This window comes from Mycobacterium pinniadriaticum, from assembly GCF_026242045.1.
GTDB classification, from domain to species: domain Bacteria; phylum Actinomycetota; class Actinomycetes; order Mycobacteriales; family Mycobacteriaceae; genus Mycobacterium; species Mycobacterium pinniadriaticum.
This window is the reverse complement of record NZ_JAPJDO010000003.1, coordinates 1-224516: the sequence shown is the minus strand read 5'-3', so window position 1 is coordinate 224516 and position 224516 is coordinate 1. Positions and strand designations below refer to the sequence as shown.

Here is a 224516-nt window from a genome sequence, read left to right as displayed (position 1 = left end):
AACACCACCCAGAACAGCGCGTGGCCCAGGGTGAACCCGAGGATCGTCAGCGGACCCGACAGGTTCCACAGGATCACCGTGAACGAAACGACCGTCACCAGCGAATTGATGGCCCCGAAGATCAGCGTGCTGGAGCTGCCGATCATCGGCTGGTTCGGCGAGGAACCCACCCCGGCGGTGAAGATGTCGATGTCCTGCTGGATGCGCTGATCGGGGTTGTCGATGTCACTGTCGGTGAACCGGGTCCGGTAGTAGGCGTGGTCGTCGAGCCAGTCGCAGGTGAGCCGGTCGGTGAGCCACACCCGCCACCGGATGATGAACCGCTGCATCAGGTAGATGTCCAGCATCACCCGGCTGATGTAGATCGTCGCCAGGATGGCGAACAGGATCAGTGCTCCCCAGAAGCCGCGAATGCCGGACTCGCGGATCTCTTCGTTGCCGCCGCCGGCGCCCTGGAAGGCCACCTGCAGGGCGGTGAACAGGTCATTGCTGTAGTAGCTGAGAAGCACGTCCAGGCGCACCGAGATGATCGTCGACAGCAACAGCACGCCGACCCAGATCCAGACTCCGATGCTCTGCCGGCCCTTGAAGTAGTCGCCGGTGATCCGCCAGTACTGCCGACCCCAGACGGTGTAGCGGGCCAGCAGAATCAGCACAACGAGGCTCAGGGCGGCACTGATGGCCCACGCTTTGGAAATCCAGATCAAGGACGGGACGAGCTCGTGTCCCCAGTCCATCGATGGGGTGAACTTCTCCAACGCGCTTCTCCTCCTGCGGCGGCGTCGCGAACGACGACCGGACCGGTGGCTTTCCCGGCGAACCTACCCTTGCATCCCGGCCTGGGCGCGCGACCGTGTCGGATGCCTAGCGAAATGTGAACTTCAGTGCCGCCGTCAGGTCCCCCCACGGGGCGAATCGCGGGCCGCGAAGCAAAGATAACCGTCGGGCCTGATGACGAACACCGCACTCGGCCCCGGCCGGTATCTGGTGGCGAACTCGCCGGCGATGAACACGTCGACATCGGTCATGGCGCCGACGGTACCGTTGACCCGTGGCGAAAGATCGCAAGAACAGCGCTGCTGGACCAGGCCGCTTCAGCCGGGGTTTCTGGCGCCTGCTGGGTGCCAGCACCGAGAAGACCAAAGCCGAATCGATGGCCGAGGTGGCGGCCTCGGCCGAGTTCGACGACAAGGCCGGCGGCCTCGACGATGAACAGCTGGTCAAGGCCGCCCAGCTGCTGGAGCTCGACGACCTCGCCGCCGCCGCGGACATCCCCCAGTTCCTGGCCATCGCCCGGGAGGCCGCCGAGCGGAAGACAGGCCTGCGTCCGTTCGACGTGCAGTTGCTGGGTGCGTTGCGCATGCTCGCCGGGGACGTCGTCGAGATGGCCACCGGTGAGGGCAAGACCCTCTCGGGTGCGATCGCCGCCGCCGGCTACGCCCTGGGCGGGCGCAACGTCCACGTCGTCACGATCAACGACTACCTGGCCCGCCGCGATGCGGAGTGGATGGGTCCGCTGATCGAGGCGATGGGCCTCACAGTCGGCTGGATCACCGCCGAGTCGAGCGCCGAGGAACGCCGTGCCGCCTACGAGTGCGACGTCACCTACGCGTCGGTCAACGAGATCGGCTTCGACGTGCTGCGCGACCAGCTGGTCACCGATGTCGCCGACCTGGTGTCGCCCAACCCCGACGTCGCACTGATCGACGAGGCCGACTCGGTGCTCGTCGACGAGGCGCTGGTGCCGCTGGTGCTGGCCGGCACCACCCACCGCGAGACTCCGAAGGTCGAAATCGTCCGTCTGGTAGGAGATCTGACCGCAGGGACGGATTACGACACCGACGCCGACAGCCGCAACGTCCACCTCACCGAGGACGGGGCCAAGAAGCTCGAGGCGGCCCTGGGCGGTATCGACCTGTACTCCGAGGAGCACGTCACCACCACGCTGACCGAGGTCAACGTCGCCCTGCACGCGCATGTGCTGCTGCAGCGCGACGTGCACTACATCGTCCGCGACGGTGCGGTGCAGCTCATCAACTCCTCTCGCGGCCGGATCGCCTCGCTGCAACGCTGGCCCGACGGCCTGCAGGCGGCGGTGGAGGCCAAGGAAGGTATCGAAACCACCGAGACCGGTGAGGTGCTCGACACCATCACGGTGCAGGCCCTGATCAACCGCTACCCGACGGTGTGCGGGATGACCGGGACCGCACTGGCCGCCGGCGAGCAGCTACGCCAGTTCTACAAGCTGGGCGTCTCACCGATCCCGTCGAACGCTCCCAACATCCGCGAGGACGCCGCCGACCGGGTCTACATCACCGCGGCGGCCAAGACCGAGGCCATCATGGAGCACATCATCGAGGTCCACGCCACCGGCCAGCCGATCCTGGTCGGCACCCACGACGTCGCCGAATCCGAAGAACTGCACGAACGGCTGATCCGCCGCGGCGTTCCCGCCGTCGTGCTCAACGCCAAGAACGATGAGGAAGAGGCCGTCGTCATCGCCGAGGCCGGCAAGCTCGGCACGGTCACCGTCTCCACCCAGATGGCCGGCCGCGGGACCGACATCCGCCTCGGCGGCTCCGACGAAGCCGATCATGACAAAGTCGCCGAACTCGGCGGGCTGCACGTCATCGGCACCGGGCGCCACCGCACCGAACGCCTGGACAACCAGTTGCGCGGGCGCGCCGGGCGCCAGGGTGACCCAGGTTCATCGGTGTTCTTCGCCAGCTGGGAGGACGACGTCATCGTCGCCCACCTCGACGAGGGCAAGCTACCGATGGACGCCGACGACACCGGCAAGATCACCAGCCCCAAGGCTGGCGCCCTGCTCGACCATGCCCAGCGGGTGGCCGAAGGCCGGCTGCTCGACGTGCACGCCAACACCTGGCGGTACAACCAGCTCATCGCCCAACAGCGCGCGATCATCGTCGAGCGCCGCAACACCCTGCTGAGCACACCGGCGGCCCGCACCGAGCTCAAGGACCTGTCGCCGGACCGCTACGAGGAGCTGGCCGAGCGCTCCAGCGAGGAGCAGCTGGAGACGATCTGCCGCCAGATCATGCTCTTCCACCTCGACCGTGGCTGGGCCGATCACCTGGCCTATCTCGCCGACATCCGCGAGAGCATCCACCTGCGGGCGCTGGGCCGGCAGAACCCGCTCGACGAGTTCCACCGGATGGCCGTCGACGCGTTCGCGAATCTGGCCGCCGACGCGATCGAGGCCGCCCAGCAGACGTTCGAGACCGCCAACATCCTCGACGAGGAGCAGGGGCTGGACCTGTCGAAACTGGCCCGCCCGACCTCCACCTGGACCTATATGGTCCACGACAACCCGCTCAACGACGACACCTTGTCTGCGCTGAGCCTGCCCGGGGTTTTCCGTTAGGTTTTGTCCATGACGGAAGCAGCCCGGGACCGGGTGCTGACGATCCCGAACGTCCTGTCGGTGATCCGGCTCGTCCTGGTGCCGGTATTCCTGTACCTGCTGCTGGTCACTCATGCCTACGGTTGGGCGGTCGCGATCCTGATGTTCAGCGGCTTCTCCGACTGGGCCGACGGCAAGATCGCGCGGCTGGTGGCCAATCAGTCGTCGAGGCTGGGCGAACTGCTCGACCCGCTGGTGGACCGCATCTACATGTTGGCGGTTCCGCTCGGACTGGGCTTCGCCGGTGTTGTGCCGTGGTGGCTGGTGGTCGCGTTGATCGGCCGCGACCTCGTGCTGGCGGCAACCCTGCCGGTGGTGCGCAGCCGTGGGTTGACCGCGCTGCCGGTCACCTACATCGGCAAGGCGGCGACGTTTGCGCTGATGTCCGGTTTCCCGCTGGTGCTGCTGGGGCAGTGGGATGCGACGTGGAGCCGGGTGATCGGGGCCTGCGGCTGGGGATTCCTGATCTGGGGCGTCGGGATGTACCTCTGGTCGGCGGTGCTCTACCTGCTGCAGGTGCGGCTGGTGGTGACGACTCTGCCCAAGGTGGGCGTCAACAATGCCCGGACAACCTGATCCCGCGCTCGGCGGCTACGACCCTCGGGCCGGGCTCCGCGGCGACCAGCAGTGGGCATCACGGATCCCGCTGCCGTCACTGCTGCGATCCCTGCTGACCGAGCACCTCGATCCCGGCTACGCAGCCGCCGCGGCGGAGCGGGAACGCACCGGACAGTCCCGCCGTCCGGTCGCCGACCGGGCCTGGCAGGCGCTGGCCGCCCTGCTGATCGCGGTGGTTTTCGCCGCCGCGGTGGCCCAGGCGCGATCCACCGCACCCGGGGTGAATGCCGCCCAGCAGGTGCTTGCCGCCAGCGTCCGATCGGCCGAGGGAACCACCGACCGGCTCACCCGCCGCCGTGATGATCTGGCCACTGAGTACGACGACGTGCAGCGTCGGCAGCTGCGTGACGACGCCACCGGACGTGATCTCCTCAGCCGGCTGGACGCGCTGAGCCTGGCCGCGGCCACCACCGCCGTCATCGGACCCGGCTTGACGATCACGGTGACCGACCCCGGGATGACCCGCGATCTCACCGACGTCTCCAAGCAACGCGTCCCCGGCAGCCGTCAGGTCATCCTCGACCGCGATCTGCAGTTGGTGGTGAACTCACTGTGGGCCAGTGGGGCTGAGGCGATCTCGGTCGGTGGGGTGCGGATGGGGCCGAACGTGACGATCCGCCAGGCCGGTGGCGCGATCCTGGTCGACAATCACCCGATCAGCAGCCCATACACGATTCTCGCGGTGGGGCCACCGAGCGGCATGCGGGATACGTTCGATCACAGCAGCGGCCTGCAGCGGCTGCGGCTTCTGGAAGCGTCTTACGGCGTAGGTGTGAGTGTGGCCACCGGTGACGGCCTGTCGGTGCCCGCGGGCGCAGTTCGAGAGATTAAATTTGCCAAGCAGATCGGGCCGTAGGGGTCCGGTGGGCAGGAGCGGAACGACCCGGGGAGAGGGAGAGGCATGATCGGAATCGCCGCACTCATCGTCGGCATCGTGCTGGGCCTGGTCTTCCACCCGAGCGTTCCCGAGGTCATCCAGCCATACCTGCCGATCGCCGTCGTGGCCGCGCTCGACGCGGTGTTCGGCGGGCTGCGCGCGTACCTGGAGCAGATCTTCGATCCCAAGGTCTTCGTCGTGTCGTTCGTGTTCAACGTGCTCGTCGCAGCTTTGATCGTCTACGTGGGGGATCAGCTGGGCGTGGGCACCCAGCTCTCGACGGCGATCATCGTGGTGCTGGGCATCCGCATCTTCGGTAATGCCGCTGCCCTGCGGCGCAGGTTGTTCGGGGCGTGAGGTGACCGAGGGGGAGCGCCACGACGCCGAGACCGAGCACGGCCGCCACGAGCTGCCGAGCGACGCCGCCGCGCCGGTGCGGCCGCCGCGATCCCGCTCTCAACTCGTGTTCGGCGCCCTGGGGGTGTTGCTGTGCCTGGTGCTGGGTGTCGGCATCGCTACGCAGGTCCGGCAGACCGAGTCCGGCGACGCGCTGGATACCGCCCGTCCGGCCGATCTGCTGGTGCTGCTGGATTCACTGCAGCAGCGTGAGGCCGCCCTGAACACCGAGGTGGCCGAGTTACAGCGCAATCTCGCTGCCATGCAGAGCGCGGGCACTAGCGATCAGGCCGCGATCCAGAACGCCCAGGCCAGGCTGGCCGCCCTGTCGATACTGATCGGCACGGTCGGTGCGACCGGGCCGGGGGTGAGCATCACCATCAGTGATCCAGGACCGGGTGTCGCGCCCGAAACCATGCTCGACGTCATCAACGAGCTGCGGGCCGCCGGCGCCGAGGCGATGGAGATCCGATCCGGCCGACGGGCAGTCCGGATCGGAGTCGACAGCTGGGTGGTCGGCAGCCCCGGCGCGCTGGAGATCGACGCGCAAACTTTGAGCCCACCGTATTCTGTTCTGGCCATTGGTGATCCGCCCACCCTGGCCGCGGCGATGAATATCCCGGGCGGTGCCGTCGACAGCGTCGAACGGGTGGGCGGGCAAATGACCGTCGCGCAGTCCGACCGGGTGGACATCACCACCTTGCGGCAACCGAAAGCACGCCAATACGCTCAGCCCGTCAAATGAGCGTCCGACACCGAGGAGCACTGTGAGCGAAATCCCAGCCGACCTGCGCTACACCACCGAGCACGAGTGGGTGCGGCGCACCGGTGACGACACCGTGCGCGTCGGGATCACCGACTTCGCCCAGTCCTCGCTGGGCGACGTGGTGTACGTGCAGCTGCCCGACGTCGGCAGTGATGTGACGGGCGGCGAGTCCTTCGGCGAGGTCGAGTCGACCAAATCGGTCTCGGACCTCTATGCGCCGGTCTCGGCCAAAGTGATTGCGGTCAACGGCGATCTGGAGGCGAATCCGGGGCTGGTGAACTCCGATCCCTACGGTCAGGGGTGGTTGTTGGACTTGCAGGTCGACGGCGATACCCTCGAACAGGGGTTGGCGGCGTTGCTGGACGCGGACGCCTATCGGGGCACAGTGACCGAATGACCTTGTTAAGGTGCCTGCCAACCACCGATCCGGCGGTGGTGGGCACAACGGCGACCTCAGCGCGGTACGGTCGACGTAATTGATGGTTGAGGCGGACGGGCGCCTTGTGCGGGCACCCCGCCAAGTATCGCCACGGCAGTCAGTGAGGAGCAGCGGGTGACGGACAAGGACCAGAACTCTGGGGCGGACCAGACGTCTGATGAAGTCACCGTGGAGACGACATCCGTCTTCCGCGCCGACTTCCTCAACGAACTGGACGCCCCGGCGACCGCCAGCGGTGAGAGCGCCGTGTCCGGGGTGGAGGGTCTCCCCGTCGGCTCGGCGCTGCTGGTCGTCAAGCGCGGGCCGAATGCCGGCTCGCGGTTCCTCCTCGACCAGCCGACGACGTCGGCCGGCCGCCATCCGGATTCCGACATTTTTCTCGACGACGTCACGGTCAGCCGCCGGCATGCCGAGTTCCGGTTGGACGGCAGCGAATTCCAGGTCGTCGATGTCGGCAGCCTCAACGGCACCTACGTCAACCGCGAACCCGTCGACTCGGCCACCCTGGCCAACGGCGACGAAGTCCAGATCGGCAAGTTCCGCCTGGTGTTCCTGACCGGGCCGAAGCCGGCCGACGACGAAGGCGGTCCAGGAAGCTAGTGACCGCACCCGATACTCCCGCGCTTGCCGGGATGTCGATCGGAGCGGTCCTGGACCTGCTACGACCGGACTTCCCGGACGTGACGATCTCCAAGATCCGGTTCTTGGAAGCCGAGGGTCTCGTCACGCCGGAGCGCAGCGCATCGGGGTATCGGCGGTTCACCGCCTACGACTGTGCGAGGTTGCGGTTCATCCTGACCGCCCAGCGCGATCACTACCTGCCGCTGAAGGTGATCAAAGCGCAGCTCGACGCCCTGCCGGATGGCGAGTTACCACGCGTCGGATCGCCTTACGCCGTACCGCGTTTGGTCACGGTGTCTGCTGACGCTCAATCGGACGGCGACGACGGGGCACGCGCCCAGGTCCGCCTGAGCCGCGAGGATCTGCTGGCGCGGTCCGGGGTCGGCGAAGAATTGGTGGTCGCGCTGTGCAAGGCGGGCGTGATCACCACCGGTCCGGGCGGGTTGTTCGACGAGCATTCGGTGGTCATCGCGCAATGCGCGCGGGCGCTGGGAGAGTACGGCGTGGAACCGCGGCATCTGCGGGCCTTCCGGTCGGCGGCCGACCGGCAGTCCGACCTGATCGCACAGATCGCCGGCCCGGTGGGCAAGGCGTCAAAGACCGGCGCGCGCGACCGCGCCGACGACCTGGCGCGCGAGGTCGCGGCCCTGGCGATCACCTTGCACACGTCGCTGATCAAATCCGCTGTGCGAGACGTTCTCGACCGCTGAGGACTAGACTCGCCACTGATGGCACAACCGGCGCGGAGGTCAGACACAGATGGGTGAGGTGCGTGTGGTTGGCATTCGTGTCGAGCAGCCCCAGAACCAGCCGGTTTTGCTGCTGCGGGAGTCCAACGGTGACCGTTACCTGCCCATCTGGATCGGCCAGCCCGAGGCCACCGCGATCGCCCTCGAACAGCAGGGGGTCGAGCCGACCCGGCCGCTCACCCATGACCTGATCCGAGATCTCATTGGCGCACTTGGACATTCGCTCAAAGAGGTGCGCATCGTGGATCTGCGGGAAGGCACCTTCTACGCCGACCTGATCTTCGACCGCGACATCAAGGTGTCGGCGCGGCCCTCGGACTCGGTGGCCATCGCGCTGCGGATGGGTGTGCCGATCTACGTGGAGGAAGCGGTGCTGGCCGAGGCCGGGCTGCTGATCCCCGACGAGAACGACGAGGAATCCAGCGGTGCCGTCCGCGAGGACGAGGTCGAGAAATTCAAGGAATTTCTCGACAGTGTCTCGCCGGACGATTTCAAAGCCACCTGACCGGGTATCCGCCCGTGGCCGGTGAACGCCAAGATCACGGATGCGTCTCACGGTTCGACACGCGCGGCGGATGACGGGACGCACGCGCGCCGGCAGCCATACTTTGATTGCGACGACGAGCACGGCTGCCCGTCGACAAGCGTATGCTCGGTGGACTCGGACTGGGGACTTACGCGGTTGGTGGGGCAGTCTCAGCGGGCCATAGGTTCGAACGGCGAGAGGAAGCATCGTGGGCGAGCAGCCACGTCAGGGACAACTGGACCTTGCTGGCACGACGTCTGGTTCCGAGGGCCGCTTCGAAGCGGATTCGACCGCGGGCGCCCTGCCGGCGGGTGAGCCGGTGCAGCCTGGCCTGTTCCCCGACGACTCGGTTCCCGACGAACTCGTCGGCTACCGCGGCCCGAGTGCCTGCCAGATCGCCGGAATCACCTACCGTCAGTTGGACTACTGGGCCCGGACTTCGCTGGTGGTGCCGTCCATCCGCGGCGCGGCCGGTTCCGGCAGCCAGCGGCTGTACTCGTTCAAGGACATCTTGGTCCTCAAGATCGTCAAGCGCCTCCTCGACACCGGCATCTCATTGCACAACATCCGGGTGGCCGTCGACCACCTGCGCCAGCGCGGGGTGCAGGATCTGGCCAATATCACGCTGTTCTCCGACGGCACAACGGTCTATGAGTGCACGTCGGCCGAAGAGGTCGTCGACCTGTTGCAGGGCGGTCAGGGTGTGTTCGGCATCGCGGTCAGCGGTGCGATGCGGGAGCTCTCCGGCGCCATCGCGGACTTCCCCGGCGAGCGGGCCGACGGGGGCGAGTCGATCGCTTCGCCCGAAGACGAGCTGGCCTCGCGGCGCAAGAGCCGCGACCGCAAGATCGGCTAGATTTCCCGCTGCTCGCCGGTGACAGTGCCCGGCGGCTAGAATCTTTTCTGTATCGCCCTCGCGCGGGAGAGCTTCGTGGCAGCCAGTCACGAACGCCGAAGGAGCAACACCTCTCCGTCAACCTCTCAGGCCCCAGGACCGCGCGTGGCCACGATGCCTCTGGAAAGCGGTGACCTCACGGTCGCCCGCCCATGGGGAAAGGCTCGCGAAGCCGAATCTCTCAGGCGCCCGGTCCGGGTCGACGACAGAGGGAGGGGACGCCGCTGACGGCTGCGTCCGCCCGAGCCAGGAGACCACTCGTGTCCGATCCCACCCAGCCCGCGTTCGCCGATCGCCATATCGGACCGGATTCCGAGGCGACGGCAACCATGCTCGACGTCATCGGCGTCGCCTCGCTCGATGACCTGGCGGCCAAGGCGTTGCCCAGCGGCATCCTCGACGCACTGGCCGCCGACGGCCTGGCCCCCGGCCTTGATCAGCTGCCCACCGCGGTCGGCGAACACGAGGCGCTGGCCGAGTTGCGGGCGCTGGCCGACACCAACACCATCGCGGTCTCGATGATCGGGCAGGGCTACTACGACACCCTGACCCCACCGGTGCTGCTCCGCAACATCTTGGAGAACCCCGCCTGGTACACCGCCTACACGCCGTATCAGCCGGAGATCAGTCAGGGCCGGCTCGAAGCGCTGCTGAACTTCCAGACCATGATCAGCGACCTCACCGGACTCGAGGTCGCCAACGCCTCGATGCTCGACGAGGCCACCGCGGCCGCCGAGGCAATGACGCTGATGCATCGCGCGGTTCGTGGGCCGGCCAACCGGCTGGCCGTCGATGAAGACCTGTTCGCGCAGACGGCGGCCATCCTGGCGACCCGCGCCGAGCCGCTGGGCATCGAGATCGTCACCGCCGACCTGCGCAACGGGCTGCCCGAGGGCGAGCTCTTCGGCGTCATCGCGCAGCTGCCCGGGGCCAGCGGCCGGGTGGTCGACTGGTCGAAGCTGGTCGAGCAGGCCCACGAGCGCGGTGCGCTGGTGGCGTTGGGCGCCGACCTGCTGGCGATGACGCTGATCGCCCCGCCGGGAGAGTTGGGTGCCGACGTGGCGTTCGGCAGTGCACAACGATTCGGTGTGCCAATGGGATTCGGCGGACCGCACGCCGGCTACCTGGCGGTGCACTCCAAGCACGCCCGCCAGCTTCCCGGCCGGTTGGTCGGGGTGTCGGTGGACTCTGATGGGTCTGTGGCGTTCCGCTTGTCGCTGCAGACCCGCGAACAACACATCCGCCGGGACAAGGCGACCTCCAACATCTGCACCGCCCAGGTGCTGCTGGCGGTGATGGCTGCGATGTATGCCAGCTACCACGGCCCGGACGGCCTGACCGGGATCGCCCGCCGGGTACACGGGCACGCGCGCGCCCTGGCGGCCGGGCTGAGCGCGGCGGGCGTCGAGGTGGTGCACGACAGCTTCTTCGACACCGTGCTGGCGCACGTCCCGAACCGGGCCGCCGCGGTGCAGGCCGAGGCCAAGGGCCGCGGCATCAACGTCTGGCGGGTCGACGCCGACCACGTGTCGATCGCCTGTGACGAGGCCACCACCGGCGCACACGTCGCCCTGGTGTTGGAGGCCTTCGGCGCATCGACCGCCGGTGCTGCGGCGCCGGCTGGCAACTACGCGGGGCCCGAGATCGACTCGCGAACAAGTGAATTCCTCACCCACCCGGCATTCCACCGGTACCGCACCGAGACCGAGATGATGCGCTACCTCCGGATGCTGGCCGATAAGGACATCGCGCTGGACCGCAGCATGATCCCGCTGGGCTCGTGCACGATGAAGCTCAACGCCGTCGCCGAGATGGAGTCGATCACCTGGCCCGAGTTCGGCCGTCAGCATCCGTTCGCCCCGGCCGGTGACACCCCGGGGTTGCGCAAGCTGATCGCCGACCTGGAGAACTGGCTGACCGGCATCACCGGGTACGACGCGATCTCGTTGCAGCCCAACGCCGGATCACAGGGCGAGTACGCCGGCCTGCTGGCCATCCGGGACTACCATCTGAGCCGCGGCGACGGTGGTCGCGACGTCTGTCTGATCCCATCGAGTGCGCACGGGACAAATGCCGCGTCGGCGGCCATGGTCGGCATGCGGGTGGTCGTGGTGGCCTGCCGGGACAACGGTGACGTCGACCTGGACGACCTGCGGGCCAAGGTCGCCGAGCACGCCGAGCGGCTGGCCGCGCTGATGATCACCTACCCGTCCACGCACGGGGTGTACGAACACGACATCGCCGACGTCTGCGCGGCGGTGCACGACGCCGGCGGGCAGGTCTACATCGACGGCGCCAACCTCAACGCCTTGGTGGGGCTGGCCCGGCCGGGCAAGTTCGGCGGCGACGTCAGCCATCTGAACCTGCACAAGACGTTCTGCATCCCGCACGGCGGAGGTGGACCCGGCGTCGGACCGGTGGCGGTGCGTTCGCACCTGGCGGCGTTCCTGCCCGGCCATCCGCTGGCCGAGGAACTGCCGACGGGACACCCGGTGTCGGCGGCACCGTACGGATCCGCGTCGATCCTGCCGATCACCTGGGCCTATATCCGGATGATGGGCGGCGACGGCCTGCGCAACGCGACGCTGACGGCGATCGCGTCGGCCAACTACATCGCCCGGCGCCTCGACGAGTACTACCCGGTGCTCTACACCGGTGAGAACGGCATGGTGGCCCACGAGTGCATCCTCGACCTGCGCGGCATCACCAAGACCACCGGAGTCACCGTCGACGATGTGGCCAAGCGGTTGGCGGACTTCGGTTTTCACGCACCGACGATGAGCTTTCCGGTGGCGGGCACACTGATGGTGGAGCCGACGGAGAGTGAGAGCCTGGCCGAAGTGGACGCGTTCTGCGAGGCGATGATCGCGATCCGGGCCGAGATCGACAAGGTCGGCTCGGGGGAGTGGTCAGTTGATGACAATCCGCTGCACAACGCGCCGCATACCGCCGAGTGCCTACTGGTCGAGCAGTGGTCTCACCCGTACACCCGTGAGCAGGCGGCCTATCCGCTGGGCAAGCATTTCCGCCCGAAGGTCTGGCCGCCGGTGCGCCGGATCGACGGCGCGTACGGCGACCGGAACCTGGTGTGCTCCTGCCCGCCGGTGGAGGCGTTCGCCTGATTCGCTCGTCGAGTCAGACCTCAGAGCGAGGATTCCGCCGCCGCCGAAATTTCGCCCTCAGTTCTGAATCAACGGCTGAACTACGGGGCGTAGCAGGGCTCGGCGCCGGGGGTGTAATACTGCAGCCCGGTCGGCGAAATGCACGGGGCCTCACCGGGGAATGAGGGAACCAGCGAGTACGCGTAGTTCTCCGGAAAGCCGTACCGCGCCCAGTCTCCGGCCACCGCCGCACCGATGGCATCACCGGCGATGCCCGGGGTGCACCCGCCCACGTTCACGTGCCGGCCACCGATATCGCCGCATATGTCGGCTTGCGCCACCGGGGCGAACGCCGTGGGGATTGCCGCCAGCGCGGCGACGCTCAGCAGAATCGCTGCAGATTTCTTCGACATGTCGTCATTGTCGCAGGCGAGCAGGCCTGCGTTACACGAATGCTTCCCCTCGCGGAAAAGTAGACTCGGCCGTGCGTTCGGCCTTAGTGGAAGGAGCCCGGTGACCCTCACACTGCGCGTCATCGTGACAGCGTTGATGGCCCTGACGTTCGGGTTGTGGGCTGGCCCGGTGGTCGGTGCCCATACTTCGCTCATCGCGTCAGCCGCGGCCGCACCGAGCGTGACGGCTGCACCGCCAGCGGCCGCGGAGCCCACAGGATCGGACACCGCGAGGTCGATGCTCTACGCGGGCATCGCTGGTTTGGCCGTCGGTGGCGTGATCGCCTTCTGGCAGTCCCGGAAACGCCGGCGGGACAACGTCGGAAAGTCTGACGAGGAACGGGATTCGCCCTGACCGAGGGTCGGCGCCTCCAACAACCATCCAGTGCTGATAGCGTCGCCCTGTGCTGCCCGCCAGCGTTCGCCAATGGCAAGAAGGTGGACGGCTGCTGTCCACCAGTGCGGGAAACGTCTTCGTCCGCTCACGATCCGGCTCCGCCGAACGTCCCGCCGTCCTTATGCTGCACGGCTTTCCGTCGAGCTCGTATGACTTCCGCGGCGTCGTCGACCGGTTGGGTGACCGGGCCTGGCTGGCCCTTGATTTTCTCGGGTTCGGGCTGTCCGACAAGCCTCGGCCGCACCGCTACAGCCTGCTGGAGCAGGCCGACATCGTGTCGGAGGTTGTCGCCGACGTCGCCCCCGGGCCGGTGGTGCTGCTCGCCCACGACATGGGGACTTCGGTGGCCACCGAACTACTGGCACGGGACGTCTCCGGCGCACTGCCCTTCGAGCTACAGCGCGCCGTGCTCACCAACGGCAGTGTGATCATCGAACGGGCCAGCCTGCGTCCCAGCCAGAAGATCCTGCGCGGCCGGTTCGGGCCGCTCTTCGCGCGGCTCACCAATGAACGCGGCTTCCTACGTGGCTTCGCCAAGCTGTTCAGCGCCGCGCACCCGCTGTCCGCCGACGAGGCCGAGGCTCAGTGGGCGCTGCTGGCCCGCGACGACGGCCACCGCATCCTGGACCTGCTGTGCGCCTACCTCAACGAGCGGGTGCGCTTCGCCCCGCGCTGGCACGGGGCCGTGCGGGACTGGGACAAGCCACTGGGATTCCTGTGGGCCACCGGTGATCCCGTCGCCACCACCGAGGTGCTGGCCGGCCTGCGGGAGCTGCGGCCCGCGGCTGAGGTGATCGAACTGCCCGGGATCGGCCACTACCCGCAGATCGAGGTGCCCGACGAATTCACGGCGGGCGTAGTCGAACTCCTGGCCCTGGACTGAGTTCGGTCAGGACAACAGCGTCGTCACCGCGGTCGCCAGGTCCGGTGAATCCGAGGTGGCGACGTTCTGGTAGGTCCCACCCGAGGCCTGTGTCACCGCCTCCCACGTCTCACGGTCCGAGTCGTCACCGATGTCGATGACGTTGATCGCCACCGGTCTGGCCGGATCGACGGCGGACTTGACATACTGCACGAGTCCCGGCCCGTCCAGGGTCTGGTCGGTGTGCGGGCCCTCGGTGATCACCAGCACCGAATTGGCTTGTCCCTGGCGGAAGTTGGCCAGGGCATCGCCATACACCAGTCGCAGCGTGGTGAACGACACCGCGCCGCTGCCGGACGGCGTGAGGCCGGTCAAGGTGCCGGTCAACGCGGCTGAGCGCGGCTGGCCGTCGACCTGATCGCTCACCGGACCCATCGGCACCGCCGAGCGGCCCTCGACCCCGTTGAACGTCCACAGTCCCACGGCGGCATTCGGCGGTAGCGCACCGATGCGGTTGGCCAGTGCGGTCACCACATTGGCCAGCCGGGACCTACCGCCCTCGTCGGCGCCCATCCCCTGGTCGAGCATGATCGTGGTAGCCGAGCCGGTGGCCGGGGAGGACACCGCGGCGGCCAGGGTGGCGCGCACCGAGTCGTCGCCGACGGACAGCGGCGGACCCAGCGCGGGGAAGGTGACGACGTCGTTGCCCGGTGCGGTGGTGCCCTCGGCCCGGAATCCGGCTTTCGCCAGAGCGGTCAACTGCTCGGGTTTGCGCATGAACCGGGCGAACTCGCTGGCGGCGCTCACCTGCTCCCCGGACAGCCAGGTCCCGGACAACAGCACCGTGGGATAGTCGGCAACCGCGACCGGACCCGGGGGCAGCCATTCGGCGACGCTGTCCTTGGCGTCCGGTGTCGATGCCCGGCTGAACAGTTGCTGCTCGGTGGTCGCCACCGCGTGCACCGGTGCACCGGCCGGGTCATCGGGGCTGAGCAGCGTTGTGAACGCCGTGTCGGCGCTGTTGTCGGCCAGTTTGGGCTGTCCGGCCACCAGGGCGTTGACGGCGCCGAGGCCGGCGGTGGCCGGCGCCCCCGCCGGAGCCGACGCCGCCGCGACGGCCTCAGCGGTCAGGTAGGTGGCCCCGGCATTGCCCACCGTCGGCAGCGCGAGCCGCAGCGAACCCCAGCCGGGCAGGTTCAGCGCGTCCAGCGCCCCGGGGTCATTCTGCAGACCCGGCAATGCCGCCCAACCCTGTTGTGCCAATGCGTCTTTGAGCTGCGGGCGAACCGCCAGCACGACGGGCGAGCTGACCAGCGAGCGCGCGTCGCTGACGGCCTCCTTGCCGGCGGCGGCCTGAAGCCGCGCGGTCGCGATGGAACTGGCCGGTATCCACAGGGCTGGGCGTTCACCGAGATCTCCGGGCCAGTCGGCGACGAACCCGTCGACCACCTGATCCGAATCAGCCGCCGTCACGACCATCTTCACGCAGCGATCGCCGACCGGGGTGACGACGGCGTTGAAACTGTCGGCGAACTTGGTGACGTCGGCGGCGATCGACGGGTCGGCGACCACCCCGACGTTGACGGTGCCGTCCAGGCACTGCTGGGCGGCATCGGCCGACCGATGCGACAGTGCGTCGCCGAAGAACCGCCAGAGAATCACCGCTCCGACCACCACCACCACGGTGATCAGGGCGACGATCACCCCGATGCTCACACCGCGGCGGCCGCCCTCGCTGCGGTGACCGCCCTCGAACGCGGCGATCCTCCGTCGAGCGGTGTCGGTCAGCGGTGACGGCTGGTAATCGTCGTTGTCGGCACCGTCACCGGTGTCACCGTGATCGAAACCGTCACCGGGCCGGGCGAACCGGCCGGTGGGGCTTTCCGGTTGATCGGCAGGCTCGTCCCGATCTCCGAAGGACTCCCCGGGACCGGGTTTGCTGTGCCTGCCCATGGCGGTGCCTAATCCTCTTTCGTGTCAACGGTCGTGCGGTGCGGGCTTGCGATCAGGCGCCGATGCTGGCCTTGTACTCCCGGCGACGCCGATGCAGGATCGGCTCGGTGTAGCCGTTCGGCTGTGCCGCACCGGCCAGGATCAACTCCTGGGCCGCCTGGAAGGCGATGCTGCCCTCGGGATCCGGCGCCATCGGGCGGAATTCGGGATCTCCGGCGTTCTGGTCGTCGACCACGGCGGCCATCCGCCGCAGGCTCTCGCGCACGGTGTCCTCGGTGATGACGCCGTGCCGCAGCCAGTTGGCCAGCAGCTGGCTGGAGATACGCAGCGTGGCGCGATCCTCCATCAGCGCGATGTCGTGGATGTCGGGCACCTTCGAGCAACCCACACCGGCGTCGATCCAGCGCACCACGTAACCCAGGATCGACTGGCAGTTGTTGTCCACCTCTTCATGGATCTCCTCCGGCGACCAGGCCAGCTCGGCAGCCAGCGGGATCGTCAACAATTCGTCGAGGGTGGTGCGGGTCTTGCCGGCCAACTCCTTGTGTACCTCGTAGACGTCGACGTAGTGGTAGTGCATGGCGTGCAGGGTCGCCGCCGTCGGCGACGGCACCCACGCGGTGGTGGCACCGGCCTTCGGCTGCCCGATCTTCTGCTCGACCATGTCGGCCATCAAATCGGTCATGGCCCACATGCCCTTGCCGATCTGGGCCCGACCGGAGAACCCGGTCGCCAGGCCGACGTCGACGTTCTGGTCCTCGTAGGCCAGGATCCACGGCTGGGTCTTCATGGCGCCCTTGCGGATCATCGGGCCGGCTTCCATCGAGGTGTGGATCTCGTCGCCGGTGCGGTCCAGGAAGCCGGTGTTGATGAACGCCACCCGGTCGGCGGCGGCCTTGACGCATGCCTTGAGGTTGGCCGAGGTACGCCGTTCCTCGTCCATGATGCCGACCTTGATCGTGTTCTGCGGCAGGCCCAGCACATCCTCGACCCGACTGAACAGCTCACAGGTGAATGCCACCTCGTCGGGGCCGTGCATCTTCGGCTTCACGATGTAGATCGAGCCGGTGCGGCTGTTCTGCCTCGGGCTGCCGTCCTCGGCCCGCAAGCCGTGCAGCGCGATCAAACTGGTGAACAGGGCGTCCTGGATACCTTCGAAGATCTCGGTGCCTTCGTCGCCGTCGCCGGCCATGATGATCGCGTCATTGGTCATCAGATGCCCGACATTGCGCACGAACAGCAGGCTGCGGCCGGGCAGGCTGAACTCCGAGGAGTCGGGCGCCTTGTAGGTGCGGTCCTCGTTGAGCACCCGGGTGAACGTCTTGCCGCCCTTGCTGACCTCTTCGGCCAGGTCACCCTTGTTCAGGCCCAGCCAGTTGCGGTAGCCGAGAACCTTGTCGTCGGCGTCGACGGCCGCCACTGAGTCCTCGAAATCCATGATTGTGGTGATCGCGGACTCCAGCACCACGTCCTTGATGCCCGCCCGGTCGGTGGCACCGACGGGTGACTCGGGGTCGATCAGGACCTCGATGTGCAGGCCGTGGTTGACCAACAGCACCGACCACGCCGGTGAACCGAGCTCGCCGGTGTAGCCGACGAACTTCTCCGGGCTGGCCAGTTGGGTGGATTGCCCATCGCCCAGGGTGATCTCCAGCGCCCCGTCGGCGAGGCTGATTCCCGTCGCGTCGGCCCACGAGCCGGTCGCCAACGGAACCGCCTGGTCGAGGAAGTTGCGTGCGTAGGCGATGACCTTGTCACCGCGAACCTTGTTGTAGCTGCTGCCCGGTTCGGCGCCGTCCTCGGTGCCGATCACGTCGGTGCCGTAGAGCGCGTCGTACAACGAGCCCCACCGGGCATTGGCGGCGTTGAGCGCGAAACGGGCGTTGAGGATCGGAACGACCAGCTGCGGTCCCGCGGTGGTGGTGATCTCGTCGTCCACCCCGGAGGTGGTGATGGTGAAGTCGGCGGGCTCGGGCAGCAGGTAGCCGATGTCGGCGAGGAACTGCTGGTATTCGCCGGCGTCGATGCCGCCGATGATTCGCTGCCGGTGCCACTTGTCGATCTGCGCCTGCAGTTCGTCACGGCGGGCGAGCAGATCCTGATTCTGCGGGGTGAGGTCGGTCACGACCTTGTCCACACCGGACCAGAAGCTGTCGGGGTCGATCCCGGTGCCCGGCAGTGCCTCGTTGGTGATGAAGTCGTACAACACCTGCGCCACGCGCAGGTTGCCCACGGGCACACGATCGGTCATCTGTCCTCCCTCACGACAATCAATTCATCTTACCCGCAGGTAGGGACCCCTCCGACAGGCTGTCGTAGGCGGTGCAGGCCACACTCCGGCGCAAAAGCCGGTCACACCACGTCAGCAGTGCCCGGCGCAACGGTGCGGCGCGCTCACTGATACCTGTCTGGCGCCGCACGTATTCCGCTCGTCCGGCGGGTTCCTCGACGGTGATCGGCTCGAATCCCAGTCCGCTCAGATCGTAGGGGCTGGCCCGCATGTCGAGCTCGCGGGCCTCGGCGGCCAGCTGCAGACAGTCGACCAGCAGGTCCGATCCGACCAGCGGGCTGAGCTTGTAGCACCACTTGTAGAGGTCCATGTTGGCGTGCAGGCAGCCGGGCTGCTCCCAGTCCCGCTGGTCGGCTCGGCTGGGTGTCCCGCAGTTGCGGGGAGCTGCGTCGTCGGTGAAGAAGCGGTAGGCGTCGAAGTGGGTGCAGCGCAGCGACATCGATTCGACCACCGCGTCGGTGCCCGCGGAGCCCAGTCGCAGTGGCACCCGGCCGTGTCGGACGGCATCGGTGCGGTAGACCATGGCCCACTCGTGCATGCCGAAGCAGCCGAACTGGGGGGCGCGCCCCTGGGTGGATCGCAGCAAGTCGGCCACGAAGCGCACGGTCTCGAGCCGGGCCTTCAGATACGGCAGCCCGACTGTCACTCCGTGACCCGCGCGGACATAGCCGGCGCGATCCAGATACTCGTGCGCACCCGTCCCGGCCAGCACCGCGCCGAAGCCGGGGTGCCACACCCGCAGCTGACGGGGCCGCAGGCTGTAATAGCTGAACAGGAAGTCCCACACCGGGTGCGCCTCACCACGGCCGGACCGACGCTGGTGCGGCCCGGTGAAGGTTTCGACCCGGGAACGGTGTGTGGCCGCCAGCGCGGTCCATTCCGCCTCGCCGAGCACGTGTGGCATCGGGTGTCCTCCTCGGCCATCGACTTGCCGTGCCGGGACCCCACGCATTTTATCCGGGGCGCGACCAGCACACATGATCGAGGAGCAGAACGGGAACGCATAACGGGGAACCGGACCCGAATTACAGAGGATGAATCGATGGCGTTGCCCCAACCGCAGTCCCGACTGAACCGGTGGGAACAACGCTGCGAATGGCCGCTGGCCGCGGTTGCGGTGGTTTTCCTGGTGACGTACTCGCTGCAGGTGCTGGCCGAGCCTCGTGGTGCTGCCGGCGTTTGGCTGGACACTGCCATGTCGGTGCTGTGGGTGTTGTTCGTCGGCGACTACGTGATCCGGTTGGTGCTGGCCGAGGCCCGGCTGCGGTGGTTCTTCGGGCATCTGTTCGACCTGGCCACCGTCGCGCTTCCGTTCCTGCGGCCGCTGCGGGTATTGCGGCTGGTGTTGCTGGTGTTCACCCTGCAGCGGGCGTTCGGCAACGCGCTGCGCGGGCGAGTGGTGATCTATGCCACCAGTGTGGCGATCCTGCTGGTCTACGCCTCGTCGCTGGCGGTTCTCGACGTCGAGCGCGCGGTGGCCGGCGCGAACATCGTCACCTTCGGCGACGCCGTGTGGTGGGCGCTGGCCACCATCACCACGGTCGGATACGGGGACCTCTACCCGGTGACGGTTGTCGGCCGGCTCATCGCGGCCCTGCTGATGGTGGGCGGGATAAGCCTGATCGGTGTCATCACCGCCACGGTCGCGTCCTGGATCGTCGAGCGGGTGTCCGAGGACAACACCGCCACCAATGCCGCTACGGCAGACCAGATCGAGGCTCTGCGCGACGAGGTCCGCCGACTCAACGAGGCGCTGGCGGGCGCCCGGCGAACGGCGCGCATCCGTTTACGGGGCCCGGGCCCACCGGGCCGATGCCGCGGCGCGCCGCGGCTAGGCGCGATGCATCCCGTCGCGCACCGTGCCGACCAGATCCTCGACCAGGTCCTCGAGGGCGACCATCGCACAGAGGCTGCCATCGGCCGCGGTGACCACGGCCAGGTGGCTGTTGTCGCGGCGCAGCAACGACAGGGCGTCGGGCAGCGGCATGTCGGCGGCCACCCGGGGCAGTGGGCGCACCAACGCGACATCGACCACCGCATCGGGGTCGTCGATCTGGCTGAGCACATCTTTGATGTGCAGGTACCCGATCATGGTCCCGTCGCCGCCGACGACCGGAAAGCGGGAGTAGCCGGTTTCGGTGAGCGCCTGCTCGACCGCGCTGACGGTGGGACCGGCGCCGGGCCCGGCCACCGGTACCGCCCGGATTTCACTCATCGGAACCGCGACATCGTTGACGACGCGGTTGCGGATCTGCAGCGCGCGGGTCAGCCGCATGTGTTCTTCGGGATCCAGCAAACCCTCGGAGCGGGACTCGGCGATCATCTCCGCGAGCTCCACGGTGGACACCGTGACGTCGAGCTCGTCCTTGGCCTCGATACCGAAGATCTTCAGCGTGGTGTTGGCTGCCCAGTTGTAGAAGGCGATGAACGGCCGGGCGATCCGCACGTACACCAGATAGACCGGTATCACGAGCATCGCGGTCGTCTCCGGCCCGGCAATGGCGATGTTCTTGGGCACCATCTCGCCGAGCAGGACATGCAGCGTCACGACGATGCCCAACGCCACCACGAACGACACCGTGTGCAGAACGGCGTCGGGCACCCCGACCAGGTCGAAGGGCTTCTCCAGGAAGTGGGCCACGGCGGGTTCGCCGACCCGACCGAGCAGGATCGAGCAGACCGTGATGCCCAGCTGGGCACCGGCCAGCATCAGCGACAGTTGCTCGCCGGCCCGCAACACCGTAACCGCGCTGCGCTTGCCTTGTTCGGCAAGGGTTTCCAGCCGGTCGCGGCGCGCCGAGATCAGCGCGAACTCCGATCCGACGAAGAACGCGTTGGCGCCCAGCAGCGCGATCGTCAGCAGCACGCCCAAGATGTCGCCGCCCATCAGCGCTCCCCGTCGCCGTCACCGGAGCGGCCCACCTCGGTGAGCACGAGCTGATCGATGCGCCGGCCGTCCATCTCGATGACGGTGGCGCGCCAGCGGACCGGGTCGTCGAAGGGGCCGTCGGGATCGAAAGCCGACAGTTCCACCGATTCACCTGGCTCGGGGATGTGGCCCAGGGTCTCCAGCACCAGCCCGCCGATGGTTTCGTACTCACCTTCGGAGGCGCGGAAACCGGTCGCCTCGGCGACCTCGTCGATGCGCAGCAGGCCGGAGACCCGCCAGCCCTGGCCGGACTTCTGGAAGTCGGGTGTGGAGTCGTCGTGCTCGTCGCGCACGTCGCCGACGATCTCCTCGATCAAATCCTCCACGGTGACCATGCCCGCGGTGCCGCCGTACTCGTCGACCACCATGGCGGTCTGCAGGCCGTGCGCGCGCAGTTGAGCCATCAGGGCGTCACCGTCGAGGGTGGACGGCACGGTCGGCACCGGGATCGCCAACGACACCAGCTTGGTCGTCGACCGCTGGGCGGAGGGCAGGCTGAACACCTGTTTGACGTGCACGATGCCGATCGTTTCGTCGAGGTCGCCGTTGACGATGGGAAAGCGGGAAAAGCCGGTGTCGGCCGAGGCCGTCACCAGATCGGTGACGGTGTCGTCGGCGTCCAGCGCCTCGATCTCGGTGCGTGGCGTCATGAACTCCTCGGCGATCCGCGAGCCGAACTGCAGTGATCGGTTCACCAGTGCCGCCGTGGTCTCGTCGAGCGAGCCGTGCTCGGCCGAGTTGCGAACCAGGGCGCCGAGTTCTTCGGGGGAGCGCGCCGAGCGCAACTCCTCGGCGGGTTCGATACCCAGCCGGCGCAGGATCCAGTTCGCGGTGCCATTGGTGAGTTTGATCGCCGGGGTCATCACGGTGGCGAACGCCAGCTGGAATCCGGCCGTGGCCCGCGCGGTCGGCACCGGGCGCGCGACGGCCAGATTCTTGGGCACCAACTCGCCGAACACCATCGACAGCGAGGTGGCGATCAGGATGGCCAGCGCCAGTGCGATTCCCGGTACCGCGTTATCGGGCACGCGCAGCAGATCCAGAACCGGGTCGAACAACCGGGCGAGCACGGGTTCGGCGAGGTAACCGGTGGCCAGGGTGGTGATGGAGATGCCCAGCTGCGCGCCGGAGAGCTGGAACGACAGTGTGCGGTGGGCCCGCTGGACAAAATGGTCCCTGCGGTCGCCATCCCGGGCGTTGGCGTCGACGGTGCTGCGTTCGAGGGCGGTCAGCGAGAACTCGGCGGCCACGAACAATGCCGTCCCTAACGTCAGAATGACGATCGCCAGCAGGCTCAACGAGGTATAGAGGACGTTCACCGGGTTCGTGCCTTCAGGTCGCCGGGCCGTGTGCCCGGCCGACTAGTGGAAGGTTCGGCGTCGGAATCCTCCGCGTGCCGCTCACCGGAGGCAACCTCCTGGGCGGGGGCCTCGACGGGTGCCTGCGGCACGGGATCCCTTTCCTCGGTGGGGCCTGAACAGACCCTATGGTAGCGGTTTGGCGGACGCGGCTCCGTTCACCAGCCGGTGGGCAGCGGATGCCCTTCGGCGAAGCCGGCCGCCGACTGCACGCCCAGAACCACCCGCTCGTGCAGCTCGGAGATCGTGTTCGCACCAACGTAGGTGCAGGTGCTGCGGACCCCGGAGGTGATGTGGTCGAGCAGATCCTCCACCCCGCCGCGGTCGGGATCCAGCGCCATCCGCGAGGTCGAGATGCCTTCCTCGAACAGCGCCTTGCGCGCCCGGTCGAACGCGCTGTCGGCGGTGGTGCGGGCGGCCACCGCCCGTTTGGAGGCCATGCCGTAGCTCTCCTTGTAGGGGTGGCCGTCGCGGTCGCGCATCAGATCACCGGGGGATTCGTACGTACCGGCGAACCAGGATCCGATCATCACGTTGGAGGCGCCCGCGGCCAACGCCAGCGCCACGTCGCGCGGATGCCGCACTCCGCCGTCGGCCCAGACATGAGCGCCGAGTTCCCGTGCCGCTGAAGAGCATTCGAGAACGGCAGAGAATTGCGGACGGCCGACTCCGGTCATCATCCTGGTGGTGCACATCGCGCCGGGGCCGACACCGACCTTCACGATCGAGGCCCCGGCTCCGATCAGGTCGCGGGTCCCTTCAGCCGACACGACATTGCCCGCCGCCAGCGGGATGCCGAGATCCAGCGATGACACCGCCTTGATCGCGTCGAGCATCTTGAACTGGTGGCCGTGCGCGGTGTCGACCACCAGGGTGTCCACCCCGGACTCGGCCAGCGCCTGCGCCTTGGCGGCCACGTCGCCGTTGATACCCACCGCGGCCGCGATGCGTAGCCGCCCCGCCGCGTCGACGGCGGGGGTGTAGATGCCCGCGCGCACCGCACCGATGCGGGTCAGCACCCCGGCCAGGGCGCCGTCGGCGCTGGTGAGCACGGCCACGTCCACGGGAGCGTGCTCGAGCAGTTCGAACACCTCACGGGGTTCGGTGTGCGCCGGCGCGGTGACGAAATCGGTGATCGCGATGTCGCGTACCCGGGCGAACCGGTCGACACCGACGGTGGCGGCCTCGGTGACCAGCCCGACCGGCCGCCCCTCGAATACCACCACCGCCACGCCGTGGGCCCGTTTGTGGATCAGGGCAACCGCATCGGAGACCGAGTCGTCGGGTGCGAGGACCACCGGGGTGTCGGCCACCAGGTCGCGGCTCTTGATGAAGCCGACGGTCTGTTTCACCGCATCGATCGGCAGGTCCTGGGGCAGCACCACGAGGCCACCACGGCGGGCCACGGTCTCGGCCATCCGCCGTCCGGCCACCGCCGTCATGTTGGCCACGACCACCGGGATCGTCGTGCCGGTGCCGTCGGCGGTCGACAGGTCCACGTCGAATCGGGAGGCGACGTCCGACCGGCTCGGGACGATGAAGACGTCGTCGTAGGTCAGGTCGTACGGGGGCCGCTGGCCGTCGAGAAACTGCACGTACCTCAGGGTACTGCCCGCGCTCAGGCCTCGACTTCGGTGCGGTCTGCGCTCCACAGGGTGTGGAAGCGGGCGGCGGGATCGGCGTCGATGCGGCCGTAGGTGTGCGCGCCGAAGAAGTCGCGCAGCCCCTGGGTCAGCGCCGCCGGCAACCGTTCGGTGCGCAGCGCGTCGTAGTAGGACAGTGCCGAGGCGAAGCCGGGGACCGGGATGCCCAGCTTGGTGGCGGTCACCACGACGCGACGCCAGCTGTCGATGCCGGCTTCGACCGCCTCGCGGAAGTACGGTGCGGCGATCAGCGTGGCGAGCTGGGCGTCAGCGTCGTACGCCTCCTTGATCCGGTTGAGGAACTTGGCGCGGATGATGCAGCCGCCACGCCAGATGGTGGCCATGTCGCCGAGGGTGATCTCCCAGTCGTACTCGGTGCTGCCGGCCTGGATCTGGTTGAAGCCCTGCGCGTAGGCGATGATCTTCGACGCGTACAGCGCCTTGCTGACGTCGTCGATGAACTGCTTTGCGTCCGTGGGTCGTTCACCCAGGTCGCCCGATGCCAAGCCCCGCCCTTTCCCGTCGCTTCGCTCGCCCTGGAAGGCGGCCTTGCGCTGGGGGACCGAGCCCGAGAGCGCGCGGGCGAACACCGCCTCGGCGATACCGGTGACCGGCACCCCGAGATCCAGCGCGGACTTCACCGTCCAGCGGCCGGTGCCCTTCTGTTCGGCCTCGTCGATGATGACGTCGACCAGCGGCTTGCCGGTCTTGGCGTCGGTCTGGCGCAGCACCTCGGCGGTGATCTCGATCAGGTAGCTGTCCAGGTCGCCGGAGTTCCACTCGGCGAAGATCTCGGCGATCTCGGGTGCGGTGAGGCCCAGCCCGTCGCGCAGCAGCTGATAGGCCTCCCCGATGAGCTGCATGTCGGAGTATTCGATGCCGTTGTGCACCATCTTGACGAAGTGGCCCGCCCCGTCCGCGCCGATGTGGGTGCAGCACGGAACGCCGTCGACGTGCGCGGAGATCTCCTCGAGCAGCGGGCCCAGCGACTTGTAGGACTCGGCGGGACCGCCGGGCATGATCGACGGCCCGTTGAGGGCGCCCTCCTCACCGCCGGAGATACCGGCACCGACGAAGTGCAGGCCGCGCTCGCGCACCGCCTTCTCCCGGCGGATGGTGTCGGTGTACAGCGCGTTGCCGCCGTCGATGATGATGTCGCCCGGTTCGAAGACCTCGCAGAGTTCGTTGATCACCGCGTCGGTGGGGTCGCCGGCCTTGACCATGATCAGGGCGCGCCGGGGTCGCTCCAGGGCGGCGGCGAATTCGGCCATCGTCTCGGTGCGGACGAAGTTGCCCTCGGTGCCGTGCTCGGCCAGCAGCGCATCAGTCTTGGCGACCGAGCGGTTGTGCAGCGCGACGGTGTAGCCGTGGTGGGCGAAGTTCCGCGCGATGTTGGAGCCCATCACCGCCAATCCGGTGACGCCGATCTGCGCCGTGCCGGTGGTGCCGTCAGTCTGCGGTGAGCTCATCTCACGCCTTTCAGTTGTGTGAATTTATTTGTGGCACAGCTAATTTCAGGAGAGGAACAGCCGATGCAGCTCGGTCAGCCAGGGCATCGCGACCGCGACGGTGGGAACCACCAACACGACGGCGGCGGCGGTGTAGGCGGCCAGCGACAGCAACAGGCTGTTTCCCCGGCCGCACAGTCGCCGCACCCGGATCACCGTGCCGAGGCCACCGGCGGCCAGCGCGCCGGACGGCGTACGTCCCCACGCGCAGGCCACCAGGGCGCGAGCCAGGGGAGTGGGTCCCGCGGTGCGCACGGCGGCGTCGTCGGCGAGCATCTCGACGAGCAACCGCACGGCGGCCAGCGCGCTGCCGCTGCGGACGAAGCGGGGGAAGGCGGTATGCACGGCGATGAACGCCTCGAGCACCAGGTCGTGACGGGCGCGCAGGTGGGCGCGTTCGTGGCTGAGGATCGCCACGAGTTCGCTATCGCTCAGCGCCGACAGGGTGCCCTGGCTGAGCACCACCCGGCTGCGCACCCCGGGTAGGCAATAGGCCAGCGGTTCGGCAACGTCCAGAACCCGCACCCCGCTCATACCGTGCCGGCAGTCGCCGAGCAGGTCCACCACCATCCGGTGATGCGCCCGGCGGCGCCGGGTGGCCACCGCAACCTGGATCACCGCGACCAGCAAGCGGGCGCCGATGAACAGCGTGATGGCGAAGACAAGGACATAAGCCAGCCACAGCGGCCAGCCCAGGACCCCGATCTCGCTGGTGATGGTCGCGGTCGGGCGGCCGTCGATACCGGGATCGAACAGCCGGCTCGCGATCGCCAGACCCGCGCTGAATGCCGACAGCACGGCGGCCACCGCGATCGACTGCCACAACACGATCGCCGCTCGCGGCGCCCGCATCGGCCAGGACGCCCGGGCCAGCAGCGCGGGCACAGGACCGACCAGCATCAAGGCGAGGAAGGTGAAGGCCAGCGCGGACACGCTGACAGTGTCTCTCAGACGCCGGGCGCGCCGCCAGCCGGCCAGGTTGAACGGTTCCTGGATTCTAATTCGGCCAGGGCGCGGCGCAAGGCGTCGGCTTCGTCGACTCCGACCCGCTCGACGAAGTGCACCAGCGCGGCCTGCCGGCTACCGGAGTCGGCCGCCTGATCCAGTGCGTCGACCATCAGGCCGGCGACCAGCTCGTCGCGGGCCTGGACCGGCGCGTACTGGTGGGCGCGGTCGTCGCGGATTTGCGACACCAGGTTCTTGCGGGCGAGGCGCTGCAGGACGGTCATCACCGTGGTGTAGGCCAGATCGCGCTCGGTACAGAGGGCCTCGTGCACCTGGCGAACCGTCAACGGCTCACCAGCGGCCCACAGGTGGTCCATCACCGCGCGTTCGAGTTCGCCGAGACGAGTCAACTTGGCCATATCCGTTCATTCCGTAGCAGTGAAACAAGAGTACGCCCGTTTACTACCGGGCGTCGTATGCAACTTTCTCGATCAACTCGCCGGACACCGCTGGCGTTCCCAGAACGCCGCCGGGTGTCCGGTAACCGCAGGACAGCCTGCTCAGCCTGGGAAAAACTGTGACGGCATTCACATTAGGCAATGCTAACCTTTTCAGCTCTCTTATGGTTAGGCTTGCCTAACTCTAGCGAAGGAGGTGTCGTGACCACAGCCGTGGTTGACCCGCTGATCGACGGAATGACCATTCGCCGCATGCTGCCCCTGCACGAATCCAGCGGCCGGTTGCGCCGGCTGACCCCGGATTCCCCGCGGGTGCACGGGGTGGCGGTTATGGCCGATGTGTCGCGGCGCCGGTGGTGGCCGCTGGACTCGGTGACGACGACGGACCGGCTGGCCGACATGTTCGAGGCCTCGGTTGACGAGCTCGGCGACCGCCGCGCCGTCGGCCAGCAACTGGCGGCCACGTTCACCCACGCCGTACTGGGCCGGGTGGTCACGCTGTTCGTGCTCGAGGGCCGGGCCTGGGACGCGGGCCCGGGGAACCTGTGGATGCATGTGGACTCCGAAGGGACGATCGACTGGGCCGCCGTGGTGGATCCGATGCTGCGGGTGCTGCCCGACGATCCGGCGATGGCCGACGTGGTCCGGCTGCCCAACGAAGTCGCGCTGGCGACCTGGACCGCGCACCGCTGCCACCGATCGCTGGAACCGATCTTCGAATGCCTGAATCAACTGAGCCGGGGTGCGCTCACACCGGCGGCGATGTGGCAGATGGTCGGCTCGGCGGTGGTGATCACCGCCACTCAGGTGCCCCAACTCGCCGGCACCGGCGAGCTCACCTGTATGAGGCGCGGCCAGTTGGTGCTCGACGCGCTGATCGGCTTCGGGCTGCCGGTCAGGGCGCTGCGGCGCACCGGGTAGGGCTTTTCGATTAGGCAAGCCTTGCCTAGGCTGACACCATCAGACGAACGGACCGTGCCGGAGTCCTGAGGGCTGCAGAGACCCCCGGTCCATTCCGAGGACGGGCCCCGCGTCTCATCGCGCGGGGTCCGTCCCTCATCTCGCCAACGTGTTCGTGTAGACACAAATGCGTGCAATCAGAGCAGTCGCCGATCGAGCAGATCGCCTTCTCCGCCCCATTCGACAACGAACTCGGGCTGGTGTTCACCGAACTGACTCCCGACGGCGCCAAGGCGCAGCTGGAGGTCCAGCCCAAGCTGTTGCAGCCGATGGGCATCGTCCACGGTGGGGTGTACTGCTCGATGATCGAGTCGATGGCCAGCACATCGGCCTTCGTCTGGCTCGCCGCCAACGGTGGCGGCAACGTCGTCGGCGTCAACAACAACACCGACTTCTTGAGGGCGATCTCGGCAGGCACCGTGTACGGGGTCACCGAGCCTGTACACCGCGGCCGGCGTCAACAGCTGTGGTTGGTGACCATCCGTGACGACGAGGACCGGATCGTCGCCCGTGGTCAGGTACGGCTGCAGAACCTCGAGCCCGAGCCCACGCAGGAATAGCGCCACCGGCCGACCTGCTGATCGCGTCGTGTCGTGGCAGGATCGCCCTCTATGCGCCTGACACCGCATGAAACCGACCGGCTGCTGATCTCGTATGCCGCCGACCTCGCCCGCCGCAGGCAGGCGCGTGGACTGCTGCTCAACCACCCCGAGAGTGTCGCGCTCATCACCGACCACGTCCTGGAGGGTGCGCGCGACGGCCGCACCGTCGCCGAGCTGATGGTCAGCGGACGTGAAGTGCTCACCCGCGCCGAGGTGATGGAGGGCGTTCCGGAGATGCTGCACGACGTCCAGGTCGAAGCCACCTTCTGCGACGGAACCAAACTGGTCACCGTCCACCATCCGATCCCGTGAGCCGAGAGAGGACAGCGTGATACCCGGAGAGGTCTTCCTCGGCGACGGCGACATCGAGCTCAATGCGGGGGCCCCGCGCATCGAACTGGAGATCGTCAATACCGGCGACCGGCCGGTGCAGGTCGGCAGCCACGTGCACCTGCCGCAGGCCAATGCCGCGCTGTCCTTCGACCGCGCTGCCGCCCACGGGCGTCGGTTCGATATTCCCGCGGGCACTGCGGTGCGCTTCGAACCCGGTGTGGCACAGCGGGTTCGGCTGGTGCCCCTGGGCGGGTACCGCGAAGTGCATGGGCTGACCCTCAATCCTCCCGGCAAACTGGATCCACGATGACCGAAATGTCAAGGGCGCGATACGCTCAACTCTACGGCCCGACAACGGGTGACCGGATCCGACTGGCGGATACCGACCTGCTGATCGAGATCACCGAAGACCGCAGCGGCGGACCGGGTCTCGCCGGTGATGAGGCCGTGTTCGGCGGCGGCAAGGTGCTTCGCGAGTCGATGGGGCAGGGCAAGACCGTTCGCGCCGAAGGTTCGCCGGACACCGTCATCACCGGGGTGACCATTCTCGATCACTGGGGAATCATCAAGGCCGACCTCGGCATTCGCGGCGGGCGCATCACCGCCATCGGCAAGGCCGGCAACCCCGACATCATGCCCGGTGTGAACGGCGACCTCGTCGTCGGTCCGGCGACCGAGGTGATCGCCGGAAACGGGTTGATCGCGACAGCCGGCGCGATCGATTGCCACGTCCACCTGATCTGCCCGCAGATTCTCGAAGAAGCCCTCTGCGCGGGCATCACGACGATCATTGCCGGCGGCACCGGCCCCGCGGAGGGCAGCAAGGCCACCACCGTCACCCCGGGAACCTGGCATCTGGCCCGGATGCTTGAGGCGCTCGACCACTGGCCGATGAACATCGCCCTGCTCGCCAAAGGCAACTCGATCAGGCTCGACTCGATGCGTGAGCAGTTGCGATCCGGCGCTTCGGGATTCAAGCTGCATGAGGACTGGGGCTCGACGCCGGCGGCGATCGACGCGTGCCTGCGGGTCGCCGACGAATACGGTGTTCAGGTCGCACTGCACACCGACACCCTCAATGAGCTCGGATTCGTCGAGGACACCCTGGCCGCGATCGCCGGTCGGTCGATCCACGCCTATCACACCGAAGGCGCCGGCGGCGGCCACGCGCCCGATATCATCACCATCGTCGCCCACCCGAACGTCCTGCCGAGTTCGACCAATCCGACCCGGCCGCATACCGTCAACACCCTCGACGAGCACCTCGACATGCTGATGGTCTGCCACCATCTCAACTCGAGCATCCCCGAGGACCTGGCCTTTGCCGAGAGTCGCATCAGACCGTCGACCATCGCCGCCGAGGATCTGCTGCACGACATCGGCGCGATCTCCATGATCGGCAGCGATTCTCAGGCGATGGGCCGCGTCGGTGAGGTGGTCATGCGGACGTGGCAGACCGCTCACATGATGAAGAAGCGCCGCGGCGCACTGAGCGGAGACCCCACCGGCGCGAAGGGCAACGACAACAACCGAGCGCGACGGTACGTGGCCAAATACACCATCTGCCCGGCGATCGCGCACGGTCTCGACGCCGAAGTCGGTTCGATCGAGCCCGGCAAGCTCGCCGACCTGGTGTTGTGGGAGCCGAAATTCTTCGGGGTACGCCCGCATCTGGTGATCAAGGGCGGCATGATCGCCTGGGCGGCGATGGGCGACGCCAACGCCTCGATCCCCACCCCCCAGCCGGTACTGCCGCGCCCCATGTTCGGGGCCGCACCCGCCGCCGCGGCGGCCACCTCGGTGCACTTCGTCGCGCCGCAGGCCCTGGAGGACCGGCTGGGCGATCGGATCGCGGTGAATCGCCGCCTGGTCGGGGTGAAGGATGTTCGGCACGTCGGTAAGGCCCAGATGCCGCTCAATGATGCGATGCCGCATGTCGAGGTCGATCCCGACACCTTCACGGTGCGCATCGACGGCGAGGTGTGGGCCGAGCAGCCCGCCACCGAGCTGCCGATGGCGCAGCGCTACTTTCTGTTCTGATGGCGACACATTCCCCGTCGCTTCGCTCGCCCTCGTCGCTGGCCACTCTGCTGACTCTCGCCGACTCCCGGCTACCGACCGGGGGCCACGTGCACTCCGGTGGGGTGGAGGAGGCGGTGACCAGCCGGCTGGTCACCGATCTCGGCACACTTGAGGCGTACCTGCGTCGGCGGATCCGCACCAGTGGCCTGGTGGCGGCGTCGGTCGCCGCCGCCGTGCACCGCGGCGACTTGACCATCGCCGACGCCGACGCCGAAACCGATGCCCGCACACCGGCACCGGCGGCTCGGCAGGCCTCCCGCGCGCAAGGCCGTGGGCTGTTGCGACTGGCCAGGCGTGTCTGGCCGGACCCGGGGCCTGGACGGGCCTGGGATGCTCTCGGCCCGCGCCCGCACCTGCCGGTGACCGCGGGCCGGGTCGGCGCGGTCAGCGGGCTGCAACCCGAGCAGACCGCGCTGTCGATCGTGTACACCACGATGACCGGCAGCGCCACGGCCGCGCAGCGGCTGCTGGCCCTGGATCCCGCCGATGTCGCGGCGTTGACCTTCGGCCTGGCGGAGTTGTGCGAGCACACCGCCGAGCGTGCGAGCAGCGGCCTCGCCGACCTGTCCGACCCGCTGCTCGATGAGTTGGCCGAGCGTCATACGCAACGAGATCGTCCACTGTTCGTCTCCTGAAAGATTCTGTATGCCTCCACATTTCATTGACGGCCAGCCTCATACTCATGCCGATCGGCCGAAGCGCACCCGAGTGCCGGGGGAGCCGCTGCGGATCGGGATCGGTGGCCCGGTCGGTTCGGGCAAGACGGCACTGGTGGCCGCGCTGTGTCGCCAGCTGCGCGACGAACTCTCGCTGGCCGTGCTGACCAACGACATCTACACCACCGAGGATGCCGACTTCCTGCGCCGGCACGCCGTGCTGCCCGACGACCGGATCGCCGCGGTACAGACCGGCGGCTGCCCACACACCGCCATCCGCGATGACATCACCGCCAACCTGGACGCGATCGACGACCTGATCGCCGGTCACGACGACCTGGACCTGATCCTGGTCGAATCCGGCGGCGACAACCTGACCGCGACGTTCTCGTCCGGGCTGATCGACGTGCAGATCTTCGTCGTCGACGTGGCCGGCGGCGACAAGGTCCCGCGTAAGGGCGGTCCGGGGGTGACGTTCTCGGATCTGTTGGTGGTCAACAAGACCGACCTGGCCCCGCTGGTCGGTGCCGACCTCGAGGTGATGCGCCGCGACGCCGCCAAGGTGCGCGAGGGCCGGCCGACGGTGCTGATCTCGCTGACCGAGGATCCGGCCGCCTCGCCAGTCCTGTCCTGGGTGCGCGAGCAGCTGCGCGTCGACCAGCCGGCCTGAGTGGCGATGCGTTCCGACGTCGTGGTCGTGGCGCAGCCGGGGCGGCTGCCGCGCATCGAGTGTCGCGGCGCCCTGGCCGCCCGGCACACCGAACCCGACACCGTGCACCTGGTGTCGGCGGCGGCGACTCCGCTGGGTGGGGACACGATCGCGATCCGGCTGATCGTGGAGGCGGGGGCGCGGCTGCGGCTGCGCACCGCGGCAGCCAGCGTGGTGTTGCCCGGTGCCGCCACCGCGCAGTCGCAGGCGTGCTGGCACATCGAGGCCGCCGGTGAGCTCGACCTCGACCCTGAGCCGACCATCGTCGCCGCCGACGCCCGGCACTGCAGCGAGCTGCGCGTCTGCTTGGAGGAGACCAGCCGGGTACGAATCCGGGAACGGGTACAGATCGGCAGAACCGATGAGCGCGAAGGCTTTTGGAGCGGTGCGCTGTATGCGGACGTGGCCGCGACGCCGCTGCTGCGGCACCGGGTGGAGTTGGGCCAGGGGTCGGTAGCCGACGATGTCCTCGGCGCCCCACTGGCCTGTGTCAGCGAACTGCGCTACCCCGACCCGGCCGTCGATGCCGCCGGGATCACCCTCAACCTGGCCGCCGGCGGCAGCCTGTCGACCTGGCAGGGTGCACGGCTCTACTCGTGACGACCGGCCAGGTTGAGCACCAGGCGGGCACCGCCGAGCGGACTGGTGGTCAACGATGCGGTGCCCCCGTGTAGCTCCGCCTGCTGGGCGACCAGAGCCAGCCCCAGCCCTGAGCCGGACCGCGATGCGGTCGAGCCGCGGGAGAACCGCTCGAACACGGCGGCCCGTTCCGCTTCGGGCACCCCGCTGCCATTGTCGTCGACGGTGATCTGGACGCCGTCGGCCGAACTGGCCACCGACAGCTGGACCTCGGTGGCCGCGCCGTGCTTGACGGCGTTGGCGATCGCGTTGTCGATGACCAACCGCAGTCCGACCGGCAGCCCCACCATGAGCACGGCGGGCGAGGGCACCAGCCAGACGCGGAGGTCGCGGTAGATGCGTTCGGCGTCGTGCGCGGCCCGGTCGAGCAGTTCGGTGACGTCGAACGGGACGAAGTCGTCGGCGGTGGTCAGTTCGCCCTGAGCCAGCCGCTCGAGGGCGGTCAGGGTGGCCTCGATCCGGCTCTGGGTGCGGATGACGTCGCCGATCACCTCGGTGCGCTGTTCGGGCCCGAGATCCAGGGTGGACAGCACCTCGAGGTTGGTGCGCATGGCGGTGAGCGGGGTGCGCAGCTCGTGTGATGCGACGGCGGCGAAGTCGCGGGCCGACTCCAGCGCTGCCTTGGTGCGAGCCTGTTCGTCGCCGATCCGCGCCAGCATGCCTTCGACTGCCTCGGCTATTTCCACCGCCTCCTTCACGCCGCGGACCTGAACCTCGTCGGGGTTCGATTGGGCGTTGATGGCGCGGGCCTGCTGAGCCAGCACCCGGAACGGGTTGATCATGATCAGCGAGATCAGCCAGCCGATCACGACCGTGCCGGCGATCACCCCGGCGCAGATCAGCAGCACCCGCAGGTGCAGTTCGGCGATCCGGCGCTGGGTTTCGGCCACCGGTGCGCCGAGCGCGATCGTGGCCCCGCCCACCGAGAAGGTGCGCACCCGGTACTCGACGCCGTCCATGGTGGTGTTGGCATAGCCGTTGCCCAGCTCGGGCAGCACCACGTCGGGGGGAACTGACATCGTCATGGTCCCGACCCGGATCGTTCGCACCAGATTCCCGTCGGGGGTGGGTGTGCCGATACCGCCGGGGCCCGCAGTGGTCAGCAGTGAACTGAAATCGCCCAGGCTGCTGACCGAGTCCAGCCGCCGGTCCAACTGGCTGTACTGGTCATGAGTGACACCGACCCACACCCAGGTGCCCAGGGTGAGTACCAGGATCACCACGGACAGCGCCGCGACGATGACGATCGTGCGCAGCGAGAGCATGCGGGTCGGCAGCCGTTGCAGTACGCGATAGACGATCTCGTCGGGCTTCACGACCACGCCGACAACCTTAGGGTGCGCCGCCGCAGCGGCGCCGGGCCGGGCCGAGGGGCCGTCAGACGACGCCGGGGGCCAGCGGGCGCTGAGGAAGACCGCAGCGGGCGCGGAAATCGGTCGACGGCTGGCGGATGCCGTCGAGGTCGGCGCGGATCTGCGGGTTGGCGTCCAGATACTGCTGCGTCTGGGTGCCCATCTGCGCCTTGGGCAGGCCCTGTAGGCCGGTGAAGAACGCATTGACGTCCGGGTGGGTGAACAAGTAGCTCGACATCGCCGCCGAGACGCCCGCCATGATCCCGGTCATGTCCGCCGTGGTGCAGTTCGGCGGCGGATCGGCAGCGGCCGGGCCGGCCACGGCGAACAACACCGCCCCGGCGCCGAACGCTGCCGCGGCTGCACGTCGCACGGAACGACTGGATGTCATCAGGCCCCCTTGGTATGAGTCTGTCATCGCTGATCATGCTAGGGCAGCGGGCGGACGGGCAGGCCGATTTCGGGTGCGCTCACCGGCAATTCCCAGCGTGTGCCGATTGATCAGCTGGCGGCTTTCTCGTCCTCGACGGTGGCCGCGATCTCCTCCAGCTGCTCGATTCTGGTGCGGGCGTAGGCCTGTTGCTCCGTGATCGTCAGCTGACCGCGCCCGCGGCCCAGGAACGTCGTGGTCCACGACAGCATGGTCGCGATCTTGGTCCTGAACCCGACCAGGTAGACCAGGTGCAAGAACAGCCACGCCAGCCACGCGATGAACCCGGCGAACTCGATCTTGCCGATCTTGGCCACCGCGCTGAACCGAGACACGGTCGCCATCGATCCCTTGTCGAAATAGCTGAACGGCTCCCGGGCGGCGGGGTCGGCACCCTTGAGTTCGGCCTTCACGATGTTGGCGACGTACTTGGCACCCTGGATGGCCCCCTGCGCCATGCCGGGGACGCCTTCGACGAACGCCATGTCGCCGACCACGAACACATTCGGGTGTCCGGGCACCGACAGATCGGGCAGCACCTTGACCCGACCCGCCCGGTCGATCTCGGCGTCCGACTGGTCGGCGATGATCTTGCCCAGCGGGCTGGCCGACACCCCGGCCGACCACACCTTGGTGGCGCACTCGATGCGGTTGATCGTGCCGTCGGTGTGCTTGACGGTGATCCCGTTGCGGTCGACATCGGTGACCATCGCATTGAGTTGGATCTCCACACCCAGCTTCTCGAGCCGCTCCTGTGCCTTCCTGCCGAGTTTCTCGCCCATCGGCGGCAGCACCGCAGGCGCGGCGTCCAGCAGGATCACCCGCGCCCGGGTGGAGTCGATGTGGCGGAACGCTCCGCGGAGGGTGTGATCAGCGAGTTCGGCGATCTGCCCGGCCATCTCGACCCCGGTCGGGCCGGCACCGACCACGACGAAGGTCAGCAGCTTCGCACGCCGCACCGGGTCGCTGGACCGCTCGGCTTGTTCGAAAGCGCCGAGAATGCGGCCACGTAGCTCCAATGCGTCGTCGATGGTCTTCATACCCGGCGCCCACTCGGCGAATTGGTCGTTGCCGAAGTACGACTGACCCGCGCCCGCGGCGACGATCAGGGTGTCGTACGGGGTTCGGTAGGTGTGGCCGAGCAGGATCGAGTCGACGGTCTTGTTCGCCATGTCGATATTGGTGACCTCGCCGAGCAGAACCTGGCAGTTCTCCTGGTTGCGCAGGATGACCCGGGTGGGCGGGGCGATCTCGCCCTCGGAGATGATGCCCGTCGCCACCTGATACAGCAGCGGCTGGAAGAGGTGGTGGGTGGTCTTGGCGATGAGCTTGATGTCGACGTCGGCGTTCTTCAGCTTCTGCGCGGCATTCAGTCCGCCGAAGCCGGATCCGATGATGACGACCTTGTGCTTATCCGATGGAGTGGCACCGGGGTGGGTCATTTCTGCTCCTCAACGACATGCACAGGACAACGTCTACGGTAGTCGCCCGGCTCGCAGACTTCGCGCCGGCCTTCGGGTGGATCAGGTGATATCTGCCACGAGGGGTGGCTACCCGCTCAGGATGGGCCCCAACACCTCGGCGACGGCGGCCAGTCGGCCGGGATGGTAGCCGTCGAGGTGGGTGACGGGACTGAGGATGATGCCGTCGATGCCGGCGTCGAGCACCTTGGTCTTGAGCTGTTCGGCGACCTGTTCCGGGCCGCCGAACACCGTCCGGGATCTGACGTCCTCCGGGATGAAATCGGCGGTGACGTTCTCGTCGAGAATGCCGAAGACCAGCATGCTGGTCTCGAGTGTGCTCGGGTCGCGGCCGATTTCCTCGCAGCGGTCCTTGACCACCTGCACCTTGCGGGGCAGCTCGTCGAACCCGGCGATGATGTTGAGGTGGTCGAAGTAGCGGGCGGCCAGCGGGATGGTCTTCTTCTCCCCGCTGCCGCCGATCATCAGCGGGATGTGCTCGCGGAAGCGGGGATTGGCGAACGCCTCGGTGGTCTTGTAGTACTTGCCGTCGATGCTGACCCGGTCCCCGCTCAGCATCGGCAGGATGATCTCCAAGGCCTCGTGGAGCTTGTCGAATCGATCGGTGAAGGTGCCGAATTCGTAACCCAGTGAGTCGTGTTCGAGCTCGAACCAGCCGGTGCCGATGCCCAGGATGGCCCGGCCCAAACTGACCACATCCAGCGTCGTGATGGCCTTGGCCAGCAGCGTCGGGTTGCGGTAGGTGTTGCCGGTGACCAGGGTGCCCAGCTGCACCCGCTGGGTCGCGGTGGCCAGCGCACCCAGCGCGGTGTAGGCCTCCAGCATCGGCTCCTCGGGGGCACCGAGGATGGGCAGTTGGTAGAAGTGATCCATCACGAACACGGAGTCGAATCCGGCCGCCTCGGCCTCCTGGGCCTGCGCGATGACCGTCGGGAACAACTCGGCCACATCGGTGCCGTAGGAGAAGTTCGGGATCTGCAGACCAAGTCGAATCGTCACCCGACCGACGCTAGTACGTGCCGGCGAACGACAGGTGAACCAGAGTCGGTTGCCGAGCTTTCGGCTCCGTCGAGTCCGTCGGCGGCCTTTCGGCCCCGTCCCGGTCAGCCGAAATTGGCCAGCGCGCCCCGGCCGACGTGCACGGTCTGCCCGGTGATGTGCCGCGCGGCCGGTGTGGTGAGGAACAACGCCAGCCGGGACATCTCCGCGGCCACCGACGGCGGGGTGGTGGACAGCCCGTCGTAGGACGGAGCCGCACCGCGGCCGCAGGCCACGGTATTGACCGTGATGCCGCGTGTACCGAAGTAATCCGCTTGGCCCGCAGTCCAATTCGAGACCGCAGCTTTGACGGCCGCGTCGGCGCCGCCGTCACGCGGGTTGTCGGGCACCATGGTCACGATAGAACCACCGGAGCGCAGGTGATCGCCGATGTTCTGGACCAGGAGCACGGCCGAGAGAACCGTGGCGTCCAGCGCGGTGCGCCAGGCCCGTGCGGTGTCCGACAGCGTGTAGGCGCGCGGATCGCCGCCGACCCAGGCGGGGGCGGGGACGTGGACGATGGTGTCCAGGTGGTGGGGAAACTGACTGCGCGCCGCCGCCAGGGCCGCCGGATCGGTCGTGTCGCACACGATCGCGTCGACATCGAGTTCCTTGGCGGCCACCTCGAGATCGTCGCGGCGCGCGCCGCTGATGACGACCTTGTGACCGGCATCGCGGAAACCTTCCGCGATCGTGCGACCCAGTTCAGTGTCAGCACCAGTGACCAGCACGTCCATCGCCTTTGACCTCCTCGTGCCACGCCATGGGCCGGATCCCATCTGCGTTTGGTGTCGATCGGAGAGAAATGTTACTGGACGGTAGCTAATTCGGCCAATGTGGTAGCGACACGATCCGGACACGGCGTGTCGCTTCGACCTAGGGTGTGACGGGTGAGGCGCAGCGGGGCACACCGAACGCAGCCACCGCTGCCACGCTGGGTGTACCTCCCGGCCGTGCTCGGAGCGGCGTTCGTGGTGCTGCCACTGGTGGCGATGGCGATCAGGGTCGACTGGACGCATTTCTGGTCGCTGATCACCAGCACGCCGTCGCAGGCTGCGCTGCTGCTGAGCCTGCGCACGGCCACCGCGAGCACGGCGTTATGCCTGGTCCTGGGCGTGCCGATGGCCTTGGTGCTGGCCCGCAACGACGGGCGGATCGTCCGGGGGCTACGTCCGTTGATCTTGTTGCCGCTGGTTTTGCCGCCGGTCGTTGGCGGGATCGCCCTGCTGTACGCCTTCGGTCGCCTGGGGCTGCTCGGGCACTACCTGGAAGCGGCCGGCATCAGGATCGCGTTCACCACGACCGCAGTGGTGCTGGCGCAGACGTTCGTCTCGCTACCGTTCCTGGTGATCGCCCTGGAGGGCGCCGCCCGCACCGCCGGGGCCGATTACGACGTCGTGGCCGCGACACTGGGCGCCCGCCCGGCAACCGTGTGGTGGCGGGTGACCCTGCCGCTGCTGACCCCGGGTCTGGTGTCGGGAGCTGTGCTGGCCTTCGCCAGATCGCTGGGGGAGTTCGGTGCCACGCTGACCTTCGCCGGGTCACGCCAGGGCGTCACCCGGACCCTGCCGCTGGAGATCTACCTGCAACGCGAGAGCGACGCGGACGCGGCGGTGGCGCTGTCGATCCTGCTGGTCGTCGTCGCCGCGATCGTCGTGCTCGGGCTCGGGGCGCGCCGCCTGTCCGGGTGGGCCGGCGATGGCTGACCTGCAGTTCCGCGCCGCGATGGCCGAACGCGACTTCGAGGTGGCCTTCGAGGTCGCCGCCGGGGAAGTGCTGGCGATCCTCGGCCCCAACGGAGCGGGAAAGTCCACCACGCTGCATGTGATCGCCGGTCTGCTGCAACCCGATTCGGGCCTGGTCCGGCTCGGCGGTCGAACCCTGACCGACACCTCGGCGGGCGTTGCGGTCGCCACCCATGACCGGCGTGTCGGCCTGCTGCTGCAGGATCCGCTGTTGTTCCCGCATCTGAGTGTGCGGGCAAATGTCGCATTCGCTCCGCGCAGTCGCGGAGCCGGGCGCGCCGCGGCGCACCGCAGCGCGACCACATGGCTGGACGAGGTCGGCGTGGCCGACCTCGCCGAGCGCCGGCCCGCCCAGCTGTCCGGCGGGCAGGCCCAGCGGGTGGCGATCGCCCGGGCGCTGGCCGCCGAACCGGAGGTGTTGCTCCTCGACGAGCCACTGACCGGGCTGGACGTCGCGGTGGCGGCCTCGGTGCGGGCGCTGCTGCGCCGAGTGTCCTCGGCGTCGGGCCGGTCGACCGTACTGATCACCCACGACTTGCTCGACGTGCTGACGCTGGCGGATCGGGTGATGGTGCTCGAGGTCGGCGGGGTCGCTGAGATCGGTGCCGTCAATGACGTGCTGGCCGCGCCGCGCAGCATGTTCGGCGCCCGCATCGCGGGTGTGAACGTGGTGCGTGGTGCCCCGGTCGGCCGGGAGGCCCTGCGTGCCGCCGACGGCACCCTGTGGCACGGGCGGCAGGTCGCCGATCCGCTCGACGGCGATCTGGTCGCGGTGTTCTCCCCGGCCGCGGTTGCGGTGTACCGGGAGCCGCCGCACGGCAGCCCGCGCAACAGCGTCCTGGTCCGCGTGGCGGAGCTGGACGCCGACGGCGCGCGGGTCCGGGTGCGGGCCGAGGAGCAATCGGACGGTGCGCCCGGGCTGGCCGCCGACATCACCGCCGAGTCGGCCGCCGGCCTGCGGCTGGCGGCCGGGGACGAGGTGTGGTTCACGGTCAAGGCGCTGGAGGTCGCGTTACACGCGGCCGCCCGCCCGGCTGTGGACTCCCTGGGAACCTGAGCGACCGTCCCGGCGCCGCGTACCGTCGGTACCGGTCTTCCACCTGGGATTTCGTCGAATGTTGTGAGCTGGCCACAGCACAGTTGGGCGCCACATCGTGAGCAGGCCACACTTGCGTCACGGCTGTAACACGGTAGGTTCATCGCCATGACGCAGTCGGACCCGATTCAGCGACGTCCGGGCCTGTGGACGGCGTTTGCGGTCACCGCGGTGACCGCGGCGAGCGCCGTCACGATCGCCCTGCCGTCGACGACGGCCCTCGCCGATCCCGCGACGCCGACACCCGCGACGGAGGCGCCCGCCGCCCCGCCGGCGACCGACGTTCCCCCTCCTCCAGTGGATCCGAACGCCCCGCCGCCACCTCCGGTTGATCCCAACGCACCGCCGCCACCTCCGGTGGATCCCAACGCACCGCCGCCGCCGGCTGATCCCAACGCGCCACCAGTGGATCCCAACGCGCCGCCGGTGGACCCGAACGCGCCACCTCCGCTGGAGCCCGGCCGCATCCCGAACACAGCGGGCGGGTTCAGCTACCTGCTTCCCGCGGGTTGGATCGTCTCCGACGCGTCCCGGCTGAACTACGGCCAGGCATTGCTGAGCAAGGAAACCGGACCGTCCGAGAACGGCCAGCCCGCACCGACGGCCAACGACACCAGCGTCATCCTGGGCCGACTGGACCTGAAACTGTTCGCCGGCGCCGAGCAGGACAACAACAAGGCCGCGGTCCGGCTGGCCTCGGACATGGGCGAGTTCTTCATGCCGTTCCCGGGTGTCCGGATCAACCAGCAGAGCGGCCCCCTGCAGGCCGGTGACATGCCGGGATACTTCTCCTCCTATGACGTGAAGTTCACCGACACCAGCAAGCCCAACGGCCAGATCTGGGCCGGTGTGGTCGGCACGGCCGTGCCGAACGCCCCCAAGGAGCTGCGCAACCAGCGCTGGTTCGTGGTCTGGCTGGGCACCGGCAAGGACCCGATCGACCCGGCAGCGGCCAAGGCGTTGGCCGAGTCGATCCAGCCGTACGCCCCGCCGCCGCCGCCGCCTCCGCCACCACCGGATCCCAACGCTCCGCCGCCTGACGCCGAGGCGCCGGTTGCGGGTGGGCGGGTACCCGTCGGGGTTCCCGTCCCGGTGGAGACCCCGGTTCCGGGGATGACACCGGGACAATAGGTGATCGTGGCCGTTTCGACCGGCCAATCGTTACCTGCCGGCGGTATACCAAAGGGATAGCGGCTCAGCATGCCCGCTGGCCGGCGACCTCGAGGAGACCGTCATGGACATGGTGGCAGCGACTGAATTCCTCGCCCGTTCGACGACGCTGACCAGCGTCGGGTGGATCGGCTACATCATCATCGGTGCGCTTGCGGGCTGGATTGCCGGCAAGATCGTCCAGGGCCGCGGCTCCGGCATTCTGATGAACATCGTCATCGGGATCGTCGGGGCACTGGTCGGTGGGTTCCTGTTGAGCTTCTTCCTGGACACCGCGGCGGGCGGGTGGTGGTTCACCCTGTTCACCGCGATCCTGGGCTCGGTGATCCTGCTGTGGGTGGTCGACAAGGTCCGCAAGACCTAGGTGCTTCCGGCCCGGCGATCACACCTGGCCGGCAACTCCCAGCGGTGACCCGTCGAGGCGCGCCGCGATATCCGACAGCATCCGGCGCGGCGTGGCCGGCAGCGGGTCGGCGTTGAGCGCCGCCCAGCCCACCCGCAGCAACATCTGTGGAAAGCCATCGCCGCCAAGCAGTTTCGCGCGCACCTCGGCTCGGGTGGCGGCGATCTCCAGGGGTTCGGTGAGCGGGCAACTGGCCAGCCCCAGCGCGGTTGCGGTCAGCAGCACGACGCTGGTGGCCTCGCCGGCGCGCAAGAGCGACTCCGGGTTGTCGGTTGCGGTTGCCAGGACCAACACCACGCCGGCGTCGTCGCGTGCCTCGATTCCACTGGGCTGTTGGAGCACCGGGTTGGCGAACACCCGCGGTGCGAACTTGCCGTGCGGCTCGGCGGGGGGTGTGTTGCGGGCGGGCACACCGGCCTGTGTGCCGTAGCGGCCACTCCACATCGACAACTCGGCCAGGTATGCCGGATCGCTGATGTGCTCGCGCACCGCGTGCGCCACCACCTGTGCCAGTTCGCCTTCGTCTTCGACCCGCCGCAGCGTGACACCCGACTGGGTGGCGCGGGCGGCCATCAAGGCGATATCGCCGGTGGGCACCGGCCAGCTGGAGAACCAGCGCCGATCGGTCCGTCGCCGCGGGATGGCGGCGGCCAGCGCGATGTCCTGCTCGCTGAGGACGGGACCCAGGATCGAGACGCTGGCCAGATGATCCGGATCGGCGGGGTTGGGGAAGCGCTGCACCTCCGCGGCCCAGCCCAGTGCCGACAGGGCGACGGTGAAATGATGAAGTGCCACACCACAACTGAGCATCAGGTCGCGTCGTTCCGGGTCGATCCGGGGCAGGTGGCGTGTCGGATCGGCGTAGATGTGCACGCTCTCGTCGCCAACCCGCCAGCGCCAGGGCTGGGAATTGTGTACCGACGGGGCACGGACCGCCAGCGCCAGTGCCGCCTCGACGGTCTCCCTATCCGGCAGTTCCTTGTCCATGCTCGCTCCTTAGACCTGCCTGCGTTCCTCCTTCACCGTCACACCGAAAGCCGTGTTGGCACAGGCTCCGAAAGGCCTTGATCGAGGGCCATTGGTCCTTCCCGGGGGCCGGCGGTGTCGCCACGTCTGAGCCCACGTTGCACGATGGGGAGATGGCAACAGAACCGACCACGATGCGCGCCTGGCGGGTGCGCCGGCCCGGGCCGATGCGCACCCGGCCGTTGGAGTTGGAGACCGCGGCGAGCATCCCGCGGCCGGCCGCCGACGAACTACTCGTGGCGGTACGGGCCTGCGGGGTGTGCCGCACCGATCTTCACGTGACCGAAGGCGATCTGGCCGTGCACCGTGCGCACGTGACCCCGGGGCACGAGGTGGTTGGCGAGGTCGTCGCGATCGGCCCGGATGCCGGCGACGGGTTCGCCGTGGGGGACCGGGTCGGAGTGGCCTGGCTACGGCACACGTGTGGGGTGTGTGACTACTGCCGCCGTGATGCGGAGAACCTGTGCCCGAATTCGCTCTATACCGGTTGGGATGCCGACGGCGGTTACGCCGACTTCACGACTGTTCCCGCCGCTTTCGCACACCGGCTACCCGACGGCTACACCGACAGCGAATTGGCGCCGCTGCTGTGCGCGGGGATCATCGGCTATCGGTCACTGCTGCGCGCCGAACTTCCGGCCGGAGGGCGGCTGGGGCTGTACGGCTTCGGCGGCAGCGCGCACATCACCGCGCAGGTGGCCCTGGCGCAGGGGGCCGAGGTCCACGTGATGACCCGGGGCGCCGACGCCCGCGACCTCGCGCTGGGATTGGGCGTGGCCTCGGCCCAGGGGGCCGCCGACCCGCCACCGGTCAAGCTCGACGCGGCGATCCTGTTCGCTCCGGTCGGCGACCTGGTGTTGCCGGCGCTGGAGGCCCTGGATCGCGGCGGCACCCTGGCGATCGCGGGTATCCACCTCAGCGACATCCCCACGCTGAACTATCAACGACACCTGTTCCAGGAACGCCAAGTTCGGTCGGTGACCTCGAACACCCGCGCCGACGCCCGCGAGTTCCTGGCGTTTGCCGGCCGTCATCACATCGACGTGACCACCCCGGAATATCCGCTTGGACAGGCCGATCGGGCCTTGACCGATCTGGCCGAGGGGCGGATCGCCGGAGCCGCGGTGCTGTTGCCCTAATGGGAATCGATCAGCGTGCCGTTGACGGGTGTTTGACTCTCGTCGGGGGAGGCTGGTCAACCGAGCCGCCGGCCGGTGAGCACTTCGTTCGCCCGGGTGTGGGTTTCGACTCCTAGAGCTAGATCGTGCCCCGGCCGGTTGGTGAGGTCATTTATAGCGCTCATGGGGTGTCGTGCTTCGAGCACTGATCCATTAGGTCGCCGCCGGATGCCTCTTGGCTCGACAGGTTTGACCCCAACATCAAGCAGGGAGGCGAGTTGACGATATTCGTTGGAGACGACTGGGCCGAGGACCATCACGACATTCATCTGATGGACGCCGACGGGACGAAGATGGCGTCGCGGCGGCTGCCCGAAGGACTCGCCGGGATCGGCAAGTTCCACGAGCTGATGGCCGCCCACGCCGAAGGGCCAGAGCAGGTGGTGATCGGCATCGAAACCGACCGCGGCCTGTGGGTCGAGGCGCTGGCCGGGGCCGGCTACGAGGTGTATGCGGTCAACCCCCTTGCAGTGGCCCGCTACCGCGACCGCCATCAGGTTTCGGGCGCGAAGTCCGATGCAGGTGACGCCAAACTGCTTGCTGACCTGGTGCGCACCGACCGGGACAATCACCGCCCGATCGCCGGGGACACCCCCGACGTGGAGGCAATCAAGGTGTTGGCGCGCGGTCACCAGAGCCTGATCTGGGCCCGCAACAGGAACACCAACATGCTGCGCTCGGCGCTGCGTGAGTACTACCCCGCGGCGTTGGAGGCCTTCGACGACCTGGCCGACCGCGACGCCCTGGCCATCCTGGGCCGCGCTCCCACCCCTGCCGACGCCGCACGGCTGAGTCTGTCCAAGATCAGATCAGCGCTCAAAGCCGCTGGGCGACAACGCAATCTGGACACCCGTGCGCTGCAGATTCAGGAGATGCTGCGTGGCGACCAGCTCGCCGCCCCAGCCGCGGTCACCGCCGCGTTCGGGGCAACCACCCGTGCCGCGGTGGGCATCATCGCTGAGCTCAACCATCAGATCGCCGACCTCGAAGCCGAGCTGGCGACGCCAAGTGTCGCAAGAACTACGCCGGAACATCACCCTTGACCGTCGCGTCGGGCAAGAAACGTGCAGTGCTGGCCCGCCACGTCCGCAACCGGCGCCGCTATGACGCCATCGACCAATGGGCCTTCTGCGCCCTAACCAACAATCCAGGCGCCCGCGCGTTCTACGACCAACACCGCGCCGCCGGCGATCTGCACCACCAAGCATTACGCGCACTGGGCAACCGCCTCGTCGGCATCCTGCACGGCTGCCTACGCCACCACACCAGCTACGACGAACACAAGGCCTGGACACACCGTCAACCAGGACCAAACATTCAAGCGGCTTGACAACCTACGGTCCTGGGATGTCTAGCTGCGCACCTAGCCCGGTGCCGATCGGGCTCTACAGTGCGGCCAGTACGCCGCGCAGCTGCGCGGCCAGACTGCCCCGGCCGCGCAGGTACAGCGGCCCGGTGCCGTCGGAGAGCAGCAGCCGTAGCCGCGCCATGCCCCGCGCGTGCACCGGGCGCGGCGAGTGCAGCAGCAACGTGATCTCGTCGATCACGCCGCGGCAGGTAGCCAGCCGCTCCGGATGCACGGGGATGCGGGGCGGGTAGCTCCGACGTTCGTGCGATTCGGTGAGCGCTTGGCGCAGCGAACGGGCGAGGGCTTCGCGCTCCTCGACCGAGGTCAGACGCGCCACATGGACGGCCAGCGGGCTGCCAGGAAGCGGTAGGAGACCCGCGTCGACATCCCGATCGAGGCGGCCGGCGAACAACCGGGCCCGGATCCGGGCCGAAACTGACGCGCCCCGGAGGGGGTCGGCCGACACGGGGGCGTCGAATCCGCCCGGTAGTCGGGTGTTAGTGTCGCGGAAGTTATCCTGAAAATGACTGTGCCCCATGGGCTTTTCCTGTTCCGAGGCGACGTCGTTGCCGTCTCTTATGACCAGTCAGGACGCTACACCGGTCTCGCATGACCAGTCAAGTTGATTTACTGGTCACTTGCTTCTAGGCTCGTGGCATGACGCAGGCCCCTGCGCAGTGGCTCGGCGATAGCGAGGGCAAGCCGGCACCGCAGCCGCTGGCCCGGATCCAGGCGCTGGTCAACACCGTGGACCTGGAATCCGGTGCCGACCGGTTGGCGCACGCCGTGGACGCCGAGCCCTGGCTACGCGCCCAGGGTCTGCTGCCACCCGGCACCGCCGCGAGCACCGATGACCTGGTCTTCATCCGCGATGTGCGGGAAGCCCTGCGTGCGATGCTCGTGCACAATGCCGGCGGTCCGGCGCCCACCGGTGTGCAGTTGGGTTCGCTGAACCGGATCGCCGATGCCGCCGCCGCCCGTGTGCGCCTGGGGCCGGGCGGCACGCTGCGGGTGGCCGCCGACACCGATTCGCTCGAGGGCCGGCTGCTTTCTTTGTTGCTGGTCGTGGCCGACGCCCAGCGCGACGGCACCTGGACCCACCTGAAGGCCTGCGGCAACGAGGACTGCCGGTGGGCGTTCTATGACCGGTCCCGCAATCACGGCGGGACGTGGTGCGACATGGCCACGTGCGGCAACAAGCTGAAGAACAGGGAGTTCCGGGCCAGACGCCGGGGTTAGGTCGACAGGTGCCACACCAGCGCGGCGGCCAGCGCCCCGAGACCGTTGAGTGACCAGTGCAGCGCGATCGGTGCGATCAGGCTGCCGCTGCGCCGCCGCAGCCAGGTGAAGACGAACCCGGCCGCCGCGGTGGCCAGCACGGCCATGACCACCCCGGCCAGCACACCGAGCAGCCCCCCGCCGAAAAGCCGGGTGAACCCGACATTGCTGCTGGTCAACCCCAGCGAAGTGGCGACATGCCACAGGCCGAACAGCAAGGACCCGGCGGCCGCCACGCCGCGAAAGCCCCACGCGCGGTCGAGCGCCCCGTGCAGCACCCCGCGGAACGCGAGTTCCTCGGGGATGACGGTCTGCAACGGGATGATGATCATCGAGGCGATCAGCGCACCCGACAGCGTGGCGTACCGGTCGTTCAGGAACATCGGCCGAGTCCAGGGCAGCAGGGCTCCCACCACGATGACGGTCACCACCAGCAGGACCGCCCCCAGCGCGTAGAGCGCGCCGGAGCGCCAGTGCTCGCGGCCCAGCCCGAGTTCAGCCCAGCCCAGTCCCCGTGACCGCACCAGGAGCAGCAGCCCGACCGCGGCGGCCGGCACCACGGCGATATTGGCCCACGGCGTGGTGAAGTGAGCGAGCAGATTGGTCATCGCGAGCACCACGACCACGACGCCGATATCGACGTAGATCCGGAAATGATGCAGCGCGGCCAGCTGCGAGAGCGCGGGATGGGAATGCGCGGCCACCGCGCTGTGCTCGGACATAACCTGGCCAAGTGTACCTGCGAGCGCCGAGGACCCCGATCTGTCGCTACTCGTTGTCACCGCCGGTGGCCGTCGTCGCGTCGACCGCCGAACCGACCTGCATGCCACGCGCGCCCGGCCACACCCAGTCGCGCACCTCGGGGATGTCGTCGCCGTGGGCCCGGGTGTACTCGCGGGCGGCGAGCCGCTTGTCGGCCATCTGCTGGCGCAGGGTCGCGCACCGCGACCCCAGCTCAGGCACCCGGTCGATCACGTCGATGACGAGGTGGTAGCGGTCCAAGTCGTTGAGCATCACCATGTCGAAGGGTGTCGTGGTGGTGCCTTCCTCCTTGTACCCACGGACGTGGATACGGCTGTCGTTGCTGCGCCGGTAGGTCAGGCGGTGAATCAGCCAGGGATAGCCGTGGTAGGCGAAGATGACCGGCTTGTCCGAGGTGAAGATCATGTCGAACTCACGGCTGGACAGCCCGTGCGGATGCTCGGTGTCGTCCTGCAGCCGCATCAGGTCCACCACGTTGACGAACCGGACCCGCAGATCCGGCAGGTGCCGGCGTAGGAGGTCGACCGCCGCCAGCGCCTCCAGGGTCGGTACGTCGCCGGCGGCGGCGATCACCACATCCGGATCGTCCCCGACCGTTTCGTTGCCGGCCCACTCCCAGATGCCCAGCCCGCGCGTGCAGTGCGCGATCGCCTGCTCCATCGTGAGGAAGTTGGGATGCGGCTGCTTGCCGGCGACCACGACGTTGACGTACTGGCGTGAGCGCAGGCAGTGGTCGTAGGTCGAGAGCAAGGTGTTGGCGTCCGGGGGTAGGTAGACCCGCACGACCTCGGCGCGTTTGTTGACGACGTGGTCGATGAAGCCGGGGTCCTGATGGCTGAAGCCGTTGTGGTCTTGGCGCCAAACATGGCTGGACAGAAGGTAATTGAGGCTCGCCGTGGGACGGCGCCACGGGATGTGATTGGTGACCTTGAGCCACTTGGCGTGCTGGTTGAACATCGAATCGATGATGTGGATGAAGGCCTCGTAGCAGTTGAACAGCCCGTGCCGGCCGGTCAGCAGGTAACCCTCGAGCCAGCCCTGGCACTGATGTTCGGACAGCATCTCCATCACCCGGCCCGCGCGGGCCAGATGCTCGTCGACCTCAGGGCCGAAGAACTCCGCGTCCCACTGTTTGTCGGTCACGTCAAAGACCGCCTGCAGGCGGTTGGAGGCGGTTTCGTCGGGCCCGAAGATCCGGAAGTTGTCCGGGTTGAGCCGGATCACCTCGGTCAACCATTGCCCGAGCACCCGGGTGGCTTCGGCGGTGCTCGCTCCGGGTGCGGGCACGTCCACGGCGAAGCTCCGGAAATCTGGCAGCCGCAGATCCTTGAGCAGCAATCCGCCGTTGGCGTGTGGGTTGTCGCTCATCCGCAACTCACCACGCGGCGCCAGCGCCGCGATGCGCGGGTCGAGCCTGCCCTCGGCGTCGAACAGTTCGTCGGCGCGGTAGGAGGCCAACCAGTCGGCGAGCACCCGAAGGTGCTCGGGGGTATCGCGGGCGTTGGCCAGCGGGACCTGATGTGCGCGCCACGATCCGGTGGTCTTCTTGCCGTCGATGTAGGCCGGACCGGTCCACCCCTTGGGGGTGCGGAACACGATCATCGGCCAGGCCGGCCGGTCTTCTGTCGAGTGGGCCTTGATCTCGGCGATCCGGTCCAGCACCTCATCGAGTAGAGCGGCGAACCGCCGGTGCGCGTCGGTGTGGTCGGTAGCGCCATCGTCGGGCACCTCGAAGAAATACGGTTCGTGGCCGTATCCGACCATCAGAGCCCGCAATTCCTCTTCGGGGATACGCGCCAGCACGGTGGGGTTGGCGATCTTGTAGCCGTTCAGGTGCAGGATCGGCAGCACCACGCCGTCGTTGGCGGTGTTGAGGAACTTGTTGGAATGCCAGCTGGTCGCCAGCGCACCCGTCTCGGCTTCGCCGTCACCGACCACCGCCACCACCAACAGATCAGGGTTGTCGAACGCGGCGCCGTAGGCGTGCGACAGCGCGTAGCCGAGCTCCCCGCCCTCGTGAATCGAACCGGGGGTTTCCGGGGCGACGTGTGACGGGATGCCGCCGGGGAAGGAGAACTGCCGGAACAGCCGGCGCAGCCCCTCGGTGTCCTGTGTGATGTCGGAGTAGGTCTCGCTGTAGGTGCCGTCCAGGTACGCGTTGGCCACCAGGCCGGGTCCGCCGTGCCCTGGGCCGGTGACGTAGATCGTCGACTGCTCGCGCTGGGTGATGGCGCGGTTGAGATGGGCGTAGAGGAAATTCAGCCCGGGGGTGGTGCCCCAATGGCCGAGCAAGCGAGGTTTGACGTCTTCGGGGGCCAGCGGAGTTCGCAACAGCGGATTGTCCAGCAGGTAGATCTGGCCGACGGAAAGATAATTGGCCGCGCGCCACCAGCCGTCGAGTTGGGCGATGGTCTGTTCGCTTATCGACTCCATGTTTCCCATCAAACCCCGATCGGCGCGACCGTGCCGCCAGGGCACCGTTTGTTCACACGGGGCTCCATTACGCTGACCGACGTGCTCGCGTCGCAACCGCTTCTCGCCTCGGTGCGGGTGCTCGACCTGTGTGACCAGACGGCAGATGCGGTCAGTCGGCTGCTGGCCGACCTGGGCGCCGACGTTATCAAGATCGAGCCGCCCGGAGGCAGCCCCGCGCGGCACACCCGCCCCGCGCTGGACGGGCTCAGCGTTCCGTTCGCCCTGCACAATGCCAACAAGCGCGGCGTGGTCCTCGACCCCGCCGATGACGCCGACCGGCGGGCGTTTCTCGAGCTGGTCGCCGGTGCGGACATCGTCGTCGACAGCGGAAACCCCGGCCTGGCGGCGGCGTTCGGGACGTCGTGTGCCGTGCTGGCCGACGAGTTTCCGCAGCTGGTCACCATGTCGGTCACCGACTTCGGCGCCTGCGGCCCGAGGGCGTCCTGGCGGGCCACCGACGCCGTGCTGTATGCCATGTGCAGCGCGCTGTCCCGCTCCGGCCCGACCACCGGTATCCCGGTGCTCCCTCCGGACGGTATCGCCTCGGCGACCGCCGCGGTGCAGGCGGCCTGGGCGGTCCTGGTCGCCTATTTCCACCGATTGCGCTGCGGAACGGGCGATTACGTCGACTTTTCCCGATTCGACGCGGTGGTCCTGACCCTGGATCCACCGTTCGGCACCCAGGGGCAGGCCGCCACCGCGCGCAATGCCGCCGAGCGGTGGCGCGGCCGACCCCGAAATCAGGACTCCTATCCGATTTTCGCCTGCCGTGACGGCTACGTCCGCCTGTGCGTCCTGGCGCCGCGCCAGTGGCACGGGATGTGGGCATGGTTGGGGGAGCCGGAGCAGTTCGCAGATCCCCGCTTCGATTCGATCGCAGCGCGTACCAGGGCCTTTGGCGAGTTGAGCCAATTGATGGCCGCGTTGTTCGCCGACAAGACGATGAAGCAGCTGGTCGCCGAGGGCCAGGCACACGGGGTGCCGATCGCCGCCGTGCTGACTCCAGCGCAGGCATTGACCTCCGAGCACCTCGCGGCGGTCGGCGCCCTGGCCGATGCCGAGTTGGCCCCCGGTGTTACCGCCCGGGTACCCGTGGGCTACTGGGTGGTCGACGGTGCCCACGCCGGCTACCGCACTCCGGCGCCCGGGCTCAGCGCCGACGACAGCGCTTGGGAATCACCACGATTCACCCCCGCGGCGACGAGGCGGGTCGCGGACCGGCCGCTGGCGGGTATTCGGGTCCTGGATTTGGGCGTCATCGTCGCCGGCGGGGAATTCAGCCGGCTGTTCGCCGACATGGGCGCTGAGGTCATCAAGATCGAGAGCTCGAGCTATCCCGACGGGCTGCGCCAGAAGGGGCCGGATCAACAGATCAGCGAATCCTTCGCCCGGGCACATCGCAACAATCTCGGCGTGGGGCTGGAGTTGCGCACGGCGGCCGGAGCGGAAGTGTTCAGCCGGCTGGTGTCCGCATCGGACGCCGTGTTCGCGAACTTCAAGCCGGGAACCCTACCGGCACTGGGTTTCTCCTATGAGCGTCTGCGAGAACTCAACCCCGCGGTGGTACTCGCCGAGAGCAGTGCGTTCGGTGACACCGGCCCGTGGAGTACGCGAATGGGTTACGGGCCGCTGGTGCGCGCCACCATCGGGCTCACCCAGCTCTGGACGTCACAGGAGTCCACCGACCCGGCAGCCCGGCACGCCTTCTACGACGCCACGACGATCTTTCCCGACCATGTCGTGGGACGGATCAGCGCAATCGGCGCCCTGGCCGCGCTCATCCGGCGCGAGCGCGATGGTGTCGGCGCCCGTATCCATGTGTCGCAGGCCGAAGCGGTCATCAACCAGCTCGACACCCTCTATGTCACCCTGGCCGCGGTGGCCGGCGGTGCCCAACTCCTCGATCCGGATCCGGCGACCCACCTGGTGTTGCCGTGTGCCGGTGACGACGAATGGTGTGTGGTGTCGATCCGCTCGGATGCCGATCGCCACGCGATCGCGACTGTCACCGGACAGCAGGAGCTGGCCGCCTGGATACGGGACCGGCCACCGATTCGGGCCGCCGAGGCGCTGCAGGCCGCCGGGGTGCCCGCCGGTCCGATGAATCGTGCCGCCGACCTGCACGACGATCCGCAGCTTCGGTCCCGGAAAGTGTTCAGCGACATGGCCCACCCGCTGTTCGCCGTCCCGCTGTCGACCGAGGCGGGGCCGGCACCGTATCGCCATATCCCATCCGCACCGCAGCGCCCGGCGCCGCTTCCCGGTGCCGACACGCGCCAGGTGTGCCGGGACGTTCTGGGCATGGCCAACGGTGACATCGACCAATTGATCGCCGACGGGGTGCTGTTCACCACCGCCGGCGACACCCAGACGACGGGAGCGAGCAGATGAGCACGGCGGCGCAGATCTTCATCGGCGGCCGGTTCCGGATCGCCGAACAGGTGCAGCCGGTGATCGAAGCCGCCACCGGTGAGCCACTGGGCGATGGCGCCAGCGCGACCCACGCCGATATCGATGCGGCGGTGGCGGCGGCCGCGGCCGCGCTGCCCGGCTGGCAGTCCGCCTCGCCGGATCACCGTGCGGAGGTGCTCAGCGCTTTCGCCGCCGCGCTGGACCGGCGCGCCCGCACCACGGACGAATTGGTGACCCGGGAGAACGGCATGCCGATGTCGTTGTCCCGCGGGGCCAATGGCCGGTTCCCGGCCGCGCTGGTGCGCTACTACGCCCAGCTGATCACCGACACGCCGATCGAGGAGATCCGGCCGAGCATGATCGGGCACACCGTAGTGCGCCGGGAGGCGATCGGGGTGGTAGCCGCGATCGTGCCGTGGAACTATCCACAGGCGCTGGCCGCATTCAAGCTGGCGCCGGCACTGGCTGCCGGCTGCACTGTGGTGCTGAAGGCTGCTCCCGAAACAGCTTTGGATGCCCTGGTATTCGCCGAAGCCGCCGCGGAGGCCGGATTGCCGCCCGGCGTGCTGAACATCGTGCCCGGTGGCGCCTCCGCCGGTGCCTACCTGGTGGCCCATCCCGGCGTGGACAAGGTCACCTTCACCGGATCGACCGCTGCCGGGCGCACCATCGGCGAAGTGTGTGGCCGACTGCTCCGCCCGGTCACCCTCGAGCTGGGTGGAAAGTCCGCGGCGATCATCCTCGACGACGCCGACCTCGATGCCACCATCAAGGGACTGCGCACCGCCTCGTTCGTCAACAACGGCCAGACCTGCCACCTCAGTTCGCGGATCCTGGCGCCGCGGTCACGTTACGGCGAGGTAGTGGAGAAGCTCGTCGACATGGTGTCCGCCTTGAAAGTCGGTGACCCACTGGACACCTCGACCGAGATCGGCCCGCTGGTCAGTTCCCGCCAGCGCGATCGGGTGCTCGGCTATATCGAATCGGGCAAGAACAGTTCGGCCAAACTCGTTGCGGGCGGGTCGATCCCAGCCGATCAAGAGCGCGGGTGGTTCGTCTCGCCCACGGTGTTCGCCGACGTCGACAATGCCGATCGCATCGCGCAGGAGGAGATCTTCGGCCCGGTGCTCGCGGTGATCCCGTATGACGGTGACGACGAGGCGATCGCCCTGGCCAACGACAGCGAGTTCGGCCTGGCGGGGACGGTATGGTCCACCGACGACGAGCGGGCCACCGAGGTGGCCAGGGCGGTGCGCACCGGTACCGTCGGCATCAACGACTATCAGCTGGACTTCCGCGCCCCGTTCGGGGGAGTGAAGGCCAGCGGTATCGGCCGGGAGCTGGGGCCGGAAGGGCTCGAGGCGTTCTTCGCCCTCAAGTCGATCTACCGGGTCGGCCCGGCCGACGCGTGAGTGTCCGGCGGATTTATCCGCCGGTTCCGATGCAGCCGACACCGTCGATGCAGCCACCGCCGCCATTGGGTCCACCACCGCCGCTACCGACGCCGGGGATCGACCCGCTGCCGCCACCGGGTCCGCCGCTACCGGTCGGGCCGCCCGGGATGGCGCCACCTCCGCCGTTGGCATCCCCGCCACCGCTGATGCCGCCGGGTGCGGTCGTCGTCGCTGTGCTGGCCGGGGCCGTCGAGGTCACCTCGACGCTGACCGACGGGGTGGTCGTCGTCGAACTCGACGTCTCGCCGGAACCGCCGTTGCCACCGCATCCGACGGCCAAACTCAGCACTGCAGCTCCGCCGACGAATGTCATCGTGGCTCGGGAAATCCGTTTCGGTCCGAAAGGCATGCGGCCCTCACTTCCTTGTTTGGGGACGAGTTCGCTTACCCAGCTGGGGGAGAAGCAAATCCTTTGGGGTGCGATCGACCGGTTTGAGCCCGTGTACCGAGATGACCTAGTCGAGCGAATCCCAGAATGTGGTCAGGGCCTGCGCCGCCCGCGCCGGATCCTGCAGCATCCACCAGTGCCCGAGCCCGTCGAGCACCTCGGTGCGGGCCCCGGCTTCCCCGGCCGCCGCGCGCCGCTGCTCGACGCTGCCGACGAAATGGTCCTCGGTGGCCAGCAGGGACAACCCCGGACGCGCAGTGGCGTTGGCCAGCATCCGGCCCGCCTCGGCGACCGCCGGCTGAGCGGCCGAGCGGTATAGCGCCAGGATCGCCCGGCCCATCTCCGGGCCCTGTGCCAGCGCCAGTTCGGTGGCGACGGCGTCGGAGATGCCCAACGTCGTCATCTGGGCGACCCGGTCCTCGAAGGGGCCGCCGACCATCGCCTCGACCAGTTCTTCTCCGGCGCCCGGGGTTTGCCACACCTGGGCCATGTCGTGCCACACGTAGTCGGGATGCATCACGCCCAGAATGTCACTGGCCCAGCTACGCACCAGTTCCGGGCGGTGCATCACGACGTTGAGCACGTGCCCGCCGCCCCAGTCGTGGCCGACCACGTCGACTGGGGTGTCGAAGCGTTCCAGCTCGGCCTCCAGCCAGTCCCGGTAAGCCACCATCGTCGCCGGGAAGTCCTCGGGTAGCGGGGCACCGAATCCGGGTGGGGACAACCGCACAACGTCGTCGCGCCCGAGTGTCTCGACCAGCGAGCCCCAGATCACCTCGGTCTCCGGATTGCCGTGTACCAGAACGACCGTCATGGCGACATCCTGGCATGCTCGACGGCGACGGCGGGAGGCACCCGTCGGGCTGCCGGCATCGCGATGCTACGTTTTGACGGGCGTCAAACCGGACAACGCCGCCGCGACTATGGAAGGGACCGTCGATGGATGCTCGGACGCCGGTCCTGGTCGGCGCGGGTCAGGTCAATCAACGCGACGACGAACTGCAGGTCGAGCCGGTCGACCTGATGGTCGCCGCCGCGCGGGAGGCCGCCGACCCGCGGGTGCTGCAGGCCGTCGACGCGATCCGGGTGGTCAACCTGCTCTCATGGCGCTACCGCGATCCCGGAGCGCTGTTGGGGCAGCGGATCGGCGCCGCCGACGCCGCGACCCGCTACACCGGGGTCGGCGGCAACACCCCGCAGTCGCTGGTGAACCAGGCGTGCCTGGATATCCAGGACGGTCGCGCCGACGTCGTCCTGCTGGCCGGGGGTGAATCCTGGCGCACTCGAATGCGTTTGCGCGCCAAGGGAATCAAACCGGACTGGACCCGCCAGGACGACACGGTGCCGGTGCCGCCGGGCGGCGAGGACGTCCCGATGTCGGGCCCGGCCGAGGATCGCATCGGGCTCGATCGCCCTGCGTTCGTCTATCCGCTGTTCGAGCAGGCATTGCGGATCGCCAACGGCGAGACCGTCGACGAGCATCAGCACCGGATCGCCGCGCTGTGGGCGCGGTTCAGCGAGGTGGCCGCGGCCAACCCGCACGCGTGGAGCCGCCAGCCCCGCAGCGCCGAGCAGATCGGGCAGCCCAGCTCGGACAACCGGATGATCAGCTGGCCCTATCCGAAGCTGATGAACTCCAACAACATGGTCAACCAGGCCGCCGTCGTCGTCCTGTGCTCCGTTGAGAAGGCGACCTACCTCCAGATCCCGCGTGATCAGTGGGTCTTTCCGTACTCCGGCACCGATTCTCACGACACCTACGCCGTCGCCGAACGCCACGAACTGCACCGGTCCCCGGCGATCCGGATCGCCGGCCGCCGCGCGCTCGAACTGGCCGGCATCGGTGTCGACGATCTCGACCACATCGACGTGTATTCGTGTTTCCCGTCGGCGGTTCAGGTGGCCGCCCATGAGCTCGGGTTGCCCACCGACGACCCTGGGCGGCCGTTGACGGTCACCGGCGGGCTGACCTTCGCCGGTGGCCCGTGGAACAACTACGTCATGCACTCCATCGCCACGATGGCCGGGCTGTTGCGCGCCAACCCGGCCGCCCACGGCCTGATCACCGCCAACGGCGGCTACCTCACCAAGCACAGCTTCGGGGTCTACAGCGCCACCCCGCCGCCGGCCGCGTTCCGCTGGGAGGACGTCCAGCCGGCGGTGGACCGCGAGCCCACCCGAACGGCCCTGGTCGAGTGGGAGGGGGACGGGACCGTGGAGTCCTGGACCACACCGTTCGACCGCGACGGCCGCCCGCAAAAAACGTTCCTCGCGGTGCGGACCGGCGATGATGCCCGCGCGCTCGCCCTCATCGACGATCCCGAAGCGGCCGCGGTGACCGTGGCCGACGACATCGCCGGAGCCAAGGTGCGGGTGCACGTCGACGGTCGGGCCACCCTCGCCTGACCTTGTCGGGCAGCGGCCAAAGGTCGATAATTTCCCGGGGACCTGCCTATTCTCGTCGGAGCGGGACGGGGGAAATGGGGCCTGGCATGCGGATCTTGCTCACCGAGGTCACCGGAGAGCTGGGTCGCGCCCTCGCCGAAAGTTTGCTGGCGGCCGGCCATCAGGTCCACGGCATCGCCGAACGACCCCACCGTGACCTCGATCCCGGCGTCGATTTCTTCTGCGCCGCCCTGACCCACCCGGTCCTGTACCCGTTGGCCCAGAAGGCCGACGTGGTCGTTCTTCTGCCCCCCGCGGGCCGGGATGCGATTCGCTCCGCCGAAGTCGCCCGCGTCTGCGACGCGGCCGCGCGGGGCGGTTCGCGGATCGTATTCCCGTCACTGGCGCTGCTCGCACCGCGCTCGTGGCAGCAAGCCGAAGACCTGGTCAGCACGGGATGGGCGCCGAACCTCGTCGTGCGGATCGCGGCGCCGGTGGGCCGGCAGGCCGACGCGCTGGTCTGCCGGTCGGTGGCCGCGCTGCTCGAGGTCGGCGCCGGCGCGGTGCCGCATGTGCTGCACGTCGATGACCTGATCCGATTCCTGGTCGCCGCCGTCGGCACCGACCGCACCGGCGTGGTCGACCTCGCGACCGCCGACTCGATCACGGCCGTCGCGGCGCAGCAGGTCCTCGGCGGTGCCGACCCGCGGCCGAAAGTACGCGGTGTGCCCGGTTGGCCTCAGCTGTGCCCGCCGATGGACCTGGCCGCCCTGCCCACTGTGTGGGGATTCGAATGCGGTTGGGGTGCAACCGATGCCGTAGCCGACACGGTACGTGGGTTGGAAGGCCGCAAAGTCGGCCCCGACGGGGCGGTCGCCGCGCCCGGACGAATCCCGATGCCGGTCGCGAATGTGCCCAGAGCGGGCGGCCCGAACCTGGTCGGCGCGGCATTCGACGGTGCCGACGGAGAATTCGACGACCGCATCGACCCGCGGTTCGCAGAGTTCGTCGTGACTCCACTGCAGGACGCCACCGCCGAACCGCTCAGCCCGATGTCGCTGGATGTGCACCTGACCGGACTGCGCGCCGCCGGACGGACGCTGTCGCAGCTGCTGGATTTGCGCGACCCGGTGGCCGGCGAATGGGAGAGCAGGCTGTTCGCCGTGTTCGGTCACCGGGTCTATCTCGGCTCGTCGGCCCTGGCCGCCGCCGAACCTCGACTCCCGGTCCGGGCGGCCGGCCTGTCCCGCCGACTTCGTGCCCCGGCGGGCCGGCCTGGTGTCGCTCCCGGACGGCTGGTGTCGATCACCGGCGCCATGTCGACGACCCGCTTGATCTCTTCGGCGCGGATGTACGGCAGGCACCTGCGGGCCTACCGTGCGGACTCCGATGCCGAGCGGCGCGGCCCCGCCAGGTTCGGTGTGCTGCACGACGCCCAGCTTGCGGCGCGAATCCGGTTGTTGCGCAGTCGAGTCCACGAAGGGTGGGTCCTGACCGCGCTCGCCGTGCTGCTCGCCGAGGTGGCCCCGGCGCAGCTGGACGGCGCGGGTGAGACGGTGAGCATTCGATCCGAGATCGATTCTCTGGCGCGTGTGCTGCGTGCGCACCCCTATGCGCGGACCGCGCTGGAGTCCGGCGATGTGGCAGCCGCGCGCGCCGCGGCGCCGATGTTGGCCACCGCGTTCGACACCGTGCTGGCTCATATCGGCCACCGCGGGCCGGGGGCCGCCGAGCTGGCGGCGCCGGTGTTGGCCGACAATCCGGACGCCCTCCTCGCCGCAGCCGAACGGGTTCCGGGTTCGCATGTGCACGACGAGGAGCCGAAAATGCCAGGCGCGCAGGCATGTCGGGTGTCGGCGTATGACACCACCCTGCGCTTCACCCATCAATTGCGATTGGCGGTGCGGGAATTGGGCGCTCGCCTGGTGGCCGAGGACATGCTGGCGGGACGTGATGACATCTACTACCTGACCCTCGAAGAGGCCTTGGCCTCGCCCGCCGACAGCCGGTTGCGCGTGAAACGTCGCGTCGCCGAGCGGGAACGGTTGCAGGCCGTCCGGCCGCCCGCCGTGATCGATACCCGATGGCGGGCGGTCGTCGCCCCTGATCCCGCCCGGGTCGCCGAGGAACTGCGCGGCACGAGCGTGGTTCCCGGCATAGTCGAGGGCGCCATCCGGGTGGTTGACTCGGCCGCCGAGGTGGGACTGCAGGCCGGCGAGATCGCGGTCATCTGCTCCGCCGACGTCGAACCCGTCGCGCTGCTGGGCGCACCCGCAGCCGTGCTGACCGACGGTGGATCGGTACTGGCCGACGCGTCGATGATCGGTGTGCCGTGGGTCGCCGGTATCGGCGACTGCGCGCTGAGGCTGCGCACCGGTATGCGGGTCCGCGTCGACGGGTCGGCCGGCCTGGTCACCGTGCTCGCCCCGGACGGCGAGCCCACGGCGCGGCTGGTCGCCGCCGAGGCGCGGTCCTGAGCTCGTCGTGACCCGGTATACCGTGGCCCGGTGATGTCGCGGACGATCGCGGGCCTCTCGGCGTTGTGGTGGGTGCTGATCGTGGTGCCGGCCCTGGTCGGCGCCCGAATGCTCGACCAGGCGGGCAGTGGGCCGGCCACCGGCTGGGTGCTCGGGGTGTGGCTCGCCGGTTATGTCGCGCAGTTCGTGGTGTTCCTGATGATGTCGCGTCGGGCGCCGCTGCCGGTGCTGCCGGGATGGATCATCTCGTCGGTGGTGCCGTGGGCCGCGGACTGGACAGCTCCGCTGTCGCCGTGGTGGCTCGGGGTCTGGACGGCCGTCGTCCTCGGTTATGCGAGCTGGCTGGTGGTCGCGGTGTCGCGGGTGGATCGGCTGCGCCGCGACGGCGTACGGGGCGCCGGCATCGTGCTCGCGGTGATCCGGCCCATGTTCAACGTCGTGGTCAACAAGGACGCCGGCCGGCGCGTCCTGCGGCTGAGAATTGAACGATCCGACGGTGCGCCACCTTACGAGGCGCAGCTGACCGGCACGTTCACCCTCGGCGAGGTTCCCGAGCCGGACGATCGGGTGGCGGTCCGCGTCGATCCGGGCCGGCCAAACCATGTCGAGCTGATCGACGACGAGCCCGTCCTGCGGGCCGCTCCACAACCCACCGATCTCGAGCCCGATGTCGCCGAACGGCTGCAGATGTTGAAGACCATGCGGGATCGCGGCGACCTCACCGAAGCCGAATTCGCAACGGCCCGAGAGCGACTGCTCGCTCCGTGACGGACAGGGCTACGCGCGCACCGAGCAGACCTGATCGCGCACGCCGTCGTCGAGGGTGATCCGCACCAGGGCCGCGGCCAGCGGCGCGATCGTGCGACCGGTGAGTGCGGCCAGCTTGGCCGCGTCGCGGGGCAGTCCGAGAGCGTCCGCGCCGGCCAGCGCCCGCTTGTCGAAATATGGCCGCACCCAGGGCCACAGATCCTGCACCTCGCGCAGGAAGATGTCGGCGCCGGTGTCGCCGATGCCGTTGAACTGTTTGAGCAACAGCTTCGCGGCCCGCACGTCGGGTTTGGCGAGCCGGGCCAGCATTCGAAGGTCACCGCGGTAGTCCTTGTCGACCCGGGTGGCGAGGTCAATCAGCCGAGACGCCGAACTCTCGTCATAGCGGACATAGTGCGCCCGGCCGAACGCCGCGATCATCGTGGGCCGGTCAGCGGCGAGCACCGCACGCGGCGTGCGCAGGCCGGCCCGGAACAGCTCCCGTGCGGCCCGGGTGGCGATCGCGGCGTCGATGGGTTTGCTGGCCAGCATGCACAGCACCAACAGCTGGAACAGCGGCATCGGGGCGTCCCGCAGGGTGATCCCCGCTTCAGCGGCGTACGTGGTGCCAGCGTGCCGGCGAAGCCGCTGTACGAGGTTCCGAGCCTCTGGATCATCCATCTGGCACCCGATACCCGCGAGACGCGCCCGACTAAACGGGCCGCTACTTCGGCGGCAGGGATTTTGCGTGGTCGGCGCCGCGGACGACCCAGCTTCGCAGTTGGCGCGTCGTTCGCAGGCCACCGTCATCGACCCGAACCCAGCCGCGGGTTTCGCGCCCGGCCATCACCATGGGCTCGACGTGGTCGCGGGCCAGCAGACCGGCGGTGTCCTCGGGCGGTACCCGCACCATCAGGCCGCCGTGCCCGCTGGCCACCACCGCCATGTTCCCGTTGATCAGGAACGCCAACCCGCCGAACATCCGCTTCTCGACGACACCCCGTTCGGCGGCCAACGCTTCCCGCAGGCGATTCGCCAGGTCTTCGTCGTAGGCCATGCGATGTTTCCTACCACGCCCAGCAGACGCAGAATCGCACAAATCCATGCGGATCCGCGCGATTCTGCGTCTGGTCGCGGGAATCTACGCCGCGGCGGCTTGCGCCTGGGGCTCCAGCGCCTGGGCCACGATGTCGGCGACATCGATCATCGGCTTGACCGTCAGCGCCTCGAGCACCTCGGCCGGAACGTCGTCCAGATCGGCCTCGTTGCGTTGCGGGATGAAAACCGTCGACAGTCCGGCGCGTCCCGCGGCCAGCAGCTTCTGCTTGACACCGCCGATGGGCAGCACCCGGCCGTTCAGGGTGACCTCGCCGGTCATCCCGACATCCGAGCGGACCTGCCGCCCGGTGGCCATGGACACCAGCGCGGTCACCATGGTCACCCCGGCGGACGGACCGTCCTTCGGCACCGCCCCGGCCGGCACGTGCACGTGGATCTTGCGGTCCAGCGCCGCGGGCTCCACACCCAGTTGCCGGGCATGCGAACGGACGTAGGACAGCGCGATCTGCGCCGACTCCTTCATCACATCGCCCAGCTGGCCGGTCAGCTGCAAGCTCGGCTCACCGTCGACCGCGCCGGCCTCGATGTAGAGCACATCGCCACCCAGACCTGTGACGGCCAAGCCGGTGGCGACGCCCGGCACCGCGGTGCGTTCGGCGGACTCCGGGGTGAACCGGGGCCGGCCGAGGTACTCGACCAGGTCGGGTTCGTCGATCACGATCGGTTCGGGTTGTTCGGCCAGCTTGGTGGTCACTTTCCGCATCGCCTTGGCCAGCAGCCGCTCGAACTGACGCACACCGGGTTCACGGGTGTAGTCCGCGGCGATCTTGCGCAGCGCAGCATCGGTGACGGTGACCTCCTCAGGGGTCAGCGCGGCGCGATCGCGCTGACGAGGCAACAGGTAGTCACGGGCGATGGCGACCTTGTCGTCCTCGGTGTAACCGTCGATGGTCACCAACTCCATGCGGTCCAGCAGCGCGGAGGGAATGTTCTCGATCACGTTGGCCGTGGCCAGGAACACCACGTCGGACAGGTCCAGATCCAGATCCAGATAGTGGTCCCGGAAGGTGTGGTTCTGGGCCGGATCCAAGACCTCGAGCAGCGCGGCACCGGGGTCGCCGCGGTAGTCCGAGCCGACCTTGTCGATCTCGTCGAGCAGGACGACCGGGTTCATCGAGCCGGCCTCGCCGATCGCCCGGACGATGCGACCGGGCAGCGCGCCGACGTATGTCCTTCGGTGGCCGCGGATCTCGGCCTCGTCGCGCACACCGCCCAGCGCCACGCGGACGAACTTGCGGCCCAGCGCGCGGGCGACGCTCTCACCCAGCGACGTCTTTCCGACGCCGGGCGGACCGGCCAGCACCATCACCGCACCCGAGCCGCGGCCGCCGACGACCTGCAGACCTCGTTGGGCACGACGGGCGCGCACAGCCAGGTATTCCACGATCCGGTCCTTGACGTCGTCCAACCCGTGGTGGTCGGCGTCGAGCACCTCCCGGGCCGCGTTCAGGTCCGTCGAGTCCTCGGTGCGGGAGTTCCACGGCAGGTCCAGCACGGTGTCCAGCCAGGTCCGAATCCAGCCGCCCTCGGGGCTCTGCTCGCTGGAGCGTTCCAGCTTGCCGACCTCGCGCAGCGCGGCCTCACGAACCTTGTCTGGCAGGTCGGCGGCCTCGATGCGGGAACGGTAGTCATCTGTGTTTTCCCCGCCCTCGGGACTCAGTTCCCCGAGCTCCTTGCGGATGGCATTGAGCTGTTGGCGCAGCAGAAACTCCTTCTGCGTCTTCTCCATGCCTTCGCGGACGTCCTCGGCGATCTTGTCGCTGACCTCCACCTCGGCGAGGTGTTCGGCGGTCCAGTCGATCAGCAGTCGGAGCCGGTGGTCGACATCTTCGGTTTCGAGCAGCTGCCGCTTGTGGATGTCGGACAGATAGGACGCGTAGCCGGCCGTGTCGGCCAGTGCCGAAGGGTCGGTGATCTTGTTGACCACGTCGACGATCTGCCACGCCTCGCGGCGCTGCAGCATCGCCAGCAGCAGTTTCTTGTACTCCGCGGCCAGTGTCTTGGTCTCGTCGGTGACCTCGGGCTCGGTCACTTCCTCCACCAAGACCCACGGCGCCGGGCCGGGGCCGGTGGTTCCCGACCCGATATGGGCCCGGCCCTCACCCCGCACGACGGCAGCGGCACCGCCGCCCGGAATACGGCCCACCTGCACTATCGACGCCAGCACGCCATAGGTGGGGTAGCGATCGTCCAGGCGCGGCGCGATCAGCAGCTGGCCGGAGTCCGTCGCTTGGGCCGCGTCGACCGCAGCCCGGGCGGCCTCGTCGAGCGTGATCGGCACCACCATTCCGGGCAGCACGATCGGGTCGCTAAGGAAAAGCACGGGCACGGGACGCCGCGCTGTGTTGGCTTCAGCCATCAATCCTCCAAAGTTAAGTCTGATCGACTCAACCTAGGGGACCCTTGCTTTGTTCCCCAGCGCCGTCGCGCAACGCAGTGCGCCTGCCGCCGGAGGGCGACAGGCGCACTGGTGTGCTGCGAGGATCAGCCGGCGGTCGGGGTGGCCCCCAGGGTCCGCTGCATATCCGGGATCATCTGCTGAAGCTGCTGTCCCCAGTAGCCCCAGCTGTGGGTTCCGTTCGCCGGGAAGTTGAACACGCCGTTGCGTCCACCGGCCGCCAGGTAGTTGTCCATGAAGGTCTTGTTGGTGCGCAATGTGAAGCCTTCGAGGAACTGGGCTGCCATCAGGTTGCCGCCGCCACCGGAGGTGTCCAGATCCGACGGCGTACCGGTGCCGCAGTAGATCCAGATCCGGGTGTTGTTGGCGACCAGCTGGTTGATGTTGACCATCGGGTCGTTGCGCCGCCAGGCCGGATCGGATGACGGGCCCCACATGCTCTGCGCGTTGTAGCCGCCCGCATCGTTCATCGCCAGCCCGATCAGCATCGGCCACCAGCCCTCGGACGGGTTCAGGAAGCCCGACAGCGATGCGGCGTAGACGTACTGCTGCGGGTGATAGATCGAGTAGGTCAGCGACGCGCTACCGGCCATCGACAGACCGACGACGGCATTGCCGTTGGGGTCGACGCCGTAGTTGGCCTGCAGGTAGGCCGGCAACTCCTGGGTCATGAACGTTTCCCACTTGTAGGTGTAGTTCTGACCATTGCCCTGCGACGGCTGATACCAGTCGGTGTAGAAGCTCGACTGGCCACCGACCGGCATGACGGTGGACAGGCCCGAGCCGTACAGCCACTCGAACGCCGGGGTGTTGATGTCCCAGCCGTTGTAGTCGTCCTGGGCCCGCAGACCGTCGAGCAGGTACACCGCGTGCGGCCCACCGCCCTGGAACTGGATACGGATGTTGCGCCCCATCGACGCCGACGGGACATCAAGGTAGAGAACCGGCAACCCCGGCTTGGAGAAGGCGGCCGCGGTCGCCGACCCGCCGACAACGCCGATAAGGCCGGGCAGAAAGAGTGCGGCCACGAAGGCTGCGGCCAGGCGGCGCAACCAAGTGCCTCGCATCATCTCGACGATCTTCATGACGGAAACCATCACCTTTCGTACGCGTTTCACAGCGGAGAAGTGCTGTGCGCCGGTAGCTAATCACGCGCACCACCCTGGGCCCGGTACGCGCGTCGGTGCGCCAAGTCGCGGTTCGCTAACGATCGGGAGTCGCGCCGGACTCGGGATCATCGTTCCGCCAACGACTTTGAATCAGTCGTCAATAACGGGACGATCACGCCGGGGCAACGATACGGTTGAAGTATGGACGACCCTTTCGATCTGCAGCGCTTCGTCGATGCCCAGGATGGGGTCTACGAGCGGGTGATCACCGAGTTGCGTGCCGGCGCCAAACGCGGCCACTGGATCTGGTTCATCTTTCCTCAGCTTTCTGCGCTTGGAAAAAGCTCTACGGCAAAGCGTTTCGGTATCAGGTCGCTGGCAGAGGCGCAGGCTTACCTGGCACATCCGGTGCTCGGAGCGCGGCTGCGTGACTGTGCCCGCTTGGTGGTGGCCATCGAAGACTTCTCGATCGAAGAGATCTTCGGCTGGCCGGACAACCTCAAGGTGTGCTCATCGATGACCTTGTTCGCCCGGGCCACCACGGACAATGCTGATTTCCTGGCGGTTCTGGATGCCTTCTACGGCGGGCAGCAGGACCCGCGGACCCTGGAGCTGCTCTAACCGGGACGCAGCACCAGCCAGCCCTGCGGCGGGACCACCACCTCGCTGACGATCTCCGCCGGTGGTGCCGCCGTGCCGCCCACCAGCTGCGCCTGGTTGCCGGTGAGCTCCGCCACCGGTAGGCGCATCGGCGCGTCGTCGATGTTTAGCGCGACGATCAGTGCGTCGTCGCCGTCCCGACTCTCGTACGCATAGAATCGGTTGTCCAGTTGCAGCGCAGTGGTTTTCGCCCGGTGCAGCCATGGGTTCCGCCTGCGCAATCCGATCAGGTACCGGTGCAGGTTCAGAGTCTCGCGACCGGTGGCGTCGGGCTGGGGTGCCGCGGTGCCGAACTCGGGCCGGACCGCGTCGTCACCGCCGGCCCGCTCTTCCTTGACGCCGTGGTATCCGAATTCGTCACCGGCATAGATGGTGGGCACGCCGCCGGTGGTGAACAGCAGCACCAGGGCGTGTGCCACATGCTCGGGTCGTCGCAACTGGCTCGCGATACGTGTGACGTCATGATTCCCGACGAATGTCATCGGGGCGAAGTGCGACAGAAAGTCGTTGTGCCGCTGCAGCGCCCAGTCCAGCTCGTGGAAGTTTCCGTCATTGAGGCCGCTCCAGATCGCCTTCCACAGCTCATACTGCGTCACCGAGTCGACACCGGAACCGGCGACGAACGCGGTGTAGTCGCCGTGGATCACCTCGGCCACGAACCAGGCGTCGGGATGGGGGTCGCGGACCCGGGGGAGCACGTCCGCCCAGAACGCCTCCGGTACCGCGTAGGCGGCGTCGAGCCGCCAGCCGTCGGCACCGCGGCCGAGCCAATGGTTCATCACGTCGGCGGTGTAGTCGATGACCGCCGGGTTGCGATGGTTGAGGGTGACCAGCTCGCTGTGCCCTTCGAAGGTGTGGAATCGGCCCGGGCGGCCGCGGAACCACCCGACCGAATCGGCGTCACCGTCGTCGATGGCGCGGCGATACCGGCCGAAATCCGTTCCGACATGATTGAACACGCCGTCCAGCAACACACGCAGCCCGCGCCGGTGGGCCTCGGCGACCAAGTGGTCGAAGTCGGCCTCGTCGCCCAGGCGCGGATCGATGCGGTAGTGGTCGGTGGTGTCGTAGCCGTGGGTGCGAGAGGCGAAGATCGGGCCCAGCGCGATGCCCGAGGTGCCGAGCTCGACCGCGTGGTCGAGCCAGTCGACAATGCGCGTCAGCCGATGCTCGCCGGGCGCCGGTGGCTTGGCGGCGGGGAAGGCGCCGACGAAACCCAGTGGATAGAGGTGCCACCAGATCGCGTGGCGTATCCAGGCCGGCTCGCTCATGGCCGGAACTTCGCGGCGTAGAGGGCCATCACCTCGTCACGGTACTGCGCGGCCGGTCCGTCGACCGTCAGCTGCGGGGCGATGGCGCTGATCGGCAGTGTCGCCACCGGCGGCAACGGGGCCCGCCAGTCGGCGAGCCACCTGCTCAGCTGCGCACTGGCCACGGCAAACACGATGCGGCCCAGGCCAACCCACGCGTGTGCGGCGGAACACATCGGGCAGTGCTCACCGGAGGTGTAGACCGTGGCGCGGGCGCGCTGGTCGGGGGACAGGTGGGCCGCCGCCCACTGTGCGATCGCCAGCTCGGGATGTGCGGTCGCATCGCCGCCGGCCACGTGATTGTGGTCCTCGAACAGGATGCGACCGTCGGCGTCGACGAGGAGGGAACCGAACGGCTCGTCACCGGCCGCCACGGCGGCCCGGGCGAGCTCGACGCAGCGCCCGAGTCGGCGGATGTCCTGGTCGTCGAGCGCCATGTTGTCCCACTTTACGCACGGCGCCTCTTGCGCAGCAGCCGCGACGGATCCACTGCCGGGCCCGGCCGTCCGCGGGCCAGCGGATAGCAGGCCAGTCCGACCAACAGGGCGGTCAGGTGGCCGACCTGGGTGAACGTGGGGTGCAGAACGATCACCGCGAGAACGGCCCCGCCCGCCACGACAACCAGATAGAGCCAGCGACACGGTCGTGCGATGTGGTAGGTCAACAGCCCGATGATGCCGACGACGACGTAGCTGACCCCGATGTCACGGGCATTGAGATACCTCGGCGACACCGCTGCCTCCTGGATCTGCCAGTAGAGGAAGCCCTCACTGCAGTAGGTCGACACGACATGGGCGGTCAGTCCGGCGATCACGAAGCGCGCCGAACCCAACCAGCGTTCGGCCGGCGCCAGGAAGGCACCGAACACCAGGACGTAGGGCCACCAGACAAAACCGTCGATCCACAGCAGGCTGGTGATCAGCACCCGGATCGGATCGGAGGCCAGGTGGTGCAGGTTGGTGGAGTCTTTGTGCAGCAACGACAACAGGTGCCAGCGGGGCAGCAGGTGCGCCACGGCGGTGGTCAAGAACAGCACCGTCAGCCACCCGAACGTCACCGGTGCGGAACGGACGAACTGCGCGATCCGCTGCGGCCAGCCGCCGCCCCGTGCGGTGACCGTCGCGGCTTGTTCTGAGCCGTCGTGCACGTGTTGAGGTTACGTCGGGCCGGACCGGCTCAGCGGCAGCAATCCTCGTCGAAGACCTCCAACCGGCAAGCGCACGACGCCAAGATCGGCACGTCGGCGCGAGCCTTGGCCAGTTCGAGCTGGCGCCCGATGATCACCGCCTCGTCGCTGCGTCCGAGCCGTTGCAGGCATTCGTGGTAGCCGTGCAGGCTCCACACGTTGCCGGGATGCTGGCAAGGCCGGCTCAGGGTCGGATCCAGCCCGAGGTCGGCGGCATACACCGCAGCGGCCTCCTCGAGCTTCCCCTGCTCCATCAGCAGCGCACCGTAGGCGTGCCGGGTGGGCTGCATCCAGCCCCAGGGCTCGTCGTAGGGCAGGTTGTCGTCCAGTGTGATCGCGCGGCGCAGGTGCTCGAATGCATCCTCGAAATCGCCTTTGCGGTAGGCGATCTCACCATCGAGCATGGCCGCGGCGACGGCGAGGATGTCGCGGCTGGTGTTGTTGAACAGGTACCGCGATTCCGGAACCCGGGCGTAGGCCCGCGTGAACGCCTCACGTTCGGCGGTGGCCTGCGTCAGCTGTCCCTTGGCGGCGTGTGCGACACCACGCCCGTAATGGATGGTCGCCGTTGTGCTGCAGTACAAATCGGGATCGTCGGGGATCGGCTCGGCGATCAGTTCGTCCCATCGGCCGAACCGGATCAGCACGTGCATCCGCAGCGGGACGAACGCCTCCAGCCAGTCGGCCATCGGCGGGGATTCGATGGACAGTAGCTCGGCGGTCAGCTGTCCGGACAACTCGTCGGCGGCCTGCAGCGCGATCTGTGACTGACCGGCGAACATCGCCGAGTAGACGATGAAGTGCAGATCATGCGCCCGGTAGAGCGAGTAGAAGTTCAGCGGCCCCGCATGTTCGACGAAGCGCCGGTCGGCGGCCACCGCGGACTGGTTGGCCAGAACCGAGTCCCGGTAGTGCCCGCACAGCACGTCGATGTGCGATGGCATGTGCTGCAGATGGCCTGCGTCGGGGACCAATCCGCGCAGCAGGTCGGCGGCGGGCAGCGCGTCCTCGGGGTGCGCCGACATCTCCATCGCATGGATGTAGAGGTGCAGCACACCGGGATGGGCACGACCGGCATCGGTGCTCAACGCCCGGTCCATCAGCCGTTTGGCCTCCACGATCCGCGAACCCGGGGCGGGTTCACCGGTTGTGGTGTCCCACAACGCCCATGCGGTGAGGTTGACCAGCGCGTCGGCGGCCAGAGCCTGCACGTCGACGTCGTCGGGATAGGCCTGCGCCAGTTCGGTCATGGTGTCCGCGTAGGCGACGTGCCCGGCCGCCAACGCCTCGGCGTCCTCGGGATCGTCGGTGGGGAATCGGGTGGCCAGCGCCGTGATGAGCGCCCGCTCGACGGCGCTGGCGCGGCCGTTGGCGGCCAGGTCCAGTTCCATCCGGGCTCGGGCCAGGGAAGCCGCGAGATCAACCGGGTCGAAGGCGTCCCATGCCTTGTTGTAGTTGGGGCCCCACGGCATAGGCGATGCCCCAGCGGGCGATCGCGAGGTCGGCGTCGGCGGCCAGGGCACGCTCGAAGCATCCGATCGCCTCCTCGTGATTGAAGGCGTAGGCCCACACCAGTCCGCGGTCGAACCAGACCTGTGCCCGCGGCGAGGGGGTGTCGACGGGCCGGTGGTAATCCCCGAGGTCGTAGTACGGCTCGATGTCGTCGAGCGGAACCGCCATGCCGTTCAGCCTAGGTTAGTGCGGCAGGTCCGGATACCGTTGCTACCGAGCCGAACGAAAGGGTGCCCACCGTGATTCGCTGCGTGCGTTTGTTCACCGGAGCCGACGAGCAGTCCCACGTCCAGATCGGCCGTCTCGATCTCGCGCCCGGGCGCAACGACGACCAGGTGTCGGTTGCGATGTCCTCGACCCGGGTCACGGCGGAGGAGACCGCCGCCGGCGGAACGCTGGCCTGGCACACCGCGCCGGCGCGCCAGCTCGTCGTGACGCTCGCCGGAACCCTGCTGTTCACCACCCGCGACGGGGAGGAATTCACCTTGGCGCCCGGCGATGTGCTGCTGGCCGAGGACACCGTCGGGTCCGGTCACCAGTGGCGTCTGGTGGACACCGATCCGTGGCGGCGGATCTACATCGTGCTCGCCGACGGCGCCGAGGTCCCCTTCGTCGCGGATTAGTTGTCCCCACGACCAGACGCAAACGCCCCGAAAAACCCGGCGCGTCGGGAACGTTTACGTCTGCTGGCGCAAGAAAGGTCAGTGGCCGGCGACGATGTCCGCCTCGTCGACAGTGACGGGCTCATTGGCGGCGGGCAGCATCGAATACCCCAAGCACGCCACCGCGAAGAACAGATAGCCCAGTGCCACTTGAGGATTCGCTGCCCAGGCGATCTCGGGCGCATGGATCAGTCCGATGAACGACAGCACCGCGGCCACCACCGAGGCCAGCGCGGCGTAGCGGAACTTCTTCTCCAGGATGAAGGTGACCATGGTGCCCAGCAGCAGGCCGACCAGGATGGCGCCCTCGCCGAGGGTTTGCAGCCCGTCGTAGACCACGCCGGCGCCGCCCAGTGCGTCCATGCCGACCTCGGTGGCCGACGTCCCGGCGGCGTTCAAAGCGCTGTCGATGAGGCCGCTGGCCCACTGGGCGAGGTTGGGCAGCAGCGCGGCGACGACCGCCACCGCATGCAGCCGGGGCACGGCCTGAAACGCCTGCGCCCCGATCAGCAGACCGATGTAGAGCAGGATCGGCACAATCGCCGGCACTGGCAGCAGGGTGGCCAGCACCCCGAACAGGCCCAGGAAGCACAGCAGCCCGATGACCACGCCGCTGGCCAGTGAGTAGCCGGCCCGGCCGCCGGCCTCCTTCCAGCCGGGGTGGCCGATGTAGACCGCGGGCGGGAAGGGTGAGCCGAATGCCGACCCGACCACCGCACCGGCACCGTCGGCGATCAGCACGCTGCGCAGGTTGTAGTTGTCCCCGGCGGCCGCTGCACTTTCCACGTTGCTCATCGCCTCGGTGAAGTTGTAGACGCCCAGCGGGATCGCGGTGCCCAGCAGTGGGGCCAGGTGCGCCAGGCCAGACCACAGCAGGTCGACCCGCAGGTCGGGGATGCCGATCGCGATGTCGGAGACGGCCTGGCCGACATCGGGTGCCGACATGAAACCGCCGATCCAGCCGATCGCGGTGCCGACCAGCAGCGCCACCAGCCCGACCGGGATGTTGCCCGGCAGTTTCACGTCAGTGAAGAAGCCGATCAGGATGATCGCCAGCACTGGCAGACCGATCCACGCCGCCTCCCACATCTGGGCGGCCGGGCGCATGGAGATGAACGTGATCGAGATGCCGGCCAGGGTGCCTAGCATCGCCGCGCGAGGAGTGAGCTTACGGATATAGGGGCCGACGAACCCGCCGATGATGACGATGACGCCGATCATGAACGCCCAGGCCAGACCGGACTGCCAGGCCTGGACCGCATCCTTGGTGGCCAGATACACCGGCAGCATGACCACGAAGACCACGATGAACATGTGCGGCACGCTCGGGCCGTACGGCAGCGCGGTCACGTCGGTGCGGTTCTCTTTCCGTGCGAGCCGCCGCGCCAGGAACGTGTAGTAGAGGTTGCCCAGCACCAGGGCCACACCGAGGGCTGGCAGCACAGTGCCCAGCACATCGCCGGCGGGCATCTTGATCACGCCGATCATCAGCGTGGTCAGGGTCAGGACGTTGACCAGAATGTTGAAGCCGAGCCCGAAGAACGCGTTGAGATCACCTCGGGTCCACCACGGAATCTTCAACTCACTCGGGACCGGCGGTGCGGGTTCGGTGACGTCGGTGCTCATCGACAGACCTCCTGGAGCGTCGGGACGGCGGGGCGCGACCCGAGCCGACTACGCCGTCGCTGTCCGTCGCTATCTGGAGATTCTCGACGCCCGCATTCCATCCAGGGAACGGCCGTGTGTCAATCGTGTTAGCCGCCATCCGGGACCACGGTTCGACAGCGTCTCAGCACCGTGCTCTAGTGCTGGAGTGCTGGAATTCACCGTCGCGGATCTGTCCGCCGAGGACATCGAGCGGCTGCGGGCGACCTACGAGCCGCTGGCCATCTCGGTGCGGGAGCTGGTCGACGCGACGATCCGCACCGAGGTGGACGCCGAGACCGTCGCAGCAGTGAGGGCCGACATCGACGCGGCGACCGCCCGGTTGCGCGACAAGCAGATCGACGGTGCCTTCGGTGTCCGGCGGACCACCACCGGGCAGAGCATGAGTTGGGGCAATGCCGTCATCGGGTTGCGCAACGCGAGTGCTCCGCCGCTGGTGATCCACCGCGACGACGATGGCCGGCGGTGGACCGACTTCCATCTCGGTGCGGCCTTCGAGGGCCCGCCAGGACACGTCCACGGCGGGGTGTCGGCGCTTGTCCTCGACCATGTGCTGGGCGAGGCCGCCAGCCCGGACGGCAAGCCGCGCTTCACCGGCAGCATCACCGTGCGATATCTGCGGGCCACGCCGTTAGGGCCGCTGCATTCGGAAGCGGCGATCACCCGCGTTGACGGTGTGAAAACCTATGTTTCGGGCCATATTTCCGACGCCGAGGGCATCACTGTGGAGGCCGAGGGGGTGTTCATCACCCCGCGCTGGCTCCGCGACTGACGCTACTGCTTGCCCATCGCCAGCTTCAGCCGGTCCGCCGGTGTGATCAGGTGATCGTGGTCGTCATCGCCGATGTCGATCTGCACCCAGTCGATGCGCCCGGTGAAGGTGTTGCCGGTCGGCCCGTAGTCCGGCGAGGCCGGTGAGCCGGTGTCGCGCCCGACGTCGCAGGCCTCGTCGGCGGAGAAGCCCATCGGAATGGTGGCCTCGACTCGCCCGGATCCGACCGGCTTTCCGTCGTGGTACAGGGTCACCGTACCGCCCTTGGCCAAACCGCCGCCGTCGTAGGCGAATTCCATCCGAACCTGATGTTCACCGGCCGGCAGCGGTGAGTCGGCGCAGACGAAGAAGTAGTGGATGCCGAAGAAGTTGTAGCAGTACTTCAGGTACCCGTCGTGAGCGTAGAGCGCCCAGCCGCCGACTTGTCCGCCCTGGGTGACGATCACCCCGGCGGCCCCTGACTCGGGGACGACGACATCGGCGGTCACCGAGTGTGACTTGTTCTTGATGTTGAGCACGCAGCCCTCGGCGACGCGCATGCCGTCGAAGAGCAGCTGCCTGGTGCCGCGGATGAGTTGGGGGCGGCCGGCGATGTCGGGGTTGATCCGCTCGAAGGACCGGTCGTCGAGCGGTACGACGTTGTACTTGGTCGCTTCGATCAGCCAAAGCCGTTGCAGCTCAGCGAGTTTCTCCGGCTGCTCGGCAGCCAGGTTGTGCGCCTGGCTCCAGTCCTCGGGACCATAGAGCTCCCAGAGGTCGGCGTCAAAGGCCGGCGGCGTGTCGGCCTTCCACGGGGTGCGGTGCTTGGTGCACGCTGTCCAGCCGTTGTGATAGATGCCCCGGTTGCCCATGATCTCGAAGTACTGCACGAGGTGCGATTCGGCCGAGCCCGCATCGCGCAGCGTCGGCAGCATACTGACGCCCTCCAGCGGAGCCTGCTGGATTCCGTTGACACTCAACGGTGCCGGAAGTCCGGCCGCCTCGAGGATGGTGGGGACGACGTCGATGACATGGTGGAACTGATCTCGTGTGGCGTCGGAATCGGACAGGCCGCCGGGCCAGTGCACGATGGTCCCGTTGCGGGTGCCACCCCAGTGCGAGGCCACCTGCTTGGTCCATTGGTACGGAGTGCACAGCGCGTGCGCCCAGCCCACCGCGTAGTGGTTGTAGGCGTCGGGGGTGCCGAAGTCGTCGATCTTCGACAGCAGGAACTCGGTGGTCTCGATGCCTGCCATGCCGTTGAGGACGGCCATCTCGTTGAAGCAGCCGACCGGGGTGCCTTCCGCCGACGCGCCGTTGTCGCCGATGATGTAGTAGATCAGGGTGTCGTCCAGCACGCCGAGGTCCTCGAGCGCGTCGACCACCCGCCCCACTTCGTGGTCGGTCTGTTCCAGGAAGCCGGCGTAGATTTCCATCTGTCTGGCCAACACCGGCTTGAGTTCGTCGGACATCGCGTCCCACGCCGGGATTTCGTCGTGGCGCACTGTCAGCTCGGCGTCCTCGGGGATCACGTCCAGCTGTTTCTGCCGAGTGAAGATGTTCTCCCGCAGGATATCCCAGCCCTGATCGAACTGGCCTCGATACTTGTCCGACCACGCCGCGGGTACGTGGTGCGGGGCGTGGGTGGCACCGGGGGCGAAGTACATGAAGAACGGCTTGTCGGGCATCAATGCCTTCTGCTGGCGCACCCAGGTGATCGCGTGGTCAGCGAGGTCCTCGGTGAGCGTGTAGCCCTCCTCCGGGGTGCGGGGCGGCTCAACCGGTGTCGTTCCCTCGTAGAGCCCCGGGTAGTACTGGTTGGCCTCGCCGCCGATGAATCCGTAGAAGTACTCGAAACCCGACCCGGTCGGCCACTGGTGGAACGGTCCTACCGGCGACACTTCCCAGACCGGCACTTCGTGGCACTTGCCGAACTGTGCGGTCGAGTATCCGTTGAGCCGTAGCGTCTCGGCGACCGGCGCTTTGTCCTTGGGCCGGATGCTGCTGTTGCCGGGCGCGGAGGTGGCCATCTCGGTGATGGCACCCATGCCGACCGAGTGGTGGTTGCGTCCGGTCAGCAGCGCCTGGCGGGTGGGGGAGCACAGTGCCGTTGTGTGGAAGCGGTTGAGCTTCAAACCGTTTCCGGCGAGCCGCTCGGCGATCGGCGTGTTGCACGGTCCGCCGAAGGCGGAGGAGGCGGCGAACCCGACGTCGTCGATGAGCACGATCAGTACGTTCGGAGCGCCCTTCGGTGGCCGCAGCGTGGTGATCGGCGGGTAGCTGGTGTTGGGATCCTTGGCGTCGTAGGTGGTCAACCCGACGTACTTGGTGTCGGGGATGGGGAGATACTCGCGCGCCAGGTGTGGTTCGGGAGGGATCACCGGGGCAGCGGAGACCGCCTTGGCGGGCTTGGTCTTGCTGGTGTGCGACGAGGATTTCGCCATCTCGGTCCTCCCTGACGATGCGGCGGGCCCAGCCTACGCCGCATACCTTGCTGACAAGTGGGATCGACGTGCTGCCGAACACGGCCCGCCGGGTAGGTTCGGCGCCATGGAGAAGGTCATAGTCACACTGCGCAGTGATACCGCCGATGACGAGTGGGCCGAACAGCTGTGCGGCCCGGTGGCACACGAACTGCTTGCGCTGGGCCTGCCCGGGTTGACGGTCAACGTCCGCGACGCCGACGTGCGCGACTCTCTGATGACATTGACGACGCTGGACCCGCCGGTGCAGGCGTTGGTCAGCATGTGGACCCAGCAGTACTACGGCGATCAGCTCCTGATGGCTCTGGAGCTGCTCGGCCACCTGGGCGACTACATCGCCGCCTACCTGGTGACGGAGTCGGCTCCGTTGCCGCCACCGCCGGCACCGCCCGGTGCGCGCTCGCCCGGATTGGCGAATATGGCGCTGCTGCGGCGGCCCGCCGAGATGGACGAGCGCACCTGGTTGTCGCGCTGGCACGGCAACCACACACCGGTGGCGATCGCCACCCAGTCGACCTTCGGCTACGTACAGAACTACGTGGTGCGCGCGCTCACCGAGGATGCGCCCGTGATCAACGCGATCGTCGAGGAGTTGTTTCCCATCGAGGCGGTCGGCAGCCTGCATGCGTTCTTCGGCGCCGCCGATGACGCCGACCTGCAGAATCGGATGGAGCAGATGGTCGCCAGCACAGCGGCATTCGGGGCCAACGTCAATATCGATGCAGTGCCCACCAGCCGCTACCTCTATCGCAGCCCCTTCCAGGACGGGCCGACATGACCACACTGGACGAGGCCGTCGCGCTGGCGCACGCCGACCGCGGCCTGGCGGTGGTCGCGACGCTGCGCGCCGACAACACCATCCAGGCCTCCCTGATCAACGCCGGGATCCTGCCGCACCCGGCCACCGGTGAGCCGGTGCTGGCATTCGTCACCTATGGGCGGGTCAAGCTGGCGAATCTGCGAGCGCGCCCCACGGTCACCCTGACGTTCCGCGACGGCTGGCGATGGGCGACGGTGGAGGGCCACGCCGAGATCGCGGGTCCCGACGACCGACCCGCGTGGCTGGGCGGGCCGGAGCGGCTCCGGCAGTTGCTGCGCGATGTGTTCACCGCGTGCGGTGGCACCCACGACAACTGGGCCGAATATGACCAGACGATGACCGAGGAGGCCCGGGTCGCCGTCCTGGTTGCGCCGACCCGGGTCTACGGCAACGGTTAGCTGCACCGGCTGTCTACCTGCAACGAATCGGCAGGGCGGTGCAAGTGCCGCTCAATTGTCGATTGGGCTCGCAGCGCCGAATCACTCCCAGGGCCATCGCCCGTGAAGCACGTTATCGACGCCATGCGAGACACCTTGCACGGCCGTCTGGGCGGTGTTGACCGCCGTCTGCACGGCCCACTGGGCGGTGCTGATCGCCATCTGCCCGGCCAAAAGGGCTGTGTTGACCGCCGTCTGCACACCCCACTGGACTGCCGCCCACACGACATTAACCACCCGCTGTGTCACAGCGGTCGAGACTGGTGGCAGGGCTCCGACAACGGATCCGTTGAAGTCCTGGATGCGTTCGTAGATTGCCTTGTCGGCTTCTGAAGCCTCCGGCGTCGCCACATAGAAGAGGTCGAAGTCGACCGCGTCCGTTTTGTAGGTTCCTAGGTGGTGTGAGTTGTAGAACGGGTAGAACTTTCCCGCGTAGTACACAGACCAGAGGTCGGAACTAGATGCTTGATAGGCGGCAAGCCCAAGTGGCTGGAATCCGGTCTCGAGGGCCCACAGCTGGTCAGAACGATCGACGATGGCCAATGAGGCAATGCCGAAAGGGATCGTCTGGAGCGGCGCTCCAAAAAGCACAAGAACCTTCACCTTGTCCTTGTTCGCGCCGAACGCGGCATAGTTTTGCATCTGTATGCCACCGCCGCTCAAGCCTACGAGCATGATCTCGTCAGGATCCCAGTCGGCTACGGCGGTGTCGATGAAACCGCTCACGATAGGGTTTGACGCACCCGCATAGCCGCTGCCGCCATCTGCCCACGAAGTTATCGAATCACCCTGGACGCCCGACATATAGACGATCATCCGTCTTGTGCCGTCGGGGCCTTCACGGACTTCAGCCCTGATCGTGTCGAATTGATCCTCCACAAGATTGTCGTACAACTCCGCCACCGTCAGCTGATCACCTGAACCGATGCCGCCGCCGTCACCGATGCCGCCGCCGTCACCGATGCCGCCGTTGCCCGACCCGCACTCCGTGCACCGGGCATCCTCGAACGGACTAGCGAGGAACACCACCCCGCTGGCCAGTTGGTCGGCCACCGCACTGCTATCACCCCCGTCGTCCGGGTTTCCCCAGGTGATTACCGAGCCATCACTCTTCAGCGCCGCGAACGCGTCATAGGTGGAGTAGATGTCGGTGACCCCGCTAGCCAGCTGGTCGGCCACCGCACTGCTATCGCCCCCGAAGGTCGTATAGTCCGGGTCTCCCCAGGTGATTACCGAGCCATCACTCTTCAGCGCCGCGAACGCGCCATAGGTGGAGTAGATGGCGGTGACCCCGCTGGCCAGCTGGTCGGCCACCGCACTGCTATCACCCCCGAAGCCCCAATAACCCCAGGTGATTACCGAGCCGTCACTCTTCAGCGCCGCGAACGCGCTATAGGTGGAGTAGATGGCGGTGACCCCGCTGGCCAGCTGGTCGGCCACCGCGCTGCTATCACCACTCCCGCCGCCCGACCATCCCCAGGCGATGACCGAGCCGTCACTCTTCACCGCCGCGAACGCGCCGTCATTGGAATAGATCGCGGTGACCCCGCTGGCCAGCTGGTCGGCCACCGCGCTGCTATCACCCCCATAGTCCGGGTCTCCCCAGGTGATGACCGAGCCGTCACTCTTCACCGCAGCGAACGCGAACCTGGTGGAGTAGATGTCGGTGCCCCCGCTGGCCAGTTGGTCGGTCACCGCACTGCTATCACCCCCATAGTCCGGGGAACCCCAGGTGATGACCGAGCCGTCGTTCTTCAGCGCCGCGAACGCGCCATAGGTGGAGTAGATGTCGGTGACCCCGCTGGCCAGTTGGTCGGTCACCGCACGGCTGTCACCCCCGCCGCCCGGGCTTCCCCAGGTGATGACCGAGCCGTCGTTTTTCAGCGCTGCGAACGCGGTTTGGGCGGAGTAGATGTCGGTGACCCCGCTGGCCAGTTGGTCGGTCACCGCACGGCTGTCACCCCCGCCGCCCGGGCTTCCCCAGGTGATGACCGAGCCGTCGTTCTTCAGCGCCGCGAACGCGCTATGGGTGGAGTAGATGGCGGTGACCCCGCTGGCCAGCTGGTCGGCCACCGCACTGCTATCACCCCCGTCGTTGTTGTACTCGTTCGAGAATCCCCAGGTGATGACCGAACCGTCGTTCTTCAGCGCCGCGAACGCGCCATCGGTGGAGTAGATGGCGGTCACCCCACTGGCCAGCTGGTCGGCCACCGCACTGCTATCACCCCCGCTGCCCAAGGTTCCCCAGGTGATGACCGAGCCATCGTTCTTCAGCGCCGCGAAGGCCAACCAATTCCGCCACTCAAACCGAGTGCGTCCTGGGCTGGCCGGGGGGATGGTAGTGCTGGTAACCGCGGCCGCAACCAGGGAGACTGTCGACGTGCTGGGTGCGGGTTCGGTGGTGCTCGATAGCCTGACCGCCCTCGGTCGCGGCTTGAGCGACCCCGTGGCTCGGACCGTCGCAGCGGTTATGGTCACCGGTTGCTGCGTCGTGGCAGCCGACGATTCCGCGACGCTGGAAACCCCGACGGCGGCAGCCGCCGACCCCGGCAGCGGCGGCGTGTGGGTCAGCGTGTGGACCTTCGCCGACCCGAGAATCTTGATAGTCGAGGCTCGACCACTGCGCGGACCTGCTGATGCTGTGGCTTTCGCCGAGTTGGTGGTGTGGCGTGCCGAGGCTGTATGTGTCTGGCCTGATCCGGTGTCGGCGTGGGCCACCGCGGAGCCGCTGGCCAGTGCTGCACCGACACCGATTGTGATTACGCCCGCACCCAGCCAGACGTAGGTTTCGGTGCGGCGCTGCCGGGCACGGCGATGACGCCCCTTGGTACGGTGAGCCGTCGCTACGATTTTCGACCTGCGCCCATTTGCCATGCGAGGCTCCCCACCACGTGTCGAGCTATCTTAGTTGTCGGCAGTCAACAGTCGTAGCAAAGGCGGGTAGGGTACCGCACGCTTTTCGGAAGCATTGCCCAAAAAATTAACCTTCAGGTAAATCCCATCTGCCGTCCAGGTCCTTGCAATAATCAGCGCGCCGGGTTGCGGGCCTGCTCCCGCGGTAACCAATTCCTTCAGAGGCTGTCGCCGCCACTTGACACCGATCATTGAGATAAACCCGAAGGACTACTCCTCAAAAGCGGAATTTTCGCCGGTAACGCGCCGCCGCGGGTATCGTCGCGGCCGGGTCTCATCTGTCGGGCTCCTCCGCCCTGTCGGACATCGTCGCGCTTTAGGCTCCACGGCATGACAGTGCTCATCGAAGACGAGAACCGGGTCCGCACCATCACCCTGAACCGTCCTGAGGCTCTCAACGCCTTCAACGAGGCGCTCTACGACGCGTCCGCCGATGCGCTGCTGGCCGCCGCCGACGATCCCGAGGTCGCCGTCGTGTTGATCACCGGGGCCGGGCGCGCGTTCAGCGCCGGCCAGGACCTCGGCGATATGCAGGCCCGCATCACCGATCCCCACTTCGTGCAGGGCAGACATGGCTTCTCCGGGCTGATCGATGCGCTGAGCCGGTTTCCCAAGCCACTGATCTGCGCCGTCAACGGTGTCGGCCTCGGTATCGGCACCACCATCCTGGGTTACGCAGACCTGGCGTTCATGTCGACGACCGCACGGCTGAAGTGTCCCTTCACCAGCCTCGGGGTCGCGCCCGAGGCAGCCTCGTCATATCTGTTGCCACAGTTGATCGGTCGCCAGAACGCCGCGTGGTTGTTGATGTCCTCGGAGTGGGTGGACGCCGCCGAGGCGCTGCGGATGGGCCTGGTGTGGCGGGTCAGCGAACCCGACGCACTGATCGCCGATGCACGCAAACACGCGGAAGTCCTTGCCTCCCGTCCGATTTCAAGCCTCGTTGCGGTCAAGCAGACGATGGTCGAACCGCTGCGCCCCGGGATCGCCGAGGCTACCGCACGGGAGAACGCGTTCTTCGAGAAGCTGATGGGAGCCGCTGCCAACGCCGAGGCGCTGGCGGACTTCCACCGCGGTCGGTCGTAGCTCAGCCGACCCGGGCCGGGCCACGGCGGGGGCCGGCGTGCAGCTGACAGAACAAGCTGGCAGTGCACTGCCGACATGACGACTCGCCGGCGGCGGCGAAGTGCTGCTCGATGATGGCTCGTACGGTGCGACGGCACCGACCGCAATCGCCTCCCGCCCCGCAGGCCGCTGCGACCTGCTTGGACGTGCACGCCCCGCCGGCAACTGCCTCTTTGACGGTCGCGCTGGTCGCCCCCGCGCAGAGGCAGACGTACATCGCTTCCCTCTCGTCGTAGGCGGCGTCGCATCGGACTTATTAGTGGAGACTAACCTTAGTTAGGTGAACCTACAAGGTATTGTTCGGCTTCGCTGACCGACCTCCCGGTGGCGCTGCACTAGGGTGATCTGCACAGCCACCCAGGGGAGACGTCATGCAAGGTGATCCGGAAGTCCTTCGCTTGCTCAATGAGCAGCTGACCAGCGAACTGACCGCCATCAATCAGTACTTCCTGCACTCAAAGATGCAGGACAACTGGGGGTTAACCGAGCTGGCCAAGCACACCAGGGAGGAATCCTTCGACGAGATGCGGCACGCCGAGGCGATCACCGACCGCATCCTGATCCTCGACGGTCTGCCCAACTATCAGCGGCTGGGCTCGCTGCGGGTGGGGCAGACGCTGCGCGAGCAGTTCGAGAGCGATCTGGCGATCGAGTACGAGGTGGTCGGCCGGCTCAAGCCGGCCATCATCCTGTGCCGCGAGAAGCAGGACTCCACCACGGCCAACCTCTTCGAAGGCATCGTGGCCGACGAAGAGCTGCACATCGACTACCTGGAGACACAGCTCGAGCTGATGGACAAACTGGGCGTCGAGCTCTACTCCACGCAGTGCGTGTCCCGCCCGCCGAGCTGACCCCGAGCCTCGGCTGTAAAAACTAGAACGTGTTCCAGGTTCGTCTCGTGCGGCGTACCATCGCGCCATGAGCCGAATCGGAAACTTCGCCGAGGACGACGTCGCCGGCTGGATCGTCAAGTCCCCGGACCTGGGAACCGCGATGGCGGGCTTCAGCACTGCGGTCTACAGCGACAAGAACCGCCTGCCGATGCGGGTGCGCGAGCTCGCCCGCGCGGTGATCGCCCACGACAACGAATGTGTCTTGTGCCAGAACACCCGCGACGCCGACGGCCCCGCCGTCGGAGTCGACGAGGAGCTCTACAACCACGCGCTGGAGTGGCGGACCTGGGAGGGCTACAGCGAGCAGGAGCGCATCGCCGCCGAGTTCGCTCACCGGTTCGGCACCGACTGGGCCAAACTCAAGTACGACGAGGACTTCTGGGACCGCGCCAGCGAGCACTTCAGCGACGAATTGTTGGCTGACCTGACCCTGTCGTGCGCGATGTGGGTCGGCATGGGGCGCATGCTCAGCACGCTGGACATCGGTCAGAGCTGCAAGCTCACGCTGCCCAGTCGCGCCTGAGATTGCCCGCTGGCACCGCTGCCGAGGGGGCTCAGAGGTTGATGACGTCTTCGGTCTTCACGGCGGTGAAGAAAGGGCTGGTGTAAGAATTCTGCGGATCATTCAAATCGACGAAGCCGATGATCCACGTCAGTGTCAGTTCGTCGTCGGAGAGGCTAGCCGTGAATGTCACGGTTGACGAGGAGCCGTTCACGTACGAACCGGAGTAGGTTCCCGGCTCGGTCTGGAACAAGATCACTGGTTCAGGAGCGCCGAGCCAGGTGGTGAGTTCGGCCGTTGTTCCGCTGAAGGTCATCTCCGAGGCGTAGCCGTTACCCGTATCGCTGAAGTTGAGCGTGGCGAAGTCCGCGGGCGCGGAGGTGAGCTCGCCGTCAACATAGGTACCGGTGACCTCCCAGGTGCCGGCGAGGGCGTCTTGGGTTGCGCTGTTGATGGGCACCGCGATGGTTTGGGTCGCGCTGGCGATGCCGTTGGTGGCGGTGACGGTGAAGGTGTCGCGGATACCGGTGGCATCGTCGTTGGGCGTGTAGACGAATTCGCCTGTGCTGGAATCGAAGTCGGTGATGATGCCTTTGGTGGGGTCAGTCGACACGCTGTAGGTGAGTGCGACGCCTTCGGGGTCGGTGAAGACCGCCATGCCGGTGACGACCCCGGTGTCGGGATCGGCCGCGCTCACGACCGGAGTGCCCGCGACGGGGGTATCAACGGCCTTGACGGCGCTGAGCGTCACCAACTGGGAGTATTCGACTGCGTAGACACTGGTTGAGTCGTCGCTCGAGAGCAACGTTGCGCTGTCGTCTGCGTAGGTGATGTTCGAGGGCAGGGTGATGGTGTAACTATCGTGCTCTTCAAGGGTATACGTCATCATCGTGCCGTCACCTGCGATGACAACCGTAGATTTCGTCGCCGACTCGTAGTCGCTTACTTCTACCGATATACCCTGCCCGGACCAAGAATCGATCACGGCCTGTGGATCTTCGCTTGTCGCTGATCCGGTATAGGTGCCCGCAACGGTTTCGGTGAGTGTGCCGAGGGGCACGGTGACTGACGCGTCGTTTCCGTCGGCGAACTCGATCGCCGCGGTGTACCCGTTGTCGGCCACGGTGAAGGTGAACGCGTACTCGTATCCTTCGGGAATCTCAACAGCCTCAGGATCGGACCCGTCGCTGTTGGCGACGGTGATGCTTGTGACGTTCCAGACCCCGACGATCGCATCCTGGGTGGCGCTGGTGATGGGCACCGAGATGGTTTCCGTCGCTCGGTAGATGCCGTTGCTGGCGGTCACCGCGAAGCTATCGGTGGTGCCGGACGCGTCGCCGTCGGGGGTGTAGATGAATGCACCTGTTCCGCTGTCGAATTCGGTGATTACACCCTTGGTCGGGCCGGTCGACACAGAGTAGGTGAGTGTGGCGCCTTCGGGGTCGGTGAAGACCGCCATGCCGGTGACGACCCCGGTGTCGGGATCTGCGGCGCTCACGATCGGGGTGCCCGGCTCGGGAACGTCCACCACGGTGCTGTCGGACACCAAGGTGGCGGTGAGCGTCTCGGACCAGGAATCGTCGAACGTGTAAACGTTGACCAGGCCGTCCGTCGTGAAGGAGGTTTCGCCGAATCCGTCGAGAGTGTGGTCTGCAGGAAGTGTGACCGTGTAGGTCTCGGTGACGTTGTGGGTTTCGGTGAACGTGTTGCCTTCATCGGAGATGTTCAGCGTCCAGAGGGTGTACGGGTCGTAGACCAGGTCGCTGATGACGGCGTCGTCGCCGTAGGAATCCTGCAGCCAGTGAAGTTCGTCGGCGGCGGTCCACTCGTCAATGTGTTCGCCCTCAGGCGTATCACCACCCTCACCGCTAGTCGCGGTGTAGTTTCCGGCGTCGGTTCGGGTGAACGTCCCGTAATGCCAAGTGTCCGTTTCACCCCCGCTGTACGTCCAGACGATCGTCTGCGTGTATTCATCGCCGGTTCGAGTGATTGTCGCGATCCAGTTGTCGGGTGCGGGCGACGTGTCCGGCTCGGAGGTGATTTCCCAGGTCCCGACGATGGCGTCTTGCGTGTTGATGGGCACCGAGATGGTCTCGGCGGCACTGTGCACGCCGTTGGTGACGGTGACGGCGAAGGAGTCGACGGTCTCAGTGGTGTCGCCGTTGGGGGTGTAGGTGTAGAAGCCCTCGTTGTCGACGGTGACTGTCCCGTTGGCAGGGTTGGTGCTCACGCTGTACATCAACTCTCCACCGGCGGGGTCGGTGAATGCTGCTGTGCCGGTGACGACTCCGGTCCGGGTGTCGGTGGTGTCGATGGTCGGGTTGTCAGCCTGGGGGGTGCCGGGGTCGACGACAACATGGATGGTGACCGTGGCCGAGGCTGCGCCGTTGCTGGCGGAGACGGTGAAGGTGTCGGCGCCGACCGCACCGGCGATCTCGGCGGCCAACTGGGAGCTGGTTGTGGGGGTGTAGGTGAACGCGCCGGTGCTGCTGTCGAAGTCGGTGATGGTGCCCTTGGCAGGGCCGGTGGTGATGCTGTAGGTCAGGGGTTGGCTGGCCGGGTCGGTGGCGGTCACGGCGCCGGTGATGGCACCGGTGATCGGGTCCGGTGCCCCCACCGTGGGGGTGCCGGCGACCGGGATGTCCGGGCTGATGGGCACGGTGACGGTTTCGTGCGCTGACGCGATGCCGTTGAAAGCAGTCACGGTGAATGTATCGGTGGCGGGTCCGGTGCCACCGGCCGCAGCGAGGCGGGCGTCCACGGTGGGTAGGTAGCTGTAGGTTCCATCGGCGGCAACCGCCACGGTGCCGTTGGCGGGGTCGGTGTAGGTATAGGTGAGGGCTTGACCGCTGTTATCGATGAATCCCAGTGTCCCGGTGACCAATCCGGTGGTGGCGAGGGGTGCGCTGACAGCGGGAGTGCCTGCTTTGGGCGCGACTCCGACCGCGGAGGCTACTTGCTGCATGAGGCCCCACAGGAGTGCGCCGATCGGATTGGAGGGCGCCGTCGGCCTGTTGACACCGAGCAGAGAGGCGATGCTGTGCAGGAATCCGGCGAGTGGGTTCGCCGAGGCTGAAGCTATCGGTGTAGCTGCAGCTGTGTCCGGTTTGCCCGGTGGGTTGATTTTGATTCGCTTACCGACAGCAAATGATTCCTGTTCACCCTGCGCCGCAGGGGTTGTCACTGATGTCGCTGATGGCGGCTCAGTTGTCTGACTGTTGGCCCTGGTGTGTGCTACGCGAATGTCGGCAACGTCGCTGCCGGCGCCGGAGCGCCCGTGTGCAGTCAGCACGGTTGTCGGGATCGATGTGCGGTGTGCGCTCGTTGTGGATGTCCGGTGCCCGGCATCCTTTCGGGGAGCGGCATGCGCCGTTCCGGAATGCCCTTTAGCTGGACGAGATCCGCCGTCATCGGCGTGGGCGACCCCCGAACCGCTGAGTACGGCGGCACCCAATCCCATGGTGACCGCGCCGGCCCCTAGCCAGCTGAACGGAACGCGCTTCGCAGCGCGGTGACGACGATTCTTCGCCATTAAAATCCCCCAATTTTCGCTTCCGTCAAATCTCAGACGATTCGCATTGAATCCGCAAGAAGTTGCCCGGAATCTCTTAGGAAAGTCACAGATTGCTGATTGTGGCAACGAACAGTTCTCCGCGGGGGGCATCGGTGCATTCGATTCCGCCCGGCCGCGTTCACCCACAGGACGAAATCGCTCCGGTCCCACCGGCCGAGACGTCCCGGACATCCGAAATGGCGAGCCGTGCGTGGGGAAGCCCAATACGGTGCGAGCTAATTGTGGGTGAAGTCGGCAGAATGGCTGCCATGACCACACCGCTCGCAGGCGCAGTGATCGCCCAACTGGAAGCCGACGGTGTGGGGACTGTCGTCGGAACGGTCGTCAACCCCGCCGGCCTGACTCACGCGAAGACCGTGCCGATTCGCCGGACCGCCGCGTTCGCCGACCCGGGGCTCGGCGCCAGCCCGGTGTGGCATGGATTCGGCATCGACCGTGCCGGGATCGCGTTCACCGAGGGCATCAGCGTCGTCGGTGACGAACGGGTGCGCATCGATCTGGATGCGTTGCGAACCCTCGACGACGGCCTGGCGTGGGCGCCGGGGTCCTTTTTCGACCAGGACGGCAACCCGATCCCGTCCTGCGCGCGCGGCACCTTGGCGCGCATCGAATCCCGTTTGTCGCAGGCGGGTCTGCGGGCCCTGGTCGGGCATGAGATCGAATTCCTGCTCGTGGACCCCGAGGGCAATCGCCTGCCGGGTAACCTGTGGGCCCAGTACGGCCTCGCCGGTGTGCTGGAGCACGAGGGCTTCGTCCGGGACGTGACCGAGGCGGCGACCGCCGCCGGGGTGGGCATCGAACAGTTCCACCCCGAGTACGGCATCAACCAGTTCGAGATCTCGCTGACGCCCAGGTCGCCGATCGTCGCGGCCGACCAGTTGATCCTGGCCCGGATCATCATCAGCAGGGTGGCCCGCAAGTACGGCGTTCGGGTGAGCCTGTCCCCGGTGCCCTTCGCCGGCAGTGTCGGCTCGGGTGCCCACCAACACTTTTCACTGCAGCGCGGGGACTCGCCGGTGTTCGCCGGCGGCACCGGCGCCCAGGGCATGACCCCCGAAGGGGAGCGCGCGATCGGGGGGATCGTCAGCGGGCTACCCGAGGCGCAGCTGATCTTCTGCGGCTCGATCGTGTCCGGGCTGCGAATGAAGCCAGGCAACTGGGCCGGTGCATACGCCTGCTGGGGCACCGAAAACCGGGAAGCGGCCGTGCGTTTCCTGCACGGCAGGCCCGGCAATCCATACGGGGCCAACGTCGAGGTCAAGATCGTGGACCCGTCGGCCAACCCGTACTTCGCCACCGCCGCGATCCTCGGGCTGGCCCTCGACGGCATCGAGAACGGCGCGCCGTTGCCGCCGGAGACCCCGGTCGATCCGGCCACCCTGTCCGGTGCCGACCGCGAGGCTGCCGGCACCGTTCTGCTGAGCACCGACCAGGCCGAGGAAATCGCGGCACTGGACACTTCGGCCCGACTGCGCGCGATCCTCGGTGATCCTGCGGTCGACGTGCTCGTCGCGGTTCGCCGGTACGAGCATGAGACCTATTCGCATCTGGACCCCGAGCAGCTGACCGAGAAGTTCCGGATGGCCTGGAGTCTGTGAGTGGTCATGGCCGCCGACGTATCCGCGCTTGCCGACCGCATTGCCGACGTGCGCCTGGTGGACAATCACGTGCACGGCTACTGGCTGACGGCCGGTGATCGCCGGCGATTCGAGAACGGGCTCAACGAGGCCAACATCGAGCCACTGGCAGACTTCGATTCCGGCTTCGACACCCAGCTCGGCTTCGCCGTGCGAGCGCATTGCGCACCCCTGATCGGGCTGCCCGAACATGTTGATCCGCATAGCTATTGGGAACGCCGCGGGGCAATGACCGAAGACCAGCTGGCCCAGGTGTTCCTGCCCGCCGCAGGGGTCAGCGACTGGCTGATCGACACCGGATTGCCCGGCGCCGTCGCCGGCCTGCCCGAGATGGCCCGCAGCTCCGGCGGGGCCGTCGGTGAAATCGTGCGGCTCGAACAGGTCGCCGAACAGGCCGCGGCGGCCCCGGGTGACTACGCCGCCGAGTTTCGGCGAATCCTGTACGAGCGCAGCGCGAATGCGGTTGCCACCAAGACGGTCCTGGCGTACCGCGGCGGATTCGACGGGGACCTGTCCGAACCCGACCCGGGTGCCGTCACCGACGCGGCGGTCCGCTGGCGCGATGCCGGGGGAGTGCGGCTGACCGACCGGGTGCTGCTGCGATTCGGGGTGCACGAGGCGTTGCGGCTCGGGAAACCCCTTCAGTTCCATGTCGGCCTGGGCGATCGCGACTGCGATCTGCACCGCACCAATCCGCTTCTGCTGCTGGACTTCCTGCGCCAGTCGGGCTCGACGCCGATCGTGCTGCTGCACTGCTATCCGTACGAACGCGAGGCCGGATATCTGGCGCAGGCGTTCAACAACGTCTATCTCGATGTCGGGCTGAGCGTCAATCATCTGGGTGCCCGTGCAGAGGCATTCATCGCCCGCACACTGGAACTGGCCCCGTTCCGCAAGATCCTCTACTCGTCGGACGCTTTCGGCCCCGCCGAACTGCACTATCTGGGTTCCTTGCTGTGGCGGGCGGGGATGGCCGCGGTGCTGACCGGCTTCGTAGAGCGGGGGCAGTGGAGCCAAGCCGATGCGATCCGGGTCGTAGACCTGATCGGGCGTGACAATGCCAGACGCGTCTACGCGCTGTGACGACGGGTAACCGAGGAGAGTCCGATGTCCGAACGTCAGCTGGACACCACGACACGACTGGCGGTCGAGCGCATGCGACTGGCCGCCGAGCGCACGCTGATGGCGTGGATCCGCACGAGCACGTCTCTGATCGCTTTCGGATTCACGATTTTCAAGTTCTTCCAGTATCTGGCCGAGCAGGAGAACCGGCGCAGTCCGATCGTCAGTCCCTGGGTGGTGGGATTGTTGCTGATCCTGTTGGGCCTGATCGCGCTGACGCTGGCCTGGATTCAGCACCACCAGGAGATGAAGGTGCTCAGGTCGCAACTCGGACCCATGCCGTACTCGATCTCGGGGGTGATGGCCGGCCTGATCGCGGTGCTGGGGCTGATCGCCCTGGTGGTCGTGCTGTGGCGGCTGTAGTGACGGTGCGTGATCAAGCGGGGGCGAAGTGCGTCCACTTCGAGATGCCGGCCGGGCCGGTGCACTGCAGCGGCACGCCGGGGACCTTGATCTCCCACTCGTTGCCGGCCATCCGCTCCTGAGCGGTGGTGCCCGGTGTGGCGCAGGGCAGTGCGACCTGAGCCTCACCGACCAGCGGACCCGTTGACATCCAGACGCCGCTGGCCGCGCAGATGAGAGTGCCGTTCTGGGCGTCGAACCCGAACACGTACGACGGGCTCGGCGTGCAGGGCGCGCCGCCGACAACGTTGCGGGCCACATTCGGTACGCAGCTTGCCTCGTGGCATGAGGTGGCCGAGGACGGCGCGGCCAGCGGGACTGCCGCGCCGAGCAGCCCGCTCGCGACTACCGAAGCGATGACGATCCTGCGCATCCCTGCCTCCTGACGATCGGTGCCCGTCCAGCCTGCTCAGCCTAGCGGCGCGCCGGGACCGTCGAGTCGGGTTTGGGCAGGGCCCTCGCTACTCACATCAGCCCGGGCGAAAACTGGTCAGCCTCTGACGATCCCCAGAAATCCGCCCAGGGAACCGAGGACGGTCGCTCCCACGTGGGCCCCGACTTGCACAGTGGCCTTGGCGAACTCAGTGATCGTCTCGGCAGGATGTGTCACTGCGTAATTAACCGTCCCCCCGGGGTCTGACCAGTCGGTCTCGTGAGCGAGTTCGGCGACGTATCCGATCGTCGCGACTGCGGCCCCGGCCGCGTAAACGAAGCCGATCTTGCTCTTGGCGCCGGCCGCCATCAATCCCTCTCCGGCGGCCTGGACACCGTCCATCCCGAACGCGAACCAGTCACCCTCGTAGACGTGGACGGCGGAGTTGACCAAGTTGACTGCCGTTCCCAGAGCCTTCAGCCCGACCAAGGATGAGATGCCGCCGGCCAGTGTCATCCAGTTCTTGTACTCGTCCGACTGGAGGAACGAGTTGAATTTTGTGATGAATGGGTTGGTGGAGGCGACGGTCTTGATGGGTCGGGCACCGGTGTCGTCCTCGATCACGCGAGGGTTGTCGTCGATTGTTGCACCGGTGTAGTAACTGACGGTCACCGGTGCATTCGGCTTGAGATCGCCGACCTTGAAGATGATGCCAATGGCATCATCTTCTGTCGTCGTGTAGTTGGTGGCCTGGTTTGCGTCGTCAAATTCGTACGGATCTGGGTTGGTGAAACCGCCGGTGTAGACGATTGCGCTGGCATCGGTGGAGTAGAAGTACCCCACCGCCCGATGACCGGTCTGCACCTGGTAGGCGTCGCCTTCCAGGCTCGCCGAGGCCACCGACGCGAACGTGTCGGTGGCGATCTGTCCGAGGATCGTGTTCACGGTGGTGTTGTCGCCACCCACCGAACGCGTTCCGTCCGGATCGAAGGAGCGCATGAATTCGACGTTCTGAAGCGTCTCGCCGGAGACGTTCGTCAGTGTCACCGTGGTCTTGTAGTAGTTGTCGTCCACTTTGAACGTGTGGACTTGAACGACCCTGAGAACTCCGCCCACCGTTGCGGAGAATGTCCCCGAGAGGGTATTGCCGCTGGATCCGTCGGCTATGGCGACATCGGTTAGTCCAGATGTGTTGGACGAGTCTCCGGCCAGAGCGCTGAAACTGGCGTAACTGCTGTTGTTGAATCCCACCGACCACCGCTCTTCGGGTGCGTCCGGCACGTAGAAGTCCAGGGCTTTGTCAGCTCCGGAATTGAATCCGTCGGCGTCGAAGACGAAGCCGATGCTGTCTGGGTGGTCACCCGGCGGTGTGCCGCTGATGAAGCCGGCCGGCCTGCCGGTCGACGAGCCGAACGAGCCGACCGAACTCAAGCCGAGCTCAATGTAATTGCCGCCGAGGAACAGCTCCCCGCCGCTCAGAACATGTTGCGGACCAACGTCGGCGGCCGGGACTGCAGCGGCAGCCGTCGAGTGTGCGGCCCTCGACGTCGTCCTGGCCGAGAAAGCGATGTGACGTGGTGATCCGGCTGTTGTGGTCTTTCGGGTCGTTCCGGTGGCAGACACCCGATGGACGGTGTGCTTCTTGATGGTCCCGGCACTCGATGGCCTGGAGCTTCCGGCGCTCGATGGCCTGGAGTTGCTGGAATGCGCACTTGCCGAGCCTGATCCGTTGGCGTCGGCGTGCGCGGCCCCGGCACCACCAAGTACGGCAGCACCGAGCCCCACTGTGAACATGCCTGCGCCCAGCCAACCGAACGGCACACGGCGCCCAACCGTCGCCTGCGTGCGCCTTGCTGCGACCCGACGACGACCACCAGCCATGGGACCTCCGAGTGTGAAATTTGCGTTGTTGTCAAATTTCAGATACCCACAGCAACCCTACGTGGAGGTTCCGGTAAGTTCTCAGCCAATTCATAGAGAAGCCGGCCCTGCTAGGTACCCCAGCCCGCTGGCTCCAAGGCGGGTTACTCAGATCAGCCCGGTGGCATCGAACATCCAGCTCATGTCGGCTTGAGCCAGTTGCTCCATCCAGTCCGATGGCGCGAAGCTGGTCAGCCCGTTCATGTCCCAGTAGTCCTTCCACAGCGTGATCTTGCCGTCCTCGACCTTGTGGACCGTGACGAAACGCAGCACTCCCTGCTCGCCGGTGGCGAACGTCCACGTTTCGGAATGCTCGTACATGGTGTCCACGCCGTTGCTCACCAGGACGCCGTCGTGGTTCTCGTAGCCGGCCAGCGGTTCCAGGCCGACCTTGAGCCGTTTGACGATGTCCTCGGGCCCGCGGGCGGCCGCGATCGGGCCGACCGGCATGTCGACGTAGATGCAGTCATCGGACAGGAACGTCTTGAGCGCCTCCCAGTCGCGGTTCGACAGGGCCTTCCACATGCCGAGCACGGTCTGGGCGACCTCAGTGGGCACCGCCGAGGTGTCAATTGACATGGGCCAGCTCCGATTCCGTCGTCGTTCCGGGTGCCGGCGTCGGCCGGCCCACCCGCAGGAAACTCCCGGTGCGGTGCACGCCGAGCACGTCGGTCGGTTCGCCGTCACGCACCACGGCACGGCCGCCGATCAGCACCAGGTCGACGGCGTCGTTGTTGCGGTTGACCATCCGCGGCAGGCCTGCGTACTGCTCGACGGGCTCCTCGGCGTAGTCGTCGAGGTGGCGATCGAGGTGTTTGGGATTGACGATCACGAGATCGGCCCGGTCGCCTTCGCGCAGGTGACCGGCGTCGATCTGGTACCAGTCGGCGAGTTCGCCGGTCATCCGGTGGACGGCCTGTTCGACGGACATGAACGGGCGCCCGCTGCGCTCGGCGTCGCGCACATGGCGCAGCAGCCGCAAGCCGTAGTTGTAGAACGCCATGTTGCGCAGGTGCGCGCCGGCGTCGGAGAAGCCCATCTGGATACCGGGGTCGCGGGCCAGCTTCTTGAGCACCTCCGGGCGGTGGTTGGAGATGGTCGTGCGCCAGCGCAGCTTCGTGCCGTGCTCGACCACCAGGTCCAGGAACGCATCGACCGGATGCAGCCCGCCACGGTCGAGGCCGACTTGCCCGAACGACTTGCCGACCACGGATTCGTCAGGGCAGGAAACGATTTCGGCATCGAAGAAGTCGCGATGCCAGACCCGCACCCCGAACTTGGTGTCGTAGTCCTTGCGGAACTGGCGCCGGTAGCCCTCGTCGGTCAGCAGAGCGTTGCGCTCGACCTCGTCGCGCAGATGCAGGGCGGCGGCTCCGGAACCGAACTCCTCGAACACCACCAGGTCGATGCCGTCGGCGTAGACCTCGAACGGAACCGGCAGGTGTTGCCAGCGGAAGTCGCCGCCAAACCTGTTCGCCGCCTTGGCCAACGGGCCCATGATCAGGATCGCGAACGGATTGGCCTTGACGTCGGCGGCCGACAGCAGGCTGGTCTTGAGCTTGTCCCGCAACACTGGAAGCGATTGAGCCACTTGCGATATCAGGTTGAGCGGATTCTGGATGTCAGGCCCGGACTGCAGCACCCGGCCGCGTTTGCGCAGCAGCGATTTGAGCCGGCGCAGCTCGCGCGGTTTGGCGTAGGTCGACGGGAGCGTCCTCGAGCGGCAGGTGTCGCCGTCGATCTTGTCGAAAAGCAACTGCTGCGAGGACAGGCCGACGAACCCGGCGTCGAGTGCCTCGGCGAGCATGCGCTCCATCTCGGATTGCTGACGTGCGTTGGGGCGTGCATCTTTGCGGGTTGCGCTGTCCAGTCCCATCACCGCGGTGCGCATATCGGAGTGGCCGATGAAAGCCGCGATGTTCGGGCCCAGCGCCCGGGACTCCAGGGCCTGGACGTATTGCTCGGCGGTGGTCCATGTCTTGGCGCCGTCGATGGCGGCGATGACGTGCTCACGGGGGATCGCCTCGACCCGCCCGAACAGATCGCCGGCATCGCTGCCGCCGACATGGATCGTCGACAGCGAGCAGGAACCCAGTAGGACGGTCGTGACGCCGTGGCGCACCGATTCCGGCAGGCCCGGGCCACCGAGCACCTCGACGTCGTAGTGGGTGTGCACGTCGACCATCCCCGGCAGTACCCACTTGCCACCGGCGTCGATGACATCGGCGCAGCCGGTCACGTCCAGCGGACGCAGGCTGACCGCGACGACGCGGCCGTCCCGGATGCCGATATCCCGGATCCCCGACGGGGCGCCCGTTCCGTCGAACCAGCGGCCGTTACGGATGATCGTGTCGTAGCTCACGGACGTCAATAGAACCGTTCACCCCGACGGGTGTCAACGATTTAGTGCACACTTTTTCAGATCTGTGTACTTCCCGAGGAGTTCTTACGCCTCGTGCCCGGGCTCCAGGTCTTTGACGTCGCTGGACGTCACCAGGTCCCCGAGGCGCTCCGGGGCGACGCCGGCCACTGGTTCGATCAGATGCCCGACATGATCGCCCAGATCAAAGCGGCCCAGGATGTGGCCGGCGAACCACGCGGCGGCATCGGACAGGATCGGCAGCCCTTCAGGACCGTTCCACCACCGGCATCGACTGAACTTGTCGATCCGGTCACCGGTGTCACCGCCGAACAACCGGGCCAGTTCCTGGCGCTCCTTGGCCAACAGGTGTACCGCCAGATGCGTCGCACCGCGGCCGGCGACCTCATAGGTGTGGTTGAGCTTGGACAGCCCGACCAGATACCGCGGCGGCTTGATCGACACCTGAGTGCTGAACCCGACCAGACAGCCCGCACGTTCGTCGCCGACCTTCGTCGTGACCACGGACATCGGATAGTCCAGCAACCCGACGATCTGCTCGAACGCCTCAGGCCCCACCGCTACCTGGTGTTCTGCCACGCTTCCACCTCCATTGATGATCATGCCCTCGCCCTCAGGCCTACCCAATGGGCGCATACTCAAGAAGGTGACTCCACTACAGCGCTATATCGCCGAAGAGATCGCCACCGATCACGTCGACGGCTTGCTCAGCCGGCGAGAAGCATTGCGGCGGTTGGCGCTGCTGGGCGTCGGTACCGCCGCCGCGAGCGCGCTGATCGCCGCCTGTACCAGCGAGAGGCCCGCGACGTCGCCGTCCTCGACATCGCCCTCGGCTCCGGCATCCACCTCGCCGCCGCCCGGAATGGCCGACGCCCTGCCCACCACACCGGTGACGTGGGCGGGTCTGCAGGGCAGTTGGGCGCAGGCCGCCACCCCACGCGGGGCGGTGCTGGTCATCCACGAGAACAAGGGACTCAACGGCTGGGTTCGCTCGGTCGCGGGCCGGTTGGCCGGAATCGGCCACTCGGCGCTGGCCATCGACCTACTCTCCGAGGAGGGCGGGACCGCGACGTTCGCCGACCCGGCCGCCGCGACCGCGGCGTTGGGCACTATCGCACCCGAGCGGTTCATCGCCGATCTCCGGTCCGGACTCGACGAGGTGGCGCGCCGCGCACCCGGCCAGAAGCTCGCCGTCGTCGGGTTCTGCTTCGGTGGCGGCCTGGTGTGGCGGCTGCTGGCCGCCGGTGAACCGCGACTGTCGGCGGCGGTACCGTTCTACGGCCCGCTGCCCGACAACCCCGATTTCTCGGGATCCAAGGATGCCGCGGTCCTCGGGTTCTACGGCGCGCTCGACCAGCGCGTGACCTCCTCCGAGCCGGCCGCCAAGGCAGCGCTCGACCAGGCCGGTCTGGTCAACGAGCTCGTCGTCGAGCCCGACGCCGACCACGCGTTCTTCAACGACACCGGGCCGCGCTACAACCCGGTTGCCGCCGCCGACGCGTGGACTCGCCTGCAGGACTGGTTTTCTCGCTACCTGGTGCACTGACGTGGCGGTTGCCTAACCGTCAAGACGCACCGTGACCGTCACCCGACCGCGGGGATCCCGGGTCGCCACGGCATGGCCCGGACGGTCGGTGCCGGACAGCAGAATGCTCAGCGGGGCGCCCTCTCCGGTGAAGTTGCGCCACCACGTCTTTCGGTCTGGCATGGCAACGCCGATCAGGATGTCCTGTCCCCGGCGGCGGTATCCGACCGGCAGGGTGGTGGTGCGCCCGCTGCGACGGCCGGTGTAACTGATCGTGGTCAGGCCCAGGCCGACGATCCGGCCCCAACGCGGCGAGGTGATCGTGGCGGTGGCGCCCCGATTCACCGCGCCGGCCACCGCTTGGAACGCATCCGAAATCTGCACGTGATCAACGGTAGTCTGGTCGCCGGTGTTCACCGCGTGTTCAGGACGCCGAAGGGCGGGCGTCGCCATGCGCACACCGCGGCGGGTTCAGATACGGCCATGATGAGGGTCGCGCAGGTCGCGAACTTCTACGGTCCCCGGTCGGGCGGCTTGCGCACCGCAATCGACCGTCTCGGCGCCGAATACTGTGCCGCCGGACACGAAGTGTTCCTGATCGTGCCGGGATCCGGCGCAGCTCACACCCGGCTTCCCAGTGGTGTCACTCGAATTACGGTTCCTGCCAGGCAGATTCCCTTCACCGCCGGCTATCGCGCGGTCATGCCCGCACCGGTTACCGCGCTGCTGGAGCGGCTGGCACCCGACGCTGTCGAGGTATCGGACCGGTTCACCCTGCGGTCGCTGGGCCGATGGGGCGCTCGCCACGGTGTCACGACCGTGATGATCTCCCACGAGCGCCTTGATCGGCTCACCGGCCAGATCATGCCCAAACGACTGGCCCGCCGGCTCGCCGACGTGGCCAATCGTCGCACCGCCGCCAATTACGACACGGTGCTGTGTACCACCAGCTTTGCCCGGGAAGAGTTCGACCGCATCGGCGCCACCAATGTGTTGACGGTGCCACTGGGTGTCGACCTCGACATGTTCCACCCCGACCGATTCTGCACGCTCACCCGTAACCGCTGGGCCGCCCCTGACCAGGTTCTGCTGGTGCACTGCGGTCGGCTCTCGGTGGAAAAGCGCGCCGACCGCAGTATCGATGCGCTTGCCGCTCTGCGGGATTCGGGTGTCGACGCCCGGCTGGTGGTCGCCGGAGACGGACCGATGCGGGCCCGATTGCAGCGCCACGCCGCGCGCTTGCCGGTGGCTTTCACCGGGTTCATCGAGTCACGCGACGCGGTCGCGACGCTGCTGGCCAGCGCGGACGTCGCGCTGGCGCCCGGGCCGCACGAAACGTTCGGCCTTGCCGCGCTGGAGGCGCTGGCGTGCGGAACTCCGGCCGTCGTATCGCGCACCTCCGCGCTCGCCGAGATCCTCACCTCCGACAGCGGAGCGTGCGCCGACAACGACCCCCACGCCATCGCCGAGGCGGTCGCCGGTGTCATCGACCGTCCCGAGCAGCACCGGCGGTTCTGCGCACGGCGCCGGGCCGAGAGCTTCACCTGGCCGCGGTCGGCGGCGGGCATGCTGTCGGCATTGAGCGGTTTACAGACGTAGTCGCCGTCGAACTCGACGTTGTGCCGGGGTTTACTCAGACTTTCTCTGCGAAATGTCGGTTTGGGCGAAAGGAAGCCGAGCCGAGGCTGACCGGTAGCTCGGCCCAGCCGCGCAACACCCTGGTGTCGGTACGGCTGCCCAGTCCGGCCAGCTGCACATCGGGGAAGTGCGTGAAGAACCGTCGCAGCCCGACCTCTCCTTCGGCCCGCGCCAGCGCCGCACCCAGGCAGAAGTGTCTGCCACCGGAAAAGGCAAGGTGCTTACCGGCATTGGGCCGTTCGACGTCGAATCGGTGCGGGTCGTCGAACACCGCGGGATCGCGGTTGGCGGCGGCCAGATAGATCACCACCATCTGGCCGGCCCGCACGGGTGTGCCCGCGACCTCGGTGTCGGTGAGGGCGACCCGCGCCGAGAGCTGCACCGGGGACTCCAGCCGCAGTATCTCTTCGACGGCGTTCGGCCACAGCGACGGCTCGGCAAGTAGTCGGGCGAGCTGGTCCGGCGAGTTCAGCAGCAGCCGAATTCCGTTGCCCAACAAGTTCACCGTGGTCTCGAACCCCGCGGCCAGCACCAGTCCGGCAACGCCCTGCAGTTCGGTCTCGTCCAGGTGGGCGCCATCCTCGGACGCGGCGATCAGCTGGCTCATCAGATCGTCGCCGGGGTGCTCGCGCAGGTGCCGCAGGTGCGCGGACAACCACTGGTTGAACCCGGCGAGGCCGTGCTGCACCCGCTGGTACTGCGGCCATGACAAGCCGATGTCGAGGCTGGGCGCGGCGAGCTCACCGAACTCCAGGATTCGGGGCCGATCCGCATCCGGCACACCGAGGATGTCGCCGATCACCGCGACGGGTAGCTGCGAGCAGTACCGCTCGACAACGTCGACCACACCGGGACCCGCCGCCAGCCCATCGAGCAAGTCCACGGCGGTCTGCTCCACCCGATCGCGCAGCGCGGCCACCGCGCGGGTGGTGAACACCGACGAGACGGTCTTGCGGTACCGGGTGTGCTCGGGCGGCTCGACGGCCAACAGCGATGGCGGGCGCAGCGGGTGCAGCAGATCGTCGCGGGTCCGACGCTCCAGCCAGCGCAGGGGAGCGGGCAGATTGCCGCCGAAGTCAACCACCCGGAAAGCATCGGAGCGCAACAGTTCGTGGGCCACGCCGTGATCGACGGTCAGATATCCCAATCGGGTGGGGATCATCGGGCCTTGTGGGCGCAGCCGGGTGTAGAACGGCACCGGGTCGGCGCGGATCGCCGGGTCGGCCACCATCTGGGCTTGCGGATCACCGCGCCGCGCCGACCAATTGGCCGCCACCCGAACCACCCCGTGCATCGTCAACCAGTGCAGCCGCTGCCTCATGCCCGTCAACGTTACGAGCGCGGTACCGGTTGCGCCACCACTTCAGGTCGCCGGCCAGCCGACCGGCAGCCGCTTGATGCCGTGGATGAATGACGACAGCAGCATGGCCGGCTCGTCGGTGACCTCGATGTCGGGGATCCGGCGGTGCAGTTCGTCGAACACCACGGCGATCTCGCGGCGGGCCAGGTTCGCCCCGAGGCAGAAGTGGGCGCCCCCGCCGCCGAACCCGACATGGTGGTTCGGATTGCGTGTCACGTCGAAGAGCCACGGGTCGGCGAACTTGTCCTCATCGCGATTGGCCGAGGCGTACCACATGGTGACTTTGTCGCCTTCGGCCATCTTGACCCCGGACAGTTCGATGTCGCGGGTCAGGGTGCGGCGCATGTAGATCACCGGCGACGCCCAGCGCACCACCTCCTCGACGGCGGTGTCGGTGACGGCCGCGAAATCGTCCCACCAGATGCGGCGCTGCTCCGGGTAGCGGGTCAGGGCCAGCACGCCATGGCTGATCGCGTTGCGGGTGGTCTCGTTGCCGGCGACGGCCAGCAGGATGAAGAACGAGGCGATCTCGGCCGACGTCAGCCGCTCACCGTCGACTTCGGCCGCCACCAGCGCAGTGGTCAGGTCATCACGGGGATTGGTCCGCCGGTCCTCGGCCAGCGCGGTCGCGTAGGCGCCGATATCGAAGGCCACCCTCAGGAACTCGTCGAAAGAGGTGGTCAGGTCGGGATCACCGAAGCCCAGGATGATGTTGGTCCAGTGGAAGATTCGGTCGTGGTCCTCCTCCGGAATACCCATCATGTCGCAGATGACCTGTAGGGGCAGCGGACCAGAGAGCTCCGATACCAGGTCGGCGTTGCCGTCCGGGTGGTTGGCGATCATGGCCGACACCAGGCGCTGTGCGCGGTCGCGGACCGACGCCTCGGTGCGGGCCACGACCTTGGGCGTGAATGCGCTGCGCACGATATTGCGCAGCCGCGAGTGCCGCGGATCGTCCAGGGCGATCATCGAGCCGAAGTACTCGGCGACCTCGGGGATCTGATCGCCGATCGTGATATTTGGGTAGGAGCTGAAGATCTCGGGGTGGCGACTCGCGTAGAAGACGTCGTCGAGCTTCGTCAGCGCCCAGTGGCCGGGGCCTACCGGCACGCCCTCGTACTCGACCTCGCGGAAGAACTTGATCGGAGCCTCGCGGCGCAGGGTCGCGAACGCGCCGTCGCGGATGGTGTCGTCGAGCATCCAGAACTCGAAGGTGCCCAGGTTGATCTCGTCGAGCGCCATGCCGGGAGGCGGCTGACCGTTGACTCGGGTGCCTATGCCCATTCCGATGACAGTAGAGTTCGACGCCCGCCGTCGTGATCGTTTCCTGATTCGGGCAGGCTTGCTGACACGATGACTCGTACCTCGACGACCCTTCGGTTCGCCTTGCTGCTCACCGTGGCCAACGGATTCCTCGACGCCTACACCTACCTGGCCCGTGGCGGAGTGTTCGCGAACGTACAGACCGGCAATGTCATCTTCTTCGCGCTGCACTTGAGCCAGGGCCGGCCGGCCAATGCGCTGGCCCACGTCTGGCCGATCCTGGCGTTCGTCGCCGGTGTCGGCCTGGCCTCCCATCTGAAGTCGGGCCGGGTGGAGCGGTACCTGAAACATCCGCTGCGCTGGACGATGCTCGCGCAGGCGATCGTGTTGGCGACGATCGGCTTCGTGCCCGGCACCGTGCCGAACAGCTACGTCACCGTGCCGATCTCGTTCGTCGCGGCGATGCAGATCGGGCTGTTCCGCAAGATCGGCGATTTCGTGTACCTGCCGGTGGCCACGACCGGAAATCTGATGCGGCTGATCGAATCGGGATATACCGGGTTCGTGGACCATGATGCGATAGCGCGGCGCGCCTTCCGCACCTACGCCGCGGTCACGTTGTTCTTCACCGGAGGCGCACTGGCAGGTGCGTTCGCCACCCGCGCGTGGAGCGTGCAGGCGATCTGGCTACCCGCTGCCGTCTTGTTCGTCACCCTGGTGCTGTTCGTTGTCGACGAGCGCAAGGGCATCGAGCCGTGAATCTCCCGCCGCTGGCATGCGGTTGGTGCGGGCGGGAGTTCGAGGTCGCGGAGCTGGCGTGGCGCTGCCCCTGCGGCGGGCTGCTCGACGTCGGTGGGAATTGGCGCCCGGCAGCCGACGAGGTTCTGCCGATACCGGTCGACGGCTCGATCAGCCTGGGCGAGGGGCACACCCCGATGGTGTCCTCGCGGACCCTGCCGGCTCGATTCAAGCTCGAATTCCTCAGTCCGACATTATCATTCAAAGACCGCGGCGCGGTGGTCCTGGCTTCGTTGGCCGCACACCTGGGGGTCAGCAGGGCGGTGGTCGACAGCAGCGGCAATGCCGGGACGGCGGCGGCGGCCTATTTCGCCAGGGCCGGCATCGACTGCGAGGTGGTGGTCCCGGCATCGACGTCACCGGAGAAACTCGCCCAGATCCGGGCGCACGGGGCCGCGTTGACGCTGGTACCGGGCAGCCGTGCCGATGCCGCGTCGGCGGCGATGCAGATCGCCGAACGCCCCGGGGTGTTCTACGCCAGTCACGTTTACCACCCGTATTTCGTGCACGGGGTGAAGACCTACGGCTACGAGATCTGGCAGCAGAGCGGCGGCCGCCTGCCCTCGGCGGTGCTGGTGCCGGTCGGAAACGGGACTCTGCTGCTGGGTTGTTATCTGGCGTTCAGCGAGCTGGTGGCCGCCGGGCGAGCCGACCGGATGCCAGCGCTGCTGGCCGTGCAGGCCGCCGGCTGCGCGCCGCTGGCGGCGGCATGGCACGGCGAGCACTTCACGGCCGGATCGACACTGGCCGAGGGCATCGCGATCACCGCACCACCGCGGGCCCCGCAGATCCTGGCCGCCGTGCAGGCGTCCGGCGGCACGATCGTCGCCGTGGACGACGAGGCCGTCACCGCGGGCCGCCGCGCGCTGGCGGGCGGCGAAGGCCTGTTCGTCGAACCCACCGCGGCGGTCTGCTATGCCGCAGCGGCGAGCGCCGCGAGCCGATCAGGAGCGGGCTGGCAGCTGGTCCGCGAGCGGCTGGCCGTCGGCGACGTGGTGATCCCGCTGTGCGGTGCCGGGCTCAAACATGCCGGTAACTGAGACCGCCAGGGTCAGGCCAGATCCCACCCCATGTTGCGGGCGAACTGCACCGCATCGTCGGAGATGGTGCCCAGCCGCTTCGAGGTCTCGATATAGCCGCGCACCATGGGCATGAAGTTCATCGGGTTGTAGGCGTCTTCCTCGTAGCTCCACAGCCCGTCGCCCGCGTATTTGAGCACCGAGAGGTTCGGCTCCTCGTGGATGCTGCCGTCGCCCGGGTCGCGCATCCGATTCTGGAACTCGCAGATCACCCAACCCTTGTCCACATCGATGGAATGCCAGGTAGAGGGGAACAGCGGCATCTCGGTGCCCGGGAAGGTGTTCATGGTGTTGACGATCCAGTTGCGGATCGCCTCGCGCCCCTGGAACGTGCCGTAGGAGTGCTCGACGTAGGTGGCGTCCTCGGTGAACTGATCGGCGAACCGGGACCAGTCCCAGCTCTCGCCGATACCGACGACAACCCGCTTGTGTTCTTCGAACGCCGTCTCAAGTTCTTCGCGCGACCATCGACCCATGCACCGGTTCTATCAAACCGGTCGTGGCTGATGGCCGAGATTCACTCGTTCTCAACGACTTTCTTGATCCGTTCCAGCGTGGTGCGCATGTCTCGCCGGTTGCGCCGGCCCCGCAGGTAGCCACCGAACATCCAGAACACCCGCATCGGGGCGGACTTGGCGAGCCGGAAGGACTCCGTCACGTCGGTCCCGTCGCCGCTGGGGTCGAAGCGGTAGTGCCAGTTGTTGAGTGCCTTATCGCCGGCGAGGACGGCGAAGCCGAATTCGCGTCCCGGCTCGCAGGCGGTGACGCGGCAGGTGGTCCAGTACACCGGTCCGATTTCGTTGCGGCGGACGTGTCCGCGGAACTTCGCGCCCAGTGCCGGTCCGGTGGCGCCGTCTAGCCATTCGGCCTCGAACACCTCCGGTGAGAACTGGCCGGTGTTGCGGATGTCGGCGATCAGATTCCAGATCTTGTCGGCCGGAGCGGCCATGTGCACGGTCACGGAGCCTTCCATGAGCGTGATCCTAGATCCGGCGGGCAGGAGCGAAGCGACCCGGGAAACTGGATCCGGCGGGCAGGAGCGAAGCGACCCGGGAATCAAGCCGATGTGACGTGCGGTATCTCCGGCTGCAGGAAAACGTCGTTGAGCGTGACCGTGCGCAGGTTCCGTGACCGGATGATGTCGACGAGGGCGGGGTAGACGTGGGTGACGGGCAGGTGGTTGAGGTGGCCCAGGACGATGTTCTGCGCAATGAAGTACTGATCGGCCATCTTCACGATGAAGTCGTCAGCTACCGGCGTGGAGTCGGCCAACGATCCCGCCCACAGCGTCGGGACCCGGTAGCCCAGATCGGCGGCGACGCTGTCGACGGCGTCGTTGTGATTGCCGTACGGCGGCCGGAAATACGGTGTGGCATCGGCACCGAAGGTGGTGCGCAGGAACCGGTCATTACGCTGCAACTGCGCGGCGACCTCGGCCTTGCTCAGCGTGGTCAGGTCCGGATGTGACCAGGTGTGGTTGCCGAGCTGGATCTGGCCGGAGTCCACCAGCGGCCGCAACAGGGCAGCATTGTCGCGCCAGGAGTCGTAGACGCCGTTGACGAAGAACGTCAACCGAATGCCGGTGTCCTTGGCCAGCTGGGTGTAGAGCCGCACGACCTCGGAGTTGGCCCCGTCGTCGACCGTCAGTGCCAACAGATCGCCGTTGCCGGGCAGTTTGGTCAGCTCACCGCCACCCGGCAGCGCCACCCGGTCCAGCGGCGGTGGCGGGGGCAGCAGCGGTGCCGCCCCGATCGGTGGGGGAGTCCTGGTGGTCAGCCGCGGGCTGGCCTGTGACATCGCGATCGCGCTGGACGTCCCGACGAGGCTGGCCGAGGCCAGCAGCCCGAGGACGAACTGGCGCCGCGTTACCTCCGGCACTTGGAAGTCCCAGAAGTAACATCTGTAACATTCGTCACACCCTCAGGTTACGGTCGAAGGTCGCCGAAACAACGGACATCCGCGCCTGTGTCGCCATATCCGGCCGGGCTACGGTGACCACGTGGACGACGTGAAGATTCGGTTCGGCGCAAGCCTGGGATTGGCGAGCGAAGTCACGGATCTTCCCCGGATCGTCGACCGGCTGGAATCCGCCGGCGTCGACTCGCTGTGGTTCTCGGAGCTGGTCTACAGCCCGGCCGTCGACCCGTTCGCCGGCATGGCGTACACCCTGGGCCGCGCCGACCGCCTCAAGGTCGGCACCTCGGTGGCGGTGCTGCCGGGCCGCAATCCGGTGCTGGTCGCCAAGGCGCTGGCCTCATTGGCCGCCCTGGGCCCCAAACGGGTTCTGCCCGCCTTCGGCTTGCGTCCGGCATCGCAGGCGGAATGGAATCTGTTCGGTGTCCCCGACGGCCGCCGAGCCGCCGTCTTCGACGAGGCGTTGGAGGTGCTGCGCGCGCTGCTCACCGGGGACGAGGTCACCTTCGCCGGCGAGTTCTTTCAGCTCACCTCCGCCTCGCTGGGCATCTGTCCGCCGGTACCGGTCGACATCTGGCTGGGTGGGTCGGCGCCGGCGGCATTCCGTCGGATCGGGCGGTTGGCCGACGGCTGGCTGGGCAGCTTCCTCACCCCGGACGAGGCGGGCGCCGCACGGGAGAGCATCGAGCGCGCCGCCGCCGAGGCCGGCCGCGCCATCGAACCCGATCACTACGGGCTGAGTCTCGGCGTCGCCGACGGCGGCCTGCGCGACGAGATCGCCACCGCTGTCCGCTCCCGGCGTCCTGACGTGGATCCGGCCGATCTCGTCGCCGGCGACTGGCCGCAATTGCACCGCCAGCTCGACGGTCTCATCGCCGCGGGGTTGAGCAAATTCGTGATCCGGCCCGTCGGCGACACACCCGCTGACGAGTTCATCGACCGTTTCATCGACGAGCTGTTGCCCCGGCAGAACTGATCCGGCAGAGTACCGATCGGGGTCTTGAGGCCCGAAGCAATAGCGGCGGAGGAATTTTGCGATGTCGAATCATTTCACCGGCCTGAGCCTCGGCCCGCCGCTTGGTGACCAGCGCTTGGACCTGTGCGACCTGTATGCGTTTCAGTCTCCCGCCGACGCGACCCGAACGGTGCTGATCCTCAACGCGAATCCGAACGCCGATGCGCTGCACCCCGACGCCGTCTACCGGCTGGCGGTCGACAACGACGGCGATCTCCTCAACGACATCGCCTTCAGTTTCGTGTTCTCCGAACCTGTCGACGGGCGTCAGACCGTCGATGTCTTCAGGGCCGTCGGTGCGGAAGCGGAATCACCACTTCCCTTGGGTGAGAAGATCTTCGACGCCGTCGAGGTGTCGTTCGGCTCGACCGCCAAAGTCCACCACTCGGAGGGTTGCACATTCGCGGCCGGGGCGCGCAGTGACGCGTTCTTCTTCGACTTCGACGGCATCAAGAACCTCTTCGACATCACCGGCGGCCGTAACTTCACCGCGCCGCACCTCGGCGGAACGTCACCGTGGACCGGGGTGGATTCGAACCTGACCGCCAACGTGTTCTCCATTGCCATCGAGCTGCCGACGACCGAACTCGGCGCGAACCCCGATATCCGAATCTGGGGTCGGTGCAGCGTGAAACGTAATGGCGAACTGCTTCACGTCGACCGCGCGGGTCATCCGTCGGTGAGTAGCTTCTTCAACACCGACGACACCAAGGTGGAGTACAACGCGAGCGTCCCGGTCAACGACCGGGCGCGCTGGACCGGGCAGTTCGTCCATCTGATGGGGCACACCGGCGGTTATACCGAGGAGGAGGCCGTCGCGGAGATCGACCGCGAGGGCACCCTGCCCGACATGCTGCACTTCGACCCGTCCAAGCCGGCGAAATACCCCAACGGGCGGGTGTTCACCGACGATGTCATCGACTACCGGCTGGCCTTCCTGACCAAAGGCGACTGCCCACCCAGCGGGCTGGCCCCGCACACCGACACCCTCGACGTGTTCCCATACCTGGGCAACCCGCACCCGGCGAATTAGTCGCCAGGACAATAAGACCGGGTGGCGACATCCAGCGCGGTGCGGTACAGGTCGTCGAACTGCCGCTGGTCGGCCACAGCGTTCTTGGCGGCATCGAGGGCCGATCGGCAACCCGGCGAGTTGAGCAGCGCCCACTGGGCGGCCATCTGCTCGACCATCTGATGGTTGAGCCCGTCGATGACCGATCGCGATGCCGACAGGTCCGGCGCCGAACTCGGCGCGCCGGCCGGGTCGAACTTCCAGCCGGCGAACCGGCTGTACTCGATCGCCTCGGTCGCGTTGATCTGGTTGGTGAATGCCGTGGTGGCGTAATCGGTCGCCAGGCCCCGAGATTCGGCGTCCGACGACACCGCCGCTAACACTTGCTCGACCCGGGCGGGATCGGTGATCGGGCCGCCGGTCAACCACTTGTTGGCGGCTACCGCGTCGGCGGTCTGCAATCGCTGGGCCGCGGCATCGACCAGATCGAACAGCGGTTCGCTTGAATCGGCCTGCGCGGGAGTGGCGGTCGCCACGGCCAGCACCGCCATCATCGCTACCGTGCCTCGCGCCAGGGCAGTACTCATGGGAACCCGTCCTTTGTGGATATTGCCGCCGATGTCGACCATGACGTTAACTGTGTCGGTGGCGGACTGGAGCGGCCGGGACTACCGCCGGGTCAGCGGCTTGCAGCGTGCGGTGGCGTCCGAGAGCTTGGCCGAACTCGTCATCGAGGGCGGCGAATGGGTGCTCGACATCGGCTGCGGCGACGGATTCCTCACCCGCGAGCTCGCCACCCGCCTTCCGCGGGGCTACGTCGTCGGCGTCGACGCCTCGCCGCGGATGGTGGCCACCGCGGGCCAGGTCGGCCACTGCGCACCGGCCGGCCCGGTGTTCGTCTGTGCCGACGCGCTCCGGTTGCCGTTCGGCGCCAGCTTCGACATGGTGGTCTCGTTCAACGCGCTGCACTGGGTGCCCCGGCTCGGCGACGCTCTGGCCGGGATCGCCGCCGTGCTCCGGCCGGGTGGGCGGGCCCTGGTTCAGTTGGTCTGCGACAGCGCGCGTCCGAGCATCGAATCGACCGCGATGCTCGTGGCCCGCAGTCCCCGGTGGGCGGCGTACTTCACCGGATTCAGCGCACCATTCGTCCATCCCGATCCGGCAGGATTCGGCGAGCTGGCCGAGTCCAGCGGCCTCCGAGTCGAGTCGGTGACGGTCCGCGACCACGAGTGGGATTTCGGATCCGCCGAGCAGTTCACGGCGTGGTGCACGGTCGGCGGCACGGCCTGGACCGACCTGCTGCCCGAAGCCGAGCGCGCCGCGTTCGTCGACGACATGGTCAACGCCTACGCACCCGTGACGGGGCGCGCCGGCTTGTTGCGGTTGATGCAGCTGCGCGCCGAGCTGCACACTTGAGGTCAGCCCACCGGTCCCGCGCTCAGGACGACGCCGGCACTCTGCGGGTTACCAGCGCGGTCCAGCCAGGTCAGCACGATGGTGTCGCCCGGATGGTGGGCGTCCATCACATTGGACAAATCAGAGGCGGTATTGATCGTGACTCCGTCCACCGCGACGATGACATCGCCGCTCATGATGCCGATGCCGCGGGCCGGGGTATCTGGAAGTACTTGGCGGACAACGGCTCCGGCGGGTCCTCCGTCGGACGCGTCGGCGATACCGACACCGATGAACGCGGTGTCACCCATGTGCACGCCGGCCCCGCCACCGGACCGGATCGCGCCGGCCACGCCGAGCGCCCGGTCGATCGGGATGGCGAAGCCCTCACCGCCGCGCACGTTGCCCATCCGGTAGGTCAGCGTGGCCGCGACGGTCACGCCGATCACTTGACCGGTGGCGTTGACCAGCGGGCCGCCGGAGTCACCGGGCCGGACGTCGGCGGCGACCCTGATCAGATCGGTGAGATCGCGCGAGCCGCCCCCGGACTCGTCGGAAGCCCGCACCGATGCCCCCAATTGGGTGATGGTGCCGGGCGAGAAACTCGGCGCTCCGCCGGTCCCGCCCGCGTTACCGATCGCCGCGATCGGATCGCCCACCGATATCGAAGACGACGTGCCCAGTGACGAGACGGGAAGGTCACTGGCACCGCGCAACCGGATCAGCGCGATGTCGTTGGTGCGGTCATAGCCGATGACATCGACCGGGTAGGTACGCCCGTTGGCCAGGCTGGTGGCGGTGATCTCGGTCGCGCCCTCGATCACATGGTTGTTGGTCAGCACCTCGCCGTTGGGATCGAGCACGATGCCGGTGCCCGCGCCGACCGCGCCCTGGTAGTTCAGCGTCGTGTTGATATCGACGAGCCCCGGCGTGACCTGCCCGAGCACTGCGGACTGGTCCAGCGGCGCCAGGGGGGTCGGGACGACGGGCGCCGGCGTGGCGTGCGCGGGCCCGGCCAGCAGGCCCGGCACCAGCAGAAGGGCCGCCAGCACGATCAGCAGCTGGCGGCCGCGGCGAAGCGGAGGCTTTGCGTCCATGACTCAACTTTGCCTGAAAAGCCGCCCGTGCGGCACGCGGACGCCCTTTTGACCGTTCGTGGTGTTGCTGAGCGCAACAACGCTGTTTGGCGGGTTACACATTTGGGCAGTCCCTTCGACAACATTGCAGTCCCGCCTCAGCCATCGCGCACCGGACCAGAAGGGATTCTCATCGTGAGTACTCCGGAACGCTCCGAAAGGGTCGAGCAGCGCGGCGGGCCGAGAAGCCGGCGCCCGCCGAGCGCGCGTGGGCCGCGGCGAAGGAGATGGCGAAGGCCAATGAAGAAAGGTCTATGAAGACCGGGCCCACCGCGGTGCTGCCCGGTTCGGACGCAACGGTGACGGGCACGGCCGTGAACGAGTGGCTCGACGAGGAAGGACGGCTGATTTATGGCAGCGAAAACGATACCGAGAAATCCTCACGACAGCTGACGCTCAGCTGGCTGACAGTTTGCTCAAGTGGGGATCCGCTGGTTAGTCCCGTAGGCTACCAGGGTTAGGTCACCTGGGGAGTGTGATCGGTCTCGAGGGGGTGGGCCGGGATGCAGACGCGAGAACAGGAAAATGCAGTTGAATACACCCGCGAATTCCGCCCGGATGGAGCCGCGCTTCGACGATGTGCAGCACCATTACGACTTGTCCGACGATTTCTATCGACTCTTCCTGGACAGGACGCAGACCTACAGCTGCGCCTATTTCGAACGCGAGGACATGACGCTGGAAGAGGCGCAATTCGCCAAGATCGATCTGTCACTGCGCAAGTTGGGGCTGCAACCAGGCATGACGTTGCTGGATATCGGCTGTGGCTGGGGAGCGACCATGATGCGCGCTCTCGAGCGCTACGACGTCAACGTTCTCGGGTTGACCCTGAGCAAGAATCAGGCGCTGCATGTCCAGCAGCTCTTCGACGAATCCGAGAGTCGGCGGTCCCGGCGGGTCCTGCTCGAGGGCTGGGAGCAGTTCAACGAGCCGGTGGACCGGATTGTCTCGATCGGCGCATTCGAACATTTCGGTACCGACCGATACAACGCGTTTTTCAAAATGGCCTACGAGTCGCTTCCGGCAGATGGCGTGATGTTGCTGCATACCATTGTCCGGCCCAGCGACGAAGAATTCATCGCGCGTGAGATGCCGATCACGATGCGGCACCTCAAGTTCTTCAAATTCATCATGGACGAAATCTTCCCCGGTGGCCGCCTGCCCACGGTGGAGGTCGTCGAAGAACACGCCACCCGCGCCGGATTCACCGTCAACCGGGTACACCCGTTACGTCTGCACTACGCCCGCACCCTGAACCATTGGGCGGCAGCTCTGGAAGCCAACGAAGAAGAGGCCGTGGCGCTGCAGTCGCGCGAGGTTTACGACCGATACATGAAATATCTGACCGGCTGCGCCGAATTGTTCCGCGACGGCTATACCGACATCTGCCAGTTCACCCTGGCCAAGGGCTGACGGCTGGCCGCCAGCCCCCGGCCTCACCAACCTGGGTGAAACGGGCACACCATCGACGCATCCCCCGGCGTGCGCCACAATCACGATGTCGTCGTTGACGATATGGGCGGTGCCCGGGTGACGTCGCGGGCCGAACGCCCACATCGCATAGGGCCGATGGTCCCCGGCCGGTGTTAGCATGCGCGCGTCGTCGGTATCGGTGAGGGAGATCAATCGTGCGCGCAGTGACGATCGGCGCCGCGGCGCTGGCGATGATTCTGTGCCCCGCCGGTACCGCCGCTGCGGACCCGGCCCAGGACGGGATCGTCTACGTGTTCGGCAGCTGTTATGACCCGAGCCAGCCGCTGCAGGAAAAGCCGCAGCAGGTGGTGTACGGGTGCGATTCCACCAGCATCATGGAGAACATGACGTGGAGCACGTGGGGAGCTGACGGCGCCACCGGAACCGGCACGGACAATGCCGTTCGGTGCCAGCCGAACTGCGCTCAGGGCCCCCACCTGTACAACCCGATCGTGGTGCACGCCTGGAATCCGGCCCCCGCCGACAAGCCCGGCTGCCCGGCGAACGCACGGTTCTACACCGATGTCACCGTCGCCTACCCGGCCGGAGTTCCACCGTGGGTGGTTCCGGGCACCACCTGGGGTCCCGATGTCGAGTACACCTACGTCGACGGAATGCCGGCGGTCCACTTCTTCGACCAACGGCCCTACAGCTGTACACCGTTGTCCTGATGTGATGCCAGCCGCAACCGGCCTTCGCGCCAAGCCCGCTCGGCTGCTCATCACGGCGGCTCTGCTCGTCAGCCTCGTCTTGGCGCTGAGTTTCGTTGCTCTCCATAGGTTTCGGGATCTGCGGGGCGCAGCGGTCGACCCGGTCGCAGACCCGCTGACCGACGAACAGGCCAAACTCCAAGTCCTCGAACCGGCCGGGGAGATCGTCGGCACCGGCAAGCTCTCCGGTGTAAGCGCGAGCTATCTGCTGATGTCGTGCAAGAACGTCGACGAGCCGCCCTACCAGGGTGCGATCTACCTCAACTTCGACGTACCGGGGGTCATGCAGACCCCGCAGTACTTCGGTGCGATCGCCAAAGCGATGGCCGGGCGGGGGTGGACCGAGGCGATCCGGCCCAGCCGTCATCCCGGCGGCCGGACCTTCACCCGAGACGGTGTCACGGTGATCTTCTTCCGCAACTCTGACCGCGATGACCGGGGCACGATGCAGATCTACGGCGAATGCCGGGACGTCACCGACCACCGGAACGACCCCACCGGGTGGGTCGACGTCACCGCCGCGCTACCGCGCTGAGCGTCGCCGCGTCCCGGGCAGATCGGGACTTTGGTCCCCGGCGTGGCGGGCCTTCCGTCCATGTCTGGTACGGGCAGTTACAGATAGACTTCCGCCATGACCTACGTGATTAGCAGTGCGTGTGTCGACGTCAAGCACAAGGCATGCATGAAGGAATGCCCCGTCGACTGCATCTATGAGGGCGACCGGACCATGTACATCAATCCCACCGAGTGTGTCGAGTGCGGAGCGTGCCGGATCCTGTGTGAGGTCGACGCCATCTATTTCGAGGCTGACCTGCCCGAGGAGGAGAAGAAGTTCCTCGCGGACAACGCCGCCTTTTTCACCGAGATCCTGCCGGGCCGCGACGCGCCGATCGGGAACCCGGGCGGGGCCTACGAGCTGGGCCCGGTGGGCGTGGACACCCCGATGGTGGCCACGTTGCCGCAGCGGCAGGACTGACCGGTCAGCTCGACGCCGCGGCGTCGGCGAACTCGCAGAAGGCCTCGTAGGCTCGCGCCCCGTAAATGGTGGCGGGGCCGCCGTGCATCATGATCGCGACCCCGATGGCCTCGGCCGCCTCCTCCTTCGTCGCGCCGGCCCGCGCAGCACCGCGGGCATGCGAGGCGATGCACCCGTCGCAGCCGTGGACCAGGCCGATCGTCATGGCCATCAGCTCCTTGATCTTGGGTTCCAGCGCGCCAGCGCCCAGCGCCGCGCCGCTCATATCGTTGAAAGCCTTGTAGACGTCCGGGATCATCTGCCGCAGAGCGCGGTGCTGAGGGCGGAGTTCGTTGAGGATTTCCTGGTGATGGCCGTGTTCCATGACGCCGACCTTATACCGGGTGCCGTATCGCGAGCTGGCCCTTAGCCGGGGGAGGCGGATGCCCGCCCGTTATCGCATCGTGGCCGGAGCGGAACCGCGCGGTGCTCATTCGCCGGTATAGGCGACTGCGGGTAGGCTCCACGGAGATCGATGACGACCACGCTGTCCCGGTTCACTTCCGGTGCTTCCAGCGCGATGTGTCACACCAGGCTTCGACGCCCTGGCGTGTGCTGCGCGGGGTCGGCGAAGTCAGGACCGGAGAGGAGCGCCTCAGTTGGACACCGTCCTGGGACTGTCGATGACCCCGACCACCGTCGGGCTCGTCCTGGTCGAAGGCGACGGCGCCGATGGCGCCACAAAAGGCCACGACGCCTTCGAGGTGCGCCGCGGCGGATTCACCCCGGTGACGACCTCGGAGTTCGTGGCCGAGGCGCTGTCCCGCACCCAAGCCATCGTGGGCGGTCAACGCCTGCAGTCCATCGGGGTGACATGGAGCGATGACGCCTCGATCGAGGCCTCGCTGCTGCTCGACTCACTGGCCGACTGCGGATTCGACAACGTGATCCCGGTCCGGTTACCCGAGGCCACCGAAGCGTTCGCCCACGGCATCGGACAGGTGATCGGCTCGGATGTCACCGCGGTGTGCGTCGTCGAGCCGGATACCGTCGTCGCCCTCGTCGTCGACGCCCACGACGGTGCGGTGCAGACCATGATCAGCCACGACCTGGAAACCGACCAGGGCCTGATCGGCTGGTTGGCCGACAACCTGGCCCGCAGCGACTGGCAGCCCGACGGGCTGGTGCTGCTGGGTTCGGGGGACGGCCCGGAATCGATCGCCCGGCGCCTGGAAGAGATCCTGGACATCCCGGTCTTCGCCCCGGCCGAGGCGGAGCTGGCCTTGGCCCGCGGCGCGGCCCTGGCTTCGGTGAACGGCATCGGAGTCGCCGATGATCCGCTGCTGGTATTCCCGCCCGCTCCGGTCACGCGCCACCGCGACTCGAAGGCCCTGCGCGGTGCGACCGCGCTCCTGGCCGGCGGCGTGGTGGCGTTCGTGGCGTCGGCGTCGGTGGCAATGGGACTTGAGTTGCTGCCCGACCGCGGAGTGCGGGCCGACCACCACGAGGTGCTGAACACCGCCGAGACACCCGCCCTGCTGCCCGACAGTGTTCCGGCGGTTCCCGCTCCGGAACCCCAGGCGCTGTCCTCGACTCCGGAGCAGCAGGAAGCCAAGCCCAGCTTTGACTACGCTCCGGTCGTGGCGATGACGATGAACGTTCCGCCGCCTGACGCTCCGCCCGCCGACGTGCCCGCCGACCCCGCTTTCGAGCCGCCCGACGCCGCTTATGCCCCGCCGCCGCTGCCCCAGGCCACCGTGCCGCCGGTCGCCGAACCCAAGCCGTCGTTGCGTACCCGAATCTGGGAACGCCTTCACGGCGGATAGCCGCCGAGTTTCGCTGACATCCGGTGACCTCACGCGTGTGGCGCCCGGGCCTCCGCAGTTCCAGCATGTCACCGTATGTTTGGCGGGCGCAGTCCCGCCGACCATCTAGACTGGGGCTTTGCTGATCGCCCAGCCGAGGACGGGAGCCATGGCCAGAGTAGTTCGACGAGCTTTTGCCGCTGCGGGGATCGCGGTGCTGGCGATGGCCGCTTCGGTGCAGACCAGTGTCGCCGCGGTTGCTCCTGGGGTCGACGGCACGACGATCGCCTCCGTGCAGCCCACCAACGGTCAGGTGGTGGGTGTCGCGATGCCGATTACCGTGACCTTCACCTCGCCGGTGACCGACCGCTGGGCGGCCCAGCAATCGATCACTGTCACGTCACCGGCGAACGTGGCGGGGCGCTTCGAGTGGCTCGACGACAAGACGGTGCAGTTCGTGCCGGCCCAATACTGGCCGGCACACTCCGAGATCACGATGATGGCCGGCGGGATTCCGCGCACGTTCGGCACCGGCTCAAAAGTGCTGGGAGTGGCCGACATTTCGGCACACACGTTCACGGTCAGCATCGACGGGCAAGTGGTCCGCCAGATGCCGGCGTCCATGGGCAAATCCCGCTTCCCGACCCCGATAGGGAGCTTCAACGTTCTGGAGAAGCAATCATCGGTGGTGATGGACTCCCGCACCATCGGCATCCCGCTGAGTGATCCCGAGGGCTACAAGCTCACCGTGGCCGACGCGGTCCGGGTCACCTGGGGCGGGGTCTACGTGCATTCGGCGCCGTGGTCCGTTGGCTCGCAAGGCTATTCGAACGTCAGCCACGGCTGCATCAACTTGAGCCCCGACAACGCCGCGTGGTATTTCGACCAGGTCCACATCGGTGACCCGGTCGTCGTCAACGCCTGACACGCACTAGCCCAGGTGGTTTCGCGGGTAGTCCGTCACATGGCCGCGTGCAGATTCTTGGCGGTCGGGGAGGTGGGCACCACGGCGGGGTCGGGATAGGTGCGCAGTAGCCGGTCCGCCGTGCCCGGTGTGGTCACCCCGAACCAGTAATGCTCGTTCTTGAAATGGTGCAGCCGGTGGTCGCGCCAGATCGCCCGATAGACAGCGGTTTTCGGCTTGTAGTCGGTGTGGACCAGGTAGTGGCACCATTCGTAGAGCAATCCGAAGGTCAGGATCACCACCAGGAATGTCAACCCCATGCCGGTCCGGGGAAACAGCCAGGCGATGACCACCGCCGCGGCAACCGCGCCGATCGCGGACTGCAGCGGAATGAACACCAGGCCAACGTCACGCGGGGCGACGTGATGCTCGCGGTGTTTGCGCGCCAGCACCGGATCGACGGTGAATCGACCGACGCGGCGCGGACGCCAGTGCAGGACGAACACGTGAATGATCCACTCCAGGAACGGAAATCCTGCGGCGATCGCGACCGGCACCACCGCGTCGGTGAGTTGCCAGTCGCCAACGGTGATCCGGGCGGCCACGGCCGTTGTCAGCGCCACGGCGAATAGCCACGGTGTGGGATGCCGCCAGAACTCGCGGCCGGCGTCGGCCAGGGACAGCCCGCGGCGGGCCTTCGGCGACGCGCTCATGGTTGCCCCTCCAGTGCATTCAAGGCCGAGACCAACGCGGTGGTCGCCGGCTCCAGCAGTTCGCGGGCGGCGGTCGCCGCCGCGGTCGGCTCACCGGCGACGATGGCGCGAGCCAGCGTGCGATATGCCTGCGTTTGGCTGACCTCGGCGGCCATCAGGGTGGCCAGGGCCGGCAGTGCCGGCTCGTAGGCGGCTCGTAATGTGTTGAACATCAAGCGGAATGCGATGGAGTCGGCGCCATCGACAACGTGGTCCCAGAAGGTCAGGGCGTGCCGCTGCTGCTCGAGTGGGTCTTCGTCGCGGGCCAGCGCCGAGATCGACTGCTCGAGCACATCGGCCAGCCCCGGCGGGCGGTGGCGAGCGGCCAACTCGGCCACCTTGGGCCCGTTGTGCAGGCGAGCTTCCAGAATGCTGCGGGCCACCGACACATCCAGGTGCCCGTTGCGCAGCAGCAGTCGGGGGAGCAGATCGAGTCCGGCGTGGCGGCGGAAGTCGCGCACCGTGGTCGCGTCGCCCTGGCGCACTTCGACCAGACCCGCGGCCGCGACCCGCTTGAGCGCTTCACGGACTGCCGGGCGCGAGACGCCCAGCACTTCGGCCAGTCGCCGCTCGCTGGGAAGTGACTCACCGGGTTGCATTTCACCGCTGAGGACATCGGCGAGGATCTGCTCGAAGACGTCCTCGGGAACCGAGCGCCGACTCACCGGTTGCAGTGCCATGACCCCAGCATGGCGCCCATCCGGCCAGAGGTCAAGTGGTCAGACCAATCATTCTCGCCCAAACCGACGATTGGCCGACGAATGCCGAGTGATCGGCGACATTTCGTCGATCTCGGCGCCGCTACTTCGGCTGGCGGGCGGAAAACCGCAGGTCTACCTCGTCGGCCACCTTCAGCGAACCCATGAACAGCGAATACGGCTTGACCCCGAACTGCGTCTGGATCACCGGTACCGAAGCGGACATCGTCCAGACGCCACCGGAATCCTCCACCGCGAGGTCGACGCTCTGCGGCCGCGACGTGCCGTGGATCTCGACGGTGCCGTCCAGCCGGTAGCCATCTGCGGTCTTGGTGATGTCCTCGGTCACGAACGTGATCCGCGGGTATTTCTTGACGTCCAGGGCCTTCAGAGCGTTCGCCCGGACGACCCCCTTCTCTGGTCCGGACAGCGGCGTGACCCCGCCCTCACCCTTGAGGACCTGCAGCGAATCGACGTCGACTACCAGCTCGGCTGAGACCGGCTGTTTGCCGTGCCACTGCACATCGGCGCGCCAGGACGCGAAGGCAATGGTCAGCCGGTGGCCCATCTTGGCCGCGGGCCCGGTGACCCCGGTCAGTATCTGCAGTTCGCCCTCGCCGGCGGTCAGTCTCCAGGCTGCATCCGTCACGCCTCGACTGTATCGGCTTGCGTCGCCGTGCGATCAGTGCCGGCCGGGACCGGCAGAACCCTCATCGGCCGGCGCCGGCTCCGGTGTAGTCGACCTGCCAGTGCTTGATGCCGTTGAGCCAGCCCGACCGCAGCCGTTCCGGCCCGGCCAGCGGGGTCAGATCCGGCATATGGTCGGCGATTGCGTTGAACATCAGGTCGATCGTCATCCTGGCCAGGTTGGCGCCGAGACAGTAGTGGGCGCCGGTGCCGCCGAAGCCGACGTGCGGATTGGGGTCGCGCAGGATGTTGAACCTGAACGGATCGGTGAACACCTCCTCGTCGAAGTTGGCGGAGCGGTAGAACATCACCACCCGCTGACCCTTCTTGATCGTGACCCCACTCAACTCGGTGTCTACCAAGGCCGTCCGCTGGAACGAGGTCACCGGGGTCGCCCACCGGACGATCTCGTCGACCGCGGTGTTCGGACGCTGCGCCTTGTACAACTCCCACTGGTCCGGGAAATCGGTGAAGGCCGTCATGCCGTGGGTGATCGAGTTGCGGGTGGTCTCGTTGCCGGCGACCGCCAACAGGATGACGAAGAATCCGAACTCGTCGTCGGAGAGCTTGTGCCCTTCGACATCGGCCTGCACCAGCTTGGTCACCAGATCGTCGCGCGGGTTGGCGGTCCGGTCGGCGGCCATCTGCATGCCGTACATGATCAACTCACCGGCGGCGCCCTGGGGATCGTTGCGGGCGAACTCGGGGTCTGCCTCGCCGACCATCTGATTGGACCAGTCGAACAGCTTCTTGCGCTCGTCCTGCGGAACACCCATCAGATCGGCGATCGCCTGCAGCGGCAGCTCGCAGGAAACCTGTTCGACGAAGTCGCCGGACCCCTCCGCGGCAGCAGCCTTGACGATCGCCTCGGCCCGCGCGGCCAGATCGGCACGCAGTGCCTCGACGGCGCGTGGCGTGAACGCGCGGGAGACGATCTGGCGCAGATGGGTGTGGTGCGGTGCGTCCATGTTCAGCAGGACGAACTGGCCGGTGTCCTTGTGTGACACCGCCGCATTGTCGGGGTATCGGGGCAGAGCGGTGTTCTCCAGGCTGGAGAAGATGTCGCTGCGCCGCGAGATCTCCTTGACGTCCTTGTGTTTGGTGACGACCCAATAGCCCTCGTCGTCGAAACCGCCGACATTTCTCGGTTGCTCGTTCCACCAGATCGGGGCGATCCGGCGCAGCTCGGCAAGCTCCTCGACGGGCAGCCGCTCATTGTTCAGGTCGGGATCGGTGAAGTCGAAACCGGGGGGCAGGTTAGGGCTGGGCATAAAAGCGCACCTCCATACGAAGTCATCTAGTGCCCGGTGATCCATGCCTACACCACGTACGGAGGCCTCGGTGGTGGCTTTGGGAAACTCGCAACTAGAACGTGTTCTAGGACGGCGGTGGCGAGTGCCGTAGGGCCTCGATGGTGGACTCGTCGGCGGGCAGAAAAGCCTCGATACTCAGCTCGGCGGCGGTCAGGTCGAGTGCCGTTCCGAACGTCGTCACCATCGAGATGAACGTCAGCAGCACCCTGTCCTGGCGATAAAGTTCGAGCGGCACCGCGACGCCGCCGAGATCGGTCGCCTCGTCCGCACCGCCCGGGTAGGCCTCGATCTCGGCCAGCAGTTCCGCCGAACCGCCGGCCTCCGCCTCTCGGCGCAGCCGGCCCAGCACGTGATGTCGCCACTGCCCGAGATTGCGGATCCGCGGCGCCAGGCCGTCAGGATGTAAGGCGATGCGAAGCGCGTTGGGCTCTTCGAGCAGATGTCCGGCCACCCCGTCGAGCAGTGTCGCGGTGCCCGGATTTGCTTGCAGGACATCCCAGTTGCGGTTTACTGCCAGACACGGATACGGATCGTAGGCGGCGAGCACCCGGTCGATGCCGGCGCGCACCGCAGCCATCCCAGGGTCGTCGACCGCCCGTTCGGCATAGGCCGGTGCGAGTCCGGCGGCGAGCAACAGCTGGTTCTGCTCGCGCGGCGGCACTGCCAGCGCGTCGGCCAGCCGCAGCACCATCGTCCGGCTGGGCTTCGAGCGACCACTCTCGACGAAGCTGACGTGCCGCGGTGAGACGTCGGCTTCCACGGCCAGGTCGAGTTGACTGAGCCGACGCCGCCGGCGCCAGTCGCGCAGTAGATCGCCGAATGTCGTGCCACCCATCCCGCCAGCATCTCCCAAGTCGGTGGGCTATGCCATTACCCCCAAGGTAATTGCGGCACTTACCTCAGTCGAGGACCGTGGATGTCATGAACAGTGATCCGCACCGTATCCCGAGCTGGCTTCGCTTCGTGCTCAAGTCCGACCGGGCCGGGTCGGCATGGTTCGTCGGCACCGGCTTCTTCCTGGCGCCGCTGCTGGCCGTGGTGACACCGTGGCCCGCGCTGACGGTGGTCGTCTGGGTGGCGATCGGGCTGGCCGGGCTGTGGCTCGGACTGCTCGGGATCGCGATGGCCACCGGTCTGGCCATGGTCATGCGCTCGAATATCGAGCTACCAGAGGACTATTGGCGCTCAATCGTGAACTACTAGTCGAGGATGACCGCGCTCTCGGGGCACGCTTCGGCGGCCTCGCGGGCACTGTCCTGAAGCTCGGCGGGCACCTCGTCCAGGATGGCTTCGGCGTAGCCGTCATCGGTCATGGCGAAGACCTCCGGACAGATCGTGGTGCACACCCCGTGGCCACGGCAGCGGCCGTCGTCAATGCTGGCTTTCATGTCAGGTCGAACTCCAGGTGCAACTCGGTGAGCCCACGCAGGATATAGGTGGGCACGTAGCTGTATGTGCGCGCATCGGCGGGGCCGTGATGCGCCTCGCTGATCCGGATGTCGGAAGTGCGATCCAGCAGACGTTCAAGCGCGACGCGCGCCTCGGCCCGGGCCAGTGGGGCGCCGGGGCAGGTGTGAATCCCACGGCCGAATGCGATGTGCTGCCGGGCATTCGACCGTGCCGGGTCGAAGGTGTTGGGGTCGGTGAACCTGCGCGGATCCCGGTTGGCCGCGGCGTTGACCACCATCAGCGTGGAGCCGGAGGGAACGTCCACCCCGCCGAGAGTGACCGGCTCTTTGGACAATCGGAAGTCCCCCTTGACCGGGCTCTCGAACCGCAGTGCCTCCTCGATGAAGTTGGCGACCTTGGAGCGATCCGCACGCAGCTCCGCCTGGATATCGGGGCGGTCGCCGAGGATCTGCAGGGCGGCGCTGAGCAATCGCACGGTGGTCTCCTGACCCGCCGAGTACAGATTTGCCGCCACCCGGGCCACGTCACCCGGGTCGGGCACCGAGCCGTCGGGGAAGGTCGACGCGGCCATTCCCGAGAGCACGTCGCCGCGCGGGTTGGCGCGACGGTCCTCGATATAGGCGCTGAACTTGTCGTAGAGGTATTCCAGCGGGGACTTGGCGAGGCTCTCGCCTTTGACGCTGCCGATACCGCCGCCGTGGTGCGCACCGCTGCGCATCTCGTTGAGGAACTCGTCGCGGTCGGCGTCGGGCACGCCCAGCAGGTCGGCGATGACCATCAGCGTGAACGGCTGGGCGAAGCCGGAAATGAGCTCACCGGTCGAGCCGACGAGGTAGTCGTCGAGGGCGCGGTCGACCATCGTCCACATCGCGTCCTCGTTCTCCTTGAGGCGCTTGGGGGTGATCAGCCGCATCAGCAGGGCGCGGTGATCGGTGTGGACGGGCGGATCCAGCGCGGGCAGCTGATCGTTGAACGGCAGCTCGTCACGATGCGCCGCGATGAGTTCGGTGACGTCGTCGCGGCCCTCGACAGGCACCGGGAAACCGGGGAAGGGTCCGGTTACGGCGATACAGGATGAAAAGCGGTCGGCATCACCGGCGACCTCGGTGGCTTCCTCCCAGCCGGTGACCATCCATACGCCCTGGTGGGGCTCCCGCGAAACCGGGCAGCGGGCCTGCAGAGCTTCCAGATAGGGATACGGATCGGCGACCAGATCGCGATCCATGAAGAAGTTCACACTGTCGACATCAGTCACTGGGGATCCCTTCACGACGTTCGTGCTGCCATACGATCGACAAGGACGAGGCTAGCCGATCGTATGGTAGATTACTAGCCGATCGTAAAGCTTGGTGGTGAAGGGAGCCGGCGATGGGCACGGTCGCTGTGGTCGCCACCACCCCCGACACCCGGCAGCGGCTCATCGATGCCGCGATCGCGTTGTTCATCCGGCACAGTTACGCCGGCACCTCGCTGCAGATGATCGCCGACGAACTCGGTTTCACCAAAGCCGCTATCTACCACCACTTTCGGACAAGGGAACAGCTACTGACCGCGATTCTGGAGCCGATCATCGACAAGCTGACGGCCGTGGTCGACGAGGCGGAGCGCAAGCGTGGTGTGCATGCTCGCGCCGAATACATGCTCAGTGGTTACGCCCGCCTCGCTGTGGAGAATCCCATGCTGGTCTCGGTGCTGGCCTCCGATCCGAGCGTGCACACCGTGTTGAAGGCCAACCGCGAGTGGGCGCACATGATCTCGCGCCAGATGGCACTGCTCGCCGATGTCCACCCCGGTCCGGAAGGGTTCATCCGGGCGCAATTCGTGTTCGCCGGGATCGCCGGTTCGGCCGATCCCAGACGCGACGCCGACGAGGAGTGGCTGCACGGCCAGCTCGTCGATGCGGGTCGGCGTGCACTGGGATTGCGCACGCCTCGACGAACTCCCTAGATTTCACAACATTTTTCGTAGACCAGGCGGCAACGCCGCAGGAAAGGGGAAACTCGTGTCCACCACGAAGACGGCGTTGGTGACCGGTGGCGGTTCGGGTATCGGTGCGGCGGTGGCCAATCGGCTGCGCGCCGACGGCTACCACGTGGCCACGATCGACCTGAATCCCTCGGAGACGGATTTCTCCTACGTCGCCGACGTCACCGACCGCGCCCAGATCGACGCCGCGCTCGCCGAGATCCACGCCGCGCTGGGTCCGGTCACCATCCTGGTCAACGCCGCGGGTAAAGACAGCTTTCGCCGGTTCCTCGACCTGTCCTTCGAGCAGTGGCAGAACATCGTCGACATCAACCTGCACGGCGTCTTCCACACCATCCAGGCCGTCCTGCCCGACATGATCGAGGCCGGCTGGGGCCGCATCGTCAACATCTCCTCCTCGAGCACGCACTCCGGGGTGCCGTACATGTCGGCCTACGTCGCGGCCAAATCCGGCGTCAATGGATTGACGAAAAGCCTTGCCCTGGAGTACGGCCCGGCCGGCATCACCGTCAACGCCGTCCCGCCCGGCTTCATCGACACCCCGATGCTGCGCAAGGCCGAAGCCCGCGGCAACATGGGCGACATTCAAGCCACCATCGACGCCACACCGGTGCGCCGGATGGGGCAGCCCGGGGACATCGCCGCGGCCTGCTCCTTCTTCATCTCCGAGGAAGCCGGCTACATCACCGGCCAGATACTCGGCGTCAACGGCGGCCGCAACACCTAGCCGTCCGACTCCGTCGTGCTCGGGGTGACCGAGGTGGTCACGGTCACCGTGGTGGTGCTCACCGTTGTCGTCGCGCTGCCCGAGGTGGTCGTGCTCGCCGGGGAGAAGCTGGCTTCCTTGAACTCGATCCACGAGTCCTTGTAGATGACGTCGTCACCTTGGGAGACCAGGAATTGAGTGGGCGACACCGCGTAGGTGACCCCGTCGTTGTTGGCGATCAAAGTACCGTCGGAGCTGCGGGTGATCGGCAGGTGCAGGGGAGCATCGTCGGACAGGCGCACACCGCGGTACTCGAGTCCGCCGTCGGCGTTCACGCAGATCACAACCAGCGATTTCGCGGTGCGGCCATAGGCCATCAACGTCTGGTTCTCGTCGCAGCGGGCTCCGGTATCCACATAACCCCGCGAGTCGGCCTGATAGAACTCGGGCGCACTCGACGTCGTCGTCGTGGTGGTCGTCGTTGTGGATGGTGCCGCCTGCGCGACGGGCAGCGCCTCCGGTGAGCCGGACGACACGGTGACGCCCACCACCAGTCCCACCGCCGTGAGAGCCCCACCGATGCCCAGCCACGGCAACAATCGCGTCGATGGGGACGTGGGAAGCGGATCGTGAGCGGACATGGGATTCCTCCGGCTGCTGCGGCGTGTCACGCCTAAGCGAACCACCTCCGGCCGCGATTCCGGCGGTCATGCAACGGCGTTTCGGAGATCAATCGGCGAGATGCGCGTCACGCATATGCTCAGCTCGCCGGTTCGACCGGCTTGGACTCGTGGGTGAGAACGGCCCACAACAGGCCCGCGGCGTGCCGGGCCTGGTCGTCGGGAACGATGGGCGAGCCCGCCGCCGGCTGCTCGGCCGGTGACCCGCTGATGTGCTCCACCAGCGCGACCGCCAGCGACCGCAACTTCACGTTGGATTCGTGACTGGCGCGGCGCAGCGTCGCCCACGCCGCGTCGGCGTCACACCCCAGCCGCCCCATGATCGCGCCCTTGGCCTGCTCGATCGCGCCACGCGACTGCAGCACCGCCAGCATGTCGGCGATCGCGGTGCCGTCCTCGGCGCCGGCGGACACCATCGCCGAGCAGACCAGCTGCTCGTAACCGATGAGTGTGGTCACCGTGGATGCGGTCGCCGGCCGGTCCAGCACGCAGGACAACACGACCGTGCCGTCGGCCTTCCATACCCCGGGAACCGCGACCGAGCCGCGAACCTGACGCCACACGTCGCCGTAGTCGGCTGCCCGGGCCTCCATCGCCCCCAGAGTCAACTCCGGCCATCGCTCGTCGGCCCACAGATCCAGGCTCAGCACCGGTACTTGATGAACGAATGCATCGATGACCGGACCGCCGAGGCCGGCCAGCTGCGCCGCCACGATCTCACCGCCACGACCGCGGGCCGCAAGAACCGTCATCTCGTCCTCGTCAAGACGCTTGTCATGCACGGTGACCGCCAGGCCGACGGCCTCGGGAAGGTCGAGATGGACACGTTCGAGAATCCGCTCGAACAGCTCACCCTGCTGGGTCAGGCCACGAGGGTGAAACGGGGGGACGGGCATAGTGCGCCTTACTCCTTCATCACGACGGTGGCCACCCGGTCCAGGCCGGAAATCCCGAGAAGCGTCCTGATCGGCCCCTCGGCCGCCACGATCATCGTGAGCTCCGTCGTGGCCGCCAGGGCAAACAAGGCGCGCACCGCCGCGCTGTCGCAGTAAGTGACTTCGGCGAGGTTGACGGTCAGCCGGGGGGAGTCCGTCGCGGCCGTGGCCATCACATCCTGGAACTCGCCGACATTGGCCAGGTCGATCTCACCGGCGGCCACCACGTGTGGTGACTCCGGATCGGCGACCACCGTGACCCGGAACTGGGCCTCTGCCATCAGCGCAACTCCTCGAGTGTGTCAACGGGGGTGACGGGGCCCGGCCGTGTGGTGAGCACAACTGTATGCCCGACCCGGTGCGCCGGTGTCGTCATCATGTCGGCACCGCGAACGGCAGTACATGCCTCATTCACAGAAAATCTCCCGTCGCCATGTTCACCCCCGACGACGCAATCGCCGCAGCTTAGCAAGCTTCGATGCGGGGAGCATTCGACGGAGCCGAAATCTGCGGCGCCGTCACGATCGGCGCCGGCCGGCAACGCCTTTGTGGTTTCTCCCGAAGCACACCCGCAACAGCCGTTAGGCTCAGCGCGGGACCGGCGGGGGCACAGGGCCCCGCGGATGAGACCTCGAGGGTGGATAGATGCTCCGCGCATTCGTCATCGCAGCAGCCGTCGCCGGGACCGCGCTGGCAGTGGCGCCCAGCGCCGCCGCCGACGAACCTCACGGCCCGTTCCCCGGTGATCCGCCGGGAATGAGCTACGACGCCTACCTGAACGCACCCTGCTACCGCTGGGACCGCTTCATCTTCGGGCGCGGGCCCGGTGGCGAACCGTTGGCCTGCCATTGGATTCCCGGGCAGTCGCCGATCGGCATGGACCGGCCGCCGGAAGGTGTCGGATTCTGGGTCCTGTCACCCAAGATCTACGGGGTCCAGGAGGTCGGATCCCCCTGCCCGGGGTCGCAGGCCGCGGCGCAGTCACCCGACGGCCTGCCGATGCTATGCCTGGGCGCGCGGGGCTGGCAGCCGGGATCCATGCACTCCGGTGACTGGGGCAACGGAAACGACTTCTACCCGGCCGGCTGACAGCGAAAGTGCCGCCAAGGCCAGAACCCCGGCGGCACCTCCCCGGGCGTCCTAGACCGACGCCGCCTCGTTGAGCTCATCGAGCCGGCTGGTGGCCTCGAGGTACTCCTGAACCCAGCGCTCGATCACCGCCGAGGTCTTCTCGACCTTGGTGAACTGTCCGACGACCTGTCCGATCGGGTTGAACGCGACGTTGACGCTCTCGTTGGGGTACTTGTGCGTGGCGGCGACGGCCATCCCGGAAACCATGTACTGCAACGGCATTCCGAGCGGCTTGGGGTTGCCTTCCTTCTCCCAGGCCTCGGTCCAGTCATTGCGCAGCATGCGCGCGGGCTTGCCGGTGAACGAGCGGCTGCGCACGGTGTCGCGGCTCTCGGCCTTGGCATAGGCGGCGTGCTGAACGTCGGTGTGTTCGGACTCCTCGACCATGACCCATTGCGAACCGGTCCATGCGCCCTGCGCACCCAACGCCAGGGCGGCGGCGATCTGCTGGCCGCTGCCGATACCACCGGCGGCCAACACCGGCACCGGTGCCACCGCCTTGACGACCTGCGGCCACAGCACGATCGAACCGATCTCGCCGCAGTGCCCGCCGGCCTCGCCACCCTGGGCGATGATGATGTCCACCCCGGCTTCGGCGTGCTTCTTGGCCTGCGACGGCGACCCGCACAGCGCCGCGACCTTGCGGCCCTCGGCGTGAATGTGCTTGATCATGTCGGCCGGCGGCGTGCCGAGGGCGTTGGCGATCAGCGTGCACTTCGGATGCTTGAGCGCCACCTCGACCTGCGGCGTCGCGGTGGCCTCGGTCCAGCCCAGCAGCTGCAGCGCATCGTCGTCGCTGTGCTCGACCGGCACACCGTGATCGGCGAGGACCTTCTTGGCGAAATCGATGTGCTCCTGCGGCACGAGGTCGTTCAGGGTCTTCTTGAGGACCTCGGGGGACAGATCCGTCGAGTCCATGCCCTCGTACTTGTTGGGGATCACGATGTCGACGCCGTAGCTGTGGTCGCCGATGTTCTCGTCGATCCACTTCAGCTCAATCTCGAGCTGTTCGGGTGTGAAGCCGACCGCACCGAGCACCCCGAAGCCGCCGGCCTTGCTGACGGCGACGACGACGTCACGGCAGTGGGTGAACGCGAAGATGGGGAACTCGATTCCGAGCTCGTCGCAGAGGGCAGTGTGCATGGACCGGCTCCTTCAAGCGGGGGCGTAAGCAGACTGGAACGTGTTCTAGTTTAGTACGTCGGTAGAGCGGCAGTTCCAGGTATCCGCCATCAGGGGACCGACGAATGGCTATCGATGCGGCCAACCCAGCCAGAGCACCAGAAATGCCAGCAACGACACTGCGCACACGATGTGGTCGCGATAGATCATCCGGGCCAGCCGGGTCTGGTCGACGGCGGTGCCGCTGCGCTGGCCGAGCCGCACCGCGTTCGGCACGGTGCGGGTCAGCGCCAGCAGGATCGGACCGCCGGCCAGGGCCGCCGAGACGGTGAGTAGCCACCCCGGGCTGGCGCCGAACAGCCCCTGCCCGAGCAGAGCAGCCAGCAGGACCACCATCACGGCGGCGATCAGGCGGCCCATCGGTTGCGATGTGGTGGTGGCCCGGTGGTAGTAGCCGGCGATGGACGCCAGTGTCGCCTCGGTAAGTTGCTCACGGCGGCGAGCCGAGCGGACCTGGCTGTCAAAGATCAGATCCATCCACAACACGGCGAGCAGGAAACCACTGCATGCGGTCAACAAACCGGTGAGCACAGACATCGCGGCTCCGACCTCGGGATGACACCGAAAGGAGTAGCGTCGATTGTGTGCCCAGAGCAGGGCATGGGTCAACGACGGGGGTCGACCATGGTTACCGCAAGGCTTCGAATCCAACGATTGGCGTTGGCCGGGATGGCCGCCGCGGCACTGACCGTGGCGCCCCAGTACGTAGGCATCGCGCCGGCCGCCGCTGAATCGGATTGCATCAACGGTGTTTACCCGCTCAACCCCTACGTCGTGAACTGCAACCTGCCGCCGCGTAAGACCCAGGTGATCGGCGCGGCGCCCGATGCCGGGGCGATCATCGCCTGCCGCCACAATCCGACCTGCCTGTCCTACTACGTGAACTATCCGGGCATCCTGATCGTCCCGGGCTATCGCCCCTGAGTTCTCGACCAGGCCCGGCCCCGCGCCGACCCACCGCGAGCGGCGGCTACGGCGCCGAGAACAACTCCACTTCGGAGACCAGCGGCAGGTTCAGCGTGGTCCGGATACCGGGCGGGGCGGCGATCACCGCGGGGATCGCGTTGACGATCCGACCGGCGCCGGCCGCGATCGCGGCATAGTTGTGGTCGCCCTTCTTGCTCGTGGGGCAGATGTCGACGACGTAGGACGGCTCGCCGGTGATCTCCACCCGGTAGGACCCACCGGGCTGGGCCGGTTGCGCCCAGTCCGGGCGTAGATCCTCGCGCAGCCGGGTGACGTGCTCGACGACGATCGCGGCGTGATCGCCGACCATGCCCTTGATCTCGAAGCGCACCGCGGCCACGCCGCCCTTGGGGATGTGGCCGGCGGCGACGTCGAAAGCCTCAGGGGCCGGCTCCCGTTCGTAACTCTCGGTGATCGAGTCCAGCGAGATGTTCAGCCCCGCGGCCAGCTGCCGGATACCACAGCCCCAGGCGATGCCGAGCACGCCCGGCTGGAACAGCATCGGCACCTCGTCAAGGGGCTTGCCGAAGCCCATGACGTCGAACATGACGATCGCCCCGTCGTAGGTGGCGTAGTCGGCGATCTCCATGCAGCGCACCTGTTCGATGCTCTGGCAGGTGCTGGCGAACGCCAGCGGGACCAGGTCGGTGACGAAGCCCGGGTCGACGCCGTTGATGTAGATGCTGGAATTGCCAAGGCGGCCAGCTTCTTCCAGGGGCTGGATGTACTTGTCCGGCATCACGTGCCATGGGAACTGCAACACCACTGGCGCCGAGCCCACCACGTTGATGCCGGCGGCCAGGATCTTGCGAACATCCTCCATGGCCTGGGGCATGCGGTTGTCTCCCATTGCGCAGTAGACCGCGCATTCGGGTTCGGTAGCCAGCACGGCGTCGAGGTCCTTGGTCGCGAGAATGCCGGTCTTCACGTCCAGGCCGGCCAGTTCTCCCGCGTCCTTGCCCACCTTCTCGTCGGCGGACACGCACAGCCCGGTGAGCTCGAAGCCCGGGTTCTCGATCAACTCGGATAGGGCGATCCGGCCGACATTTCCGGTGCCGATGTGGGCAACGCGGATGGCCATGGGTTCTCCTCACACTGGGGTCTGCGGTGGGTTCAGTATGCGCACTCCGCGGCGAAACTGGAACAGGTTCTACTTCGTCGGAGTGCCGCACGGTAGCGTGTCGCCTCATGGGACGCGTAGACGACAAAGTGGCCATCATCACCGGCGGAGCTCAGGGGATGGGAGCCGCCGACGCGCGAATGCTCGTCGCCGAGGGCGCCAAGGTGCTGATCGGGGACATCCTCGACGACAAGGGCAAGGCCCTGGCCGACGAGCTCGGTGACGCCGCGCGCTACGTCCATCTCGACGTCAGCGATGCCGATCAGTGGCAGGCCGCCGTCGAGACTGCGGTCACCGAATTCGGCAAGGTCAACGTGCTGGTGAACAACGCGGGCATCGTTCAGGTCGCGCCACTGAAGTCGCTGGACGTGGAGCGGTGGAAAAAGGTCCTCGACGTCAACCTGACCGGGGCGCTGCTCGGGATCAAAGCTGTCCTGGAGCCGATGAAGGCCGCTGGGGGTGGCTCGATCATCAACGTGTCGTCCATCGAGGGCATGCGTGGCGCTTCCTGGGTGCACAGCTACGTGGCGTCCAAATGGGGCCTTCGCGGCCTGACGAAGTCCGCGGCCCTGGAGTTGGCGTCCGACAACATTCGGGTCAACTCGGTGCACCCAGGCTTCATCCGCACGCCGATGACCAAGCACCTTCCCGAGGACATGGTCAGCGCCCCGCTGGGCCGTCCCGGCAAGCCCGAGGAAGTGGCCACCTTCATCGTGTTCCTGGCCAGTGACGAGTCGTCATTCTCCACCGGTTCGGAATACGTGGTCGACGGTGGCCTGATCACCGACGTTCCGCACCGCGCGATGCCCTGATCGCGTCGACGAGGCAATCGGGTCTAGTCCCGCCGGCGCGTCCGCAGCGCCAGGGACGCGAACGCCGCGCCCAGGGCCGCCCGCCCCAGTGCGGGGAAGTGGCCGATCGCGTTGGCCGCACCGCTCTTGCGGCCCGGAATGGTCAGCCGCATTACCGGCCAGTCGTTGGCGGCGGCCTTCGCCGCCAGGCCGGGCCTGGGGTTGACCGGCCTGGGATGGCCGACCAGGGTCATCAGCGCGGCGTCCTCGTCCCCGTCGGCGTAGAAGTAGCTGGCGGCCAGGTCGATGTCGTTGTCCGCGCAGAACCGTTGCACCGCAGTGGCTTTCTGCCGTCCCCACACGATGGGCCGGTTGATGGTTCCGGTCAGCCGGCCGGCGTCGTCGAGCTCGAAGGTGTTGCACACCACCTCCTCGATACCCAGCGCGCGGGCCACCGGCTCGGCATGGATGGTCAGGGCTGACGAGCTCATCACAACGGTGTGCCCGCGAGCCTGATGAGCCGCGACGATCTCGCGCATCAGCGGATACACCCGGGCCGCGACCTGTTCGGTGTACAGCCGCTCGCCGATCTCATCGAGCTCGGCCAAGGACTCGCCGCGCAGGTAACCGGCCGCGCGGATCAGCAGCCGCTCGAACTGCATGCGGCCGAGCTTGTAGCGCAGCGATGCCTCGATCACGCCGAGGACCTCGCCGATCCTGGCCTGCCCGCGGCGGACTCGGTCGCTGGCGTGTGCGGTTGCGGTGAATCCGGCCACCAGAGTGCCGTCGAGGTCGAAGAACGCGCCGACCGTCGGCCCCGTCGGGCTGCCGGCGATCTGGACGAGCGGATCCGATGACAGGGTCACCCCACCATCATGCCGATCTTGTCGGGAATGCCCGGCGATGTGTCGTGTTGCACACCCACATGAAGCTCAACGATGCGGCGCGCGCTCTGATCGGCTCCGCTGCCGACGCCACGTTGGTCACCCTCAACCCGGACGGCAGCCCCCAGGTGTCGTTGGTGTGGGTGGCGTTGCAGCCCGGCGAAGACGGCGACGAGCTTGTCGTCGCCAGCCTCGCCGACCGCAAGAAGGTCCGGAACGTGCGCCGCGACGGTCGCGTCGCGCTGACGATCGTTTCGAGCGAACCGGGCAGTGTGAGACGTCCGTACCTCATCGTGACCGGGACCGCACGCGTCGTCGAGGGCGGCGCACCCGGACTCCTGCGGGAACTCGCCGCGACGATGGTCACCGACGACGACGTGACGTTCCCGCCCGAGGATTCACCGCCGGGATACGTGACCCGCATCCGGATCGACGCGATCGGCGGCATCGGACCCTGGACCGACTAGCCGCCGTGTTTGCCGCGCGTCTGGGCCGTTGCCTCCAGTTCGTCTTCCCAGGCGCCCTCGTCGCGCCCGAGCGCGATCGTGGCCGCTGCCATGGCGCCGACGGCCATGGCCAGCACCACCGCGACCGGTTTACTGACCGCCAGGTGATCGCCCAGCACGACCTCACCGAGCAGCACGGCTACCACGGGTTCGAGCACCAGCATCGCGGGAACCGAGGCCCGCAGCGAGCCGGCGTGGAAGGCCGACTGTTGAAGCAGGGTCGCGATGATCCCGACCGCGAAGACCACATACAGCACCGGCGTGGTCAGCAACCGCACCACGCTGCCCTCGCGGACGATGTGCATGACGAGCTTGGTCAGCACCGCCACCACACCGAAGAGGACGCCGACGCCCACCGCCAGCAGGATGGCGCGGCGCCAGTCGGACAGCCGCAACGCCCCCAGCAGGCAGCCCGACACGAACAGCAGGCTGATCCCGGCGACAATCACGGCCGGCAGCGTCGCACCGTCGTAATCACCGGGCTTGGTGCGCGCCAGCGATACGAACACCCCCAACGCGACCGTGAGCAGCGAGGCCCAGCCCCACTCGGCGCGGCTGACTCGCCGGTGGGCCAGTCGCGCGCTCAGCGGCAGTGCGAACAGCAGCGCCGACACCATCAGCGGGGCCACCAGCAGGATGGATCCGAAGGCCAGCGCGACCGCCTGAAAGGCGTAACCGGTTACCGCGGCGGCAGTTCCGGCCCACCAGAGCCGGCGGCGAAGCAGCGTGGACACCATCACGGTGCTGACGCCTTGATCGTGGGGCACGTCCATGGTGGCCCGTTGCCGGACGACGATGCCGACGGCGGCGAACACCGCACCGGCAAGGGCGGCTGCCACGACGAAGGCGTGTTGCAGCAAAATCCGTCCTTCCGATGCTGTTGTTCGGCGGTGCTACCTCCGAATCTAGGCCACCCACGCGTTTGGCGAGCGGCGCGCGGGTGTCAGTGGATCTGCACGACCACCGATGTGCCGTTGTACCCGGTGACCCTCACCCAGGCGGGGGCGGGTTCCGAATCCGGTGCCCGGCCGGTGATCGAGACGGTCTCGCCGGGGAACACGGTGACATAGTTGTCGTCGTACTCGATCGGCAGGATCTCGTCGGCCAGTGCACTTGGCAGCAGTTCGGCGCGTTCGAAGAACGCGATGTGCGAGGTCGGGTTGTGCAGGCTGATCGTGACGTCGCGCCCGCCGTCCCGGCCGGCGGCGGCGGTGATGTCCAGCGGCACCTTGGGCATCGAGTTCAGCGCGGTCATGTCGGCCCAGCTCACCTGATTGGCGTTGAATGCGGCGTCGTTGGCGGGCGGGCCGACGTCGTCGACCCGCCGGGACTGCCAGTACACGTTGTCGGCGATGACGTCGCCGGCCGGGTCGAGCAGTTCGCAGCGCACGAAGAACACCGGGGAGTCGGACGGACCGGGCGGCAGTGTCATCGCCTGCACCGCACCACCCGGGTCGACGCTGATGCCGTCGGCCGCCCGGTCGTCGCGCAATGCGCCCTTCACGTCGTAGGTGCGGACCCGGACCCGCAGGTTCTCCCGGGAGCCGGGAGTCTGGTTGACCACGGTCACGTGCGCCTGGCGGTGGTTGCCGGTCGCGTAGGAATCGAACACCACCGACAGTGGCTGTAGGCCCTTCTTGGCGCCGTAGTAGGCGCCGCCGGGGCGCAGGTAGTAGTCGAAGATGTTGCCGAAGAACGACGGCCAATGACTGTTGAGCATCCAGTAGATGGTCATCTTGTGCCCGTCCCAGCCGTTGGCGGCGAAGGATTCGAACTGCGCGCGGGTGGCCTCGTAGTGCGCCAGCTGGGCCTTGTCGGCGAACATCTTCGCGCTGGTAGACGGACCGTAACGCCGGTCGATGACACGCTGGACGTTCACCAGGCGCGAGTTCTGCGGATCGGATCCGGCGTGGAAGAACCAGGTGTCGTTGATCGGCCACAGTTTGTCGGGCGGGATGAACTTCTGCAGACTGGCGAATGGCGGAATGTGTTCGTTGTCACCCTGTTCGGCCGACGAGCCGCGAGCGGCCCCGTACTGGCCGGCGAACCAGTAGGACGGCGGGCGCCACGTATAGGGGCCGGCCATCTGGATGCCGTCCCACAGCTGCTGGCCGTCGGCGTCTCGGTTCAGCGATGACACGGTGTCCACGGTGGCGTTCTGCCAGTGCAGATCGGACAGGATCTGGTGGTAATCGGTCAGCACTCCGGCGGGAGGGCGCCCGTCACTGCCGTTGGCCCAGACGAACACCGATGCGTGCGGGCGCAGCATTGTGATCTGGGATCGCAGGCTTTCCTGCGCGACGCGGTAGTCCTCGTCGTCCCACTGCTGCCACTTCTCCCACTGGTTGCAGCACATCCACCCGTACATCAGCGGGATGCCGAGTTCGTCGGCCATCTCCACGAAACGGCGCGAGGAGATCTTGGACTCCAGTCGCAGCATGTTCAGCCCGAGGTCTTTGACGTAGCGCAGGATCGCGGCGTCGCGGTCGGGGTCGTACTTGTACAGCAGGTCCGGAGTGTAGGTGGCGCCCCGGATCAGGAAGTTCTTGCCGTTGACCTGGAGGTAGAAGTTCCCGCCGGTGCCCAGGTCGGCGAATGAGTCGTCCGAGTCGCGGCCCTGGGTGATGGTGCGGATACCGAACTTGAGGGTGGAAACCTCGGTGACGACTTCTTTGCCGGCGTCGTTCTGGACGAATTCGAGCCTCAGATCGTAGAGGTCGGGTCGGCCCATCGTGTAGGGCCACCACAGGTCGGGGTGGTCGACGACCAGCGCCGCGAACCGGTCGGGGCTCAGCGTGATCTCGCGCTCCTCGCCGGCCAGCAACGCGACCGGCTCGTCGACATGGATGGGGGCCCTGCCGTTGCGGGTGATGGTGGCGCGCAGCACGCCGCGCACTTGCCGGATGGAGTAGTTGCGCAGCGGCGCGTAGACCGTCAGCCGGGCACTGTCGGTGTCGGGCAGCGGGAGCTCGGTGTTGACCGTGGCGTCACCGATCGACACCGGTCCGGATGTCTTGAGGTACACCGGTTTCCAGATCCCCGCGTTGCGGTCGGGCACGAAGGAATTGCCGTTGGCGGGATTCTTGTCCGGCCCCTGATAGCCCAGATATCGCCAGTTGATCCAGTCGTACCAGCTGTCGGCGAGTTCGACACCGTCGACGTCTTGGACGGCCTGTTCCGGGGTGACCTTCACCGCGAGGGTGTTGGGCCCACCCGGGGTGATCCAGCGCGTGACGTCGAGTTCGTGGTCGGTGTACATGCCGACGATCTGTTCGTTGCCGGCGACGCGGTGACCGTTGAGCCAGATCTCGGCGCGGTAGTTGATACCCGGGAAATCCAGCAGGTAAGTCGGGTGGTCGCTCGGGGCGGTGAACGTAGTCCGATACCACCAGTCCTGCTTGTAGAGGTCCTGCGGGACTTCCTCGAGCAGGTTCTTGCCGTAATAGAGATTCGGGTAGACGCCGTCGTCCTGCAACGTTTCCAGGACGGTGGCGGGCATGCGGCGCACCGGGTGCCAAGCCGCGGCGTCGTAGTCGTTCGCCGAGATCACCGCGCCGCCGTCGGGCAGGCCGCGCGCCGAGGCGAGTCGCCAACCGTCGGCCAGTTCGATGTCCTGCGCCGAGTGCGGCTGCGGACCGCTGAACACCCGCAGGTCGCCGGCGCAGACCAGCAGCACGAGGATGACGAAGATCGTCCCGAGGGTCTTCGCCACCGTCCCCAAGCTCCTCGTGTCGAGATCTGCGACAGGGCACCCAGCGCAACCGATCATCTGTCGCGCGTTCATCTTGGCAGAGCGGTGGTGCGGTCGCCGCATCTGCCGGAGTTTGTGTGGACCCCGCCGAACTCGCCGCGCCGATCTACGCTGGGGCCATGACCGATCACGACCGCGCCGCCGCCCGCCGCGAGATTGCCGATGCTCTGCTGAACGCCCTCGAACGCCGTCACGAAGTGCTCGACGTCATCGTCGACGCGGATGATCGGGCGGCGGCGGTGGACGCCATCACCGCGCTGCTGGGTACCTCTCGGCTGGGCAGCGAGGCCGTCCTGGGGTTGTCCTTCGACCAGGTGACCAAGGATGCCCGCGACCGCATCGCCGACGAACTCAACGACCTCAACAGCCAGCTGTCGTTCACCCTCGGGGAGCGCCCGGCAAGCTTGGACGAGAGCCTGCAACTGCGCCCGTTCTCGGATGAATCCGACCGCGACATCTTCGCCACCCGCACCCAGGAGATCGGTTCCGCCGGAGACGGTTCGGGCGCGCCCGCCGGCGATCTTGATGACGAGATCCGTTCGGCACGTGACCGTTTGAGCGCCGAGGAGGCTGCCTGGTTCGTCGCCATCGATGGCGAGCAGAAGGTGGGCATGGTGTTCGGCGAGCTGGTCGGCGGCGAGGTCAACGTTCGTATCTGGATCCATCCCGACCACCGGAAGAAGGGCTACGGCACCTCGGCCTTGCGCAAGTCGCGCACCGAGATGGCCGCCGCCTTCCCGGCTGTCCCGCTCGTGGTCCGGACTCCGGGCGCAGCGCCCCGCTGAGCGGCGTTCCCGGGCGAAGGCGCGCGTTGGCGCGACGACACGCGGTAGTTGCGGGTATCGCGCGCACGGTCGCTGTCCGAGAACTTGGCGCGCCTGCGTAATCTCCCACGGTATGGGTACGCGCGCGGGAATCGTGGTCACCGGCACCGAAGTTCTCACCGGACGCGTGGCTGACCGTAACGGTCCGTGGGTCGCCGACCGCTTGCTGGAGTTGGGCGTCGAGTTGGCCCACATCACGATCTGCGGTGACCGGGCGGCCGATATCGAGGCGCAGCTGCGGTTCCTGGCTTCCGAAGGTGTCGACCTGATCGTCACCACCGGCGGCCTCGGCCCGACCGCCGACGACATGACCGTCGCGACCGTGGCGCGGTTCTGCGGTCGTGAGCTGAGGCTCGATGCCGAACTGGAAGCCAAGATCACGGCGATCTTGAAGAACCTGATGGCCCGGTTCACCGGCGTCGATTTCGACGCCGTACGCGCGGCCAACCGCAAGCAGGCGATGGTGCCCGTGGATGCCCACGTCCTGGACCCGGTGGGCACCGCCCCCGGCGTCGTGGTCCCCGGAGCGCCGACAGTGCTGGTGCTCCCCGGGCCACCGCGCGAACTTCAGGCGATGTGGCCGGCCGCCATGGCCGATGAAGCCGTCCAGCAGGCCATCGCCGGGCGGACGGTCTACCGCCAGGACACGGTGCGGATGTTCGGCCTGGCCGAGTCCGGGCTGGCCGAGACACTGCGCGAAGCCGAGAGCATTCCCGGGTTCACCGGCCTCGAGATCACCACCTGCCTGCGCCGGGGCGAAGTGGAGATGGTGACCCGCTACGAGCCGAACAGTGCCGAGACCTACGAAAAGCTGATGGACCTGGTGCGGGTCCGGCACGGGGAAATGGTGTTCTCCGAGGACGGTTCGCTGATCGACGACCAGGTGGCCGCCCTGCTGGCGGGCCGGCGCATCGCAACGGCGGAGTCGTGCACCGCCGGCCTGCTGGCCGCTCGTCTCACCGACCGGCCCGGCTCTTCGGCGTATGTAGCCGGCGCGGTCGTGGCGTACGCGAACGAGGCCAAGGTGGATGTCCTCGGCGTCGACCCGGCCCTCATCGAGGCGCACGGCGCGGTGTCCCAGGAAGTGGCTGAGGCGATGGCGGCCGGCGTGTTGCGCAGGTTCGGCGCTGACACCGCGGTCGCGATCACCGGGATCGCCGGGCCCGGTGGCGGAACTGAGGCCAAACCGGTAGGCACCGTGTGGTTTTGTGTGATGCTCGGCGACGGCACGGCGGTGAGCCGGCCCGTGCGCCTGCCGGGGGAGCGGGCCGACATCCGCGAGCGATCCACGACGGTGGCGATGCACCTGTTGCGCCGCACCCTACTGGGACTGACCGCTTAGCCGTGATCCAGTGACCCCGGATCGACCGGGAAGTCGAAGTATGTGTCGGGGTATGGCTCCGGCTGATAGGTGTAGTGCCACCACTCGATGGAGTTGTCACCAAACCGAACCTGTTGTGGTGCAGTGCAGTCCATCAGCGGCTGACCGGGGACGTAGGGCGGGGTCGGCGTTGCCGGCAACGCCGACCAGGGTGAGGTCCATGGTCGAACCACGGCTGTGCCCCGAGCGTTCGGCGATGTAGCCGTCGTCGAACAGATTCGCCTTGTCGACCCGCGGATAGAACTCGGCCTTCATTCTCTGGTCATCAAGATTGGTTGCCCACGAAACGAATTCGTTGACCGCCTGCTGTGGGCGGTAGCAGTCGTACACCCTGAGGGTGTAGCCGAGCCCAGCGAAATCCTGCTGGGCGCGCCGCAGCCCCTCGGCCGCTTCACGGGTGAGGATGCACATCGGGCTGCGGTACCCGTCGATGGGATCGGGCGATGAAGTCGTGCGCGGTGGCGTACCGGATCTCCTGCAGGATCGACGGATCGACGTCGGACAGCGCCACGAAATCCGCGGGAGCAGGGGAGTCGGCGCGCGCGGCGGGCGCTGAAACGGGAAGGATGGCCAGCGCTGCCGTCGCGGCGATGGGGAGGCGAATCAATACCCGGTCACGGGTTTTCGTCACGGTCCCAGAGCTCGAGCATGGTGCGCAGGATGTCCTCGGCCCGGCCCAGGCCGGCGAGATGACTCTCGCCCGAAAGCGCGTGCAATTCGGCGTCGGGCAGTCGGGACACCACGTGCTCGCCGTGCGCGAACGGCACGATGTGATCGCGGTCGCCGTGCCACCACCGCACCGGAACCTTGACCTCGTCCAGCCGGAAACCCCAGTCCCGGGCGAACACCACGATGTCGGCCAGCGGGGCCGCCAGTTGCTTACGGCTGCCGTTGAGCAGATCGTCGAGGAACATTGCCTTGAATTCGGGACGAACCAGCATCTTGCGGTCGCCCTCCGGGGAGATCCCGGCGTAGATGTAGAGGGCGGGCTCGGCGACCGGCCTGATCAACCGAATGAGGCTGACGGCCGCGAGCCGGAGCGGCGCCCCGGCCACCTCGATGATCGGGGCTGCGACGGTACCCAGCTTCATCAACCCACCACTGATCGCGTCGGGGCCCACGGTCGGGGCCACCCCGCCGAGCACTCCGGCCGCCACGATGCGATCGGGCATCGCGGTGGCGCAGGCCAGGGTGTACGGACCGCCGCCGGACAACCCGACAACGGCCATTTTCTCGACGCCGAGGGTGTCGGCGATGATCGTCAGGTCGTTGGCGAAGGCCAGCACGTTGTCGTACTGGAACGGGGTCGAGGATCCGATGCCGGGCCGGTCGACCCCGATGAGCCTGATGTCGTTCTGCTCGGCGAAGACCCGGGCTTCCACCGGGATCTGGCGCCTGGCCCCCGGGGTGCCGTGCAGCCAGAAGACCGCCCGCCCGTGGGCGCTGCCGAATTCCGCGAAACCGATCTGGCGGTCCTCACCGACCGCGATGTTGCCCTCCAACTTCGGACGAGCGATAGCGACAACCATGGGCACAGTGTGTCACGCGGCCGACGGCCGCTGTGCGGATCACCCAAAGGGGTATCGCTCAGGATGCGAGGGTGCCGAGCCAGCCCGGCGGACGGCGCTGCGCCCAGGGGATGGCTTGCTCGAGCTGGGCGGCCAGCTGCAGCAGGACGGTCTCCTCGGGCGCCATCAGCTGAACACCGATGGGCAGGCCGTCCTCGGTGGCCGCCAGCGGAAGTGAGATGGCCGCCCAGCCGGTCACGTTGCCCATGGTCGTCCACCCGGTATGGGCGAATTCGACGTCGAAGAACGCCCGGGTGGTGCCTCGTGGCTGATCGAGGACGCCATAGTGCGGTGGTGGCGCCAGCAGCGTCGGGACGAGCAGCACGTCGTGGGCACCCAGGCCCGCGACGAACTGTCGGGTTTGAGCGTGGATGATGTCGATGGCATCGGCGTAGTCGACGCCGGAGGTAGTGAAGCCCTCTCGCATCATCACCCAACTGCTTGCCTCGAATTCGTCCTCGAACGGGTCGCGGCCAAGGTGTGATCGGGCCAAGTTGTACAGCTGCACGTTGCTGACGTTGTGCAGCACCGCGATCGCGCCGGCGACGGCGTCGGCGTCGAATCCGGGCGCTCCCGGTTCGACGTGATGGCCGATCGATTCCAGTGCGCGCCCGGCGATTTCGACGGCGGCAACGACGCGTGGATCGGTTTGGGGAGCGGGAAACGGGGATCCGGTGGCGATCAGGATCCGCTGCGGTGGCGGCGGTTGGTCGATGGCGCGCAGGAACGGCGTCGCCGGCAACGGTGCGTTGTACGGATCACCGGGCGCCCCTCCGGTCACCGCGTCGAGCAGGGCGGCGCTGTCGCGCACCGTGCGGGTCAGGGCGTGCTCGACGGCCAGCCCTTCCAAGAGGTGCCCGGACGGCGCGAACGACGTCCGGGCCCGTCGGGGTTTGAGTCCGACCAGTCCGCAGCAGGCGGCGGGCACCCGGATCGAGCCGGTCCCGTCACCCCCCGATGCGGCCGGCACCACCCCCGCTGCCACCGCGGCGGCCGATCCGCCGCTGGAGCCACCGGGGGTGATGTCCGGCGACCACGGATTGGCGGTGCGGCCGAACAGCGACGGCTCGGTTGTGCAGTGGTTGCCCCATTCCGGGGTGTTGGTCTTGCCGAACACCACCAGGTCGGCCGCCAGGTAGCGCTCGACGATCCATGCGGTCTCGGTGGCGACGTAGGTGCGCAGTGCCCGCGAACCCATCGACTCGCGGACACCGGCCAGCGATGCGCCCAGATCCTTGAGCAGAAACGGAACTCCGGCGAGCGGACCGTTCGCACCGGTGCGCAACGTTCCGGCCCGGTCGAGCGCCGCCGCTTGATCACGTCCCCGTTCGAAGAGATCGGTGATGACGGCGTTGAGCCCGCGGGTGGCTTCGGTGCGGGTGATCGCCGCGTCGAGCAGCTCGACCGCCGACACCCCTCCCGACGCGGCCAACTCGGCCTGCCCGATGGCGTCGAGGTCGGCGAGGTCAGCGGCAAGTTTGGCGTCCATTCTCACGGATCCTCGCCGCCGCGGCGCCAGGCGGCAACCCGGGCGCGATCCTCAGTCGCCGCCGGGACTGAGCAGTTCGCTCGATTCGCTCTGCTGCGCGGCGGCGGCTTCCTTGGCCGCCTGCTCTTCCTCGGATGCCTCCTCCGCCTGGCCCTCGGGGCTGGCCAACGAGTTGCCGGGCTTGCCCGCGCTGGCGAGTTTGGCGTCACAGTTCAGGTAGAGCAGCACGGTGTCGGTGACGGGGGAGAAGTTGTCGCCCTTGAGCCAGGACGCCTTCTGCGAGCGGGTCACCACGCAGTCGCTCTGGCTGACCCCGTCCCCGACGGAGGTGGCGACCACGGGCGTCTCGCCGGCGTCGCTGATGGCCGAGGAGGCGTCCGAATACGACTGCCCGGCATAGTCGTCGGCGAGGGCGACACCGGACCCCACCGTGATCGACATCGCACCGAGGCCGAGGGCTCCCAGCCCGAGTCGAATGAGCTTGGTCATAGGCGATCGTCCTCCACGCTGGTCTCCGACATGCAGCGTCACAGTCGCCGGGACGCGAAAACTGAGAATAGGGGCACTGTCTGGCAACTACCTGGAGGCCAACTGACGGCACTCTGGTAACCGGGGACGGCCGGGCCGCTTTCTCTTCGCCTTCCGGAGTCCCGCCCGTCACCTCGCCGATATCGTCCGGTCGGCCCGGCGGGGTTGACTGGCCGCATGTCTGAAACTCCGACCGAGTTCGAAACAGTCTCCGCCGTTCCGGCCGTCGATGACGACGCCACACCGATTGCCGCCGACGAACCCGACGAGGACCTCCTGCCGGGCGAGGTCGGCGGCGACGAAGATCACGAATCACGGATGAACATCGTCATTCGCCAGGTCCTCGAGCGCCAGATCGCCGTCGGTCAGGCCCTCAGCAGCCAATTGATCGATGCTGCAACCGATGTCACGACCGCCGTCGCGCACGCACCGGCCACGTTCGCGGGTGCCATTCAAGACGGAGATACCCTCGCCGCGGCCTGGGAGCGCACCGGCACGGGTGTACAGGACGTGATCGGCGAAGCCGGCGGACGGCTTCGTGCCGCTGTCACAACCTTCGTCGGGCATCAGGCCACCCTTCCGGTGGCGATCCTCGGCTACGCGGGCGAGGTCGCCGGTTCCCTGGCCTCCGCCCAGGGCACGGTGGCGGGCTCGGCCTTCGACGGCGCCTTCGCGGTGGCGATCGCCGCCACCCAGGGGCACAATGTGCGTGAAGCGTTGGGCCGCAACATCGAGGAGTTGCGGGCCACGGCGACCGCGGCTCGCGGTGACGTCAACGAGTCGGCCAAACGGGCCGGCCAGGAGGTTCGAGGGGCCGTCGGCGGCGAACTCGGCCCGCTGGTCGCTGCGATCACGGGTGCCGACGAGGATTCTTGACAGACAACGAACTTCAGGTGACAACCAGCACAGTGCGGCGCGTGTCGCGGCGGCCGCTGTCGGCCGGGTGGCACAGTGGTGTCGTGGCACAAACACGACGGACACGATCGGGTCCCTGGCGCCATCCGTTGTCGCTGGGGTTCGAGGCGCACCGCGGGCTGCTGCTATTGCGTCTGCGCTGGCATGAGCGAACCCGCCGGCGCGCGGACACGTCACACACCGGTGCTGGCGACACGCCTTCGGTATGACGACGGGGTTTCCCCGCAGAACTGACTGAAGGCCCGGGTGAACGAGCCCACGCTGTCGAAGCCGACGGCGGTGGCGGTCTGCTGCACGCTCTGGGCCGGGCCGGCCAGTAGTGCCATCGCCCGCAACATCCTGGCGTGCAACAGGTAGGTGCGCCAGGACATCTGCGCCTCGTTCTGGAACTGGCGTCGCAGTGTGCGTTCGGAGACGGCGACCGCGCGGCAGACCTCTTGCAGGCTCACCGACTGCAGATGGTTCTTCGTGTAGGCCATCGCCGCCGCCACGATAGGGTCGTCAGAGCTCGGAAGGCTCAGCGGCGCTTCGTGATCCAGTGCCTCGGCCACCAGGTTGGCCAGCGTGCCGAAAAACAGGTCGGACGCTTCGTCCTCGTCGGCGCGGTAGATCGGCCAGCGCAGTGCGTAGAGCATCATCTCCCGGATGAGCGGGGAAACCGCCAGAATCCGGGCGCGATCGCCGGGATTGGGGATGAGCTCCGGGTCGAACATCACCGCCAGTGTCTTGACCGACGGATTCATCGTCGCCTGGTGCTCCAGCCCGGCGGGGATCCAGGCCGCCTGCTGGGGCGGCAACAGATAGTGTGCCGATGCCGTCTCGACCTCGACCACCCCACCGATCGCGTATTCGACCTGGTGCATGTCGTGAAAATGCCAGCCGGTGACCAGCAGGTCGCCCTCGTAGAGGTAGCTGCCCGCCAGGACCCGCCCGCCCCGGCGCAGCTCCACCTGGCCGATGTTGGCCGGTTGCGCCCCCGGCCGCATCTTGGCCGTTTCGGCCAAACCTCTGGCCGAATGTGCGGAGACGGTCATGGTTATCGAGGGTACAACTTGAAACATGAACGTCGACGACCTGATTCTGGTGAGCATCGACGACCATGTGGTCGAGCCGCCCGACATGTTCCTCAACCACGTCCCGGCCAAGTACAAGCCGGACGCGCCGATCGTCGTCACCGATGACAAGGGCGTCGACCAGTGGATGTACCAGGGCCGCCCGCAGGGCGTGAGCGGGCTGAACGCGGTGGTGTCCTGGCCTGCCGAGGAGTGGGGTCGCGATCCGGCCGGCTTCGCCGAGATGCGCCCCGGCGTTTACGACGTCCATGAGCGGGTCCGCGACATGAACCGCAACGGCATCCTGGCCTCGATGTGCTTCCCGACGTTCACCGGCTTCTCCGCGCGGCACCTCAACATGACTCGCGAGGACATCACCCTGGTGATGGTGTCTGCCTACAACGACTGGCACATCGACGAATGGGCCGGCTCCTATCCGGACCGCTTCATCCCCATCGCGATCCTGCCGACCTGGACGCCCGAGGGGATGTGCGCCGAGATCCGCCGGGTCGCGGCCAAGGGCTGCCGGGCCGTCACCATGCCCGAACTCCCGCATCTGGAGGGTCTGCCCAGCTATCACGACGAGGACTACTGGGGTCCGGTGTTCCGGGCGCTATCCGAGGAGAACGTGGTGATGTGCCTGCACATCGGCACCGGGTTCGGCGCGATCAGCATGGCGCCCAACGCGCCCATCGACAACATGATCATCCTGGCCACCCAGGTGTCGGCGATGTGCGCCCAGGATCTGCTGTGGGGACCGGCGATGCGCAACTATCCCGACCTGAAGTTCGCCTTCTCCGAGGGCGGTATCGGCTGGATCCCGTTCTACCTCGACCGCAGCGACCGCCACTACACCAACCAGAAATGGCTGCGGCGCGACTTCGGCGACAAGATGCCCAGTGAGGTGTTCCGCGAGCACTCGCTGGCCTGCTACGTCACCGACAAGACCTCGCTGAAACTCCGCCACGAGATCGGCATCGACATCATCGCCTGGGAGTGCGACTACCCGCACTCGGATTGCTTCTGGCCCGACGCACCCGAGCAGGTTCTTGCGGAACTGAACGCCGCGGGCGCTTCGGACTCGGACATCAACAAGATCACCTGGGAGAACTCCTGCCGGTTCTTCAGCTGGGACCCGTTCGCCCGTACCGCCAAGAAAGACGCCACTGTCAAAGGGCTGCGCGCGAAGGGTGCCGATGTCGACGTGTCCATCCGCTCCCGCAAGGAATGGGCGCAGCGCTACGCCGAAAAGCAGCTGGCCAAAGCCTGAGCCCCGTCGTTCACGCCCAAACCGACAAATCGCCGGGGAAGTGCGAATAAACGCCCGCATTTCGTCGATCTCGACGGCCGCCGCGTCGCGAAAAGTTTGGGATCGGTAGCGACCACCGGAGCCTGTACTTGGTTCGTGACGGTGCCACCGAGGCGCCGCGCGAACGAAGGGAATACAGGTGAAACGAATTCTCGCGGTTGGTGTCGGCGTGGTCGGCTGCAGCATGCTCCTGATGGCCTGCTCCGACAACAACAGCAGCACCAATCCCACCAGCTCGGCGACGGGTCCCGCGCCCACCAGCGCCGCGGTCGCCTCCGGCGGGAAGACGTCGGTCAAGGTCGAGGGAAACGACCTGCAGGGCCTGGACCTGAACACCGTGACCTGCGTCAAGCAGGGCAACACGATCAATATCGCCAGTGGGGCGGTCGGTGGTCAGCAGGGGCTCGGTGTGGTCATGACCGACGGTCAGCCGCCGAAGGTGCAGTCCCTGGGGATGGTCGTCGATGGCAACGCACTCGCGGTGAGCGACAACATGGGCATGAAGACCGGTTCTGCCGACGTCAAGGTGGATGGCAACACCTACACGATCACCGGTGAGGCGGCCGGCGCCGATATGAAGAACCCGATGGCCGGCATGATCAGCAAGAAGTTCGAGATCACCGTCACCTGCAGCTGAGGTGGCCGGCATCGCGGGAGAGGGACGGCGGACGTGCCGGGCACGTCCGCCGTCTCGGCGGCTCCGAACCGTTCGGCCGACTTATGATCCAGCCGTGTCCATCAACACTGAGCTGCAGCGGGCCCGCCAGCTCGCGCTTGCCGCCAAGGAGGAGGTGGCCAAGGAGCTGCTGCTGTCGCTCATGCCGGAGATCGAACGCGAGGGTCGCGACGACCTGGCCCTCGAGGTCTACGCCCAGCTCGGCGAGATCTACCTCACCAGAACGGCTTACGACGGCACCCGCGAGTGCCTCCGGCGGATGACCGACTGCCTCGCCCAGTACGCCGACGGCGCGCCGACCGGCCATCTGGTCGCCCGCTATACCCTGCGGGCCCGATACCTGCGCACCGGCCTGGCCGCGGCGGCCGGCGATCACGAAGAAGCCGCGACCGAGCTCGCCGGCCTGCACGATGACGAAGCCGGGCAACAGCTCCCCGACCTGGAAGCCGAACAGCGCCATCTGTCGACCCTGGCCGCTGTGCTGTGCGCGACGGCGCTGTGCGACGACGATCTGCACGTACCGGCCTCGGCACTGTGGCAGGAGATCATCCCGATCGTTGACGGACTGACCGACGGCACCGACGACGCCGACCAGCTCCTGGTTGCCGCCGGAATCGCCTACGGCCGGTTCTGCGTGGAGACCGGCAGACTGGGCGAAGGCGAGCAGTGGCTACACCGGGCGGGCGCCCGAGCGCAGCGCCGGGAGTGGGGATTGTATTGGGCGCGAGCTGAACTCGAGACTGCCGCAGCCGCCTGGATGCGGGGGGACCACGAATCCACCGAGCGACTGGTCGGGTCCGCCTATCCGGTGATCGCCGAGCATTCACGCGCCCATGACGTCGCCCGGTGCTGGTGGTATTTCGGACTCACCCGGTTGGGATTCGGCTGGCTGGAAGAGGCCGACGAATCCTGGGGACATGCCGAAACACAGTGGCGAGAGCTGGGCCGCCCGCTGTACATCCATCGCATCCTGCTGCAACGCAGCTGGATCTCGGTGTTCCGGGGACGCTTCGCCGAGGCGGTCGACCGGGTGGCCGAGGCTCGCGCGTTCCTGGACGACTGGCCGCGATCGAGTTGGTTGCAGTACGCCCGCCTCGACGACCACCTCGGCTCGATCTGGCGGGCCGACGCCCTGGCCGACTTGAACGTCGACGGTGCCGGCGATCCGTGGGACAGCTGGCAGCAGGTCCAGGAGAGCCAGGTGGCCTCCGCCGGCCTCACCCGGTTCGAGGCCGGGAGTGAGCGCCACCGCAACGCCATGGCCAAACTGGAGAAAGCTGCCGAACTGAAGATTCCCGCCGCCCTGGCCGTGGACTCCGTGCGCTACGCCATGCCGGACGCCGACGCGCGCTGGCGATGGGCGTCGGCGGTGTCGGCACGGATGCTGGCCGGCGCGTTCTCGGTGGCGTGGGAGTCGGAGAACGACGCACTCCTCAGCGAACTGATCGAATATCATTGTGCGCGTGGCACTTTTGCCCACGAACCGCGTGCGCAAGACAGCGGGTGGGATGCCCCGGCAACTGCGGTGGCGCCGGTGGAGACATTCGACGAGGAGGCGTTGGCCGCCAGCGGGTACTCGGTCGACGCACTGACGCTCACCACGCTGGGACCGCTGCCACCCCTACAGATGGACCCCGGCGGGGCGCCAATCCTCGCCCGCTACCGACTGCTGGCCCACAACCGCTACGGCCAGGCCGTCACCTCCGGCGGGGCCGCGTGGTCGACGTGGCCATGAGCACCACGCTCGTCCTGCGCTTTGCCGACGTCGGAGTCGCGACCTATGCCAGCCTGCGCATCATCGGCCAGCCCGGGGGGACCGTGACGTGGGTGCTGCACGAGCCGATCGTGCTGGCCGCGCTCAAGGAACTCCAAGCGGCATTACCAGACCCGGACGGCGACGAGAGCCTCACCGAGGCGCTGGACCGGGCGCTGACCCGCGGGCCGTTCGCCACCGCACAGGGCGAGCTGACCCTCGCCTATATCCTGGGCGCGCTGTTGATATCCGCACCGGCGTGGCAACTGATCTCGGATTGCGTCGCCGATCCGCGGCCCGTGCTGTTCATCTCTCCCAGTGCCCGGCTGGCGCGCATCCCGTGGGGCCTGCTGGCGGTTCCGCTGACCGGTCCGGATCCCGAGGAGCTGATCGCCGCGCGCAAGGCGGCGGTCACCTTCAAGGGAACCAACGCGGCCCGCATTCGGTGGCAGCTGGACGATATCGACACCGTCACCGAGGGCTTGCGTCTCATGGAGCTGGCTGATGTGGTGCTGGCCGTGCCACCCAACATCGCGCATGCACCGCGCATACCGGTGCAATGGCGCGAAAGGCGCAGCGCTCCAGCACTTCTGGTGGTCGATCCCCGCGTTCCGGGTCAGCGGCCGGATTCACCCTTGGGCTCGGTGCTGGGCCGGCCGTCGAGCCAGACTGCGCTGTCCCGCCATTTCGGCGAACTCCTCGCGCGCCGTCCGGTACTGCCCCAGGTCGATGCCGCGGTGGAGTTGTTCCGCCGCACCGACGCCGACCGAACCTGGTTGGCCACGCTCCTGGAGTGCGCCCCGAGCCGGTTGCTGTTCGTCGGCCATGCCAGCGCCGCCGACCGTGCCCACGGCTACGCCGATCGCGCCGCCCTGCATCTGGCCTGCACGGCCGCGGCCGAGGGTGCCGCCGAACCAGTCGGGAATCACCGCCCGCTGCTGGCCTCCGACCTGATGGCCGCCGCACTGCCGGCGCCGCCCAGGGTCGCGCTGCTCGCGTGCGGTTCCGGCGGCGACTATCAATTCGACGAGGCGACCGGACTGGTCGCCGCGATGGTTCTGTGCGGCAGCGAACTGGTGACCGCGACGCTGTGGTCGTTGCCCACCACCGCCGGATATCGCCGGTTCACCGTCCGCGCCGAGGATCCGATGGCCGAGATCGTCATCGCCGTCGACAAGGCGCACGAGGATGACGACGCGGTGTTGAGTCTCAACAGGTGGCAGCGCGAGCAGATGCGCCGGTGGCGCGACGGCGACGTCACCGCCAGCCCGCTGTACTGGGCTGCGCTGGTCACGTTCGCGGTCGGGGGTGCGCGGTGACCCGCTCACGCCGGTGGCACGCACACCGCGATCGCGGATTCGTCCTCCGGCAGGTAGTAGGCGTCGATGATGCTGCCGGGGGAGACCTTGAGCAGCGCGGTTTCCGGCACGAGGGTGGTTTCGCGGGCCGGGAACTGACCACCACCGGGGCGGGTGACCATGAGGTCGAGTTCCACCTCGAGGTAGGCGGCCCGCTCGCGGCCGGTGGGCCGCATCCCGGTCACCACCCCGCACGAACGGGTGCCGAACCGGATCACATCCAGCTGATCGTCGGTGAGCACGCCTTGACGAACCAGCGTGTGGTCGACGGCGGCCCGCACCGCGATGGCGTCGTCGGCCAGCGAGAGGTGGTTGCGGCTGGCCGGGTCGAAGGACACCAACACAATCACCCCCGGCCTCAGCGCCGAGACCACCGGATCGCCGTGGCCGTGGCACAGCCGTCCGGTGAAGCGCTGGCCGGCAACACTTTCCACCTCGATGACGATCACGGGATCGTCCGCGTCCGCCACCATCTGTACGGTACCGACGCCGATCGAGCGCGGGCAGCGAGCTCGGCGTGGGCGTGCCGGCCGGGGCGGTTGGCCGGCGAGACCGGCCGCGACGATGATCGCGGCAAGGGTGATGGCGGAGACGACGGCGATGGCGCCCAGCAGTGCATCAGACATGGTCGGCAGCCTGCCCACCGTCACCGGCTACCGAACCCAACTTTGGGCTGCCCTTATCCTGTCCGGATGAGCGCCGCCCCGGACACGGTCACCGCCGTCGGCACGTCGCAGCCGCGACGCGCGGTGATCGACCGCGCGTGGCGGGCGGTCGGGCCGGGCGTGGAAGTCCTCAGCGGTGACGACGGTGGGCCGTTGCGCCGCACGGTGAAGCGGATCATCGACCCGCTGGTCCTGCGGCTGCGCAGTAACCCCGCGTATTCCGCCCCCTTCGTCGACGCTGGCACCGCGGCCCGAATGGTTGACCTGATCATGGGTCATGCCGACCGCTTGCGGTCGACGGCGGCATGGTTCGAGCTGATGAAGCTCGAACGGCGTCGGCTGCGGATCACCACCGGCAATGCCCAAGACCTTTATTTCCCGGTGTGTTTTGAACTGGCGGTGACCCTGGGGGAGCCCGGCGCTGGTGGGCGGCAGGCAGCGGCCGAGACGCTGCGCACCGTCCACGACGATCGCGACCGCACCGCCGTCGAGGTGCTCAACCAGCATGTCGGCTCGCCGCAAGTTCTCGCCCGGCTCTCCGCACAGTTACGCGACAGCTGGGCCGATGTGCGCGCCGACGACAGCATGAGCGGACCCTTCCTGGCCGGTCTGACAACGGTACTGGGACCCACCGACGGGCATCGCGCCACCGTTGCCCGCCAACGGGTTTGGTCGGCACTGATCGCCGACGCCACACCCCACAACCTGGGTGCGCGGGCACGCACGCAGCCTTCGGCGCTGCCGTGGTCGATCCTCGAACTCGGTCTGACGACGGCACTGCCCCTGCATCCACCCCCGCTGATCGGGGGGGTGGAACGTGACCGGCCCCTGGACCGCAGTGTGGTGGACCGCGTCCGAGCCACCCTGCGCCGCGCCCTGGATCGCGACGAGCTGCCCGACGTGCCATTGCTGTGCGCCGAGGAGGTCGACCGAGCTTGTGCGCCATGGGGTTTCCTCGGCGAGGACAAGCAGGCCGCGCTGGTGGCCGGTATCGAGGTCGCCGGTCAGCTCAGCCCACTCGACGATCGTGCGGTGAGCCGGTATCAACTGGCCGCGACGATTCAGGCCAGGTTGCGCAAGGAGGCGTATGTGCTGCATGCCCGCCGGGTGCTGGCCGGTGCGGCTCCGGTTCATCCGCGTCAACGTCAGATCGTCGAAGACCTGGCGTGCTTCGCCCGGCCATATCTGAACCGGCTATGGGCCCGGCTGCATGGCCGTGACGTCTGGCAGGAGTCCTGCGGCGACGTCGATGATCTGCGCGCTCTGCTGGAAGGGGTCGCCCGCTCGGTCAGCCTCGATCATCGCCAGCGGATCAAGTCGATGCTGGAAGTCCAGGTGACCTCATGAGATTGGTCGCCGAATCCGGGCTGTGGCGGACCGGCCCCACGGTCGCCCCGGTGCCCCTGGTCGCCGTCGCCGAAGTCGACGGTGCGGTGCTGGCCTGGACCGTCGACGAGCCCGGCGCACAAGCCCAGATCACCCTGACCGACACCGTACGAGCCGACTGGCTGTGGCGGGTGGTCGGCGAGTCCGGGCACCGCGCCGTGGCCGAGGCCACCGCGCGACCACCGGAACACGCTGCAGGAATGGATCTTTCAGGCGTCGAGGTGCGCCCCGGTGCACTGGATGGGCTTCGCCGCCTGGCCTTCGGGCACTGGCTGCGCCGGTGGTGGCCGGCCAGCATTCGCGACGGCATCGCTTCGTTGGACCCGGCATTGCTGGACGCCGAGATCGCTGCGGTGACTGCGCAGGTCGAGGACTTCGTGGGATCCGAAACCCTCGACGCCGATATCGCCGCGCTACTGTCCCCACACGCTGGGGCCCTCAGCACGCATCTGCTGCTGGGTGATCCGCGAGTGGTGGACCTGGTGGTCAGGTGCGTTGAGCTCGCCGAGGAGGTCGGCGTCGAGGGCCCGGGCTGGGCCGAACTGACCGACACGGTCGAGCAGATGACCGGGCAACCGGCGCCCGCCGGTCACCCCGACGACTACGCGCTGGCCGCGGGATCCGACAACGGAGCCGCACCGGTCGGACCGATCGCGCGGGGTACCGCATCAATAGCTTGGTCCGCGGTGCCCGGCGGGGTGTTCGACGCCGCCGAGGACACCATCACCTGGGCGGTGACCGCCGACGGCGGTCGGGTGAGCGCGGTACTGCACGTCTCGGTGGTGGGCCCCGGCTCGGCTGCGGGGATCCCGGTCGAATTCCGCAGCGGCGCATTGACGGCAGCCGGTGTACTGGATGATTCGGGCCGGGCGATGATCGGGCTGCTTGATGCGACGGATCAACCGGTGACCGAAGCCACCGCGTGGGACCAGGACTGGTCGATCACCGTGGTCAGCGTCGGGGCGATGGTGACCGAACCCGCGGAATCACGTGCGCGGGTCCGGCGGTTCGCCCGGCAGCGGCTGGCCGAGCCGGGGCCCGACTCCTATCTGGCCGAGCTCCTGGCCGCCGAATCCGAATACTAGGTGGCCAACGGCGACGGCGGCCCCGGTTTGGCATTGGCCGCGTCGCGGCGGCGCGCCGCCATGCCGGCCAGTGCCTCGAACACGACGCGGTGTGCGGCGTTGACCGTCAGCTCGGCATGGTCGTAAGCCGGTGCGACCTCGACGACGTCGACGCCGGCGACGTCGTGCTCGTAGCACAGCTGCCGCACCATGCGCAGCAGGTCGGCGCTGGTGATCCCGCCCGGCTCGGGGGTTCCGGTGCCGGGCGCATGAGCGGGATCGAGGACGTCGATATCGACTGACACATAGAGCTTTTCCGCCTTGGCGAGGGCTTCGCCCACCGCTCGGCGCATGACCTCCTTGAAGCCGAGATCCCAGATCTCCTGCATGGTGTGCCAGGTCATGCCCTGGTCCTGCATCCACTCGAAGGTGTCCTGCGGCGGCCAGTAGCCGCGCAGGCCGACCTGGACGAAATGGGTTCCGGGCACCGCCCCGGATTCGATCAGCCGGCGCATCGGGGTGCCGTGGCTGGCCAGGTTGCCGTCGATGATGTCGGCGGTGTCGGCGTGGGCGTCGAAATGCACGATCCCGACGTTGCCGTAGCCGTGCACGTCGGCGACGGCAGTGGCCGACGGCCAGGTGATGGAGTGATCGCCGCCGAGCACCACCGGGACGATGCCGCGGGAGGCGATGGTGTGCACCCGCTCGCGAATGTTGGCGTGCGACACCTCGGTGAGTCCGTGTGGACAGTGCGCGTCGCCGAAATCGACGACCTCCAGCCAGTCGAAGATCTCCAACCCGAGATCCATGTGGTAGGTGCCGGGTTCGTAGGCGGTGGCCCGGATCGCCCGCGGGCCGAAGCGTGCGCCGGGCCGATTGGTGGTGGCGATGTCGAACGGTGCCCCGACGATCGCCACATCCGGCCGCCAGCTGTCCAACTGCTCGGGCTCGGTGAGAAACGGGCGGTGTCCGAACGAGGCCAGACCCGCGTAGGGCAGGTCCAGTTGCCCGGCCATGCCGGGGGGCAGGTCACGCGCGGGTGGGTGTTCGTGGCCGGAGCTCATTGAGCAGACACTACCGCCGGAACCCCACCGGCGATTAGCCTCGACAGCAGGGAGTTGGACGGGAGCAGTCATGAACGTAGTGGGTGAGGCCCGGCGCGGGATCGTCCGCGTCGCGGACGCGGCCACCGCGACCGCCGGTGCGGTCGGGGGCGCGGTGGTGACCGGAGCGATCGGCGCGGTCGAGGGAGCGGCGGCCGGAGTGAAGAACGGCGTCAAGGGGGGCGGCCGCTCGTCGGTCGCCGCGGCGCTCACCCTGGCGGCGGTCGGCGTCGCTGGTCTGGTCGAATGGCCGATCCTGGCCGCGGGCGGCGCCGCGCTGGTGATCCACGAGCTCGGCCATCGTGGCAACGGGCAGCAACAATCCTCCCAGCGAACCGGGGTCAAACGCGCCACCCGAGGCGCCCGGCGTTAGCACCGTGAGCCGACCCCCCGAACGGGCCGAGATCGCCCGCGCCTTCGCCCAGCACCGATTCGATGAAGCCCTCCGGCATCTGGCCCGTGACGTTCAGTGGACGATCGTCGGCTACTCCGTCCTCGAGGGTGCCGACGCGGTCACCGCAACGTGCCGGGAGACCGCCGGTGGTCTGGCCGGCACCGTCGCGACCTGGGACCGGTGCCTGACCGTGGAGCAGGACGACACCGTCGTCGTGGAAGTGTTGGGCCGCTACCAGCGGCCGGACGGTGTCACCATCGTCTCGAGTTGTCATATCTGCCGATTCACGGGCGCCGATATCGCATCGATCACGTCCTATGGTGTGGAGGTCGACCCCGATTCGGTCGGGGCACCCGCCGACGTGCGCCGGGCCACGCGCTGAAGGGGCTAGAGCAGCGGGGTGTCGTGTCCGCCGGCCTCGTCGTCGGAGACGCTGAGATTCGGCCGTACCACGTAGCGGGCCTGGTTACCGCCGGCGCGGCGCGCCTCGTACATCGCGGTGGTGGCCAGCGCGACGATCTCGTCGAGGATCTCGTGCGGCGGGTGCTCCACCAGCGGACGTAGCGGCGTGCTGACCACCCCGATGCTGGCCGTCATCCCGCCCGGAGTCGCCGAAATCGCACCGCGGATGCGCTCGATCAACGGTGACGAATCCGAGGTGGTGAAGCAGTCGGCGACCAGGAATTCGGCTTCACCGACGTGGGCCAGGATCGCGTCGCGGCGCACCGTTTCACGCAGCGCCTGACCGGCGCCGATCCGCGCCCGGTTGACCCCGCGATTCCCGGCGACGGCAACCATCGCGGCGAAACTGTCGATGTTGACGACGGCGATCACGAGGTAGCGGTCGTCGTCGCGGTTTCGGGATGCCAGCAACGTCGCGGTCTGCAGGTAGAAAGCGTCGCGGTTGAGCAGCCCGGTGAGCGGCTCGACCGCGTCAGCGCCGTCCTCGGTGCCGGTCAGCCACACCACCAGTCGGCATGAGAATGCGGCGAACACGTACAGCAGCAGCATCAACGCGACACCGGCCAGGGCGAGCGGAAGGTCGTCGTGCGCGATCCGCACGCCGAGGTAGACCAGGGTGGCGGCGGCGACGGTCAGGATCGCGGCCAGCAGCCGCGGGCCGTGGAACAGCGCGGTGTAGCCGATGATCAGCGCGAACGACGTCGAGCCGAGCAATCCGTACATCGGGATCACCGGAACGACGGTCCCGATCGGAATGGCGACCGCCGCGAGTCCGACCAGCACCCCCGATTCGGTCCGGGTCGGCCAGCGATGCCGCAGCCAGATCAACGTCGACGCGAAGCAGAGAACGGTGACCACGATCAGCGGGATTCGGCTGCCCGGCCACTGCAGGCTCGCCGAACTGCCGATCGTCAACAACGCCACCAGGCCCAATGTGAAGACGCAGCCCGCGATCACCCGGGAGGTGTAGGTCTGCCCACCACGGGCCGCCAGCAACGCGGTCAACGTGTAGTACTGGTTCGCGGGACGGGCGGAGAACGCCGATCTCATCGACCCATCCCTTCCTGACCCGGCCGGTACCCCAACCCGCCAGCAACGATCTTGAACTCGACCTAGCGGCGCCGAGTACCGAGCCTAGCGAACGCTTTTCGCACTGGCCACCCTCGGTTTTGACGACGATTTCGCCAGCGCCTGTTCGGTCAGCCTAGCGAACGGCCCAACCGATGCACCGACACCGCGTAATCGCCGCCGTCGAACGGTGCGCGGTCCCAGGTCGCCCACCGGGCCTCCGGCAGCAGTCCGGCGGACTGTGCGGCCTGATCGTACTGCTGTAGCGACAGCCGGTCGGGGCGCACCGAGAATCCGGCCACCAGCAGCCCACCCGGGTTGAGCCGGGCCGCCAGTTCCGCGAGCACCCGCGCCTCGCTGCCCGGTTCCAGGAAGATCATCACATTGCCGGCCAACACGACGAGGTCGACACGGTCGACGTCCGCGGACTCCAAAGCGGCGAGGTCGGCCTCGATCCACAGCAACTGCGGCGCTTTCGCCCGTGCGGCGGCGAGCATGCCGGCGTCGGCGTCGATACCGACCACCGACACCCCGCGGTTGGCCAGTTCGATCGCGACCCGCCCGGTACCGCATCCCGCGTCGAGTACCGAGCGACCACCCGACTCGTGCAGCAGGGCTTCGACGAGATCGGCCTCGCCGTGGATGTTCTGGCCGGCGGCCGCCAGCGATGTCCAGCGCGCGTCGTAATCATCACCGCGCGGTGCTGTCGACTTCTGCCAGCGGGTACTCACGCCCACCATCCTGACACTGGTCAGGCCGCGACGATGACAGTGAGTTCGTTGCCGGTCCGTTCGACCCGCATGCCCGCCCGGCGGGCCACGGCGGCCACCGCGGCCGCGTCACCGGGTTCGGAGCGCGTCGTCGCGAGAACCCGGGCGAGCCGACCCTTGTGCGCCTTGTTGAAGTGCGTGACGACGGTGCGTCGTCCGTCGGCATGTTCGGCGAGGACATCGACGTCCACCGCGTCGGGCAGCCTGCCCAGGGCGGCGTAGGACCCCGAGCGCAGATCGACCACCAGCTCGGTGGTGGCCAGCTCGGCCAGCACCGGTTCCAGGACGGGCCGCCAGCGAGCCGCCAGGGTCGCGCTGCCGGGGAGTTTGGCCGAGGCCGACAGCCGATAGGCCGGTATTCGCTCGTCGGCCCGCAGCAAGCCGAACAGGGCGGAGCCGATCGCCAGCCGAGACCGGGCACGCGCCGCGGCGGCACCCCGCAGCGATTCCACATCCAGCGCGTCGTAGAGCACGCCGGTGTAGCGGTTGATCGCCGGCAGTGTCGGTGAGCGCAGCAGTGTGGCGTTGCGCTCGATCTCGGCGTCCTGTGCCGGGGAGATGCCCAGGGCACGACGGCACGCGGTGGGATCGGACGCCAGCGCGATGAGCTCGTCGACCAGTTCCCGGCGCAGAGGGTGCAGCGCCGGGCTGCCCAGCTCGCCCAACCGCAGCGGGGGGCCGTCGCCGCCGCTGCGCTTGGTTTCCGACGGCGGAAGCAGAACGATCACGACCCAAGACCGTAGTCTCAGCGGGGCCCGGAGTTTCCCCGGGCCGGCGCGGAGAGGAACGTGTTGAGGGCAACGTGCAGCGATATCTGGGACGTGATGTCGACCGCGAGAACCATCCGGCGCTTCACCACCGAGCCGGTGGACGACGCGACGCTGAGCCGATGCCTGCAGGCAGCGACGTGGGCGCCCTCCGGCGCGAACGCCCAGGGCTGGCGGTTCGTGGTGCTGCGCTCACCCGAGCAGCGCGCGGTCGTCGCCGAGGCCGCGGCGCGGGCATTGGAAGTCATCGAGCCGGTGTACGGCATGAGCCGACCCGCACCCGACGATACCGGCCGGCAGGCCCGCAACAACCGCGCGACCTACGAATTACACGACCGCGCAGGAGAATTCACTTCAGTGCTGTTCACCCAGCAGCATTACCCGACGGCCTCGGAGCTGCTGCTCGGCGGCTCGATCTTCCCGGCGATGCAGAACTTCCTGCTGGCCGCCCGGGCTCAGGGCCTGGGGGCGTGCCCGACCGGGTGGGCGTCCTACGGCGGGGCGGACCTACTCCGCGCGGCGATCGGGGTGCCCGACGATTGGCTGGTCGCCGGCCACGTCGTCGTCAGCTGGCCCCGGGGCAGGCACGGGCCGCTTCGCCGCAGACCGCTGGCGAGCGTGGTCAACCTCGACCGATGGGATGCGCCCGCCGATGATGTGCTGGCCGCGCTGTCCGAGGATACGGCTCAGCCGTAGGCCAGCAGCAGCGGCACCCGCTGCTCGGCACTGGTGAGTGACCCGTGCTGGCCGATCAGCGCCGACTCCGCGGGCTCGACCTTCCGTCGCAGCAGCGCGGCGCGCCCGGTGGCAGCGGCCACCACATCACCGATCCGCGGCCGCACGCGGTCGTCCACGGTGTCACCGAACCAGCCCGCGGCGATCGCCTCGTCGCGTGAAACCACCCAGGCGAGGTCCGCCAGCGACTCCCGCCACGCGGCCAGCACGTCGCCGGCCGCTCCGTCGCGCACATAGACGTGGCGGGCCCGTACCTCGCCCCCGATGCCAGCCACACCGTCGAGCAGTGCGGGGGCACCGTCGAGGTCGACGGCATCCCCGTCGTCGATCGCCACCATGCCGTGGTCGGCGACGACAGCGAGCAGGCCACCGGCCGGCAGTCCTTCGACGACGGACTCCACCAGCCGGTCCACCTGCCTCAGCTGCATCCGCCAGGCCGGCGAGCCAGGACCGTACAGATGGCCCAGCAGATCCAGATCGCCGTGGTAGCCGTAGCAGAAACCGCCACCGGCCACCGCGGTGCGGACCGCGGCGGCCAGGTCCCCGAGGCCGTGCACACCGACGTAGCGCCCGCCGCGCAACACCGCCCGAGTCAGCCCGGAGCCGGTGAACTCCGCGCCGCAGACCACGCTGACCGTGACGCCGGCCGACGCCGCCCGTTCGAACGTGGTGGGCAGCGGCTGCACCTCCTCGGGCACGGACCGCTCCCGCAGGTCCTCGCCCCAGGGGTGGGGGCGCCACCGCAGCGCATTGATCACTCCGACATCGGGCAGCCGAAACGAATATCCGACCATCCCGTGCCCGCCCGAGGGACGGCCGGTACCCACCGCGGCGAGGCCGGCTGCGGTGGTGGCGGGAAACCCCACGTGCAGTGTGCGGCCGCGCAGCCCGGCCAGAACTGGGGCGTCATCGGCGTGGGCGTCGAGCAGGTCGTCGCCCAGCCCGTCGATCAGCAGGACGCATGCTCCGCAGACGGGCTGCGGCAGGGGGATACGAGGCTCGAAACCGTCCGCCCCCATCGACGCCAGGACGGACGGCACCACGTCGGCCAGGTGCGGGGTGTCGACGTCCGGGCGGGGCAGGTCCACGGCGTCGAGCCTGCCACAGTCTCCGATGTCGCCGGCCTGGCGGCTCCGTCGTCAGGGTTTGCCGAACCCGGCTTTCGCGAGGATCTGCTGGCCGAGCGGACCGGTCACGTAATCCACGAACTTGCTTGCCAGACTTGGATTTCCCGCCTCTTTGAGAATCGCGATCGGATACGTGTTGACCACGCCGGCCGCCTCGGGGAGGGGCACGGCGCTGACCTTTTCGCCGGCGCCGGCCGCGTCGGTGACGTAGACCAGTCCGGCGTCGGCCTGGCCGGTGACCACCTTGTTCAACACGTCGGTGACCGAGGACTCTTCGCTCACCGGCGTCAACTTCACCCCGGTTCTGGTCTCGACAGCCTGGGTGGCCGATCCGCACGGCACCTGCGGAGCGCACACCACGATGGCCAGGCCCGGTCTGGTCAGGTCGCTGAAGGTGTTGATGCCCTTCGGATTTCCGGGCGCGACGGCAATGGTCAGCGTGTTCGAGGTGAAATTGACCGGATCACCGGCAAGCAGGCCGGCCTGGGCCACCTTGTCCATGTTCTTGGTGTCAGCCGAGGCGAAAACGTCCGCGGGGGCACCCTGGGTCAGCTGGGTCACCAGACCTGAGGAACCGGCGAACGAGAAATCCACCGTGGCACCCGGGTTGTCCTCGCTGAACTGATCGCCGATCTCGGTGAAGGTCTTCTTCAACGATGCGGCGGCGAACACCGTGATCTTCTGCTGGCCCGCCGGCACCGTGGCGGACGGCTGGGACGAGGAACCGCAGCCCGCGCCGGCGGCGACGAGCAGCCCGGCAACCATTGCCGGCAGCAGCCGTTTGATCACGAGTCTCCTGATGTCTCGACGATGACGGTGGTGGCCTTGACGACAGCCACCGCGACGCTTCCCGGTTCGAGGCGCAGTTCCCGGACAGCCTCCGAACTCATCAACGAGACGACGGTGAAGGGACCGCACTGCATTTCCACCTGAGCCATCACGGTGTCGGCGACCACCCGGGTGACCAGCCCGGCGAACCTGTTGCGCGCGGAACTGGCGACCGAGAGGGGATCCTTCGGCGTCGCGGCGGCATTCTTGCGCGAATACCCGGCGAGAGCGGCACCGTCGACGGTTTTTCGGCCGGACTGGTCGCTGCCCGTGGGCAGACTGCCGTCCTCGATCCACCGCCGAATCGTGTCGTCGCTGACGCCGAGCAATTCGGCGGCCTCCCGCACCCGCAGCATCGGCATACCCGAATGATAACCACTGTATCCGCATCTGCGGTTCAGATAATCCTTCATACCCGTATATGCGGCTGCTCCAGCAGGTGCGCAGCGCTGTTGCTCCCGGCCGTAGGGTGTGGCCGTGCGACACATCCGCGGCCGCGTGCCGCTGGCGGCGGTATTAGCGGTATGCCTGATCGGACCGGCACCGGCCGCGGCCGACCCCAACGCACTGTGGACCATCGTTCACGACCAGTGTGTTGTCGACGAACAACAGCACCACAACCCGGCGCCGTGTTCTCGGGTCGATCTCCGCGGCGGTGAGCAGGGCGGTTACGCCGTGCTCAAGGATCTGGTGGGCGAGCGCCAGTATCTGCTGATTCCCACTGCCCGGATCAGCGGGATAGAAAGCCCCGAACTGCTGGACCCCGGCACGCCGAACTACTTCGCAGCGGCGTGGCCGGCGCGTTCGTTCGTCGAACAACGCGCCGGCGGAACGATCGCCCGCGACTGGACGAGCCTGGCGATCAACTCCGAGGTGGCACGCACCCAGGACCAACTGCACATCCACATCGACTGCGTGCGTTCCGATGTCCATGATGCGCTGCGCGCGGCGGCTGGCGGCATCGGCCCGGTGTGGTCGCCGCTTGCGGTCCCGCTGGTCGGCCACAGCTACTGGGCGATGAGCGTCCCGGGCGCGGATCTGGATGCCAACCCGTTCACCTTGCTCGCCGACGGCCTGCCCGGGGCTCGCGCGGCTATGGGACTGCACACGCTGGTGGTCGTCGGCGCGACCGACGCCGCCGGCAGGCCGGGCTTCGTGATTCTGGCCGATCGGTCCGACAGCGGGACCCCCGCCGGCGGCGAGGAGTTACAGGACCACAACGCCTGCCCGCCCCCGATGTCCGCGACGCCGACCACCGCCAAGTAGCCGGCCCGAGCCTTCGGTTTCAGTAGGGCGGCAACTGACCTTGGCCGGAGGCCCCGGCCATCCCGTTGAGCGTGTCGAGATAATGACGCAACTTGAGTTGTGACATCAGTGGTCCGGCGGCGGCGGGTGGCGCGGCATCGGTCAGCGTCCACGGCTGGCAGCCGTCGGTCTTGAACGACACGTCACCGGGATCGACAGGGATGACCTGTGGCTTCTTGGTCAGCCCGTTGTCGACGGTGGTCTGGCCGTCGGGCCCGCCGGTCCGTTTCCAATAGCACGCGCCGCCCTCGATGGGTCCGGCCGTCGAGTAGGTGCCCGGGACGATGTCGACGCCGACCTTGTACGTGCCGTCGTGGTCCATCACGGTCTTCGGCCCGTCGGCAGGTGTCGCGTCGGGCGCGGGCGACGGGGGAGGCGTCGTGTCGGGCGCCGACGGCGGTGTGGCCTCGGGCGCAGGCGCCGGAGAAGGCGTCGCGTCGGGAGCAGGCGCGGGAGCCGGGGTGGGGGTGGGGTCGGCGCTCGCGACACCGATGGACACCGCGCTGGTCGCCACCGCCAGCACGGCGGCGGTCAATACGTTCGTCATTCGACCCACGTCAACGAGGGTAACCCGGCCGCGCTTCCGCACCCAAAAAGTTAACTCGACTATGCAGACTTGCTAAGCAGCGGAAGCAGCATCCGGCGACGGTTCAGGATCGCATCATCGAACTCGTGCTCCGCCTCGGCCACCGAGCCGACCACCGGGAAGACGACGTCGCTGTCGCGCCGAAGGCGGCGGTTCACCGCGTCGCTGGCCACCACGGCCCACTCCACGCCCACCGACGCGCAGATGTCGTCGATGTCGCACAGCAAACGGATCGATTGCGGGGTGAAAGAGCTGACGCCGGACAGGTCGAGAACGAACGGCATATCGGCGAGGATCAGTCTTTTCGCATAGCCGGTGACATCGTCGACGTTGGCGGAATCAATGCGCCCACTCACCGCGACGACCGTTGCCATATGGCGGGAGTGTGCTCGAATATGGGCGCCCTGGTAGTCGACGGCGGGATTTCCGTACCGCGATGTGAAGCTCGTCATGGGCTGCCTCATTTCGGTCCTGTTGCGTGTGTGGCGGCCTGACGGCTGCCTCAACCTGACCCGTACGCTATGCCGCAAATTTAAGGTCACCGGGAGCAGTGGCTAAAACTCTGTTAAGAACCAACTTTCGGGCGGGGCGCCGAAATCGGGCAACGTCGAGTAGCAGAACGGCTAGCGCAGGGCAGGCAGAACCTCGTCCGTAAGCAGACTTACTGACCTCCAGGCCTCCTCCACCGGCATGCCCCCGACCAGCGGATGCATGACGATCGGGCCGTAGTTTGCCGATGCGCGGACCTCGTCGATCAACTGGTCGGGAGTGAGGAACCGGTACCGGCCCGATGCACGCACCTCTTCCAGGGTCTGTACACCCGGCAGATGCATGACGGAACGGGACGGGTCGTCCGACCACCCTCCATAGGTGACCGCCTCCCACAGGATGTGCTCGCCGAGTTCGGCCCAGGCCCGCTCGGGATCTTCATGCAGGTAGATCATCCCGCGGTTGACCGCCGGCGGCATCAGCACGAATGGTCGCTGCCCCGACTCCCGGCACAGCTCGGTGTAGTACTCCGCCAGGTCGGGCCGGTGGTCGGGCAGGCTCAGGGGCAGCCCGAAGCGGACGGCCCGCCGGGCGGTGGCCCGCACCCCGCCGCCCACGTACAACGGTGGGTGCGGCTTGGACCAGGTTCCCGACACCACTGCAGAGCCCCCACTCCAGGATGCCAACAGGGTTTCCAGCAGCGCGTCCATCAGTTCGCCGCGGCGCGCGAAGTCCACCCCCAGGGTCTGGTACTCCACCTCCCGGTAGCCCAGGCCGACGGTGGTGTGCAGACGTCCACGGCTCATCGCGTCGATCAATGCGATGTCCTCGGCCATCCGGACCGGGTTCCACAGCGGCCCCAGGGCGCAGTCGATACTCGCGAAGATGTTGGCGGTGCGGGCCAGAAACATGCCCGCGATCATCACTGGATTGCAACTCCAGCCATGTCCGGTGGCGTGGTGCTCATCGACGCTGATCGCCGCGATCCCGTGCCGGTCACCGAATTGCGCCAACTCCAGTGCAGCAGAGAGCAATTCACCCTGTACAGCGGGTTCGCCTCCGGGAGAGGCGAAATTGAAGCGGAGAATCGCGAGCATCTGAGCACTGTATTGCTGTCGTTGCGCCAAACTCGATGCGAACCGGTCACGATTTGGCCGCTGTCACCCGTCGCCGAACCGGTTGTCCGAGCGTGACGCTACGGTGGCGCCGTGCGCGAGGATGCGGTCGCGGTCAGGACGGCACTGCAATGGCTGGGGTTGTGGGTTGTCACGACCGCGCTGTTGGTGTTCGTCGGCCTGCTCAACAAAGTGGTGTGGGCGCTGGCCGTATTCAGCGCGCTGGCAGCGGTGGTGTGCGCGTGGCGGGCACTGCTGGCCTGGCTCGAGCATCGCCGGAAGACCAGGCTCGATGCACTGTATCGAGCCACCGGACAAGCCGCGGTCGACGCGATGAGCGGGCTGGAATTCGAGCGGTATGTCGCGGCCGTGCTGCGCGGTGTCGGCTACACCGTCGAACTAACCAGAGCGACCGGCGATTTCGGCGTCGACCTGATCGCTACCCGGGAGGGCCTGAGAACCGCGGTGCAATGCAAGCGCCAGAGCCGAGTGGTCAACGGTGCCGCGATCCAGCAGGTGGTGGCCGGTGCCGCCGTCCATGACTGCGCCGGCACCATGGTGGTGTCCAATCAGTGCTACACGAGGGCCGCCGAGCAGCTCGCGGACGTGCACGGCTGCGTGCTGGTCGATCGCACGCGACTGGCCCGGCTCTCGCGAACCGTGCGCTGAGGGTGTGCGATGGCGATCGGGCCGGCACCGACATATCGGCCGGACATTCTGGCCAGTGGTTTGGACGTCGTGTTCTGCGGGATCAACCCGGCGCTGACCGCGGTTGCCGACGAGCACAACTTTTCCAGCCCCACCAATCGCTTCTGGTCGGCCATCCATCTCGCCGGCTTCACCGACCGGCAGTTGACGCCCGCCGAGGAGCGAGCCCTGCTGAACTACGGCTGCGGCATCACCGCGGTCGTCGCCCGGCCGACCGCGGCGGCGGACGATGTGCCGGCCGACGAAATCCGGGCGGCGCTGTCCTCATTCGACACCAAAATGCGTGCGATCTCGCCCCGCGTGCTGGCCTTCCTGGGCAAGCCGGCCATCTCGGTTGTGCTCGGTTCGGCCACGGTGAGCTGGGGACGGCAACGCGACACCGTGGCGGGCGCGACCGCGTGGGTGTTGCCCAATCCCAGCGGTCGTAATCGGCGGTACTCCTTGGCCGCACTGGTCGAGGCCTATGCCGAACTGCGGGCCTTCAGCCGATGAACCGGTCCCGATAGGCGCTGAGCCGCTCGGCGACATCGGCCGCGTCGAGGCCGACATCGGCGAGGTCGTAGATCACCTCTCCGTATCGTCCACGCGGATGTTCGGCGATGAAGTCGGCCATCGCCGCGCGGACGTCGTCGCCATAGGGTTGACCGGCCAGCGCATAGATCGCCGAGAGGGTGCCCTGCTCGTCGGCCATGAAGTCGGTGAACCGCACATCGATCGACTGGCTGGGTGGCAGCACGTCGCGGTCGCGCAGACATCCGCTGAACAGATCATCGGCCCGGTCAAGCCAGTATCGTGCGATCTTGACCGGATCCGGCCGCGCACATGCCATTCGCGAGGCGTACGCGATCATGGTGACCATCGAGCGGGTCACCTCCACCGGATCGCGATGCGTCACAACGAATATCGCGTCGGGGAAAGTGGCGTACAGGGTGGGGAACTGTTCGAGGTGTTGCGGGGACTTCAGCACCCAGCGGGTTGCACCCCGCAGCCATTGCATGGCCTGCAGTTGGCGCTTGAGGTATGCGTACGATGGGCCCTGATCGTGCGCCTTGTAGTGCGCCGCGAAAGTCGGCAGGTAGTAAGTGGTTTCGAATAGCATGCCGGAAATGTCGTTGGCCAGCAGCTGAATCTCCTCGTGCGCATGATCGACGGTCATGTCGTGCATCCGCTTGAATTCGGGCATCGAGGTGTCCACCAGATCCAGGCCGGCCGAGCATCGGTCGCGGCGAGCCTGTTCGTCATCGTCGGGGCCGGGGAAGGGCTCCAGGCTTTCCCAGTAGGGCAGGTAGCGCAGATTGGGGTCGGCGGCGATCAGGTTGTGCAGGTGAGTGGTACCGGTGCGGGGCAGCCCACAGATGACGATCGGCCGCTCGATCGGGATGTCTTCGATCTCTGGATGGGCGGCGATCAGCTCCTCGAGTCGCAGCCGGTTGACCAGATTGCCGACCAGTTGCTCGAAGACGACGGCGACGCCCACGTCGGACAGCCCGGATTCCTCGCGCAACGAGGCCGTCAGAACATCGAGGCGCTCGCGGAATCCGCCGTCGCCCCAACAGTCGAGCCCGGTGCGCTCACTGGCCGTGGTCAGCAGCGCCTCGGACGTCAATTGCAGGGCCGCCCCGTAACCGGCAAGCGCCTCGCGCATCGGCTGGGCGGCCGCGGGGAACACCGGCTGGGCCAGATCGGTGAACCTGATCGGTTTGGGGCGCTGCACGCCGGCGGTCATGCGGAGCCCCCAGCTACGTCAGCGACGTCGACCACCCGGCACGACGGTCGCTTCGGGGTCTCCTCGGGCAGGAACCAGCGCAGCCAGATCAGTCCCTTGGTGCGCCCGGCCGTCGACACCCAGTTGGGGTGGCCGGGATCGGTGTCGCTGACCACGATTCGCCACGACCCGTCGGGTTCGTAGGCGACGTGAGCGCCGTTGATCGTCACCCGCTCGTAGGTGTAGTCGTAGGTGTGCAGGAACGGGTTCCACAGGCACAGGTTCCAGAACACGCACGGCGGCGAGGTGCCCTCGATCACCAGCGCCTGGCCGGATGCGAGTTCATACGCGCCCATCGCGTAGGCGGCATCGCCGGCGGCCCAGCCGTACGTCTGTTGCGGCACGGGGTACGGTTCGGCGATCTCGTTCGCCGGCTCCACCCGGGTCGGGATGAACGAGCACTGTTCGTTGAGCCAGGTTTTGGCCGCGCGTAGCCGGCGGATGAGGTCGGCGCGGCTCTCCTGCTTGCGGGCGGGCGGGTCGACGGCCTCGATCTTCCACTGCACCCGACGGTCGGTTTCCGGGTTGTCGAGGTAGTCGCGGGTCAGCGCGACCACGGCGTCCGGCTCGAGTTTCAGCCAGGCGCCCGGCTGCGGGTCGGGACTGATGGTGAACGCGAAGTTGCCCTCACCGTCGAACTCCAGGGATCGGTCGTTCATGGTTCCGACGATGCGGTTGCTGTAGTGACCGTCGTCCGGACCGCCGTAGACGGTGATCGACAGGTAGACCGAATCGCCGCGATTGCCGGTGACCCGGTAGGTGCGATTCGGGTCGATCGGAGCCAGTTGATAGAAGGCGTCGGAGTTGTCACCGCCCCAGCGCTGGTAGGGCCCGATGACATCGACGAATCGCGGATTGTCCTTGTCACCCCACACATACGCGTCGACGGCCACCCGCAGCAGGCTGAACGTGAGCCGATATCCGTCGAGGATGTCGGCCTCCTCCAGCGGCGGATCGGCCGCCAGGAATTTGCGCTCGAGCGAGCCGAGTTCGTCGACCAGGTCGTGAAAGGCCGTCGACAGTTCGTCCTGGGCCGCCGTCTTTTCGTCGTAGGACATCAGCATTCCTTCTCTCGTACCTGCGCGCCCCGCATGACCAGGGAGCACAGTGTGTCGACCAGATGGTCGGTTTCGTCGCGGCCGTCCACGAGGGCGCCGTAGAAGGTCGTCCCGACCAGCACGTTGAACAGCGTGTCGGCGTCAATATCGGCGCGCACAACTCCTTGTGCCGCGCCGTCGCGCACCAGATCGGCCAGCTCGCCCCGAATCCTGTCGTCGAGCAGCTGTTGTGTGCGGATGTGCAATTCGGCATCGCGGTGGCGGTCGGCGAGGATGCCCATGGTCGCGGCTTCGACCACCGGCTCGCGCCAGAAGGCCACCGAACCCCGCACGAACTCGCGCAGGTCGGACTCGAAGTCTCCCGTTCGCGGCAACCCGTCGCTACTGCTGTCGGTGCCGAATGCCGCTTCGAAGACCACGTGCGCCTTGGAGGGCCAGCGCCGGTAGATCGTCGGGCGGCTCACGCCGGCGGCGCGTGCGATCGATTCCATCGAGACCTGGTCGTAGCCGACATCGACGAGCAAGCGGCGGGTGGCCGCCATGATCGCTTCGTCGGTCCGCGGGTTGCGGGGCCGGCCGCGCACCGGTTCCGGACCCGTCGCCGCGATGTGCCGATCCGGTGTTGTCACGCACTTTATATTTCGTTACGATACGTAAACTGTCAATGCCAGTCGGGTATTCGATTGAACCGGGCGATCGCGGGGAATCGTGACACAAAGAGCAGTCTGCCCCGCCGGCCAGGAGGTCATACCGTGAAACTCTCGACACAACCTGTATTTCGGGCCCTTGCCGTGGTGATCGCCGCCCTCACCGTCGGGGTCGCCACCCCCGTGACGGCGCTTGCCGACGACCAGCTGGACTTCACCGGCACGACGCTGAGCGGGGCCACCTTCACCGGCGCCAGCCTGCAGGGCAAGCCGGCCGTGTTGTGGTTCTGGACCCCGTGGTGCCCGTTCTGCAACCAGGAAGCTCCGAACGTCAGTCAGGTGGCCGCCGCCAACCCGGAGGTCACCTTCGTCGGGGTCGCCGCACGTTCCGACGTCGCACAGATGGAATCCTTCGTGTCGAAGTACAACCTGAACTTCACCAACCTCAACGATGCGGACGGATCCATCTGGGCGCGGTTCCACGTGCCGTGGCAGCCCGCGTATGTGTTCCTCCGTCCCGACGGGACATCGACGTTCGTCAACAACCCGACCTCGGCGATGTCCGAACAGGAGCTCAGCGACCGGGTGCGCGCGCTGGTGTCCTGAGTTGCCCCGTGGACGCAAACCTGACCGGGCTGGCCCTGGCCGCGGGGATGGTCGCCGCGCTCAACCCCTGCGGATTCGCGATGCTGCCCGCCTACCTGACCCTTGTCGTGCGCGGTGAGGGTGCTGACCCGGGCCGGACTGCCGCCGTCGGGCGCGCGCTGGCGGCGACCGCAGCCATGGCCTTGGGTTTTCTCGCGGTGTTCGGCCTGTTCGGTCTGTTGACGGTGCCGGTAGCCACCGTCGTGCAGCGTTACCTGCCGTACGCGACCATCGTCATCGGCATCACGCTTGTCATTCTGGGCGTTTGGCTGCTGAGCGGCCGTGAGCTGACTCTGGGCGCGCCGGGACCCGGCTGGCGGTGGGCGCCGACGGCTCGGCTGGGTTCGATGTTCGGTTACGGGGTGGGTTACGCCATCGCATCGCTGTCGTGCACCATCGGGCCGTTCCTCGCGGTCACCGGCAGCACCGTGGGCACCGGTTCGGTGGCTGATGCGGTGCTGGTGTACGCCGCCTATGCCGCCGGGCTGGCACTGGTGGTCGGTGTACTCGCCGTCGGGATCGCCTTGACCAGTACGGCATTGGTCGACCGGATCCGGAAGCTCCTGCCTCATATCAGCCGGATCAGCGGCGTGGTACTGATCGCCGTCGGCCTCTACGTGGGCTATTACGGCCTGTACGAGATCCGGTTGCTCGGCGCCGACGGGAATCCGGCCGATCCGATTATTGCCGCGGCCGGGCGGCTGCAGGGCGCGTTGGCCGGCTGGGTGTACCGCACCAGCGCTTGGCCGTGGTTCGCGGCGTTGATCGTGTTGGTCGCGGCCGCGGCGGTTCTCCGGCTCCGACGCGCCCGCCGGCACCGGCGTTGACGGCGGGTCGTCGCACAGCGAGCGTCGATATACTCCACTGCACACGACAAACAGGGGAGTACGCGCAGGATGAAACGACATTCAATGCGAACCTGGGGGGCCGCCGGAGCGGTCGTGATGGCGCTGACCGGGGTTCCCGCCGCCATCGTGACGATCCAGCCGAGCGGTGAGGCGCACGCCGACGTATGCGCCAGCGCGGGGCGGCGGGTCTCGGTCAGCGGCTGCGCCAACCTGTCCGAGGTGATGGCGCCGTATGTGCCGCCACCGGCCTATTACGCACCGCTGCCCGAGGACTACCCGCCGCCGCCTCCGCCACCCCCGCCGCCGGTCGGTGGATGTGTGGGCTGGAATGGCCGCTGGGTCAGCGCCAACACCTGCCGCTAGCCGCACGTTCGGCACCGAGCACGACGAAACCCCGCGGGCACAAGCCCGCGGGGTTTCGTTTACCGCTGAGATCAGGCGACGTCGAACCGGTCGGCGTCCATCACCTTGACCCAGGCCGCGACGAAGTCCTTGACGAACTTCTCCTTGGCATCGTCCTCGGCGTAGACCTCGGCCACCGCCCGCAGCTGCGAGTTCGACCCGAACAGCAGGTCCACCCGGCTGGCGGTGTACTTGTCGGCGCCGCTGGCGCGGTCCTTGCCGACGTAGGTGCCGTCATCGGCCGGCGACGGCGCCCACTTGGTGCCCATGTCGAGCAGGTTGACGAAGAAGTCGGGCGTCAGCGCACCCGGCTTGTCCGTCAGCACACCCAGCTTGGTGCCACCGAAGTTGGCGCCGAGCACCCGCAGACCACCGACGAGCACCGTCATCTCCGGTGCCGACACATTCAACAGGTTGGCCTTGTCGATGAGCTGGTACTCGGCCGGCAGCGACAACCCCTTGCCCGCATAGTTGCGGAACCCGTCGGCCTTCGGCTCCAGGTAAGCGAACGACTCGACATCGGTCTGCTCCTGGGTGGCATCGCCACGCCCCGAGGTGAACGGCACCTCGATGTCGAAACCGGCTGCCTTGGCGGCCTTTTCGACACCGACGTTTCCGGCCAGCACCACCAGGTCGGCGAACGAGACGTCGACGCCGGCCTCCGAGGAGGTGCGCTGGATACCTTCCAACTTGCTGATCACCTGGGCCAGCTCGTCAGGCTCGTTGACCTCCCACCCGAGCTGCGGCTGCAGCCGGATGCGGCCACCATTGGCACCGCCACGCATATCGCTGCTGCGGTAGGACGACGCCGCCTTCCATGCGGTCGAAACCAACTGCGGCACAGTCAGACCCGAGTCGGCGATCGCCTTCTTCAGGGTGGCGACATCGGCGTTCGACAGGCTCTTGCCGGCCGGAATGACGTCCTGCCACAGCCAGGTCTGCTTGGGCACCAGCGGTCCGAGGTAGCGGACCACCGGACCCATGTCGCGGTGCAGCAGCTTGAACCACGCCTTGGCGTACTCCTCGGCGAGTTCCTCGGGATGATCCAGCCAGCGGCGGGTGATCTCGCCATAGATCGGGTCCATCCGCATCGACAGGTCGGTGGTCAGCATCGACGGGTGGGTCTTGCCGCTGCCCTGTGCCATCGGCACCGAGTTGGCCCAGCCGTCGTCCTTGGGCTTCCACTGGTTGGCGCCCTGCGGGCTCTTGGTGAGCTCCCATTCGTTGCCGTAGAGGATCTCCAGGAAGCTGTTGTCCCACTTGATCGGCGTGTGGGTCCAGATCACCTCGAGACCGCTGCTTACGGTGTCGTTGCCTACACCGGGGTTGCTCCAGCCCAGGCCCATCTGCTCCAGCGGGGCCGCTTCGGGCTCCACTCCGTTGACGATAGGGGTGGCACCGTGGGCCTTGCCGAAGGTGTGGCCGCCGACGATCAGCGCCGCGGTTTCCACGTCATTCATCGCCATCCGGCCGAAGGTCTCCCGGATGTCGATCGCCGCGGCGATCGGGTCCGGAACACCTTCGGGGCCTTCGGGATTGACGTAGATCAGACCCATGTGGCTGGCGGCCAGCGGGTTCTCCAGCTTGGTCCGGTCGCTGCCGGCGTAGCGGTCCTGCGACCCCAGCCACTCGGCCTCGGCGCCCCAGTAGATGTCCTCCTCGGGCTCCCAGTAGTCCGGGCGGCCGAAGGCGAAGCCTGCGGTCGTGAAGCCCATGTGCTCCATGGCCCGGTTACCCGCGTAGACGATGAGGTCGGACCACGAGATCTTGCTGCCGTACTTCTTCTTGAGCGGCCACAGCAGGCGGCGGGCCTTGTCCAGGCTGACGTTGTCGGGCCAACTGTTCAGCGGCGCGAAGCGCTGCATCCCGCGCCCACCGCCGCCACGGCCATCCTGCACCCGATAGGTGCCGGCGGCGTGCCACGCCATCCGGACGAACAGAGGACCGTAGTGCCCGAAGTCGGCGGGCCACCAGTCCTGCGAATCCGTGAGCAGGGCGTCGAAATCGCGTTCGAAGGCGTCGAAGTCGAGAGTCTTGACGGCCTCGCGGTAGTCGAATCCCTCGTCGGTCGGGTCGATGGCGGGCGGATTCTTCTGCAGGATCTTCAGGTTGACCGCGTTCGGCCACCAGTCCCGGTTGCTGCCGCCCTCGACGGGGGGCTTGATGCGCATCGGGCAACCGCTTTCGGCCGGCTCGGTCTGAGCCTCTCCAATCGGGGGAGTTTCCTCAGGCACTGCTGTTCCTTTCGGGGGTGGTGATTTGGGCTGCGATCACGGTTGTGGTCGCGACGTTTCTTGGGCCGAGCAGTCGGGGCACAGGCCCCAGTAGACGACCTCGGCTTCATCCAGCACGAAACCGTTGTGGTCCGACGGCGTCAGACACGGTGCGTCCCCGACGGCACAGTCGACATCGCCGATGACGCCGCAGGAGCGGCAGACCACGTGGTGGTGGTTGTCGCCGACGCGCGCCTCGTAGCGGGCGACCGAACCGGAGGGCTGGATGCGCCGCACCAGCCCGGCGGCGGTCAGTGCGTGCAGGACGTCGTAAACGGCCTGGCGGGACACGTCGGGCAGGCCCGCCCGGACCGCCCCGAAGATGGTGTCGGTATCGGCGTGCGGGTGGGAGTGAACCGCTTCGAGTACCGCGACGCGGGGTCGGGTGACCCGCAGCTGCACCGTTCGCAGCTGGTCGGCGAGATCCGACATGGAGGTCACGGTGAAATACTCGTCTCTTTTCTGGAATCAGTCAAGAGTTTGTGGCTGTGTTTCCGTCGTCGCTGGTCAGGGATGCGCTGTCGTGCCGTTGCGGGGTTGGCGGTGGGACTCAGCGGGGCGATCGAGGCCCTCGGAGATGGACTGGGCACTATCGCGCCGGCACCGGAGAAGCTACCCGCTCGTCGGTTCCCCGGCGCGGCATACGCGCATCACCGTCGGCATGACGTCGGGTCGTGACCGGGGTGTCTGTATGGTGATCGGCGGATCGCGTCCGGCGGCCATCCCGGCTCGCACCCCCGGGGGACCCAGTCGTCTCGTCAGGAGCAGTTTCGTGCCCCTCAACACTGTCGCGCTCGAACTCGTGCCGCCCAACACCGACCGCACGCCGGACGAAATTCTGGCGGAGGCACGCAAGGTCGTGCAATTCTCCGCGGAGACCGGTCTGCAGGGCCGCATCGGGCACGTGATGATCCCGGGGATGATCGAAGAGGACGACGGCCGTCCGGTCGAGATGAAGCCCAAGCTCGATGTGCTCGACTACTGGTCGCGCATCTCCCCGGAACTGCCCGGCGTGCGCGGCCTGTGCACGCAGGTGACCGCGTTCATGAACGAGGAGACGCTGAGCAAACGGCTGAGCGATCTGCTCGCCGCGGGCATGGAGGGCATCGTCTTCGTCGGTGTTCCGCGCACCATGGCCGACGGCGAGGGCGCCGGCGTGGCACCGACCGACGCGCTGACGATCTTCGCCGACCTCGTCCCCAACCGCGGGGCGATCCTGATCCCGACCAGAACCGGTGAGGCCGGCCGGTTCGGCTTCAAATGCGGGCGCGGCGCCACCTATGGCATGACACAGCTGCTCTACTCCGACGCCATCGTCGGATTCCTCACCGAGTTCGCCGCCACCACCGACTACCGTCCGGAGATCCTGTTGTCGTTCGGCTTCGTACCGAAGGTCGAGGGCCGGGTGGGGCTGATCAACTGGCTGATCCAGGATCCCGGCAACCCCGCCGTCGTACCCGAACAGGATTTCGTGCGCACGCTGGCCGGCAGTGATCCCGACGTCAAGCGCCGGCTGCTGGTCGACCTGTACAAGCGGATCATCGACGGTGTCGCCGACCTCGGATTCCCGTTGAGCATCCACTTCGAGGCCACGTACGGCATGTCCCGGCCCGCCTTCGACACCTTCGCCGAGATGCTGGCCTACTGGTCGCCATCGGGGACCGCGTCGTAGGCACACCGCCAGTGAAGGCACTGATCGACTTCGACGGCGCGCCGGTCTTCGCGATCCCGGCCCGCGACGGCTATCCGGGCTTCGACGACTGCGAGGGAATGCTGATCGAGGGCCCGCAGGGGTGGGGTGAATTCTGCCCGCCCCGCGCGAGCACCGACCTGGCGGCCGCGCGGTGGCTGACATCGGCCATCGAGGGCGGCACCGTCGGCTGGCCCGACGCGGTCCGCGGGCGAGTGGCGGTGTCGGTACCGGTGCCCGCGGTGAGCCCCCCCGACGCCGGTGTCATCGTCGCCGGCAGCGGCTGCCTCGCGGCGGACGTGCGCGTCACCGGGCGCTCGGACGCCCTCGCCGACGACGCCGACCGGCTCGCGGCGGTGCGGGCGGCGCTGGGGGCGTCCGGAGCGATCCGGTGCGCCGTCGAGCGGGCGTGGGATGTCGAGGGCGCGGCCGCCGCCATCCCGGTTCTGCACGCGGCGGCCGGCGGGCTGGAGTTCGTGCAGCAGCCATGCGCGACGGCCGGGGAATTGGCGGCGTTGCGGCTTCGCGTCGGCGTGCCGATCGCGGTCGACGCGGCGGACGTCGACGTCGAAGCGGCCGAGTTGGCGCGGATCGCCGACATCGCGGTCCTGGCCGTCGGCCCTCTCGGAGGTGTGCGACGGGCTCTGCGGTTCGCCGAACGCTGCGGCCTGCCGTGCGTGGTGTCGGGGGATCGGCAAACCAGCATCGGGCTGGCCGGCGGGCTGGCGCTGGCCGGTGCGCTGCCCGACCTTCGGTTCGCCTGTGGACTGGGCACCGCCACGGTACTGGCCGGTGACGTGGTCTCGGCGGGACGCACGCTGATTCCGGCCGACGGCTACCTGCCGGTGGCACCCATGGCGCCGGCGCCCGATGTCGAGCGCCTCGCACAGTTCTCGCTCCATGACACCGAGCGCATCGTGTGGTGGCGCCGGCGGCTGACCACCGCATCAGAACTTGTGTAGAAACCGGGCGGCGTACGCGGCGTGCGGAGTCTCACCAGAGGGCATGTCCGCTGCCTGGTCGTATACGACTGGCCTAGGGTGAGACCCGACCGAAGCTGACGAGTTGCGGATTCGCCAATGAGCACCTACGACCGAACCGGGTCCACGTACTCGACAACCCGCCGGCCCGACCATCGCGTTGCAGCCGTCATCGAGCAAGCCCTTGCGGACATGCGGTCGGTTGCGAATATCGGCGCCGGGACCGGCTCCTACGAAACTCCACGCGTCGTCGTCGCAGTTGAGCCGAGCAGTGTGATGATCGCCCAACGTGCCAGGTCCGGCGCCCCGGCGGTCCGAGGGGCCGCGGAACACTTGCCGATCGGCACCGGTGCCGTCGACGCCGCTATGGCCATCCTCACGATTCACCATTGGGCGGACCTCGCGGCCGGTGTTGCGGAAATGATTCGTGTCGCACGGCGCCGTGTCGTCGTATTCACTTGGGATCATAGTGTTTTCAGCCGTTTCTGGCTCTTGCGTGGTGCGGCCTAACGTCTGCGTCGCCAGGCGGCGACGGCCAACCCGACGCCGATCAGGGCGATGATCGGCCCCAGCACCGACCACGTCGTGGTGTTGCTCATCGGGCTGCCCTGAACCGCACCGAAGCCCTGGAGCGTGAACAACAGTCCGAACAGTGCGATGAGCAACCCCAGTGCACCGACGGCATGACGCATCGTCAACTCCTCTTCCCGGTCGGGATGGCCGCGGACACCGCCCGCATGAGGGCTCGCTTCACTTTGGTCGCGCCGGATCCGGCGGCCGACCGGTTCGGCGGATCCAGCTGCAGCACATCACCTTCCGCGATCTGTCCGGCCTGGGTGATGTTGCCGTAGACGCCGAGGCAGCGCCGCGAGTGAGCGGCGATGGTCCGGGTGATCTCCTTGTCCCGCTTGAGCTCGGGCTGTTCGTGAGACGGCATCACGCAGCGGATGGTGGGGATCAGCGGTTGCAGCTCGGCGTGCGGCGCGCGCAGCCTTCCGCCGCACCACTCCCACTCCGGCTGAGGTGACGCGCCGGGGGAGTCGACGACGATCGTCGGCCGGAATCGCCGGACGTCGAAATCGGAATCCGGTGCCAGCGCGGCGACGGTGGCCAGGCTCTGCTCGGTGATGACGTGAACCGGGTAGGCGTCGACATAGCTGCCGACCGGGGTGGCGTAGCGGCTGATATCGGCGAGTTTGCGGACCGGGAACATCGACAGATCCGGCAGGGGTTCGCCATCCTCGAGGCCGAACACCGTGCGCAGGTCGGTCTTGGTGGCCATCGGCCCGCGGTACTGGTCGCGGCGATCCAGCGGCGGCAGCGGGCGAAGTTCGACCTCCCGGTTCAGGTAGCGCGAGAGCGCTTGGTGGACAGCGGGATCGGAGCTAGGAATCTCGGTGCCGTCCGGGAAGGCGATGATGACCTCGGGTGCGCGTCCCGGCCCGGAATCCGGCGGTGGCGGGTGCGCGTAGCGCGCCGTACACAACAGCAGTCCGGGCAGGCGTTTGGCGCTGGTCGTCGCGTCGAGTTCGACGTCGCGGACCGCCCAGGTGCGGTCGGCGTGCAGACCCAGCTCGCCGATCTGCGCCTGGGCCAGCCGCTCGCCCAGCATCGATTTCACCGGATAGCGCCAGATCGAGGTGATGCGGCCGGCCGGGATCATGCTTCCAGGGTAGGACTTCACACCGCGGGCGTGCGATGGAGTGCGCGAGAAGAGATCAGCAGTGCGGTCAGACTGCCCACCAACCACAGGCCGAGGATCAGGTACGGCAGCGTCCGCTGGCTGTCCGGGAAGTAGGTCGCCGCGTGTATCGCCGACACGGTCGCCCCGCTGGGTAGTGCGTGATTGAAGAACGCGAACGGCTGCGGCAACAGCGACGCCGACACCGCGCCTCCCGACGAGGTATTGCCGAGCAGGATGAACAGCAGCCAGGTCGGGATGATGGCCCACCGGTGGATCAACACCAGCATGGTCGAATTGAACAGGGCGGCGGTCCCGATCTGCATCGAGATCAGCAGCCACAGTTGGCCGAACGGCGTGCTCAGCGCGCCCAGGACCGGCCCGGTGACGACCGCCAGCGCAGCACCGCCGACGACGGCCAGGATCGCCACACAGGCCAGCCAGGTCCGCAGGCTGAGACCCTTGACGTTGGCCCGCAGCTGGAACATGGTGATGAAGCCCAGGATCGTGGCCGCGATGACGAGATAGAACGTCGCCATTCCCATCGGATCCGACGGTGGCAGCGGATGCAGATCGACGACCGGCAGGATGAACCGGCCGGGTTGGGTCTGATCCAGCTGAATCAGGGCGCGGGCACCCGATGGGTCACTGGCGCTGGACAGCAACAGCTCGGGCGGTGCCGCGGTGGCGTCGATGGCGGCGGTGATCCGCTGCTGGTTGATGTCGGTGATCGCGTCCCCGCGCGTCGCATACTGATGGACGTCGAACTCCCTGGGGTTGCGATGCAACGCGTTGACGAACGGCGCCGTGACGGCCGTCGATCCGACGACGCCGACGGGCAGGTTGCGGGGCGCGGGCCGGCCGAGCGCGACGGTGTAGGCGGCGGCGAAGCTCGATGCCAGCACGATCGCGATGGCGATGACGGCCGCGGCCTTGCGGATCTCCGGTGGGATGTCAGGCACGCATCGATTCTGCGAGCTACAGGCTCACCGGCATCGGACCGACACCCCAGATCTCGTCGCAGTACTCGGCGATCGCGCGGTCCGACGAGAACTTCCCGCTGCGGGCGCTGTTCAGGATCGACATCCGCGACCAGGTCTCGGAGTCCTCCCAGGCGGCGCTCACCCGGGCCTGGCAGTCCACATAGGAACGGTAGTCGGCCAACACCAGGAACGGGTCGTGGTGCAACATGTTGTCGACCAGCGGCCGCAGAACATCAGGATCGCCGTGGGTGAACGTGCCCTGCGCGATCAATTCGAGGACCTCCGCCAGCTCCGGGTCGCGCTCGACATAACTCGTCGGCCGATAGCCGTCGGCCTGTAGCGCTTCGACCTCTTCGACGGTGAGGCCGAACAGGAAGAAGTTGTCCGCGCCGGCTTCCTCGCGGATCTCGACGTTGGCACCGTCCAGCGTCCCGATCGTCAGCGCGCCGTTGATCATGAACTTCATGTTCCCGGTGCCGGAGGCCTCTTTGCCCGCCGTCGAGATCTGCTCGGACACGTTGGCCGCCGGGTAGATCAGGTGGGCGTTCTTGACGTTGAAGTTCGGCAGGAACACCACCCGCATGTAGCGGTTGACGTCGGGATCGTTGTTGACCGTGGCACCAACGGCGGTGATCAGCCTGATCATGCGCTTGGCCATGAAGTATCCCGGTGCGGCCTTGCCCCCGAAGATGAACGCGCGCGGCGCGATCGCGAAGCCGGGGTTGCGCTTGAGCCGGTTGTACAGGGTGATGATGTGCAGCACATTGAGATGTTGGCGTTTGTACTCGTGAATGCGCTTGACCTGGATGTCGAACATCCAGGTCGGGTCCAACTCGATGCCGGTCGTCGAATGCACGAACTCGGCGAGCCGACTCTTGTTGGCGCGCTTGACTGTTCGCCACCGCTCACGGAAGGCCGAGTCGTCTGCGTAGGACTCGAGCTGGCGCAGCTGGTCCAGGTCGGCCAGCCAGCCGTCGCCGATGGTCTCGTCGAGCAGCGTTCGCAGCCCCGGGTTGGACAGTGCCACGAATCGTCGCGGGGTGACACCGTTTGTCACGTTGCCGAACCGCTCCGGCCACATCTCGTAAAAGTCTTTGAGCACACTGGCTTTCAGCAGTTCGGAATGCAGCGCGGCGACACCGTTGACGGCGTGGCTACCGACGGTGGCCAGATGCGCCATCCGGACGCTTTTGCCGCCGCCCTCGCCGATCAGCGACATCCGCCGGGCGCGCTCCTCGTCGCCGGGGAACTTGGCTTCCACCTCGTCGAGGAACCGGGTGTTGATCTCGTAGATGAGTTCCAGATGCCGAGGCAGTGACGAGCTGAAGATGCCCAGCGGCCAGGTTTCGAGCGCCTCGGGCAGCAGCGTGTGGTTGGTGTAGGCGAACGTGGCGACGGTGATGTCCCAGGCCTCGTCCCAGTCCATGTGGTGCTCGTCGATCAACAGCCGCATCAGTTCGGCGACCGCGATCGACGGGTGGGTGTCGTTGAGCTGGATGGCCCACTTCTGCGGCAGTGCCGACAGTGGCAGGCCCGCCCGCTCGGTATGGATCCGCAGGATGTCCTGCAGGGAGGAGCTGACGAAGAAGTACTGCTGCTGCAGGCGCAGGCGCTTGCCGGCCTCGGGCTCGTCATTGGGGTAGAGGACCTTGGAGATCTTCTCCGAGAGAACCTCGTCCTCGACGGCCTTGTAGAAGTCGCCGGTGTTGAACGCGTCCAGCGCGAACGACGACACCGAACGGGCACTGAACAGTGTCAGTGTGTTGCAGGTGTTGACGCCATATCCCTGGATCGGGGTGTCGTAGGAGACCCCCTTGATCACCCGTCGCGGGACCCAGCGGACCCGGTGATTGCCGGCGACGTCCCTGTACTGTTCGGTGTGCCCGCCCCAGTTGACGAAATAGCTGGCATCTGGCTTGTCGATCTCCCACGGATTGCCACCGACGAGCCAGTTGTCGGTCTTCTCAACCTGCCAGCCGTCCTGGATTTCCTGGTCGAAAATGCCGAACTCGTAACGGATTCCGTATCCGATGGACGGGCGCTGCAGGGTCGCCAGTGAATCCAGGTAACAGGCGGCCAACCGGCCCAATCCGCCGTTGCCCAGGCCGGGCTCCTCCTCGCAGGCCAGGACCGCATCGAGGTCCTGGCCCAGTGCGGCCAGGGCCTCGCGGGCTTGGGTCTCGATGCCCAGATTGAGCAGGTTGTTGCCCAGCTGGGGCCCCATCAGGAACTCGGCGGACAGATAGCACGTCACCTTCTCGGGGCCGGTGAGCCAGTCCTGGGTGGTGGCCATCCAGCGCTGCTGCATGCGGTCGCGCACGGCCAGGGCCAGCGCCCGATAGTAGTGCTCGGGGGTCAGCACGCTGGGCGGGCGGGCGATCGAATAGGCCAGGTGATCGGCGATCGCGCGGTGCAGGGCATCCGCAGACAAACCGGTGCGGCTGTGCTCCTGCGGTCGTGCGGCGACGTCGCCCGGGGCGTTGTTCACGACATCCGTCATTGCCTTCTCCTGCTCCAGACCGCTTCTCGATCACCGGTGAGGACACGAAGCTTGACACCGCCTTATTTCGGCGAGGCGAGGTCCACGAGTCACTCCCGTGAACTATCGCGCATCATCGTGCGCACCGCTCGCCGAGCAAATGCCGCCCGGTCCTACGATCACGGTCATGACCACATTGCCGAACCGGCCCAACACCGCGCTGCTGGTCGTGGACGTACAGAACGATGTCGTGGCCTCGGCTCACGAGCGGGATCGGGTCGTCGCGAACATCGCGGCACTCGTCGATCGGGCGCGCCACGATGGTGTACCCGTCATCTGGGTGCAGCACGACGACGCGGATCTGCCTGCGGGAAGCCAACAGTGGGAGATCGTCAGCGAGCTGACGCCGGCAGAGTCCGAGCCGCTGGTGGCCAAGAATTACGGTGACTCGTTCGAAGACACCGTCCTGGAGTCGGCGCTCGCGCAACTGGGCGTCGGGCATCTGGTGGTCACCGGCGCCCAAACCGATCAGTGCGTCCGATCGACTATTCACGGCGGGTTCACCCGCGGTTACGACGTCACCCTGGTGACGGATGCGCACACCACCGAAGATCTGTCGGCCTGGGGCGCGCCACCGCCCGAGCAGGTGATCGCCCACACCAACCTGTACTGGAGCCACCAGTCGGCGCCGGGCCGGACGGCCCTGGCATCGGCCACCGATGGGGTTGTCTGGTAATCGCCGCGCCGATCGAACCGGCGCTATACATTATTTCGAAAGTGTTCACTGCCGCCGCGACACAGATCGGAATGACAATGACGTCGACGCTTCAATCGGGGGACCAGCTCGTCGGGTTGGCGCGGGGCATGCGGGAGCTGGTGCTGGCCCAGGCCGGCGAATCCGAGCGGCTGCGCACCATCGCCCCGGCCGTCGTCGACGAGATGTGGTCCAGCGGGCTGATGCCGTCGTTCAACCCCGTCGCGGCCGGCGGGGTGGAGCCGTCGTTCACCGAGATGATCGAAACCTGGATCGAGATGGCCTGGCAGGACGGATCCTTCGGGTGGATCGGGATCGCCAATCTGCCGTCGTCGTTCGCCGCGGCGGCCTACCTGCCCGACGACGGATTCGCGGAGGTGTTCGGCGCCAACGACAACCGCGTCACGATGGGTGGCCAGTTCTTCCCCAACGGCCAGGGCGCCGCGGTCGACGGCGGTTACCGGCTCACCGGTTCGTGGAGTTTCGGGTCGGGCACCGGACATTCGGAGTACGTCTGCGCCGGCTTCTTCCCGATGGACAACGGCGAGATGCGCTGGGCGAGCGAAGGCATGCCGGAGATGCTGGTGGCCGTGGTCCCGCGCGCCGAGGTCGCGTTCTCCGACGGCTGGCATGTCCAGGGGCTCAAGGGGACCGGCTCCTACGACTACGACCTCGACGATGTGTTCGTGCCCACCTGCCGGACCTTTCCGCTGTTCTCCCGGGTCCCATACCGGGGAAGCTCGCCGGCGACCCGGATGGGGCTGATGCCGGTGACCGCGGCCGGTCACGCATCGTGGGCGCTCGGCGTGGCCAAGAGCATGCTCGACGACGTCCAGGAGCTGGCCGCCACCAAATTCCGGATGAGCGACATGGCGTCACTGGCCAGCCGCCCCACATTCCAGAAGGACCTGGCCCACCACGTCGCGGCGTGGCGGGCCGCCCGGCTGCTGGTGCTGGATGCCTTCGGCACCGCCGAAGCCGCCGTCGCCGCCGGCGACGAACTCACCCCGGCGCTGCGGGCCGATATGCGGGTGGCCGCGGTCTATGCGACCGACGTGGCGCGAGCCGCCGCCGAGTGGGCCCACCTGTCCGCTGGCACGACCTCGATCCGGGAGGGTAGCCGCCTGGAGCGTGCGTTCCGCGATATCTACACCGGGACCCAGCACGCGTTCATCAGCGAGAAGGTGGCCATGGATGTGGCCCAGATCTGGCTCGGCATCATCGAGGACCAACCCGGGTTGTGAGAGTCACGCTCGGCCTCGGCATTTCGCGCGCGTCGCGCCACGGCTGGGATTAGAGTCTGACAGCTATGACCGACTGGTCCGATCCGAGGCTGCCGAGCTATCGATCGAGCCCCCGACAGATGAAGCGGCTCAGCCGCGACTTTGCCGGCGTCGGTGTGGGTATTCCACCCGAACGGCTGCAACAGATCGTCAAGGGCGGCACGCCCACCGACGACGAGCGGATCGACGTCACCTTCGCGCTCACCGCGACCGCACTGCTCAGCGAGAAACGACGCCGCTCCAAACGTGGTCGCGCGCAACAGCGTTGCGTGAAGGGGATCGTCTTCGCCGCCGCGATCCTGGTCGCGATCAACGTGCTGCTGTGCCTGGGTTTGATGCTGTTCGTCCTCACCCAGCACACTTCGCCCTATTAGGCCGCCCGGCGGCGATTTCAGCCGACGAGGTACCCGTCGGCGACGTCCAGCGCCTTGTCCAGAATGGCCAGTCCCTCGGCCACCTCGGCGTCGCTGATGTTGCAGGCCGGCACGGCGTGGATCCGGTTGAAGTTGGCGAAGGGCAGCAGGCCGCCCGTCTTGCACGCGGCCAGTACCTCGTTCATCGCCGGGCTGGAGCCGCCATACGGTGCCAGCGGTTCCCGGGTCTGCGGGTTGGCGACCAGCTCGATCGCCCAGAACACGCCCAGGCCGCGGACCTCACCCACCGACGAGTGGCGGGCCGCCAGCTCACGCAGACCCGGGCCGAGCACCTGCTCGCCGATCCGGGCGGCGTTGGCCACCATGCCCTCGTCCTCCATCGCGTTGATCGTCGCGACCGCCGCCCCGCAGGCCAGGGGATGCCCCGAGTAGGTCAGCCCGCCGGGATAGGCGCGGTCGGCAAACGTCGCATAGATCGCGTCGTTGATGGCCACGCCGCCGAGCGGCACGTACCCCGACGTCACGCCCTTGGCGAACGTCATGAGGTCGGGCACGACATCGAAGTTGTCGATGGCGAACCACTTTCCGGTCCGGCCGAAGCCGGCCATCACCTCGTCGGCGATGAACACGATGCCGTGGCGGTCGCAGATCGCCCGCACCCCGGCCGAGTACCCGGGTGGGGGCACCATGATGCCGGCGGTGCCCGGCACCGATTCGAGGATGATCGCGGCGATCGACGCCGGCCCCTCGTGGGCGATCAGGCGCTCGAGGTAGTCCAGTGCCCGCTCGGACTCTTGCTGCTCGTCGTCGGCGAAGAACGAGGAGCGATACAGGAACGGCCCGTTGAAGTGCACGACGCCGGCGCTGCCGTAGTCGTTCGGGTAGCGGCGCGGGTCGCCGGTCAGGTTGATCGCGGTGTCGGTACCGCCGTGATAGGAGCGGTAGCGGGAGAGCACCTTGTAGCGACCGGTGTGCAGCCGCGCCATCCGGACGGCGTGCTCGACGGCGTCGGCGCCGGCGTTGGTGAAGAACACATGGTTCAGGTCACCGGGGGTGCGCTCGGCGATCAGCCGGGCCGCCTCGGACCGGGCCGCGTTGGCGTGCTGGGGTGCGATCGTGCACAGCTTGGCCGCCTGCTCGGCGATCGCGGCGACGACCTTCGGATGCTGATGGCCGATGTTGGTGAACACCAGCTGGGAGGAGAAGTCGAGCAGCTTGTTGCCGTCGCCGTCCCAGACGTAGGAGCCCTCCGCCGCGACGATCGTCATCGGCTTGATCTGCGCCTGCGCCGACCAGGAGTGGAAGACGTGCGCCCGGTCCAGTTCGTAGGCCCGCGCTGCCTCGGCGCGGGCGGTGTCGAGGTCGAGTCCGTTGGGCAGGAGGTGAGAAGAAGTGGTGGCGGTCATATCGGTGCGTGCCTCTTTCGAGCTCAGTGGTTCTGCGGGAAGCCGAGGTTGATACCGCCGTGGGAGGGGTCGAGCCACCGCGTGGTGACCACTTTGCCACGGGTGAAGAATCCCACGCCCTCGGTTCCGTGCGCGTGGGTGTCGCCGAACAGCGAGCTCTTCCATCCGCCGAAGCTGTAGTAGGCGGTCGGCACCGGGATCGGCACGTTGATGCCGACCATGCCGACCTCGACCTCGTTCTGGAAACGTCGCGCCGCGCCACCGTCGTTGGTGAAGATCGCGGTGCCGTTGCCGTAGGGGTTGGAGTTTATGAGCGCCACTGCATCTTCGTAGGATTTGACCCTTACGACCGAGAGCACCGGGCCGAAGATCTCGTCGGTGTAGACGCTCATCTCGGGGGTGACGTTGTCGATCAGGGTGGGGCCCAGCCAGAACCCCTCAGCCTCGCCGTCGACCTGGGTACCCCGGCCGTCGACGACGATCGTGGCGCCGTCTGCTTCGCCGGCGTCGATGTAGGAGGCCACCTTGTCACGATGGGCCTTGGTGACCAGCGGGCCCATATCGGTGTTGCGGGTGCCGTCGCCGATCTTCAACGATGTTGTGCGCTGGGCGATCTTGGCGACCAGCTCGTCGGCGATCGGGCCGACGGCCACGGCCGCCGAGATCGCCATGCAGCGCTCGCCGGCCGAACCGAAGCCGGCGTTGACCATCGCGTCGGCGGCCAGATCCAGATCGGCGTCGGGCAGGATCACCGCGTGATTCTTGGCCCCGCCGAGGGCTTGTACGCGCTTGCCGTGCAGGGTCCCGGTGGAGTAGACGTACTGGGCGATCGGGGTGGAGCCGACGAACGAGATCGCCTTGATGGCCTTGTTGGTCAGCAGCTCGTCGACAGCGACTTTGTCGCCCTGCAGGACGTTGAAGACGCCGGCCGGCAGCCCCGCCTCGGCCCACAGGTCGGCGATCCACAGCGCCGCCGACGGGTCTTTCTCGGAGGGCTTGAGCACCACGGTGTTGCCCGCGGCGATGGCGATCGGGAAGAACCACATCGGCACCATGGCGGGGAAGTTGAACGGGCTGATCACCGCCACCGGGCCCAGCGGCTGGCGGATGGAGGCGACGTCGACGTTGGTCGAGGCGTTCTCTGTCATCCCGCCCTTGAGCAGATGTGATATGCCGCAGGCGAATTCGACGACCTCCTGGCCACGGCTGATCTCGCCGAGGGCGTCGGAGAGCACCTTGCCGTGCTCGGCGGTGATGATCGCGGCCAGCTCTTCCTTGCGGGCGTTGAGCAGCTCCCTGAACGAGAAGAGCACAGCGGTCCTCTTGGCCAGCGAGGTGTCCCGCCAGTCCGGGAACGCCGCCACCGCCGCGTCGATGACCGCGCGGGCGGCCGCGACGTCGGCGAGCGCCACCTGGCCGGTGACCTGGCCGGTGGCGGGGTTGGTCACCGGGGCCGTGCGGTCGCTGCCGCCGGGGAAGTGCTTCCCGCCGGCCCAGTGGGCGATGGTGCGAACGCGGGTGCTGGGCGCGAGGAGAGTCATACCTGCGATTCTGCGGGCTACCGACCACCACGAGACACGACGATCTGTAAGGATTCAACAGCTATTCCTTACACTATGTAAATGCAGCTCACTCTGTCCGAGATCCTCGACCTTCCGTCGGTTCGCGCCGGCGACCCGGAGGTGGTGTGCAGCGGGCCGATGGATCAACCGGTGCGCTGGGTGCACGTCAGCGACCTGGCCGACCTGTCCGGTCTGCTCACCGGCGGGGAACTGGTTCTGACCACGGGTCAGGCGCTGGCCGATCCGGCCCGACGGGATGCGTACCTACCCGGGTTGGCCGACGCCGGTGCCACCGGCGTCGTCATCGAACTCGGGCTGCACATCGACGCCCTCCCGGAGTCGGTCCGCGCCATCGGCTTAGCCCTGTCGCTGCCGGTGATCGTGCTGCACCGGCCGGTGCGCTTCATCGACGTGACCGAAGAGGTACACCGCAGGATCGTCGCCGATCAGTACGCCGAAGTGGCCTACGGGCAGCGGGTGCACGAGGCCTTCACCGCACTGAGCATGCGCCGCGCCTCCGCTGACCAGATTGTCGGCGCCGCCGCCGAGATGCTCGACACCCCGGTGGTGCTGGAAGACCTCAACCGGCAGGTGCTCGCGTTCGACGGCCGGGGCGTCCCGACGGCGGTCCTGCTGGCGGACTGGGAGCGGCGGTCCCGGCTGGCGACCGGTGACGCCTGGACGGCCTGCCCGGTCGGCCCGTACCGCGAGGAGTGGGGCCGTCTGATCGCCCCGGGGATCGCAGCCAACGCGCGCGCGACGATGGCGTTGGAGCGGGCCGCCCAGGCGCTGGCGTTGCACCGGATGGTCGAGCAGAACCGCAGCTCGCTCGAACTTCGCGCGCAGAGCGGCCTGGTCGATGATCTGCGCCACGGCCGGATCACCGACGAGGCCGAGGCGACGGCGCGTGCCCACGGGCTGGGCCTGCGGCCGACCCTGACCTACGTACCGATGACGGTGCGGCTGCGTGAGGGTGCCGGTGCGGATCAGGTCGCGGTGGCACAGCGGCGGCTGCGCACGTTGGACGCGATCATGCATGCGGTGCGCGCCGCGGGCCACACCGGTCTGACGTCCACCCGCGATGACGGGCAGATCGACCTGGTCCTGGCACCGCAGCGCACCACCGGTGCGCTGGAAACCGCACTGCACGAGGTATGTTCGGCGATCCGGCGGGCCGTCTGCCGCCTCGATGGCGCCGACGACTGCGTGATAGGCGCAGGCCCGGAGTCCAGCCGGCTGGTCGATGCGGTGGGCGGATTGCGCGAGGCTGGTCACGTTGCCGAGGTCGCAATGTCGATGCCATTGCACAACAAGCCTTTTCACCGTTCATCGGATGTCCGGCTGCGTGGCCTGCTGTCGCTGATCCGCACCGATCCGCGGGTCCAGGCCTTCGCCGAAACCGAGTTGGCGGGGCTACTCGCGCACCGTGCCAAACACGGCGACGAAGCCTTCGAGTTGTTGCGGCGTTTCCTGGCCGCCGGGGGCAACAAGGCCGAACTGGCCAGGGCGTTGCACATGTCGCGGCCGACCCTGTATGCCCGGCTGGACGCCCTGCAGCGGATCATCGGCCTGGATCTCGACGACGCGGAGTCCAGGACCTCGCTGCACGTGGCGATGCTGATCGTGAACCCGGCGGGGGAGTAGGCGTGCCGAAACTGTCGTTGTTTGTCGGTCCACCCGCGAAACGCGCACAACAACTGCCGTCTCAGTAACGTGGGGCAGCCGCTGAGCAGTCGCCCAACGCTCGACCATACACTGGGCCACCGTGGGCATTCTCATTGGTTTCGCACCGTGGATCGTCTATTGGGTCCTGGTCGGCAACGTCCCGTTCGAGGCAGCCGTACTCGTCGCCCTCGGCATCGCCGTCATCGGGCTCGTGGTCGGTCGCACCAGGAATGCACCCGGCCTGACCTTTGAAATCGGTGCTGTCGCAACGTTCTCCATACTGGCGATGCTGACGTTCGCGGCGAGCCAACCATTCATGGAGCGCTGGATGCAACCGCTGAGCAACGCGGGGATCTTCCTGGTCGCCTTGACCGGCGCGCTGATCGGCAGGCCGTTCGTGCGCGAGTTCGCCGCCGCCGGCCGGCCCGACGAGGTGGTCAAGAGTGCACTGTTCGCTCGGATCACCTCGCTACTGACTTGGATCTGGATCGCCGCCTTCGCGGGAATGACGGTGTCCTCGGCGATCCCGCCGATCGTGCAGGGCGACGCGACGATCCTCGACACCAAGACCCCGTTGTCGTTCCTGTGCTACTGGGTCATCCCGTTCACCTTCATGGGGTTGGCGGCACTCGCATCGCGCATCCTGCCCGACAAGATGACCCCGAGTGACGACGTCGTCCGCGAGACGTCGTTTGTCGCCTACAGCGAGGCCGCGATCGACGAGCTCTACTACCTGGCACAGGAGCACGCCAACCGCGAAGTGGGCGCCGGCAAGGAGGCCTACGACGTCAAGGTCGGCGGAATGGGCATGACCCTCACCGGCGACGACTCACGCAAATCCTGGCCCTCGACCTACCGGGTGCGCGACCGGCTGCGCTGAGCGCAACCGATCGGGCAAGGATGCACACCACTTCGGACACTGTTGCATCACGGATCGGCTAAATGCCCTGTTCAGCCGCTGAACGTGGTCAGCGGCCGTCAGCCATTTGCTGTAGAAGTTACAGAAGTGGCCTCTGTGAACAGGATGGAGCTTTGCTCAGGGCGCCGGAAAGTGAGATGAAGATGATGAGGAAGCGCTTGTATGCCTTCGCGATCAGCGTGGTGATGCTGTTCGCCATTCCCGGCCTGCTGGCCCCGACGGCAACTGCCGCGCCGGTCAGCCGGGATCAGTACGTCAACCTGGTGATCGAGCGCGGCCTCGCCCAGCGCGGCGTGCCCTACGCGTGGGCCGGCGGCGACATCAACGGCCCGACGTTGGGCAAGGGGGACAGCGAAGGCGTGATGGGATTCGACTCTTCGGGTCTGATCCAATACGTCTACGCCGGCGTCGGCGCCAAACTGCCGCGCTCCTCGGGCGATATGTACAAGGTCGGCCAGCACGTGACCGCCGACCAGGCCCTGCCGGGTGACCTGATCTTCTACGGACCCGAAGGCACGCAGAGTGTGGCGATGTTCCTCGGCAACCAACAGATGCTCGAGGTCACCGACACCGCCGTCGCGGTGTCCCCGGTGCGCACCAAGGATATGGCCCCCTACCTGGTGCGGGTCATCGCCTAGCGGTCTGGCACGCCGTCGTTGACGGCGAGAAGTTCGCTGACGGTGAGGAACCGGTAGCCCTCGGAATGGAGCCGGTCGATGATCAGTGGCACCGCGGCGCGTGAGGCCGAGCCGCTCTTCAGCATGACGTGCAGCAGAATGATCGACCCCGGGCGGACGTTGTCAACAGTCTCCGCAACGATCTGTTCGGTTGTGGGCGCGCCGGCTGAATCCGGTTCGAGATCCCAGGTGACCGTAGTTCGTCCGTGTTCGGCAAGGTAGTGAGGGAGCGTCCAGAGTTTCTTGCCGTAGGGCGGTCGGAACGTCACCGGGCCGCGATACCCGGTCCGTGCGATAGCCGCATCGGTTCGTTCGATCTCGTCGGCAACAGTCTGGGTCGAGACAAAGATCATCCGGCGGTGGGTGTAGGTGTGATTGCCGATCTCGTGGCCGGCTCGCGCGATTGCCGCACCTTCGTCCGGATTCCGGTCCAGATCGGCGCCAACAAGATAAAAGGTTGCCGGGATCTTTTTCGCTGCAAGCATATTGAGGACTTCAGATGCGTACTCCGTGGGTCCGTCATCGAAGGTGACCGCCACCACCTTCTCAGCGGTGTCCACACGGTTGACGATCTCACCGGCCAGTTGATAGGTCCGCGACTTCGACAACGTGTAGGCGCCGGATACGACAACCAACAACACCACCAATCCGACTGACGTTCCGATAACCCACTTCCGCATCGCGTCCGTGTCTACCAGAGCGCCGTGGCCGGATCAGGCCACCGTCAGGCGCAGTCGGTGCAGGTCATGCTCGACGCGTCCGCCAACCGGCTGCGGTGGTGCACCAGAAAGCAGCTGGTGCACGTGAACTCGTCGGACTGCTTGGGGATCACCCGAACCGTGAGTTCCTCGTCGGACAAATCGGCGCCGGGCAGCTCGAACGAATCAGCCGCGTCGGCCTCGTCCACATCGATCACGGCCGTCGCCGTGTCCTTACGCCGGCCCGCCAGGTCCTCGAGGGACTCTTCCTCGGGCTCGGCCTGGGTACGGCGGGGGGCGTCGTAATCAACCGTCATGGTCCGTGCCTTTCGTTCTTACGCACTCGACGTCGCGTCAACGCGGTCGAATGCGAGATTGTTCCCGCCGCCGGTCTTGGCTAAACACCATTGTTTCGGGCTGGCTGAGCGGTTGCCCCGGCCTGGCTGTGTCCTGCGGATTCCGGTGCCGGAAGAACCGGAACCAGCGGGCTCAGATTCGCCAGAGCGATTCCTGGGCGACGCTGGCGATCAGCGTACCGTCGGCCCGGTGAATCGACCCGCGGGCCAAGCCCCGCGCGTCGCTGTGACTGACCGCGGTCGTGTCGTAGCGATGCCACTGATGCGGGTCGGTCGGCCGGTGCAGCCACAGCGCATGGTCGAGGCTGGCCGCGCCGCGCGGCCCGGGTAGCGCGGGGTCCCGCGGGCGGGCCGAGGACACCAGGCCCATGTCGGAGATGAACGTCAGCGCACACGCCCGCAGCACCGCGTCGTTCTCCACAGGTTCTCGGGTTCGGAACCAGAAGGGCTGAACCGGCCACTCGTCATGTCCGTCGTGGCCGGGCGCGACCCGAATCTCGAAGTGATCCGCCCAACGCACGGGCAGCTTTGTGACGACTGTGGCATCCGACAGCGCCAGCCTCGCCGGCTCGGGACGCTGCCAGTCGGTGGTGGTCTCGGGTAGGTGAAACGACGCCATCATCTCCAAGATCGCCACACCGTCCTGCAGCGCGGTGACGCGCCGGGTGTTGAAGGAACGGCCATCACGGGTGATCTCGACGGAGAACTCGACGTCCACGCCAACCTGCCCGCCTTTGATGAAGTAGGCGTGCAGCGACTGCGGCAACCGGCCGGAGTCGACGGTGGCGGCCGCGGCGGCCAGCGCCTGTGCGGCGATCAGGCCACCGTATAAGCGGGGACCCACCCCGAATGCGGCCGACGCGCGGAAATCGTCGCCTCTGCGGTCGAGTTGGACCAGTTGTGCGATCCAGCTCGGCATGCTCTCCCCGCGGTCGTCGTGATCGGAATCGAACTCACGATAGCTGCATAGACTGCGGCCATGGATCGCGGCCACACCGAGGCGCCCGATGGCCTGCTGAAGATCGAAGACTGCCTGGCGGCCGACGGCGGTGTCGTACTTCCGCCCGGGGTCACGCTCATCTCACTGATCGAACGCAACGTCGCCAACATCCCCGCCTCGGTTGCCTATCGTTATCTCGATCACAGTCACTCTGCGGATCCCGAAGTCACCGAACTGACCTGGGCCCAACTCGGCACCCGCCTGGAGGCCATCGGGGCGCACATTCAGGGCACCGCCGCCCGCGGTGACCGGGTCGCAATCCTTGCCCCGCAAGGCCTGGACTACATCGCCGGGTTCTTCGCCTCGATCAAGGCGGGGACCATAGCGGTACCGCTGTTCGCTCCCGAATTGCCCGGTCACGCCGAGCGTCTCGACACGGCTCTGGGCGACTCCCAACCGACCACGGTGCTCACCACCGCAGCCGCCGCCGACGGCGTACGCAGCTTCCTGGCGAACCTGCCGACCACCAGGCAGCCGCGGATCCTCGTCATCGACGAGATCAGCGATTCGGCCGCCGACGACTTCATCCCGACCGTCATCGATGTCGACGACGTCTCACACCTGCAGTACACCTCGGGCTCGACCCGTCCGCCGGTGGGCGTCGAGATCACCCACCGGGCGGTCGGCACCAACCTCATCCAGATGATCTTGTCGATCGACCTGCTCGACCGAAACACCCACGGCGTCAGCTGGTTACCGCTGTACCACGACATGGGACTGTCGATGATCGGATTCCCGACGGTCTACGGTGGGCATTCCACCCTGCTCTCACCTACCGCATTCATCCGTCGACCGCAGCGTTGGATCCGTGCGCTGTCCGACGGCTCCCGCGAGGGCCATGTCGTCACCGCCGCACCGAATTTCGCCTACGAATGGACCGCCCAGCGCGGGCTCCCGGACGCCGGTGCGGAGGTCGATCTGGCCAATGTGGTGATGATCATCGGCTCCGAACCGGTCAGCGCCGAGGCCATCAGCACCTTCACCACGGCCTTCGCCCCGTACGGCTTGGCGCGGACGGCGTTCAAGCCCTCCTACGGAATCGCCGAGGCTACCCTCTTCGTCGCGACCATCGCGCCCACCGCGACGCCCACCGTGCTACGTCTGGACCGTGATCAGCTGGCGGCCGGGCTCGCCATCGAAGTCGGCGAGGATGCCCTCGATTTCGTCACCCAGGTGTCGTGCGGGCAGGTGGCCCGCAGCCAGTGGGCGGTGATGGTCGACCCCGATACCCGCGTGGAGCTGCCCGACGGCCGGGTCGGCGAGATATGGCTGCACGGCGAGAACATCGGGCGCGGCTACTGGCGCAAACCCGAGGAGACCCGGCAGACATTCGGCGCCCGACTCGCCCGCCGGCTGGCCGCGAACAGCCACGCCGACGGGGTGCCCGCCGACGCCGCTTGGCTGCGCACCGGCGACCTGGGCTTCTATCTGGCCGGCGAACTCTATGTCGCCGGCCGCCTCGCCGACATCGTGATGGTCGACGGGCGGACGTTCTATCCGCAGGACATCGAGAAGACCGCCGCCGGCGCCTCGCCGATCGTGCGGCGGGGCTACGTGGCGGCGTTCTCGGTGCCGGCCGACGAAATTCCCGGTACGGCAACCACAGACAGCGCAGACAGACTCGTCGTCGTCGCCGAACGGGCGGCGGGTACCAGTCGCAATGACCCGGCGACCGCGATCGCGGCGATCCGCGCGGCGGTATCGGAGCGCCACCATGTTGCGGCACCCGATGTCCGGCTGCTGCCGGCCGGAGCCATCCCGCGAACGACGAGCGGCAAATTGGCCCGACGGGCCTGCCGCTCCGCATACCTCACGGGCACTTTGGGAGTGCACTGATATGGTGCGGCCATTGAGCTTTGCCGCGATGGCCCTGGCCGGGGTGATCGCGATGTCCGCCGCCGGGACTCCGCCGGCTGCCGCCGGCGGCGGGGTAGCCACGCTGAAGGTCTGCACCACCGGCGATTACCCGCCGCTGACCCACCGCGACCCGGAGACCGGGCGCTACAGCGGCGTCGACATCGACATGGCCACTGACCTCGCCGCCCACCTCGGCCGAGAGCCGGTATTCGTCGCGACCACGTGGCCGACCCTGATCGCCGACCTGACCTCGCCCGGCATGTGCGATATCGCCATGGGCGGTATCACCGACACACCCGAACGACGCCGGATCACCGAGGTCACGCAGCCGTACCTGTCCAGCGGAAAAACACCGGTGGTGGCGGCGGGCAATGCCGACCGGTTCGCGTCGATCGAGCAGATCGACCAGCCCGGCGTGCGCGTGATCGAAAACAGCGGCGGTACCAACGAACAATTCGCCCGGAAGAACTTTCCCCGTGCCAAGATCATCATCTGGGGCGACAACACCACCATCTTCGACCAGCTAGCCGCAGGCGACGCCGACGTCATGGTCACCGACGCCCTGGAAGCGGTCTACCAGGCCTCGCTGCACCCCGGGTTGGTCGCCCAACACCCCGAGCGGCCCTTCACCTCGGAGGTCAAGGTCTACCTTCTGCCCGAGGACAGCCCGATCGAAGGACCAGTCGACTCATGGCTGGCCGGCGCACTGCACGACGGCACGTTCGACGGCATCTACCGGCGCTGGTTGCACGCCCCCGCGCCTGACCCGCCGCGATAGACCGGCACTCAGCGCCCCTTCCACTGCGGCCGGCGCTTCTCCCGCCACGCTTTCAGGCCTTCGGCGACGTCCTCGGTCGCTCCGGCCACCTTGCGCATCACCTCGCCGAACCGCACCGACTCGATCCAGCCCATGTCGGCGGTGCGCCAGGCCACCTCCTTGGTGGCCCGCTGCGCCAACGGCGCGGCCTCGACCAGGGTCCTGGCCCACGCCTGCGCTTCAGCCTGCAGCTCCTCGGGTTCGACCAGTTTCCATACCAGTCCGATCTCCTTGGCGCGCTCGGCGCTGATCGGCTTACCGGTCAGCAGGAGTTCCATGGCGTTGGCCCAGCCGACCCGATGAGGCAGGCGGATGGCACCGACGATGGTCGGGACGCCCAGGGCCACCTCGGGGTAGCAGAAGGTGGCCTCGGTCGAGGCGATCACGAAGTCGCAGAACAACACTCCGGTCAGGCCATAGCCGACGCAGGGTCCGTGTACCGCGGCGATGGTCGGCTTGAACAGTTCCATTCCCGACTCGAAGCTATTGATGGTCGGCTTCTCCCAGAAGGTCCCGCCGAACGTGCCCACCGACCCTTCGCCGTCTTTGAGGTCACCGCCGGCGCAGTAGACGTCGCCGTTTGCCGTGAGGATCCCCACCCAGGCCTGCTCCTCGTCGCGGAACCGGTCCCACGCGGCGTTGAGCTCCTGCCGTAGCGGGCCGTTGATGGCGTTGCGCGCCGCCGGCCGGTTGAGGGTGATGGTGGCGATATGACCGTCGAGCTGGTAAATGACGAGGCTCATCTGCTGCACTCTAGTGAGGCGCGGGTGGCGCACAGGGTGCGCCGAAGGGTTAACCCCGTCCGTTGCCTTCCGCGCGCACCGCGGGGCCGGCCATCGCGGTGACCATGCTGCTGCCGAACGCGCCGTCGTCGTCGAACAGGGTCGCGTTGCCCACCGACACGCCGTTCTCGGAGAAATGGGTGTCGGCCTGAACGCCGATGAACACCCCGCGCGGCAGGCGCGCCAGCGCCACGGTCAGGTCACCGTTGACATAGCCCATTCCGGAGGCGCCCAGATCGGTCACCAGGTTGGCAGCCGCCTCGGCAACCACCGCCGAGCGGACGAAGGGAGTCGCTGCCAGGCCTGCCACCGCATCAAGGCCGCCGTAGTACGCGCGTTTGCGTCCGGTGCTGTGGTGCCGTTGGCCCATCGGAACCCACCCGGTCCCGTCACTGTCGATGTGCAGGGCGAGATCTTCGGCACCGTCCGGCGCGATCACGTTCATCCCGGATACCCACTGCGCGCCCACCGACGTCTGGCGATACTGCAGCAGCGTGGCCCGCGCCACGATCCAATCGTCCTGGATGATGTCGCATTCGGCCGTGCGCATCCGGTGTCCCTGCCGAATCAGCCGGGTCTGGGTATGGGTCGGAACGGCTCGGGCAGGTTTGAGCAGATCGAGCGTCAGCCGGGCCGGCAGGTATCCGACGGCGCCGTATTTCCGCTCCAGGGTCGAGGCCGCCAGTCCGGCAATCGCCTGACCGCTGAGCACCCCGTCACTCCAGGAGGCCGCCGCCGAGGTTGTCGGCCGGAAGCCTCCGTTCGACTGCTGAACGAAATACGCAGGGCGGATTCCCATCGCGCTCGACGCCGCGGCCGTACGTTCCGACAAGTCCATGCTGCTGTTCACCGTTGCCATCCTTATCAGTGGGAGAGCCGCCGCTTGCTTGACGGCTCACCAGGCAACTATGACGTGCGGAAGCGTCTCGGACTGTCCACCGATCGGCCGCAATTCCGGATGACTGCGGTGTCCACCGATCGGGGGACACAGCGCAGATCTAGCGCCCGAAACCGGCGTCGCGCAGGGCTTGCGCCATCGACCCGGATGACCGGTTGCCGTCCCGCCGAGGGCCGTCATCACCGCGGGTGGGCCGGCGGCGTTCACCGCGCGCCGGTGCGGCGCTGCTTCGTTCAGTTCGCTTGGCCTGGCCGCGTTTTGGCGCATCACCGAGCCGCAGGCTCAGACCGATCCGCTGACGGTCGACGTCGACGTCGATGACCTTGACCCGCACCACCTGACCGGATTTCACCACCTCGTGTGGATCGGAGACGAATCGGTCCGCCATCGCCGACACGTGGACCAGGCCGTCCTGGTGCACACCCACGTCGACGAAGGCTCCAAACGCCGCGACATTGGTGACGACACCCTCGAGCACCATCCCGACCTTCAGATCGGCCACCTTCTCCACCCCGGCCGCGAACGTCGCGGTGGAGAACGCCGGCCGCGGATCGCGTCCGGGCTTCTCCAACTCGGCGAGGATATCGGTCACCGTCGGTACACCGAATCGGTCGTCGGCGAAGTCGGCGGCCCGCAGCGATCGCAACGAGCGTTCGTTGCCGATGAGTTCTGCCAGGGCGATTCCCGAGCGATCCAGAATCCGCCGTACCACCGGATAGGCCTCCGGATGGACACCCGAGGCATCGAGGGCGTCGTCGCCGCCACGGATCCGCAGGAAGCCCGCGCACTGTTCAAAGGCTTTGGGGCCCAGACGTGCGACGTCGAGAAGTGCGGCGCGGTTGCGGAACGGCCCGGCCTTCTCCCGGTGGGCGACGATGGCCTCGGCCAGTGACTCGGACACGCCCGACACCCGCGCCAGCAGGGGAACCGACGCGGTGTTCAGATCCACGCCCACGGCGTTGACCGCATCCTCCACCACAGCGTCGAGGCTGCGGGCCAGGGTGCCCGGGGTGACGTCGTGCTGATACTGGCCGACGCCGATCGACTTCGGTTCGATCTTCACCAATTCCGACAGCGGATCCTGCAACCGGCGCGCGATCGACACCGCGCCCCGCACCGTCACGTCCAGGCTCGGCAACTCGCGGGCGGCGTAGGCCGACGCCGAGTACACCGACGCGCCCGCCTCGCTGACCATGGCTTTGACCGGGGCGGTCGCACCGGTCGCGCGGATATCGGCGATCAGCTCGGCGGCCAGTGCATCGGTCTCCCGCGACGCGGTGCCGTTGCCGATGGCGATCAGCTCGACACCGTGGCGGGCCACCAACCCAGCCAACGTCGCCTTGGCCGAATCCCATTGGCGCTGCGGCTGATGCGGGTAGACCGCGCAGGTGTCGAGCACTTTGCCGGTGCCGTCGACGACGGCAACCTTGACGCCGGTGCGGAAGCCGGGATCCAGCCCGAGTGTGGTACGCGTGCCGGCCGGAGCCGCCAGCAGAAGATCCTTGAGGTTCTTGGCGAACACCGCGACGGCGTCATCTTCGGCGCGTTGGCGCAACCGCATTCGCGCGTCGACCGCGCCGGAGATCATCAGCCGCGTTCGCCATGCCAACCGGACGGTGGTCGCCAGCCACGGCGTCGCCGCTGCGCCGGCCGTGAGGTCGACCCCGAGTGCCCGCGCGACCATCACCTCGTAGGCGTCATCGCTGCCGCCGTCGAAACGCAAGGCGAGTGCTTGTTCCTTCTCGCCGCGCATGACCGCCAGTACGCGGTGCGACGGCATGTCCTCCAGCCGTTCGGCGAACTCGAAATAGTCACGGAACTTCTGTGCCGCGGGGCTTTTTGCGGCGTCCTCGGAGTGCGGAGCGGTCCGCAACGAGCCTTCGGCCCAGAATTTGGTCCGGATCGCACCGACCAGCTCGGCGTCTTCTGCGGCCCGCTCCACAAGGATGTGCCGTGCGCCGTCGAGTGCGGCGGCCGCGTCGGGCACCTCGGCGCCGACGAACGCGCCTGCGGCGGTTTCGGGGTCGACGGCCGGGTCGGCGAGTAGGCGCTCGGCCAGCGGCTCCAGGCCTGCTTCCCGGGCGATCTGCGCCTTGGTCCGCCGTTTCGGCTTGTACGGCAGATAGATGTCCTCGACCCGGGATTTGGTGTCGGCCCGCAGCAGCGCCGCCCGTAGCTCCTCGGTCAGCTTGCCCTGCTCGTCGATGGATGCCAGCACCGCGTCTCGCCGTTCGTCGAGCTCGCGCAGGTATCGCAGTCGCTCCTCGAGGTCACGCAGCTGCCCGTCGTCGAGGCTGCCGGTGGCTTCCTTGCGGTAGCGGGCGATGAACGGCACGGTCGCGCCTTCGTCGAGCAATCGGACCGCGGCGGCCACTTGCGTCTCGGCCACCGCGAGTTCCTCAGCCAGACGGGCGTTTACAGGTTTGAGGGTTGGGCTCGAAGTCACGCCGAGACCCTACCGAACCATCCCGACGAAACCGGCGACGGCGCGTCGACCGGAATAGCCCGGCGCGGGCACGGGTTTGGCGCTATATGCCCAGAGAACTGACCGACGCCGAGCGCCAGGAGTTCCTGGCCGCCAAACATGTGGCCGTACTGTCTGTCGCGGCCGACAGCCGGCCTCCGGCCAGTGTTCCGATCTGGTAGGACTACGCGCCGGGCGGCAACATCCGGATCACCATCGGCGCCTCACGGCGGAAGGCCCGGCTGATCAAGCATGCCGGGGCGGTGACGCTGGTGGTGCAACACGAGGAGCCGCCGTACCGGTACGTCGTGGCGGAAGGTTCCGTGGTCGCCGTCACCGCACCCACCCCGCTGGAGATCCGGGAAGCCATCGCCGTGCGGTATCTCGGCGATGAGGCCGGCCGCGCGTTTGCCCGCTCGCTGGACGAGCAGGACACCGTGCTGTTCACCATCCATCCGGATCGATGGTTCACCGCCGATTTCTCCGAATGAGTTGGGATCGGTAGCCGACCGCGCGTCCTTGACTTGCCCCCAACGCCGCCACACCGGCCGCGGGTAACGAGAGGAAGAACCAATGAAGATCGTGCCGACGAACATCGCGCAGCAGATCGACCGCGTCGACCGTCAGTACAGCCTGGCGATCGGCATCAGCACCGGGTTGTTGGCGTTCTGGTCGGTCTACCGGGTGATCTGGTCGCTCTACCTGGCGGTGACCTACGACTTCGTCTTCGGCGCGCTGGTGTTCCCCATTGTCCTGTGGGGGGTGATCGGTGTCGTCGCGGCGATCACGTCGATCGGCTTCCTCACCCGCCACCTCAAGGGCTCGGCCACCGGCATTACCGAAAGCAACCCGGAAACCAACACGGTCTGATCAGTGCCCTGGTGCCCGCCGATGCGTCGGGCACCAGGGGGAACGCTTGAAACGGCGGACGTGGCGCCGGCGATAGGAAGGGAGTACCGGGGTTCGCCCTGGCACACCGACGGCCGATGTGTGCGACGATGCCCCTACGCATGGGGAACCGAGAGGACTGCCGGATACATGACTGATGGGCACCGCACCGCGCCATTCGTCCGCGCCGTCCTCATCGCGGGTTTGACCCTCGGCGCCGCATTCGCCGGTGCCGGCATCGCAACGGCCGACCCCATGACGCCGACGCCGATTCCGGTCCCGTCGGATCCCGCAGCGGTCCCACCGGGTCAGCCGGTGGCAATGCCGGTGGATCCGGCCGCTCCGCCACCACCACCGCCCAACGTGACACCCTCGGTGCCCGAGATCGCCAACCCGACCTACGGCTCACAGAACACTCCCGGCGTCCTCGGCTCGCTCAAAGATATGTGGCATCAGGTCAAGGACCCGTATTACGGCCCCCAGGACGAGGCCTATGCCGGCGGCTCAGTCGCGCCGCCGCCCGGATCAGGCGCCCCGCCGCCGCTGCCGCCCGGGTTCAAGTCATACACCGCACCCGGCTCAGAGGCGCCCCCCAGCGAGTACGGCCCCGGTAAACCGCCGCCGCCAGGGACCCCTGCCCTGCCGCCCGGTTACTACTCCCTGAGCGGGCCGCCGCCACCGGGCTACGAATACGACACGCCGGGCCAACCGGCACCGATTACTGCCACACCCGCGCCGACGCCGTAGCTCCGCGACTCACCGGATTGCGGGGTAGGGGATTATCCGCACCACCTGCTGGTTATATTTGCTAAGTATCGTCGGTGACATCGGACCGCTGGAGTCGTGCTCATGACCTTGATCAAAACCGCCCTGACCGCTGTCGGCGCGCTCGCGGTTGGGCTCACCATCGGCATCGCGCCGGCCAGTGCCGACCCGCCGCCGCCGGACCAAAACGTCGGCGACCCGGTGCCGGCCTGGGCGCCCGGCAAGCCCGCTGAGGTCTGGAACGGCCAGCCTGTCGTGTGGACCCACATGTGGGGCGGTCGCTGGGGCGTGTGGCTCAACGGCGCCTTCATGCCGCTGTCATCCAACCCGGTGACCAACGGCGGCTGAGCGGTTCCTGGCAGCGAGTCTCACTCGTCACAAACGCCGTCCAGCGCGGACCTAGGGTGGATACTGCGCAGTGGACCGCTATATAGTTAGTCCGCTTAAGGTTTTAGCGATTGGGGTTGGAGAACGATGGCTGGTTTGAAGAGTCGCGCGAAGTTGGCGGGACTTGCGCTCAGCGCGATGGCAGTTGCCGGGGTCGTCTCGGCCGGCCCGGCGAATGCCGACGCCACGGACGACTACCCGATCCCGCACCGGATCATCATCACCCAGTGCGATGTCGAGCAGTACATGGCCGCGGCGCGCGACACCAGCCCGGTGTACTTCGAGCGGTACATGATCGACCGCAGCAATCGGCCGGGCGATGTCCAGCAGCTCGCCTTCGACCGCATTCACTGGTTCTTCTCGCTCGACGCAGCGGCCCGCCGCCAGTACTCGGAGAACACCGCGACCAACGTCTACTACGAGTTCGTCGCGACCCGCTGGGGCAACTGGGCCAAGCTGTTCTTCAACAACAAGGGCGTGGTCGCCAAGGCCACCGACGTCTGCATGAACTACCCGCCCGGCGACATGTCGGTGTGGAACTGGGTGTAGCTCCCGGCTAATTCCCGGACGGGAGTAACGCAGCCCCCAATCCCACCTATATACGGGCATCACATCGATGCTCGGATACGTAGGTGGACGATGAAGCAAACTCAACTGCCGCGCCCTCGCGCCCATACGATGATCGCCATCGCCGTCGCGTGTGCGGGCGCCACCCTGAGCCAGGCACCGACGGCGGGCGCCGATCCGGTGCGGGTGCCCTGCGGGGTTCTCGACCAGGTTCGCGAGAGCCTCGACGACGACATCAACGCGGGTATCGGCGGTGTGCGGATCGTCATCAGCTCGCCCTACGCGAGCGGTGCCACACAGAAGCGCGACGCCGAGGTGAAGCTCGCCATGGTCAGCCACGGCGTCCACTACATGGAAGACGTCAACGGACCCGACATCGTGCCCGGGCTCGCGCCCGCGTTGGTCGCTCTGCGCCGAGCCAGTGACGATATGCGAGACGCGGTGGAGGCGCTGTTCCAGATTTCCGGTGGCTACGGATCCGGGTTCGGCATCGGGGATTACGGGCCGACGGTGTCCCTCGCCTGGCCGCAACCGTCGACGTGGACCGCCATCGACTACGCCGACCAGAAAAAGGACGCTATCTATGCGCTGGTCAACGGTCTTCAGCCGACCTGCCTACCGTGACCTCCGCTAGGAGGCGCCGAGAATCTTGATCGCGAAGACCAGGGTGTCGCCGGGGAGGATGCCCGCTCGGGGCTGACCGTCGGGGTAGCCGTCGGCGGAGACCATGGCGACGGCGACGGTGGACCCCACCGTCTGGCCCGCGATGGCCTTCTGGAAGCCCGGCACGACCCCGTCGAGCGGGAACTCGGCCGGTTCGCCGCGTTGGTAACTGCTGTCGAACACCGTCCCGTCGCGTCCGTTGACGCCCATGTAGCAGACCGAGACCGTGGCCGTCGGGGCGACGACCGGTCCGGTACCCGCCTGCAGCGTGTGCACCTGGGTCGCGTCCACGGTAAACGGCGCCGTCACCGTGACCACCGGTGCGGCGGTATCGGTGGAGCCGGTGACGGCGACGCTGCCGGTGGCGCCGGGCAGTGTCCACTGCGGCGATCCCGGGTCGGCGGGCGGTGTCGTCGGGCACGTGCTGTCCGGACCGGCCGCCTGGGTGACCGAGGACGCGACCGCTGGAGCGGTCGACGACGTGCTGGCCGACGGGGTGCTGGTGGTGGAGCCGCACGCGGCCAGCGTCATCGCAATCGACGCGGCAAGCGCGACGGCGGAGGGCAGACGGGAGGAATTCACGCTGGCCACGCTACAGCCGCGTTGGCCGGAACTGGGTTACCGGTGGCCGTTATTGATCCGTTAATAAAGTCTTGGGTGCCGTTGAACTGATTCTCAGCAAAGCTTCAGTCATCGCAGGAAAGCTGCTTGCAGGCGCCGAGCGGCGCGCACCTGCATTGTGACGAGAAAGAGAAGTCGAACGCGATGAGCTACCGGTCAGGGAATTCACCACAGGAGAACCACTACCAGTGGCAATCGAAAGATGCTGTGGATCACACTAACTCGAATCAGTGGAGCCACGGTCGGTATGAACAACGCTACGACTCTGCCACGACAACTCGGATGTATCCGCCGGCGTACGGAGCTCACCCGGGAATGCCCAATCAATTCGGGCGGCCTGCATCACAGCAAAAGCCACTGTCGCGAAAGAAGACGCGAGTCGGCGTGTTGGTGGCCGGCACGGCCGTGGTGGCCATGGCGGCCGGCGCCGCGACAGCTGTCGCCGTGGTCGACCATTCCGCGGCCCCGACGCCCGCGGTTACGACGCCCACGCCCGTTGCCGCCGGCCTGCCCGCACCGAAGGCCGGGGCGATCGCCAGCGATCCGGCTGGCCAGGTGCCCGCAGGTTCCGTCGAGCAGGTGTCGGCCAAGGTGTTGCCCAGCGTGGTGAAGCTGCAGACCAGCAGCGGCCAGCAGCGTGAAGAGGGATCCGGGATCGTCCTGAGCTCCGACGGGTTGATTCTGACCAACAACCATGTCGTGGCCGCTGCCGCGCAGGCCGGCGGCGGTCTCGAGGCCACCGTGACCTTCGCCGACGGCCGCACCGTGCCGTTCACCGTCGTGGGCACCGACCCCGCCGACGACATCGCGGTGGTGCGGGCACAGAACGTGTCGGGCCTGACCCCGATCACCATCGGCTCGTCCAAGGACTTGAAGGTGGGGCAGGACGTCGTGGCCGTCGGATCGCCGTTGGGCCTGCAGGGCACCGTGACAACGGGCATCATCAGCGCGCTCGACCGCCCGGTCGCGACCGGTGACGAGCAGACCGGTCAGCATTCGGTGATGAGCGCCATCCAGACCGACGCGGCGATCAACCCCGGTAACTCCGGCGGGGCGTTGGTGGACATGAACGGCGATCTGATCGGTGTGAATTCGGCGATCGCGTCGTTGGGCGGCGGCCAGGATTCGCCGGGGGCCCAAGCCGGTTCGATCGGCCTCGGTTTCGCCATCCCGGTCGATCAGGCCAAACGCATTGCCGACGAGCTGGTCTCGACCGGAACCGTGCAGCACGCCGCGCTCGGCGTCCAGCTCAGCCCAGACGACAGCGCCGGGGGCGCGATGGTCGCGGGTGTCGCCGACGGCAGCCCGGCGGCAACGGCCGGCTTGCCCAAGGGTGCGGTGATCACCAAGGTCGACAGCTTGGTGATCGACGGCCCGGAGTCTCTGGTCGCCGCGATTCACTCCAAGGCGCCGGGTGACAGCGTCACCCTGACCTACCAGGATCCCTCGGGTGGTTCCCATACCGCCCAGGTGACCCTCGGGACGATGCAGTCCTGACGCCAAGTCAGAAAAGGATCTGGCGCACAAGTCAATTCAAGAGCGATCCCGGCTGAGACAGACGGTGGCTACAGTCCGGTAGCTGCCGTCTGTCTTCAGCGATAGGGAGTGCGATCGTGAACAGGTGCGGCGGCGGAGGTTGTGGGCGCGAATCGTGGACGCTCCCGCCGAACGGCTACCGTTCGCCGACGCATCGGTGGACACCGTGGTGAACGAGCGCTGCGCGAGATCGCGCGCGTCCTGTGCCCGGGTGGGCGCCTGCTGTTCATCGAACACATCCGGGCGCGTTCCGGGTTCCTGGCGGCCACCCAGGACAGACTGCTCAAACCCTGGCGCGGTTTCGCCGGGGGGTGTGTGTGCAACCGCCCGCTGAGCCCGCTGCGCGAAAATCGCAACGAATCACCCGGCACGATGCATGCTGGGGTTATGCGGGTGAGCATGTTCGGGCAACTCAGCGGACCGGGGATCGAATCGCCGATCGACGCGACCATCGCCAACCTGGCGATGCTGCGGGACGAGGGTTTCACGCGGGTCTGGATGAGCCAATTGCCTTATGAGCCAGATCTTCTCACCGTTCTGGCGGTCGCGTTACATGAGGTCGACACGATCGAGGTGGCCAGCGGCGTGGTGCCCATCCAGAATGTGCATCCGATGCTGATGGCCCAGCGCGCCCTCACGGTGAGCCTGGCCTCCGGCGGGCGCTTCACCCTCGGCCTGGGCATGACCCATCAGGCGGTCACCGAGGGGATGTGGGGTATCCCGTGGGATAAGCCGGTCCGCAGGCTCAACGAATACCTCGACGGGCTGCTGCCACTATTGGCCGGCGAACCCGCCGACGCGGTGGGGGAGACGGTGACCACCCGCGGGGCGCTGATGATCGCGGGCGCGCCTGCGCCCGAGGTCTATATCGCGGCGCTGGGCCCGCAGATGCTGAAGATCGCCGGCCGGCGCACGTCGGGCACCTGCACGTGGATGACCGGGCCCAAGACACTGGCCGAGCACGTCGGCCCGGCGCTGCGCCAGGCGGCCGCCGACGCCGGGCGCGCGGGCGCGGTGCACGTCGCCGCCTCGTTGCCGATCAGCGTCACCGACGACGTCGACACCGCCCGCAAGCAGGCGGCCGAACAGTTCGCGATCTACGGCCAGCTGCCGTCGTACCGCGCGATGCTCGATCGCGAGGGCTATGCCGGTCCGCAGGACGCCGCCATCATCGGCGATGAGGACACCGTCCGGGCCCGGCTCGACGAACTGAGCGCGGCAGGCGTGGACGAGTACGTCGCGGCGACGTTCGACCCCTCACCGGAGGGCCGGGCCCGCACCCGGGCATTACTTCGGGCCTACGACTCGTAAACACCGACCACATCAAACGCTTTGCGGCCCAGGTAACCATCCCCGCACGGAGCCTGCGCCCCGGTGAGATACATCACTCGGCATTGATGGAATCGCAGGTAGGGGATACCGCCTTGTAGCTCACATGAGCACAGCACCGTTGACCCGCCCCGCCAAGGCCAAGCACGCGGCCTTCGTCGGGGCCTTCGCGTCACTCTCCGTCGTCGGCACCCTGCTGGCCGGCCCCGCGGCGACCGCCAACGCGGCCGATGACTCCTGCGCCGCAGTCGAGGTCGTCTTCGCCCGCGGCACCTTCGAGGCACCCGGTGTGGGCGCCACCGGGCAGGCCTTTGTGGACGCGCTGAACGCCAGGCTGCCGGGCAAGGCAGTTGAGGCCTACGGAGTGAACTATCCGGCCTCGCTGAACTTCGGACAAGCCGTCGACGGGATTGCCGACGCCGCCAACAGGATTGAGTCGGTCGCCGCGCAATGCCCGGCGACCGAGATCGTGCTCGGCGGATACTCGCAGGGAGCCGCGGTGGCCGGCTACACCACCTCCAGCACCGTGCCGGCCGGAATCACGCTGCCCGCCAGCATCTCCCGGCCGATGCCCGCCTCGGTCGCATCCCACGTCGCGGCGGTCGCCCTCTTCGGTACACCCGACGCCTGGTTCCTGGGACTGGCGGACCGCAGCGCACCGCCGATCACCATCGGCGATCTGTACGCCGGCAAGACCATCCAGCTGTGCGCCACGGGGGACCCGGTGTGCTACCCCGGCGGCCTGGATCGCTCCGCTCACAGCTCGTACAAGACCAACGGCATGGCCGATCAGGCCGCCGACTTCGTGGTGAGCAAGCTGGGTGAACCCGCTCCGGCGGCAACCGTGGTGCAGGCCGCGGCCACTGTCGGGCCGGGTAACTGACATACCTTCAGCGACGCGTCTCGGTACGCCCCGGAATGGGGCAGGATGAGGCCATGGTGAAGCTCATTCGTCGTTCGACAATCGTGACGGCCGCGCTTGCGCCAATCGCGGCCCTGTCGCTGATGGCCCCCGCTCTGGGTTCGGCGGTACCGCTGGACTGCCGAAACGGTGAATGGTGGGATCCCGTCGCCAATGTCTGCCGGCCGCCGGTGGTGGCACTGAACTGCCCGGAAGGCCAGTACTGGAATCCGGTGTCGAACACCTGCCGACCCCTGGGCCAGGTCTAGCTGCCGGTGAATGCCCACGGCTCGCGGGCAAACACGTCCTCGACCATCGGGCGAAAGAACTCCAGCGGCCGGCTCTCGAATTCCGTATCGAAGCAGTTCTGGTCGTACTTCTCGCAGAACTCCACGGCATCGTCGAACCAGGGGTGGCCGCGGTGCCTCTCCCGGGCATCCCGGACGCCACCCATGTGCGGGGCGTAGTAATACTGCTGAAATTCGGGGTGCACCTTGAGGATCCAGGCCGTCTTCTCCGACACGTACGGTGCGATCACCGCCGCCGCAAATGCGCCGTGTGCATGGGGCGCGTAGGTGTCACCGATGTCGTGCAGAAGCGCGGCGACGACATACTCGACGGGACGGCCGTCGTCGAAGGCCCGGGTCGCCGACTGCAGTGAGTGCTCCAGGCGAGTGACCGGATATGCCTGCCGCCCGTCGGCGAGCGCCTCGACCAGCTTGAGGACGCGGGGGACCAGTCCGGCGTTGTTCGCCGCTTCCGCGCGATCGATGAGCGCGTAGTCCTCCGCGGTGCCCTCGGCCATCGTGCGGTAGGTGCCCCGGGTTTGCCCGCTCATCGTCGACTCCTCTCGTCACCGTCCTGCACAGACCGTAGCCGCGGGTTGTTTCGGCCGCGTGTCAGACGCGGCAGCCGCCAGGGATATTCCTCGTGCGGCCACAGTCGTTCGATCTCGGAGTTGAATTCCGCGCCGAGCAGGACCGCGAGCGCGGTGATGTACGTCCACAGGACTACCGCGATCGGGACGGCCAGCTGGCCGTACACCGCACCCTTCTGCACGGTGAAGGTGATGTAGGCGCGCAACCCCGCCGAGGCCAACAACCACAACACCATTGCAAGGGCCGCCCCGGGCAGGTCACGGCGCCACGGCGTGTGCCACGGGACACCAACGTGATAGAGGGTTGCCACAGCGGCGAGGACGAGAAGAACAACCACCGGCCAGAACAGCAGGTGCAGAATGTGCAACGTCGGGTCGGCGAGCGATGCCGGCGCCGCCCACAGCACCAGCCGTGGCCCCAGCACCAGCGGCGGCAAGATCGCCACGACGCCGAACATCGCCCCGATGGTCAGGCCCAGCGCCAAGAGCCGGCGCTTCCACGCCGGTCGGGGCGCAAGGTCATAGGCGAGGGTGATCGTCTCGAGGTACCGATTCACCGCGCGGGAGCCGCCCCAGACGCTGAGCAGGATGCCCAGCGACACCACGTCCCCGCGCTGCTGAGCGAGCACCGTGTCGACGACGTGCTGGTAGGTGGCGAACGTCCGCTCGGACAGGAAGGACTCGGGCAGGTCGAGCACCCGGCGCAACTCCCTGTTGCCGGCGGGACCAAGAACTCCCGCGATGAACCCCAGCGAGCCGACAATGGCCAGCAATAGCGCCGGCAGTGAGATCAAGGTGAACAGGGCGGCCTCGGCGGCCAAGCCGGGCACGCGGTCCTCGATCGACTCTCGTACGGTGCCCTCGAGTAAACGCCAGGTCTTCTGCACCGGCGCCGGTGCCCGGTCCAGCAGCGCGGCGCCGCGGCGCTGTGCCGCCGAGCTCACCGACGACGCCCGTTCGCTCAGGCTGGACCACACTGTCGACTTCTGGCTCAATCGGGCCATAGCCAAAGCGTAGGGACAAACCGAGGGACATTCGAACCCGGCGCGCGATGCCGGGAGTTGGATAAGGTGATCTTGATGGTTCACGAACACGCCGAACCGCTGCGGACCTTTTCAGCCGACGGCGCGGCCGGCCGCACGGATTTCGACTGTCGCGATCGGCTGGCCATCAAGAATCTCGTCGATACCTATGCGTTGGCCTACGACAACTATCTGGCGGACGAGTGGTTCGAATTGTTCACTGACGAGGCGGTTTTCGTAGCCGGTGTTCCCGGATTGGAGCCAGTGGAGCTGCGCGGCGCGGACTTCCGCAATTTCTCCCGAGATCGGATGTCCGCCTTCAGGACAAGCGGCAATCAGCGACGCCACCTGATGTCGAACATGGTGTTCCTCGAACAAACGCAGACGACGGCGCGAGCCAGCGTGGTCGGGCTGCTGACCAATACCGCGAACGGAACGGCGTTCGCGGCCGTCGCGGCACTCAACTACGAGGGATGGTTCGTCAAACAGAACGGGGTCTGGAAAATCAGCCGCTGGCATGACTTTCCGGACGGGCCGGTATAGGCAGCTCACTCCTCGCCGGGGGGCGGCGCGGGAATACGGTCGTAGGGGCCGACTCCCTGAACGATGAGGTAGGTGGCCAACGCGTCCCCGGTGTTGCGTACGACATGGGGCCGCCGTGGCGGAACCCGGAACTCGACGCCGGGGGCAAGGTCGATCCGCTCGACCGGTTCACGGGTCTCGACCTGGACACTGCCGGTGATGCCGACGAAATAGTCCGTGATCTGAGTATGCAGGTGCCAGGGGAGTACCCCGTGCGGCGCCAGGGTGAAGCGGCTCACGCGCAGCTCGGCCGTCGTCATGACGACGTCGACGGCAGCCACACCGCCACCGTAGTGGGCGAGTTCTTGGTCTGGCATCAGGCCGCGGACTTCTCCAAAATGTGGACACCACAGGCTGATCCCAGACCGATCACGTGCGCCAAACCCACCTTGGCGTCGGCGATCTGGCGATCACCGGCCTCACCGCGAAGGTGATGACAGATTTCCCAGATGTTGGCGATGCCGGTCGCGGCGATGGGGTGCCCCTTGGACTGCAAACCGCCGGAGACGTTGACCGGCGTCGACCCATCACGCCAGGTGGCACCGGAGTTGAAGAAGTCGGCGGCGGCGCCCTGTTCGCACAGCATGAGGTTGTCGTAGTGAACCAACTCAGCCGTCGCGAAGCAGTCGTGGAGCTCGACCAGGTCGAGGTCGGCGGGTCCCACGCCGGCCTGCTCGTAGGCGGTGGCCGCGGCGTTGCGGGTCAATGTGTTGACGTTCGGCAGGACCTGGCAGCCCGGTTCGTAGGGATCGGTCGTCAGGACCGAGGCCGACACCTTGACCGCGCGCCGACGTTGCTCCAGCGACAGCGATTTCAGCGTTTCGCCGTTGCACACGATCGCCGCGGCAGCGCCGTCGCAGTTGGCCGAGCACATCGGGCGGGTGTTGGGGTAGGCGATCATCACGTCGTTCATGATCTGCTCGAGTGTGAATCGCTTCTGGTAGGCGGCCAGCGGGTTCAGTGTCGAATGGGCGTGGTTCTTTTCGCTGATCTTGGCGAAGAGTTCGAAACTGGTACCGCCGTACTTGTGGCCGTACTCCGTGCCGATCTGCGCGAAGACGCCGGGCATGGACTCGGTGCCGATGCGCCCGTCGATCGGGGCGACGGCGCCGAAGCGGCCCGACGGGGACCAGACGTCAGCGTCGTCCTTCCTGCGTCCGCCGGCACCGAGAAGGCCGGCGCCGGAGAGCTTTTCCACGCCGACCGCCATGCCGTAGCGCACCTCGCCGGCTTTGACCGCCATGATGGCCGTCCGCAGCGCGGTGGCCCCGGTGGCGCAGGCATTGGCCACGTTGTACACCGGGATGCCGGTCTGGCCGATCTGTTTCTGCAGCTGCTGGCCGATACCGGCGCTGGCGTTCATGAGATTCCCGGCTGCCAACACCCCGATGTCGGCCATGGTCAGGCCGGCGTCGGCGAGTGCGGCCATCGCCGCTTCCGACGCCAGATCGACGGTGTCCTTGTCGGCGTGTTTGCCGAATTTGGTCATCCGGATACCGAGGATCCAGATCTCATCACTGGCGCTCATCGCATCTCCTTGGCAGGGTCGGTTCGGTGGGGGGTCACGCGACGGGCTCGAAGCCGAAACCGATCGCCTCGGTTCCCTCTGTGTCTTCTCCGAGCGTGTACGTGGCCAGACGCACCTTCATGCCGTCGTGAACGTGTTCGGGATCGGGCGCCACGTTGACGAGGTTGGCCCGTACCTGGGTGTCGTCGCAGTCGATGACGGACGCGACGAACGGGACCGGCACGCCAGGCGCGGCGAAGGTGACGATGGTGAACGTGCGCACAGTGCCTTCGGTGGGCACCGGTACTGTCTTGAAATCGGTACCGAAGCAGCTCGCGCAGGCGTTACGCCGGTCGAAGAACCGAGCACCGCATGCCGTGCATTCATGGGCGACGAGGTGGGGTTCACCGTCGTCGAGCACCAGATAGTCCACCATCGGTATCCGCTCGGGCATCTGACCCTCCGTTCGTATGTCTAACTGACGCTAGCGAGTGGTCACCGGTGACAAAAGAGCGGGGCCCGATATGAGCCACAGGAGTGCCGATGAAGATGCCGGAGATCGGTCGGTCGATCCGGGAATGGCGCGACGAGGCGCTCCGCAGTATGTATTCCGGTGCCAAGGGAAATTCCACCGCGCGGCGGTTCGCGCGACTGTGGGGGTGGGTGTTCAGCAGAGGCTTGGGACCTGGCAGCCGCTGGGTGACCCTCGAGGTGCCGGGCCGCAAGAGCGGCAAGGCCACCCGATTTCCGCTCGGCATGGCCATGGTCGACGGCCAGGCGTATCTCGGATCCATGCTCGGCAACACCTGCAACTGGGTACGCAACGTCCGCGCCAACGACGGATACGCCGTCATCGACCATCGCGGCCGACGGCGGGTACACCTGACCGAGATCCCCGGTGAGTCGAGCGCACCACTGCTCAAGGCGTACGTACAACAGGTGCCCGGTGCCCGACCACACATACCCGTGCAGCACACCCAGCCGGCCAATGACTTCGAGTCATGTGCTCAGGACTATCCGATTTTCCGGGTGGAGTTCCTGCCTGACCTGCCGTGAAGTTTCGAGCGGCACGGCGCGGGGTAACAATGTGCCAGCGTCGCGGTACGTCGACGTCGGATCGCTAGCGGAAGGAAAGCTCTTGATTCCGTTCATCTGCCCGAACTGCGGGCGTTTCGACATCGACAACCCCGACTGCCCGTCGTGCGTCATCGACGAGGACGCCGCGGCGGCGTGACCTCACGGATGTAGATTCCACTGGCCCACATCGGCGGCCAGGGCGTCGTTGACGTCGACTTCGAGCCCGCCGACTCGCGGGCCCGGATTCGACGCGGTGCTCACCACGCGCTGGTAGAGCACGGCACCGGGGTGGACCCGATTACCGGACCAGGCTTTGGTTTGCCACGCCCACCAGCGACCGGGTGTGCTCGACCTTCCGATCACACCGTCGGCAGCAGCCCACTCGCACACGTCGAGGCCGCCGTAGACGCCGGTGCGCTGGACACCGAGCACCGAGTTGATTCCGCGAAACCACTGCAGCGCGACGCGGTTCCATGTGTCGCGGTTGATGTCCTCGTCGATCGTGAAAAAGATCGGGGCGCTCTGGCCGCCTCCAGCCGCCCTGTGCAGTTGCCAGGCGGTGCGCGCGTCGGCGATACCGCCGGCGTAGCCTCGGGTGAAATCCGACGGCGCCGTCCCTCCCGGCTTGCCGTACTGGTAGTTGCTCACGATGACCAGGCCCGCCGCGGTCAGTGACTCGGCGTAGGGCCGGGTGATGGGTTTGGCCCCGAACGACGAGCCGGGCCGCGACAGCGAGACGTAATTGACCACCCCGGAGTGGCCGGCGGCGCGGATGTACTGTGCGGGAATCTGTTTGGCGGCGAAGTCGATCAATGTGGGGGCCGCGGCCGCCGCCGAAGGCATGCCAGGCCCCAGTGACACCGCACCCATCCCGGCCAACGCCGTGGCGTAGCGCAGCGCGTCACGGCGAGTGACCGCACGTGACCGCCGGACACCGGCAGCGGAAAGCCAATCGTGCACCGCGCGATGTTAACGATGTTCCTGTGGTCGACGGCGTACCCAACGCCGGCCGTGTCCGGTCTGAGTTTGGATCGTTACCCTACGGCCGCCGAAGGAGCTCGGGGGTGTCGGGAATGGGGATCAAGATCAGGGCAACCACCAGCACGGCCAGCAGGTTGTACTTGAGCTGCCACAGCACTCGCGCGGCGACCTTGATTGGCCCGGCCCGGCCGACGCTTCGAATCACGAGGTCATCGTGTCTCGACGTGTCCCCTCAGCGCCGCCAGGTGTGGTGATCGAGGTTCGGCGGTGGTTGTCACGGCCAAGAACTGGGCGCCGGCCCGGCTGGTGGCGCGGGTACGGCCAGGTTGGCACCCGGGATCGTGGAATTCTGCAGGGCCGCCATGCACAGGCCCAGCCGGCCCGGCAAGCAGATGCCGCCGGTACCGCTGATCCCCAACGTGCTCTGGGCCTGCGACCAACACACGCCGGTACGGGGGTCGGCGACCTGTCCGGCATTGCAGGCCGCATGCGCCACTGGCGTGGCCACCAAAGGCGAGAACATCAGTGCTGCACCGCAAACCGATGCGAGCACAAAACCTGGAACCGTGATTCGGCTTTTCATGTTGTGGGTCTCCGTCGCGAAGCAGGGCCTACCTGGGATTCAAAACAACTGACCAGCCGACTAGGCCGGTGCGGTGATCTTCGTCTGCTCGTCGATCACCTTGGCCGCATCCAGAATCACGTCCTGTTGGCCATCAAGAGCGTCAGCATTGAGCTGCAGGGCGAACAACGCATCCTTGCCCGGAATTACCACGGTTTTCTGAGCGACGACGCGCTTCTTACCGTCGTTCATGTACGTGCCGGCGTATTGCACGGCGTCGAAGCCCGACAGTGAGCTCTTGTTCGGCTCACCGATGGGGGAGAACTCCGGCAGACCCTGCAATTGGCTCGGCGCCAACTCCAACACCGTGGCCGGATCAACGTCACCGGTCAGCTTCACAGCGATGGCGTACATCGTCGGCGGGTCACTGGGATCAGCCGGCTTGTCGTACACGATCGCCCCGTACGCCCACTCCGGGGTCTTGTCCCCGGCCGGGCTCCAACCCGGGGGGAACGGGAAATCAAAGTTCGGGGTGCCGGGCTCATCGGGTTTGATCGGCGTCTCGGCGATGTTGTTCTTCGTGATGTAGTCATTGATCGTCATCCCGGCCGCCGCGGGCGCGGCCGATGAGGACGTCACCGACGCCGACGAACTGACCGATGACGAACTCGCCGACGAAGCCTCGCTCCCACTCTTCGATCCACAGCCGGCCAACGCGAAGCTCAACCCAACAACGGTCACACTCGCGGCAGCCACCACCATCACGTTCTTCATCGGGTCGCCTTCCCCTTCCTGGTCAACATGGGTTGGTACCATCACCAGACGAACGACAGCGCCGTAACAGTACACCGTATTAAAAAAGGCCGCAGCACATCCAGGTACGAGCGGTGGGTAGCCGTTCCCACCGAACCGAGCGAAGCGAGCCTTGCCCAAACAGGTTGACCACGACGAACGCCGTCGCGAAATCACCGCCGCGATGTGGCGGATCCTTTTGCGCGACGGTATGGGGGCGGTAACGGTTCGCGCCCTTGCCGCAGAAGCCGGCTGGTCGGTGGGGGCGCTTCGGCATTACTACCGGTCCCAGGACGACCTGATTCTGTTCGCGACCGGCGAGATGCTCACGACGATCAGTCAACGGATATACGCCCTCGACCTGGACAGCCCCGATCGCGGTGTGCTCCAACAAGCTATCGAAGAAATGCTTCCCCTTGATCGGCAACGCAAGGCCGAGGCACAGGTGTGGTTCGCCTTGCTGACACGGCGCGTCGCCAGCCCGCAGGTCGCCGCAGAAGCCAATGAGCTGGACCTCATCGTCCGCGACGCGGTGCATCAGGTGCTCACGAAACTGAACACCGCACAACTCGTGTCAGGACAGCGCGACCTCGAGGTCGAGGCCGTGCGCTTGCATGCTCTGATCGATGGGCTTGCCCTGCACGCACTTTCCGAACCGCCACTGGACTCGCCGACAGCGATACGCGCCGCGATCAGCACCCATCTGCGAGAACTCGCCCGCTGAACGATTGCCGCGCCGGCTCACGCCCGCTGACCTTCCAGCCGCGTCTTCAGGGTGCGCAGTCCGGTGGTGGCGCGTCGACGCATCAGCCACCCGGCAATCGGCAGAATGCTGTGTCGCGCAACGGCACTGCGGTTCCGGCTCACCATACGCCACCGGACGTCACAGGAACCCATCCCGGAGTCCTCGACGTCGATCTCCATGCGCGGCAATACCATCGGGAGGTCGCCCTCGGTCACCAAGCGTCGCGGTGGTTTGACATCGACTACCCGTAGCAGGACATCCCGTTTCCCGCGCAACGGTACCGCGACGGTCTCCGCGTAGCGCTTGCCGATGGCGTCGAAGGGGAGTTCGTCCCTGGCGGCAACAGCGATCACCCCGGGGAACCAGTCACCGAAGTTCTCGAGGTCGGCCGCGTAGGCGAAGACCATCGGGACCGGACAGTCGATATGGATGGCGGCCTTGGCCAAGGTGTACATGGACCTCCTCACGGTCAACCGGAGGCTAAGGTATAGACCAAGGTCTATGGTCAAGCCCGGAGCCTCGATGCAGATCAGCGAATTGGAAGCACGCACCGGCGTAGGTCGGCACGCCCTGCGTTATTACGAGCGACGGGGCCTGCTCGGCGACGTACCGCGGAGCCCAGGCAACTATCGGGAGTATCCCGAGTCGCTCGTCGACGACGTCAAGCTGCTCCGCAGCATGCAATCGATGGGATTCTCGCTGGCCGAGATCCGACAGGTCCTGGGCGGGGTGCGCGCCAGCGACATCGACTGCGCGGACGCCGCGCGACTGCTGGCGGAAAAACGGGCCCGCGTCGACGAGCAGATCAACGGGTTGCGGGAGGTCAGTCGACGCCTGGCTCGTGAACAAAAGCGTCTGGAAGCCAGCGCGCGCCGACACGGGATTGCGCTGCGGTAGGCCGGCGACCCACGGACAACGTGGATTGGCGACTCACACCGGGAGCGGACGCTGGGCCGCCTACTTGAACACGAGCAATTGTCTTACACACCGTCGTACAGTGTTGCCATGGCCGACACGATCACCTTCCGCCCGGACGAAGACACCTTGAAGGCAACTGGAAGCCCTGACCAAAGACGGCACTGCCGTGTCGGCCGCCGTTCGATCCGCAACCAAGCTGTCTGCCTACCTTGACCGCTGCAGCGAGCACGACCTCATCGAAGGTCCTCCCCACGACCGCAAGCGCGTCCGGCTGAACTCGCTATCCTGAGACTAATTGCGTTCGAAATCAACGCGATTGGTGCGTCCGCGGCCGTCGGAAGAACCAACGGAACCCGCGGGCTCGACGACTTTATCGCGCACTCATCCACAGGAAAGACCGCGGAATAAGGCAGCACTACGCATCGCAGCGAACCGGGATGAGCTTATTCAGACGCGGGACCCCAAGCTGCCAACTGAGGTAGCGTCCGTGATAACGGTCGGCCGTCGGGTCCGCGTAGTTGAGGGGCCGGCGCTAGGTGAGTGTTTTCCGGCGCAATAATCCCTCCGCAGCAGCTGCAACGATGCTCCGCGCTAACAGCACGACCGCATTCATCGTGAACCATGATCGTTGTCGGTCCACTCGAACTGGGCTCGAAACGGTCTCCCCACTGCATCATTTCGATGAGGACACCGTTTAAGGCGGCACCCTTCTCCGTCAGATGATAACCACGTCGTCGGCCTACCGCGTCGGTGTCATCGGTCTGCAAAATGCCGAGATCGACCAGCTTGTTCAAGCGAACAGACAAGATATTGGAGGCCACGCCTAGGCTGCGTTGGAACTCATCGAAGCGCGTCAGACCATGAAAAGCGTCACGTAGAATCAACAATGTCCAGCGCTCGCCCACTACCTCAAGCGATCTGGCGATCGAGCAATCTTGACCCGGATAGTCGGCGCCTAGAGGCATGGCTCTAGTCTAATCGATTGCTTGCATCAAGCCAGTAATGGAGTGCAAACGCCTGTCTGGTATCGATGCGCGGGTTGCTACTACGAGAAGTGACGAGAGGCAAGCCATCGCGACAGCCATTGGCAATCGGTGCGCCTGGATCAGCTTTTCATCAGCGCAAGTAGCCCACTTATCGCGGTGACACCAACGGACAGAACCACTCGTAGGGCACTGTACCGACGCATTTCACCATGATGCAGTGACATTGCTGTTGCTGCCACATCCAGGGCGTCGACAGCAACGCTGAGCTGCACCGGAAGTGTCGAACTCACCCTCGGTACCCGAAACAGGAGCACCGCGATAGCGATATTTCGTGTCGCGAACAAGCGGGCTATATATCGTCCGTCGGCCGTAATCGTAAGGCCGAAAAGCTGTCCCGCTACCGTAGGTGCTATCCAAGTCAGCGCTCCTACCGCGAGCCGCGTGACGATCACCGATCTAACCATCGGCGATGGGTTGATACTCGCCAGTGGGCCTTCGTCTCGTGGAGACTGCAGTCCGCTCACAATGACGGACTCACGTTGCTCGTCTCTAACGATCGTTTCGGCGGTCTAGCACCACGATATTGCCAGCGGCCAAGTCTATTCTGATACTCCCAGCAGACAGCAGCGACGCTGCCGCGCTGCTGAAGCCAGTAGCCGCGCGGCGTCGGTTGTGGGTCTGCGCGCTCAAGGATGACATCGGCCACGACTACGCCAGGTCCGTCACTTCTATATCGGGCTGCGATCAGCCTTCCGCGGTGATCGCAGATCATGGCGCCACCTTGAAAATGACCTTGGTAGATCAGAAAGCTCAATGGCCATGGACAACTGACGGTGCCGCAGTGGGCACCGTGGATGACCGGTACTCCAACGAAGGGCGCGAACGTTCCGGCTGCCTCGATCGCGCGTCGCTCGTTCGCCTTCTGAAGTGTCTGAAATAGCCGCTTTGGATGCCACATTGGGATGCTCCACCAACCCGAACCGCTCATCACCAGATCTACCTGACCGGCGAGCCGGATTGCGGTCTGGGTCCGCATGAGTTCCCAGCAAAGCGCAACGCCGACTGTGAGATCGTCGGCCTTCAATCGACCCGGGTCGTCACCTCCGATGTACAGCCGGTTCTCCCACATTGTAGGGATGTCCTTGTTGTGACGACCGAGAATGCGGCCGCTCGGACCTGCCAGAAAGTATGCATTCCGCACATGGCCGTCGTGATCGCGGACGAGCGTTGAGCCACCTATATATGCGTTGTGTCGCTGGGCCATCGCCCGCAGTAACTGAGTCGGAGCACCGTCAGTCGACGGCGCATTCTCGGCCAGCTCGGGAAGGTTCGCCACACCAGTGGAAAAGAACTCGGGAAGTGCGATCCATGACGCTCCTTCCACCGCTGCATCGTTTATCAGGGCCTCGCACATCGTCAGATTGGCGTCAATATCGCCAACCTCGGCCTCAAGCTGTACTGCTGCCGCGCGAATCATGGTCTGTTTGGGCACGCTGTGACGATAACCTAGTAGCTTGCATGATGCAAGTTATTGCCCTAGTCTGACGCGGTGCAGTCATACCAGGGCCGCCGCAAGGCCGCACAGGACCGGGACCATCAAACGACCGAAGCCGAGCGTTTTGTAGAGCGGTTTTCCGCCGCATGGACAACTCCTGCACCCGCAACGTTCTCTGATTTATTCGCTCCCACAATCAGACTGATCGCGCCACTACTTCCGGTGACCAACGGTATCGAACAGGCCGAGGAAGGCTTTGCGAGCTTGTTCTCCCTTCTTCCCGACATGCGCGGGCAAGTAATCGATTGGGTAGCAACATCAGACGGCGTCATCATTGATCATGTGTTTCGCGGTACCTTGGGACGGCAGCAAGTGCAGTGGCGCGGGATGGACCGATTCGTTCTGGCTGACGGGTGCGGCGTCGAACGTGTGCACTACGCCGACTCGCGGCCGGTGGTGAACGCGGCTGTTCGCCAGCCATGGCTGTGGCCACGGCTTCTCCGGACTGGTGCGCGCCCGGGTGCGGAGATGGCACCGAGCCGCCATCTCGCCGCCAAAAACACAGAGAACCGAGACATTGATTCCGTGCCCAGCGTCGGATCTACGTACCTCATTGCTGAATTCGCAGCGGATGGCGCCGTGCGAGCGGATGAGAAGCCCCGGGGGCTCCCTGCGTCTCGGCTGAGCGCCAAGCATCCTCATTTAGAGGCAACTGTCCTGCGGTCGGGGATTCGGGAGGAATCGATACTCCTAGAGGTGATCCTGTCGGACTGTCAAGATGCTAGTGGGTTCCGCTGGCCGGCAGTCCACTCGCTTAAACGTCAGGGTGCCAACATCGTTCGTTCTGAACTCTATTTCGACACGCTCGCGCAGCAAGTAGGCATGTTCAAACACCGAGTCGCACGGAAGTGAAGTTCATCGTCGCCGAGCTATCCGCTTGAAGCAGATGAGCGTTGACCGTGAAGGTGACGGTGGAATCAGAATCTCGCAGAAGACTATCGTAGTTTGTTGCGGTCTTTGGTCCAATGTCACTGCAGCGTGGAATCAGCGAGGATTCCGCCGAAATGGGCGGCCGAAGCACCGGCAAGTCGGAACGGACATCCTGCAGGGGTGTTCGGTGAACTTACATTGCTTTTGAACAAGGCTATCGTCGCCTGATTGCGTTGTGCTGCAGCGAGGATAGTGAACCCCGCTGCTCTGACGAAGGGCAGCAGGTACGACGGCCGCGAAGGCTTCGCAATCGCCGGTTGCGAAGGTGGCACCAGGGATTCGTGAGCGGTCGGTGCCTGCCGAACAGGCGGCAGGCGCGATTCTCGAATTTGGCAACTTTGGTGGCGAGAACTTGGCGGCAGTCTCCGGCGTTGACCGTACTCGTACGTCGCCTGTGGGGAACGCATCCGAAGAGGTTCGGCCTCAAAGTGTCTGGATGCATGACGGGCACGATGACAGCCAGGGGCGCAGTAGCCGGGACCAGTGATCGAGAGGCATAGCTTGCACCATGCAAGTAATTTGATACGCTCCATCCATCGCCCAAGCAATTCCATTGAGAACCCAAACCGGTCAGGCCGGACCGATCCAGCGGCCAATCTCATTTCGGTTGGATGCGAGCAGATGTCAAGGAGGCAATGATGCAGGTACGTGAGCTGGAGAAGATGACTTCACCTGAAGTTCGAGCCGCGATTGACGGCGGTCAGGATACCGCAGTAATAGCGTTCGGATCGCTCGAGCAACATGGAGAACATCTCCCGATTGGCACGGACGCGTTTCTCGGTGATGAGTTCGGGCACCGGGTTGCAGCACATCTGAATGCGATTCTCATCCCGACCGTGCGGGTGGGCTTCGCCGAACATCACATGCCCTTCGCCGGGACCATGACGCTGAGCAAGGAAACGGTAAGGCGGATCGCGGTCGAGTACGCGCACTCACTTGCACGGCACGGGTTTCGACGAATAGTCTTCGTGCCCACTCACGGAGGAAATATCGAACCTCTTGCACATGCAGTCCAGGACTGTATGGAGTTGAAGGGGGTATCCGTAATAAGTGTCGTATCGAACTTCAGCCGTCAGGTGCTTCAAGAGGGCACAGTCGGAGTGGCTGCCAATCTCGGCATCCCACCTGAGGAGAGCGGTGCCCACGCGGGTGAATGGGAAACCTCGATCATGCTCAAGCTGACTCCCGATCTCGTCCAGATGGATCGCGCACAGGCTGGATACACCGGAGATATGGGAGCGGGTGTCGAGGCACTATTGGCGGATGGGACGCCGATCGACGAACTCACACCCACAGGAGTTCTCGGTGATCCCCGGCGTGCTGAGGCAGACCGCGGTGAGGCCTACATTCAGGCACTCACCAATGTCGCCGTGAGCGTTCTCGAGGAAAAATGATCGCCGCAAGCGCGGCGCTCATGGCCCTCGCTGCGCTGAGCGTAGCTTGGCTCGTATGGTGGGCCAAACGTGAAGTGAGGCCGGCAGAACCAGCTGAGGGCAGCGTCCTGCGCTTCCCTGGCGGCGACCTCCATGTTCACGAGCAGGGTCGAAAACACTTACAGACGGTGGTTTTGTTGCACGGCTTTGGTGGTTCGATGCGATGGTGGAAAGCCTGCGCCGACCAGCTATCCGGCCGGTTTCACGTCATACGGGTCGATTTGCCGGGACACGGTGCCTCCGAGAAGCATCGTGGTGACTACTCCATAGACGCAGCGGCAACGCTTGTCGGAGCTGCGCTTGATCAGATGCGCGTAGATCGTGCATGGATCGTTGGCCAGTCAATGGGAGGTTTTGTGGCCGTGACGCTGGCCCAAATGCGTTCATCGCTAGTTGCGGGCCTGGTTCTCGTGGACGTCCCCCTTGAACTCCGCCATCAGAACCTCAATCGCTTGGGTCGCCTTGCGTTTACCCCATGCTTTGGGATATTGCTCCGCACATTCGCGACTCGAAGACTGTTGGCGCGCGGCCTCCGGCCGCTCTTTTCGCCGGGGTATCATATTCCAGACACCTTCATTGGCGATCTGCGGCGAATGACGTGGTCGTCGTTCAAGGGCTGCGATGAGGCACTCGACATGTTTCTACTTTCAGAACCGACTCCCGAAACTCGTGTTCGGGCCCTGTCGATGCCGGTCCGCGTAATTTGGGGGACAAACGACCAACTGTTTCCTATCGTCGCAGCTGCGCCGTATCGGCAGATGTCAAACATCGCCGTTCACGAGATCAGAGACTGCGGACACAGCCCAATGGTTGAGGCGCCCTATGAAACGACCATAGCGATTGCCGAGTGCATATCGCCAATCACCTTGAACAGTGACACCAGCTCGGCGCCTCAGCCGTGAGGATCGTCGCTTCCCGACGAGGCGCCAGTGTGCACCGCCAGATTCACTGAGAAAATGGCAATACGCCGAAGTCCGCCAGATGTCTTGCGAAAACCGCCAGATATACCGAGACAAGACACTTCGGGCGCCACACGATTCATCGGATGAACACGGCGACGTTTACTTGACATAATGTGGCTTATCGGCAAAACGCATACCAGCGGATATCCGAATCGGGCGCGACCACTGCCTGGATGGCGCGACGAACGACATCAAGCGATCGCCTTTTAAGGGCCCTCCCGCGGCACCCAAGACGCGGTCGGCATCCGCCAATGACAGACCGTGGCCGACGAGACTTGCCCGGCGCCGACGTTCCCATCGCTTGAGTCAACTGCGAATCCAGGCCGGACCGGCCCGACGTCCATCGCTTCCTCGCCGGCCGGTCACACCCGCGGCAGTCGCACAATTTGTCACTGTGACGTTTTGCCGTGTCAGCGGCCGGTACGCCCGTGCCGGTCCGCGACCGCGGGCCGACACCCGATCGGCGCGAGTCCCCGTTGGCAACGTTGCCCCGCCTCGGTCTCCGGCTGCGGGAATCGACAACAAACCCCGCTACCCCGCTTCCGCGAAAGATCAACTCCTCCAGCCTAATTCGTCACTGTGACGCTTTTCGTGCGGCGACCAAAGTACCGTCCACCGCGTAGCCGATCGGCTACCTTCGAGACGACCCCCGCGGCGGAAGGAACGACTCTGATGTTCTCCGGCCCCATCGAGGATCGCCTCGGGATCCGCGAACGATTCGACAGCTACAGCGATGCGGTCACCCGCCAGGTGCTGAACGACTATCTGGACTGCTTGTCCCAAATGGCATTCATGACCCAAATCGGTGCCATTGTCATCGACAGGACGATGGCGGCCAACACGGTCTTACTGTCTGGAGACTCTGCAATTTCGCGACGGCACCACCCGTCAGCTCATCGGGAGCTATGACGACGAGCTGCGTCGTGTCGACGGGTTGTGGCGATTCAGCATCCGCCGCTACCGAGTCCTCGTCGCTGACACCCAGAACTCATGAGCGAGTCGCCGTGCGGCGGGTTTTCGGGGATCATCCACTAGTGACCCACACGTCAAGTTCGAGTAGGGCCCTGCTTCACGTTCTTTCCAGACTGCCGTGATGACCCAGGCGCCGGTGCGCCGAGGCGTGTGGAGCCGGTGCGGAGTTGCGATGGCGATGGCGACCGTCGTCGCCGGATTCGGCATTGTCCGGGTCGTCGCCCCGAGCGACATTGCCATGGCCGAGTGCTTTCAGCGTGGCGGATACAACCCCCTGCCGTGCGTGACGACCACTCAGCAACCGGGTGCGGACAGTCCCACGACGACGCCCTCGCCCACCACCAGCAGCCCGCCCGATTCCGGGATGAACGCCTGCCAGAACCAGGCCGCCATGGGCAACGCCATCGGTCTACAACCCGGTGTATGCCGAGTAACCCAAGGACCCAACACACCACCCGACTCCGGGATGACCTCCTGCCAGAATCAGAGCGCCATGGGCAACGCCATCGGCCTACAACCCGGTGTATGCCGAGTAACCCAGGGACCCAACACACCACCGGATTCCGGCCTGTCCGCTTGCCAGAACCACAGCGCCATGCCCAACGCCATCGGCCTGCCGCCCGGGGTGTGTCCGGGGAGTCGGGGCCCCAACACACCACCCGACTCCGGGGTCAACGCCTGCCTGAACCAGGGCGCCATGGCAACCGCCATCGGTCTGCTACCCGGTATCTGTCCGCCCAGCGCCCGCAATTGATGATGTTCGGTGCCAGAACAATTGGCGCCCGGACTCCTCACCCACGCTTGCCCGTGCGCGATCTCGTGGACAGGTTCAATTCCACCGCCGCTTGAATGAGCGCGGTCAGTGCTTCCTCGTCGACGGGATCACCGTCGTGAAAATCGATGGCCCGACGGGTGTTCCCGTCGAGGCTGGCGTTGAACAAACCTGACGGATCTGACAGTGACGCGCCCTTGGCGAACGTCATCTTGACCGCATTCTTGTACGTCTCGCCGGTGCAGATCATGCCGGCGTGCGACCATACCGGCACACCGCGCCATTTCCACTCCTCGACCACCTCGGGGTCGGCACGCCTGATTACCGCACGAATGTGCGCCAGTGTCTCACCACGCCAATCGTCCAGCTCGGTAATCCGCGCGTCGATCCGTTCCGAAGCGGTGTCGTCGTCTTGGTCCATACACCCATATATCCACAGACGCGAACGATTTTGTATTCCGGCATTCGAAGAGTATGTTTTCCGGCGGCCCAAAATTGCTCCGGAAAGTATGAAGATGCGTACTCACTACCGAACTCGCGGCTTCTCTACCCGTAGGCAACGGGGTCTTCGCACCCAACACGTCCTGCGGCCGATGGCCGGTCAGTGCTTCGAGATCGACATCCAATTCGACACCAACCGTTGGGTTATCCGGGTTCCGGAGATCAACGACGCGACCGAGGCGATTTCGCGGGACAAGGTCGAGCTCGCGGCCCGTGAATGCATCGCCACCCGCACCGGTATCCCCATCGGCTACATCTCCGTCTGGGTCCGCGACTGACCTGATCCCGTTGTCCTCCAACGGTTGAGCCCCGATCCTCAGTTGGCGACGGGCCGAAACAGCGGAATCCACACGCGAGTGTCCTCCCCGCCGGACAACGACGTCCAGTCTTCGAAGAAGACTTCCACCTCCAGCCCGACCCGCATGTGCTCGCCTTCGACGTCCACCACGTTGGTCATCAGCCGCACGTCGGGCTCCTCGGCGAGTTCGACGATCGCGACGATATAGGGCGGTTCGAAGCCGGGGATCCACGGTTGGCGGTCGACGGTGAACGCCGCCACCGTCGCCCGCCCGGACACCTTTTCCGGGCCGACATCAGTGCTTCGGCAACGCCAGCAGGCCGGCGCCGGCGGGTGAAAGTAATGCCCGCATGCGCGACAGCGTGTGATGAGTAAATCCCCGTTCCGCCCGCCGGTCCAGAACGCCGCCGATTCCGGTGTGAGGCTGGGCGCCAGCCGCAGATCCGGTCGCTGATAGCTCATCGGCTGCTCACCAGCATCGAACCGGCCACCGGACCGCCACCGACGCCGACCGCGACGACCTCGGGGGTGCGGGGCGCCTGGCGCTCACCGCCCTCTCCCCACAGCTGCACACAGGCCTCGTGCAGGAAACCCATCCCGTGCAGGCGGCCGCCCGAGAGCTGACCACCGCTGGTGTTCAACGGCAGCGGCCCGTCGAGCGCGATCCGCTGCCCGCCCTCGATGAACTCGCCGACACGACCGTGCTCGCAAAATCCCAATGCCTCCAACCACATCACCGTCAGGAAGCTGAACCCGTCGTACAGCTGGGCCATGTCGACGTCACCCGGCCGTAACCCCGTGTTGTCCCACAGGGTAGCGGCCGAATCGTGGGCGGCCATCGTGGTGAGGTCGAAACGTTGTTCCCAGGTTGGTCTTTCGAACATCCCCGGACCCACGGATTCCACCGTCAGCGGGTGACGCGGCAAGCCGCTCGTGGCATCCCGGCGGGAGACGATGACGGCGGTGGCCCCGTCGCAGGGCACGTCACAGTCGTACAGACACAACGGTTCCGAGATCATCCGCGCGCTCAGATAGTCCGCCATCGTCAGTGGGTCACGGTAGACGGCATCGGGGTTGCGGCCCGCGTTGGTCCTGGCGGTCAGTGCGATGGCACCGAGTTGCTCACGGGTGAGCCCGAAGTCGTGCATGTACCGCTGCGCGGGCATCGCCAGCCAGTTGGCCGCCGACAATGCACCGAACGGTGCGGTCCATTCCATCTGGGGTGGCAGCTTGCCGCCCCCACCGAGCAATACCGAGGCGTGCCCGCCCCCGGCCCGCTGAGCAGCCGTCGATTCCCACACCGAGCGGAACACCACCACGTGGTTGGCCAGACCCAGTGTGACGGCCATGCACGCCTCGATCGCCGGCCCGATCTGCCCTGCCGTTTCCAGCCCGGACATGTACCACCTGCTGCGCAGTCCGAGCGTCGTACGCACCTCGGTGACGCTGGCACCCGAAAAGCCCGGGTTCCCGGAGACCGCACCCGGGTAGCTGGCGATGCCGTCGACATCGTCGACGGCCAGACCGGCATCGGCGATGGCGCGGAGCACCGCCTCGACCGTCAACTCCAGTCCGGTACGCCCCAGTCGCCGGCCGACCTGGGATTTGCCGGCACCGGTGATCACCGCCTTGCCGTCGAACGGACCGCGACTGGTCACGATGATCGGCTCTCTTTCTCGCGAGTAGCCTGACGGGCGCGAATGGTCTGGTCGGTGAGGCCGAGGGCCACCAGCACATCGATCGCCGTGATCACCAGCCCCCAGTAGTACATCCACCTCAGTGTCGGGTCCGGCTGTGCGGCGAAATACACGAACAGGAATATCGGCCCGACAATGCCGAACACCAGGCACATCGCCTGAATCTTCAGATACACCCAGAACGTCGCCATGTCACTGCCCGCGGGCGACGGGCCGGTTCGGATCCGAACACCACTGCGACCAGGATCCGGGGAACAGCGCGGCGTCGCGGCCGGTGGCGGTCAGCGCGGCGACGGCGACCGCCGCGGTGATCCCCGAACCGCAATACACCCCGATCGATTCGTCGGGCCCGATCCCGCACTCGCCGAGTAGCTCGTCCAGCGCGGCGTCGGCGACGAATGCGCCGTCTCCGCCGAGGAGTGCCGTGCTCGGCAGGTTCTGCGCGCCGGGTATGTGGCCGGCGACGGGATCGACCGGCTCCACCTCGCCGCGGAAGCGTTCGGGTGCGCGCGCGTCGAGCAGCCGGCGGTGACCCACCTCGTCGGCGGTCAAGGTGGACAGCGCTCCGGTGTAGAGGTCGTCGTGGCGGACTGTGACATCGCCGGGGGTCGGATCGACCGGTCCGGCTTCGATGGCACCGCCGGACGCCTGCCACGCCGACAGGCCGCCGTCGAGGATTCGCACGTCGGCGATCCCGGCCGCGGTCAGCACCCACCAGGCCCGCGCCGATCCCGCCCGGTTCCAGTCGTCGTAGACCACGACGGGAATCCCGCTGCGGACGCCCCACCGTCTCGCGGCGGCCTGCAGGGCCGCACCCGACGGCAGCGGGTGGCGGCCGCGGCCAGCCACCGCATGGTCGGTCAGATCATCCTCGAGGGACACATACACCGCACCGGGGAGGTGTCCCCGCAGGTAGAGGGCTCTTCCGTCCGGCTCGCTCAAGGTCCAGCGGACGTCGAGCAACGTCACCGCCGCACCGGCTGCCAAGCTGTCGGCCAGCGCCTCGGCCGTTACCAGCACATCGGCGCGCCCTGTCATCAACAACTCCGTTCCGTCGTCGGCCGGTCCCGACGATCATGCCCCGCGTATCGCCGCTGCGCTGAAACAGGTAGGCAACCTGAGAGGAACCTGAAATCGAGTAGTGGACTACGCGTGCGCGGGTAGATGGAAGCCCGATATTTTGGGCTCCAACATCAGTCGCGACACGGATTCCGTCGGGGGTGCCGGGATCGCCTGATGGCTCGCACCACGACTTGGGGGGTGTGGTGCGAGCGCCAGGCGGCGCTGGGGAAGGTTGTAGCGGCCTTCCCCGGCGTCCGTGGTCTTTCTCCGGTAGAGCCCGGTCACGGTCGACAGTAAGGTCGGCCGATGACGTCTCCAGCGGCCTTCACCACCGACGGCCGGCCCCGCGCCCGCGGACTCGGAATTCCGTTCTCCGGCGAAGCCGGGCCGCTCAATGCGATCACCGACGTGACCGGCGTCGAAGTCGGTGTCACGACACTGGTGGCCGGTGACGGTGCGATGACGGTGGGCCAGGGCCCGGTCCGCACCGGAGTCACCGCGATCCTCCCCCGCGGCCGGGCCGGCCTCGGGCAGCCGTGCGCGGCCGGCTGGTACTCCCTGAACGGCAACGGCGAGATGACCGGAACCACCTGGATCGAAGAGTCCGGTGCCTTCAATCTTCCTGTCCTGCTGTCGAATACCCATGCCGTCGGCGCCTGCCACACCGGGGTGATCTCCTGGGTCAACCGCATCGATCCCGTTCTGGCGCGTCAGTGGCTGCTGCCGGTGTGTGCCGAAACCTGGGACGGCTACCTCAACGACATCAACGGCGGCCATGTCCGACCCGAACACGCCGAAGCCGCGCTCGACAACGCCGCCGGCGGTCCGGTGCCCGAAGGCTCGGTCGGCGGCGGGACCGGGATGAACTGCTACGAGTTCAAGGGCGGCAACGGCACCGCGTCACGCCTGGTGCGCTACGGCCGGGACTCATTCACCGTCGGTGTCCTCGTTCAAGCCAATTTCGGCGCCCGCCACGAACTCACCGTCGCGGGGCGCCACGTCGGACCGGATCTGGGCGCCGACAACCCCTTGGACGGTGATTGGTTCGAGCGTGACCTCAACCGTCCGCCACCGGGCGCGGGCTCGGTCATCACGGTGATCGCCACCGATGCGCCGCTGCTGCCCGGCCAGTGCAAGGCGCTCGCCCGGCGGGTGCCGCTGGGCCTGGCCCGCACCGGCACCACGGGTAGTCACTTCTCCGGCGACATCTTCCTGGCGTTCTCCACCGCGCCGGCACCGGATCTGGCCAGCCGGTTCCCCATCGGCGAGGTTGGTGACGACGAGTTCGGCCGACTCACGTTCATGCCGTGGGGACGCATGGACGACCTCTACGCCGCGGTCGTGCACAGCGTCGAGGAGGCCGTGCTGAACGCGTTGGTGGTCAACGCCGACATGGTCGGCCGCGACGGCCACCGCTCACCGGCGCTGCCCCACGATCAGCTGCGCGCCCTGTTGTGACTCAGACGCTCAGCTTCGGCATGGCGTCGGGTCTGCTGAAGTCGATCTGAGCCGCCGGATTCGCGATCGCGGTGACCAAGCCGGTGCCGAACGGGCCGTCATCGTCGAAGAGTGTTCCGGTGCCGACCGAGACCCCTTCCGCAACCCAGTGCGAATCACCTTGCACACCAATGTATTCCGAAATCGGAAGCCGGGACAACGCCACGGTGAGGTCGCCGTTGATATAGCCGATTCCCTTGGTGCCGAGGTTGCTGACCAGGCTGGTGGCTTCGGCGACGACGACCGTGCGGACAAACGGTGTGATGTCGTGGCCGGCCACCACGTCGATCGGGTTGTGATAGACGCGCTTGCGGGAGGTGTTCTGGTGCGCTTCCCCGCTGGGGCTCCAGCCCGCGCCGTCGCTGCCGATGAAGAACGCGTGCGGCTCACCCTTGACCGGCGGGGTGAACGACGCCAACGACGCCTCGCCACCCCACTCCTGCCCGGGCGGCGGCTCGGACTGGCGGTACTGCACCAGCGTCGCGCGTGCGACGATCACCTCGCCCTGGACGATGTCGCACTCGGCGTTGCGAATCCGGCGACCGTCGCGAACCAGCCGCGGGCGCACCGACGTCGGGACCCGCCGCGCCGCCTTGAACAGGTCGACGGTGAGACGGGCCGGCAGGAACCCCGGCAATCCGAACCGCTGCTCCAGGTTGAAGGCGGCCAGGCTCACCACGGCCGGGCCGTTCAGCATGTCGTCGCCCCAGCGGCTTCGCGCGTTCTCGGTGGGATGGAACATACCGTCGGGATCGGATACGAAATGCGCCGGTCGGGTGGCCATCCCGGCATCCTCGCACAGCGCACTCCGGTGTCAGCCACCGGTGCTTAGCCGACATAATCATTGGGTCGGCGCACACGGCAGGACGGAGGGCACGTGTCGGATCTCGAGACCGACCGAACCGAGCGCGGCGCGGGGTATCACCGCCCGGGGCTGCTCGTGGCCACCCTGAGCGTCGTCGCGCTGACCGTCGCGGTGCTGCAGACCGCTGTGGTGCCGGTCCTGGGCGTGATAGCCAGGCAGTTGCATGCCTCGCCCGTCGAGGTCAGCTGGGCGGTGACCGCCAACCTGCTGGCCGCCGCGGCCGCCACCCCGCTGATCGGGCGGCTGGCCGACTTGTACCCCAAGAAGCGGGTGCTGCTGGCGGTGCTCGCGGTGGTGCTGGTCGGCTCGCTGCTGGCCGCGCTGACGGCCTCGCTGCCACTGCTGATCATGGCGCGGGTGCTGCAGGGGGCGTCCTATGCGCTGTACCCCATCGGGGTGGCCATCCTGCGCGAGGAGCTACCGGCCGACCGGCTCATGCGGGCCATGGCGGTGCTGTCCGGGTCGCTCGGATTCGGCGGCGGCATGGGCCTGGTCGTCACCGGTCTGCTGATGCGCGGCGACGCCGGGTATCACCGGGTGTTCTGGCTGACGACGGTGTTCACCGTGCTGGTCATCACCGCTGCGGTGCTGGTAATCCCGGCCCGTCCGCGCAGCTCCGACGGCACCATCGACTGGGCCGGCGCGGCCGGATTGGCGCTGGGATTGTCCGCCGTGCTGCTGGGCATCACCCAGGGCCACGACTGGGGCTGGGGTTCGGCGCGCACGATCGGCTGCGTGGTCACCGGTGGGCTGGTGCTCGGCATCTGGTGGTGGTGGGAGCGCCGATGTGCCCGTCCGCTGGTGTCGACGGCGATGCTGTCGCGCCGCCCGATCCTGCTGACCAACCTGGCGACCGTCCTGGTCGGGACAGGTCTGTACTTCGCCTTCCTCGGTCTGACCGGCTTCGTAGAAGCGCCGGCGGAAAACGGCTACGGGTTCGGCGCGACGGTACTGGGCGCCAGCGTGGTGTTCCTGCTGCCCGGCGCTCTCGCCGGCTTCCTCACCGCGGTGATCAGCGGTCGCTACATCGACCGGTTCGGCGCTCGGGCGGTGCTGGTCGTCGGCGCCGCCACCGGCGTCATCGGGTTCGTCCTGCTGGCCGTCCTGCACGACCAGCCCTGGCAGGTCATCGCCGCCGGGGTCTTGACCAACGCCTACATCAGCCTGGCCTACGGCGCGTTGCCCGCCCTCGTGGTGCGCGAGGTCGACGCCGACGAGACCGGTGTCGCCACCAGCATGAACGCGATCGCACGCACCGTCGGCAGTTCGATCGCCGCCGCGATCGTCGCGGTCCTGCTGGGCCGATCACACCACGGCCACCCCCCGGAAAGCAGTTACACCATCATCTTCGCCCTCGGGGCGATCACCGCGGGCGCGGCGATGCTACTCATCGCCGTCACCCGGCCGCGGTTGCGGCCGATCGCCTCGATTGAGGACGTCACCCAGTCCCGCGCGATGAACCACGAGTGGGGTTGAGCCGCGGAGGTATCTGAACCGCGAGCAGCTGTCTGGGGGGCTGCGCCCGGTGGTGGAGGATGAAAATTTGGCCGTGGTGTTCGGCCTGGTGAGGTGCTTGCGTCGCAGACGGGCGGGGTCAACCATGAAGGGGTGT

At 67.2% G+C, this 224516-nt stretch carries 231 protein-coding genes, 7 pseudogenes and 2 riboswitches (1 of these 240 running past the window's edge); of the genes and pseudogenes, 119 read left to right on the top strand and 119 right to left on the bottom strand.

Annotated features, from left to right (window positions below):
• Together ORI27_RS05325 and ORI27_RS05320 are read right to left on the bottom strand one after the other, a co-directional pair.
• Positions 1–758, bottom strand: the beginning of a protein-coding gene (locus ORI27_RS05325) for an ABC transporter ATP-binding protein/permease (protein ID WP_323055558.1). It extends 1159 nt beyond the left edge of the window; only the first 758 of its 1917 coding nucleotides appear in the window; it begins with the start codon at positions 756–758; the stop codon falls past the left edge of the window.
• 135 nt (positions 759–893) lie between these two features.
• Positions 894–1028: a hypothetical protein gene (locus ORI27_RS05320; RefSeq protein ID WP_265995512.1), complete on the bottom strand. Its 135-nt coding sequence runs from the start codon at positions 1026–1028 to the stop codon at positions 894–896.
• Positions 1029–1051: 23 nt separating this feature from the next.
• Between ORI27_RS05320 and secA2 the strand changes: the two genes are divergently transcribed.
• The 11 genes from secA2 to gcvP all read left to right on the top strand — a co-directional run bounded on the left by secA2 (position 1052) and on the right by gcvP (position 12433).
• Entirely contained in the window at positions 1052–3385 is a 2334-nt protein-coding gene (secA2, locus tag ORI27_RS05315) for an accessory Sec system translocase SecA2 (protein ID WP_265995511.1), read from the top strand.
• A 9-nt stretch (positions 3386–3394) separates the two neighbouring features.
• Positions 3395–4000 (top strand): CDP-alcohol phosphatidyltransferase family protein, encoded by a 606-nt coding sequence (locus ORI27_RS05310; protein ID WP_265995510.1) that lies wholly within the window; start codon positions 3395–3397, stop codon positions 3998–4000.
• Positions 3984–4898 carry a DUF881 domain-containing protein gene (locus ORI27_RS05305; protein WP_265995509.1) on the top strand — a complete coding sequence of 305 codons (915 nt, stop codon included), beginning with the start codon at positions 3984–3986 and terminating at the stop codon, positions 4896–4898. The genes ORI27_RS05310 and ORI27_RS05305 overlap by 17 nt, the downstream gene beginning before the upstream one ends.
• Before the next feature lie 45 nt (positions 4899–4943).
• Complete coding sequence (locus tag ORI27_RS05300; protein WP_265995508.1) at positions 4944–5276, top strand: small basic family protein; 333 nt, start codon at positions 4944–4946, stop codon at positions 5274–5276.
• The gene (locus ORI27_RS05295) at positions 5239–6060 is read left to right on the top strand and encodes a DUF881 domain-containing protein (protein ID WP_265995507.1); all 822 of its coding nucleotides are present in this window, start codon (positions 5239–5241) and stop codon (positions 6058–6060) included. The genes ORI27_RS05300 and ORI27_RS05295 overlap by 38 nt, the downstream gene beginning before the upstream one ends.
• Positions 6061–6082: 22 nt before the next feature.
• The gene (gcvH, locus tag ORI27_RS05290; protein ID WP_265995505.1) at positions 6083–6478 is read left to right on the top strand and encodes a glycine cleavage system protein GcvH; all 396 of its coding nucleotides are present in this window, start codon (positions 6083–6085) and stop codon (positions 6476–6478) included.
• A 156-nt stretch (positions 6479–6634) separates the two neighbouring features.
• The gene (gene garA, locus ORI27_RS05285; RefSeq protein WP_265995504.1) at positions 6635–7120 is read left to right on the top strand and encodes a glycogen accumulation regulator GarA; all 486 of its coding nucleotides are present in this window, start codon (positions 6635–6637) and stop codon (positions 7118–7120) included.
• Positions 7120–7851 carry a transcriptional regulator FtsR gene (ftsR, locus tag ORI27_RS05280; RefSeq protein WP_265995503.1) on the top strand — a complete coding sequence of 244 codons (732 nt, stop codon included), beginning with the start codon at positions 7120–7122 and terminating at the stop codon, positions 7849–7851. Before garA ends, ftsR begins: the two co-directional genes overlap by 1 nt.
• Positions 7852–7900: 49 nt before the next feature.
• On the top strand, positions 7901–8395 hold the full coding sequence (locus tag ORI27_RS05275; protein ID WP_265995502.1) for a bifunctional nuclease family protein: 495 nt from the start codon (positions 7901–7903) through the stop codon (positions 8393–8395).
• A 229-nt stretch (positions 8396–8624) separates the two neighbouring features.
• The gene (locus ORI27_RS05270) at positions 8625–9272 is read left to right on the top strand and encodes a MerR family transcriptional regulator (protein ID WP_265995501.1); all 648 of its coding nucleotides are present in this window, start codon (positions 8625–8627) and stop codon (positions 9270–9272) included.
• A gap of 53 nt (positions 9273–9325) precedes the next feature.
• Positions 9326–9423: riboswitch (glycine riboswitch) on the top strand.
• Positions 9424–9530, top strand: a riboswitch (glycine riboswitch). It begins immediately after the preceding riboswitch.
• A 41-nt stretch (positions 9531–9571) separates the two neighbouring features.
• Positions 9572–12433: an aminomethyl-transferring glycine dehydrogenase gene (gene gcvP / locus ORI27_RS05265; protein ID WP_265995500.1), complete on the top strand. Its 2862-nt coding sequence runs from the start codon at positions 9572–9574 to the stop codon at positions 12431–12433.
• Positions 12434–12513: 80 nt separating this feature from the next.
• On the opposite strand, the gene ORI27_RS05260 is transcribed toward gcvP, so the two are convergent.
• Complete coding sequence (locus tag ORI27_RS05260) at positions 12514–12825, bottom strand: hypothetical protein (RefSeq protein WP_265995499.1); 312 nt, start codon at positions 12823–12825, stop codon at positions 12514–12516.
• 100 nt (positions 12826–12925) lie between these two features.
• On the opposite strand from ORI27_RS05260, the gene ORI27_RS05255 reads away from it, so the two are divergent.
• Together ORI27_RS05255 and ORI27_RS05250 are read left to right on the top strand one after the other, a co-directional pair.
• Positions 12926–13219, top strand: coding sequence for a hypothetical protein (locus tag ORI27_RS05255; RefSeq protein ID WP_265995498.1), 294 nt, complete (start codon positions 12926–12928; stop codon positions 13217–13219).
• A 49-nt stretch (positions 13220–13268) separates the two neighbouring features.
• Positions 13269–14144: an alpha/beta fold hydrolase gene (locus ORI27_RS05250; protein ID WP_265995497.1), complete on the top strand. Its 876-nt coding sequence runs from the start codon at positions 13269–13271 to the stop codon at positions 14142–14144.
• A 6-nt stretch (positions 14145–14150) separates the two neighbouring features.
• Here the strand turns inward: ORI27_RS05250 and ORI27_RS05245 are convergent, their stop codons facing one another.
• The 3 genes and pseudogenes from ORI27_RS05245 to ORI27_RS05235 all read right to left on the bottom strand — a co-directional run bounded on the left by ORI27_RS05245 (position 14151) and on the right by ORI27_RS05235 (position 19270).
• Positions 14151–16076 (bottom strand): substrate-binding domain-containing protein, encoded by a 1926-nt coding sequence (locus ORI27_RS05245; protein ID WP_265995496.1) that lies wholly within the window; start codon positions 16074–16076, stop codon positions 14151–14153.
• Positions 16077–16100: 24 nt separating this feature from the next.
• Positions 16101–18327 (bottom strand): annotated as a pseudogene (locus ORI27_RS05240) (malate synthase G).
• Positions 18328–18346: 19 nt separating this feature from the next.
• The gene (locus tag ORI27_RS05235) at positions 18347–19270 is read right to left on the bottom strand and encodes a 3-methyladenine DNA glycosylase (protein WP_265995494.1); all 924 of its coding nucleotides are present in this window, start codon (positions 19268–19270) and stop codon (positions 18347–18349) included.
• Between the two features lie 138 nt (positions 19271–19408).
• On the opposite strand from ORI27_RS05235, the pseudogene ORI27_RS05230 reads away from it, so the two are divergent.
• Positions 19409–20122: pseudogene (locus tag ORI27_RS05230) on the top strand (potassium channel family protein); the annotation flags it as partial.
• A gap of 75 nt (positions 20123–20197) precedes the next feature.
• Here ORI27_RS05230 and ORI27_RS05225 read toward each other — a convergent pair.
• From ORI27_RS05225 to ORI27_RS05200, 6 genes are all read right to left on the bottom strand, one after another.
• Positions 20198–21253 carry a hemolysin family protein gene (locus ORI27_RS05225; protein ID WP_265995493.1) on the bottom strand — a complete coding sequence of 352 codons (1056 nt, stop codon included), beginning with the start codon at positions 21251–21253 and terminating at the stop codon, positions 20198–20200.
• Entirely contained in the window at positions 21253–22614 is a 1362-nt protein-coding gene (locus ORI27_RS05220; RefSeq protein ID WP_265995492.1) for a hemolysin family protein, read from the bottom strand. The genes ORI27_RS05225 and ORI27_RS05220 overlap by 1 nt, the downstream gene beginning before the upstream one ends.
• Before the next feature lie 197 nt (positions 22615–22811).
• Positions 22812–24248, bottom strand: a complete 1437-nt coding sequence (locus tag ORI27_RS05215) for a GuaB1 family IMP dehydrogenase-related protein (protein WP_265995491.1) — start codon at positions 24246–24248, stop codon at positions 22812–22814.
• A gap of 23 nt (positions 24249–24271) precedes the next feature.
• A complete protein-coding gene (gndA, locus tag ORI27_RS05210) occupies positions 24272–25765 on the bottom strand; it encodes an NADP-dependent phosphogluconate dehydrogenase (protein ID WP_265995490.1) in 1494 nt (497 codons plus the stop codon).
• 45 nt (positions 25766–25810) lie between these two features.
• Entirely contained in the window at positions 25811–26737 is a 927-nt protein-coding gene (locus ORI27_RS05205; protein ID WP_265995488.1) for a M56 family metallopeptidase, read from the bottom strand.
• A gap of 14 nt (positions 26738–26751) precedes the next feature.
• Positions 26752–27168: a BlaI/MecI/CopY family transcriptional regulator gene (locus ORI27_RS05200; RefSeq protein WP_265995486.1), complete on the bottom strand. Its 417-nt coding sequence runs from the start codon at positions 27166–27168 to the stop codon at positions 26752–26754.
• Positions 27169–27408: 240 nt separating this feature from the next.
• On the opposite strand from ORI27_RS05200, the gene ORI27_RS05195 reads away from it, so the two are divergent.
• The 8 genes from ORI27_RS05195 to ORI27_RS05160 all read left to right on the top strand — a co-directional run bounded on the left by ORI27_RS05195 (position 27409) and on the right by ORI27_RS05160 (position 33149).
• Positions 27409–28128 carry an iron reductase gene (locus ORI27_RS05195; RefSeq protein WP_265995485.1) on the top strand — a complete coding sequence of 240 codons (720 nt, stop codon included), beginning with the start codon at positions 27409–27411 and terminating at the stop codon, positions 28126–28128.
• 170 nt (positions 28129–28298) lie between these two features.
• A complete protein-coding gene (locus ORI27_RS05190) occupies positions 28299–28727 on the top strand; it encodes a PaaI family thioesterase (RefSeq protein WP_265995484.1) in 429 nt (142 codons plus the stop codon).
• Between the two features lie 51 nt (positions 28728–28778).
• Positions 28779–29081 carry an urease subunit gamma gene (locus ORI27_RS05185; RefSeq protein WP_265995483.1) on the top strand — a complete coding sequence of 101 codons (303 nt, stop codon included), beginning with the start codon at positions 28779–28781 and terminating at the stop codon, positions 29079–29081.
• A gap of 16 nt (positions 29082–29097) precedes the next feature.
• A complete protein-coding gene (locus ORI27_RS05180) occupies positions 29098–29412 on the top strand; it encodes an urease subunit beta (protein WP_265995481.1) in 315 nt (104 codons plus the stop codon).
• A complete protein-coding gene (locus ORI27_RS05175; RefSeq protein ID WP_265995480.1) occupies positions 29409–31142 on the top strand; it encodes an urease subunit alpha in 1734 nt (577 codons plus the stop codon). The genes ORI27_RS05180 and ORI27_RS05175 overlap by 4 nt, the downstream gene beginning before the upstream one ends.
• Entirely contained in the window at positions 31142–31819 is a 678-nt protein-coding gene (locus tag ORI27_RS05170) for an urease accessory protein UreF (RefSeq protein WP_265995479.1), read from the top strand. Before ORI27_RS05175 ends, ORI27_RS05170 begins: the two co-directional genes overlap by 1 nt.
• A 10-nt stretch (positions 31820–31829) precedes the next feature.
• Entirely contained in the window at positions 31830–32510 is a 681-nt protein-coding gene (ureG, locus tag ORI27_RS05165; RefSeq protein WP_265995478.1) for an urease accessory protein UreG, read from the top strand.
• A gap of 6 nt (positions 32511–32516) precedes the next feature.
• The gene (locus ORI27_RS05160; protein WP_265995477.1) at positions 32517–33149 is read left to right on the top strand and encodes an urease accessory protein UreD; all 633 of its coding nucleotides are present in this window, start codon (positions 32517–32519) and stop codon (positions 33147–33149) included.
• Here ORI27_RS05160 and ORI27_RS05155 read toward each other — a convergent pair.
• From ORI27_RS05155 to ORI27_RS05135, 5 genes are all read right to left on the bottom strand, one after another.
• Positions 33140–34453: a sensor histidine kinase gene (locus ORI27_RS05155; protein ID WP_265995660.1), complete on the bottom strand. Its 1314-nt coding sequence runs from the start codon at positions 34451–34453 to the stop codon at positions 33140–33142. The genes ORI27_RS05160 and ORI27_RS05155 overlap by 10 nt on opposite strands.
• A 112-nt stretch (positions 34454–34565) precedes the next feature.
• Positions 34566–34931 carry a heme-binding protein gene (locus ORI27_RS05150; RefSeq protein WP_265995476.1) on the bottom strand — a complete coding sequence of 122 codons (366 nt, stop codon included), beginning with the start codon at positions 34929–34931 and terminating at the stop codon, positions 34566–34568.
• Between the two features lie 110 nt (positions 34932–35041).
• Positions 35042–36412, bottom strand: coding sequence for an NAD(P)/FAD-dependent oxidoreductase (locus ORI27_RS05145; RefSeq protein ID WP_265995474.1), 1371 nt, complete (start codon positions 36410–36412; stop codon positions 35042–35044).
• 108 nt (positions 36413–36520) lie between these two features.
• Complete coding sequence (locus ORI27_RS05140; protein ID WP_266073888.1) at positions 36521–37450, bottom strand: LLM class F420-dependent oxidoreductase; 930 nt, start codon at positions 37448–37450, stop codon at positions 36521–36523.
• A gap of 104 nt (positions 37451–37554) precedes the next feature.
• The gene (locus ORI27_RS05135; RefSeq protein ID WP_265995471.1) at positions 37555–38226 is read right to left on the bottom strand and encodes an SDR family oxidoreductase; all 672 of its coding nucleotides are present in this window, start codon (positions 38224–38226) and stop codon (positions 37555–37557) included.
• A 153-nt stretch (positions 38227–38379) separates the two neighbouring features.
• Here ORI27_RS05135 and ORI27_RS05130 point away from each other — a divergent pair, with 153 nt between their 5' ends.
• From ORI27_RS05130 to ORI27_RS05115, 4 genes are all read left to right on the top strand, one after another.
• Positions 38380–39195 (top strand): ABC transporter permease, encoded by an 816-nt coding sequence (locus ORI27_RS05130; RefSeq protein ID WP_265995470.1) that lies wholly within the window; start codon positions 38380–38382, stop codon positions 39193–39195.
• Positions 39188–40291 carry a sulfate/molybdate ABC transporter ATP-binding protein gene (locus tag ORI27_RS05125; protein ID WP_265995469.1) on the top strand — a complete coding sequence of 368 codons (1104 nt, stop codon included), beginning with the start codon at positions 39188–39190 and terminating at the stop codon, positions 40289–40291. Before ORI27_RS05130 ends, ORI27_RS05125 begins: the two co-directional genes overlap by 8 nt.
• 147 nt (positions 40292–40438) lie before the next feature.
• A complete protein-coding gene (locus ORI27_RS05120; protein ID WP_265995468.1) occupies positions 40439–41461 on the top strand; it encodes an APA family fibronectin-binding glycoprotein in 1023 nt (340 codons plus the stop codon).
• A 103-nt stretch (positions 41462–41564) separates the two neighbouring features.
• Complete coding sequence (locus ORI27_RS05115) at positions 41565–41864, top strand: GlsB/YeaQ/YmgE family stress response membrane protein (protein WP_265995466.1); 300 nt, start codon at positions 41565–41567, stop codon at positions 41862–41864.
• 18 nt (positions 41865–41882) lie between these two features.
• Here ORI27_RS05115 and ORI27_RS05110 read toward each other — a convergent pair whose 3' ends face one another.
• Positions 41883–42890: an Acg family FMN-binding oxidoreductase gene (locus tag ORI27_RS05110; RefSeq protein ID WP_265995465.1), complete on the bottom strand. Its 1008-nt coding sequence runs from the start codon at positions 42888–42890 to the stop codon at positions 41883–41885.
• Positions 42891–43042: 152 nt separating this feature from the next.
• Here ORI27_RS05110 and ORI27_RS05105 point away from each other — a divergent pair, with 152 nt between their 5' ends.
• Both ORI27_RS05105 and ORI27_RS05100 read left to right on the top strand, forming a co-directional pair.
• Entirely contained in the window at positions 43043–44068 is a 1026-nt protein-coding gene (locus tag ORI27_RS05105; protein ID WP_265995464.1) for a zinc-binding alcohol dehydrogenase family protein, read from the top strand.
• A 311-nt stretch (positions 44069–44379) separates the two neighbouring features.
• A pseudogene (locus ORI27_RS05100) lies at positions 44380–45437 on the top strand (IS110 family transposase).
• 55 nt (positions 45438–45492) lie between these two features.
• On the opposite strand, the gene ORI27_RS05095 reads toward ORI27_RS05100, so the two are convergent.
• Positions 45493–45921: a hypothetical protein gene (locus ORI27_RS05095; protein ID WP_265995463.1), complete on the bottom strand. Its 429-nt coding sequence runs from the start codon at positions 45919–45921 to the stop codon at positions 45493–45495.
• Between the two features lie 191 nt (positions 45922–46112).
• On the opposite strand from ORI27_RS05095, the gene ORI27_RS05090 reads away from it, so the two are divergent.
• Complete coding sequence (locus ORI27_RS05090; RefSeq protein ID WP_265995462.1) at positions 46113–46694, top strand: CGNR zinc finger domain-containing protein; 582 nt, start codon at positions 46113–46115, stop codon at positions 46692–46694.
• Here ORI27_RS05090 and ORI27_RS05085 read toward each other — a convergent pair.
• Complete coding sequence (locus tag ORI27_RS05085; RefSeq protein ID WP_265995460.1) at positions 46691–47455, bottom strand: CPBP family intramembrane glutamic endopeptidase; 765 nt, start codon at positions 47453–47455, stop codon at positions 46691–46693. The two genes, ORI27_RS05090 and ORI27_RS05085, sit on opposite strands and share 4 nt — an antisense overlap.
• A gap of 46 nt (positions 47456–47501) precedes the next feature.
• Positions 47502–49928 (bottom strand): phosphoketolase family protein, encoded by a 2427-nt coding sequence (locus ORI27_RS05080; protein WP_265995459.1) that lies wholly within the window; start codon positions 49926–49928, stop codon positions 47502–47504.
• 81 nt (positions 49929–50009) lie between these two features.
• Here ORI27_RS05080 and ORI27_RS05075 point away from each other — a divergent pair, with 81 nt between their 5' ends.
• Together ORI27_RS05075 and ORI27_RS05070 are read left to right on the top strand one after the other, a co-directional pair.
• The gene (locus ORI27_RS05075) at positions 50010–52361 is read left to right on the top strand and encodes a CoA transferase (protein WP_265995458.1); all 2352 of its coding nucleotides are present in this window, start codon (positions 50010–50012) and stop codon (positions 52359–52361) included.
• Positions 52358–53794: an aldehyde dehydrogenase gene (locus tag ORI27_RS05070; RefSeq protein ID WP_265995457.1), complete on the top strand. Its 1437-nt coding sequence runs from the start codon at positions 52358–52360 to the stop codon at positions 53792–53794. Before ORI27_RS05075 ends, ORI27_RS05070 begins: the two co-directional genes overlap by 4 nt.
• A 13-nt stretch (positions 53795–53807) precedes the next feature.
• On the opposite strand, the gene ORI27_RS05065 is transcribed toward ORI27_RS05070, so the two are convergent.
• The gene (locus ORI27_RS05065) at positions 53808–54185 is read right to left on the bottom strand and encodes a hypothetical protein (RefSeq protein WP_265995456.1); all 378 of its coding nucleotides are present in this window, start codon (positions 54183–54185) and stop codon (positions 53808–53810) included.
• Between the two features lie 106 nt (positions 54186–54291).
• Positions 54292–55038 (bottom strand): alpha/beta fold hydrolase, encoded by a 747-nt coding sequence (locus ORI27_RS05060; protein ID WP_265995455.1) that lies wholly within the window; start codon positions 55036–55038, stop codon positions 54292–54294.
• Positions 55039–55163: 125 nt separating this feature from the next.
• On the opposite strand from ORI27_RS05060, the gene ORI27_RS05055 reads away from it, so the two are divergent.
• The 3 genes from ORI27_RS05055 (at position 55164) to ORI27_RS05045 (ending at position 59854) form a co-directional block, all read left to right on the top strand.
• Positions 55164–56630: an acetyl-CoA acetyltransferase gene (locus ORI27_RS05055; protein ID WP_265995454.1), complete on the top strand. Its 1467-nt coding sequence runs from the start codon at positions 55164–55166 to the stop codon at positions 56628–56630.
• An 86-nt stretch (positions 56631–56716) separates the two neighbouring features.
• Positions 56717–59086 (top strand): hypothetical protein, encoded by a 2370-nt coding sequence (locus ORI27_RS05050; RefSeq protein ID WP_265995453.1) that lies wholly within the window; start codon positions 56717–56719, stop codon positions 59084–59086.
• 33 nt (positions 59087–59119) lie between these two features.
• Complete coding sequence (locus ORI27_RS05045; RefSeq protein ID WP_265995659.1) at positions 59120–59854, top strand: SHOCT domain-containing protein; 735 nt, start codon at positions 59120–59122, stop codon at positions 59852–59854.
• Positions 59855–59863: 9 nt separating this feature from the next.
• Here ORI27_RS05045 and ORI27_RS05040 read toward each other — a convergent pair whose 3' ends face one another.
• From ORI27_RS05040 to ORI27_RS05025, 4 genes are all read right to left on the bottom strand, one after another.
• The gene (locus ORI27_RS05040) at positions 59864–60514 is read right to left on the bottom strand and encodes an endonuclease (RefSeq protein ID WP_265995452.1); all 651 of its coding nucleotides are present in this window, start codon (positions 60512–60514) and stop codon (positions 59864–59866) included.
• A 43-nt stretch (positions 60515–60557) separates the two neighbouring features.
• Entirely contained in the window at positions 60558–60890 is a 333-nt protein-coding gene (locus ORI27_RS05035; RefSeq protein WP_265995451.1) for a TfoX/Sxy family protein, read from the bottom strand.
• 84 nt (positions 60891–60974) lie between these two features.
• On the bottom strand, positions 60975–63311 hold the full coding sequence (gene lon / locus ORI27_RS05030; RefSeq protein ID WP_265995450.1) for an endopeptidase La: 2337 nt from the start codon (positions 63309–63311) through the stop codon (positions 60975–60977).
• A gap of 125 nt (positions 63312–63436) precedes the next feature.
• The gene (locus tag ORI27_RS05025; protein WP_265995449.1) at positions 63437–64435 is read right to left on the bottom strand and encodes an esterase family protein; all 999 of its coding nucleotides are present in this window, start codon (positions 64433–64435) and stop codon (positions 63437–63439) included.
• Between the two features lie 225 nt (positions 64436–64660).
• Between ORI27_RS05025 and ORI27_RS05020 the strand changes: the two genes are divergently transcribed.
• Positions 64661–65080 carry a DUF1810 domain-containing protein gene (locus ORI27_RS05020; protein WP_265995448.1) on the top strand — a complete coding sequence of 140 codons (420 nt, stop codon included), beginning with the start codon at positions 64661–64663 and terminating at the stop codon, positions 65078–65080.
• Here ORI27_RS05020 and ORI27_RS05015 read toward each other — a convergent pair.
• The 4 genes and pseudogenes from ORI27_RS05015 to ORI27_RS05000 all read right to left on the bottom strand — a co-directional run bounded on the left by ORI27_RS05015 (position 65077) and on the right by ORI27_RS05000 (position 69295).
• On the bottom strand, positions 65077–66390 hold the full coding sequence (locus ORI27_RS05015; RefSeq protein WP_265995447.1) for an alpha-amylase family glycosyl hydrolase: 1314 nt from the start codon (positions 66388–66390) through the stop codon (positions 65077–65079). The genes ORI27_RS05020 and ORI27_RS05015 overlap by 4 nt on opposite strands.
• Positions 66387–66866, bottom strand: coding sequence for a nucleoside deaminase (locus tag ORI27_RS05010; protein WP_265995446.1), 480 nt, complete (start codon positions 66864–66866; stop codon positions 66387–66389). Before ORI27_RS05010 ends, ORI27_RS05015 begins: the two co-directional genes overlap by 4 nt.
• An 11-nt stretch (positions 66867–66877) precedes the next feature.
• Positions 66878–67576 carry a rhomboid-like protein gene (locus tag ORI27_RS05005; RefSeq protein ID WP_265995445.1) on the bottom strand — a complete coding sequence of 233 codons (699 nt, stop codon included), beginning with the start codon at positions 67574–67576 and terminating at the stop codon, positions 66878–66880.
• 29 nt (positions 67577–67605) lie between these two features.
• Positions 67606–69295 (bottom strand): annotated as a pseudogene (locus tag ORI27_RS05000) (hypothetical protein).
• An 83-nt stretch (positions 69296–69378) separates the two neighbouring features.
• Between ORI27_RS05000 and ORI27_RS04995 the strand changes: the two are divergent.
• The gene (locus tag ORI27_RS04995; protein WP_407666218.1) at positions 69379–69750 is read left to right on the top strand and encodes a cupin domain-containing protein; all 372 of its coding nucleotides are present in this window, start codon (positions 69379–69381) and stop codon (positions 69748–69750) included.
• A 78-nt stretch (positions 69751–69828) separates the two neighbouring features.
• On the opposite strand, the gene ORI27_RS04990 is transcribed toward ORI27_RS04995, so the two are convergent.
• Entirely contained in the window at positions 69829–71415 is a 1587-nt protein-coding gene (locus ORI27_RS04990) for a SulP family inorganic anion transporter (protein ID WP_265995444.1), read from the bottom strand.
• A gap of 187 nt (positions 71416–71602) precedes the next feature.
• Here ORI27_RS04990 and ORI27_RS04985 point away from each other — a divergent pair, with 187 nt between their 5' ends.
• Positions 71603–72226, top strand: a complete 624-nt coding sequence (locus ORI27_RS04985; RefSeq protein WP_265995443.1) for a PaaI family thioesterase — start codon at positions 71603–71605, stop codon at positions 72224–72226.
• 2 nt (positions 72227–72228) lie between these two features.
• On the opposite strand, the gene ORI27_RS04980 is transcribed toward ORI27_RS04985, so the two are convergent.
• Entirely contained in the window at positions 72229–74649 is a 2421-nt protein-coding gene (locus ORI27_RS04980) for an arylsulfatase (protein WP_265995441.1), read from the bottom strand.
• A gap of 106 nt (positions 74650–74755) precedes the next feature.
• Between ORI27_RS04980 and ORI27_RS04975 the strand changes: the two genes are divergently transcribed.
• Positions 74756–75466, top strand: a complete 711-nt coding sequence (locus tag ORI27_RS04975; RefSeq protein WP_265995440.1) for an EthD domain-containing protein — start codon at positions 74756–74758, stop codon at positions 75464–75466.
• Positions 75463–75906 (top strand): TIGR03618 family F420-dependent PPOX class oxidoreductase, encoded by a 444-nt coding sequence (locus tag ORI27_RS04970; protein WP_265995439.1) that lies wholly within the window; start codon positions 75463–75465, stop codon positions 75904–75906. Before ORI27_RS04975 ends, ORI27_RS04970 begins: the two co-directional genes overlap by 4 nt.
• Before the next feature lie 81 nt (positions 75907–75987).
• Here the strand turns inward: ORI27_RS04970 and ORI27_RS04965 are convergent, their stop codons facing one another.
• A complete protein-coding gene (locus ORI27_RS04965) occupies positions 75988–78156 on the bottom strand; it encodes an RCC1 domain-containing protein (RefSeq protein WP_265995438.1) in 2169 nt (722 codons plus the stop codon).
• Between ORI27_RS04965 and ORI27_RS04960 the strand changes: the two genes are divergently transcribed.
• Positions 78122–78730 (top strand): hypothetical protein, encoded by a 609-nt coding sequence (locus tag ORI27_RS04960; protein ID WP_265995436.1) that lies wholly within the window; start codon positions 78122–78124, stop codon positions 78728–78730. The genes ORI27_RS04965 and ORI27_RS04960 overlap by 35 nt on opposite strands.
• A 458-nt stretch (positions 78731–79188) precedes the next feature.
• Positions 79189–79944, top strand: coding sequence for an enoyl-CoA hydratase/isomerase family protein (locus tag ORI27_RS04955; RefSeq protein ID WP_265995435.1), 756 nt, complete (start codon positions 79189–79191; stop codon positions 79942–79944).
• A 1-nt stretch (position 79945) separates the two neighbouring features.
• Here the strand turns inward: ORI27_RS04955 and ORI27_RS04950 are convergent, their stop codons facing one another.
• The gene (locus ORI27_RS04950) at positions 79946–80200 is read right to left on the bottom strand and encodes a (2Fe-2S)-binding protein (RefSeq protein WP_265995434.1); all 255 of its coding nucleotides are present in this window, start codon (positions 80198–80200) and stop codon (positions 79946–79948) included.
• Between the two features lie 154 nt (positions 80201–80354).
• Here ORI27_RS04950 and bfr point away from each other — a divergent pair, with 154 nt between their 5' ends.
• Positions 80355–80834: a bacterioferritin gene (bfr, locus tag ORI27_RS04945; protein ID WP_265995433.1), complete on the top strand. Its 480-nt coding sequence runs from the start codon at positions 80355–80357 to the stop codon at positions 80832–80834.
• A 67-nt stretch (positions 80835–80901) separates the two neighbouring features.
• Entirely contained in the window at positions 80902–81399 is a 498-nt protein-coding gene (locus ORI27_RS04940) for a carboxymuconolactone decarboxylase family protein (RefSeq protein WP_265995432.1), read from the top strand.
• A gap of 31 nt (positions 81400–81430) precedes the next feature.
• Here ORI27_RS04940 and ORI27_RS04935 read toward each other — a convergent pair whose 3' ends face one another.
• Complete coding sequence (locus tag ORI27_RS04935) at positions 81431–84343, bottom strand: Ig-like domain-containing protein (RefSeq protein WP_265995431.1); 2913 nt, start codon at positions 84341–84343, stop codon at positions 81431–81433.
• An 848-nt stretch (positions 84344–85191) separates the two neighbouring features.
• Between ORI27_RS04935 and ORI27_RS04930 the strand changes: the two genes are divergently transcribed.
• From ORI27_RS04930 to ORI27_RS04920, 3 genes are read left to right on the top strand one after another with little or no spacing between them, the layout of a single operon-like run.
• Positions 85192–86550 carry a type I glutamate--ammonia ligase gene (locus tag ORI27_RS04930; RefSeq protein ID WP_407666217.1) on the top strand — a complete coding sequence of 453 codons (1359 nt, stop codon included), beginning with the start codon at positions 85192–85194 and terminating at the stop codon, positions 86548–86550.
• Positions 86551–86556: 6 nt separating this feature from the next.
• Positions 86557–87672, top strand: a complete 1116-nt coding sequence (locus ORI27_RS04925; protein ID WP_265995429.1) for an amidohydrolase family protein — start codon at positions 86557–86559, stop codon at positions 87670–87672.
• Between the two features lie 24 nt (positions 87673–87696).
• Positions 87697–88074 carry a YidH family protein gene (locus tag ORI27_RS04920; protein WP_265995428.1) on the top strand — a complete coding sequence of 126 codons (378 nt, stop codon included), beginning with the start codon at positions 87697–87699 and terminating at the stop codon, positions 88072–88074.
• 13 nt (positions 88075–88087) lie between these two features.
• Here the strand turns inward: ORI27_RS04920 and ORI27_RS04915 are convergent, their stop codons facing one another.
• The 5 genes from ORI27_RS04915 to ORI27_RS04895 all read right to left on the bottom strand — a co-directional run bounded on the left by ORI27_RS04915 (position 88088) and on the right by ORI27_RS04895 (position 93389).
• Entirely contained in the window at positions 88088–88486 is a 399-nt protein-coding gene (locus ORI27_RS04915; protein WP_265995426.1) for a hypothetical protein, read from the bottom strand.
• A gap of 117 nt (positions 88487–88603) precedes the next feature.
• Complete coding sequence (locus ORI27_RS04910) at positions 88604–90109, bottom strand: hypothetical protein (protein WP_265995424.1); 1506 nt, start codon at positions 90107–90109, stop codon at positions 88604–88606.
• A gap of 405 nt (positions 90110–90514) precedes the next feature.
• On the bottom strand, positions 90515–90985 hold the full coding sequence (locus tag ORI27_RS04905; RefSeq protein WP_265995422.1) for a nuclear transport factor 2 family protein: 471 nt from the start codon (positions 90983–90985) through the stop codon (positions 90515–90517).
• A complete protein-coding gene (locus ORI27_RS04900) occupies positions 90975–92768 on the bottom strand; it encodes an N-acyl-D-amino-acid deacylase family protein (RefSeq protein WP_265995421.1) in 1794 nt (597 codons plus the stop codon). The genes ORI27_RS04905 and ORI27_RS04900 overlap by 11 nt, the downstream gene beginning before the upstream one ends.
• A gap of 84 nt (positions 92769–92852) precedes the next feature.
• Entirely contained in the window at positions 92853–93389 is a 537-nt protein-coding gene (locus tag ORI27_RS04895) for a flavin reductase family protein (protein WP_265995420.1), read from the bottom strand.
• Between the two features lie 43 nt (positions 93390–93432).
• Between ORI27_RS04895 and ORI27_RS04890 the strand changes: the two genes are divergently transcribed.
• Positions 93433–94332, top strand: a complete 900-nt coding sequence (locus ORI27_RS04890) for a dienelactone hydrolase family protein (protein ID WP_265995419.1) — start codon at positions 93433–93435, stop codon at positions 94330–94332.
• A gap of 12 nt (positions 94333–94344) precedes the next feature.
• On the opposite strand, the gene ORI27_RS04885 is transcribed toward ORI27_RS04890, so the two are convergent.
• Complete coding sequence (locus tag ORI27_RS04885) at positions 94345–94695, bottom strand: hypothetical protein (protein ID WP_407666216.1); 351 nt, start codon at positions 94693–94695, stop codon at positions 94345–94347.
• Between the two features lie 102 nt (positions 94696–94797).
• On the opposite strand from ORI27_RS04885, the gene ORI27_RS04880 reads away from it, so the two are divergent.
• Entirely contained in the window at positions 94798–95910 is a 1113-nt protein-coding gene (locus ORI27_RS04880) for a glycosyltransferase (protein WP_265995656.1), read from the top strand.
• A gap of 34 nt (positions 95911–95944) precedes the next feature.
• Here the strand turns inward: ORI27_RS04880 and ORI27_RS04875 are convergent, their stop codons facing one another.
• Positions 95945–97270, bottom strand: coding sequence for a cytochrome P450 (locus tag ORI27_RS04875; protein WP_265995418.1), 1326 nt, complete (start codon positions 97268–97270; stop codon positions 95945–95947).
• A gap of 42 nt (positions 97271–97312) precedes the next feature.
• Positions 97313–98593, bottom strand: a complete 1281-nt coding sequence (locus ORI27_RS04870) for a cytochrome P450 (protein WP_265995417.1) — start codon at positions 98591–98593, stop codon at positions 97313–97315.
• 69 nt (positions 98594–98662) lie between these two features.
• Between ORI27_RS04870 and ORI27_RS04865 the strand changes: the two genes are divergently transcribed.
• Positions 98663–99331, top strand: coding sequence for a YoaK family protein (locus ORI27_RS04865; RefSeq protein ID WP_265995416.1), 669 nt, complete (start codon positions 98663–98665; stop codon positions 99329–99331).
• Positions 99328–100410, top strand: coding sequence for a pyridoxal-phosphate dependent enzyme (locus ORI27_RS04860; protein WP_265995415.1), 1083 nt, complete (start codon positions 99328–99330; stop codon positions 100408–100410). The genes ORI27_RS04865 and ORI27_RS04860 overlap by 4 nt, the downstream gene beginning before the upstream one ends.
• Positions 100411–100421: 11 nt before the next feature.
• On the opposite strand, the gene ORI27_RS04855 is transcribed toward ORI27_RS04860, so the two are convergent.
• The 3 genes from ORI27_RS04855 to ORI27_RS04845 all read right to left on the bottom strand — a co-directional run bounded on the left by ORI27_RS04855 (position 100422) and on the right by ORI27_RS04845 (position 102327).
• The gene (locus ORI27_RS04855; protein WP_265995413.1) at positions 100422–100925 is read right to left on the bottom strand and encodes a nuclear transport factor 2 family protein; all 504 of its coding nucleotides are present in this window, start codon (positions 100923–100925) and stop codon (positions 100422–100424) included.
• A 41-nt stretch (positions 100926–100966) separates the two neighbouring features.
• Positions 100967–101422 (bottom strand): SRPBCC family protein, encoded by a 456-nt coding sequence (locus tag ORI27_RS04850; protein ID WP_265995411.1) that lies wholly within the window; start codon positions 101420–101422, stop codon positions 100967–100969.
• 83 nt (positions 101423–101505) lie between these two features.
• Complete coding sequence (locus tag ORI27_RS04845; RefSeq protein ID WP_265995410.1) at positions 101506–102327, bottom strand: polysaccharide deacetylase family protein; 822 nt, start codon at positions 102325–102327, stop codon at positions 101506–101508.
• A gap of 130 nt (positions 102328–102457) precedes the next feature.
• On the opposite strand from ORI27_RS04845, the gene ORI27_RS04840 reads away from it, so the two are divergent.
• Together ORI27_RS04840 and ORI27_RS04835 are read left to right on the top strand one after the other, a co-directional pair.
• On the top strand, positions 102458–103339 hold the full coding sequence (locus ORI27_RS04840) for a TIGR03854 family LLM class F420-dependent oxidoreductase (RefSeq protein WP_265995655.1): 882 nt from the start codon (positions 102458–102460) through the stop codon (positions 103337–103339).
• A 61-nt stretch (positions 103340–103400) separates the two neighbouring features.
• Positions 103401–104411: a DUF4331 family protein gene (locus tag ORI27_RS04835; RefSeq protein WP_265995409.1), complete on the top strand. Its 1011-nt coding sequence runs from the start codon at positions 103401–103403 to the stop codon at positions 104409–104411.
• On the opposite strand, the gene ORI27_RS04830 is transcribed toward ORI27_RS04835, so the two are convergent.
• On the bottom strand, positions 104408–104977 hold the full coding sequence (locus ORI27_RS04830) for a chorismate mutase (RefSeq protein ID WP_265995408.1): 570 nt from the start codon (positions 104975–104977) through the stop codon (positions 104408–104410). The genes ORI27_RS04835 and ORI27_RS04830 overlap by 4 nt on opposite strands.
• A gap of 58 nt (positions 104978–105035) precedes the next feature.
• Between ORI27_RS04830 and ORI27_RS04825 the strand changes: the two genes are divergently transcribed.
• Positions 105036–105806, top strand: a complete 771-nt coding sequence (locus ORI27_RS04825) for a class I SAM-dependent methyltransferase (RefSeq protein WP_407666226.1) — start codon at positions 105036–105038, stop codon at positions 105804–105806.
• 2 nt (positions 105807–105808) lie between these two features.
• Here the strand turns inward: ORI27_RS04825 and ORI27_RS04820 are convergent, their stop codons facing one another.
• Positions 105809–106882, bottom strand: coding sequence for a S1C family serine protease (locus ORI27_RS04820; protein WP_265995406.1), 1074 nt, complete (start codon positions 106880–106882; stop codon positions 105809–105811).
• Positions 106883–107148: 266 nt separating this feature from the next.
• On the opposite strand from ORI27_RS04820, the gene ORI27_RS04815 reads away from it, so the two are divergent.
• From ORI27_RS04815 to fdxA, 5 genes are all read left to right on the top strand, one after another.
• Entirely contained in the window at positions 107149–107382 is a 234-nt protein-coding gene (locus ORI27_RS04815) for a hypothetical protein (protein ID WP_265995405.1), read from the top strand.
• A 97-nt stretch (positions 107383–107479) separates the two neighbouring features.
• The gene (locus ORI27_RS04810) at positions 107480–108334 is read left to right on the top strand and encodes a cyclopropane mycolic acid synthase family methyltransferase (RefSeq protein WP_265995654.1); all 855 of its coding nucleotides are present in this window, start codon (positions 107480–107482) and stop codon (positions 108332–108334) included.
• Between the two features lie 215 nt (positions 108335–108549).
• A complete protein-coding gene (locus ORI27_RS04805; RefSeq protein ID WP_265995403.1) occupies positions 108550–109065 on the top strand; it encodes a hypothetical protein in 516 nt (171 codons plus the stop codon).
• A gap of 4 nt (positions 109066–109069) precedes the next feature.
• Positions 109070–109639: a hypothetical protein gene (locus ORI27_RS04800; protein ID WP_265995402.1), complete on the top strand. Its 570-nt coding sequence runs from the start codon at positions 109070–109072 to the stop codon at positions 109637–109639.
• Positions 109640–109735: 96 nt separating this feature from the next.
• Positions 109736–110080, top strand: a complete 345-nt coding sequence (fdxA, locus tag ORI27_RS04795; protein WP_265995401.1) for a ferredoxin — start codon at positions 109736–109738, stop codon at positions 110078–110080.
• A 4-nt stretch (positions 110081–110084) separates the two neighbouring features.
• On the opposite strand, the gene ORI27_RS04790 is transcribed toward fdxA, so the two are convergent.
• Entirely contained in the window at positions 110085–110444 is a 360-nt protein-coding gene (locus ORI27_RS04790) for a carboxymuconolactone decarboxylase family protein (RefSeq protein WP_265995400.1), read from the bottom strand.
• A gap of 274 nt (positions 110445–110718) precedes the next feature.
• On the opposite strand from ORI27_RS04790, the gene ORI27_RS04785 reads away from it, so the two are divergent.
• Positions 110719–111885, top strand: coding sequence for a DUF7159 family protein (locus ORI27_RS04785; protein WP_265995399.1), 1167 nt, complete (start codon positions 110719–110721; stop codon positions 111883–111885).
• Positions 111886–112033: 148 nt separating this feature from the next.
• Complete coding sequence (locus ORI27_RS04780) at positions 112034–112789, top strand: L,D-transpeptidase (protein WP_265995398.1); 756 nt, start codon at positions 112034–112036, stop codon at positions 112787–112789.
• Positions 112790–112824: 35 nt separating this feature from the next.
• Here ORI27_RS04780 and ORI27_RS04775 read toward each other — a convergent pair whose 3' ends face one another.
• From ORI27_RS04775 to ORI27_RS04755, 5 genes are all read right to left on the bottom strand, one after another.
• Complete coding sequence (locus tag ORI27_RS04775; RefSeq protein ID WP_265995397.1) at positions 112825–113481, bottom strand: sterol desaturase family protein; 657 nt, start codon at positions 113479–113481, stop codon at positions 112825–112827.
• Positions 113478–114200, bottom strand: a complete 723-nt coding sequence (locus ORI27_RS04770; protein ID WP_265995396.1) for a FadR/GntR family transcriptional regulator — start codon at positions 114198–114200, stop codon at positions 113478–113480. Before ORI27_RS04770 ends, ORI27_RS04775 begins: the two co-directional genes overlap by 4 nt.
• 121 nt (positions 114201–114321) lie before the next feature.
• Positions 114322–114867, bottom strand: a complete 546-nt coding sequence (locus tag ORI27_RS04765) for a YceI family protein (protein WP_265995395.1) — start codon at positions 114865–114867, stop codon at positions 114322–114324.
• A 61-nt stretch (positions 114868–114928) separates the two neighbouring features.
• On the bottom strand, positions 114929–116176 hold the full coding sequence (locus ORI27_RS04760) for a cytochrome P450 (protein WP_265995394.1): 1248 nt from the start codon (positions 116174–116176) through the stop codon (positions 114929–114931).
• A gap of 106 nt (positions 116177–116282) precedes the next feature.
• Positions 116283–117053 (bottom strand): MmyB family transcriptional regulator, encoded by a 771-nt coding sequence (locus tag ORI27_RS04755; RefSeq protein ID WP_265995393.1) that lies wholly within the window; start codon positions 117051–117053, stop codon positions 116283–116285.
• 86 nt (positions 117054–117139) lie between these two features.
• Here ORI27_RS04755 and ORI27_RS04750 point away from each other — a divergent pair, with 86 nt between their 5' ends.
• The gene (locus ORI27_RS04750; RefSeq protein WP_265995391.1) at positions 117140–117421 is read left to right on the top strand and encodes a hypothetical protein; all 282 of its coding nucleotides are present in this window, start codon (positions 117140–117142) and stop codon (positions 117419–117421) included.
• Here ORI27_RS04750 and ORI27_RS04745 read toward each other — a convergent pair.
• A complete protein-coding gene (locus ORI27_RS04745; RefSeq protein ID WP_265995389.1) occupies positions 117418–117606 on the bottom strand; it encodes a ferredoxin in 189 nt (62 codons plus the stop codon). The two genes, ORI27_RS04750 and ORI27_RS04745, sit on opposite strands and share 4 nt — an antisense overlap.
• Complete coding sequence (locus ORI27_RS04740; RefSeq protein WP_265995652.1) at positions 117603–118853, bottom strand: cytochrome P450; 1251 nt, start codon at positions 118851–118853, stop codon at positions 117603–117605. The genes ORI27_RS04745 and ORI27_RS04740 overlap by 4 nt, the downstream gene beginning before the upstream one ends.
• A 143-nt stretch (positions 118854–118996) precedes the next feature.
• On the opposite strand from ORI27_RS04740, the gene ORI27_RS04735 reads away from it, so the two are divergent.
• Both ORI27_RS04735 and ORI27_RS04730 read left to right on the top strand, forming a co-directional pair.
• Positions 118997–119575: a TetR/AcrR family transcriptional regulator gene (locus ORI27_RS04735; protein ID WP_265995387.1), complete on the top strand. Its 579-nt coding sequence runs from the start codon at positions 118997–118999 to the stop codon at positions 119573–119575.
• Positions 119576–119630: 55 nt separating this feature from the next.
• Complete coding sequence (locus tag ORI27_RS04730; protein ID WP_265995385.1) at positions 119631–120341, top strand: SDR family NAD(P)-dependent oxidoreductase; 711 nt, start codon at positions 119631–119633, stop codon at positions 120339–120341.
• Here ORI27_RS04730 and ORI27_RS04725 read toward each other — a convergent pair.
• The 3 genes from ORI27_RS04725 to ORI27_RS04715 form a co-directional block, all read right to left on the bottom strand.
• Complete coding sequence (locus ORI27_RS04725; protein WP_265995383.1) at positions 120338–120961, bottom strand: hypothetical protein; 624 nt, start codon at positions 120959–120961, stop codon at positions 120338–120340. The two genes, ORI27_RS04730 and ORI27_RS04725, sit on opposite strands and share 4 nt — an antisense overlap.
• 119 nt (positions 120962–121080) lie before the next feature.
• A complete protein-coding gene (locus ORI27_RS04720; RefSeq protein ID WP_265995382.1) occupies positions 121081–121896 on the bottom strand; it encodes an ANTAR domain-containing protein in 816 nt (271 codons plus the stop codon).
• An 8-nt stretch (positions 121897–121904) separates the two neighbouring features.
• Complete coding sequence (locus ORI27_RS04715) at positions 121905–122216, bottom strand: STAS domain-containing protein (RefSeq protein ID WP_265995381.1); 312 nt, start codon at positions 122214–122216, stop codon at positions 121905–121907.
• Between the two features lie 364 nt (positions 122217–122580).
• Between ORI27_RS04715 and ORI27_RS04710 the strand changes: the two genes are divergently transcribed.
• Positions 122581–123024 (top strand): hypothetical protein, encoded by a 444-nt coding sequence (locus ORI27_RS04710; RefSeq protein ID WP_265995380.1) that lies wholly within the window; start codon positions 122581–122583, stop codon positions 123022–123024.
• A 51-nt stretch (positions 123025–123075) separates the two neighbouring features.
• On the opposite strand, the gene ORI27_RS04705 is transcribed toward ORI27_RS04710, so the two are convergent.
• Positions 123076–124209 (bottom strand): nitronate monooxygenase, encoded by a 1134-nt coding sequence (locus ORI27_RS04705; protein WP_265995379.1) that lies wholly within the window; start codon positions 124207–124209, stop codon positions 123076–123078.
• Between the two features lie 108 nt (positions 124210–124317).
• A complete protein-coding gene (locus tag ORI27_RS04700) occupies positions 124318–124785 on the bottom strand; it encodes a hypothetical protein (RefSeq protein ID WP_265995378.1) in 468 nt (155 codons plus the stop codon).
• An 87-nt stretch (positions 124786–124872) separates the two neighbouring features.
• Between ORI27_RS04700 and ORI27_RS04695 the strand changes: the two genes are divergently transcribed.
• Entirely contained in the window at positions 124873–125172 is a 300-nt protein-coding gene (locus ORI27_RS04695; protein WP_265995377.1) for a hypothetical protein, read from the top strand.
• A 46-nt stretch (positions 125173–125218) separates the two neighbouring features.
• On the opposite strand, the gene ORI27_RS04690 is transcribed toward ORI27_RS04695, so the two are convergent.
• On the bottom strand, positions 125219–126295 hold the full coding sequence (locus ORI27_RS04690; RefSeq protein ID WP_265995376.1) for an NAD(P)H-dependent amine dehydrogenase family protein: 1077 nt from the start codon (positions 126293–126295) through the stop codon (positions 125219–125221).
• A 107-nt stretch (positions 126296–126402) separates the two neighbouring features.
• Between ORI27_RS04690 and ORI27_RS04685 the strand changes: the two genes are divergently transcribed.
• Complete coding sequence (locus tag ORI27_RS04685; protein ID WP_265995375.1) at positions 126403–127146, top strand: glucose 1-dehydrogenase; 744 nt, start codon at positions 126403–126405, stop codon at positions 127144–127146.
• Positions 127147–127169: 23 nt separating this feature from the next.
• Here the strand turns inward: ORI27_RS04685 and ORI27_RS04680 are convergent, their stop codons facing one another.
• Positions 127170–127991 (bottom strand): HAD family hydrolase, encoded by an 822-nt coding sequence (locus ORI27_RS04680; RefSeq protein WP_265995373.1) that lies wholly within the window; start codon positions 127989–127991, stop codon positions 127170–127172.
• Between the two features lie 59 nt (positions 127992–128050).
• Between ORI27_RS04680 and ORI27_RS04675 the strand changes: the two genes are divergently transcribed.
• Positions 128051–128476 (top strand): PPOX class F420-dependent oxidoreductase, encoded by a 426-nt coding sequence (locus tag ORI27_RS04675; RefSeq protein WP_265995651.1) that lies wholly within the window; start codon positions 128051–128053, stop codon positions 128474–128476.
• Here ORI27_RS04675 and ORI27_RS04670 read toward each other — a convergent pair.
• Positions 128473–129375, bottom strand: a complete 903-nt coding sequence (locus tag ORI27_RS04670; RefSeq protein WP_265995371.1) for a DMT family transporter — start codon at positions 129373–129375, stop codon at positions 128473–128475. The genes ORI27_RS04675 and ORI27_RS04670 overlap by 4 nt on opposite strands.
• Positions 129376–129458: 83 nt before the next feature.
• Positions 129459–132227, bottom strand: a complete 2769-nt coding sequence (locus ORI27_RS04665; RefSeq protein WP_265995370.1) for a glycoside hydrolase family 2 protein — start codon at positions 132225–132227, stop codon at positions 129459–129461.
• Positions 132228–132385: 158 nt separating this feature from the next.
• On the opposite strand from ORI27_RS04665, the gene ORI27_RS04660 reads away from it, so the two are divergent.
• Together ORI27_RS04660 and ORI27_RS04655 are read left to right on the top strand one after the other, a co-directional pair.
• Positions 132386–133051 (top strand): GNAT family N-acetyltransferase, encoded by a 666-nt coding sequence (locus ORI27_RS04660; RefSeq protein ID WP_265995368.1) that lies wholly within the window; start codon positions 132386–132388, stop codon positions 133049–133051.
• 112 nt (positions 133052–133163) lie between these two features.
• The gene (locus tag ORI27_RS04655; protein WP_265995366.1) at positions 133164–134432 is read left to right on the top strand and encodes a competence/damage-inducible protein A; all 1269 of its coding nucleotides are present in this window, start codon (positions 133164–133166) and stop codon (positions 134430–134432) included.
• Between the two features lie 96 nt (positions 134433–134528).
• On the opposite strand, the gene ORI27_RS04650 is transcribed toward ORI27_RS04655, so the two are convergent.
• From ORI27_RS04650 to ORI27_RS04630, 5 genes are read right to left on the bottom strand one after another with little or no spacing between them, the layout of a single operon-like run.
• Entirely contained in the window at positions 134529–134882 is a 354-nt protein-coding gene (locus ORI27_RS04650; RefSeq protein ID WP_265995364.1) for a M15 family metallopeptidase, read from the bottom strand.
• Positions 134863–135102: a hypothetical protein gene (locus ORI27_RS04645; RefSeq protein WP_265995363.1), complete on the bottom strand. Its 240-nt coding sequence runs from the start codon at positions 135100–135102 to the stop codon at positions 134863–134865. Before ORI27_RS04645 ends, ORI27_RS04650 begins: the two co-directional genes overlap by 20 nt.
• Entirely contained in the window at positions 135086–136000 is a 915-nt protein-coding gene (locus ORI27_RS04640) for an alpha/beta fold hydrolase (RefSeq protein ID WP_265995362.1), read from the bottom strand. Before ORI27_RS04640 ends, ORI27_RS04645 begins: the two co-directional genes overlap by 17 nt.
• Before the next feature lie 58 nt (positions 136001–136058).
• Positions 136059–137528, bottom strand: a complete 1470-nt coding sequence (locus ORI27_RS04635; protein ID WP_265995361.1) for an amidase — start codon at positions 137526–137528, stop codon at positions 136059–136061.
• A gap of 51 nt (positions 137529–137579) precedes the next feature.
• Positions 137580–138017, bottom strand: coding sequence for a hypothetical protein (locus ORI27_RS04630; protein ID WP_265995360.1), 438 nt, complete (start codon positions 138015–138017; stop codon positions 137580–137582).
• A gap of 216 nt (positions 138018–138233) precedes the next feature.
• Here ORI27_RS04630 and ORI27_RS04625 point away from each other — a divergent pair, with 216 nt between their 5' ends.
• On the top strand, positions 138234–138932 hold the full coding sequence (locus ORI27_RS04625; RefSeq protein WP_265995359.1) for a hypothetical protein: 699 nt from the start codon (positions 138234–138236) through the stop codon (positions 138930–138932).
• Positions 138933–139144: 212 nt separating this feature from the next.
• Here the strand turns inward: ORI27_RS04625 and ORI27_RS04620 are convergent, their stop codons facing one another.
• Positions 139145–140005 carry an AraC family transcriptional regulator gene (locus ORI27_RS04620; protein WP_265995358.1) on the bottom strand — a complete coding sequence of 287 codons (861 nt, stop codon included), beginning with the start codon at positions 140003–140005 and terminating at the stop codon, positions 139145–139147.
• 25 nt (positions 140006–140030) lie between these two features.
• On the opposite strand from ORI27_RS04620, the gene ORI27_RS04615 reads away from it, so the two are divergent.
• The 4 genes from ORI27_RS04615 (at position 140031) to ORI27_RS04600 (ending at position 145080) form a co-directional block, all read left to right on the top strand.
• The gene (locus ORI27_RS04615) at positions 140031–141293 is read left to right on the top strand and encodes an amidohydrolase family protein (protein WP_265995356.1); all 1263 of its coding nucleotides are present in this window, start codon (positions 140031–140033) and stop codon (positions 141291–141293) included.
• A 178-nt stretch (positions 141294–141471) separates the two neighbouring features.
• The gene (locus ORI27_RS04610) at positions 141472–141969 is read left to right on the top strand and encodes a lipoprotein LpqH (RefSeq protein WP_265995354.1); all 498 of its coding nucleotides are present in this window, start codon (positions 141472–141474) and stop codon (positions 141967–141969) included.
• A gap of 94 nt (positions 141970–142063) precedes the next feature.
• Positions 142064–143743: a hypothetical protein gene (locus tag ORI27_RS04605; protein ID WP_265995353.1), complete on the top strand. Its 1680-nt coding sequence runs from the start codon at positions 142064–142066 to the stop codon at positions 143741–143743.
• Positions 143740–145080 carry a CHAT domain-containing protein gene (locus ORI27_RS04600; protein ID WP_265995351.1) on the top strand — a complete coding sequence of 447 codons (1341 nt, stop codon included), beginning with the start codon at positions 143740–143742 and terminating at the stop codon, positions 145078–145080. Before ORI27_RS04605 ends, ORI27_RS04600 begins: the two co-directional genes overlap by 4 nt.
• A 5-nt stretch (positions 145081–145085) precedes the next feature.
• Here the strand turns inward: ORI27_RS04600 and ORI27_RS32985 are convergent.
• Positions 145086–145394: pseudogene (locus ORI27_RS32985) on the bottom strand (hypothetical protein); the annotation flags it as partial.
• A gap of 417 nt (positions 145395–145811) precedes the next feature.
• On the opposite strand from ORI27_RS32985, the gene ORI27_RS04590 reads away from it, so the two are divergent.
• Both ORI27_RS04590 and ORI27_RS04585 read left to right on the top strand, forming a co-directional pair.
• Positions 145812–147131, top strand: a complete 1320-nt coding sequence (locus tag ORI27_RS04590; protein ID WP_265995347.1) for a hypothetical protein — start codon at positions 145812–145814, stop codon at positions 147129–147131.
• Positions 147128–148255, top strand: a complete 1128-nt coding sequence (locus ORI27_RS04585; RefSeq protein WP_265995346.1) for a hypothetical protein — start codon at positions 147128–147130, stop codon at positions 148253–148255. Before ORI27_RS04590 ends, ORI27_RS04585 begins: the two co-directional genes overlap by 4 nt.
• On the opposite strand, the gene speB is transcribed toward ORI27_RS04585, so the two are convergent.
• The gene (speB, locus tag ORI27_RS04580) at positions 148252–149250 is read right to left on the bottom strand and encodes an agmatinase (protein ID WP_265995650.1); all 999 of its coding nucleotides are present in this window, start codon (positions 149248–149250) and stop codon (positions 148252–148254) included. The two genes, ORI27_RS04585 and speB, sit on opposite strands and share 4 nt — an antisense overlap.
• A 118-nt stretch (positions 149251–149368) precedes the next feature.
• Between speB and ORI27_RS04575 the strand changes: the two genes are divergently transcribed.
• Together ORI27_RS04575 and ORI27_RS04570 are read left to right on the top strand one after the other, a co-directional pair.
• A complete protein-coding gene (locus tag ORI27_RS04575) occupies positions 149369–149710 on the top strand; it encodes a hypothetical protein (RefSeq protein ID WP_265995345.1) in 342 nt (113 codons plus the stop codon).
• Positions 149711–149714: 4 nt separating this feature from the next.
• On the top strand, positions 149715–150113 hold the full coding sequence (locus tag ORI27_RS04570; protein ID WP_265995344.1) for a nuclear transport factor 2 family protein: 399 nt from the start codon (positions 149715–149717) through the stop codon (positions 150111–150113).
• 5 nt (positions 150114–150118) lie between these two features.
• On the opposite strand, the gene ORI27_RS04565 is transcribed toward ORI27_RS04570, so the two are convergent.
• The 3 genes from ORI27_RS04565 to yaaA form a co-directional block, all read right to left on the bottom strand.
• Entirely contained in the window at positions 150119–151243 is a 1125-nt protein-coding gene (locus tag ORI27_RS04565; RefSeq protein WP_265995343.1) for a GGDEF domain-containing protein, read from the bottom strand.
• A 149-nt stretch (positions 151244–151392) separates the two neighbouring features.
• Positions 151393–151992 (bottom strand): class I SAM-dependent DNA methyltransferase, encoded by a 600-nt coding sequence (locus tag ORI27_RS04560; RefSeq protein ID WP_265995342.1) that lies wholly within the window; start codon positions 151990–151992, stop codon positions 151393–151395.
• A gap of 20 nt (positions 151993–152012) precedes the next feature.
• Positions 152013–152759, bottom strand: a complete 747-nt coding sequence (gene yaaA, locus ORI27_RS04555; RefSeq protein WP_265995341.1) for a peroxide stress protein YaaA — start codon at positions 152757–152759, stop codon at positions 152013–152015.
• 96 nt (positions 152760–152855) lie between these two features.
• Here yaaA and ORI27_RS04550 point away from each other — a divergent pair, with 96 nt between their 5' ends.
• On the top strand, positions 152856–153494 hold the full coding sequence (locus ORI27_RS04550; protein WP_265995649.1) for a nitroreductase family protein: 639 nt from the start codon (positions 152856–152858) through the stop codon (positions 153492–153494).
• On the opposite strand, the gene ORI27_RS04545 is transcribed toward ORI27_RS04550, so the two are convergent.
• The 3 genes from ORI27_RS04545 to ORI27_RS04535 are packed head-to-tail and all read right to left on the bottom strand — an operon-like array spanning position 153485 to position 155850.
• Positions 153485–154621 (bottom strand): alkaline phosphatase family protein, encoded by a 1137-nt coding sequence (locus ORI27_RS04545; RefSeq protein WP_265995340.1) that lies wholly within the window; start codon positions 154619–154621, stop codon positions 153485–153487. The two genes, ORI27_RS04550 and ORI27_RS04545, sit on opposite strands and share 10 nt — an antisense overlap.
• Before the next feature lie 51 nt (positions 154622–154672).
• Entirely contained in the window at positions 154673–155425 is a 753-nt protein-coding gene (gene modA, locus ORI27_RS04540) for a molybdate ABC transporter substrate-binding protein (RefSeq protein WP_265995648.1), read from the bottom strand.
• Between the two features lie 20 nt (positions 155426–155445).
• Complete coding sequence (locus ORI27_RS04535) at positions 155446–155850, bottom strand: TOBE domain-containing protein (RefSeq protein WP_265995339.1); 405 nt, start codon at positions 155848–155850, stop codon at positions 155446–155448.
• A 115-nt stretch (positions 155851–155965) separates the two neighbouring features.
• Here ORI27_RS04535 and ORI27_RS04530 point away from each other — a divergent pair, with 115 nt between their 5' ends.
• Positions 155966–156754, top strand: a complete 789-nt coding sequence (locus ORI27_RS04530) for a CDP-diacylglycerol diphosphatase (RefSeq protein ID WP_265995338.1) — start codon at positions 155966–155968, stop codon at positions 156752–156754.
• Positions 156755–156773: 19 nt separating this feature from the next.
• Here ORI27_RS04530 and ORI27_RS04525 read toward each other — a convergent pair whose 3' ends face one another.
• The 3 genes from ORI27_RS04525 to ORI27_RS04515 form a co-directional block, all read right to left on the bottom strand.
• Entirely contained in the window at positions 156774–157340 is a 567-nt protein-coding gene (locus ORI27_RS04525) for a hypothetical protein (RefSeq protein ID WP_265995337.1), read from the bottom strand.
• A 59-nt stretch (positions 157341–157399) separates the two neighbouring features.
• Positions 157400–157753, bottom strand: a complete 354-nt coding sequence (locus tag ORI27_RS04520; protein ID WP_323055551.1) for an STAS domain-containing protein — start codon at positions 157751–157753, stop codon at positions 157400–157402.
• A 249-nt stretch (positions 157754–158002) separates the two neighbouring features.
• Complete coding sequence (locus tag ORI27_RS04515; protein ID WP_265995335.1) at positions 158003–158965, bottom strand: LLM class flavin-dependent oxidoreductase; 963 nt, start codon at positions 158963–158965, stop codon at positions 158003–158005.
• Between the two features lie 111 nt (positions 158966–159076).
• On the opposite strand from ORI27_RS04515, the gene ORI27_RS04510 reads away from it, so the two are divergent.
• Positions 159077–159652, top strand: a complete 576-nt coding sequence (locus ORI27_RS04510) for a restriction endonuclease (RefSeq protein ID WP_265995334.1) — start codon at positions 159077–159079, stop codon at positions 159650–159652.
• Between the two features lie 9 nt (positions 159653–159661).
• A complete protein-coding gene (gene mug, locus ORI27_RS04505) occupies positions 159662–160183 on the top strand; it encodes a G/U mismatch-specific DNA glycosylase (RefSeq protein ID WP_265995333.1) in 522 nt (173 codons plus the stop codon).
• On the opposite strand, the gene ORI27_RS04500 is transcribed toward mug, so the two are convergent.
• From ORI27_RS04500 to ORI27_RS04490, 3 genes are read right to left on the bottom strand one after another with little or no spacing between them, the layout of a single operon-like run.
• Positions 160173–161417: a sulfotransferase family protein gene (locus ORI27_RS04500; protein WP_265995332.1), complete on the bottom strand. Its 1245-nt coding sequence runs from the start codon at positions 161415–161417 to the stop codon at positions 160173–160175. The two genes, mug and ORI27_RS04500, sit on opposite strands and share 11 nt — an antisense overlap.
• Positions 161414–162514 (bottom strand): DUF1214 domain-containing protein, encoded by a 1101-nt coding sequence (locus ORI27_RS04495; protein WP_265995331.1) that lies wholly within the window; start codon positions 162512–162514, stop codon positions 161414–161416. The genes ORI27_RS04500 and ORI27_RS04495 overlap by 4 nt, the downstream gene beginning before the upstream one ends.
• On the bottom strand, positions 162514–163143 hold the full coding sequence (locus tag ORI27_RS04490; RefSeq protein WP_265995330.1) for a TetR/AcrR family transcriptional regulator: 630 nt from the start codon (positions 163141–163143) through the stop codon (positions 162514–162516). Before ORI27_RS04490 ends, ORI27_RS04495 begins: the two co-directional genes overlap by 1 nt.
• Before the next feature lie 123 nt (positions 163144–163266).
• Here ORI27_RS04490 and ORI27_RS04485 point away from each other — a divergent pair, with 123 nt between their 5' ends.
• From ORI27_RS04485 to ORI27_RS04475, 3 genes are all read left to right on the top strand, one after another.
• The gene (locus ORI27_RS04485) at positions 163267–163767 is read left to right on the top strand and encodes a protein disulfide oxidoreductase (protein ID WP_265995329.1); all 501 of its coding nucleotides are present in this window, start codon (positions 163267–163269) and stop codon (positions 163765–163767) included.
• Between the two features lie 8 nt (positions 163768–163775).
• Positions 163776–164633 carry a cytochrome c biogenesis CcdA family protein gene (locus ORI27_RS04480; RefSeq protein WP_265995328.1) on the top strand — a complete coding sequence of 286 codons (858 nt, stop codon included), beginning with the start codon at positions 163776–163778 and terminating at the stop codon, positions 164631–164633.
• A gap of 69 nt (positions 164634–164702) precedes the next feature.
• Positions 164703–165017, top strand: coding sequence for a hypothetical protein (locus tag ORI27_RS04475; RefSeq protein WP_407666215.1), 315 nt, complete (start codon positions 164703–164705; stop codon positions 165015–165017).
• Positions 165018–165088: 71 nt separating this feature from the next.
• Here ORI27_RS04475 and katG read toward each other — a convergent pair whose 3' ends face one another.
• Both katG and ORI27_RS04465 read right to left on the bottom strand, forming a co-directional pair.
• Positions 165089–167227, bottom strand: a complete 2139-nt coding sequence (gene katG / locus ORI27_RS04470; protein ID WP_407666214.1) for a catalase/peroxidase HPI — start codon at positions 167225–167227, stop codon at positions 165089–165091.
• Between the two features lie 99 nt (positions 167228–167326).
• A complete protein-coding gene (locus tag ORI27_RS04465; protein ID WP_407666225.1) occupies positions 167327–167761 on the bottom strand; it encodes a Fur family transcriptional regulator in 435 nt (144 codons plus the stop codon).
• 340 nt (positions 167762–168101) lie between these two features.
• On the opposite strand from ORI27_RS04465, the gene ORI27_RS04460 reads away from it, so the two are divergent.
• The 3 genes from ORI27_RS04460 (at position 168102) to ORI27_RS04450 (ending at position 170509) form a co-directional block, all read left to right on the top strand.
• On the top strand, positions 168102–169001 hold the full coding sequence (locus ORI27_RS04460) for a mycobacterial-type methylenetetrahydrofolate reductase (RefSeq protein ID WP_265995324.1): 900 nt from the start codon (positions 168102–168104) through the stop codon (positions 168999–169001).
• 11 nt (positions 169002–169012) lie between these two features.
• On the top strand, positions 169013–169981 hold the full coding sequence (locus ORI27_RS04455; RefSeq protein WP_265995322.1) for an enolase C-terminal domain-like protein: 969 nt from the start codon (positions 169013–169015) through the stop codon (positions 169979–169981).
• Between the two features lie 117 nt (positions 169982–170098).
• The gene (locus ORI27_RS04450; protein WP_323055550.1) at positions 170099–170509 is read left to right on the top strand and encodes a class I SAM-dependent methyltransferase; all 411 of its coding nucleotides are present in this window, start codon (positions 170099–170101) and stop codon (positions 170507–170509) included.
• On the opposite strand, the gene ORI27_RS04445 is transcribed toward ORI27_RS04450, so the two are convergent.
• The 4 genes from ORI27_RS04445 to ORI27_RS04430 are packed head-to-tail and all read right to left on the bottom strand — an operon-like array spanning position 170506 to position 175163.
• Positions 170506–170691: a hypothetical protein gene (locus ORI27_RS04445; RefSeq protein WP_265995321.1), complete on the bottom strand. Its 186-nt coding sequence runs from the start codon at positions 170689–170691 to the stop codon at positions 170506–170508. The two genes, ORI27_RS04450 and ORI27_RS04445, sit on opposite strands and share 4 nt — an antisense overlap.
• A gap of 2 nt (positions 170692–170693) precedes the next feature.
• Positions 170694–171662 carry an MOSC domain-containing protein gene (locus ORI27_RS04440; protein WP_265995320.1) on the bottom strand — a complete coding sequence of 323 codons (969 nt, stop codon included), beginning with the start codon at positions 171660–171662 and terminating at the stop codon, positions 170694–170696.
• A 17-nt stretch (positions 171663–171679) separates the two neighbouring features.
• Entirely contained in the window at positions 171680–172642 is a 963-nt protein-coding gene (locus ORI27_RS04435) for a DUF3533 domain-containing protein (protein WP_265995318.1), read from the bottom strand.
• Between the two features lie 16 nt (positions 172643–172658).
• Positions 172659–175163, bottom strand: a complete 2505-nt coding sequence (locus ORI27_RS04430; RefSeq protein WP_265995316.1) for a glycogen/starch/alpha-glucan phosphorylase — start codon at positions 175161–175163, stop codon at positions 172659–172661.
• 166 nt (positions 175164–175329) lie between these two features.
• Here ORI27_RS04430 and ORI27_RS04425 point away from each other — a divergent pair, with 166 nt between their 5' ends.
• The 3 genes from ORI27_RS04425 (at position 175330) to ORI27_RS04415 (ending at position 177553) form a co-directional block, all read left to right on the top strand.
• Positions 175330–175878, top strand: a complete 549-nt coding sequence (locus ORI27_RS04425) for a cysteine hydrolase family protein (RefSeq protein ID WP_265995315.1) — start codon at positions 175330–175332, stop codon at positions 175876–175878.
• A 77-nt stretch (positions 175879–175955) separates the two neighbouring features.
• Complete coding sequence (locus tag ORI27_RS04420; protein WP_265995314.1) at positions 175956–177140, top strand: acyl-CoA dehydrogenase family protein; 1185 nt, start codon at positions 175956–175958, stop codon at positions 177138–177140.
• A gap of 65 nt (positions 177141–177205) precedes the next feature.
• Positions 177206–177553, top strand: coding sequence for a hypothetical protein (locus ORI27_RS04415; RefSeq protein ID WP_265995313.1), 348 nt, complete (start codon positions 177206–177208; stop codon positions 177551–177553).
• Positions 177554–177570: 17 nt separating this feature from the next.
• Here the strand turns inward: ORI27_RS04415 and ORI27_RS04410 are convergent, their stop codons facing one another.
• Together ORI27_RS04410 and ORI27_RS04405 are read right to left on the bottom strand one after the other, a co-directional pair.
• The gene (locus ORI27_RS04410) at positions 177571–178959 is read right to left on the bottom strand and encodes an aspartate aminotransferase family protein (RefSeq protein WP_265995312.1); all 1389 of its coding nucleotides are present in this window, start codon (positions 178957–178959) and stop codon (positions 177571–177573) included.
• Positions 178960–178982: 23 nt separating this feature from the next.
• Positions 178983–180500, bottom strand: coding sequence for a CoA-acylating methylmalonate-semialdehyde dehydrogenase (locus ORI27_RS04405; protein ID WP_265995311.1), 1518 nt, complete (start codon positions 180498–180500; stop codon positions 178983–178985).
• Between the two features lie 81 nt (positions 180501–180581).
• On the opposite strand from ORI27_RS04405, the gene ORI27_RS04400 reads away from it, so the two are divergent.
• The 3 genes and pseudogenes from ORI27_RS04400 to ripD all read left to right on the top strand — a co-directional run.
• The gene (locus ORI27_RS04400) at positions 180582–182165 is read left to right on the top strand and encodes a PucR family transcriptional regulator (protein WP_265995310.1); all 1584 of its coding nucleotides are present in this window, start codon (positions 180582–180584) and stop codon (positions 182163–182165) included.
• A 121-nt stretch (positions 182166–182286) separates the two neighbouring features.
• Positions 182287–183066: a hypothetical protein gene (locus tag ORI27_RS04395; protein ID WP_265995309.1), complete on the top strand. Its 780-nt coding sequence runs from the start codon at positions 182287–182289 to the stop codon at positions 183064–183066.
• A gap of 185 nt (positions 183067–183251) precedes the next feature.
• Positions 183252–183737, top strand: a pseudogene (ripD, locus tag ORI27_RS04390) (NlpC/P60 family peptidoglycan-binding protein RipD); the annotation flags it as partial.
• Positions 183738–183739: 2 nt separating this feature from the next.
• Here ripD and ORI27_RS04385 read toward each other — a convergent pair.
• The 3 genes from ORI27_RS04385 to ORI27_RS04375 all read right to left on the bottom strand — a co-directional run bounded on the left by ORI27_RS04385 (position 183740) and on the right by ORI27_RS04375 (position 185755).
• The gene (locus ORI27_RS04385; protein WP_265995307.1) at positions 183740–184462 is read right to left on the bottom strand and encodes a polysaccharide deacetylase family protein; all 723 of its coding nucleotides are present in this window, start codon (positions 184460–184462) and stop codon (positions 183740–183742) included.
• A gap of 44 nt (positions 184463–184506) precedes the next feature.
• Positions 184507–184797 carry a DUF4193 domain-containing protein gene (locus tag ORI27_RS04380; RefSeq protein WP_265995306.1) on the bottom strand — a complete coding sequence of 97 codons (291 nt, stop codon included), beginning with the start codon at positions 184795–184797 and terminating at the stop codon, positions 184507–184509.
• A 172-nt stretch (positions 184798–184969) separates the two neighbouring features.
• A complete protein-coding gene (locus ORI27_RS04375) occupies positions 184970–185755 on the bottom strand; it encodes an acyl-CoA thioesterase (RefSeq protein WP_265995305.1) in 786 nt (261 codons plus the stop codon).
• A gap of 60 nt (positions 185756–185815) precedes the next feature.
• On the opposite strand from ORI27_RS04375, the gene ORI27_RS04370 reads away from it, so the two are divergent.
• On the top strand, positions 185816–187672 hold the full coding sequence (locus tag ORI27_RS04370; RefSeq protein ID WP_265995304.1) for a fatty acyl-AMP ligase: 1857 nt from the start codon (positions 185816–185818) through the stop codon (positions 187670–187672).
• Between the two features lie 13 nt (positions 187673–187685).
• The gene (locus ORI27_RS04365) at positions 187686–188471 is read left to right on the top strand and encodes a transporter substrate-binding domain-containing protein (protein WP_265995303.1); all 786 of its coding nucleotides are present in this window, start codon (positions 187686–187688) and stop codon (positions 188469–188471) included.
• A gap of 8 nt (positions 188472–188479) precedes the next feature.
• On the opposite strand, the gene ORI27_RS04360 is transcribed toward ORI27_RS04365, so the two are convergent.
• From ORI27_RS04360 to ORI27_RS04350, 3 genes are all read right to left on the bottom strand, one after another.
• Positions 188480–189253, bottom strand: a complete 774-nt coding sequence (locus ORI27_RS04360) for an enoyl-CoA hydratase/isomerase family protein (RefSeq protein WP_265995302.1) — start codon at positions 189251–189253, stop codon at positions 188480–188482.
• 49 nt (positions 189254–189302) lie between these two features.
• Positions 189303–190142, bottom strand: coding sequence for an acyl-CoA thioesterase domain-containing protein (locus ORI27_RS04355; protein WP_265995301.1), 840 nt, complete (start codon positions 190140–190142; stop codon positions 189303–189305).
• Positions 190143–190290: 148 nt separating this feature from the next.
• Positions 190291–192636: a Tex family protein gene (locus ORI27_RS04350; RefSeq protein ID WP_265995300.1), complete on the bottom strand. Its 2346-nt coding sequence runs from the start codon at positions 192634–192636 to the stop codon at positions 190291–190293.
• A gap of 86 nt (positions 192637–192722) precedes the next feature.
• Between ORI27_RS04350 and ORI27_RS04345 the strand changes: the two are divergent.
• The 6 genes and pseudogenes from ORI27_RS04345 (at position 192723) to ORI27_RS04320 (ending at position 195885) form a co-directional block, all read left to right on the top strand.
• A pseudogene (locus ORI27_RS04345) lies at positions 192723–193145 on the top strand (pyridoxamine 5'-phosphate oxidase family protein).
• 82 nt (positions 193146–193227) lie between these two features.
• Complete coding sequence (locus ORI27_RS04340) at positions 193228–193524, top strand: hypothetical protein (protein ID WP_265995299.1); 297 nt, start codon at positions 193228–193230, stop codon at positions 193522–193524.
• Positions 193525–193692: 168 nt separating this feature from the next.
• Positions 193693–194289: a hypothetical protein gene (locus ORI27_RS04335; RefSeq protein WP_265995298.1), complete on the top strand. Its 597-nt coding sequence runs from the start codon at positions 193693–193695 to the stop codon at positions 194287–194289.
• A gap of 102 nt (positions 194290–194391) precedes the next feature.
• Complete coding sequence (locus ORI27_RS04330) at positions 194392–194655, top strand: hypothetical protein (protein WP_265995297.1); 264 nt, start codon at positions 194392–194394, stop codon at positions 194653–194655.
• A gap of 126 nt (positions 194656–194781) precedes the next feature.
• Positions 194782–195243, top strand: coding sequence for a DUF5078 domain-containing protein (locus ORI27_RS04325; RefSeq protein WP_265995296.1), 462 nt, complete (start codon positions 194782–194784; stop codon positions 195241–195243).
• A 90-nt stretch (positions 195244–195333) separates the two neighbouring features.
• Complete coding sequence (locus ORI27_RS04320) at positions 195334–195885, top strand: hypothetical protein (protein ID WP_265995295.1); 552 nt, start codon at positions 195334–195336, stop codon at positions 195883–195885.
• 6 nt (positions 195886–195891) lie between these two features.
• Here ORI27_RS04320 and ORI27_RS04315 read toward each other — a convergent pair whose 3' ends face one another.
• Positions 195892–196455 (bottom strand): FKBP-type peptidyl-prolyl cis-trans isomerase, encoded by a 564-nt coding sequence (locus ORI27_RS04315; RefSeq protein WP_265995646.1) that lies wholly within the window; start codon positions 196453–196455, stop codon positions 195892–195894.
• A 234-nt stretch (positions 196456–196689) separates the two neighbouring features.
• Here ORI27_RS04315 and ORI27_RS04310 point away from each other — a divergent pair, with 234 nt between their 5' ends.
• The 4 genes from ORI27_RS04310 (at position 196690) to ORI27_RS04295 (ending at position 200580) form a co-directional block, all read left to right on the top strand.
• A complete protein-coding gene (locus tag ORI27_RS04310) occupies positions 196690–198042 on the top strand; it encodes a S1C family serine protease (protein WP_407666213.1) in 1353 nt (450 codons plus the stop codon).
• Positions 198043–198468: 426 nt separating this feature from the next.
• A complete protein-coding gene (locus ORI27_RS04305; RefSeq protein WP_265995644.1) occupies positions 198469–199392 on the top strand; it encodes a TIGR03564 family F420-dependent LLM class oxidoreductase in 924 nt (307 codons plus the stop codon).
• A 124-nt stretch (positions 199393–199516) separates the two neighbouring features.
• Positions 199517–200293, top strand: a complete 777-nt coding sequence (locus ORI27_RS04300) for a cutinase family protein (protein WP_265995294.1) — start codon at positions 199517–199519, stop codon at positions 200291–200293.
• Positions 200294–200346: 53 nt separating this feature from the next.
• The gene (locus tag ORI27_RS04295) at positions 200347–200580 is read left to right on the top strand and encodes a hypothetical protein (protein ID WP_265995293.1); all 234 of its coding nucleotides are present in this window, start codon (positions 200347–200349) and stop codon (positions 200578–200580) included.
• Here ORI27_RS04295 and ORI27_RS04290 read toward each other — a convergent pair.
• On the bottom strand, positions 200577–201149 hold the full coding sequence (locus ORI27_RS04290) for an HD domain-containing protein (protein WP_265995292.1): 573 nt from the start codon (positions 201147–201149) through the stop codon (positions 200577–200579). The two genes, ORI27_RS04295 and ORI27_RS04290, sit on opposite strands and share 4 nt — an antisense overlap.
• Positions 201146–202192, bottom strand: a complete 1047-nt coding sequence (locus ORI27_RS04285; RefSeq protein WP_265995291.1) for a YihY/virulence factor BrkB family protein — start codon at positions 202190–202192, stop codon at positions 201146–201148. The genes ORI27_RS04290 and ORI27_RS04285 overlap by 4 nt, the downstream gene beginning before the upstream one ends.
• Before the next feature lie 75 nt (positions 202193–202267).
• On the opposite strand from ORI27_RS04285, the gene ORI27_RS04280 reads away from it, so the two are divergent.
• A complete protein-coding gene (locus ORI27_RS04280) occupies positions 202268–202753 on the top strand; it encodes a nuclear transport factor 2 family protein (protein WP_265995290.1) in 486 nt (161 codons plus the stop codon).
• A 5-nt stretch (positions 202754–202758) separates the two neighbouring features.
• Here the strand turns inward: ORI27_RS04280 and ORI27_RS04275 are convergent, their stop codons facing one another.
• From ORI27_RS04275 to ORI27_RS04265, 3 genes are read right to left on the bottom strand one after another with little or no spacing between them, the layout of a single operon-like run.
• A complete protein-coding gene (locus ORI27_RS04275) occupies positions 202759–203109 on the bottom strand; it encodes a cupin domain-containing protein (protein ID WP_265995289.1) in 351 nt (116 codons plus the stop codon).
• Positions 203109–204320: a thiolase family protein gene (locus ORI27_RS04270; RefSeq protein WP_265995288.1), complete on the bottom strand. Its 1212-nt coding sequence runs from the start codon at positions 204318–204320 to the stop codon at positions 203109–203111. The genes ORI27_RS04275 and ORI27_RS04270 overlap by 1 nt, the downstream gene beginning before the upstream one ends.
• A 34-nt stretch (positions 204321–204354) precedes the next feature.
• The gene (locus tag ORI27_RS04265; protein WP_265995287.1) at positions 204355–204753 is read right to left on the bottom strand and encodes a Zn-ribbon domain-containing OB-fold protein; all 399 of its coding nucleotides are present in this window, start codon (positions 204751–204753) and stop codon (positions 204355–204357) included.
• 89 nt (positions 204754–204842) lie between these two features.
• Here ORI27_RS04265 and ORI27_RS04260 point away from each other — a divergent pair, with 89 nt between their 5' ends.
• Entirely contained in the window at positions 204843–205355 is a 513-nt protein-coding gene (locus ORI27_RS04260; RefSeq protein WP_265995286.1) for a nitroreductase/quinone reductase family protein, read from the top strand.
• A 31-nt stretch (positions 205356–205386) separates the two neighbouring features.
• On the top strand, positions 205387–205533 hold the full coding sequence (locus tag ORI27_RS04255) for a hypothetical protein (RefSeq protein WP_265995285.1): 147 nt from the start codon (positions 205387–205389) through the stop codon (positions 205531–205533).
• A gap of 2 nt (positions 205534–205535) precedes the next feature.
• Here the strand turns inward: ORI27_RS04255 and ORI27_RS04250 are convergent, their stop codons facing one another.
• The 4 genes from ORI27_RS04250 to lpqN all read right to left on the bottom strand — a co-directional run bounded on the left by ORI27_RS04250 (position 205536) and on the right by lpqN (position 207633).
• A complete protein-coding gene (locus tag ORI27_RS04250; protein WP_265995642.1) occupies positions 205536–206246 on the bottom strand; it encodes a DUF1906 domain-containing protein in 711 nt (236 codons plus the stop codon).
• A gap of 169 nt (positions 206247–206415) precedes the next feature.
• The gene (locus tag ORI27_RS04245; RefSeq protein WP_265995284.1) at positions 206416–206562 is read right to left on the bottom strand and encodes a hypothetical protein; all 147 of its coding nucleotides are present in this window, start codon (positions 206560–206562) and stop codon (positions 206416–206418) included.
• A 69-nt stretch (positions 206563–206631) separates the two neighbouring features.
• Entirely contained in the window at positions 206632–206880 is a 249-nt protein-coding gene (locus ORI27_RS04240; RefSeq protein ID WP_265995283.1) for a hypothetical protein, read from the bottom strand.
• A 120-nt stretch (positions 206881–207000) separates the two neighbouring features.
• Positions 207001–207633 (bottom strand): envelope biogenesis lipoprotein LpqN, encoded by a 633-nt coding sequence (gene lpqN, locus ORI27_RS04235; RefSeq protein WP_266073892.1) that lies wholly within the window; start codon positions 207631–207633, stop codon positions 207001–207003.
• 211 nt (positions 207634–207844) lie between these two features.
• Here lpqN and ORI27_RS04230 point away from each other — a divergent pair, with 211 nt between their 5' ends.
• Positions 207845–208435: a TetR/AcrR family transcriptional regulator gene (locus ORI27_RS04230; RefSeq protein ID WP_265995281.1), complete on the top strand. Its 591-nt coding sequence runs from the start codon at positions 207845–207847 to the stop codon at positions 208433–208435.
• A 17-nt stretch (positions 208436–208452) separates the two neighbouring features.
• Here ORI27_RS04230 and ORI27_RS04225 read toward each other — a convergent pair whose 3' ends face one another.
• Positions 208453–208923: an SRPBCC family protein gene (locus ORI27_RS04225; RefSeq protein ID WP_266073881.1), complete on the bottom strand. Its 471-nt coding sequence runs from the start codon at positions 208921–208923 to the stop codon at positions 208453–208455.
• A gap of 34 nt (positions 208924–208957) precedes the next feature.
• On the opposite strand from ORI27_RS04225, the gene ORI27_RS04220 reads away from it, so the two are divergent.
• Positions 208958–209353 (top strand): MerR family transcriptional regulator, encoded by a 396-nt coding sequence (locus tag ORI27_RS04220; RefSeq protein ID WP_265995279.1) that lies wholly within the window; start codon positions 208958–208960, stop codon positions 209351–209353.
• A 464-nt stretch (positions 209354–209817) separates the two neighbouring features.
• On the opposite strand, the gene ORI27_RS04215 is transcribed toward ORI27_RS04220, so the two are convergent.
• Together ORI27_RS04215 and ORI27_RS04210 are read right to left on the bottom strand one after the other, a co-directional pair.
• The gene (locus ORI27_RS04215; RefSeq protein WP_265995278.1) at positions 209818–210339 is read right to left on the bottom strand and encodes a winged helix-turn-helix transcriptional regulator; all 522 of its coding nucleotides are present in this window, start codon (positions 210337–210339) and stop codon (positions 209818–209820) included.
• 541 nt (positions 210340–210880) lie between these two features.
• Positions 210881–211852: a carbon-nitrogen hydrolase family protein gene (locus ORI27_RS04210; RefSeq protein WP_265995277.1), complete on the bottom strand. Its 972-nt coding sequence runs from the start codon at positions 211850–211852 to the stop codon at positions 210881–210883.
• Between the two features lie 57 nt (positions 211853–211909).
• Here ORI27_RS04210 and ORI27_RS04205 point away from each other — a divergent pair, with 57 nt between their 5' ends.
• From ORI27_RS04205 to ORI27_RS04185, 5 genes are all read left to right on the top strand, one after another.
• Complete coding sequence (locus tag ORI27_RS04205; protein WP_265995276.1) at positions 211910–212767, top strand: nuclear transport factor 2 family protein; 858 nt, start codon at positions 211910–211912, stop codon at positions 212765–212767.
• Positions 212768–213483: 716 nt separating this feature from the next.
• Positions 213484–214239 (top strand): creatininase family protein, encoded by a 756-nt coding sequence (locus ORI27_RS04200; protein WP_265995275.1) that lies wholly within the window; start codon positions 213484–213486, stop codon positions 214237–214239.
• Positions 214236–215180, top strand: coding sequence for an alpha/beta fold hydrolase (locus tag ORI27_RS04195; RefSeq protein ID WP_265995274.1), 945 nt, complete (start codon positions 214236–214238; stop codon positions 215178–215180). Before ORI27_RS04200 ends, ORI27_RS04195 begins: the two co-directional genes overlap by 4 nt.
• Positions 215181–215912: 732 nt before the next feature.
• Complete coding sequence (locus ORI27_RS04190; RefSeq protein ID WP_265995273.1) at positions 215913–216149, top strand: hypothetical protein; 237 nt, start codon at positions 215913–215915, stop codon at positions 216147–216149.
• Between the two features lie 184 nt (positions 216150–216333).
• Entirely contained in the window at positions 216334–216966 is a 633-nt protein-coding gene (locus ORI27_RS04185; protein WP_265995272.1) for a hypothetical protein, read from the top strand.
• A gap of 37 nt (positions 216967–217003) precedes the next feature.
• Here ORI27_RS04185 and ORI27_RS04180 read toward each other — a convergent pair whose 3' ends face one another.
• Complete coding sequence (locus ORI27_RS04180; protein WP_265995271.1) at positions 217004–217405, bottom strand: DUF1801 domain-containing protein; 402 nt, start codon at positions 217403–217405, stop codon at positions 217004–217006.
• Positions 217406–217577: 172 nt separating this feature from the next.
• Here ORI27_RS04180 and ORI27_RS04175 point away from each other — a divergent pair, with 172 nt between their 5' ends.
• Positions 217578–217763 (top strand): long chain fatty acid-CoA synthetase Faa4p, encoded by a 186-nt coding sequence (locus tag ORI27_RS04175; protein WP_407666223.1) that lies wholly within the window; start codon positions 217578–217580, stop codon positions 217761–217763.
• Between the two features lie 38 nt (positions 217764–217801).
• Here the strand turns inward: ORI27_RS04175 and ORI27_RS04170 are convergent, their stop codons facing one another.
• The 4 genes from ORI27_RS04170 to ORI27_RS04155 are packed head-to-tail and all read right to left on the bottom strand — an operon-like array spanning position 217802 to position 220518.
• Complete coding sequence (locus tag ORI27_RS04170) at positions 217802–218245, bottom strand: Zn-ribbon domain-containing OB-fold protein (protein ID WP_265995269.1); 444 nt, start codon at positions 218243–218245, stop codon at positions 217802–217804.
• Positions 218242–219441: a thiolase family protein gene (locus tag ORI27_RS04165; RefSeq protein ID WP_265995268.1), complete on the bottom strand. Its 1200-nt coding sequence runs from the start codon at positions 219439–219441 to the stop codon at positions 218242–218244. The genes ORI27_RS04170 and ORI27_RS04165 overlap by 4 nt, the downstream gene beginning before the upstream one ends.
• A complete protein-coding gene (locus ORI27_RS04160; RefSeq protein WP_265995267.1) occupies positions 219438–219671 on the bottom strand; it encodes a hypothetical protein in 234 nt (77 codons plus the stop codon). Before ORI27_RS04160 ends, ORI27_RS04165 begins: the two co-directional genes overlap by 4 nt.
• Before the next feature lies 1 nt (position 219672).
• Entirely contained in the window at positions 219673–220518 is an 846-nt protein-coding gene (locus ORI27_RS04155; protein ID WP_265995266.1) for a sulfurtransferase, read from the bottom strand.
• A gap of 330 nt (positions 220519–220848) precedes the next feature.
• Between ORI27_RS04155 and ORI27_RS04150 the strand changes: the two genes are divergently transcribed.
• The gene (locus ORI27_RS04150; protein WP_265995265.1) at positions 220849–222000 is read left to right on the top strand and encodes a DmpA family aminopeptidase; all 1152 of its coding nucleotides are present in this window, start codon (positions 220849–220851) and stop codon (positions 221998–222000) included.
• Between the two features lies 1 nt (position 222001).
• Here ORI27_RS04150 and ORI27_RS04145 read toward each other — a convergent pair whose 3' ends face one another.
• Positions 222002–222823 (bottom strand): acyl-CoA thioesterase domain-containing protein, encoded by an 822-nt coding sequence (locus ORI27_RS04145; RefSeq protein WP_265995264.1) that lies wholly within the window; start codon positions 222821–222823, stop codon positions 222002–222004.
• Positions 222824–222916: 93 nt separating this feature from the next.
• On the opposite strand from ORI27_RS04145, the gene ORI27_RS04140 reads away from it, so the two are divergent.
• Positions 222917–224380 carry an MFS transporter gene (locus ORI27_RS04140; protein WP_265995263.1) on the top strand — a complete coding sequence of 488 codons (1464 nt, stop codon included), beginning with the start codon at positions 222917–222919 and terminating at the stop codon, positions 224378–224380.
• Positions 224381–224516 lie beyond the last annotated feature (136 nt).

Excerpts from the sequence above, each read along its gene's own strand:
- ORI27_RS05320 (WP_265995512.1), bottom strand. The coding sequence starts at position 1,028 with ATGACCGATGTCGACGTGTTCATCGCCGGCGAGTTCGCCACCAGATAC.
- ORI27_RS05310 (WP_265995510.1), top strand. The coding sequence starts at position 3,395 with ATGACGGAAGCAGCCCGGGACCGGGTGCTGACGATCCCGAACGTCCTG.
- ORI27_RS05305 (WP_265995509.1), top strand. The coding sequence starts at position 3,984 with ATGCCCGGACAACCTGATCCCGCGCTCGGCGGCTACGACCCTCGGGCC.
- ORI27_RS05300 (WP_265995508.1), top strand. The coding sequence starts at position 4,944 with ATGATCGGAATCGCCGCACTCATCGTCGGCATCGTGCTGGGCCTGGTC.
- ORI27_RS05295 (WP_265995507.1), top strand. The coding sequence starts at position 5,239 with ATGCCGCTGCCCTGCGGCGCAGGTTGTTCGGGGCGTGAGGTGACCGAG.
- ORI27_RS05275 (WP_265995502.1), top strand. The coding sequence starts at position 7,901 with ATGGGTGAGGTGCGTGTGGTTGGCATTCGTGTCGAGCAGCCCCAGAAC.
- ORI27_RS05260 (WP_265995499.1), bottom strand. The coding sequence starts at position 12,825 with ATGTCGAAGAAATCTGCAGCGATTCTGCTGAGCGTCGCCGCGCTGGCG.
- ORI27_RS05245 (WP_265995496.1), bottom strand. The coding sequence starts at position 16,076 with ATGGGCAGGCACAGCAAACCCGGTCCCGGGGAGTCCTTCGGAGATCGG.
- ORI27_RS05235 (WP_265995494.1), bottom strand. The coding sequence starts at position 19,270 with ATGCCACACGTGCTCGGCGAGGCGGAATGGACCGCGCTGGCGGCCACA.
- ORI27_RS05225 (WP_265995493.1), bottom strand. The coding sequence starts at position 21,253 with ATGGGCGGCGACATCTTGGGCGTGCTGCTGACGATCGCGCTGCTGGGC.
- gndA (WP_265995490.1), bottom strand. The coding sequence starts at position 25,765 with ATGAGCTCACCGCAGACTGACGGCACCACCGGCACGGCGCAGATCGGC.
- ORI27_RS05200 (WP_265995486.1), bottom strand. The coding sequence starts at position 27,168 with ATGGCCAAGTTGACTCGTCTCGGCGAACTCGAACGCGCGGTGATGGAC.
- ORI27_RS05185 (WP_265995483.1), top strand. The coding sequence starts at position 28,779 with ATGCGCCTGACACCGCATGAAACCGACCGGCTGCTGATCTCGTATGCC.
- ORI27_RS05175 (WP_265995480.1), top strand. The coding sequence starts at position 29,409 with ATGACCGAAATGTCAAGGGCGCGATACGCTCAACTCTACGGCCCGACA.
- ORI27_RS05170 (WP_265995479.1), top strand. The coding sequence starts at position 31,142 with ATGGCGACACATTCCCCGTCGCTTCGCTCGCCCTCGTCGCTGGCCACT.
- ureG (WP_265995478.1), top strand. The coding sequence starts at position 31,830 with ATGCCTCCACATTTCATTGACGGCCAGCCTCATACTCATGCCGATCGG.
- ORI27_RS05160 (WP_265995477.1), top strand. The coding sequence starts at position 32,517 with ATGCGTTCCGACGTCGTGGTCGTGGCGCAGCCGGGGCGGCTGCCGCGC.
- ORI27_RS05155 (WP_265995660.1), bottom strand. The coding sequence starts at position 34,453 with ATGCTCTCGCTGCGCACGATCGTCATCGTCGCGGCGCTGTCCGTGGTG.
- ORI27_RS05150 (WP_265995476.1), bottom strand. The coding sequence starts at position 34,931 with ATGACATCCAGTCGTTCCGTGCGACGTGCAGCCGCGGCAGCGTTCGGC.
- ORI27_RS05145 (WP_265995474.1), bottom strand. The coding sequence starts at position 36,412 with ATGACCCACCCCGGTGCCACTCCATCGGATAAGCACAAGGTCGTCATC.
- ORI27_RS05135 (WP_265995471.1), bottom strand. The coding sequence starts at position 38,226 with ATGGACGTGCTGGTCACTGGTGCTGACACTGAACTGGGTCGCACGATC.
- ORI27_RS05125 (WP_265995469.1), top strand. The coding sequence starts at position 39,188 with ATGGCTGACCTGCAGTTCCGCGCCGCGATGGCCGAACGCGACTTCGAG.
- ORI27_RS05120 (WP_265995468.1), top strand. The coding sequence starts at position 40,439 with ATGACGCAGTCGGACCCGATTCAGCGACGTCCGGGCCTGTGGACGGCG.
- ORI27_RS05115 (WP_265995466.1), top strand. The coding sequence starts at position 41,565 with ATGGACATGGTGGCAGCGACTGAATTCCTCGCCCGTTCGACGACGCTG.
- ORI27_RS05110 (WP_265995465.1), bottom strand. The coding sequence starts at position 42,890 with ATGGACAAGGAACTGCCGGATAGGGAGACCGTCGAGGCGGCACTGGCG.
- ORI27_RS05105 (WP_265995464.1), top strand. The coding sequence starts at position 43,043 with ATGGCAACAGAACCGACCACGATGCGCGCCTGGCGGGTGCGCCGGCCC.
- ORI27_RS05090 (WP_265995462.1), top strand. The coding sequence starts at position 46,113 with ATGACGCAGGCCCCTGCGCAGTGGCTCGGCGATAGCGAGGGCAAGCCG.
- ORI27_RS05085 (WP_265995460.1), bottom strand. The coding sequence starts at position 47,455 with ATGTCCGAGCACAGCGCGGTGGCCGCGCATTCCCATCCCGCGCTCTCG.
- ORI27_RS05080 (WP_265995459.1), bottom strand. The coding sequence starts at position 49,928 with ATGGAGTCGATAAGCGAACAGACCATCGCCCAACTCGACGGCTGGTGG.
- ORI27_RS05070 (WP_265995457.1), top strand. The coding sequence starts at position 52,358 with ATGAGCACGGCGGCGCAGATCTTCATCGGCGGCCGGTTCCGGATCGCC.
- ORI27_RS05065 (WP_265995456.1), bottom strand. The coding sequence starts at position 54,185 with ATGCCTTTCGGACCGAAACGGATTTCCCGAGCCACGATGACATTCGTC.
- ORI27_RS05060 (WP_265995455.1), bottom strand. The coding sequence starts at position 55,038 with ATGACGGTCGTTCTGGTACACGGCAATCCGGAGACCGAGGTGATCTGG.
- ORI27_RS05055 (WP_265995454.1), top strand. The coding sequence starts at position 55,164 with ATGGATGCTCGGACGCCGGTCCTGGTCGGCGCGGGTCAGGTCAATCAA.
- ORI27_RS05050 (WP_265995453.1), top strand. The coding sequence starts at position 56,717 with ATGCGGATCTTGCTCACCGAGGTCACCGGAGAGCTGGGTCGCGCCCTC.
- ORI27_RS05045 (WP_265995659.1), top strand. The coding sequence starts at position 59,120 with ATGTCGCGGACGATCGCGGGCCTCTCGGCGTTGTGGTGGGTGCTGATC.
- ORI27_RS05040 (WP_265995452.1), bottom strand. The coding sequence starts at position 60,514 with ATGGATGATCCAGAGGCTCGGAACCTCGTACAGCGGCTTCGCCGGCAC.
- ORI27_RS05035 (WP_265995451.1), bottom strand. The coding sequence starts at position 60,890 with ATGGCCTACGACGAAGACCTGGCGAATCGCCTGCGGGAAGCGTTGGCC.
- lon (WP_265995450.1), bottom strand. The coding sequence starts at position 63,311 with ATGGCTGAAGCCAACACAGCGCGGCGTCCCGTGCCCGTGCTTTTCCTT.
- ORI27_RS05025 (WP_265995449.1), bottom strand. The coding sequence starts at position 64,435 with ATGAAGATCGTCGAGATGATGCGAGGCACTTGGTTGCGCCGCCTGGCC.
- ORI27_RS05020 (WP_265995448.1), top strand. The coding sequence starts at position 64,661 with ATGGACGACCCTTTCGATCTGCAGCGCTTCGTCGATGCCCAGGATGGG.
- ORI27_RS05015 (WP_265995447.1), bottom strand. The coding sequence starts at position 66,390 with ATGAGCGAGCCGGCCTGGATACGCCACGCGATCTGGTGGCACCTCTAT.
- ORI27_RS05010 (WP_265995446.1), bottom strand. The coding sequence starts at position 66,866 with ATGGCGCTCGACGACCAGGACATCCGCCGACTCGGGCGCTGCGTCGAG.
- ORI27_RS04990 (WP_265995444.1), bottom strand. The coding sequence starts at position 71,415 with ATGAGCACCGACGTCACCGAACCCGCACCGCCGGTCCCGAGTGAGTTG.
- ORI27_RS04980 (WP_265995441.1), bottom strand. The coding sequence starts at position 74,649 with ATGGCGAAATCCTCGTCGCACACCAGCAAGACCAAGCCCGCCAAGGCG.
- ORI27_RS04975 (WP_265995440.1), top strand. The coding sequence starts at position 74,756 with ATGGAGAAGGTCATAGTCACACTGCGCAGTGATACCGCCGATGACGAG.
- ORI27_RS04970 (WP_265995439.1), top strand. The coding sequence starts at position 75,463 with ATGACCACACTGGACGAGGCCGTCGCGCTGGCGCACGCCGACCGCGGC.
- ORI27_RS04960 (WP_265995436.1), top strand. The coding sequence starts at position 78,122 with ATGGCGGTCACCCCACTGGCCAGCTGGTCGGCCACCGCACTGCTATCA.
- ORI27_RS04955 (WP_265995435.1), top strand. The coding sequence starts at position 79,189 with ATGACAGTGCTCATCGAAGACGAGAACCGGGTCCGCACCATCACCCTG.
- ORI27_RS04950 (WP_265995434.1), bottom strand. The coding sequence starts at position 80,200 with ATGTACGTCTGCCTCTGCGCGGGGGCGACCAGCGCGACCGTCAAAGAG.
- bfr (WP_265995433.1), top strand. The coding sequence starts at position 80,355 with ATGCAAGGTGATCCGGAAGTCCTTCGCTTGCTCAATGAGCAGCTGACC.
- ORI27_RS04940 (WP_265995432.1), top strand. The coding sequence starts at position 80,902 with ATGAGCCGAATCGGAAACTTCGCCGAGGACGACGTCGCCGGCTGGATC.
- ORI27_RS04935 (WP_265995431.1), bottom strand. The coding sequence starts at position 84,343 with ATGCAGCAAGTAGCCTCCGCGGTCGGAGTCGCGCCCAAAGCAGGCACT.
- ORI27_RS04930 (WP_407666217.1), top strand. The coding sequence starts at position 85,192 with ATGGCTGCCATGACCACACCGCTCGCAGGCGCAGTGATCGCCCAACTG.
- ORI27_RS04925 (WP_265995429.1), top strand. The coding sequence starts at position 86,557 with ATGGCCGCCGACGTATCCGCGCTTGCCGACCGCATTGCCGACGTGCGC.
- ORI27_RS04920 (WP_265995428.1), top strand. The coding sequence starts at position 87,697 with ATGTCCGAACGTCAGCTGGACACCACGACACGACTGGCGGTCGAGCGC.
- ORI27_RS04915 (WP_265995426.1), bottom strand. The coding sequence starts at position 88,486 with ATGCGCAGGATCGTCATCGCTTCGGTAGTCGCGAGCGGGCTGCTCGGC.
- ORI27_RS04905 (WP_265995422.1), bottom strand. The coding sequence starts at position 90,985 with ATGTCAATTGACACCTCGGCGGTGCCCACTGAGGTCGCCCAGACCGTG.
- ORI27_RS04895 (WP_265995420.1), bottom strand. The coding sequence starts at position 93,389 with ATGATCATCAATGGAGGTGGAAGCGTGGCAGAACACCAGGTAGCGGTG.
- ORI27_RS04880 (WP_265995656.1), top strand. The coding sequence starts at position 94,798 with ATGAGGGTCGCGCAGGTCGCGAACTTCTACGGTCCCCGGTCGGGCGGC.
- ORI27_RS04875 (WP_265995418.1), bottom strand. The coding sequence starts at position 97,270 with ATGAGGCAGCGGCTGCACTGGTTGACGATGCACGGGGTGGTTCGGGTG.
- ORI27_RS04870 (WP_265995417.1), bottom strand. The coding sequence starts at position 98,593 with ATGGGCATAGGCACCCGAGTCAACGGTCAGCCGCCTCCCGGCATGGCG.
- ORI27_RS04865 (WP_265995416.1), top strand. The coding sequence starts at position 98,663 with ATGACTCGTACCTCGACGACCCTTCGGTTCGCCTTGCTGCTCACCGTG.
- ORI27_RS04855 (WP_265995413.1), bottom strand. The coding sequence starts at position 100,925 with ATGGGTCGATGGTCGCGCGAAGAACTTGAGACGGCGTTCGAAGAACAC.
- ORI27_RS04850 (WP_265995411.1), bottom strand. The coding sequence starts at position 101,422 with ATGGAAGGCTCCGTGACCGTGCACATGGCCGCTCCGGCCGACAAGATC.
- ORI27_RS04835 (WP_265995409.1), top strand. The coding sequence starts at position 103,401 with ATGTCGAATCATTTCACCGGCCTGAGCCTCGGCCCGCCGCTTGGTGAC.
- ORI27_RS04830 (WP_265995408.1), bottom strand. The coding sequence starts at position 104,977 with ATGAGTACTGCCCTGGCGCGAGGCACGGTAGCGATGATGGCGGTGCTG.
- ORI27_RS04820 (WP_265995406.1), bottom strand. The coding sequence starts at position 106,882 with ATGGACGCAAAGCCTCCGCTTCGCCGCGGCCGCCAGCTGCTGATCGTG.
- ORI27_RS04815 (WP_265995405.1), top strand. The coding sequence starts at position 107,149 with ATGGCGAAGGCCAATGAAGAAAGGTCTATGAAGACCGGGCCCACCGCG.
- ORI27_RS04810 (WP_265995654.1), top strand. The coding sequence starts at position 107,480 with ATGGAGCCGCGCTTCGACGATGTGCAGCACCATTACGACTTGTCCGAC.
- ORI27_RS04800 (WP_265995402.1), top strand. The coding sequence starts at position 109,070 with ATGCCAGCCGCAACCGGCCTTCGCGCCAAGCCCGCTCGGCTGCTCATC.
- fdxA (WP_265995401.1), top strand. The coding sequence starts at position 109,736 with ATGACCTACGTGATTAGCAGTGCGTGTGTCGACGTCAAGCACAAGGCA.
- ORI27_RS04790 (WP_265995400.1), bottom strand. The coding sequence starts at position 110,444 with ATGGAACACGGCCATCACCAGGAAATCCTCAACGAACTCCGCCCTCAG.
- ORI27_RS04780 (WP_265995398.1), top strand. The coding sequence starts at position 112,034 with ATGGCCAGAGTAGTTCGACGAGCTTTTGCCGCTGCGGGGATCGCGGTG.
- ORI27_RS04775 (WP_265995397.1), bottom strand. The coding sequence starts at position 113,481 with ATGAGCGCGTCGCCGAAGGCCCGCCGCGGGCTGTCCCTGGCCGACGCC.
- ORI27_RS04770 (WP_265995396.1), bottom strand. The coding sequence starts at position 114,200 with ATGGCACTGCAACCGGTGAGTCGGCGCTCGGTTCCCGAGGACGTCTTC.
- ORI27_RS04760 (WP_265995394.1), bottom strand. The coding sequence starts at position 116,176 with ATGCCCAGCCCTAACCTGCCCCCCGGTTTCGACTTCACCGATCCCGAC.
- ORI27_RS04755 (WP_265995393.1), bottom strand. The coding sequence starts at position 117,053 with ATGGGTGGCACGACATTCGGCGATCTACTGCGCGACTGGCGCCGGCGG.
- ORI27_RS04750 (WP_265995391.1), top strand. The coding sequence starts at position 117,140 with ATGAACAGTGATCCGCACCGTATCCCGAGCTGGCTTCGCTTCGTGCTC.
- ORI27_RS04745 (WP_265995389.1), bottom strand. The coding sequence starts at position 117,606 with ATGAAAGCCAGCATTGACGACGGCCGCTGCCGTGGCCACGGGGTGTGC.
- ORI27_RS04740 (WP_265995652.1), bottom strand. The coding sequence starts at position 118,853 with ATGGATCGCGATCTGGTCGCCGATCCGTATCCCTATCTGGAAGCTCTG.
- ORI27_RS04735 (WP_265995387.1), top strand. The coding sequence starts at position 118,997 with ATGGGCACGGTCGCTGTGGTCGCCACCACCCCCGACACCCGGCAGCGG.
- ORI27_RS04725 (WP_265995383.1), bottom strand. The coding sequence starts at position 120,961 with ATGTCCGCTCACGATCCGCTTCCCACGTCCCCATCGACGCGATTGTTG.
- ORI27_RS04720 (WP_265995382.1), bottom strand. The coding sequence starts at position 121,896 with ATGCCCGTCCCCCCGTTTCACCCTCGTGGCCTGACCCAGCAGGGTGAG.
- ORI27_RS04715 (WP_265995381.1), bottom strand. The coding sequence starts at position 122,216 with ATGGCAGAGGCCCAGTTCCGGGTCACGGTGGTCGCCGATCCGGAGTCA.
- ORI27_RS04710 (WP_265995380.1), top strand. The coding sequence starts at position 122,581 with ATGCTCCGCGCATTCGTCATCGCAGCAGCCGTCGCCGGGACCGCGCTG.
- ORI27_RS04705 (WP_265995379.1), bottom strand. The coding sequence starts at position 124,209 with ATGCACACTGCCCTCTGCGACGAGCTCGGAATCGAGTTCCCCATCTTC.
- ORI27_RS04700 (WP_265995378.1), bottom strand. The coding sequence starts at position 124,785 with ATGTCTGTGCTCACCGGTTTGTTGACCGCATGCAGTGGTTTCCTGCTC.
- ORI27_RS04695 (WP_265995377.1), top strand. The coding sequence starts at position 124,873 with ATGGTTACCGCAAGGCTTCGAATCCAACGATTGGCGTTGGCCGGGATG.
- ORI27_RS04690 (WP_265995376.1), bottom strand. The coding sequence starts at position 126,295 with ATGGCCATCCGCGTTGCCCACATCGGCACCGGAAATGTCGGCCGGATC.
- ORI27_RS04685 (WP_265995375.1), top strand. The coding sequence starts at position 126,403 with ATGGGACGCGTAGACGACAAAGTGGCCATCATCACCGGCGGAGCTCAG.
- ORI27_RS04675 (WP_265995651.1), top strand. The coding sequence starts at position 128,051 with ATGAAGCTCAACGATGCGGCGCGCGCTCTGATCGGCTCCGCTGCCGAC.
- ORI27_RS04660 (WP_265995368.1), top strand. The coding sequence starts at position 132,386 with ATGACCGATCACGACCGCGCCGCCGCCCGCCGCGAGATTGCCGATGCT.
- ORI27_RS04655 (WP_265995366.1), top strand. The coding sequence starts at position 133,164 with ATGGGTACGCGCGCGGGAATCGTGGTCACCGGCACCGAAGTTCTCACC.
- ORI27_RS04650 (WP_265995364.1), bottom strand. The coding sequence starts at position 134,882 with ATGTGCATCCTCACCCGTGAAGCGGCCGAGGGGCTGCGGCGCGCCCAG.
- ORI27_RS04640 (WP_265995362.1), bottom strand. The coding sequence starts at position 136,000 with ATGGTTGTCGCTATCGCTCGTCCGAAGTTGGAGGGCAACATCGCGGTC.
- ORI27_RS04635 (WP_265995361.1), bottom strand. The coding sequence starts at position 137,528 with ATGGACGCCAAACTTGCCGCTGACCTCGCCGACCTCGACGCCATCGGG.
- ORI27_RS04630 (WP_265995360.1), bottom strand. The coding sequence starts at position 138,017 with ATGACCAAGCTCATTCGACTCGGGCTGGGAGCCCTCGGCCTCGGTGCG.
- ORI27_RS04625 (WP_265995359.1), top strand. The coding sequence starts at position 138,234 with ATGTCTGAAACTCCGACCGAGTTCGAAACAGTCTCCGCCGTTCCGGCC.
- ORI27_RS04620 (WP_265995358.1), bottom strand. The coding sequence starts at position 140,005 with ATGACCGTCTCCGCACATTCGGCCAGAGGTTTGGCCGAAACGGCCAAG.
- ORI27_RS04615 (WP_265995356.1), top strand. The coding sequence starts at position 140,031 with ATGAACGTCGACGACCTGATTCTGGTGAGCATCGACGACCATGTGGTC.
- ORI27_RS04600 (WP_265995351.1), top strand. The coding sequence starts at position 143,740 with ATGAGCACCACGCTCGTCCTGCGCTTTGCCGACGTCGGAGTCGCGACC.
- ORI27_RS04590 (WP_265995347.1), top strand. The coding sequence starts at position 145,812 with ATGAGCGCCGCCCCGGACACGGTCACCGCCGTCGGCACGTCGCAGCCG.
- ORI27_RS04585 (WP_265995346.1), top strand. The coding sequence starts at position 147,128 with ATGAGATTGGTCGCCGAATCCGGGCTGTGGCGGACCGGCCCCACGGTC.
- speB (WP_265995650.1), bottom strand. The coding sequence starts at position 149,250 with ATGGCCGGGCAACTGGACCTGCCCTACGCGGGTCTGGCCTCGTTCGGA.
- ORI27_RS04575 (WP_265995345.1), top strand. The coding sequence starts at position 149,369 with ATGAACGTAGTGGGTGAGGCCCGGCGCGGGATCGTCCGCGTCGCGGAC.
- ORI27_RS04565 (WP_265995343.1), bottom strand. The coding sequence starts at position 151,243 with ATGAGATCGGCGTTCTCCGCCCGTCCCGCGAACCAGTACTACACGTTG.
- ORI27_RS04550 (WP_265995649.1), top strand. The coding sequence starts at position 152,856 with ATGTCGACCGCGAGAACCATCCGGCGCTTCACCACCGAGCCGGTGGAC.
- modA (WP_265995648.1), bottom strand. The coding sequence starts at position 155,425 with ATGGTTGCCGGGCTGCTCGTCGCCGCCGGCGCGGGCTGCGGTTCCTCG.
- ORI27_RS04535 (WP_265995339.1), bottom strand. The coding sequence starts at position 155,850 with ATGCCGATGCTGCGGGTGCGGGAGGCCGCCGAATTGCTCGGCGTCAGC.
- ORI27_RS04525 (WP_265995337.1), bottom strand. The coding sequence starts at position 157,340 with ATGACGAACGTATTGACCGCCGCCGTGCTGGCGGTGGCGACCAGCGCG.
- ORI27_RS04520 (WP_323055551.1), bottom strand. The coding sequence starts at position 157,753 with ATGGCAACGGTCGTCGCGGTGAGTGGGCGCATTGATTCCGCCAACGTC.
- ORI27_RS04515 (WP_265995335.1), bottom strand. The coding sequence starts at position 158,965 with ATGCTCGCGATTCTCCGCTTCAATTTCGCCTCTCCCGGAGGCGAACCC.
- mug (WP_265995333.1), top strand. The coding sequence starts at position 159,662 with ATGGCGATCGGGCCGGCACCGACATATCGGCCGGACATTCTGGCCAGT.
- ORI27_RS04500 (WP_265995332.1), bottom strand. The coding sequence starts at position 161,417 with ATGACCGCCGGCGTGCAGCGCCCCAAACCGATCAGGTTCACCGATCTG.
- ORI27_RS04495 (WP_265995331.1), bottom strand. The coding sequence starts at position 162,514 with ATGTCCTACGACGAAAAGACGGCGGCCCAGGACGAACTGTCGACGGCC.
- ORI27_RS04475 (WP_407666215.1), top strand. The coding sequence starts at position 164,703 with ATGAAACGACATTCAATGCGAACCTGGGGGGCCGCCGGAGCGGTCGTG.
- katG (WP_407666214.1), bottom strand. The coding sequence starts at position 167,227 with ATGCGCATCAAGCCCCCCGTCGAGGGCGGCAGCAACCGGGACTGGTGG.
- ORI27_RS04465 (WP_407666225.1), bottom strand. The coding sequence starts at position 167,761 with ATGTCGGATCTCGCCGACCAGCTGCGAACGGTGCAGCTGCGGGTCACC.
- ORI27_RS04450 (WP_323055550.1), top strand. The coding sequence starts at position 170,099 with ATGAGCACCTACGACCGAACCGGGTCCACGTACTCGACAACCCGCCGG.
- ORI27_RS04445 (WP_265995321.1), bottom strand. The coding sequence starts at position 170,691 with ATGCGTCATGCCGTCGGTGCACTGGGGTTGCTCATCGCACTGTTCGGA.
- ORI27_RS04440 (WP_265995320.1), bottom strand. The coding sequence starts at position 171,662 with ATGATCCCGGCCGGCCGCATCACCTCGATCTGGCGCTATCCGGTGAAA.
- ORI27_RS04430 (WP_265995316.1), bottom strand. The coding sequence starts at position 175,163 with ATGACGGATGTCGTGAACAACGCCCCGGGCGACGTCGCCGCACGACCG.
- ORI27_RS04425 (WP_265995315.1), top strand. The coding sequence starts at position 175,330 with ATGACCACATTGCCGAACCGGCCCAACACCGCGCTGCTGGTCGTGGAC.
- ORI27_RS04420 (WP_265995314.1), top strand. The coding sequence starts at position 175,956 with ATGACGTCGACGCTTCAATCGGGGGACCAGCTCGTCGGGTTGGCGCGG.
- ORI27_RS04415 (WP_265995313.1), top strand. The coding sequence starts at position 177,206 with ATGACCGACTGGTCCGATCCGAGGCTGCCGAGCTATCGATCGAGCCCC.
- ORI27_RS04410 (WP_265995312.1), bottom strand. The coding sequence starts at position 178,959 with ATGACCGCCACCACTTCTTCTCACCTCCTGCCCAACGGACTCGACCTC.
- ORI27_RS04405 (WP_265995311.1), bottom strand. The coding sequence starts at position 180,500 with ATGACTCTCCTCGCGCCCAGCACCCGCGTTCGCACCATCGCCCACTGG.
- ORI27_RS04400 (WP_265995310.1), top strand. The coding sequence starts at position 180,582 with ATGCAGCTCACTCTGTCCGAGATCCTCGACCTTCCGTCGGTTCGCGCC.
- ORI27_RS04385 (WP_265995307.1), bottom strand. The coding sequence starts at position 184,462 with ATGCGGAAGTGGGTTATCGGAACGTCAGTCGGATTGGTGGTGTTGTTG.
- ORI27_RS04380 (WP_265995306.1), bottom strand. The coding sequence starts at position 184,797 with ATGACGGTTGATTACGACGCCCCCCGCCGTACCCAGGCCGAGCCCGAG.
- ORI27_RS04375 (WP_265995305.1), bottom strand. The coding sequence starts at position 185,755 with ATGCCGAGCTGGATCGCACAACTGGTCCAACTCGACCGCAGAGGCGAC.
- ORI27_RS04370 (WP_265995304.1), top strand. The coding sequence starts at position 185,816 with ATGGATCGCGGCCACACCGAGGCGCCCGATGGCCTGCTGAAGATCGAA.
- ORI27_RS04360 (WP_265995302.1), bottom strand. The coding sequence starts at position 189,253 with ATGAGCCTCGTCATTTACCAGCTCGACGGTCATATCGCCACCATCACC.
- ORI27_RS04340 (WP_265995299.1), top strand. The coding sequence starts at position 193,228 with ATGAAGATCGTGCCGACGAACATCGCGCAGCAGATCGACCGCGTCGAC.
- ORI27_RS04335 (WP_265995298.1), top strand. The coding sequence starts at position 193,693 with ATGACTGATGGGCACCGCACCGCGCCATTCGTCCGCGCCGTCCTCATC.
- ORI27_RS04330 (WP_265995297.1), top strand. The coding sequence starts at position 194,392 with ATGACCTTGATCAAAACCGCCCTGACCGCTGTCGGCGCGCTCGCGGTT.
- ORI27_RS04325 (WP_265995296.1), top strand. The coding sequence starts at position 194,782 with ATGGCTGGTTTGAAGAGTCGCGCGAAGTTGGCGGGACTTGCGCTCAGC.
- ORI27_RS04320 (WP_265995295.1), top strand. The coding sequence starts at position 195,334 with ATGAAGCAAACTCAACTGCCGCGCCCTCGCGCCCATACGATGATCGCC.
- ORI27_RS04315 (WP_265995646.1), bottom strand. The coding sequence starts at position 196,455 with ATGACGCTGGCCGCGTGCGGCTCCACCACCAGCACCCCGTCGGCCAGC.
- ORI27_RS04310 (WP_407666213.1), top strand. The coding sequence starts at position 196,690 with ATGAGCTACCGGTCAGGGAATTCACCACAGGAGAACCACTACCAGTGG.
- ORI27_RS04305 (WP_265995644.1), top strand. The coding sequence starts at position 198,469 with ATGCGGGTGAGCATGTTCGGGCAACTCAGCGGACCGGGGATCGAATCG.
- ORI27_RS04300 (WP_265995294.1), top strand. The coding sequence starts at position 199,517 with ATGAGCACAGCACCGTTGACCCGCCCCGCCAAGGCCAAGCACGCGGCC.
- ORI27_RS04295 (WP_265995293.1), top strand. The coding sequence starts at position 200,347 with ATGGTGAAGCTCATTCGTCGTTCGACAATCGTGACGGCCGCGCTTGCG.
- ORI27_RS04290 (WP_265995292.1), bottom strand. The coding sequence starts at position 201,149 with ATGAGCGGGCAAACCCGGGGCACCTACCGCACGATGGCCGAGGGCACC.
- ORI27_RS04285 (WP_265995291.1), bottom strand. The coding sequence starts at position 202,192 with ATGGCCCGATTGAGCCAGAAGTCGACAGTGTGGTCCAGCCTGAGCGAA.
- ORI27_RS04280 (WP_265995290.1), top strand. The coding sequence starts at position 202,268 with ATGGTTCACGAACACGCCGAACCGCTGCGGACCTTTTCAGCCGACGGC.
- ORI27_RS04275 (WP_265995289.1), bottom strand. The coding sequence starts at position 203,109 with ATGCCAGACCAAGAACTCGCCCACTACGGTGGCGGTGTGGCTGCCGTC.
- ORI27_RS04270 (WP_265995288.1), bottom strand. The coding sequence starts at position 204,320 with ATGAGCGCCAGTGATGAGATCTGGATCCTCGGTATCCGGATGACCAAA.
- ORI27_RS04265 (WP_265995287.1), bottom strand. The coding sequence starts at position 204,753 with ATGCCCGAGCGGATACCGATGGTGGACTATCTGGTGCTCGACGACGGT.
- ORI27_RS04260 (WP_265995286.1), top strand. The coding sequence starts at position 204,843 with ATGAAGATGCCGGAGATCGGTCGGTCGATCCGGGAATGGCGCGACGAG.
- ORI27_RS04250 (WP_265995642.1), bottom strand. The coding sequence starts at position 206,246 with ATGGGTGCGGTGTCACTGGGGCCTGGCATGCCTTCGGCGGCGGCCGCG.
- ORI27_RS04240 (WP_265995283.1), bottom strand. The coding sequence starts at position 206,880 with ATGTTCTCGCCTTTGGTGGCCACGCCAGTGGCGCATGCGGCCTGCAAT.
- ORI27_RS04220 (WP_265995279.1), top strand. The coding sequence starts at position 208,958 with ATGGTCAAGCCCGGAGCCTCGATGCAGATCAGCGAATTGGAAGCACGC.
- ORI27_RS04215 (WP_265995278.1), bottom strand. The coding sequence starts at position 210,339 with ATGCCTCTAGGCGCCGACTATCCGGGTCAAGATTGCTCGATCGCCAGA.
- ORI27_RS04200 (WP_265995275.1), top strand. The coding sequence starts at position 213,484 with ATGCAGGTACGTGAGCTGGAGAAGATGACTTCACCTGAAGTTCGAGCC.
- ORI27_RS04195 (WP_265995274.1), top strand. The coding sequence starts at position 214,236 with ATGATCGCCGCAAGCGCGGCGCTCATGGCCCTCGCTGCGCTGAGCGTA.
- ORI27_RS04190 (WP_265995273.1), top strand. The coding sequence starts at position 215,913 with ATGTTCTCCGGCCCCATCGAGGATCGCCTCGGGATCCGCGAACGATTC.
- ORI27_RS04185 (WP_265995272.1), top strand. The coding sequence starts at position 216,334 with ATGACCCAGGCGCCGGTGCGCCGAGGCGTGTGGAGCCGGTGCGGAGTT.
- ORI27_RS04180 (WP_265995271.1), bottom strand. The coding sequence starts at position 217,405 with ATGGACCAAGACGACGACACCGCTTCGGAACGGATCGACGCGCGGATT.
- ORI27_RS04175 (WP_407666223.1), top strand. The coding sequence starts at position 217,578 with ATGGCCGGTCAGTGCTTCGAGATCGACATCCAATTCGACACCAACCGT.
- ORI27_RS04170 (WP_265995269.1), bottom strand. The coding sequence starts at position 218,245 with ATGAGCTATCAGCGACCGGATCTGCGGCTGGCGCCCAGCCTCACACCG.
- ORI27_RS04160 (WP_265995267.1), bottom strand. The coding sequence starts at position 219,671 with ATGGCGACGTTCTGGGTGTATCTGAAGATTCAGGCGATGTGCCTGGTG.
- ORI27_RS04155 (WP_265995266.1), bottom strand. The coding sequence starts at position 220,518 with ATGACAGGGCGCGCCGATGTGCTGGTAACGGCCGAGGCGCTGGCCGAC.
- ORI27_RS04150 (WP_265995265.1), top strand. The coding sequence starts at position 220,849 with ATGACGTCTCCAGCGGCCTTCACCACCGACGGCCGGCCCCGCGCCCGC.
- ORI27_RS04145 (WP_265995264.1), bottom strand. The coding sequence starts at position 222,823 with ATGGCCACCCGACCGGCGCATTTCGTATCCGATCCCGACGGTATGTTC.